Origin of the sequence: Nocardioides currus, assembly GCF_003057875.1 — a bacterium.
Lineage (GTDB): Bacteria > Actinomycetota > Actinomycetes > Propionibacteriales > Nocardioidaceae > Nocardioides > Nocardioides currus.
Window position 1 is genome coordinate 1 of the sequence record NZ_PYXZ01000010.1, and the last position, 182,361, is coordinate 182,361.

General features: G+C 70.3%; 181 protein-coding genes and 2 pseudogenes. 126 read left to right on the forward strand and 57 right to left on the reverse strand.

Annotation, left to right across the window (positions count from 1 at the left end):
* The first annotated feature begins 700 nt into the window (after positions 1-700).
* From C7S10_RS18555 to C7S10_RS23185, 8 genes are all read left to right on the forward strand, one after another.
* Positions 701-1,924: an MFS transporter gene (locus C7S10_RS18555; protein ID WP_207769468.1), complete on the forward strand. Its 1,224-nt coding sequence runs from the start codon at positions 701-703 to the stop codon at positions 1,922-1,924.
* A gap of 26 nt (positions 1,925-1,950) precedes the next feature.
* Positions 1,951-5,646, forward strand: coding sequence for a nitrate reductase subunit alpha (locus C7S10_RS18560; protein ID WP_108346109.1), 3,696 nt, complete (start codon positions 1,951-1,953; stop codon positions 5,644-5,646).
* A complete protein-coding gene (narH, locus tag C7S10_RS18565; RefSeq protein ID WP_108345955.1) occupies positions 5,646-7,295 on the forward strand; it encodes a nitrate reductase subunit beta in 1,650 nt (549 codons plus the stop codon). Before C7S10_RS18560 ends, narH begins: the two co-directional genes overlap by 1 nt.
* On the forward strand, positions 7,292-7,990 hold the full coding sequence (narJ, locus tag C7S10_RS18570; protein ID WP_207769469.1) for a nitrate reductase molybdenum cofactor assembly chaperone: 699 nt from the start codon (positions 7,292-7,294) through the stop codon (positions 7,988-7,990). The genes narH and narJ overlap by 4 nt, the downstream gene beginning before the upstream one ends.
* Positions 7,987-8,715, forward strand: a complete 729-nt coding sequence (narI, locus tag C7S10_RS18575; RefSeq protein ID WP_108345956.1) for a respiratory nitrate reductase subunit gamma — start codon at positions 7,987-7,989, stop codon at positions 8,713-8,715. Before narJ ends, narI begins: the two co-directional genes overlap by 4 nt.
* A 1-nt stretch (position 8,716) precedes the next feature.
* Complete coding sequence (locus tag C7S10_RS18580; RefSeq protein WP_108345957.1) at positions 8,717-9,199, forward strand: hemerythrin domain-containing protein; 483 nt, start codon at positions 8,717-8,719, stop codon at positions 9,197-9,199.
* Positions 9,200-9,243: 44 nt separating this feature from the next.
* Positions 9,244-9,576: a cupin domain-containing protein gene (locus tag C7S10_RS18585; protein ID WP_108345958.1), complete on the forward strand. Its 333-nt coding sequence runs from the start codon at positions 9,244-9,246 to the stop codon at positions 9,574-9,576.
* A 225-nt stretch (positions 9,577-9,801) separates the two neighbouring features.
* On the forward strand, positions 9,802-10,314 hold the full coding sequence (locus C7S10_RS23185; protein WP_423802725.1) for a CBS domain-containing protein: 513 nt from the start codon (positions 9,802-9,804) through the stop codon (positions 10,312-10,314).
* Here C7S10_RS23185 and C7S10_RS18590 read toward each other — a convergent pair.
* Both C7S10_RS18590 and C7S10_RS18595 read right to left on the reverse strand, forming a co-directional pair.
* Positions 10,207-10,647 (reverse strand): non-heme iron oxygenase ferredoxin subunit, encoded by a 441-nt coding sequence (locus tag C7S10_RS18590; RefSeq protein WP_243395468.1) that lies wholly within the window; start codon positions 10,645-10,647, stop codon positions 10,207-10,209. The genes C7S10_RS23185 and C7S10_RS18590 overlap by 108 nt on opposite strands.
* A gap of 645 nt (positions 10,648-11,292) precedes the next feature.
* Positions 11,293-12,750 (reverse strand): MFS transporter, encoded by a 1,458-nt coding sequence (locus C7S10_RS18595; protein ID WP_108345960.1) that lies wholly within the window; start codon positions 12,748-12,750, stop codon positions 11,293-11,295.
* A gap of 133 nt (positions 12,751-12,883) precedes the next feature.
* Here C7S10_RS18595 and C7S10_RS18600 point away from each other — a divergent pair, with 133 nt between their 5' ends.
* Positions 12,884-13,624: a TetR/AcrR family transcriptional regulator gene (locus tag C7S10_RS18600; RefSeq protein WP_108345961.1), complete on the forward strand. Its 741-nt coding sequence runs from the start codon at positions 12,884-12,886 to the stop codon at positions 13,622-13,624.
* A 14-nt stretch (positions 13,625-13,638) separates the two neighbouring features.
* On the opposite strand, the gene C7S10_RS18605 is transcribed toward C7S10_RS18600, so the two are convergent.
* Together C7S10_RS18605 and C7S10_RS18610 are read right to left on the reverse strand one after the other, a co-directional pair.
* Positions 13,639-14,055, reverse strand: coding sequence for a VOC family protein (locus C7S10_RS18605; RefSeq protein ID WP_108345962.1), 417 nt, complete (start codon positions 14,053-14,055; stop codon positions 13,639-13,641).
* A 39-nt stretch (positions 14,056-14,094) separates the two neighbouring features.
* Positions 14,095-15,261 carry a glycosyltransferase gene (locus tag C7S10_RS18610; RefSeq protein ID WP_207769471.1) on the reverse strand — a complete coding sequence of 389 codons (1,167 nt, stop codon included), beginning with the start codon at positions 15,259-15,261 and terminating at the stop codon, positions 14,095-14,097.
* Between the two features lie 61 nt (positions 15,262-15,322).
* On the opposite strand from C7S10_RS18610, the gene C7S10_RS22620 reads away from it, so the two are divergent.
* Positions 15,323-15,619, forward strand: coding sequence for a glutaredoxin domain-containing protein (locus C7S10_RS22620; RefSeq protein ID WP_207769472.1), 297 nt, complete (start codon positions 15,323-15,325; stop codon positions 15,617-15,619).
* Positions 15,620-15,622: 3 nt separating this feature from the next.
* Here the strand turns inward: C7S10_RS22620 and C7S10_RS18620 are convergent, their stop codons facing one another.
* A complete protein-coding gene (locus tag C7S10_RS18620; RefSeq protein ID WP_243395469.1) occupies positions 15,623-17,902 on the reverse strand; it encodes an MMPL family transporter in 2,280 nt (759 codons plus the stop codon).
* A 95-nt stretch (positions 17,903-17,997) separates the two neighbouring features.
* Here C7S10_RS18620 and C7S10_RS18625 point away from each other — a divergent pair, with 95 nt between their 5' ends.
* Positions 17,998-18,597: a TetR/AcrR family transcriptional regulator gene (locus tag C7S10_RS18625; protein WP_108345965.1), complete on the forward strand. Its 600-nt coding sequence runs from the start codon at positions 17,998-18,000 to the stop codon at positions 18,595-18,597.
* Between the two features lie 47 nt (positions 18,598-18,644).
* Positions 18,645-19,115 (forward strand): tRNA (cytidine(34)-2'-O)-methyltransferase, encoded by a 471-nt coding sequence (locus tag C7S10_RS18630; RefSeq protein WP_108345966.1) that lies wholly within the window; start codon positions 18,645-18,647, stop codon positions 19,113-19,115.
* Between the two features lie 29 nt (positions 19,116-19,144).
* On the opposite strand, the gene C7S10_RS18635 is transcribed toward C7S10_RS18630, so the two are convergent.
* Positions 19,145-20,374: an MFS transporter gene (locus C7S10_RS18635; RefSeq protein WP_108345967.1), complete on the reverse strand. Its 1,230-nt coding sequence runs from the start codon at positions 20,372-20,374 to the stop codon at positions 19,145-19,147.
* A 47-nt stretch (positions 20,375-20,421) separates the two neighbouring features.
* Between C7S10_RS18635 and C7S10_RS18640 the strand changes: the two genes are divergently transcribed.
* Together C7S10_RS18640 and C7S10_RS18645 are read left to right on the forward strand one after the other, a co-directional pair.
* The gene (locus C7S10_RS18640) at positions 20,422-20,871 is read left to right on the forward strand and encodes a globin domain-containing protein (RefSeq protein ID WP_108345968.1); all 450 of its coding nucleotides are present in this window, start codon (positions 20,422-20,424) and stop codon (positions 20,869-20,871) included.
* A 73-nt stretch (positions 20,872-20,944) separates the two neighbouring features.
* Positions 20,945-21,223 carry a hypothetical protein gene (locus C7S10_RS18645; protein WP_108345969.1) on the forward strand — a complete coding sequence of 93 codons (279 nt, stop codon included), beginning with the start codon at positions 20,945-20,947 and terminating at the stop codon, positions 21,221-21,223.
* A gap of 21 nt (positions 21,224-21,244) precedes the next feature.
* Here C7S10_RS18645 and C7S10_RS18650 read toward each other — a convergent pair whose 3' ends face one another.
* The gene (locus C7S10_RS18650) at positions 21,245-22,474 is read right to left on the reverse strand and encodes an MFS transporter (protein WP_108345970.1); all 1,230 of its coding nucleotides are present in this window, start codon (positions 22,472-22,474) and stop codon (positions 21,245-21,247) included.
* An 85-nt stretch (positions 22,475-22,559) separates the two neighbouring features.
* Between C7S10_RS18650 and C7S10_RS18655 the strand changes: the two genes are divergently transcribed.
* The 4 genes from C7S10_RS18655 to C7S10_RS18670 are packed head-to-tail and all read left to right on the forward strand — an operon-like array spanning position 22,560 to position 26,301.
* On the forward strand, positions 22,560-23,435 hold the full coding sequence (locus tag C7S10_RS18655; protein WP_108346112.1) for a LysR family transcriptional regulator: 876 nt from the start codon (positions 22,560-22,562) through the stop codon (positions 23,433-23,435).
* Positions 23,436-23,466: 31 nt separating this feature from the next.
* On the forward strand, positions 23,467-24,618 hold the full coding sequence (locus tag C7S10_RS18660; RefSeq protein WP_243395470.1) for a cysteine desulfurase-like protein: 1,152 nt from the start codon (positions 23,467-23,469) through the stop codon (positions 24,616-24,618).
* Positions 24,619-24,643: 25 nt separating this feature from the next.
* Positions 24,644-25,435, forward strand: a complete 792-nt coding sequence (locus tag C7S10_RS18665; RefSeq protein ID WP_108345972.1) for an HAD-IIA family hydrolase — start codon at positions 24,644-24,646, stop codon at positions 25,433-25,435.
* Between the two features lie 20 nt (positions 25,436-25,455).
* The gene (locus tag C7S10_RS18670; protein WP_108345973.1) at positions 25,456-26,301 is read left to right on the forward strand and encodes a thioesterase family protein; all 846 of its coding nucleotides are present in this window, start codon (positions 25,456-25,458) and stop codon (positions 26,299-26,301) included.
* Here the strand turns inward: C7S10_RS18670 and C7S10_RS18675 are convergent, their stop codons facing one another.
* Positions 26,302-27,429 carry a hypothetical protein gene (locus C7S10_RS18675; RefSeq protein ID WP_108345974.1) on the reverse strand — a complete coding sequence of 376 codons (1,128 nt, stop codon included), beginning with the start codon at positions 27,427-27,429 and terminating at the stop codon, positions 26,302-26,304.
* A gap of 25 nt (positions 27,430-27,454) precedes the next feature.
* A complete protein-coding gene (locus tag C7S10_RS18680) occupies positions 27,455-28,576 on the reverse strand; it encodes a S1C family serine protease (RefSeq protein ID WP_108345975.1) in 1,122 nt (373 codons plus the stop codon).
* A gap of 92 nt (positions 28,577-28,668) precedes the next feature.
* Between C7S10_RS18680 and C7S10_RS18685 the strand changes: the two genes are divergently transcribed.
* From C7S10_RS18685 to C7S10_RS18710, 6 genes are read left to right on the forward strand one after another with little or no spacing between them, the layout of a single operon-like run.
* A complete protein-coding gene (locus C7S10_RS18685) occupies positions 28,669-29,067 on the forward strand; it encodes a (deoxy)nucleoside triphosphate pyrophosphohydrolase (RefSeq protein WP_108345976.1) in 399 nt (132 codons plus the stop codon).
* Positions 29,064-29,339 carry a hypothetical protein gene (locus tag C7S10_RS18690; protein WP_108345977.1) on the forward strand — a complete coding sequence of 92 codons (276 nt, stop codon included), beginning with the start codon at positions 29,064-29,066 and terminating at the stop codon, positions 29,337-29,339. Before C7S10_RS18685 ends, C7S10_RS18690 begins: the two co-directional genes overlap by 4 nt.
* Before the next feature lies 1 nt (position 29,340).
* The gene (locus C7S10_RS18695) at positions 29,341-30,237 is read left to right on the forward strand and encodes a DMT family transporter (protein ID WP_243395483.1); all 897 of its coding nucleotides are present in this window, start codon (positions 29,341-29,343) and stop codon (positions 30,235-30,237) included.
* Positions 30,234-31,139 carry an N-acetyl-1-D-myo-inositol-2-amino-2-deoxy-alpha-D-glucopyranoside deacetylase gene (mshB, locus tag C7S10_RS18700; RefSeq protein WP_108345979.1) on the forward strand — a complete coding sequence of 302 codons (906 nt, stop codon included), beginning with the start codon at positions 30,234-30,236 and terminating at the stop codon, positions 31,137-31,139. Before C7S10_RS18695 ends, mshB begins: the two co-directional genes overlap by 4 nt.
* Positions 31,140-31,517 carry a hypothetical protein gene (locus C7S10_RS18705; RefSeq protein ID WP_108345980.1) on the forward strand — a complete coding sequence of 126 codons (378 nt, stop codon included), beginning with the start codon at positions 31,140-31,142 and terminating at the stop codon, positions 31,515-31,517.
* A gap of 9 nt (positions 31,518-31,526) precedes the next feature.
* On the forward strand, positions 31,527-33,308 hold the full coding sequence (locus C7S10_RS18710; protein ID WP_108345981.1) for a VanW family protein: 1,782 nt from the start codon (positions 31,527-31,529) through the stop codon (positions 33,306-33,308).
* A gap of 91 nt (positions 33,309-33,399) precedes the next feature.
* Here C7S10_RS18710 and aspS read toward each other — a convergent pair whose 3' ends face one another.
* Positions 33,400-34,707 (reverse strand): aspartate--tRNA(Asn) ligase, encoded by a 1,308-nt coding sequence (aspS, locus tag C7S10_RS18715; RefSeq protein WP_108345982.1) that lies wholly within the window; start codon positions 34,705-34,707, stop codon positions 33,400-33,402.
* 244 nt (positions 34,708-34,951) lie between these two features.
* On the opposite strand from aspS, the gene C7S10_RS18720 reads away from it, so the two are divergent.
* The 3 genes from C7S10_RS18720 to C7S10_RS18730 are packed head-to-tail and all read left to right on the forward strand — an operon-like array spanning position 34,952 to position 36,893.
* The gene (locus C7S10_RS18720) at positions 34,952-35,905 is read left to right on the forward strand and encodes a DUF389 domain-containing protein (protein WP_108345983.1); all 954 of its coding nucleotides are present in this window, start codon (positions 34,952-34,954) and stop codon (positions 35,903-35,905) included.
* 48 nt (positions 35,906-35,953) lie between these two features.
* Complete coding sequence (locus C7S10_RS18725) at positions 35,954-36,307, forward strand: hypothetical protein (RefSeq protein ID WP_133176556.1); 354 nt, start codon at positions 35,954-35,956, stop codon at positions 36,305-36,307.
* A gap of 10 nt (positions 36,308-36,317) precedes the next feature.
* A complete protein-coding gene (locus C7S10_RS18730) occupies positions 36,318-36,893 on the forward strand; it encodes a hypothetical protein (RefSeq protein ID WP_108345985.1) in 576 nt (191 codons plus the stop codon).
* Positions 36,894-36,896: 3 nt separating this feature from the next.
* On the opposite strand, the gene C7S10_RS18735 is transcribed toward C7S10_RS18730, so the two are convergent.
* Positions 36,897-37,814 (reverse strand): GNAT family N-acetyltransferase, encoded by a 918-nt coding sequence (locus C7S10_RS18735; protein WP_108345986.1) that lies wholly within the window; start codon positions 37,812-37,814, stop codon positions 36,897-36,899.
* 55 nt (positions 37,815-37,869) lie between these two features.
* Between C7S10_RS18735 and fdxA the strand changes: the two genes are divergently transcribed.
* On the forward strand, positions 37,870-38,196 hold the full coding sequence (fdxA, locus tag C7S10_RS18740) for a ferredoxin (RefSeq protein WP_108345987.1): 327 nt from the start codon (positions 37,870-37,872) through the stop codon (positions 38,194-38,196).
* Positions 38,193-39,299 (forward strand): succinyldiaminopimelate transaminase, encoded by a 1,107-nt coding sequence (gene dapC, locus C7S10_RS18745; protein WP_108345988.1) that lies wholly within the window; start codon positions 38,193-38,195, stop codon positions 39,297-39,299. Before fdxA ends, dapC begins: the two co-directional genes overlap by 4 nt.
* A 33-nt stretch (positions 39,300-39,332) precedes the next feature.
* On the opposite strand, the gene C7S10_RS18750 is transcribed toward dapC, so the two are convergent.
* The 4 genes from C7S10_RS18750 to dapD all read right to left on the reverse strand — a co-directional run bounded on the left by C7S10_RS18750 (position 39,333) and on the right by dapD (position 42,202).
* On the reverse strand, positions 39,333-39,647 hold the full coding sequence (locus C7S10_RS18750; RefSeq protein ID WP_108345989.1) for a hypothetical protein: 315 nt from the start codon (positions 39,645-39,647) through the stop codon (positions 39,333-39,335).
* A 149-nt stretch (positions 39,648-39,796) separates the two neighbouring features.
* A complete protein-coding gene (locus tag C7S10_RS18755; protein WP_108345990.1) occupies positions 39,797-40,162 on the reverse strand; it encodes a hypothetical protein in 366 nt (121 codons plus the stop codon).
* Between the two features lie 86 nt (positions 40,163-40,248).
* Entirely contained in the window at positions 40,249-41,256 is a 1,008-nt protein-coding gene (locus C7S10_RS23090) for a VldE C-terminal domain-containing protein (protein WP_423802724.1), read from the reverse strand.
* A 7-nt stretch (positions 41,257-41,263) separates the two neighbouring features.
* Positions 41,264-42,202 carry a 2,3,4,5-tetrahydropyridine-2,6-dicarboxylate N-succinyltransferase gene (dapD, locus tag C7S10_RS18765; RefSeq protein ID WP_108345991.1) on the reverse strand — a complete coding sequence of 313 codons (939 nt, stop codon included), beginning with the start codon at positions 42,200-42,202 and terminating at the stop codon, positions 41,264-41,266.
* Between the two features lie 215 nt (positions 42,203-42,417).
* Between dapD and C7S10_RS18770 the strand changes: the two genes are divergently transcribed.
* The 3 genes from C7S10_RS18770 to C7S10_RS18780 are packed head-to-tail and all read left to right on the forward strand — an operon-like array spanning position 42,418 to position 47,009.
* Positions 42,418-44,412, forward strand: coding sequence for a hypothetical protein (locus C7S10_RS18770; RefSeq protein ID WP_108345992.1), 1,995 nt, complete (start codon positions 42,418-42,420; stop codon positions 44,410-44,412).
* On the forward strand, positions 44,409-45,710 hold the full coding sequence (locus C7S10_RS18775; protein ID WP_108345993.1) for a hypothetical protein: 1,302 nt from the start codon (positions 44,409-44,411) through the stop codon (positions 45,708-45,710). Before C7S10_RS18770 ends, C7S10_RS18775 begins: the two co-directional genes overlap by 4 nt.
* 45 nt (positions 45,711-45,755) lie before the next feature.
* On the forward strand, positions 45,756-47,009 hold the full coding sequence (locus C7S10_RS18780; RefSeq protein ID WP_108345994.1) for a YeeE/YedE family protein: 1,254 nt from the start codon (positions 45,756-45,758) through the stop codon (positions 47,007-47,009).
* A 37-nt stretch (positions 47,010-47,046) separates the two neighbouring features.
* On the opposite strand, the gene C7S10_RS18785 is transcribed toward C7S10_RS18780, so the two are convergent.
* The 4 genes from C7S10_RS18785 to C7S10_RS18800 are packed head-to-tail and all read right to left on the reverse strand — an operon-like array spanning position 47,047 to position 49,239.
* Positions 47,047-48,027: a hypothetical protein gene (locus C7S10_RS18785; RefSeq protein ID WP_108345995.1), complete on the reverse strand. Its 981-nt coding sequence runs from the start codon at positions 48,025-48,027 to the stop codon at positions 47,047-47,049.
* The gene (locus C7S10_RS18790; RefSeq protein WP_108345996.1) at positions 48,024-48,572 is read right to left on the reverse strand and encodes a DinB family protein; all 549 of its coding nucleotides are present in this window, start codon (positions 48,570-48,572) and stop codon (positions 48,024-48,026) included. The genes C7S10_RS18785 and C7S10_RS18790 overlap by 4 nt, the downstream gene beginning before the upstream one ends.
* Before the next feature lie 59 nt (positions 48,573-48,631).
* Positions 48,632-48,826 (reverse strand): helix-turn-helix transcriptional regulator, encoded by a 195-nt coding sequence (locus tag C7S10_RS18795; protein ID WP_108345997.1) that lies wholly within the window; start codon positions 48,824-48,826, stop codon positions 48,632-48,634.
* The gene (locus C7S10_RS18800) at positions 48,826-49,239 is read right to left on the reverse strand and encodes a hypothetical protein (protein ID WP_108345998.1); all 414 of its coding nucleotides are present in this window, start codon (positions 49,237-49,239) and stop codon (positions 48,826-48,828) included. Before C7S10_RS18800 ends, C7S10_RS18795 begins: the two co-directional genes overlap by 1 nt.
* Positions 49,240-49,719: 480 nt before the next feature.
* Here C7S10_RS18800 and ileS point away from each other — a divergent pair, with 480 nt between their 5' ends.
* The 7 genes from ileS to C7S10_RS18835 all read left to right on the forward strand — a co-directional run bounded on the left by ileS (position 49,720) and on the right by C7S10_RS18835 (position 57,251).
* Positions 49,720-52,920 (forward strand): isoleucine--tRNA ligase, encoded by a 3,201-nt coding sequence (ileS, locus tag C7S10_RS18805; protein ID WP_108345999.1) that lies wholly within the window; start codon positions 49,720-49,722, stop codon positions 52,918-52,920.
* A 149-nt stretch (positions 52,921-53,069) separates the two neighbouring features.
* Entirely contained in the window at positions 53,070-54,149 is a 1,080-nt protein-coding gene (gene dapE, locus C7S10_RS18810; protein ID WP_108346000.1) for a succinyl-diaminopimelate desuccinylase, read from the forward strand.
* Positions 54,146-54,904, forward strand: a complete 759-nt coding sequence (locus tag C7S10_RS18815) for an LOG family protein (RefSeq protein WP_108346114.1) — start codon at positions 54,146-54,148, stop codon at positions 54,902-54,904. Before dapE ends, C7S10_RS18815 begins: the two co-directional genes overlap by 4 nt.
* A gap of 4 nt (positions 54,905-54,908) precedes the next feature.
* Positions 54,909-55,211 carry a DivIVA domain-containing protein gene (locus C7S10_RS18820; protein ID WP_243395471.1) on the forward strand — a complete coding sequence of 101 codons (303 nt, stop codon included), beginning with the start codon at positions 54,909-54,911 and terminating at the stop codon, positions 55,209-55,211.
* A gap of 15 nt (positions 55,212-55,226) precedes the next feature.
* Entirely contained in the window at positions 55,227-55,649 is a 423-nt protein-coding gene (locus tag C7S10_RS18825) for a magnesium transporter CorA family protein (RefSeq protein WP_108346001.1), read from the forward strand.
* Positions 55,646-56,416 (forward strand): M14 family zinc carboxypeptidase, encoded by a 771-nt coding sequence (locus tag C7S10_RS18830; RefSeq protein ID WP_108346002.1) that lies wholly within the window; start codon positions 55,646-55,648, stop codon positions 56,414-56,416. The genes C7S10_RS18825 and C7S10_RS18830 overlap by 4 nt, the downstream gene beginning before the upstream one ends.
* Before the next feature lie 22 nt (positions 56,417-56,438).
* Positions 56,439-57,251 (forward strand): enoyl-CoA hydratase/isomerase family protein, encoded by an 813-nt coding sequence (locus tag C7S10_RS18835; RefSeq protein ID WP_108346003.1) that lies wholly within the window; start codon positions 56,439-56,441, stop codon positions 57,249-57,251.
* A gap of 24 nt (positions 57,252-57,275) precedes the next feature.
* Here the strand turns inward: C7S10_RS18835 and C7S10_RS18840 are convergent, their stop codons facing one another.
* A complete protein-coding gene (locus tag C7S10_RS18840; RefSeq protein WP_108346004.1) occupies positions 57,276-58,061 on the reverse strand; it encodes a PaaX family transcriptional regulator in 786 nt (261 codons plus the stop codon).
* 166 nt (positions 58,062-58,227) lie between these two features.
* On the opposite strand from C7S10_RS18840, the gene C7S10_RS18845 reads away from it, so the two are divergent.
* The 3 genes from C7S10_RS18845 to C7S10_RS18855 are packed head-to-tail and all read left to right on the forward strand — an operon-like array spanning position 58,228 to position 60,316.
* On the forward strand, positions 58,228-58,395 hold the full coding sequence (locus tag C7S10_RS18845; RefSeq protein WP_207769474.1) for a DUF3117 domain-containing protein: 168 nt from the start codon (positions 58,228-58,230) through the stop codon (positions 58,393-58,395).
* 2 nt (positions 58,396-58,397) lie between these two features.
* The gene (locus tag C7S10_RS18850) at positions 58,398-59,978 is read left to right on the forward strand and encodes a leucyl aminopeptidase family protein (protein ID WP_108346005.1); all 1,581 of its coding nucleotides are present in this window, start codon (positions 58,398-58,400) and stop codon (positions 59,976-59,978) included.
* Positions 59,978-60,316, forward strand: coding sequence for a hypothetical protein (locus C7S10_RS18855; RefSeq protein WP_108346006.1), 339 nt, complete (start codon positions 59,978-59,980; stop codon positions 60,314-60,316). The genes C7S10_RS18850 and C7S10_RS18855 overlap by 1 nt, the downstream gene beginning before the upstream one ends.
* Before the next feature lie 260 nt (positions 60,317-60,576).
* On the opposite strand, the gene C7S10_RS18860 is transcribed toward C7S10_RS18855, so the two are convergent.
* A complete protein-coding gene (locus tag C7S10_RS18860) occupies positions 60,577-61,215 on the reverse strand; it encodes an O-methyltransferase (RefSeq protein WP_423802726.1) in 639 nt (212 codons plus the stop codon).
* Positions 61,216-61,489: 274 nt separating this feature from the next.
* On the opposite strand from C7S10_RS18860, the gene sigE reads away from it, so the two are divergent.
* Genes sigE through C7S10_RS18875 form a run of 3 tightly spaced genes read left to right on the forward strand, consistent with a single transcriptional unit; the run spans position 61,490 to position 64,226 of the window.
* On the forward strand, positions 61,490-62,083 hold the full coding sequence (gene sigE, locus C7S10_RS18865) for an RNA polymerase sigma factor SigE (RefSeq protein ID WP_243395472.1): 594 nt from the start codon (positions 61,490-61,492) through the stop codon (positions 62,081-62,083).
* Complete coding sequence (locus C7S10_RS18870) at positions 62,080-62,634, forward strand: anti-sigma factor (protein WP_108346008.1); 555 nt, start codon at positions 62,080-62,082, stop codon at positions 62,632-62,634. Before sigE ends, C7S10_RS18870 begins: the two co-directional genes overlap by 4 nt.
* On the forward strand, positions 62,631-64,226 hold the full coding sequence (locus C7S10_RS18875; RefSeq protein WP_108346009.1) for a S1C family serine protease: 1,596 nt from the start codon (positions 62,631-62,633) through the stop codon (positions 64,224-64,226). Before C7S10_RS18870 ends, C7S10_RS18875 begins: the two co-directional genes overlap by 4 nt.
* 6 nt (positions 64,227-64,232) lie before the next feature.
* Here C7S10_RS18875 and C7S10_RS18880 read toward each other — a convergent pair whose 3' ends face one another.
* Complete coding sequence (locus tag C7S10_RS18880) at positions 64,233-64,478, reverse strand: helix-turn-helix domain-containing protein (RefSeq protein WP_108346010.1); 246 nt, start codon at positions 64,476-64,478, stop codon at positions 64,233-64,235.
* Positions 64,479-64,607: 129 nt separating this feature from the next.
* On the opposite strand from C7S10_RS18880, the gene C7S10_RS22350 reads away from it, so the two are divergent.
* The 3 genes from C7S10_RS22350 to C7S10_RS18895 all read left to right on the forward strand — a co-directional run bounded on the left by C7S10_RS22350 (position 64,608) and on the right by C7S10_RS18895 (position 67,936).
* A complete protein-coding gene (locus C7S10_RS22350; protein ID WP_108346011.1) occupies positions 64,608-65,291 on the forward strand; it encodes a hypothetical protein in 684 nt (227 codons plus the stop codon).
* A 13-nt stretch (positions 65,292-65,304) separates the two neighbouring features.
* Positions 65,305-66,561: a CpaE/TadZ family protein gene (locus C7S10_RS18890; RefSeq protein ID WP_108346012.1), complete on the forward strand. Its 1,257-nt coding sequence runs from the start codon at positions 65,305-65,307 to the stop codon at positions 66,559-66,561.
* Between the two features lie 73 nt (positions 66,562-66,634).
* Positions 66,635-67,936, forward strand: coding sequence for a calcium-binding protein (locus tag C7S10_RS18895; protein ID WP_133176557.1), 1,302 nt, complete (start codon positions 66,635-66,637; stop codon positions 67,934-67,936).
* Positions 67,937-67,977: 41 nt separating this feature from the next.
* On the opposite strand, the gene C7S10_RS18900 is transcribed toward C7S10_RS18895, so the two are convergent.
* Positions 67,978-69,315 carry a hypothetical protein gene (locus C7S10_RS18900; RefSeq protein ID WP_165807224.1) on the reverse strand — a complete coding sequence of 446 codons (1,338 nt, stop codon included), beginning with the start codon at positions 69,313-69,315 and terminating at the stop codon, positions 67,978-67,980.
* Position 69,316: 1 nt separating this feature from the next.
* Positions 69,317-69,793 carry a hypothetical protein gene (locus tag C7S10_RS18905; RefSeq protein WP_108346014.1) on the reverse strand — a complete coding sequence of 159 codons (477 nt, stop codon included), beginning with the start codon at positions 69,791-69,793 and terminating at the stop codon, positions 69,317-69,319.
* A 111-nt stretch (positions 69,794-69,904) separates the two neighbouring features.
* Here C7S10_RS18905 and C7S10_RS18910 point away from each other — a divergent pair, with 111 nt between their 5' ends.
* The 5 genes from C7S10_RS18910 to C7S10_RS18925 are packed head-to-tail and all read left to right on the forward strand — an operon-like array spanning position 69,905 to position 74,744.
* Positions 69,905-71,353, forward strand: coding sequence for a WS/DGAT/MGAT family O-acyltransferase (locus C7S10_RS18910; protein WP_108346015.1), 1,449 nt, complete (start codon positions 69,905-69,907; stop codon positions 71,351-71,353).
* Positions 71,350-71,694 carry a DUF6912 family protein gene (locus C7S10_RS18915; protein ID WP_108346016.1) on the forward strand — a complete coding sequence of 115 codons (345 nt, stop codon included), beginning with the start codon at positions 71,350-71,352 and terminating at the stop codon, positions 71,692-71,694. The genes C7S10_RS18910 and C7S10_RS18915 overlap by 4 nt, the downstream gene beginning before the upstream one ends.
* Positions 71,695-71,711: 17 nt before the next feature.
* The gene (pruA, locus tag C7S10_RS18920) at positions 71,712-73,346 is read left to right on the forward strand and encodes an L-glutamate gamma-semialdehyde dehydrogenase (protein ID WP_108346017.1); all 1,635 of its coding nucleotides are present in this window, start codon (positions 71,712-71,714) and stop codon (positions 73,344-73,346) included.
* 10 nt (positions 73,347-73,356) lie between these two features.
* The gene (locus C7S10_RS22355) at positions 73,357-73,494 is read left to right on the forward strand and encodes a hypothetical protein (protein ID WP_165807225.1); all 138 of its coding nucleotides are present in this window, start codon (positions 73,357-73,359) and stop codon (positions 73,492-73,494) included.
* Positions 73,495-73,523: 29 nt separating this feature from the next.
* Complete coding sequence (locus C7S10_RS18925; protein WP_108346018.1) at positions 73,524-74,744, forward strand: PQQ-binding-like beta-propeller repeat protein; 1,221 nt, start codon at positions 73,524-73,526, stop codon at positions 74,742-74,744.
* Positions 74,745-74,751: 7 nt separating this feature from the next.
* Here the strand turns inward: C7S10_RS18925 and C7S10_RS18930 are convergent, their stop codons facing one another.
* Positions 74,752-75,237, reverse strand: a complete 486-nt coding sequence (locus C7S10_RS18930; RefSeq protein WP_165807226.1) for a DUF2505 domain-containing protein — start codon at positions 75,235-75,237, stop codon at positions 74,752-74,754.
* Between the two features lie 124 nt (positions 75,238-75,361).
* On the opposite strand from C7S10_RS18930, the gene C7S10_RS18935 reads away from it, so the two are divergent.
* Complete coding sequence (locus tag C7S10_RS18935) at positions 75,362-80,245, forward strand: NAD-glutamate dehydrogenase (protein WP_108346020.1); 4,884 nt, start codon at positions 75,362-75,364, stop codon at positions 80,243-80,245.
* A 25-nt stretch (positions 80,246-80,270) separates the two neighbouring features.
* Positions 80,271-81,164 carry an SDR family NAD(P)-dependent oxidoreductase gene (locus C7S10_RS18940; protein WP_108346021.1) on the forward strand — a complete coding sequence of 298 codons (894 nt, stop codon included), beginning with the start codon at positions 80,271-80,273 and terminating at the stop codon, positions 81,162-81,164.
* Here the strand turns inward: C7S10_RS18940 and ku are convergent.
* Positions 81,161-82,120, reverse strand: a complete 960-nt coding sequence (gene ku / locus C7S10_RS18945; protein WP_108346022.1) for a non-homologous end joining protein Ku — start codon at positions 82,118-82,120, stop codon at positions 81,161-81,163. The genes C7S10_RS18940 and ku overlap by 4 nt on opposite strands.
* 72 nt (positions 82,121-82,192) lie before the next feature.
* On the opposite strand from ku, the gene ligD (C7S10_RS18950) reads away from it, so the two are divergent.
* The 8 genes from ligD (C7S10_RS18950) (at position 82,193) to C7S10_RS18985 (ending at position 89,615) form a co-directional block, all read left to right on the forward strand.
* Positions 82,193-83,122 carry a non-homologous end-joining DNA ligase gene (gene ligD / locus C7S10_RS18950; RefSeq protein WP_108346023.1) on the forward strand — a complete coding sequence of 310 codons (930 nt, stop codon included), beginning with the start codon at positions 82,193-82,195 and terminating at the stop codon, positions 83,120-83,122.
* The gene (locus tag C7S10_RS18955) at positions 83,119-83,808 is read left to right on the forward strand and encodes a L,D-transpeptidase family protein (RefSeq protein WP_108346024.1); all 690 of its coding nucleotides are present in this window, start codon (positions 83,119-83,121) and stop codon (positions 83,806-83,808) included. The genes ligD (C7S10_RS18950) and C7S10_RS18955 overlap by 4 nt, the downstream gene beginning before the upstream one ends.
* Positions 83,809-84,723 carry a non-homologous end-joining DNA ligase gene (ligD, locus tag C7S10_RS18960; RefSeq protein WP_108346025.1) on the forward strand — a complete coding sequence of 305 codons (915 nt, stop codon included), beginning with the start codon at positions 83,809-83,811 and terminating at the stop codon, positions 84,721-84,723.
* Positions 84,724-84,788: 65 nt separating this feature from the next.
* Entirely contained in the window at positions 84,789-85,478 is a 690-nt protein-coding gene (locus tag C7S10_RS18965; RefSeq protein WP_108346119.1) for a response regulator transcription factor, read from the forward strand.
* A 1-nt stretch (position 85,479) separates the two neighbouring features.
* Positions 85,480-86,661: a sensor histidine kinase gene (locus C7S10_RS18970; RefSeq protein WP_108346026.1), complete on the forward strand. Its 1,182-nt coding sequence runs from the start codon at positions 85,480-85,482 to the stop codon at positions 86,659-86,661.
* A gap of 124 nt (positions 86,662-86,785) precedes the next feature.
* Complete coding sequence (locus C7S10_RS18975) at positions 86,786-87,247, forward strand: hypothetical protein (RefSeq protein WP_133176559.1); 462 nt, start codon at positions 86,786-86,788, stop codon at positions 87,245-87,247.
* Positions 87,248-87,361: 114 nt separating this feature from the next.
* Positions 87,362-88,039, forward strand: coding sequence for an ATPase, T2SS/T4P/T4SS family (locus C7S10_RS18980; RefSeq protein WP_243395473.1), 678 nt, complete (start codon positions 87,362-87,364; stop codon positions 88,037-88,039).
* Positions 87,996-89,615, forward strand: a complete 1,620-nt coding sequence (locus C7S10_RS18985; protein WP_243395486.1) for a recombinase family protein — start codon at positions 87,996-87,998, stop codon at positions 89,613-89,615. Before C7S10_RS18980 ends, C7S10_RS18985 begins: the two co-directional genes overlap by 44 nt.
* A 453-nt stretch (positions 89,616-90,068) precedes the next feature.
* On the opposite strand, the gene C7S10_RS22360 is transcribed toward C7S10_RS18985, so the two are convergent.
* Together C7S10_RS22360 and C7S10_RS19000 are read right to left on the reverse strand one after the other, a co-directional pair.
* Complete coding sequence (locus C7S10_RS22360) at positions 90,069-91,721, reverse strand: hypothetical protein (RefSeq protein WP_165807227.1); 1,653 nt, start codon at positions 91,719-91,721, stop codon at positions 90,069-90,071.
* Positions 91,711-92,100 carry a hypothetical protein gene (locus tag C7S10_RS19000; RefSeq protein WP_108346030.1) on the reverse strand — a complete coding sequence of 130 codons (390 nt, stop codon included), beginning with the start codon at positions 92,098-92,100 and terminating at the stop codon, positions 91,711-91,713. The genes C7S10_RS22360 and C7S10_RS19000 overlap by 11 nt, the downstream gene beginning before the upstream one ends.
* A gap of 248 nt (positions 92,101-92,348) precedes the next feature.
* Here C7S10_RS19000 and C7S10_RS19005 point away from each other — a divergent pair, with 248 nt between their 5' ends.
* On the forward strand, positions 92,349-93,203 hold the full coding sequence (locus C7S10_RS19005; RefSeq protein ID WP_133176560.1) for a hypothetical protein: 855 nt from the start codon (positions 92,349-92,351) through the stop codon (positions 93,201-93,203).
* A 406-nt stretch (positions 93,204-93,609) separates the two neighbouring features.
* Here the strand turns inward: C7S10_RS19005 and C7S10_RS19010 are convergent, their stop codons facing one another.
* From C7S10_RS19010 to C7S10_RS19040, 8 genes are all read right to left on the reverse strand, one after another.
* On the reverse strand, positions 93,610-93,798 hold the full coding sequence (locus tag C7S10_RS19010; protein ID WP_108346032.1) for a hypothetical protein: 189 nt from the start codon (positions 93,796-93,798) through the stop codon (positions 93,610-93,612).
* 11 nt (positions 93,799-93,809) lie between these two features.
* Positions 93,810-94,040 carry a hypothetical protein gene (locus C7S10_RS19015; RefSeq protein ID WP_108346033.1) on the reverse strand — a complete coding sequence of 77 codons (231 nt, stop codon included), beginning with the start codon at positions 94,038-94,040 and terminating at the stop codon, positions 93,810-93,812.
* 112 nt (positions 94,041-94,152) lie between these two features.
* A complete protein-coding gene (locus tag C7S10_RS19020) occupies positions 94,153-94,659 on the reverse strand; it encodes a hypothetical protein (protein ID WP_108346034.1) in 507 nt (168 codons plus the stop codon).
* Between the two features lie 36 nt (positions 94,660-94,695).
* The gene (locus tag C7S10_RS19025; RefSeq protein ID WP_108346035.1) at positions 94,696-95,271 is read right to left on the reverse strand and encodes a thermonuclease family protein; all 576 of its coding nucleotides are present in this window, start codon (positions 95,269-95,271) and stop codon (positions 94,696-94,698) included.
* Positions 95,268-96,290, reverse strand: coding sequence for a helix-turn-helix domain-containing protein (locus C7S10_RS19030; RefSeq protein ID WP_108346036.1), 1,023 nt, complete (start codon positions 96,288-96,290; stop codon positions 95,268-95,270). Before C7S10_RS19030 ends, C7S10_RS19025 begins: the two co-directional genes overlap by 4 nt.
* A 17-nt stretch (positions 96,291-96,307) precedes the next feature.
* Complete coding sequence (locus C7S10_RS19035; RefSeq protein ID WP_108346037.1) at positions 96,308-97,036, reverse strand: hypothetical protein; 729 nt, start codon at positions 97,034-97,036, stop codon at positions 96,308-96,310.
* Positions 97,033-97,206, reverse strand: coding sequence for a hypothetical protein (locus C7S10_RS22365; RefSeq protein WP_165807228.1), 174 nt, complete (start codon positions 97,204-97,206; stop codon positions 97,033-97,035). Before C7S10_RS22365 ends, C7S10_RS19035 begins: the two co-directional genes overlap by 4 nt.
* A gap of 144 nt (positions 97,207-97,350) precedes the next feature.
* The gene (locus C7S10_RS19040) at positions 97,351-97,779 is read right to left on the reverse strand and encodes a hypothetical protein (protein ID WP_108346038.1); all 429 of its coding nucleotides are present in this window, start codon (positions 97,777-97,779) and stop codon (positions 97,351-97,353) included.
* A gap of 249 nt (positions 97,780-98,028) precedes the next feature.
* Here C7S10_RS19040 and C7S10_RS23190 point away from each other — a divergent pair, with 249 nt between their 5' ends.
* The 15 genes from C7S10_RS23190 (at position 98,029) to C7S10_RS19115 (ending at position 110,870) form a co-directional block, all read left to right on the forward strand.
* On the forward strand, positions 98,029-98,505 hold the full coding sequence (locus C7S10_RS23190) for a helix-turn-helix domain-containing protein (protein ID WP_165807229.1): 477 nt from the start codon (positions 98,029-98,031) through the stop codon (positions 98,503-98,505).
* 322 nt (positions 98,506-98,827) lie between these two features.
* On the forward strand, positions 98,828-99,517 hold the full coding sequence (locus C7S10_RS19050) for an SAF domain-containing protein (protein WP_243395474.1): 690 nt from the start codon (positions 98,828-98,830) through the stop codon (positions 99,515-99,517).
* A 3-nt stretch (positions 99,518-99,520) separates the two neighbouring features.
* Positions 99,521-100,375 carry a CpaE/TadZ family protein gene (locus C7S10_RS19055; RefSeq protein ID WP_108346041.1) on the forward strand — a complete coding sequence of 285 codons (855 nt, stop codon included), beginning with the start codon at positions 99,521-99,523 and terminating at the stop codon, positions 100,373-100,375.
* Entirely contained in the window at positions 100,372-102,126 is a 1,755-nt protein-coding gene (locus C7S10_RS19060) for a TadA family conjugal transfer-associated ATPase (RefSeq protein WP_108346042.1), read from the forward strand. The genes C7S10_RS19055 and C7S10_RS19060 overlap by 4 nt, the downstream gene beginning before the upstream one ends.
* Complete coding sequence (locus tag C7S10_RS19065) at positions 102,123-103,061, forward strand: type II secretion system F family protein (protein ID WP_108346043.1); 939 nt, start codon at positions 102,123-102,125, stop codon at positions 103,059-103,061. The genes C7S10_RS19060 and C7S10_RS19065 overlap by 4 nt, the downstream gene beginning before the upstream one ends.
* Positions 103,058-103,975 carry a type II secretion system F family protein gene (locus tag C7S10_RS19070; RefSeq protein WP_108346044.1) on the forward strand — a complete coding sequence of 306 codons (918 nt, stop codon included), beginning with the start codon at positions 103,058-103,060 and terminating at the stop codon, positions 103,973-103,975. Before C7S10_RS19065 ends, C7S10_RS19070 begins: the two co-directional genes overlap by 4 nt.
* A 61-nt stretch (positions 103,976-104,036) precedes the next feature.
* A complete protein-coding gene (locus C7S10_RS19075; protein WP_108346045.1) occupies positions 104,037-104,240 on the forward strand; it encodes a hypothetical protein in 204 nt (67 codons plus the stop codon).
* Positions 104,241-104,258: 18 nt separating this feature from the next.
* Entirely contained in the window at positions 104,259-104,666 is a 408-nt protein-coding gene (locus C7S10_RS19080; RefSeq protein ID WP_108346046.1) for a TadE/TadG family type IV pilus assembly protein, read from the forward strand.
* Positions 104,663-105,130: a TadE/TadG family type IV pilus assembly protein gene (locus C7S10_RS19085; RefSeq protein ID WP_108346047.1), complete on the forward strand. Its 468-nt coding sequence runs from the start codon at positions 104,663-104,665 to the stop codon at positions 105,128-105,130. Before C7S10_RS19080 ends, C7S10_RS19085 begins: the two co-directional genes overlap by 4 nt.
* A complete protein-coding gene (locus C7S10_RS19090; protein ID WP_108346048.1) occupies positions 105,127-105,591 on the forward strand; it encodes a pilus assembly protein TadG-related protein in 465 nt (154 codons plus the stop codon). The genes C7S10_RS19085 and C7S10_RS19090 overlap by 4 nt, the downstream gene beginning before the upstream one ends.
* A complete protein-coding gene (locus C7S10_RS19095) occupies positions 105,588-108,899 on the forward strand; it encodes a LysM peptidoglycan-binding domain-containing protein (protein WP_108346049.1) in 3,312 nt (1,103 codons plus the stop codon). The genes C7S10_RS19090 and C7S10_RS19095 overlap by 4 nt, the downstream gene beginning before the upstream one ends.
* A 22-nt stretch (positions 108,900-108,921) precedes the next feature.
* Positions 108,922-109,197: a hypothetical protein gene (locus C7S10_RS19100; RefSeq protein ID WP_108346050.1), complete on the forward strand. Its 276-nt coding sequence runs from the start codon at positions 108,922-108,924 to the stop codon at positions 109,195-109,197.
* Positions 109,194-109,760: a hypothetical protein gene (locus tag C7S10_RS19105; RefSeq protein ID WP_108346051.1), complete on the forward strand. Its 567-nt coding sequence runs from the start codon at positions 109,194-109,196 to the stop codon at positions 109,758-109,760. Before C7S10_RS19100 ends, C7S10_RS19105 begins: the two co-directional genes overlap by 4 nt.
* A 380-nt stretch (positions 109,761-110,140) precedes the next feature.
* Complete coding sequence (locus tag C7S10_RS19110; protein ID WP_108346052.1) at positions 110,141-110,659, forward strand: ATP/GTP-binding protein; 519 nt, start codon at positions 110,141-110,143, stop codon at positions 110,657-110,659.
* Positions 110,660-110,684: 25 nt separating this feature from the next.
* Complete coding sequence (locus tag C7S10_RS19115; RefSeq protein WP_108346053.1) at positions 110,685-110,870, forward strand: hypothetical protein; 186 nt, start codon at positions 110,685-110,687, stop codon at positions 110,868-110,870.
* Positions 110,871-110,961: 91 nt separating this feature from the next.
* Here C7S10_RS19115 and C7S10_RS19120 read toward each other — a convergent pair whose 3' ends face one another.
* Positions 110,962-111,438 (reverse strand): winged helix-turn-helix domain-containing protein, encoded by a 477-nt coding sequence (locus tag C7S10_RS19120; RefSeq protein WP_108346054.1) that lies wholly within the window; start codon positions 111,436-111,438, stop codon positions 110,962-110,964.
* A gap of 114 nt (positions 111,439-111,552) precedes the next feature.
* Here C7S10_RS19120 and C7S10_RS19125 point away from each other — a divergent pair, with 114 nt between their 5' ends.
* From C7S10_RS19125 to C7S10_RS19185, 13 genes and pseudogenes are all read left to right on the forward strand, one after another.
* Positions 111,553-112,152, forward strand: coding sequence for a helix-turn-helix domain-containing protein (locus C7S10_RS19125; RefSeq protein ID WP_165807231.1), 600 nt, complete (start codon positions 111,553-111,555; stop codon positions 112,150-112,152).
* Positions 112,149-112,808, forward strand: coding sequence for a DUF6036 family nucleotidyltransferase (locus tag C7S10_RS19130; protein ID WP_207769475.1), 660 nt, complete (start codon positions 112,149-112,151; stop codon positions 112,806-112,808). The genes C7S10_RS19125 and C7S10_RS19130 overlap by 4 nt, the downstream gene beginning before the upstream one ends.
* A 485-nt stretch (positions 112,809-113,293) precedes the next feature.
* Positions 113,294-113,848: a methylated-DNA--[protein]-cysteine S-methyltransferase gene (locus C7S10_RS19135; protein ID WP_165807232.1), complete on the forward strand. Its 555-nt coding sequence runs from the start codon at positions 113,294-113,296 to the stop codon at positions 113,846-113,848.
* A gap of 34 nt (positions 113,849-113,882) precedes the next feature.
* Positions 113,883-114,191 (forward strand): hypothetical protein, encoded by a 309-nt coding sequence (locus C7S10_RS19140; RefSeq protein WP_133176561.1) that lies wholly within the window; start codon positions 113,883-113,885, stop codon positions 114,189-114,191.
* Complete coding sequence (locus tag C7S10_RS19145) at positions 114,184-114,717, forward strand: FAD synthase family protein (protein WP_207769476.1); 534 nt, start codon at positions 114,184-114,186, stop codon at positions 114,715-114,717. Before C7S10_RS19140 ends, C7S10_RS19145 begins: the two co-directional genes overlap by 8 nt.
* Positions 114,714-115,019, forward strand: coding sequence for an Ada metal-binding domain-containing protein (locus tag C7S10_RS19150; protein ID WP_108346058.1), 306 nt, complete (start codon positions 114,714-114,716; stop codon positions 115,017-115,019). Before C7S10_RS19145 ends, C7S10_RS19150 begins: the two co-directional genes overlap by 4 nt.
* Positions 115,016-115,810 (forward strand): annotated as a pseudogene (locus tag C7S10_RS23195) (DNA-3-methyladenine glycosylase 2); the annotation flags it as partial. The gene C7S10_RS19150 and the pseudogene C7S10_RS23195, both read left to right, overlap by 4 nt.
* Positions 115,811-115,976: 166 nt before the next feature.
* Complete coding sequence (locus C7S10_RS22900) at positions 115,977-118,151, forward strand: VldE C-terminal domain-containing protein (protein ID WP_243395478.1); 2,175 nt, start codon at positions 115,977-115,979, stop codon at positions 118,149-118,151.
* Positions 118,152-118,248: 97 nt separating this feature from the next.
* Positions 118,249-118,851, forward strand: coding sequence for a hypothetical protein (locus tag C7S10_RS19170; RefSeq protein ID WP_133176564.1), 603 nt, complete (start codon positions 118,249-118,251; stop codon positions 118,849-118,851).
* On the forward strand, positions 118,848-119,144 hold the full coding sequence (locus C7S10_RS22055; protein WP_133176565.1) for a hypothetical protein: 297 nt from the start codon (positions 118,848-118,850) through the stop codon (positions 119,142-119,144). The genes C7S10_RS19170 and C7S10_RS22055 overlap by 4 nt, the downstream gene beginning before the upstream one ends.
* A complete protein-coding gene (locus C7S10_RS19175) occupies positions 119,141-120,631 on the forward strand; it encodes a type IV secretory system conjugative DNA transfer family protein (protein ID WP_165807234.1) in 1,491 nt (496 codons plus the stop codon). Before C7S10_RS22055 ends, C7S10_RS19175 begins: the two co-directional genes overlap by 4 nt.
* Before the next feature lie 3 nt (positions 120,632-120,634).
* Complete coding sequence (locus C7S10_RS19180; RefSeq protein ID WP_108346063.1) at positions 120,635-121,330, forward strand: hypothetical protein; 696 nt, start codon at positions 120,635-120,637, stop codon at positions 121,328-121,330.
* 724 nt (positions 121,331-122,054) lie between these two features.
* Positions 122,055-122,699, forward strand: coding sequence for a M48 family metalloprotease (locus C7S10_RS19185; protein WP_165807235.1), 645 nt, complete (start codon positions 122,055-122,057; stop codon positions 122,697-122,699).
* Positions 122,700-122,721: 22 nt separating this feature from the next.
* Here C7S10_RS19185 and C7S10_RS19190 read toward each other — a convergent pair whose 3' ends face one another.
* Positions 122,722-123,009 carry a hypothetical protein gene (locus tag C7S10_RS19190; RefSeq protein WP_108346065.1) on the reverse strand — a complete coding sequence of 96 codons (288 nt, stop codon included), beginning with the start codon at positions 123,007-123,009 and terminating at the stop codon, positions 122,722-122,724.
* A 273-nt stretch (positions 123,010-123,282) separates the two neighbouring features.
* Complete coding sequence (mobF, locus tag C7S10_RS19195) at positions 123,283-129,393, reverse strand: MobF family relaxase (protein ID WP_108346122.1); 6,111 nt, start codon at positions 129,391-129,393, stop codon at positions 123,283-123,285.
* Positions 129,394-129,718: 325 nt separating this feature from the next.
* On the opposite strand from mobF, the gene C7S10_RS19200 reads away from it, so the two are divergent.
* Together C7S10_RS19200 and C7S10_RS19205 are read left to right on the forward strand one after the other, a co-directional pair.
* A complete protein-coding gene (locus C7S10_RS19200) occupies positions 129,719-130,096 on the forward strand; it encodes a hypothetical protein (RefSeq protein WP_108346066.1) in 378 nt (125 codons plus the stop codon).
* Positions 130,074-130,601, forward strand: a complete 528-nt coding sequence (locus tag C7S10_RS19205; protein WP_108346067.1) for a hypothetical protein — start codon at positions 130,074-130,076, stop codon at positions 130,599-130,601. The genes C7S10_RS19200 and C7S10_RS19205 overlap by 23 nt, the downstream gene beginning before the upstream one ends.
* Positions 130,602-130,873: 272 nt before the next feature.
* Here C7S10_RS19205 and C7S10_RS19210 read toward each other — a convergent pair whose 3' ends face one another.
* From C7S10_RS19210 to C7S10_RS19235, 6 genes are all read right to left on the reverse strand, one after another.
* Positions 130,874-131,116: a hypothetical protein gene (locus C7S10_RS19210; protein ID WP_108346068.1), complete on the reverse strand. Its 243-nt coding sequence runs from the start codon at positions 131,114-131,116 to the stop codon at positions 130,874-130,876.
* Complete coding sequence (locus tag C7S10_RS19215) at positions 131,113-131,430, reverse strand: hypothetical protein (RefSeq protein WP_108346069.1); 318 nt, start codon at positions 131,428-131,430, stop codon at positions 131,113-131,115. The genes C7S10_RS19210 and C7S10_RS19215 overlap by 4 nt, the downstream gene beginning before the upstream one ends.
* The gene (locus tag C7S10_RS19220) at positions 131,430-131,678 is read right to left on the reverse strand and encodes a hypothetical protein (RefSeq protein ID WP_108346070.1); all 249 of its coding nucleotides are present in this window, start codon (positions 131,676-131,678) and stop codon (positions 131,430-131,432) included. Before C7S10_RS19220 ends, C7S10_RS19215 begins: the two co-directional genes overlap by 1 nt.
* Entirely contained in the window at positions 131,675-131,974 is a 300-nt protein-coding gene (locus tag C7S10_RS19225; RefSeq protein ID WP_108346071.1) for a hypothetical protein, read from the reverse strand. Before C7S10_RS19225 ends, C7S10_RS19220 begins: the two co-directional genes overlap by 4 nt.
* A gap of 89 nt (positions 131,975-132,063) precedes the next feature.
* The gene (locus C7S10_RS19230) at positions 132,064-133,068 is read right to left on the reverse strand and encodes a DUF932 domain-containing protein (protein WP_108346072.1); all 1,005 of its coding nucleotides are present in this window, start codon (positions 133,066-133,068) and stop codon (positions 132,064-132,066) included.
* Positions 133,069-133,185: 117 nt separating this feature from the next.
* The gene (locus tag C7S10_RS19235; RefSeq protein WP_108346073.1) at positions 133,186-134,808 is read right to left on the reverse strand and encodes a ParB/RepB/Spo0J family partition protein; all 1,623 of its coding nucleotides are present in this window, start codon (positions 134,806-134,808) and stop codon (positions 133,186-133,188) included.
* Positions 134,809-135,224: 416 nt separating this feature from the next.
* On the opposite strand from C7S10_RS19235, the gene C7S10_RS19240 reads away from it, so the two are divergent.
* A complete protein-coding gene (locus tag C7S10_RS19240) occupies positions 135,225-135,689 on the forward strand; it encodes a hypothetical protein (RefSeq protein ID WP_108346074.1) in 465 nt (154 codons plus the stop codon).
* A gap of 541 nt (positions 135,690-136,230) precedes the next feature.
* On the opposite strand, the gene C7S10_RS22370 is transcribed toward C7S10_RS19240, so the two are convergent.
* The gene (locus tag C7S10_RS22370) at positions 136,231-136,368 is read right to left on the reverse strand and encodes a hypothetical protein (RefSeq protein WP_165807236.1); all 138 of its coding nucleotides are present in this window, start codon (positions 136,366-136,368) and stop codon (positions 136,231-136,233) included.
* A 254-nt stretch (positions 136,369-136,622) separates the two neighbouring features.
* On the opposite strand from C7S10_RS22370, the gene C7S10_RS19245 reads away from it, so the two are divergent.
* The 9 genes from C7S10_RS19245 to C7S10_RS19285 all read left to right on the forward strand — a co-directional run bounded on the left by C7S10_RS19245 (position 136,623) and on the right by C7S10_RS19285 (position 144,418).
* On the forward strand, positions 136,623-137,195 hold the full coding sequence (locus C7S10_RS19245) for a QsdR family transcriptional regulator (RefSeq protein ID WP_165807237.1): 573 nt from the start codon (positions 136,623-136,625) through the stop codon (positions 137,193-137,195).
* 152 nt (positions 137,196-137,347) lie between these two features.
* Positions 137,348-137,533 (forward strand): hypothetical protein, encoded by a 186-nt coding sequence (locus tag C7S10_RS22375; RefSeq protein ID WP_165807221.1) that lies wholly within the window; start codon positions 137,348-137,350, stop codon positions 137,531-137,533.
* A gap of 53 nt (positions 137,534-137,586) precedes the next feature.
* Positions 137,587-138,762 carry a thiolase family protein gene (locus C7S10_RS19255; protein ID WP_108346076.1) on the forward strand — a complete coding sequence of 392 codons (1,176 nt, stop codon included), beginning with the start codon at positions 137,587-137,589 and terminating at the stop codon, positions 138,760-138,762.
* A 2-nt stretch (positions 138,763-138,764) separates the two neighbouring features.
* A complete protein-coding gene (locus tag C7S10_RS19260) occupies positions 138,765-139,508 on the forward strand; it encodes an SDR family NAD(P)-dependent oxidoreductase (protein WP_108346077.1) in 744 nt (247 codons plus the stop codon).
* A 44-nt stretch (positions 139,509-139,552) separates the two neighbouring features.
* Positions 139,553-140,311: an enoyl-CoA hydratase/isomerase family protein gene (locus C7S10_RS19265; RefSeq protein ID WP_207769477.1), complete on the forward strand. Its 759-nt coding sequence runs from the start codon at positions 139,553-139,555 to the stop codon at positions 140,309-140,311.
* A 24-nt stretch (positions 140,312-140,335) separates the two neighbouring features.
* Positions 140,336-141,871, forward strand: coding sequence for a class I adenylate-forming enzyme family protein (locus C7S10_RS19270; RefSeq protein WP_108346079.1), 1,536 nt, complete (start codon positions 140,336-140,338; stop codon positions 141,869-141,871).
* Positions 141,868-142,362, forward strand: coding sequence for a MaoC/PaaZ C-terminal domain-containing protein (locus C7S10_RS19275; protein ID WP_108346080.1), 495 nt, complete (start codon positions 141,868-141,870; stop codon positions 142,360-142,362). The genes C7S10_RS19270 and C7S10_RS19275 overlap by 4 nt, the downstream gene beginning before the upstream one ends.
* Positions 142,359-143,207, forward strand: a complete 849-nt coding sequence (locus tag C7S10_RS19280; RefSeq protein WP_207769478.1) for a CoA transferase — start codon at positions 142,359-142,361, stop codon at positions 143,205-143,207. Before C7S10_RS19275 ends, C7S10_RS19280 begins: the two co-directional genes overlap by 4 nt.
* A gap of 47 nt (positions 143,208-143,254) precedes the next feature.
* Entirely contained in the window at positions 143,255-144,418 is a 1,164-nt protein-coding gene (locus C7S10_RS19285) for an acyl-CoA dehydrogenase family protein (protein WP_108346081.1), read from the forward strand.
* 224 nt (positions 144,419-144,642) lie between these two features.
* Here the strand turns inward: C7S10_RS19285 and C7S10_RS19290 are convergent, their stop codons facing one another.
* The 6 genes from C7S10_RS19290 to C7S10_RS19315 form a co-directional block, all read right to left on the reverse strand.
* A complete protein-coding gene (locus C7S10_RS19290; protein ID WP_108346082.1) occupies positions 144,643-145,884 on the reverse strand; it encodes a fatty acid desaturase family protein in 1,242 nt (413 codons plus the stop codon).
* Between the two features lie 135 nt (positions 145,885-146,019).
* Positions 146,020-146,436 carry a DoxX family membrane protein gene (locus C7S10_RS19295; protein ID WP_108346083.1) on the reverse strand — a complete coding sequence of 139 codons (417 nt, stop codon included), beginning with the start codon at positions 146,434-146,436 and terminating at the stop codon, positions 146,020-146,022.
* Positions 146,433-148,424, reverse strand: a complete 1,992-nt coding sequence (locus C7S10_RS19300) for an acetoacetate--CoA ligase (RefSeq protein WP_108346084.1) — start codon at positions 148,422-148,424, stop codon at positions 146,433-146,435. Before C7S10_RS19300 ends, C7S10_RS19295 begins: the two co-directional genes overlap by 4 nt.
* 4 nt (positions 148,425-148,428) lie before the next feature.
* Positions 148,429-149,358: a VOC family protein gene (locus C7S10_RS19305; protein WP_108346126.1), complete on the reverse strand. Its 930-nt coding sequence runs from the start codon at positions 149,356-149,358 to the stop codon at positions 148,429-148,431.
* Positions 149,359-149,381: 23 nt separating this feature from the next.
* Positions 149,382-150,263: a fumarylacetoacetate hydrolase family protein gene (locus C7S10_RS19310; protein WP_108346085.1), complete on the reverse strand. Its 882-nt coding sequence runs from the start codon at positions 150,261-150,263 to the stop codon at positions 149,382-149,384.
* Between the two features lie 22 nt (positions 150,264-150,285).
* Positions 150,286-152,067, reverse strand: coding sequence for an FAD-dependent monooxygenase (locus tag C7S10_RS19315; RefSeq protein ID WP_108346086.1), 1,782 nt, complete (start codon positions 152,065-152,067; stop codon positions 150,286-150,288).
* A 176-nt stretch (positions 152,068-152,243) separates the two neighbouring features.
* Between C7S10_RS19315 and C7S10_RS19320 the strand changes: the two genes are divergently transcribed.
* Positions 152,244-152,945 carry a GntR family transcriptional regulator gene (locus tag C7S10_RS19320; protein WP_108346087.1) on the forward strand — a complete coding sequence of 234 codons (702 nt, stop codon included), beginning with the start codon at positions 152,244-152,246 and terminating at the stop codon, positions 152,943-152,945.
* A complete protein-coding gene (locus C7S10_RS19325; protein WP_108346088.1) occupies positions 152,942-153,868 on the forward strand; it encodes an amidohydrolase family protein in 927 nt (308 codons plus the stop codon). Before C7S10_RS19320 ends, C7S10_RS19325 begins: the two co-directional genes overlap by 4 nt.
* Positions 153,869-153,890: 22 nt before the next feature.
* Here the strand turns inward: C7S10_RS19325 and C7S10_RS19330 are convergent, their stop codons facing one another.
* Positions 153,891-154,580, reverse strand: a complete 690-nt coding sequence (locus C7S10_RS19330; protein WP_108346089.1) for a GntR family transcriptional regulator — start codon at positions 154,578-154,580, stop codon at positions 153,891-153,893.
* Between the two features lie 172 nt (positions 154,581-154,752).
* On the opposite strand from C7S10_RS19330, the gene C7S10_RS19335 reads away from it, so the two are divergent.
* The 3 genes from C7S10_RS19335 to C7S10_RS19345 are packed head-to-tail and all read left to right on the forward strand — an operon-like array spanning position 154,753 to position 158,530.
* On the forward strand, positions 154,753-155,925 hold the full coding sequence (locus C7S10_RS19335) for a sugar ABC transporter substrate-binding protein (protein ID WP_108346090.1): 1,173 nt from the start codon (positions 154,753-154,755) through the stop codon (positions 155,923-155,925).
* Entirely contained in the window at positions 155,910-157,463 is a 1,554-nt protein-coding gene (locus tag C7S10_RS19340; protein WP_207769479.1) for a sugar ABC transporter ATP-binding protein, read from the forward strand. Before C7S10_RS19335 ends, C7S10_RS19340 begins: the two co-directional genes overlap by 16 nt.
* Positions 157,460-158,530 (forward strand): ABC transporter permease, encoded by a 1,071-nt coding sequence (locus C7S10_RS19345; RefSeq protein ID WP_108346091.1) that lies wholly within the window; start codon positions 157,460-157,462, stop codon positions 158,528-158,530. Before C7S10_RS19340 ends, C7S10_RS19345 begins: the two co-directional genes overlap by 4 nt.
* Positions 158,531-158,602: 72 nt before the next feature.
* On the opposite strand, the gene ccrA is transcribed toward C7S10_RS19345, so the two are convergent.
* The gene (ccrA, locus tag C7S10_RS19350; RefSeq protein ID WP_108346092.1) at positions 158,603-159,940 is read right to left on the reverse strand and encodes a crotonyl-CoA carboxylase/reductase; all 1,338 of its coding nucleotides are present in this window, start codon (positions 159,938-159,940) and stop codon (positions 158,603-158,605) included.
* A gap of 78 nt (positions 159,941-160,018) precedes the next feature.
* Positions 160,019-161,215, reverse strand: coding sequence for an acyl-CoA dehydrogenase family protein (locus C7S10_RS19355; RefSeq protein ID WP_108346093.1), 1,197 nt, complete (start codon positions 161,213-161,215; stop codon positions 160,019-160,021).
* A gap of 397 nt (positions 161,216-161,612) precedes the next feature.
* Here C7S10_RS19355 and C7S10_RS19365 point away from each other — a divergent pair, with 397 nt between their 5' ends.
* The 7 genes from C7S10_RS19365 (at position 161,613) to C7S10_RS19395 (ending at position 169,060) form a co-directional block, all read left to right on the forward strand.
* A complete protein-coding gene (locus C7S10_RS19365) occupies positions 161,613-162,293 on the forward strand; it encodes a TetR family transcriptional regulator (RefSeq protein WP_243395479.1) in 681 nt (226 codons plus the stop codon).
* A 527-nt stretch (positions 162,294-162,820) separates the two neighbouring features.
* Positions 162,821-163,750: a LysR family transcriptional regulator gene (locus tag C7S10_RS19370; protein ID WP_108346095.1), complete on the forward strand. Its 930-nt coding sequence runs from the start codon at positions 162,821-162,823 to the stop codon at positions 163,748-163,750.
* A 93-nt stretch (positions 163,751-163,843) separates the two neighbouring features.
* Positions 163,844-165,070 carry a cytochrome P450 gene (locus tag C7S10_RS19375; RefSeq protein ID WP_165807238.1) on the forward strand — a complete coding sequence of 409 codons (1,227 nt, stop codon included), beginning with the start codon at positions 163,844-163,846 and terminating at the stop codon, positions 165,068-165,070.
* Between the two features lie 11 nt (positions 165,071-165,081).
* On the forward strand, positions 165,082-166,023 hold the full coding sequence (locus C7S10_RS19380; protein WP_108346097.1) for a PDR/VanB family oxidoreductase: 942 nt from the start codon (positions 165,082-165,084) through the stop codon (positions 166,021-166,023).
* A 282-nt stretch (positions 166,024-166,305) separates the two neighbouring features.
* A complete protein-coding gene (locus C7S10_RS19385) occupies positions 166,306-167,055 on the forward strand; it encodes a (Fe-S)-binding protein (RefSeq protein WP_108346098.1) in 750 nt (249 codons plus the stop codon).
* A gap of 17 nt (positions 167,056-167,072) precedes the next feature.
* The gene (locus C7S10_RS19390; RefSeq protein WP_108346137.1) at positions 167,073-168,464 is read left to right on the forward strand and encodes a lactate utilization protein B; all 1,392 of its coding nucleotides are present in this window, start codon (positions 167,073-167,075) and stop codon (positions 168,462-168,464) included.
* Positions 168,461-169,060, forward strand: coding sequence for a LutC/YkgG family protein (locus C7S10_RS19395; RefSeq protein ID WP_108346139.1), 600 nt, complete (start codon positions 168,461-168,463; stop codon positions 169,058-169,060). Before C7S10_RS19390 ends, C7S10_RS19395 begins: the two co-directional genes overlap by 4 nt.
* A gap of 283 nt (positions 169,061-169,343) precedes the next feature.
* Here C7S10_RS19395 and C7S10_RS19400 read toward each other — a convergent pair whose 3' ends face one another.
* Complete coding sequence (locus C7S10_RS19400; protein WP_133176566.1) at positions 169,344-170,153, reverse strand: IclR family transcriptional regulator; 810 nt, start codon at positions 170,151-170,153, stop codon at positions 169,344-169,346.
* Between the two features lie 344 nt (positions 170,154-170,497).
* Between C7S10_RS19400 and C7S10_RS19405 the strand changes: the two genes are divergently transcribed.
* The 10 genes and pseudogenes from C7S10_RS19405 to C7S10_RS19450 all read left to right on the forward strand — a co-directional run bounded on the left by C7S10_RS19405 (position 170,498) and on the right by C7S10_RS19450 (position 181,175).
* The gene (locus tag C7S10_RS19405; protein WP_207769480.1) at positions 170,498-172,150 is read left to right on the forward strand and encodes a carboxylesterase/lipase family protein; all 1,653 of its coding nucleotides are present in this window, start codon (positions 170,498-170,500) and stop codon (positions 172,148-172,150) included.
* Positions 172,151-172,243: 93 nt separating this feature from the next.
* Positions 172,244-173,344: a cupin domain-containing protein gene (locus C7S10_RS19410; protein WP_108346101.1), complete on the forward strand. Its 1,101-nt coding sequence runs from the start codon at positions 172,244-172,246 to the stop codon at positions 173,342-173,344.
* Positions 173,345-173,427: 83 nt separating this feature from the next.
* The gene (locus tag C7S10_RS19415) at positions 173,428-174,594 is read left to right on the forward strand and encodes an LLM class flavin-dependent oxidoreductase (protein WP_207769481.1); all 1,167 of its coding nucleotides are present in this window, start codon (positions 173,428-173,430) and stop codon (positions 174,592-174,594) included.
* The gene (locus C7S10_RS19420) at positions 174,588-175,538 is read left to right on the forward strand and encodes an ornithine cyclodeaminase family protein (protein WP_207769482.1); all 951 of its coding nucleotides are present in this window, start codon (positions 174,588-174,590) and stop codon (positions 175,536-175,538) included. Before C7S10_RS19415 ends, C7S10_RS19420 begins: the two co-directional genes overlap by 7 nt.
* Positions 175,535-176,395 carry a fumarylacetoacetate hydrolase family protein gene (locus C7S10_RS19425; protein ID WP_108346103.1) on the forward strand — a complete coding sequence of 287 codons (861 nt, stop codon included), beginning with the start codon at positions 175,535-175,537 and terminating at the stop codon, positions 176,393-176,395. Before C7S10_RS19420 ends, C7S10_RS19425 begins: the two co-directional genes overlap by 4 nt.
* Positions 176,392-176,952 (forward strand): carboxymuconolactone decarboxylase family protein, encoded by a 561-nt coding sequence (locus C7S10_RS19430; protein WP_108346104.1) that lies wholly within the window; start codon positions 176,392-176,394, stop codon positions 176,950-176,952. The genes C7S10_RS19425 and C7S10_RS19430 overlap by 4 nt, the downstream gene beginning before the upstream one ends.
* Positions 176,949-177,743 carry a fumarylacetoacetate hydrolase family protein gene (locus tag C7S10_RS19435; RefSeq protein ID WP_243395481.1) on the forward strand — a complete coding sequence of 265 codons (795 nt, stop codon included), beginning with the start codon at positions 176,949-176,951 and terminating at the stop codon, positions 177,741-177,743. Before C7S10_RS19430 ends, C7S10_RS19435 begins: the two co-directional genes overlap by 4 nt.
* Positions 177,728-178,528, forward strand: coding sequence for an HpcH/HpaI aldolase family protein (locus tag C7S10_RS19440; protein ID WP_108346105.1), 801 nt, complete (start codon positions 177,728-177,730; stop codon positions 178,526-178,528). Before C7S10_RS19435 ends, C7S10_RS19440 begins: the two co-directional genes overlap by 16 nt.
* A gap of 61 nt (positions 178,529-178,589) precedes the next feature.
* Positions 178,590-180,062: an NAD-dependent succinate-semialdehyde dehydrogenase gene (locus C7S10_RS19445; protein ID WP_108346106.1), complete on the forward strand. Its 1,473-nt coding sequence runs from the start codon at positions 178,590-178,592 to the stop codon at positions 180,060-180,062.
* A 157-nt stretch (positions 180,063-180,219) separates the two neighbouring features.
* Positions 180,220-181,175: pseudogene (locus tag C7S10_RS19450) on the forward strand (IS481 family transposase).
* A gap of 13 nt (positions 181,176-181,188) precedes the next feature.
* Here the strand turns inward: C7S10_RS19450 and C7S10_RS19455 are convergent.
* Positions 181,189-182,229, reverse strand: coding sequence for a flavin reductase family protein (locus tag C7S10_RS19455; protein ID WP_165807239.1), 1,041 nt, complete (start codon positions 182,227-182,229; stop codon positions 181,189-181,191).
* Positions 182,230-182,361: the final 132 nt, after the last annotated feature.

A 182,361-nucleotide genomic window follows, 5' to 3' on the forward strand; every position in this document is an offset into this window, starting at 1 on the left:
TCTGAGCAATCGGTGCGTCACCGCGCCGAGCGACCGCAACGACATCGTCGCGGAACTCCTTGGGATGGGGAGCAGGCATGGTCGACATCCTTCCAGCGGCGACTCACATCGCCACAGGTCAGGCGACAACCAAACCTTCAGCAGTCCCGGAGCTCACTGGAGCAGGTCTGTCGCACTACGGTTAAGAATCGAGGCCGCGAAAGCAATCGAGCGCCGTCGAGGCCTGAAATGGCAGTGCTAGGGGCGCGCGGCCCGAAGGCCGAACTGGCGTGCGTGAGCTTACGAGGGTCCAGCCGCGAAGGAACCGCTGGTTAAGAGGCCTGCGCGCTCTCGGTCGTCGGCTTGTGCGGATGGTCCGAGCACTGCGCACATGTCCACAGTGCACTTCGTGTGGCAAAGGGCGACTCGAGGCAGCGGGCCCGCAAAGTGCTCTGAGCGCTCCAGACAAGGCATGAGGACCATCGTTGTCGGGACTTTCGGCACTGCCTGCACAACTGTCGATCGAGAATGATCGCCTGCGTGCACAACATCGAAAATGTGAACATCGTCATCTTCGATCCCGGGAACGGCCGGGGCATCGCAAGTGCCAACTGAGAATCCGGGTCCTCCCCGCGTTCGCGACCATTCCGATGTGGGAGAGTCAAGTCCTCACGTTGCCCAGGACCCCGGCAACCCACGCACGACGATGCAAGGCGGCCTGATGTCTGAGGCACGAACGCCGGGTCCCAACGAGCGCAGCTCACCTGTGCTGATGCTCGCCCTGGCCACGCTCGGCTTCGCGGTCAACTTCTGGGCCTGGGCCCTGATCAGCCCGCTCGGCCCGATGTTCCGCGACTCGGGTGCGCTCGGCTCGCTGAGTGAGTCGGACGTCGCGCTCCTGGTGGCTGTGCCGGTGCTCGTCGGCTCTCTCGGTCGCATCGTCGTCGGCGCCCTGACCGACCGCTACGGCGGCCGGATCATGTTCCCGGTCATCTCCGCCGTGACGATCCTGCCGGTCCTGTTCATCGCGTTCGTCGCCCTCGACTCATACGCCCTGCTGCTCGTCGGCGGGTTCTTCCTCGGGGTCGGCGGCACCGTGTTCGCGGTCGGCGTCCCGTTCGTCAATGCCTGGTTCCCGCCGGAACGCCGTGGCCTGGCCATCGGTGTCTTCGGTGCCGGCATGGGGGGTACGGCGATCAGCGCCCTCACCACCGTCAAGCTCTTCACCAACCAGGGCGAGAAGGCACCGTTCCTCATCACCGCAGTCGTGCTCGCGGTGTACGCCGCCGTCGCCTGGCTCCTGCTTCGCGACGCACCAGGTCGAGTGGTGCCCACGACCAGTCTTGCGAGCCGGCTCAACGCGAACGCCCGGCTGCCGATCACCTGGCAGGCCTGCATCCTGTACGCCGTCGCGTTCGGTGGCTATGTCGCGTTCTCGGTCTACCTGCCGGCGTACCTCAAGACCGCTCACGGTCTGACGGCTGCCGACGCGGCGAACCGGATGGCCGGCTTCGTGCTGGTCGCAGTGATCATGCGCCCGGTCGGTGGTTGGCTCTCCGACAAGTTCGGGGCAATCGCCGTCCTGGCCACGTCGTATGCCGTGGTGATCGTCGGCGCCGCAATCTCGGCGGGCACCCCTCCGCTCGACGGTGTCGGCACCGTTGCGTTCCTGGCCATGGCGGCGGCTCTCGGGGCCGGTAGCGGCGCGACGTTCGCCCTCATCGCCAAGGTCACCGACCCCAGCCGGGTCGGCGGCGTGACCGGACTCGTCGGCGCCGCAGGTGGCCTGGGCGGCTTCCTGCCGCCGCTGATCATGGGTTTCGTCTACGGCCGCACCGAGTCCTACGCGATCGGTCTGTGGATGCTCTCGATCACCGCCGCCCTCACGCTCGCGCTCACCCTGACCATCGTCCGACGCACCGCCCAAGGACAGGACATGCATTGAGCAGCACGAACGAGAAGGACATCGGCATGGACGGCCCCCTCGCGGACGCACTCGTGCGCAGCCGGCGGTTCTTCACCAAGGGCACGATCTCGGATGACCTCCGAACCTTGTCGAAAGTGGGTGGCCGCGAGGCCGACGACTTCTACCGCGACCGATGGAGCCACGACAAGGTCGTCCGCTCCACGCACGGCGTCAACTGCACCGGCTCGTGCTCGTGGAAGGTGTACGTCAAGGACGGGATCATCACCTGGGAGACCCAGCAGACCGACTACCCCTCGGTCGGCCCGGACTCCCCGGAGTACGAGCCCCGTGGCTGCCCCCGCGGCGCTGCGTTCTCCTGGTACACCTACTCGCCGACCCGGGTCCGTTACCCCTATGTCCGCGGCGTCCTGCTCCAGATGTTCCGCGAGGCAAAGGCCCAGCACGACGGTGACTCCGTCCGCGCCTGGGAGCACATCGTCGAGAACCCGCAGCGCGCGAAGGCCTACAAGTCCGCCCGCGGCAAGGGCGGCCTGGTCCGCGCCACCTGGGAGGAGGCAAGCGAGATCGTCGCGGCTGCCCACGTGCACACGATCAAGAAGTACGGCCCTGACAGGGTCGCCGGCTTCTCGCCGATCCCGGCGATGTCGATGGTCTCGCACGCGTCGGGTGCGCGCTTCGTGAACCTCATCGGCGGCTCGATGCTGAGCTTCTACGACTGGTACGCCGATCTGCCGGTCGCTTCCCCGCAGGTGTTCGGCGACCAGACCGACGTCCCCGAGTCGGGTGACTGGTGGAACGCGGGCTATCTGATCATGTGGGGCTCCAACCTGCCGGTGACCCGCACGCCCGATGCGCACTGGATGACCGAGGCCCGCTACCGCGGCCAGAAGGTGATCGCCGTCGCGCCCGACTACGCCGACAACGTGAAGTTCGCCGACGAGTGGCTCCCCGCCCGGCCCGGCACCGACGCCGCGCTGGCGATGGCGATGGGTCACGTCGTGCTCAAGGAGTTCTTCGTCGACCGGGACACGCCCTACTTCACGCAGTACGTGAAGGCCTACACCGACCTGCCCTACCTGGTGAAGCTCGACGACGCTGCCGACGGCGAGTTCACGGCCGGCAAGTTCCTCACCGCCTCCGACCTCGCGTCCACCGACGAGGCCGAGGAGAACGCCGCCTTCAAGACCGTCCTCATCGACGCCGGCACCGGGGAGCCCGTCGTGCCCAACGGCTCGCTCGGTCACCGGTACGGCGACGCCGGGATCGGGAAGTGGAACCTCGAGCTCGGCGACGTCGACCCGCAGCTTTCCCTGCTCGACGGTGCGGAGGAGACCGTGCTCGTCCGCTTCCCACGCTTCGACACCCCAGACGGCGCGGCTGCCGACCTCCCGCGTGGGGTGCCCGTCCGCCGTATCGACGGCCACCTCGTCACCACGGTTTTCGACCTGCTGCTCGCGCAGTACGGCGTCGGCCGCGACGGACTGCCCGGCGAGTGGGCCACTGGCTATGACGATGCGGAGTCGCCGTACACACCTGCGTGGCAGGAAGGCATCACCGGCGTCCCGGCCTCGACCGCGGCGCGGGTCGGCCGGGAGTTCGCCGCCAACGCAGAGGAGTCCAAGGGCCGCTCGATGATCGTGATGGGAGCCGGCACCAACCACTGGTTCCACTCCGACACGATCTACCGCGCCTTCCTCACCCTGACCAACCTCACCGGCTGCCAGGGCGTCAACGGCGGCGGCTGGGCGCACTACGTCGGCCAGGAGAAGGTCCGCCCGATCACGGGCTACACGCAGATTGCGAACGCGCTCGACTGGAACCGGCCGCCGCGCAACATGATCCAGACCGCCTACTGGTACCTCCACACCAACCAGTTCCGCTACGACCAGTTCGGCGCCGACACCCTGTCCGCCACCACCGGCAGCGGCCAGCTGGCCGGCAAGTCCACCGCCGACGTGATCGCGCAGAGCGCACGGATGGGCTGGATGCCGTCCTACCCGACCTTCGACCGCAACCCGCTCGACCTCAGCGACGACGCCGCCGCAGCGGGCAAGCCCGTCGGTGAGTACGTCGTCGAGCAGCTCAAGTCCGGCGAGCTCGACTTCGCCGGGGAGGACCCGGACGCGCCGCAGAACTACCCGCGCATCCTGTCGATCTGGCGGGCCAACCTGCTCGGCTCGTCGGGCAAGGGCAATGAGTACTTCCTCAAGCACCTGCTCGGCACCGACTCGTCGGTGCGGGCGACCGAGACGCCGGAGCACCAGCGTCCGGTCGACGTGACGTGGCGAGACGAGGCGCCCGAAGGGAAGCTCGACCTGCTGATGACGATCGACTTCCGGCAGACCAGCACCACGATCTTCTCCGACGTCGTCCTGCCGGCGGCGACCTGGTACGAGAAGCACGACCTCAACACCACCGACATGCACCCGTTCGTGCACTCCTTCAACCCGGCGATCGCGCCGCCGTGGCAGACCCGCACCGACTGGGACGCGTGGCAGACGATCGCCGAGAAGTTCAGCGAGCTCGCTGCCACTCACCTGGGCGTGCGCAAGGACGTCGTCGCCGTACCCCTCACACACGACACCCCCGACGCGATGGCCAACCCGCACGGCGTCGTCCGCGACTGGAAGAAGGGCGAGTGCGAGCCGATCCCGGGCGTCACGATGCCCAAGCTGGTCGAGGTCGAGCGCGACTACGGCGCGGTCGCCGACAAGATGAACGCGCTCGGGCCGCTCGTCGACACCCTCGGCGCGACCACCAAGGGCGTCACCTTCGAGCTGAGCAAGCAGGTCGACTACCTACGAGCGAAGAACGGCGCCGTCCGCGGTGGTGTCGCCGACGGCAGGCCGTCACTGAAGAAGGACGTCAACGTCTGCGAGGCGATCCTGGCGATGTCCGGTACCACCAACGGGCACCTAGCCACCCAGGGCTTCAAGACCCTCGAGAAGCGGACCGGTGTGCGGCTCGCCGACCTCGCCGAGGAGCACGAGGGCAAGCAGATCACCTTCGCGGACACGCAGGGCCCGCCCGTGCCGGTGATCACCTCACCCGAGTGGTCGGGCTCCGAGACCGGTGGTCGGCGCTACTCGCCGTTCACCATCAACGTGGAGCGCAAGAAGCCCTGGCACACGCTGACCGGGCGGATGCACTTCTACCTCGACCACGACTGGATGACCGAGCTGGGCGAGGGCCTACCGGTCTACCGGCCACCGCTCAACATGGCTGCCCTGTTCGCAGAGCCCGTCCTTGGCAACGTCTCCGACGGCTCGAACGGGCAGGTCGAGGGGTTGACCGTGCGCTACCTGACTCCGCACAACAAGTGGTCCATCCACTCCGAATACCAGGACAACCTGTTCATGCTCTCGCTGTCGCGCGGCGGCCAGAACATCTGGATGAGCGACCGCGACGCCGTCAAGGTCGGCATCAAGGACAACGACTGGATCGAGGCGGTCAACCGCAACGGTGTCGTCGTGGCCCGGGCGATCGTCTCGCACCGGATGCCGGAAGGAACGGTGTACATGTACCACGCCCAGGACCGGCTCATCGACGTCCCGCTCGCAGAGACATCGGGAAAGCGCGGCGGCATCCACAACTCGCTGACACGCCTGCTGGTCAAGCCCTCCCACCTCATCGGCGGGTACGCCCAGCTGACGTTCGCCTTCAACTATCTCGGCCCTACCGGCAACCAACGTGACGAGGTCACCATCATCCGCAAGAGAAGCCAGGACGTGACCTACTGATGAAGGTCATGGCGCAGATGGCAATGGTGATGAACCTCGACAAATGCATCGGGTGCCATACCTGCTCGGTCACGTGCAAGCAGGCATGGACCAACAGGTCGGGCACGGAGTACATCTGGTTCAACAACGTCGAGACCCGGCCCGGCCTCGGCTACCCGCGGACGTACGAGGACCAGGAGAAGTGGAAGGGCGGCTGGGAGGTCAACAAGCGCGGACGCCTGAAGCTCAAGGGTGGGGGACGGCTGAAGAACCTGGCAACGATCTTCTCCAACCCCAAGCTGCCCTCGATCGGCGAGTACTACGAGCCGTGGACCTACGACTACTCCACGCTCACCGACGCACCGGCCCAGGAGCACACCCCCGTCGCCCGTCCGAAGTCGCTGATCAGCGGCAAGAACATGAAGATCGAGTGGTCGGCCAACTGGGACGACGACCTCGGCGGCTCCACGGAGACCGCGCACCGCGACCCGATGCTGGCGAAGATCGCCGAGAAGGTGAAGTTCGAGTTCGAGCAGACCTTCATGTTCTACCTGCCCCGGATCTGCGAGCACTGCCTCAATCCGTCGTGCGCGGCCTCGTGCCCCAGTGGCGCGATCTACAAGCGCGAGGAGGACGGCATCGTCCTGGTCGACCAGGACAAGTGCCGCGGCTGGCGCAAGTGCGTCTCGGGGTGCCCCTACAAGAAGATCTACTTCAACCACCGCACCGGCAAGGCCGAGAAGTGCACGTTCTGCTTCCCGCGCATCGAGGTCGGCCTGCCCACCGTCTGCGCCGAGACCTGCGTCGGGCGACTGCGCTACATCGGCCTGATGCTGTACGACGCCGACAAGGTGCTCGAGGCCGCCTCCACCGAGGACGACCACGGGCTCTACGAGGCCCAACGAGACGTCTTCCTCGACCCCTTCGACCCCGACGTGATGCGTGAGGCCGAGAAGGCCGGCATCGCCCGCGACTGGATCGACGCCGCGCAGCGCTCACCGATCTACGCGCTGATCAACACCTACAAGGTGGCGCTCCCGCTGCACCCGGAATACCGCACCATGCCGATGGTCTGGTACATCCCGCCGCTCTCGCCGGTCGTCGACGTGGTGCAGGAGACCGGGGAGGACGCCGAGGACAAGGGCAACCTCTTCGCCGCCATCGACGCCCTGCGGATCCCGGTCGAGTACCTCGCCGAGCTCTTCACGGCAGGCGAGGTCGAGCCGGTGGACGCAGTGCTCAAAAAGCTGGCCGCGATGCGCTGCTACATGCGCGACATCAACATGGGGCGCGACCCGGACGCCTCGATCCCGGCCGCAGTCGGGATGACCGAGGAGGAGATGTACGACATGTACCGCCTCCTCGCGATCGCGAAGTACGAGGACCGCTACGTCATCCCGCCCACACACGCCGAGCAGGCGCACTCCCTGGAAGAACTGTCCACGGAGTGCTCCGTCTCCGAGTACGGCGGTGGCCAGCAGGACCTCTTCGGCGAGGGGTCGGGCGTACCGACACCGATCGCGGTCGAGAACTTCCAGATGCTGCAGGACCGGCAGACCTCCGACTCGCTGGCCGGGCCGGAGAACAAGGAAGGTCGGGTGAACCTGCTCAACTGGGACGGCAAGGGCTCGCCGCCCGGCATGTTCCCGCCGAAGGGATCCGACTCGTGAGCGGCCCGCGTGGGAAGTCGGCGCTGGCTCCCGAACAGCTGACCATCGTGTGGCAGTCGGTCTCGTTGCTCCTCGACTACCCCGACGAGCAGGTCCTCGGCCGAGCCGATCTGGTTCGGTCAGCCGCCACCAGACTGCCGGTCGCGGTCGGCGACTCGATCCGCACCTTCCTGGACCACCTGGAGTCGACGCCGCTGCCGGAGCTGCAGGCCGACTACGTCGAGACGTTCGACAACCGGCGGCGCTGCAACCTCTTCCTGACCTACTTCGCCCACGGCGACACCCGCAAGCGGGGGATGGCGCTGCTGCGCTTCAAGCAGACCTACCTCCGCGCGGGGTTCGAGCTGGACGACGCGGAGCTGCCCGATCACCTGTGCGTCGTGCTCGAGTTCGCGGCCACGATCGACCGCGACCTCGGCCGCGACCTGATGCTCGACCACCGCGCCGGGCTCGAGCTGCTGCGGCTCTCGCTCCGCGACATGCACTCGCCCTGGGCGAGCCTGATCGACGCCGTCACCGCGACCCTGCCGCCATTGCGCGGTGAGGAGCGCGACGCCGTGCGGCGCCTGGCAGCCGAAGGACCACCCGAGGAGGAAGTGGGACTGGCGCCCTTCGCCGCGCCGCAGTTCAGCCCCGGTTCGGCGACCGAGAAGACCCTCCTGCCCATGCCGTCGTTCCCAGGAGTCCGTTCATGAACGACTTCCTCTTCGTCGTCTTTCCCTACATCTGCCTGACCACGTTCGTCGTCGGGCACCTGTGGCGCTATCGCTACGACAAGTTCGGCTGGACCACCCGCTCGTCCCAGCTCTACGAGAACCGGCTGCTGCGCATCGGCAGCCCGCTGTTCCACTTCGGGATGCTCGGCGTCGTGGGAGGGCACGTCTTCGGGCTGTTGATCCCGCAGTCGTGGACCGACGCGGTGGGGATCAGCGAGCACGCCTACCACGTGGCTGCGGTCGGGGGCGGCCTGCTGGCCGGAATCGCAACGGTGGTCGGCCTGGCCATCCTGGTCTATCGGCGTCGCACCGTCGGGCCGGTCTTCTCCGCGACGACCGTCATGGACAAGGTGATGTATGCCTTCCTGATCGTCGCGATCGTGCTGGGCATGTGGAACACCGTCGCCGGCTCGATCCTCACCCTCGGCGGGGAGTACAACTACCGCGAGGGCGTCTCGGTCTGGTTCCGCTCGTTCCTGGCCTTCCAACCCGATGCCTCGCTGATGGCCGACGCGCCCCTGGGCTTCCAGCTGCACGCGCTGGTCGCCTTCGGGCTCTTCGCGCTGTGGCCCTTCACGCGCCTCGTGCACGTCTTCAGCGCTCCGCTGGGCTACCTGACGCGCCCCTACATCGTCTACCGCAAGCGCGACGACACCCAGCTCGGCAGCCACCGCCCCCGCCGCGGCTGGGACCGGGTCGGCTGACGTGTGCGAGTACTGCGGATGCCGCGGCGTCCCGCCGATCGCCGAGCTGATGGACGAGCACATGGCCCTCATTGGCCAGGCCCACTTCGTCCGGCAGGCGCTGGGCACCGGCGATCACGCGGCGGCGATGGCGCTGCTCAGCGGGCTCATCGCCCACCTCGAGCGGCACGTGCAGCGGGAGGAGGCCGGCATCTTCACGGCGTTGCGCACGTCGGGAGAGTTCCTCGACGAGGTCGACGCGCTGGAGGGCGAGCACCGAGACCTTGCCGCAGCGGTCACGGCCCTCGACCCCGACTCGTCGGACTTCGCCGCGCGGGTGACCCATCTGCTCGATGACCTCGAGATCCATGTCGAGCGCGAGGACCTCGGGATCTTCCCGGTCTCAGTCGTCACGCTGGGGGCGACGGGCTGGGCGATCGTCGACCAGGCCCACACCGCGTCGCCGAGCTTCCTGCTCGACCAGTCGACGACATCGCCCGCCTGACGCAGCTCAGGACTCGCCGTTCCGCCTCACAAACAGGAGAAGCCATGCAGAAGGAATCACTGACGGCCCTGGTCCGCCATCACCTCGAGACAGCGGCCACCGCGTCGAGCGGTCGCAGCGCCCACACGATCTACGGCGGGCACGAGCGCACCCTCCGCCAGACCCTGATCGCGCTGCGGGCCGGCTCGAACCTCGACGAACACGAGAGCCCGGGCGAAGCGACCCTCCAAGTCCTGCATGGCCGCGTCACGCTGGTCGCAGGCGACAACAGGTGGAACGGATCTCGCGGTGACCTCATGACTATCCCCGACTCCCGGCACGCCCTTGAGGCAGTCGAGGACTCGGTGGTCCTCCTGACGGTAGCCATGCGGAGCTGACGCGAAGAGCCCAGTCACCACCACAACCTCAAGAACGGAGCGAAGTCACGTGTCGAAGATCAAGGTTCTGAACTCGGTCGTCAAGCTGGATTGCCCAGCTTCCGGCTACCGAGCCTCCCAGTGAACGTCCTGGACCAGGAGGCGTCCTGCCTCGTCGCTGACGACGATGACCCGCCCACTCCGGATGGGACCGCCTTCGGTCTAGGAACGGTCATCGGTGATGTCATGCTTCGGCACCCCAAGACGCTACCTGCCCATGCGTCGGTCGAGCAGACGCGCGCGGCCCTGGCCAACGACCATGTGCACATGGTGCTGCTGACGGAGGGCACGACGCTCGTCGGCACCCTCGTGCGCGGCGACCTGCCGGGTGCGGAGTCCGGTGCCGGACCAGCGCTACCGTGGTCGAAGCTCGCCAGTCGGACCGTGGCACCGGCCACGGGAGCTGGAACCGTCCAACGACTGCTGGTCGAGCGTGGACTACGCCGACTGGCGGTGGTCAATCCCGAAGGCGCTTTACTCGGTCTCGTTTGCCTCAAGCGGCGCAGGTCGGGGTTTTGCTCGGACGCCGACGTCATATCTCGCGCACAGCACTCGCGTACACCCGGAGAAACCTCCAAGCTGGTTGAGCCGCTATATGGCGACCTCGACGATGTCTGCGACGACCCGAATGGGATAGACGGGCACAGGGACCATTGCGGGTGGCCCGGTCGGCACGCCGGTGACGAGGTCGAAACATGAGCCGTGGAGCCAGCACTCGACTACACCGCCGGTGACCTCTCCGTCGGAGAGCGCGACTTGACCATGACTGCATTCATCGAGCAGCGCGTGCACGACCCCGTCGCTGCGGGCTAGGCAGATGGGGACGCCGGAGAGCTCGAGATGGATTGCTTCCTCTTCGGGGAGGTCTGAGAGCGGGACGGCCCGCATCCACCGTGCGGTGGCGTCCGTGGGTGCCGGTGCCTCGGTCGCGGCCAGAACACCCAGCGCGAGATGTCCGCCCTCGTTTTCCCAGACGCCGATTCTGCGCCTGTCCGTCGCTGGACCTGGGCCGGTGGTTTGCTCGCCGGTCATACGAGTGAACCTCCTTGGTCCCCACCTGAGGGAACGGTGACAACAGGGGTTCCTGGGTCATCCATCAGAGACTAGCTCGCGGACTGCACGCATTGCTCTCGCAAGCGGGCGCAGCTCACGCTTTCGGGCGTGCGCTTCGCCTGGACGTGCTACTGGACCTGGCGACTGTGGACGGGGGGCACAGCGCGCAGGTGCTTGCGGACCGGATTTAGCGACCGTCACGCAGCGACGCGGCCTTGGCCGGCAGGACCTTCGCGAGCTCAGCGTTGCGAACTGGGTTCGAGGAACGAGGACACCGCTCACGCCATCATTGCCGATCTCGACGGCCGCGTAAGCCAGATGCTTGTCGAGCGCGTGCCAGACATCGACCTGCCGACGGTGGTACCCAGCGCTAGGTGACGCAAATCCACTCTGGATAGGCCGCACTCGCGATCCTCGAGCCAAGGTCGTCGCAGACCTGAAGCCGCGTCTCTGCCCTCAGCTTGCCCTCACCAGGACCGAAATCAACCCCAACTGACGATCGGTGCTCGCAGTCGTCAACTGAGAGTTTGTCCAGGTCAGAGGCGGTTGTCGACCATCGACGACGGACGACGAGAACCGCGAGTTTAGTTCCGCTTCAACGTCTGACGAGGCGCGGCCGGCCGCTCAGCGCGCCTCCTCGACCGACCGCGAGTCGGTCAGGGTGAGGGCGCCCCAACCGGCGATCACCGCCACGACCACCGCGAGCGCGGCGTACGTCACCCGCTCGCCGTGGAAGAACGACGCGACCAGGCTGGTGCTCCACACGCCGTCGGGGAGCGTCGAGGTGACCAGCGCGGCGATCAGCGTGCCGACGACGGCGGTGCCGATGCTGGTGCCGACCTCCTGGGCGGTGTCGTTCAGGGCGGTGCCGATCGAGGTGCGGTTGGCTGGCATGGCGTCGACGAGGGCGACGGCGCAGATCGTCATGACGGTGCGAAGACCGACGGTCATCACGACGACGCAGGCCGCGATGGCGGCGTACCCGTGGTCCACGGCCCACGAGAGGCCGGCCAGCGAACCGGCGAGCAGCCCCGCGCCGACGAGGCACGCGATGCGGTGCCCGAAGCGCCTGCCGAGGCCCTCGGAGATCGGGGTCGCGAGGATCATCGTGACGATCAGGGGGAGGTTCGCGAGCCCGGCCTTCATCGGGCTCCAGCCGTAGGCGTACTGGTAGTGCAGGATCAGGCCGAACATCACGCCGGCCATCGCGATCGAGGTGCCGACCTGGGCGATCGCAGCACCGCGGACGGTGCCGTCGGAGAAGAGCCTCAGGTCGAGCATCGGCTCGGGCGTACGGCGCTCGTGCCGGACGAAGGCCACCAGCGCGACCAGCGCTCCGACGGCCGATCCGAGGGTGACCAGTGAGACCCAGCCGTGCTCGATGCCGCTGGTGAGCGTGTAGCAGGCGAGCCCGATGGCGGTGATGGAGAACGCGGCGCCGGGGAGGTCGAGGCGGTCGATCGTCAGGTCCTCGGGGCGGTCGGCCGCGACGCCGACCCGCACGCCGATCCAGGCGATGAGGGCGATGGGCGCGTTGACGACGAGCAGCCACTCCCAGCGGAGGTGGGTCAGCACGGAGCCGCCGAGCACGGGGCCGAGGATGAAGCCGCTCATCCCGACGATGATCATCACGGTCATCGCGCGCATCCGCAGGGCCTGGTCGTCGAAGAGCCGGAAGACCAGGGAGTTCGTGATGGGGGCCATCGCGGCGGCTGCGAGCCCCAGGGCAGCACGGAGGGCGATCAGCTCGCCGGCGGTCTGGACGAGCACGACCGCGAGGCTGATCAGGCCGAAGGCGCTCAGGCCCCAGAGCAGCACGCGCCGACGGCCGATGCGGTCGGCCATCGAGCCGGCGGTGAGCAGCAGGCCGCCGAAGGTGAGGGAGTAGGCGCCGGTGACCCACTGGAGGGCCGTGGTGCCGCTGCCGAGGTCGCGGCCGATGGCCGGCAGCGCGATCGTGAGGAGCGTGTTGTCGACCATCTCGACGAAGAAGGCCAGGCAGAGGGCGAGAAGCGGGATCCACGCCGCCCGGAGGGACGGGTAGGTACGGGCCGGCGCGGGCTGGACGGTGAGAGCAGTCATGGGAGGCACCTCCTCGGTGCGGGTCGATCGATCATCGAACGTTGTACGATTCTCGTACAACGTTCGAAAGATAGAACACTGTTCGATGGGTGTGCAACACCATGCACGATCGTGAGGTGATGGGATGGGTCACATGGTTGACAAGCGCGCTCGCCCCGAGCGGCGCGGAGGCGGCGGAGCTGGCGCGAACCGGCGGCGCGCTGCGCACTCGATGGAGGCCGTCATCTCCGAGGCGGTCGCGCTCCTCGACGAGGCCGGCGACTCCGCGCTGACCTTCCGTGCGCTCGCCGCGCGGCTCGGCGGAGGAGCGGCCAGCATCTACTGGTACGTCGCGAGCAAGGACGAGCTCCTCGACCGCGCCAGCGACCACGTCATCGCCCAGGTGATCACCGACACGGCCGGCTTCCACGGATCCGAGGACCCGATCGACGACCTCCGTGCGATCGCGGTGACCCTCTTCGATGCGATCACCGACCGACCCTGGCTCGGTGCCTACTTCATGCGCGACACCGAGGTGCAGCCCAACGCTCTGGCCCTCTACGAGCGGCTCGGCCAGCAGGTGCTGCGCCTCGACCTGACTCCCCGGCAGTCGTTCCACGCCGTCTCGGCCGTGATGGGCTTCGTCGTCGGCATCGCCGCCGACCTCGGCCAGAAGCCGCCGGAGGAGGTCGTCGACGGCTCGGTCGCGCGCGACGAGTACATCGAGCGTTTCGCCGACCAGTGGCGCGCCCTCGACCCGGCAGAGTTCCCGTTCGTGCACCACATCGCCGACGAGTTCGCCGGTCACGACGACACCGAGCAGTTCCGCGCCGGCCTCGACCTCCTGCTCGCCGGACTTCGACTGCAGGCAGGCGCACGCCCCGGACGCGGCTGAGCAGCGGCTCGCGGTCAGACCGAGAAGTGACCCGGCGCGAGGCTGCGCAGCACGCAGAGCTCGTGGCCCTCCGGGTCGGCGAGCACGACCCAGGACTCCTCGCCGCTCTGGCCGACGTCCGCCCGGGTGGCGCCGAGGGCGAGCAGCCGCTCGACCTCCTCGTCGCGGGAGCAGTCGACGGGGGAGAGGTCGAGGTGCATGCGGTTCTTGACGACCTTGCCCTCCTCGACGGCGGCCAGGAACATCGTCGGCGGCACCGGGCCCGCGCGCACGGCGTCGAGCAGCTCCCGGTCGTCGCGGCCATCCGGGCCGATCTCCACGAGGCCGGGCTCGCGGTGCAGCACCACCCAGCCGAGGGCCTGGGTCCAGAAGTCCGCCAGCCGGTCGGGGTCGTGGCAGTCGAGCGAGATCTCGGTCAGTCGTGACGTCATGGAGTGATCACAGCACGAACCGCCGACGCAGGAGCGACGTCAGCCGGCCAGACCCGTCAGGACGGGCACCGCGTCGGCGGGGCGCGGCAGGTCGGCCATGGCCGCAGCGACCTGCCGGGCGCACACGGCGAACTCCAGTTCGGCGAGCAGTCGGCGCACCTGTGCTGCTGCGGGCTCCACCGAGGCAGGGCCTCGCTCGACCGTCAGCCCCGCACCGACCGCCTGCACGTGCTCGCCGTTGACGATCTGGTCAAAGGTGAACAGGGGCACGACGACCTGCGGCACGCCGGCGGCCAGGGCGCCCATCGTCGTACCGAAACCACCGTGCCCGAGCATCGCGGCGGCCTCGCCGAGCGCCGCGTCCTGGGGCCACCACTGCTCCACCCGCGCGTTGGGTGGTAGGGCGCCGAGCGTTGCTGGGTCGACCTTCCTCCCGACCGTCATCAGCACGCGTGCCTCGGTGTCGGCCAGCGCGTCCAGCGCGGCCCGGAAGACGCCGGCGAACGGAGGCAGCGAGCCGGTGACCGAGCCGAAGGTGACGTAGACCAGCGGTACCTCCGGGTCGCCCCAGACAGGCACGTGGGGCGCATCGGCGACCGTCGTCGGCTCGTGGAAGCGCAGGAAGCCGGCGCCTCCCTGCTCGGTGCCGGACGCCCGGTCGAGGACCTCGGGCACCAGGCTCAGGACGGTCTCGCCGTCCATCGCCGGGCCCAGCCGGTCCTCGTCCAGTCCGGCCAGGTGGCCGAGCTCGGCGAGCGGCTCACCGATCGACTCGGCGAAGCGGGGCAGGACCTCGTGCATCCCGATGCACACCTGGGCGTGCGGCACCCCGCCCCTCTCGGCCGCCGCGAGCGAGCCCAGCTCGGCGGTCTCGCGGAGCACCAGGTCCGGCTGCCAGCGCTCGACGACCTCCAGCAGCCCTGGCAGCGCGGCCTGGGCGTCGATCCGGGCGAACACCTCACGGATGACGACCTCGTCGGCCTCCTCGAACTCCAGGCTCGGCAGGCTGCCCATGACGGGACCGATCAGCTCCGGTGGCGCGTCGGCGAAGGGCTCGTGCGCGAACCCGGCCCGGGCCACCGCAGCGCCGTACGACGCGGGCGCAGCCACCCGCACGTCGTGGCCCGCGTCCCGCAGGGCTCGCGCGAACGGCATCAGCGGCCCGAAGTGGCCGTCGTTGGCCGTGGTCGCACACAGCACGCGCACCCCACGAGATTCCCACTCGGCCACCGACTCGGCAAGACCGTCACGGGGCCATACTGGGGACGTGTTCGGACACCGCCCCGTCTCCGTCTCCGCCGCCGAGGGTGCGCGCGCGGCGCAGGCCGGTCGGGTGGTCATCTACTGGCGCAAGGGCTGCCCGTTCACCAAGCGGCTGCGGCTCGTGCTCGGCAAGCGCGGTGGCGAGGCGGTGTGGGTCGACATCTGGGCCGACGCCGACGCGGCGGCGTACGTCCGCAGCGTCAACGACGGCAACGAGACCGTGCCGACCGTCGTCATCGACGGGGAGCCGCACACCAACCCGGCCCCCCGCGTCGTCATGGCCGCCCTGTCCCGCGGCTGACCCTCAGGCGGTGGTCGCGCCGTCCGCCTCGAGACGTGAGGCGAGGCGCTCGCCCTCGATGTCGAGGTTGGGCACGAACCGCTCGAGCCACCTCGGCATCCACCAGATCCGGTCCCCGACGATCGCCATGAAGGCGGGCACGATCATCATCCGGACCAGGAAGGCGTCGGCGAGGACGCCGACGGCGAGGGCGAAGCCGATGGTCTTGAGGATGACGTCGTCGGTGAGGGCGAAGCCGGCGAAGACGCCCATCATGATCACGGCAGCGGCGACCACGACGCGCGCGCTGTGCGCGAACCCGTCGATCACCGCCTGCCGAGCCGGAGTGCCGTGGACGTAGGCCTCCCGCATCCGGGTCACGAGGAAGACCTCGTAGTCCATCGCGAGCCCGAACAGGATGCCGGTGAGCAGGATCGGCAGGATGAAGATGACCGGCGAGGTCGTGTCGAGGCCGAGGAGGCTGCTGAGCCACCCCCACTGGAACACCGCGACCGTCGCGCCGAGCGACACCCCGACCGAGAGCAGGAAGCCGAGCGCGGCCTTGACCGGCACCCAGATCGAGCGGAAGACGGCGATGAGCAGGAAGACGGCCATGCCGACCACCACGACGAGGTAGACCGGGAACGCGTCGGTCAGCTCGTTGGCGATGTCGACGCCGACCGCCGTCTGCCCGCTGACGAGGGCGCGGGCGCCGGTCTCGCCGGGCAGGTCGGCCATTGCGTCGCGGATGTCTGCCACCAGCTCCTTGGTCGACTGGTCGGAGGGGCCGGAGCCCGGGACGACCGTGATCGTCGCGAGCTGGAGGGCCTCGAGCTGCTGGGCGAAGGCCTCCTGCGCCTCCGGCGCGTCACTGGTCAGGGCGGGTACGACGGCGGCGATGTCGGACCCGTCCTGCGCGGCCATCTCCTGGAGCCGCGTGGTCGCGGCGTCGACGGCGGCGGCCGGTTCGTCGGCGCCCTGGGTGTCGACGACCACGATGAGCGGACCGTTGGCGCCGGCGCCGAAGTTGTCGGCGATCAGGTCGTAGGCCACCCGCGCGTCCGAGCCGGCGGGCTTGCTGGCGTCGTCGGGCAGCGCGAGCTGCATCGACGCGACCGGGATCGAGGCGATGGCGGCCAGGGCGATCCCGGCGACCAGCGCCGGCCAGCGGAAGCGGCTGGTCGTCTCGACCCAGCGGCGGCCGTTGGTGCGTTCGGAGCCGCCCTCGGGGTCGCGGTCCTTGAGGAACGACAGGCGACCCGTGGTGACCCGGCGTCCGGCGAAGCCGAGCAGCGCGGGGAGGAGGGTCAGGGCGATGAGGACCGAGATGGCGACCGTGAACGCACCGCCGAGGCCCATCTGGGTGAGGAAGCCGATGCCGGTCACGCTCAGGCCGGCGAGCGCGATGATGACGGTGAGGCCGGCGAAGACGACCGCGGAGCCGGCGGTGCCGACCGCGCGCCCGGCCGCCTCCTCGAGCGTGCGGCCCTGGCGCACCTCGTGCTGGTAGCGCGACATGATGAACAGCGCGTAGTCGATCCCGACCGCGAGTCCGAGCATCGTGCCGAGCGCGGGCGTGACGGAGCTCAGCTCGACGAAGCCGGTCAGCAGGGTGATCGAGACGACGCCGATGCCGACGCCGACGACGGCTGTGAGGAGCGGCATGCCGGCGGCGACCAGCGAGCCGAAGGTGAGGGCGAGCACGACGAACGCCACCGCGATGCCGATCAGCTCGGCGATCGGTAGCGCCGTCTCCCCAGCCAGCGCGTCCCCGCCGACGGCGACGGTGAGCCCGGCGTCCTCCGCCGCCTGCGCCGCGTCCTCGAGCGCGTCCTTGTCGGACTGGGGGAGGTCCACCACGGTGCTGGAGTAGCTCACCGAGGCGTAGCCGACGCGCCCGTCCTCGGAGATCGTCCCGGCGGTGAACGGGTCGGCCACCGACAGCACCCCGTCGGTGGTGAGGTCGGCGATCGCGCGGTCGACGACCTTCTTGTTGTCCGGGTCGCTCAGCGACTGTCCCTCGGGCGCCTCGAACACGACGCGCGCGCTGGCGCCGTCCGGTGCGGCCTGCGGGCTGCGCTCCTGGATCAGGTCGAAGGCCTCCGTCGACTCGATGCCCGACAGCTCGAAGTTGTCGTTGGTCTGACCGGCGAGCGTCGCGGCGCCGGCCCCGAGCACGACGAAGAGGATCGCCCAGGCGCCGGCGACCAGCCGTCGGTGCACGAACGACCAGCGTCCGAGTCGGAACAGGTGCCACGCCATCAGGACCTCCAGGAGAACGTTGAAACGGACCTCGCGGTCCACTTGTTCCAAGAGCATACGCACAACCGGACTCGACGGTCCAGTTAGGATGTGCGTGAGGGCTGTCACGACGGTCCGCGCGAGACAGGAGAGGGCGCATGGCGTTGGAGGACCGGCAGGACGAGCAGGGAGCCGCGCCCGAGGAGGAGTGGGCGGGTCGCCGGGCCGATGCGCGACGCAACCACGAGCGGGTGCTGGCGGCGGCGGTCGAGGTCTTCACCGAGCTCGGCCTGGACGCCACGATCCCGCAGGTGGCGGCGCGCGCGGGCGTCGGGAAGGCAACGGTCTACCGCAGCTATCCCACCAAGGCCGACCTCGTGACGGCGCTGGCGCGCACGCACGTCGACTGGCTCGAGGGTCTCGTGGCCGACGCTGCGACCCGGGCCGACGAGGACGCCGCCGCAGCGCTGCGCTCGCTGCTGCACGCCATCGTCCAGCGGCTGGCCGAGGACCGGCTGATGGTCGAGGTGCTGATGCGCGTGGAGGGCGGATTCGAGGAGAACGAGGAGACGACGAGCCAGTTCGAGCACGTCCTGGAGCAGGGCCGGCGACAGGGGAGCCTGCGCGCGGACGTCGAGCTCTTCGACGTGCAGGTGCTCCTCGCCGGCTTCGCCCGGTCGCTGATCGACCTGGACAACCACGACCCTGCCACCTGGCGCCGGTTCGCCGACTTCACGCTGACTGCCCTGCGCCCCTGAGCCCCGTGCAGTCCCATCGCCCACGCGGCCGAGGCGATACTGGGCCCGTGTTCCACGTGATGTTCCTCGAGCCCCGGATCCCGCCCAACACGGGCAACGCGATCCGGATGGTGGCCGGGACCGGCGCCACGCTGCACCTCGTCGAACCCCTCGGGTTCGACCTCTCCGAGCCGCAGCTCAGGCGCGCCGGACTGGACTACCACGACCTCGCGTCGGTGGTGGTGCACCCGGACCTCGACACCGCACTCGCCGCCACCGAGCTCGCCGCCTCCCGGGTCTTCGCGTTCACCGCACACGCGAGCCGCTGGTTCACCGACGTCGAGTTCGAGCCCGGCGACGTGTTCCTCTTCGGTCCCGAGCCGACGGGCCTCGCCGAGGCGGCGCTGGGCCACGCCCGGATCACCGAGCGACTCCGGATCCCGATGGTCGAGGGACGCCGCTCGCTCAACCTGTCCAACTCCGCTGCGGTCGTGACCTACGAGGCCTGGCGACAGCACGGGTTCACGGGCGCGCGGTAGCGGCTCAGGATCCCGTCGCGGCGGGTCCGCTACGAGGCGAGCTCGTCGTCGACGTACACCGGTCGCGACACCCGCAGCCCGGCCCACGTGAAGGGGACGACCGTCGCCGCGAGCAGCACCAGCGGGACGGTCCAGCTGCCGGTCGCGGAGTGGATCAGCCCGACCACGACCGGGCCGACCGCGGCGAACAGGTAGCCCGCGGGCTGCACGAAGCCCGAGAGCCGCGCCGTCACCCGGTGGTCGCGCGTGCGGGCGGTGAGCATCGCGATGGTCGCCGGGAAGGCGAAGCCGGAGAACCCGAGGAGCAGCGCCCACAGCCACGGCAGCGTGGCGGGGTCGACCAGCAGGCCGGCGTAGCCCAGCAGCAGGGCCGCGCCGAAGGCGATCATCCACGGGGCGAGCGTGCGGGAGCGGGCGATCACGGTCGGCATCAGCAGGGCACCCACGATGCCGAAGGCGGTCAGCATCGCCTGCATCGCGCCCGCGCTCGACGCCGAGAGGCCGGCGTCGCGGTAGATCTGCGGCAGCCAGCCGAACTGCACGTAGGCGTGCATCGACTGCACCCCGAACAGCGTGGCCATCGCGACCGCGGTCGGGGAGTGGAAGATCCGGCCGCCCGGCGTCGCCACCGCGGAGGCGGTGCCGCCCGGGGAGGGCGAGCGCTCGCGCAGCGCCAGCCATGCCCAGACGGGCACGGCGAGGAGGGCGACGAGGCCCCACATCGCCAGCGCGCGGCTCCAGCCCACCTGCGCCTCGACCGGCGCCGTCAGGGCCGAGCCGATCGTGCCGCCGACGATCAGGCTGGTGCCGTAGACGGTGGGAAGCAGGACGGTGTCGGAGGACGCGTGCGCCTTGATCCACGCCGGCACGAGCACGTTGCCGACGGCCATGCCGGCGAGCGCGAGCGTGGACAGGACGAGGAAGAGCCAGCTGGTGTCGGTGAGCCCGCGCAGGAGGAGCGCGGTCGCGGCCAGCGTGATGCCCGCGGCGATGCCCGTGGTCGTGCCGACCCGGCGGGCGATCGTCACCGCGATCGCACCCACCAGTCCGAAGCAGAGGCCGGGGAGCCCGGTCAGGACGCCGGCGACGCCGGAGCCGGTGCCGAGGCCGGTGGTGACCTCCTCGAGCACGGGACCCACCGAGGACGCCCCGGGTCGCAGGTTGACCGCGACGAGGACGACGGCGACGAACGCCACCCCGGTGCGCACGCCCGCGCCGGCGGTTCGGCCACGGGGTCGGCTGGGGGCAGGGGTACGCACTCGATCGAGCGTAGGCGTGGACGACCGACACCCTTACCGTGGGCTCCATGGACGAGACGTTGTTCACAGCGGCGGGTGGGAGCGACGGCCTGGTCGCGCTGGCCCATGCGTGGCACGAGCGGTGCCTGGCGGACCCGGTGGTGAGCCATGCGTTCTCCCATCCCGGCCAGCACCCGCAGCACACCGAGCGGCTGGCGGCCTACTGGGTCGAGGCGCTCGGCGGTCCTGCGGCTTACACCGACGGCCTGGGCGCGACCCACAGCCACGTGCTGCGCCTGCACTCCGGCAACGGCGAGCACGACGACATGGACCGGCGCGCGGTCGACTGCTTCGTGGCGGCGATGGACGACGTGGGTCTGCCCGGCGACGTACGCCGACCGTTGCTCGAGTGGTGGACGGCGATGGTCGCCGTGATGTCGTCGCACCCCGACTCGGCCGACGACGTGCCCGACGGTCTGCCGCTGCCGCGGTGGACCCGGGACGGCCCCACGGGGTGACGCGCCCGAAGGTGCACAGGATCACAGCGCCGATGACTTGGAACGATCCAATCCAGCGCGCAGACTGGATGCCATGAGCACCCAGACCCGACTGATCGACGAGCTCGACGCCCTCCACGCCCACTACGCCGGCGCGGTCACCGCCGCCGCCGACGCCGGGGACGTGAACCTCGCCCTCGAGCTCGCCGCCGACTACGACCGCGACGCGATCATGCTGATGGCCGAGCGCGAGGGCCGTCACGACCTGCTCGCGCACTTCGGCCTCGACAGCAACGGCGACCGCCTGGTCCTCCAGCGCGACACCCCCCTGCGCCGCCTCGCGCGGAGCATCGCCCGCCTGCGCGTGGCCTGAGCCCGAGCCGGGCGGCTCGCGTCAGGCGAGCAGCGATCGCGTGGTGCGCAGCCGCAGCGCCACGGCGCCGGTGACGCACATCAGCGTCGCGCTCACCCCGACCACTCCCGGCCAGCCGGCGCCGGCCCACGCGGTCGCGCCGAGGCTGCCGAAGACCGAGCTGCCGACGTAGTAGGTGAACGTGTAGAGCGAGGCCGCCTGGCCCGCGCTGACCCCGCCGGCGTGCGCGCGGGCGGGCACCCACCCACTGGCGACGCCGTGCACGGCGAAGAACCCGATCACCAGCAGGCCCAGGCCGGCGATCACCAACGGCAACCACTCCGAGAAGGTCAGCAGGGCACCGGCGACCGCCACGCCGGCGCCGACCGGCAGCACGGCCCGGCGGCCGAGCCGGTCCGCGAGCCGGCCGAACGACGCGGCGCTCACCGTGCCGAGCGGGTAGACGAGGAACACCAGGCTGGCCGCGCCGAGCCCGAGGCCGAACGGCGGCGCCTCGAGGCGGAAGCCGACGACGTTGAGCATCGCCACCATCGCGCCCACCGAGCAGCCGCCGATCACGTAGAGGCCGACCAGGGTGCGGTCGGACACCGCGCGCCGGGCCATGGCCAGCATCGTGCGGACCCCGGTCGGGGCAGGGGTGAAGTGCTGGGAGTCGGGCAGCGTACGGCGCACGACGACCGCGCACGCCAGCGCCAGCAGCGCGGCGGAGGCCAGCGACCAGCGCCAGCCCGCGAGCTCGGCGGTGAAGCCCGTGACGAGCCGACCGGCCATGCCGCCCAGCGCCGTACCCCCGATGTAGAGCCCGGCCGCCCGGGCCTGCGTCGAGGGGTGCAGCTCCTCGCGCAGGTAGGCCGTCGCGACGGCGGGGAGGCCGGCCAGCGACACCCCCATCAGGCATCGCAGCACGAGCAGGACGGGCCAGGTCGGGGCGAGCGCGCAGCCGACCGCGCAGAGCACCGAGAGCGCCATCGACAGGTGGATCAGCCGGGTGCGGCCGACCACGTCGGACAGCGGACCGGCCACCAGGAGCGCGACGGCGAGGGACGCCGTGGTCAGCGACAGCGTGAGGGTGGTGTCGGTCGAGGTGACGTCGAAGCGGGTCGCGAGCTCCGGGAGGATCGCCTGGGTGCTGTAGAGCAGCTCGAACGTCGCGAGGCCCGCGGCGAAGAGCGCGATGACGACGCGGTTGTAGCCGCGGGAACCGGGAAGGTGGCCCGCATCGAGGTCGGGTGCGGTGATCGTGGATGCCATGACCCGTCGATCATGGGCGCTGTCGCGTCATGCGTCCAATGTCGTGAACGGCGCTGGGCCATGCGTGGGGCGTATGATGTCGGGAGTGCAGATCAGGGACCTCGAGTGGCTCCTCGCGGTGGCCGACCACGAGCACGTGACCGACACGGCCGCGATCCTCGGGATCTCCCAGCCCACCCTGTCGCGCGCTCTGGCGCGGGTCGAGCAGGAGCTGGACGCACAGCTCTTCGAGCGGGCCTCCGACGGCGTCCACCTGACCCCGGTCGGTCGGATCGTCGCCCGCGGCGCGCGCGAGGTCGTCGCCCGCCACGACCAGCTGCTGGCCGACGTCCGCGGCGAGCTCGACCCGGAGTCCGGTGTCGCGCGGCTCGCGTTCCTCGACTCGATGGCCACCTCGTTGGTGCCGAGGCTGCTGCGGGACTTCCACGCCGCGGCGCCGCGGGTGCGCGTGCTCCTCAGCCAGGAGCCGGGTCACGAGCTCGAGGCCGACCTCGCCCGGGGCGCCGTCGACCTGGCGATCACGTCCACCAGGCCGGCCGGGCACGGGTGGCACGTGCTGCAGGAGGAGCGGCTCGTCGTCGCCGTACCGCCCTCGCACCGGCTCGCCGGGCGCACCCGGGTGCGGCTGGAGGACCTCGCGGGGGAGGAGCTGGTGACGACGCCGCCGGGCTACGGCTTCCGCACGCTCGTCGACGGGCTGCTGCGCGACGCCGGGGTGGCGCTCGACATCTCCTTCGAGAGCCAGGACCTCGCGACCATCGAGGGCCTGGTCGCCGCGGGCCTGGGGGTGGCGATCGTGCCGGAGGCGATGGTCGGGCCCTCGGGCACGCGCGGCCTCCAGATCCAGGGCTCGCCCGGCGCGCGCCGCACGATCGGGCTGACCTGGCGCACGGACCGCCGGTTGCCACCGGCCGCCGAGCGGCTGCGCGCGGTCATCGTCGGGCGTCGGGCCACCGGCTGAGCGGCGCCCGACGCCTGCGAGCATGTCCGCCATGGACATCTCGGCCGTACGACGATCCTTCCCCGCCCTCGAGAGCGGGCTGGCCCGCTTCGACGGACCCGGCGGCTCGCTCGTGCCGTCCGTGGTGATCGCCGCGGTGTCGGCGGCCATGTCGGCGGGCATGTGCCAGCGCGGCACCGTCTCGGAGCCGGACCGGCTGGCGGAGTCGATCACGTCCGGTGCCCGGGCCGACCTGGCCCGGCTGATCGGCGCCGACCCGGGCGGCATCGTCTTCGGCCGCTCGATGACGGCGCTGACCTTCGACCTCGCCCGCACGCTGGCCGCCGGCTGGGGGCCCGGCGACGAGGTCGTCGTCACGCGCCTCGACCACGACGCCAACATCCGTCCGTGGGTGACCGCGGCTGAGCGTGTGGGTGCAACCGTCCGGTGGCTCGGGTTCGACCCCGACACGGCCGAGCTCGACGACATCGCTCCGCTCCTGGGCGAGCGGACGCGGCTGGTGGCGCTGACGGCCGGCTCCAACCTCTTCGGCACCCGCCCCGACGTCCCCGCCGTGGTGCGGGCCGCCCACGAGGTCGGGGCGCTGGTCTTCGTCGACGCCGTGCACCTCGTCCCGCACGCGCCGGTCGACCTCGGCGAGCTGGGCGCCGACTTCCTGGCCTGCTCGACCTACAAGTTCTTCGGGCCCCACCTCGGCGCGCTCGCCGCAGCACCCGCCCTGCTGGAGACGCTGCACCCCGACAAGCTGCTGCCCTCGACCGACGTGGTGCCCGAGCGCTTCGAGCTCGGGACGCTGCCCTACGAGCTGCTCGCCGGCGTGAGTGCGGCCGTCGGGTTCGTCGAGTCGTTCCCGGGCGGCGCGGCCGGCATCGAGGAGCACGAGGCCGCTCTGGTCACCCGCCTCCTGGCGGGCCTTGAGGAGCTGCCCGCCGTCACGGTGCACGGCCGGCCTGCGCGCCGTACGCCGACCGTGCTCCTCACCGTCGACGGCGTCGCCCCCGCCGACGTGCAGCGCCACCTCGCCGACGTCGGCGTGGTCGTGACGACCGGGTCGTTCTACGCGCTGGAGGCCGCCCGGCACGCCGGCCTCCCGTCGACCGGGGGAGTGCGCGTCGGGCTGTCGGCCTACACCAGCGAGGACGACGTGGACCGCCTGCTCGCGGGGCTGGCCACGCTCGCCTGAGCCCCGCGTCCGTCACACTGGTCCCATGACCTCGCCACGACCGATCGAGACCTGGCTCATCGACATGGACGGCGTGCTCGTGCACGAGGAGACGCCGATCCCGGGGGCGAGCGACTTCATCGAGGCGCTCAAGGCGTCCGGCCTGTCGTTCCTCGTGCTCACCAACAACTCGATCTTCACCCCGCGCGACCTCCGGGCCCGGCTGCTCGGCAGCGGCATCGACGTGCCGGAGCAGTCGATCTGGACCTCCGCGCTGGCCACCGCCCAGTTCCTCGAGGACCAGCGGCCGCACGGCACGGCCTACGTCGTCGGCGAGGCGGGGATGGTCACCGCGCTGCACGACATCGGCTACGTGATGACCGACCGCGACCCCGACTACGTCGTGCTCGGTGAGACCCGCACCTACTCCTTCGAGGCGATCACCAAGGCGATCCGGCTGATCGAGGGCGGCGCCCGCTTCCTGGCCACCAACCCCGACCCGAGCGGTCCCAGCCCGCAGGGCACGCTGCCCGCGACCGGGTCCGTCGCCGCCCTGATCACCACCGCGACCGGCCGCCAGCCCTACTACATCGGCAAGCCCAACCCGCTGATGATGCGCAGCGCCCTCAACCAGCTCGAGGCGCACTCCGAGACCACGGTGATGGTGGGCGACCGGATGGACACCGACATCGTCAGCGGGCTCGAGGCCGGGCTGCGCACCATCCTGGTGCTCACCGGGTCGACGCAGCGCGACCACGTCGGCCGCTTCCCCTACCGCCCGACGGTCGTGATCGACTCCATCGCCGACGTGATGGACCTCGACGTCCCGTGGGAGTGACCCGCACCTAGGCTCGCGCCATGACTGCGTCCGGGGCCCGCTCTGAGTGGGACGACCACATCGCCGTGACGCCGAGCGGGGACGGCGACTTCACGGCCGACCTGAGCGACGGCTGGGTCGTCGGCGGCGGCGTCAACGGCGGCTACCTGCTCGCCACGGTCGGCAACGCCCTCGGGCAGGTGGTCCCCGGCAAGCCCGACCCGATCGCGGTCAGCGCCTACTACCTCTCCGCGTCGGTCCCCGGGCCGGCCACGATCTCGATCCGGGTGGTCCGCGACGGCGGCAGCGTCGCCACCCTCGCGGCCGACCTGGTGCAGGGCGACCCCGTCCACGGTGAGCAGGCGAGGATCACCGTGCTCGCGACGTACGGCGACCTCGACCGCCTCCCCGACGACGTCGGCACCACGGCGACGCCGCCGCCGATCGCTCCGCGCGAGCAGTGCGTGTCCAACTCGATGGCGCCGCCCGAGGTGCGCAGGGTCGCGCGGCTGATGGAGCGCTTCGAGATGCTCTTCGACCCCGGCTGCATCGGCTGGGCGGTCGGCAAGCCCGACGGCAACGGCGCTCTGCAGGCGTGGTTCCGGCTCAACGGCGAGCGCGACCCCGACCCGGTCGAGCTGCTGATGGTGCTCGACGCGCTGCCGCCGGTGACGTTCGACCTCGGGATGCCCGGCTGGGCGCCGACGCTCGAGCTCACCGCGCACGTGCGGGCGAAGCCAGCGCCCGGATGGCTGCGCGTCAGCCACCGCACCCGCAACCTCGCCGGCGGGATGTTCGAGGAGGACTGCGAGGTCTGGGACTCCGCCGACCGCCTCGTCGCGCAGAGTCGGCAGCTCGCGCGGCAACCCCGCCCCGTCGCCGGCTGATCAGTCGAAGGCGGAGCGCCGCATCGACACGATCCAGCGCCGCCGCGGGTGCTCGGTGAGCGACCACAGCCGGTCCGTGGAGGGCCAGTAGGTCAGGTCCTCCGGACCCATCGGCAGCGCGAAGCGCGTCGGCCTCAGCTGCCCACTCGAGCCGGCGTAGATCGTGCCCGGCATGAACGGGCCGTGCGAGACGGTCACGTGGTAGCGACCGCCGGCCAGCACCGCGCCCTGCATCTGCACGACGCCGCCCTCGTCGACCTCGAGCGGACGGGAGAAGCCGTCGTCGCCGGTCTGCAGCTGCCAGGTCTCGGGGTCGAGCTGGTAGCGCGCGAGCCGGTTGGGGGTCTTCTGCCCGAGGTTGTACTCGCCGGCGAGAAGCGCCGGCGGGTCGGAGCGGCGGTCGATCGAGAGGAACGAGTAGCGCAGCTGCACGTGCCCGTCGTCCGTGAACGCCTTGTAGGTGAAGCGCACGGGGAGCACGTAGCGATGGCCGTACGACGCCACGCGCTGCCCGTCGAAGCCGATCTCGTCGGGATGGTCGTCGTCGCCCGCGACGCGCATGATGTCGTCGACCCGGGCGGTCACGAACCCGCGCCTGGTGGCCGCGATGTGCAGGTAGGGACCGGCCCACACGATGCCGCCGGCGTGGATGTTCATGGGGCGGAGCTGCAGCTTGCCGTCCTTGTCGAGGACCGGGTTGACGAGCAGGACGTGACGGTAGGTCAGCGTCTCGAGGTCGATGAACGTGACCCGCGAGCCACGCTTCACACCGTCGATGCCGGTGGAGTACCACGTCGTGACGAGCACCTTGCGGCCCAGGATGTCCTCGGTGTCGCTGGCGTCCGCGCTGGTGGAGATGCCCTGTGGGAACCACAGCCGGTCCCGACGGTCGTAGTCGTCCCACGTGTAGGCCTCGCTGACGGCCCGTCCCAGGAGCCGCGCGGGGAGCCGGCTGCGACGCGCCTGGTACTTCAGGTCGTCGAGCAGCCCGCCCAACCCGGCGGGTTCACCGAGGACAGCGGCCAGGGCCGCAATCTCGCGGACGTTCTCGTCGGTGCGCTGGAGGTGCACGCCCTGGACGTACGGCGCCGGGGCGGGCGCGTCGGTCTCGTCGTCGCCGGGGGCCATGCGCCCAACGTAGCCCGGCGCCGGGCTACGCCACCGGCGCCCGGTCGAGCCCGACCGTCGCGGAGTGGCTGGTCCCGGCGGTGTCACGCCAGGTGACGTCGACCTGCTCGCCCGGCTGGTGCCGCCGGACCAGGCGACGGAGCCGGGCGGGCGACGTGACCGCCGTACCGTCCAGGGCGGTGACGGTGTCGCCGGCGGCGAGCCCGGCGTCGGCGGCCGGTGAGCCGGCGACCACGTTGCCGATCGTGGCGGCGCCCCCCGACGTGGAGAGCCCGACGCCGAGGAAGGCGGAGTAGCCGAGGGTGACCGTGCCGCCGGCGTCACCTGCCAGCACCGCGTCCACGACCGTCAGCACACGACGCATCGGGATGACGTAGCCGTCGATCCCGATCGAGCCGCTCGACGCGGCGACGTTCATGCCGACGACGTCACCGTCGGCCGCGAGCAGGGCCCCGCCCGAGTCGCCCGGGATGATGTCGGAGTCGACCTCGATCAGTCGCCGCAGCGTCGCGACCGACCCGTCGTCCTCGGTGACGTCGATGCGCTGGCGCAGGGCGGTGACCGTGCCCGCGGCGGCAGTGAGGCTGCCGCCGTCGCCGCCGGCGTCACCCACCGCGACGACCGCGTCGCCGACGTCGACCCCCGCCGTGTCGGTGTCCACTGCCGAGAGCGAGGTCGAGTCGACGCGCAGGACGGCGACGTCCTTGACCGCGTCGAAGCCGAGCACCTCGGCCGTTGCCGTCTCGCCGGTGACCGGATCGGTCACCTCGATGTTCGTCGCGCCCTCGACGACGTGGTGGTTGGTGACGACGAGCGCGCCGCCGCCGTCCGCGGTGGCGTCGAGCACGATCCCGGTCCCGGCCGCCTCGCCGGCGTCGAAGTCGACGACCGTGGAGATCTGGACGATGCCGACCGACTGCTCGGTGGTCGCGTCGGTGGCGTCGATCGAGGCCGTCCGGCCGTACGTCGCGCCGTACTGCCCGCCGTACGACTGCCCTCCGAAGGGTTGGCCGGACGACTGGCCCGGCCAGCCCCGGTCGACGAACGAGATGGGGGGCGTGGCCGCGGCGGGTACGGCGACCGCCACCGTCGGCAGGGCGAGCGCGGCTGCGGCGACGGAGCTGGTGATGCGGCGAGACAGTGACATGGGTCCTCCTGGGGTCGGTGAGCCCGACACTTCCGGCGGTGCCTGTGCCGCCCCTGTGACCCGGCTGGCGCGTGCCTGCGAGACTCGTCGGCGTGACCCAGCCGCCGCGGACGCTCGTCGTCGGGGCCGCGATCCTGCGCGACGGAGCGGTGCTCGCGGCGCGACGCACAGCCCCCGCCGAGACCGCCGGGCGCTGGGAGTTCCCCGGCGGGAAGGTCGAGCCGGGGGAGTCGCCGGAGGCAGCGCTGGTGCGCGAGGTCGCCGAGGAGCTCGGCTGCCGGATCGAGGTCACCGGCTGGCTGCCGGGCGCCGCCCCGATCGGTGACACCCACGAGCTGCGGGTGGCGTGCGCCGTGCTGACCGGGGGCGAGCCGACCCCGACCGAGCACGACCGCGTCCGCTGGGTCGGCGCTGCCGGCCTCGACGACGTCGACTGGCTCGACCCCGACCGGCCCTTCCTGCCGCACCTGCGGGAGAGGATGGCCCCATGAGGGCGATCTTCTTCGAGGAGGACGACGCGCAGCAGGTCGTGCGGCGCCTCACCGCCGACGGCTTCGAAGCCAGGGCGGAGCGGGAGCGGCTCTCCGGCGAGGACGACGACGAGGGTCACCCGTGGGCCGTGGTCACCGACGCGCCCGACTTCATGCTGGAGCTGATGGTCGACGAGCACGACGGCTGGCTGGACGCCGAGGAGGACGCGCCGAGCGTCACGCCCCTCGTCCTCCCGACGGCGCCGAAGCGGATCAAGAAGCCCCTTGACTGACGTGCAGGCGCGCCCCGTCGGCGCCCTCCCGCTCGTCCCGGCCGCCGCGTTCGTGCTGGTGTGGTCGTCGGGCTACATCTCCGGTCCGTACGGCGTGGAGCACGTCGCCCCCTTCACGCTGCTCGCGCTCCGGTTCGTCGTGGCGGCGGCGCTCGCGCTCGTGCTCGCTCGCATGCTCCGAGGCCCGCTCCGGATCGATCGGGGCACCGCCGGCCGGATCGCGCTCACCGGCCTGGTGATGAACGCGGTGCAGTTCGGCGCGATGTACCTCGCCTTCGACGCCGGCCTCGGCCCCACCCTGGCCTCGATGCTGCACGCGCTGACGCCGGTGCTGACCGCTGCGCTGGCGGCGGTCTTCCTCAAGGAGGCGCTGTCGCGACGCCAGCTCCTCGGGCTCGTCATCGGGGTCACCGGCGTGCTGATCGTGCTCGGCCCCGACGTCAGTGCGGCCGGCGGACCGGTCGGGATCGCGCTCGGCGTCTTCAGCGCGATCACCCTCAGCCTCGGCACCCTCGGCCAGCGCTGGATCGGCCACGGCCCCGACCCGATCTGGTCGGCGGCGATCCAGTTCTCGGTGTCGGCCCCGCCCCTCGCCGTACTCGCCCTCACCCTCGAGGGCACGCACGCCGTCAGCGACCCGCTGCGCGGCGGCATCGCCGTGCTGTTCCTGGCGATCGTCAACTCGATCGTCGGGCTGCTCCTGCTGGGCGCCCTCGTGCGTCGCGGTGGCGCCGGCGCGGGCTCCAGCCTGTTCTTCCTCTCGCCGCCCGTCACCGCCGTGCTGGCGTGGGTCGTGCTCGGCGAGACCCTCGGCCCGGTCGAGCTCGTCGGCCTCGTGGTGGCGGTCGTCGGCGTCGCGCTGGGCACCGGCCGGGCCGCCCCTAGGCTGGTGTCATGACTGCCGACCAGCGCGCCCTCTTCGTGCACGCGCACCCCGACGACGAGACCATCAACAACGGCGCGACCATGGCGAAGTACGCCGCCGAGGGACGTGGCGTCACCGTCGTCACCTGCACCGCCGGCGAGATGGGTGAGGTCCTCGTCCCCGATCTGTCCCACCTCGCCTACGAGGAGGAGGGCGGGCTGGGGGACCGCCGACGCCAGGAGATCGCGGCCGCGATGGCCCGCCTCGGCGTCACCGACCAGCGCTGGCTCGGCGGGTTCGGCCGCTTCCACGACTCCGGCATGGCCTGGCACCCCGACGGCCACGCCGTCGCGGCCGAGGAGATCCCCGACAGCGCCTTCTGGCACGCCGACCTGGTCGAGGCCGCCGACGCCCTGGTCACGGAGATCCGCGAGCTGCGCCCCCAGGTGCTGGTCACCTACAACGAGTTCGGCGGCTACGGCCACCCCGACCACATCCAGGCGCACCGGGTCGCGATGTACGCCGCGGTGCTGGCCGCCGCCCCGACGTACAAGCTCGGGCTCGGTGAGCCGCACGACATCGACAAGATCTACTGGTGCGCGATGAGCGAGGCGCGGATGCGCGAGAGCATCCGCCAGATGCGCGAGGCCGGCGACACCGAGACGTTCGAGGGCATGGATCCCGACGGCGAGATGGGTCCCTTCGTCACGCCCGACGAGCTGATCTCCGCGCGCATCGACGGTCGCGACTACGTCGAGACCAAGATGGAGGCGCTCAAGCTGCACCGCACCCAGGTCGACCCCGACGGGCCGTTCTTCTCCGGGGCCGAGTCGGGGCACGCGTTCTGGGGCGAGGAGTTCTACGTCCTCGCGAAGGGCACGCGCGGACCGGTCGGCGAGGACGGCTTCGAGACCGACCTCTTCGCCGGCCTCTGAGTGTCCTCGCTCCTCCTGCGCGTCGTGGTGGCGCTGGTGCTGCTCGTCGCCGGGTTCGGCGGCGGGGTGGCCGCCGCGCTCGTCCAGTCGTGGTGGTGGGGCCTGCTCCTCGGGCTCGCCTGCGCCGGCCTGACGTGCCTCGCGCTGCCGGCCGGCGGGTGGCGGTTCTCCTTCGGCCTGGGCTGGTTCGCCGCGCTCGGGTACGTCGTCCTGCCCCGCGCGGAGGGTGACTACCTGGTCCCGGCGACCGCTGCCGGCTACACCCTGCTGGGCGGCTCGTTCCTCGTGTTCCTCTTCGCCCTCGCCACCCTGCCGGGCCGCGGCTCCCGCCGTCCGGGCGGGTCCGGGGATCCGGGGGTTTCGCGCGAGGGAACCTAGGATCGCCTCGTGTCGATCCTCCCGCGCACCGATGACCAGGCCGACGGCGCCGACCACCAGCCCGCCGAGAGGTCGGGCGGGCGCACCGTCCTGTGGTTGCTGCTCGCGCTGGTGGTGCTGGGTGGCGGAGCGTACGTCGCGGCGCACTACGCGGCCGCCGACAAGGTCCCGCGGGGCACCACCGTCTCCGGCGTCGCCATCGGCGGCCACCCGCAGGCCGAGGCCGCCGAGCGTCTCCGCGCGGGCCTCGCCGAGCGGGTCTCCGGGCCGATCGAGGTGACCATCGAGGGCGAGCCGGTCAGCGTCGACCCGAGCACCGCGGGCATCGCCGTCGACTACGACGCGTCCGTGGCCGAGGCAGGCGGCGAGCGCAGCTGGGACCCGGTGCGGCTGTGGAACTACTTCACCGGCGGCGAGGACCTCCAGGCCGAGGTCAGCGTCGACGAGACCGCGTTCACCCAGGCGCTGGCCGGCCTCGACGAGCAGCACGGCACCGCCCCGCGCGAGGGCGCCCTCGGCTTCGACGCCGGCTCGATCACCACGGTGAGGCCGCGCATCGGCCAGGCCCTCGACCCGGCGTCGACCCGCGACGCGCTGGTCGCCGCCTACCTCGCCGAGGACGCCGAGGTGCCGGACCTCGCCCTCGTGCAGGAGCAGCCGGACATCGACGAGGCGGACGTCGCCGCGGCCCGCGACTCCTTCGCCAACCCCGCGGTGTCGGGGCCGGTGACCCTGAGCTTCGACGAGTCCTCGGTCAAGCTCTACCCCAAGGACTTCACCGCGGCCCTGAGCCTCGCGCCGGTCGACGGCGCCCTCGAGCCGCAGCTCGACGCGGACAAGCTCGCCGAGGTCGTCTCGGCCAACGTGGTCGCCGACGGCGCCCCGGTCGACGCGACGGTGGCCCTCGTCGGTGGCACCCCGAAGGTGATCCCCGCGAAGCCGGGCGTGACCTACGACCAGTCGCAGATCGACGCCGGCTTCCTCGCCCTCGTCGCGGCGCCCGACGGCTCGCGCTCGCTGACCGTCGACGCCAAGGTGGCCAAGCCCGACTTCACCACCAAGGACGCCCGGGCGCTCAAGATCAAGGAGCGGGTCTCCACCTTCACGACCTACTACCCCTACGCGGAGTACCGCAACATCAACATCGGCCGCGCCGCCGAGCTGGTCAACGGCACCGTGCTCAAGCCGGGGGAGACCTTCAGCCTCAACGACACGGTGGGCGAGCGCACGCGCGAGAACGGCTTCACCGAGGGCTACATCATCCAGGACGGCATCCTCGTCACCGACCTCGGCGGCGGCGTCTCGCAGATGGCGACGACGACCTTCAACGCGATGTTCTTCGCGGGCCTCGAGGACGTCGAGCACAAGCCCCACTCGTTCTACATCGACCGCTACCCGATCGGGCGCGAGGCGACGGTGGCGTGGGGCGCGGTGGACCTGAGGTTCAGGAACGACACGCCGTACGGCGTCCTGATCAGCGCCAGCGTCACCCCGGCCACCTCCGCCTCCAGCGGCGTCGTCACGGTCTCGATGTACTCCACCAAGTGGTGGGACATCACCACCTCGGAGTCGGAGCGCTACAACATCACCGAGGCGAAGGTCCGCAGGGTCGACACCCTCCAGTGCCACGCCAACACCGGCTACGGCGGCTTCGACATCGACGTCAAGCGCAACTTCTCACCGGTCGGGGCGAACACCGAGACCCGTCCGCAGGAGAACTTCCACACGACGTACACCCCCTCCGACACGGTGATCTGCACCAACCCCGACGCCGAGGACAACGTCGGCTGACGAGGTCCCGCCGGGTATCCATGGGAGAAACCGGGGTCGTCGAGGGCGCCAGACCCGAGATCTCCCATGGATATCGAGAAACGCGGGCGCGCTACGGCGTCAGGCGGTGCAGGTCGCGCGGGAACAGCGTGACCTCGCGGATGTTGGCCGCCTCGACGAGCCGGGCCACCCACCGCTCGAGCCCGATCGCGAAGCCGCCGTGCGGGGGCATGCCGTGGCGGAACGCCTGGAGGTACGCCGCGTAGTCGGCCGGGTCCTCGCCGCGCGCGCGGATCGCGGCGTCGTAGTCGCTCGGCCGGTGCAGCCGCTGGCCGCCCGTGACGAGCTCGAGGCCGCGGAAGAGCAGGTCGAAGCTGTTCGACCACTCGCCGTCGGCGGTCGAGGTGCGAGCGGAGCGAGCCTCGAGACCACGACCTGTCCACGGGTGCGTGTAGAACGGCCGCTTCGCCATCGGGTAGCCCTCGACGGCGAGGAAGTCCGACCCGTGGGTCTCGAGCGCCCACGCCCCGAGCGCGCGCTCGTGCTCGGGGGCGAGGTCGGGCTCGTCGGCCGGTGCTCCGACGAGCGCCAGCGCGTCGGCGAAGTGGATCACCGGGATCTCCTCGGGCACCACCGGGATCGTGGCCCCGAGGCGGGCCACGGCCGGCGCGGCGTGTTCGTGGACGGCGGAGAGCATCCCGGCGAGGACGTCGCGCAGCACGGCGAGCACGTCGCGGTGGTCGCGGACGAAGCCGAGCTCGACGTCGAGCGAGCGATACTCCGCCAGGTGCCGCACGGTGTCGTGCGGCTCGGCGCGGAAGACCGGGCCGACCTCGTAGACCCGCTCGAGGACGCCGACCATCTGTTGCTTGTAGAACTGGGGGCTCTGGGCGAGGTAGGCCGGCCGGCCGAAGTAGTCGACCTCGAAGACGGACGATCCCGACTCGGTGGCCGACTCGACGAACGTGGGCGTGGCGATCTCGGTGAAGCCCGACCCGTCCAGGGTGGCGCGGAAGCCGCGCAGCGACGCCGCGGCCAGCTCCCAGGTCGCGCGCTGCGCCGGGTGACGCCACAGCACGGGGGCGTGGTCGAGCAGCGTCGGCAGCGACACGTCGAGGGTGGGTCGCCACAACTCCGCGGGGGGAGTGGCGGCGGGCTCGGTCAGCGCCTCGATCGTCGCGTCGACCACCTCGACGCCGCCCGGCGCCTGCGGGTTGGCGATCGCCGTACCCACGACACGAATCGTGGTCTCCTCCGGCGGCACGGGCGTGCCAGCCGGGAGCACGACCTGCGCGAGCCCGCTGCGGTCGCGGACGACGAGGAAGGTGACACGAGCGAGCTCGCGTCGCCGGTGCACCCACCCCTCGAGCGAGACGGGACCCGTGGCCAGGGACAGGTCGGAACAGAGCGTGCGTTGCATGACTACCTCCAGGTGGCGTGGGCCCTGGAGGTGTGGGCGGGGGCAAGGTCGCGGTGCCACCACACCTTCGCCGGGCAGACTCGCCCGGCCTCTCGTCGGTGACGCCGGACGCGCGGGGCGCCGCTGCTCTGGGCTCGGCGGTGAGGCCGGACCAGGGAGGTTGTCATGCTCCGCGGTGCTCGGGACCAGCGTAGGCGCGGGTGGCCCCGCAGCGACAACTGTTTCCGCTGTCACACTGACCGCCATGCTCGTCCACCTGCGACTCAACGTGCCGTCCGACCTGAGTGACGAGGTGACCGCGCTCCTGGTCGACCACGACTGCGCCACCAACGTGACCCGCCAGCGTTCGGTGTCGCTCGTCCCGGCCGGCGACCTCGTCGAGTGCGACGTCGCGCGCGAGATGGCCGGCGAGGTCATCGGCCGGCTCAAGGAGACCGGTCTGGGCGAGACCGGCGGGATCCTCGTGTCCACGCCCACCGCCTGGCCGTTCGCGTCGGCACGCCGGTTGGAGGAGGCGGCACCGGGAGACCCCGAGGACGCGGTCATCTGGGACAGCGTCATCGACCAGGCGTACGCCGCGTCGCGTCCGACGGTCAGCTTCTACATCTTCCTCGCCCTGGCCACCCTCCTCGCCGCCATCGCCGTCATCACCGACTCCGCGGTCCTGGTCATCGGGGCGATGGTGGTGGGGCCGGAGTTCGGCACCGTCGCCGCGGTCGCCACCGGCGTGGTCTTCGGGCGCTGGCGCCTGTCGCTGCGGGCGCTGCGCCTGCTGGTGGTCGGCTTCGCCGCGTGCATCCTGGTGGTCGCACTGCTGGCGCTCGTGGCCGACCTGACCGGGCTGGTGACCTCGGAGATGGTGTCGCGTCCCCGCCCGCAGACCGGCTTCATCTGGCACCCCGACCGCTGGTCGTTCATCGTCGCCCTGATCGCCGGCGCCGCGGGCGTGCTCGCCCTGTCGACGAGCAAGGCCAACGCGATGGTGGGCGTCTTCATCTCGGTGACGACCGTCCCCGCGGCCGGCAACCTCGCCCTCGCCCTCGGCACCTGGACGCCGTCGGAGATCTCGGGCTCGCTGGCCCAGCTGGGCGTCAACCTGGCCGGGATGATCGTGGCCGGGACCGTCGTGCTCGTGCTCCAGCGGCTCCTGTGGAGCCGGGTCATGGCGGCGTCGGAGCGCCTCCTCACCCAGCGCTGATGTCAACCAACGGTTGACATGGCCCACCGCGTCGCCGAGGCTGGTCGCATGCCAGGACCCGTGCCCCACCTGCTGGTGGCCGTTGCCCTCACCGTCGCGATCGCCCTGATCTCCGGGGGGCGCTGGCCGCACTACGTGATGGGGGCCGGCTTCACCCTCGCCCTGTTCGTGATGCTGCTCGCCAGCACCCACGGGCAGGAGGGGGCGACGGTGGGCTGGCCCGCGTGGACGACCTTCGCGTCGGCCTCGGTCGTCACCCTCCTCCTCGGCTCCCTGCTCCTGTGGATCGGGGACCGCGACAACGGCGCCTGGTGGGGAGCGGCCGCCATCATGGCTGCGGCCGTCTCGTGGCCGGTGACGCACCTGTCCCGCTCGCGCGACGCCGGTCCCGAGGCCGGGTGAGCGAGGCCGGGTGAGCGACGACGGGCTCCCCGAGGTCGCGACGGCACACCGGGCGCTCGCGACGGCGCGTGCCGACCTCCAGGCGGCGGTCGACAGGGCTCGTTCCCGCGGCACCTCGTGGGCCGCCATCGGCGCCACCCTCGACATGACCAGGCAGGCCGCCTTCAAGCGCTTCGGCCGGCCCCGCGATCCACGCACAGGAGACACCATGACCCCGACCGACCTCACCACGCTGCCCGCCCTGACCGAGCGCGCCTTCGCCCTGCTCGACGCCGGCGACCACGTCGCGCTCCGGGGGCTGATGACCGAGCAGACGGCCGAGGCCCTGACCCCCGACCTCCTGCTCGACACCTGGTCCCAGGTCGTGGCCGAGTCGGGCAACCTCGCGCGGTGCCGGGACACCGGGCTCGAGTCCTTCGAGGGTGCCGTGCTCGACCCGTCCGAGCCCTCCCTGGGTGGCGCCGTCGGTCACACCACGATCGAGTGCGAGGTCGGGGAGTGGTGGGGCCGGGTCGCCTTCGACCCCGACCAGCGGATCATCGGCCTGCTCGTCGTGCCGGTCGACACGACCGACCTCCCGTTCTGAGGATCACGCCGGCGCGAGGTAGCGGTTGGTGTGGTGCGTGGCGAACCCGAGCCGGGCGTACGTCGCCAGGCCGGCCTCGTTCCCCGTCTCGACGTGCAGCCACGCGGTCGACGCTCCGAGCGAGGCGCCCCAGTCGAGCAGGTCCGCGACGACCGCGGTGCCGAGGCCCTGTCGCCGGCGCGCGGGGTCGACGACCAGGTGGTGCAGCCCGAGCCAGTCGCCGTCCAGGAAGGCCTCCCCACGGGCCGACCCGTCGGTGGTCTCCACCACGCAGGCCGTGTCCGACTCGGTGAGCACCAGGTCGTCCGCCCCGCGGCCCGCGGCCCGGAGCGCGCGGGACACCGGCGCGACCTGGAAGTGCGCGTCGCCCCCGGGGACCGGACGCCAGTCGAGCGTGGTCCTGAACCAGCGCTCGTAGCTGGAGGCGGCCTTCACCTGCACCATCGGCGTCTGGCCGCGGTCCTCGTAGAACCGCAGCACCGTGTTGGTCGCCAGCGTCAGCGGGACCCCGGCGTCGCCCATCGCCAGCGCCGAGTTGGCCCGCTTGCGCGGTCGGTCGCCCGGGCGCGCCGGGCAGCTGCGCAGCACCCAGTCGCCGAGGTCGACGCGTTCCATCCCCTCGAAGACGCCGAGACCGTGGCCCTCGGCCTCGCGTGCCGACACCCGGTCGCGCACGGAGGCGCGAGGCGGCACGGGCTTGCCGGTGACCACGTCGGCCACCCTGATCGCCACCGGACCGGCGCCGTCGCGGTCGACCACCAGATTGTCCGCCCCCCACGACAGGCAGGTGCCGAGCACGTCGGTGGCGCGGCCGTCGGGCAGGAGGTGGCGCACCACGATCCGCTGGCCGACGACGTGCGGACCGAGCCGGTGCTGCTGCGTCGGGCTGCCCACGGAGTGGGGTTCCGGCGCGTCCGACATGCAAGGGATACTAAGGTTGATCGAGCCAGCGTCCCTGCCCCAGTAGGAGGATTCGGTGACCTACGTCATCGCCCAGCCGTGCGTCGACCTCAAGGACCGCGCGTGCGTCGACGAGTGCCCCGTCGACTGCATCTACGAGGGCAAGCGCATGCTCTACATCCACCCCGACGAGTGCGTCGACTGCGGCGCCTGCGAGCCGGTCTGCCCGGTCGAGGCGATCTTCTACGAGGACGACACGCCGGAGGAGTGGAAGGAGTACTACACCGCCAACGTGGGCTTCTTCGACGATCTCGGCTCGCCCGGTGGCGCCGCCAAGATGGGTGAGATCGACAAGGACCACCCCTTGGTCGCCGCGCTCCCGCCCCAAGAGCACGACGAGTGACCGGCCGGGTCTCGACCCGGCTCCCGGACTTTCCCTGGGACAAGCTGACGACGTACGCCGCCACGGCGCGCGCGCACGCTGACGGGATCGTCGACCTCTCGGTCGGCACCCCCGTCGACCCGACCCCGGCGGTCGTCCAGGAGGCACTGCGCGCGGCCGCAGACTCGCCCGGCTACCCGATCACCATCGGCCTGCCGGAGACGAGGCAGGCCGCGATCGACTGGCTGTCGCGGCGCTTCGGCGTGGTCGACCTCGGACTCGACGCGGTGCTGCCGGTGATCGGCTCCAAGGAGCTGATCGGCTCGATGGCGGTCCACCTCGGCATCGGCCCCGGCGACCTGATCGGCTACCCCGAGCTGGCCTACCCGACCTACGAGGTCGGTGCCGCCCTCGCGGGTGCGCGGGCGATGGCGACCGACTCGCTGACCGCCTTCGGACCCGAGACCCCGCGGCTGCTGTGGCTCAACTCGCCGTCCAACCCGACCGGTCGCGTGCTGCCGCCCTCCCACCTGCGCAAGGTCGTCGAGTGGTGTCGTGAGCGCGGCACGATCCTGGTCTCCGACGAGTGCTACCTCGAGTGCGCGTGGGACGTGGAGCCGGTCAGCGTGCTCCACCCCGACGTCTGCGGCGACTCCCACGACGGCATCCTCAGCGTCCACTCCCTGTCGAAGCGCTCCAACCTCGCGGGCTACCGCTGTGCGTTCGTCGCCGGCGACCCGACCCTGGTCGGCGAGCTCCTCGCCGTACGCAAGAACCTCGGCCTGCAGATGCCCGGCCCCCAGCAGCGCGCGATGATCGCCGCCCTCGAGGACGACGACCACGTCGCCGCCCAGCACGCGGCGTACGCCGCACGGCGGGCGAAGCTGCGCACCGCACTGGAGGCGGTCGGGTTCACCATCGACCACTCCGAGGCATCGCTCTACCTCTGGGCGAGCCGCGGGGACGACTGCTGGACGACGGTCGGCGCCCTGGCCGACCTCGGCATCCTGGTCGCCCCCGGCGACTTCTACGGCCCGGCCGGTGCCCGGCACGTGCGGGTCGCCTTCACGGCGACCGACGAGCGGATCGACGCCGCCGTCAGCCGGCTCTCGACCGCTGGCTGAGCAGCGAGGGACGAGCGGGGTCGAACCGATGGCCTAGCGGTCCGCGGCGGCCGCGGGCATCGGGTGTGCCTCGCGCTCGGCCATCGGGTCGGGCTCGTGGTGCGCCTCGACCTGGGGCGTGCCGTCGAAGGCGGCGGCGTTGCGCACCCGCACGGCGTCGATGCTGCTCATCCGGATGATGGAGAGCGCGTCGTCGGTGCCGTGCAGGACGATGCCGTGGCCGTCCATCGCGTTGACCTGGCCGGAGATCCACTGGCCGGCCAGCAGGACGTCCACCGCCACGTCGGCGTCCTTCGCGCGCCGCAGCGCCGTGCCGATGGTGTAGATGGTCGAGCTGATCTGTGCCATGTGTGCGGGTCCCCCGTGCGTGTGCGCGCCCGACAGGACCGTCGGGCTCACCTCCACCCTAGGCGAGGCATCGGATCGGGTCCGGCGCCGATCGGCCGGAAATCGGTGGCCCCATCGGGTGGTGCGCGTCGACCGATCCGCGGATCGGCTCAGCCGGCGAAGCCGTGCCGGTGCACGAGCCCGGTCTCGAGGGAGCCGCGGGGACGCACCACGTGGAGGTCGTCGACCCGGTCGGCGGGCGCCGCCGGCATCACGTGCGCGTCGTCGGCGGAACCGGGCTCGGCCGGCTCGTCGCCACGGAAGCGGCCGGCCTGCCGCACGAGCACCGCGTCCACCTTCTCGACGCGCAGCATCGCGATCCCGCCGTCGTCGCACTGGAGCACGACGCCGTGCCCGTCCACCGCGCTGACGAGGCCGTGGATCCACTGACCGTCGACCAGCACGTCGACGGACACGTCGGCGTCGTGGGCACGGGTGAGGGCGGTCCCGATGGTGTAGATCGTCGAGCTCAGCATGCGCCGAGGCTAGGTCGGCGCGCGGTGGACGACCGCGACCGCGGCAGGTGGATTACCCCATTGGGGGGAGGGGGCCGGTCAGAGGTCTAGTCAGACACGTCGACGTGCACGTGGTCGCGGTGCTCGAGGATCTTCTGGTCCCCCCGTGAGGAGGACGGCACGTCGTAGTCGGTCCAGCCGTCGCCGGAGCGCGAGCCCGCGTGCCAGATGCGGTCGTCGAAGATCAGCGTGTTGATGGACAGGCGGTCGGCCTGCGCCATCAGGTACGACGCGATCGCCCAGCCGCGCTTCTTGTTCTCGGGGCTGATGGGCCGCACGAAGATGTCGATCGCGCGACCCTCGTAGTGCGCCGAGCCCTCCATGTGACCCGTGGTCACGCCGCCCGGCTCGAAGCCACCGAGCGAGAGCGTGCCGAAGACCGACTCGACCTCGGCGCGCACGGTCGCCGCCCGCCTCACCAGTCCCGACCCGTCGAGACGGTCGCTGGCCTCGTCGGCGTCGCCCGGCGTCTCGCACCAGAAGGCGCGCGGGCTGTTGCCGGTGAGGGCGGAGGCCAGCGCCCGGGCGTCGGCCTCGTGGTCGGCGTACGCGTCGGGGAAGGCGGAGCGCTGGACGGCCTGGGCCGCCTCGGTGATCTCCATCGACTCGTAGCCGTCGATCTTCACGAGCGCGTCGTAGAACGTGTGGGTCGAGTAGACCGGGTCGAGGATCTGCTCGATCGTGCCCCACCCCTGTGAGGGGCGCTGCTGGAAGAGGCCGATGGAGTCGCGGTCGCCGTGCTCGATGTTGAGCAGCTTGGACTCCTGGTAGGCCGTCGCGAGCGCGATGCTCGCGGCGCGGGCCGGCAGCCCGCGCTGGACGGAGATGCCGGTGATCAGCGCGGCGTTCTCCGCCTGCTCCTGCGTGACCTCCACCCGGTGCCCGTCGACGAGCGCCGTGCACCCGCTGGGGCGGACCAGCGGCCCCACGCCCCGGTCGACCAGCACCCCGACCCCGACGAACACGAGCACGCCGACGAGGCCGGCGACGACGAGCTTGCCGAGGCCGGTCAGGCGGGCCGGCCCCGGCCGAGCCGCTCGGACCTGTCTGCCCACGGGGGCGTCAGTCGTTGGCGTGGAGCGCGGCGTTGAGCGCGATGCCCTCGCCGTTCCACGGCACGGCCTCGATGGCGCCGCTGACCGAGTTGCGGCGGAACAGCACGTTGTCGGCACCCGACAAGGTGGCGGCCTTGACGACCTGCGGCTTGCCCTCGATGTCGCGGATCGTCACCTTCGTCCCGGCGGTGACGTAGCAGCCCGCCTCGACCACGCAGTCGTCGCCGAGCGAGATCCCGATGCCGGCGTTGGCGCCGAGGAGGCAGCGCTCACCGACGGAGATGGTCTCCTTGCCGCCGCCCGACAGGGTGCCCATGATCGAGGCGCCCCCACCCACGTCGGAGCCGTCGCCGACGAGCACGCCGGCGGAGATGCGGCCCTCGACCATGGACGCGCCGAGGGTGCCGGCGTTGAAGTTGACGAAGCCCTCGTGCATCACGGTGGTGCCCTCGGCGAGGTGCGCGCCGAGCCGCACCCGGTCGGCATCGGCGATGCGGACGCCGGTGGGCAGGACGTAGTCGACGAGCCGGGGGAACTTGTCCACGCCGAAGACGGTCACGTGCTGACCGGCTCCCATCAGCCGGGCACGGGTCTCCTCGAAGCCCGCCACGGCGCACGGCCCGGCGCTCGTCCACACGACGTTGGCGAGCAGCCCGAAGATCCCCTCCAGCGAGAGCGAGTGCGGCCTCACGAGCCGTGTGGAGAGCAGGTGCAGCCGCAGCCACACGTCGGCCGTGTCGGCCGGCGCTGCGTCCAGGTCGGCGATCTCGACCAGGCGCACCGAGCGGCGTACGCCGCGGAGCGGGTCCTCGCCCTCGAGCGCCGTCAGTGACGCGGGCGCCGCGTCGCCGTCGTGCTCACCGAGCGCGGGCGCGGGGAACCACACGTCGAGGACGCTGTCGGTGGCGTCGAGGGTCACCAGTCCGTGGCCGTAGGCAGAAGTCACGCTCCCAGCCTACGGAACCGGGCCCGACGGGCCGGGCGTCGGTGCCGCGAAGCGGTGGTCGGGAAAGCCTGTCACTTACTTCCGTAACTCGAGTGATTTAGTCTAGTTAGGCCGGGCGGACCACCCCCACCACGGAGTCGACGAGGACGGCTCCGGGTCCTGACCTGACAGCTTCCGCGGCCCACCGGGCCGCATCTCGGGAAGGTAGTAGCCACGTGCGCAAGCCATCACCCACACGATGGATCAACACCCTGACAGCCGGACGGAGCCGCCGTGTCGCGGCCGCCACCGGCGCGATCGTGCTCGTCGCCGGCGTCGGCGGCTGGAGTGCCGCCTCCGCCCAGGGGTCGGCCACGCCCGACCCCGGCCAGCCGGTCGACATCGCCGACGCGGCCATCGCGGCCCTCAACGGCATCATCCAGGGCGCCGGCAACAGCGAGGTCGTCGGCCAGACGTCCGAGGTCCTCGGCGCCGACGGGGCGACGTACTGGATCGCCAACCACATCGACACCGGGCTCGTGCCCACCACGGTGCTCCAGGACATCGGCCTGGGCGACCTGATCCCGCAGACGCCGATCGGCGGGTCCGACTCGGGCGGCACCGTGCCGGCCGACGGCACCAAGCGGGAGTACCTCGTGGTCTGGGCGGGCGACAACAACGTCCTGGACCGCACCGGCAAGCAGCTGACCGGGCTGCCGTCGGCGATCGGCCCGGACCTGATCGGGCAGAAGGAGCTCGTCGGCCCCGACTTCCTCGCGGTCGTCGACGCCACCAAGGGCTCGTCCTCCTACGGCAAGGTCGTCAACACCGCGACCGTCGGCCCGCTCGTCGAGAACGAGCCGCACCACATGCAGTACATCTGGCACAAGGGGCACAACATCTTCGCCGGCGGCCTCTTCACCGACGCCACCTACGTCATCGACACCTCGAAGCTGCCAGCCCTGAGCCTCAAGCACGTCAACCTGCCCACCGACACCCTGTGCGGCTCCGTGCCGGACGCCTACTGGGTGACCAAGGACGGGAGCGCCTACGGCACCTACATGGGTGGGCCAGACGTGCCCGGACCGTGCACCTACTCCGATGGCACCACGCGGATCGGCAACGGCTTCGCCGGGTCCCCGGGTGAGGTCGTGCGCCTCGACCCGAACGGCAAGACGGTCTACGAGGCCCCGGCGACGCCCAAGTCGGCGGAGACCACGCAGCGGTGCGACAACATCCCCGCGCTGCCGCAGCCGACGTGCGCCAACCCGCACGGCATCCAGGCGCGCGAGGACCTGCAGACGCTGATCACCAGCGACTACAACGAGCCGCGCAACATCATCCTCAACCCGGTGTCGGCGCCGTCGTCGTACCTGCGCCGCCCGACGGTGCGGACCTGGGACATCTCCGACCCCGACCGGCCGAAGCTGAAGGCCGTGTCGTTCCTGCCGGACGGCCCGCGCGTCGGCAAGGTCGCACACCAGGAGGAGCCGCGCGCCGCGATGGAGACCACGGTCACCAACCTGCCGCAGCACAAGGGCGCGTTCGCGGCGACCATGCAGGGCGGCGCGATCTACTACGCCCCCGACATCACCGCGAAGCAGCCGAAGTGGCGTGAGGTCTTAGACCTGACGACCTCGAACAAGATCGCCGACCCGTCGCGCAACCCGTACGGCGGCGGCTCGAACGGCGGCTGGATCCAGACGTCTCTCGACGACAAGTACCTCTACCACGCGGTCGTCGGACGGCAGGCGAGCGGGAGCGACAAGGGCTCGCCGCAGTACATCCTCAAGCTCGACATCCGCAAGCTGCTCAGGTCCGGCACCAGCCCGTCGTGCGACATCGACACCATCGAGGAGACGGTGCGCGGCGGTGCCGAGGCCGACTGCCCGGCCGTGGTCGACGTGCTGCCCGCTCCCGGTGGCCCGCACTGGGGGGCGCTCGACAACTTCGAGCTCTCCGACGACGGGTTCTACCGCGAGACCAAGGACGTCCGCCGGATCGCGTACTCGAACTACTTCGTGGCGCGCACCGGCCTCGACGGCGACCACCGGGTGTGCCTGGTGGACGTCAAGAAGGACGCCACGCTCCAGCTGGACAAGGGCTTCGAGGACGAGACCACCGGCGAGCCGTGCATCGACTTCGACCGCGAGGTCTGGCCGCACGGCGACTGGGGTCCGGCCAAGCCGCACTCCATGCTCTTCGTCGTCGCCGACGCGGACGTGAAGTGACCGGCACGACACCCACCCCCGGGCGGGACGGCCACGCGCCGTCCCGCCCGGCGGGGCACCCGCGCCGACGGCGGGCAGCGCTCGTCGTCGCGCTCGGCTCGGCGGCGGCGCTGATCGGCGTCGCCGCCCTGGCTGCCGGCCCGGACGGCCAGGCGGGCGCGCACCGCTCGCGCGACGACCTCCGCCTGGACTGGGAGGCCCGCTCCAGCGGCGTCCAGGTGCTCGGCGGCGACCGCGAGCCGGGCACACCCAGCGTCCAGCGCATCCGGCACGACGGCGTCTCCTTCACCGTCACCGTCGCCCCGGCCCGCCCGGGACCCAACCTCGTGCGCATCGACGCGGCGCGCATCCGCGACGGCGAGCTCGTCGCGCACGGCTCCCACCGCGGGAAGCGGGCGCACACGGCCTGGGTCGGCACCAACGCCGACTTCGAGGCGGGCGACCAGGTGCGGGCCGAGGCCCGACCCGGCGCCGACGGCCTCTGGGCCGTGGTCGACCTCCCGGCCGGCACCGCCACCGTGCTCGTCAGCCACGGCGCCCGGCACCGCGTCCCGTTCGCCGTCGACACCGGATCCGAGTCGGGTGGGACCGAGACGTGGACGGGACCCGACGGCCCCGAGTGCCTCACCGCGGCCACCTCGTCGGTGCTCGCCGGTGGCGCCCCACCCGCAGCCTGCCCGGCCGACGCACTCGACGACGCCGACGCCGCGGCACTCACCGCAACCGTCCGGGCGCTCGGCGAGCGGGGCGTCCGCGAGCTGGCCGTCCAGCGCGACGACTCCGCCCGCAGCCGCGCGGCGCACGACCTGGTGCGACGTGTCGCCGCGACGTACGACCTCCGGCTGGTGCCCGCCACCGCACCACCCGGACCGCGCAACGCCCTGCTCGTGCTCAGCGGGTGGCAGGACGCGGCCACCTCGCTCACGCGGGTGACCGCGCTGCCGCTGCGGCAGCAGCCGATCCGCTCCGACGGCACCTGGCTGGCACCGTGGCTGCTCTCGCCGGGGGTCGTCGACTCGACCGCCGGCGCCGTGCTGCCGCTCGACTTCGACATCCGGGACGCACGTGCCCAGGAGTTCAGCCAGACCCTGGCCGCGCTCTTCCCGGGCCAGTCGCCGACCTCGTCGGGGTACGTCGCGTGGCGCGCCGCCCGCGACCAGCAGCCCGACGACGTGCGGCTCTACGCCGCGTCCCGCGCCGCCTACATGCCGGCGGAGCCCGGCCACGGCAGCCACGGCTCCGAGGTCGCGTGGTTCCCGGGCGGCACCGTCACCGCGGTCGCTGCCCTGACCGGTTGACGCCGGTCCGCCCCGAAACAACACTCCCTCTCGAAAGGAACGTCCATGTCCCTCACCGACCGCACCAGCGATCACTCTCGCTCGCTCCGCGTGGCGCCCGCCGCCGGGGAGGCGCCACCACCGCAGGTCACGGTGGTCATCGTCGGCCTCGGCCTGGCCCTCCTCCTCGGCGGCACGATCTTCATCGGCAGCGGGCAGGTCCCTGGCCTGCTCTTCGTGATCGGGCTCGCCCTCGGGTTCGTGCTCTTCCACTCCCGGTTCGGGTTCACCTCGGCGTGGCGCCAGCTCGTCGCCGTACGCCAGGGGAGGGCGCTGCGGGCCCACATGCTGATGCTGGCCGCCGCCTGCATCCTGTTCGCGCCGATCCTGGCCAACCAGGTGTCGTTCAAGGACGTGCCCGTCGCTCCGACGCTCGCCCCGATCGGGTGGGGGCTGTTCGTCGGGGCCTTCCTCTTCGGTGTCGGGATGCAGCTCGGCGGCTCGTGCGCCTCCGGCACCCTGTTCGCCATCGGATCGGGCCAGTCGGCGATCCTGCTGACCTTGGTCGGCTTCGTCGGCGGCGCCACCCTCGGCGCCTACCACCTGCCGTGGTGGAACCAGCTGCCCGCGCACGACCCCGTCTCGCTCACGCAGTTCGGCGGCTATCCCGGGGCGCTCGCCATCTCGCTGGCCGTGATGGCGGCGATCACCGGTCTGACGTACGTCGTCGGCCGCCGCGGCACGGTCCCGCCTGTGGAGCAGCCGCCGGTCGCGACCGGGCCGGCCCGCGCCGTACGCGGATCGTGGCCGCTGTGGGTGGGCGCGCTCCTGCTCGCCGCGCTCAACGCGTTGACGCTGTTCGTCTCGGGCGGCGCCTGGGGCGTGACGTTCGCGTTCGCGCTCTGGGGCTCCAAGCTGCTCGACCTGGTCGGGGTGGACGTCCTGTCGTGGGGCTTCTGGCAGGACCCGGCCAACCTCGCGAAGTACGACGCCGGGTTCCTCGTCGAGAAGACGTCGGTGATGGACCTCGGCATCATCGTCGGCGCGCTCGTCGCCTCCGCCGCCGCCGGGCAGTGGATCCTGCACCGCCGGGTGCCGGGCCGGCTCGCTGCCGGTGCGGTCATCGGCGGCATCATGATGGGGTACGGCGCCCGGCTGGCCTTCGGCTGCAACATCGGCGCCTACTTCGGCGGGATCGCGTCGTTCTCGCTGCACGGCTGGCTGTGGGGCGTGATGGCGATCGTCGGGACGGTCGGCGGGCTCGCGCTGCGACCGCTCTTCGGCCTCACCAACCCCAAGCCGACCGACTCGGTCTGCTGACGTGACGGGGTGGCGCGTCTCCGGCGCGCCACCCGGCTCAGCGCACGACCGAGCCGGTGAAGACCGGCTTGCCGCGGCCGAGGAAGAAGATGCCGGGGAAGTTCTCGAAGCCCAGGCTCGGGTTGCGCCGCAGGACCGAGTCGGCGACCGAGAGCGTGCCGGTGCGGTCGTTGCTGACGAAGAACACTGCGCCGCCACCCTCCCGCGCCTTGTTGCCCACGACCCGCGTGCCGCTCAGGCGCACCTGGAAGGTGTTGCCGTCGGTGTAGATCGCGCCGCCGCTGCCACCCCCGGGCGTGCCGGACTTGGCGGGGTTGGCGCCACGACCGATCGCGCGGTTGCCGGTGAACGTGCTGTCGCGGATGTCCCAGGACACGCCGATCGAGGAGAGCGCCCCGCCGTTGCTGCACACACCGCCGGTGAACTCGCTGCCGCGGACCACCACCGGCCGGTCGCGGAACTGGTCGAGCACCCGCACCGCAGCGCCGCCCACATCGGGCCCGGTCGGCGTGCACCGGTTGTCGACGAAGGTGCTGCCGATGATCCTCAACCGGCCGCCCCGCACGGACACGGCGCCGCCGTTGCCCTCGGCGAGGTCGGGCGAGGACACGTAGCCGTCACGCAGCGTGAGGTCCTTGATGACCAGCCGCGGCGTCGCCTGGTCGTCGCAGTGGTCGGTCGTCCAGATCAGGTCCTCGTCACACGTGTCCTGCCAGAGGATGCGGCGCTCGCCGCCGCCGCTCAGCGTGACCAGCCCGCCGCCGTCGATGACCACCTTCGTGCTCGTGTTGAGCACCTCGGCGGTCTGCTGCATCACGATCGTCACGGGCGCCGGCCCGCAGTCGAAGCGGACCACGCCGCCCGCGCGCACGGCCCTGACGACCGCCGCCGACGTGCACCCGGCGGGGCTGCCGCTGCCGATGACCGTGACGCCGTCCGCGGCGCTCGCCGATGCGGGCGACGTCGGCGACACACCCGCCGCAGCCAGCAGCAGTACGGCGACGAGGGCCCGCCTCACTGGCCCGCGCGCCCGTCGACGCACTCGCGGATCAGGTCCGCGTGCCCGCAGTGGCGGGCGTACTCCTCGATCATGTGGACCACGATGTCGCGCACCTCGGTCGGCTCGCCGTGCACGTCGACGACCTTCTCGAGGCTGGTCCGGGCGAGCACCTCCCGGGCGTACGCGACCTCGCCGCGCCACAGCGACCAGGCCTCCTCGACCAACGCCTCGTCGGCCTCGCCGGGCCACGCGAAGCCGGCATCGAGGCCCTCGTCCTGGAACAGCCGGGGGAGGTCCATGTCCTCCTCGATCACCCGCCTGAACCAGCTCTGCTCGACGCGCGCCATGTGCCGCACCAGCCCGAGCAGGGACATCGCCGACGGCGGGACCGACCGCGTCGCGAGCTGCTCGGGCGTCAGGCCGTCGCACTTCAGCTCGAGCGTCGTGCGGTAGGCCTCGAGGTAGCCGACGAGCGTGTCCAGCTCGCCGCGCACGGGTCCGGCCTCAGCCCGGGGATCCTGGTCCTGGGGGAGCCACATGCCGTCGAATCCGGGGTTCGTCATGGGCGCCAGCCTTGCGGGTGGCGCGGGTCGGCGGCAACCTCGTTCCGGGTGCCGGGGCGTCAGTCCTCGGGCGTGAAGACCTCGTCGAGGGGCACGGCGAAGAGCCGGCCGATCCTGAAGGCGAGCGACAGCCGGGGGTCGAAATGGCCCTTCTCGATCGAGATGACGGTCTGGCGCGAGACCCCGAGCGCGCTGGCGCACTCGCCCTGCGAGAGCCCCGCCTGCTCGCGCAGCGCCTTCAGGTTGTTCTCCATCAGCCCTCCCGGCGGCGCAGGACGGCCAGCCGGATCGAGAGGTCGGCGAGCGCGAGGACGACGAAGACCAGCAGGGGGGCGCCGTCGGTGTCGAGGACCGAGGTCGCGAAGAGGGTCAGCCCCATCGCGGCCACCGTGTCGAAGAAGGCGGCGCTGCTCGCGCGCGTGAGCCACTGGCTCTCGACCGAGTCCTCGTGCTGCTCGGGGCTCGGCACGGTGCGGTCGAGCAGGAGGGCACCGAAGGCGAGCAGGAACGGGAACGTCAGGGCGGCGAAGACGGCGAAGGTGACGCCGTCCGGTGCGTCCGCGCGGACCCGGGCGGCGACGCCGCCGACGCCGAGCGCGAGCAGCAGGGCCGGACCGGCGGCCACCAGCCAGGGCTTGAGCGACGGCCGGGCGGTGGTGGTGTCCATGGGTCCTCCTGCGTTCGATTGTCAAAGTTCTTTGACAGCACGACTGTGGCGCAGCAGAGTCACCGGTGTCAAGTTTCTCTGACAGGTCGTGCGGCGGGCTGGCCCGGCCACGACCTTGCGCGACCGGTTCGTCGGACGCCAGCCGGGACGTCCGACGATCCGGTCGCCTGGGTGGCCACATCGTCGGACCTCCCGCGTTCTGTCCGACACCGTGGCGGCCGGCTCGCCGCGAGCAGGCAACTGATTGGCGCGGCGCCGAGCCCACGCCGTACGATCGCCGGACAGGCGTTCGAGCCGTCATCAGCGGCGAGCCTCGGGAAGAACGGGTACGGCGATCCGGCCGCGGCCCCACTAGAACCCGACGGGTCCGGCCCGACACAGCCGCAACGAGCGGGGATGCGCATATCCCAAGCGAGGTGGTACCGCGGTCAGCCGATCGTCCTCGTGGAGACACCCACGAGTCGAAGGATCGAGCAGCCCATGACGTACCCCAAGGTCAGCCACACCGACGCCACGTCCGTGGCCTCGAGCCCGCGCTTCCCTGCGATCGAGGAGGCGGTGCTGGCCTACTGGGAGTCCGACGACACCTTCCGCGCGAGCGTCGAGCAGCGCGACGCCGGGGACGATGGCGGCAACGAGTTCGTCTTCTACGACGGCCCGCCCTTCGCCAACGGCCTCCCGCACTACGGCCACCTGCTGACCGGCTACGTGAAGGACCTGATCCCGCGCTACCAGACCATGCGCGGCCACAAGGTCGAGCGCCGGTTCGGCTGGGACACCCACGGCCTGCCCGCCGAGCTCGAGGCGATGCGTCTCAACGGCATCAAGACCACCGACGAGATCGTCGAGCTCGGCATCGAGAAGTTCAACGAGGCGTGCCGCCAGTCGGTGCTGAAGTACACCGGCGAGTGGCGCGACTACGTCACCCGCCAAGCGCGCTGGGTCGACTTCGACAACGACTACCGCACCATGAACCCCGAGTTCATGGAGTCGGTCATCTGGGCCTTCAAGCAGCTGCACGAGAAGGGCCTGGTCTACGAGGGCTTCCGCGTGCTGCCCTACTGCTGGCAGGACGAGACCCCGCTGTCCAACCACGAGCTGCGGATGGACGACGACGTCTACCAGATGCGTCAGGACCCGGCCGTGACCGTCGGCTACGGCGTCACCACCGAGGGCCCGTTCCAGGGCGTGAAGGTGCTCGTCTGGACGACGACGCCCTGGACGCTGCCGTCCAACCTCGCGGTGATGGTGGGCGAGGACATCGACTACGTCGTGGTGGAGTCCGACGGGCCGACCGGCTCCGCCGAGCGCTACCTGCTGGCGCAGGCCCGCCTCGCGTCGTACGCCCGCGAGCTGGGCGAGGACCCCGAGGTCACCTGGCGCGGCACGGGCGCCGACCTCGTCGGCCTGGAGTACGCCCCGCCGTTCTCCTACTACGCCGGCCACGAGCGCGCCTTCCGCCTCGTGCCCGCCGAGTTCGTCACCACCACGGACGGCACCGGGCTGGTCCACACCGCCGGCGCGTTCGGTGAGGACGACAAGGTCGTCACCGACCGCGAGCGCATCGAGGCGGTGATGCCGGTCGGCAAGGACGGGCGCTTCACGTTCCCCGTCACCGACTACGAGGGCATGCAGGTCTTCGACGCCAACCTGCACATCATCGACCACCTCAAGGCCGCCACCCGAGGTGACCGGGCCGGCTCCGTCACCCCCGGCACCGTCCTCGTCCGCCGCGAGACCTACGACCACTCCTACCCTCACTGCTGGCGCTGCCGGCAGCCGCTGATCTACAAGGGCGTCTCGTCGTGGTTCGTCGAGGTCACCAAGGTCAAGGAGCGCCTGATGGCGCTCAACCAGGACATCCGCTGGGTGCCCGACCACATCAAGGACGGCCAGTTCGGCAAGTGGCTGGAGAACGCCCGCGACTGGTCGATCACCCGCAACCGCTTCTGGGGCAGCCCGGTGCCGGTGTGGAAGTCCGACGACGAGCAGTACCCCCGGATCGACGTCTACGGCTCCTTCGAGGAGATCGAGCGCGACTTCGGCACGCTGCCGCGAGACAAGGAGGGCAACCCGGACCTGCACCGGCCGTACGTCGACGAGCTGACGCGCCCCAATCCCGACGACCCGACCGGGAAGTCGACGATGCGCCGCGTCACCGACGTGCTCGACGTGTGGTTCGACTCGGGCTCGATGTCGTTCGCCCAGGTGCACTACCCGTTCGAGAACAAGGACTGGTTCGACCACCACTTCCCGGGCGACTTCATCGTCGAGTACATCGGCCAGACCCGCGGCTGGTTCTACACGATGCACGTCCTGGCCGGCGCGATCTTCGACCGTCCGGCGTTCTCGACCTGCCTGAGCCACGGCATCGTGCTGGGCAACGACGGGCAGAAGATGTCCAAGTCGCTGCGCAACTACCCCGACGTGCGCGAGGTCTTCGACCGCGACGGCGCCGACGCGATGCGCTGGTTCCTGATGTCGAGCCCGATCCTGCGCGGCGGCAACCTGGTCGTCACCGAGCAGGGCATCCGCGACTCGGTGCGGCAGGTGCTGATCCCGCTGTGGAACAGCTGGTCGTTCTTCTCGCTCTACGCCAACGCGGCCGCCGGCGGCGTCGGCCACGACGCCACGTGGCGCATCGACAGCGCCGACCCGATGGACCGCTACATCCTGGCCAAGCTGCGCGACTACGTCGCCGCGATGACCGACCAGCTCGACAACTACGAGGTGGCGGCGGCGTGCGACTCCACGCGCAGCTTCCTGGACGTGCTGACCAACTGGTACATCCGCCGCTCGCGCGAGCGCTTCTGGGACGAGGACGCCGACGCGTTCGACACCCTCCACACGGTGCTCGAGGTCGTGTGTCGTGTCACCGCCCCGCTGCTGCCGCTGACCACCGAGGAGGTCTGGCGCGGTCTCACCGGCGAGCGGTCGGTCCACCTCACCGACTGGCCCTCGGTCGACGACCTTCCGGGCGACGAGGACCTGGTCGCGGCGATGGACGCGGTCCGCGACGTCTGCTCGGCCGGCTCGGCGCTGCGGAAGGCGGCCAACCTGCGCAATCGGCTCCCGCTCTCGCGCCTCACCGTGGTCTCCGACGCGCACGTCGGTCCGTTCGCCTCGCTGGTCGCCGACGAGTTGAACCTCAAGGACGTCGTCACGATGGCGACGGACGACCCCGACGCCGCGGCGTACGGCGTCTCGCAGCGCCTCACCGTCAACGCGCGCGCCGCCGGCCCGCGCCTGGGCAAGGACGTGCAGCTCGCGATCAAGGGCTCCAAGTCGGGTGACTGGAGCGTCGCCGAGGACGGCACGGTCACCGCGGGCGGACTCGCACTGGTCGAGGGGGAGTACGCCCTCGAGACCGTCGCCGGGACCGACCAGGCCGACACGGCGATCGGGATGCTCCCGCGCGGCGGCTTCGTCGTGCTCGACGTCGCGGTGACCCCCGAGCTCGAGGCCGAGGGGACCGCCCGCGACCTGGTGCGTGCGGTCCAGCAGGCCCGCAAGGACGCCGGTCTCGCCGTGTCCGACCGCATCGCACTCACCGTCTCCGCGCCGGCGGACGTCCTCGCCGCCGCCCGGACCCACGAGGCTCTCCTCGCCGAGGAGACCCTGGCCGTCTCGGTGGCGTACGTCGATGCGCCGGCCCTCGCCGTGGACGTCGCCAAGGCCTGAGCCGGCGCGTGTTCCGCGAGCCGATCCGCGGGTAACGCCACCAACATCGCACTCCCGCCCCCATCAGTGGGGGCGGGAGTGCTCGTTTCGTGGCGTTACTCGTCGGTGGGACCGGCGATCACGCTCGGACCTGATGGTTGGATGGCGCCATGCCGTCCGACCAGCCGCTGGACCTCTCCGCCGACGCCGTGACCCTGACCGAGCAGCTCGTCAACATCGAGTCCGTCTCGCACGACGAGGCCGCGATCGCCGACGCGGTGGAGGAGGCCCTGCGCCACCTCCAGCACGTCACGGTGAACCGGCGCGGGAACACCGTCGTGGCGCGCACCGACCTCGGGCGCGACGAGCGGGTCGTCATCGCCGGCCACATCGACACCGTGCCGCTCAACGACAACCTCCCGGCGCGCCGCGAGGAGACGCCGGACGGCGGGATCCTGCACGGACTCGGCACCTGCGACATGAAGGGCGGCGACGCGGTGATGCTCAAGCTGGCCGCCGACGTCACCGAGCCCAACCGCGACATCACCTTCATCTTCTACGAGGCCGAGGAGGTCGACTCGGTCCACAACGGGTTGCGCAAGCTGGCCGAGAGCGACCCCGACCTCGTCACCGCCGACTTCGCGATCCTGATGGAACCGAGCAACGCCGCCGTCGAGGCCGGCTGCCAGGGCACGATGCGCGTCGACGTCCGCACCACCGGCGAGCGATCGCACTCCGCCCGCAGCTGGAAGGGCGTCAACGCGATCCACAAGGCGGCGCCGGTCCTGGCGAGACTCAACGAGTACGTCGCCCGCCAGCCCGTCATCGACGGCCTGACCTACCACGAGGGACTCAACGCCACCGGCATCCGCGGCGGGGTCGCCGGCAACGTGATCCCCGACGAGTGCGTCGTCGAGGTCAACTTCCGGTTCGCGCCCGACCGGTCCGAGGCCGACGCCGAGGCGTTCGTCCGCGACTTCTTCGAGGGCTTCGACGTGACCGTCACCGACATGGCCGCCGGCGCCCTGCCCGGCCTCGACCGCCCCGCGGCACAGGCGTTCCTCGCCGCGGTCGGGGGCGAGGCCGCGCCGAAGTTCGGCTGGACCGACGTCGCGCGGTTCACCGCCCTCGGCGTGCCGGCCGTCAACTTCGGCCCCGGCGACCCGATGTTCGCCCACAAGCAGGACGAGCACGTGCCGATGGAGCACATCACCCGCTGCGAGCAGCAGCTCAAGGCGTGGCTGGCATGAAGGACCGCTTCCAGGGGCCGGTCATGACCCGCCGCGGCCAGGTCGAGGACGGCTCCACGACCGACCAGCGCCTGCTCGACTCCCGCGGCCCGGCCGACTGGGTGCACACCGACCCGTGGCGCGTCCTGCGGATCCAGTCGGAGTTCGTCGAGGGCTTCGGGACGCTCGCCGAGCTCGGCCCCGCCATCGGCGTCTTCGGCTCGGCCCGCACGCGGCTCGAGCACCCCGACTACGCGCTCGCCGAGCTCGTGGGTCGGCGCCTCGCCGAGGAGCGCTTCGCCGTCATCACCGGCGGCGGGCCGGGAGCCATGGAGGCGGCCAACAAGGGCGCCAGCGAGGCCGGTGGCGTGAGCGTCGGCCTCGGCATCGAGCTGCCCTTCGAGGCCGGCCTCAACCAGTGGGTCGACAAGGGCATCAACTTCCGCTACTTCTTCGCCCGCAAGACGATGTTCGTGAAGTACAGCCAGGGCTTCATCGTCCTCCCCGGCGGCCTCGGCACCTTCGACGAGCTCTTCGAGGCGCTCACCCTCGTGCAGACCCAGAAGGTGACGTCCTTCCCGGTCGTGCTGCTCGGCACCGCCTACTGGCAGGGCCTCGTCGACTGGCTGCGACAGACGGTGCTTGCGGAGGGCAAGATCAGCGCCAAGGATCTGGAGATGTTCACCGTCACCGACGACGTCGAGCTGGCCGTCGACCTGATGGTCGAGGCCCGCCGCGGCCGCGTCGAGACGCCCGCCCCCCACCGACCGGAGTGAGCCGATGATGTGGTTGTTCGCCGTCCTGGTCGTGCTGACCATGGGCGGGGTCGCGCTCGTCGCCGCCGGGCGCGGGGGAGCGCTCCCGGAGGAGTACGCCGATCGGCCCGACGTCCTCGTCCCCGCCGGCCGGCTGGCCGGCGACGACCTGCGCCGCGTCCGGTTCACACTGGCCTTCCGTGGCTACCGCATGGGCGAGGTCGACGCCCTGCTGGCGCGGCTGGCCGAGCAGCTCGACGAGCAGCCCGGCGAGGAGTCCGGACGGGGAGCCGAGCGTCCCTCACGTGGCGGCCCGACCGCCGACTGAGGCACACTCCCGGACATGTTCGTCGTCCTGGTCTACGTCCTGACCGCGCTCGCCGCGGTGGTCGTGGTGCTCACCCGCCTGCGGCTCAGCGGTGACGGCAGCGCCGCCGGCCGCCTCCAGATCAGCGGTCGGCTGCTCCTGCTGCACACCGTCGTCGGCGCGCTCGCGCTGCTGGTGTGGGTGCTCTTCCTCGTCTTCCCGTCCGACGGCCTCCTCGGCGGGTCGGCGGCCGGGATCATCGCGATCGGTCTGTGGTGGGTCACCACCCTCCTCGGCCTGATGATCCTGGCCCGCTGGATGCCCGCCCGCGGCAAGCACGCCGAGCCCGCCTCCACCGACTCCTGGAGCCAGGGCCCCTGGCTGTCGGTGCTCGCCCACGTCGGCCTGCTCGTCGGGGTGCTGGTCTTCACCTACGCCTACCTCACCGCCGCCGTATGACCCGACCCGTGCGGATCGCCCTGCTGGTCGGGCTGCTGCCGCTCGTGGCCCAGCCAGCGGCGTACGCCGAGGTGCCGGCCGTGTCCTCGATCGCGACGGGCGTCGAACGACCGAGCGCTGTGGTCGAGCGCCGCGTCATCGGCACGTCGGCGGCCGGGCGCCCGATCCGGGCGTGGCGGCTCGGGGAGCCCGGCAAGCGGCGGGTCGTGCTGATCTCGACCATGCACGGCAACGAGCCCCACACCCGCCAGATCCTCACCAGCCTGCGCGACGGTCGCCCGATCCGGGGGATCGACCTGTGGGTGGTCCCGACCTACAACCCCGACGGCCTGGCCCGGCACACCCGGCGCAACGCCCGCGGCGTCGACCTCAACCGCAACTATCCGCACGACTGGGTCGACCTCGACGGCAGCTACGAGTCCGGGCGGCGTCCCGCGAGCGAGCCCGAGACCCGCGCGATGATGCGCTTCCTCGAGCGGGTCGACCCGGTGCGGCTGATCAGCTTCCACCAGCCCCTCGACGGCGTCGACACCGACACCAAGGACCCGCGCTTCGCCCGTCGCCTCGCGCGCGCCCTCCGGCTGCCGCAGACGCGGCTCGACTGCGGCGGACTGTGCCACGGCACGATGACCGGCTGGTTCAACGCGAGGTTCACGGGCTCCGCCCTCACGGTGGAGTACGCCGCACGCCCCAGCCGGCACCGGATGGTGGTCGAGGCTCCCCGCCAGCTCCTCCGAGTGCTCGGCGCCCACCGCACCCGCCGCTGACGGCACTGGCAGACTGCGCGCCATGAGCGAGCAGAGCGCCGACGCCGGCCAGTCCGTCCTCCTGAAGGTCGAGGGTGGCATCGCCACCATCACCCTCAACCGGCCCGAGGCGATGAACAGCCTCGACATCGCCACCAAGGAGCTGCTGCGCGACGCCGTGCAGGCCGTCGCCGCCGACGACGCGGTCCGCTGCGTCGTCCTCACCGGCACCGGCCGCGGCTTCTGCGTCGGCCAGGACCTCAAGGAGCACATCGAGCTGCTGGAGAGCGGCTCGAGCGACGCGCTGTTCACGACCGTCGAGCGGCACTACAACCCGATCGTGACCGCGCTGGCCACGATGCCGAAGCCGGTCGTGGCGGCGGTCAACGGCGTCGCCGCGGGCGCCGGGGCGTCCCTCGCGATGGCGTGCGACATGCGCGTGCTGGCCGACACGGCGGGCTTCAACTTCGCCTTCGCCGGCGTCGCGCTCTCCGCCGACACCGGTGCCACCTACCACCTGCCCCGGCTCGTCGGGCAGGCCAAGGCGATGGAGCTGCTCTACTTCCCGAGCACGATCTCGGCCGAGGAGTCGCAGGCCCTCGGCCTGGCCAACCAGGTCGTCCCGGCGGCCGAGCTCGAGGCCACGGTGACCGCGCTGGCGACCCGTCTGGCCGCCGGCCCGACGGTGGCCTTCGCCTCCATCCGCCAGGCGGTCGCGTTCTCCTCGCAGCACACGTTCGAGGAGTCGCTCGCCCACGAGGGCGAGATGATGAACCGCACCGGCGCCACCGAGGACCACCGCGCGGCCGTGGCCGCCTTCGTGGCCAAGGAGAAGCCGGTCTTCCACGGTCGCTGAGGGGGCCGCTGAGGGCCGCTGGCGTCAGGACGCGTGGAGGGTGCGCGCCACGAAGGTCGCGGCCGCGGGCCGCAGCCGCTCGCCCTCGGCCTGGAAGAACTCGCCCGCCCGGTGCCCGGGCCAGTCGCTGGGGAGCAGCTCGGCCGGCAACCCCGGGTCGGTGAAGAGGAACTTGCGCCACTCGTGCACCAGCCGGAAGCGCGCGGCGTAGGCCGCCTCCTCGGGGTCGTCGTGGGCGGCGAGGTCGTCCTGCACCCGCGCCGCCGCCTCGTGCATCCAGTCGTCGTACGCCGCAGCGAGCTCCTCGAGGTCCCATGCGTGCACCGGCGCGTGCACCGGGTCGAACGTCGTGGCCAGGGCCGTGGTCGCGGTGGCGCCGACCCGGCTGAGCGTCGCGTCGAGCTCGGCGCGCGCGAAGGGGCTCACCCACACCCGGTCGGCGAGCTCGGCGTAGCCGAGGAACGCGAGGTCGCGCACCGCGGCGTTGCGGCTGGCGCGGTCGGGGAAGTGCCCGACGAAGACGAGCTGCCAGGTGCCCTCCCACGTGCGGGGCTGGCGCTGGTAGATCCGGGCCGCGGAGTCGGCGAGGCGCCGCACGGCCTGCTCGGTCGCGACGTAGCCGCGGGCGCCGTGGACGCTGGTCGGCTCGAGCCACCCCTGCGCGACCATGCGGGAGATCGCGGTGCGCACGGCGGGCGCGGCGATGCCGAGGGGGGCGAGCAGGCGCACCAGGTCGGCCACCGCGGCCGCGTGTCCGTGCGACACGAGGTGGTCGCCGTACACATCGAAAAGCGCGGACCGAGCGTGCATGTGGAGAGTGTGCCAGCACGCGAGGTCCGCCCTGTGGTCCCCGTCACGCGCGGCATGGGGGATAATGGAGTCGTACGACGCCGTCGAGGAGGCCCAGCCGCCTCGATTTCGCATGTGGAGCCATGTCCGGCGATCCACTCCAGCAGAATCAGGAAGAGGTGCGCCGATGGCCGCCATGAAGCCCAGGACGGGCGACGGACCCCTCGAGGTGACCAAGGAAGGCCGCGGCATCGTCATGCGCGTGCCGCTCGAAGGCGGTGGCCGCCTCGTGGTCGAGCTCAACAAGGACGAGGCCGGTGCGCTCGGGGATGCGCTCAAGGACGTCGTCGGCTGATCGTGGCCGCCTCCTCGAAGCTCCCCGCCCCGCCGACCGCTGCGCCGACGGCCCAGCTGCCGGCCCAGTTGCCGGCGCAGGTCTCACCCCCCGAGTTCGCCCTCAGCCCGGCGCTCCCGCACCAGATCGGGGGCGCCGAGGTGTGGGCGCTGCCGGTCGTCCCGGCGGACGCCGAGGGTGACGGACCGAGCCTGGGGCCTGGTGCGGAGGAGGCCGGCGACCTGCTCGGACTCGACCTGCTCGGGCTCCTCGAGGCGCAGCGCGCCACGGGCAGGACCGGCGAGGTCATCAGCGTCCCCGTCGTCCACGACGACGTGCAGCTGATCCTGCTCGTCGGGGTCGGCGACCAGTCGGTCACCGACTTCCGGCGCGCCGGTGCGACCGTCGCTCGGGCGACGAAGGACCGGGCGAGCGTGGTCACCTCGATCACCAGCATCGCGCCCGACGGCGGCCTCGGGGCCTTCGTGGTCGGCGCCATGCTGGGCTCGTTCGGGTTCCACTGGCGCTCCTCCGGCCCGAAGGAGCGACCCGTCGCGCGGATCGTGCTCGCCGGGACGACCGACGAGGACGCGGACGACGAGCTGGCCCGCGCGCTCGCCGCGGGTGGGGCCGGTTGGCGCTCGCGCATGCTCGCGTGCGTCCCGTCCAACCTCAAGACCCCCGCCTGGCTCGCCGAGCAGGCCGAGGAGTTCGCCGCCGCGGCCGGGCTCCGGGTCGAGGTGTGGGACGAGGTGCGCCTCGCCGCGGAGGGGTTCGGCGGCGTGCTCGCCGTCGGCTCGGCCTCGGTCTCGCCGCCCCGGATGATCCGCCTCGACTACACCCCGCACGGCGCCACGAAGAAGACCCCGACCGTCGTCCTCGTCGGCAAGGGCATCACCTTCGACACCGGCGGCCTCGACATCAAGCCGCCGGAGGGCATGTTGTCGATGAAGCGCGACATGTCCGGCGGCGCCGCCGTGCTGGCCACGATGGCGGCGCTCGGCGACGTGGGCTGCCCGGTGCGCGTGATCGGGCTGGTGCCCGCCGCGGAGAACGCGATCGGCGGCGCCGCGATGCGCCCCGGCGACGTGATCCGTCACTACGGCGGTCGCACCAGCGAGGTCAACAACACCGACGCCGAGGGCCGACTGGTCCTCGCCGACGCCATGGCGTACGCCGTCGCCGAGCTCGACCCGGCCGTGCTGGTCGACATCGCCACCCTCACCGGCGCGATGAAGGTCGCCCTCGGCCAGGGCACCGGCGGCTACTTCGCCAACGACGAGACGCTGGCCGGCCTGCTCGCGAAGGCGTCCGCGTCCTCCGGCGAGCTGCTGTGGCGGATGCCGCTCGTGGCCGACTACGAGGAGCGCGTCAGCTCCAGGGTCGCCGACGGCGACAACGCGGCCGGGGGAGCGGGAGCCATCACGGCCGCCCTGTTCCTCCAGCACTTCGCGGGCGACGTCCCGTGGGGGCACATCGACTTCGCGTCGATCGCCGAGGCACCCGCCGAGCGCTACGAGTGGACGCAGGGCCCCACCGGCTTCGGGCCGCGGCTGCTGCTCGACTGGCTGGGCTCGGCCGACCCGCTCGAGGGCATCGCCTGATGCTCGGCCTCACGGTGCGGTGGTCGCTCGGCGAGGCCGCCGACGGGGTCGACGCCGAGCTCGCGGCGTACGTCGCGGACACGTCCTACGCCCGCTTCACCGGCATGACCGGCCTGCAGTTCAAGACGTGGCGTACGGCGCCGGGCGAGTGGTTCGAGGGCAGCTACGTCTTCGCGAGCGACGAGGCCCGGGCGGAGTTCCAGGCCACCTTCACCGAGGGCGCCGCCGACTCGCCGGTCTCCCGGATCGTCGGCTCCGCACCGGTCCTGGTCGAGCCCTGCGACATCGTCGCGATCGCCGAGGGCTGGGAGGGCTTCACCGCCACCCCACGCGCCTGATCTCGCCGTACGGCGGTGGGTGAGCCACGTTTTCGGACGTCAGACCGTGGGTCAGGCACCGCCGCGGCGGGCGGGTCGGGACGCCGCGCCGTACGGCGGTGTGTGAGCCACATTCTCCGACGTCGGACTGTGGCTCAGCCACCGCCGCGCCGGGCGGGTCGCGGCGACGCGCCGTACGGCGGTGCGTGAGCCACGTTTCCTGACGCGGGACTGTGGCTCAGCCACCGCCCCACCGGGCGGGCGCGGCGGTCGAGCGACCCTCAGGTCTCGGGCGTCCAGACCTTCTTGGCCACCAGGAGCCCGTCACCGACCGGCAGCAGGGCCGGCACGAGCGACTCGTTCTCGGCGACGGCCCGACCGAGCTCGCGCACCGCGACGGTCTCCTCGTCGCGCTGGGCGGGGTCGGCGACGCGGTCGTGCCACAGGGCGTTGTCGAACGCCACGATCCCGCCGGGGCGCAGCAGCCGGAGGGCCTCGGCGAGGTAGGCGGCGTACTCCCGCTTGTCGCCGTCGCAGAAGACCAGGTCGTAGTGGCCGTCGGTGAGACGGGGCAGGACGTCGAGCCCGGCGCCGGCGATGGTGCGGGCGCGGTTGGCCGGGATCCCGGCGTCGGTGAAGGTCTCCTTGGCGAGGCGCTGGTGCTCGGCCTCGATGTCGACCGTCGTCAGGACGCCGTCGGCGCGCATGCCGCGCAGCAGCCACAGGCCGGACACGCCGGTGCCGGTGCCGATCTCGACCACGGCGCGGGCCTCGAGGACGGAGGCGAGCAAGCGCAGGGCAGCGCCGCCACCCGAGCTGATCGGGACGACCCCGACCTCGTCGGCGCGGGCGCGGGCGGCGGTGAGGATGTCGTCCTCGGCCACGAACTCCTCGGCGTAGGTCCAGCTCGCGGGCTTGATCGGGGTGGTGATGATGATCCTCCTGAGAACGGGACACGTGAGGGGGCGCGCGAGGTCGCACAGCGTGGCAGCGACTCTATCGCTCCCGGTCGCGGCCGACGGGAACACACGGAGGGGTCCGTCCGTTGTCCACCCCGAGCCGCAATCCTGCGGGAAGGCGTGGCTCTTTCACAGGGTCCTCTCAGGCCCGCTGCCTAGGTTGAGGAAGGTCAGGACACTGTTCGGTCAACAGCTCAGGCGCACGGTCGACGAGCAAGACACCCAGGGGGTACCGGTGACGGACCAGCACGAGGCAACCGTCGGCGTGCCGACGTGGGACGAGGTCGTCGACAAGCACTCCGACCGCGTCTTCCGCCTCGCCTACCGCCTGACCGGCAATCGGCCCGACGCCGAGGACCTCACGCAGGAGGTCTTCATCCGGGTGTTCCGCTCGCTCGACAGCTACACGCCTGGCACCTTCGAGGGTTGGCTGCACCGCATCACCACCAACCTCTTCCTCGACGGCGCCCGCCGCAAGCAGCGCATCCGCTTCGACGCGCTCTCCGACGAGCGCGCCGCCCGCCTCGAGAGCGCGGACATCGCGCCCGAGAGGGCGTACGCCGACCAGCGGTTCGACGACGACATCGAGACCGCCCTCGCGACCCTGCCGCCCGACTTCCGCGCCGCGGTCGTGCTCTGCGACGTCGAGGGCCTGACCTACGAGGAGATCGCCGAGATCCTCGACGCCAAGCTCGGCACCGTCCGGTCCCGCATCCACCGCGGCCGGGCGATGCTGCGCCGCGCGCTGGCGCACCGCGCCCCGACCGAGGGCCGCGAGCGCTACGCCGGCCCCGCGCTCGCCGCCGACCCGCAGGGACAGCTCTCGTGATGCACCTGGGCTCCCGCGTCAGCGCCCTCCTCGACGGCCGGCTGCCGGCCGCGGAGGAGGAGCGCGCGTGGGCGCACGTCCACGAGTGCCACCCGTGCCGCGACCTGGTCGAGCGGGAGGGCTGGGTCAAGACTCGTCTCGCCGGCCTCTCGCTGGCCGACCGGTCGGCCTGCGAGGCGCCCGACCGCCTCAAGGACTCGCTGCTGGCCGCCGGCTGCGGCTCGGCGCTGACCCCGCCCGCGTTCCCCACCGCCACCACGAACCGACCGCGGCACCGCTCGCTGGTCGCCATCGGCGGCGGCGCGGCCGGCGCCGCGGTGGTCGGTGTGCTCGCGCTCGGCGCCACCGGCACCCCGCAGCTCGAGCGCCGCGCCCCGGTCGGCGACCTGAGCCGGCCGACGCAGAGCGCCACCCCGACCATCGCCGATCGCACCCCCACCAAGCGCACGCCGAAGCGCCTGCGCCAGGGACGCTCGACCACCCCGCAGGGTGAGGGCGGGTCCCACGTCGTGGTGGTCAGCGACCTGCGTCGGGTCACAATGGGCCAGTGAGCGACGAAACTCCCGGCCCCATCCCGTCCGACCGCGGCGACCGGTACGACGAGCGCGAGCCCGGCCAGCACGACGGCCAGCAGCCCGAGATGCAGGACGCGGAGCGCGACACGCCGCACGACGCGGTGCACGACACCGGGCACGAGACCGGGCACGAGACCGGGCACGAGACCGGGCACGAAACGCCGTACGGCACCGGGCACGACACGGAGCCGACGCAGCCGATCGCCGGCACGGGCTGGACCTCGCCCTCCCAGCCGCACGAGCGGCCGTACGCCGCACCGGCGCCCCCGCAGCAGGAGCTCCAGCAGCCGCAGCCCGTCCAGCAGCAGCCCGTGCAGGGACCGCCCCAGCAGTCGGGTCCGTCGCCGATCGCGGCCCAGCCGTCGCCATGGGGCCCGCCGCCCGACGTCGTGTCGGTGGGTGGGGGCTACGGCCCGCCCGCACCCACCACACCGATGCCGCTGCGCCAGGACGACGAGCCCCGTCGCCGGATGTCCGGGTGGGTGTGGCCCGTCGTGGCGGTCGTCTCGCTGCTGGTCGGGCTGCTCGGCGGGTTCCTCGGAGCCCTCGGCTACGACCGGTGGGACGACGACTCGTCGACGTACCGCGGGGGACTCAGCTCCGTGCAGACCAAGGGCGCCGCGCCGCTGGACGCCGACAACGGCTCGATCCCGGCGGTCGCGCAGGCGCTGCTGCCGAGCACGGTGCAGATCATCGCGGAGTTCGAGGGCGAGGACGAGGGTGCGACCGGCTCCGGGTTCGTGCTCGACCGCGACGGCCACGTCGTCACCAACAACCACGTCGTGCAGTCGGCGGCACAGGACAACGGTCCGATCCAGGTCGTCGACTTCGAGGGCGTGCGCCACAAGGCGACCGTGGTGGGCCGCAGCCCGGTCTACGACATCGCGGTCCTCAAGATCGACGAGGCCCAGGACCTCGAGCCCGCCGCCCTCGGCGCCTCGGTCGTCCTCCACGTCGGTGACCCGGTCATCGCGTTCGGCTCTCCGCTCGGGCTGAGCCAGACCGTGACCTCGGGCATCGTCAGTGCCCTCAACCGGCCGGTCACCACGGGCGACGAGGACAACGTCTCGTCCTACATCAACGCCGTCCAGACCGACGCCGCGATCAACCCGGGCAACTCCGGCGGACCGCTGGTCAACCTCGAGGGAGCGGTCGTCGGGGTCAACTCCGCCATCGCCACCACCGGCGGCGGCAGCATCGGCGGCAGCAGCTCGGGCAACATCGGCGTCGGCTTCGCGATCCCGATCGAGCAGGTCGTCACCACCGCCGACCAGATCCTCAAGAGCGGCGAGGCGCGCTACCCCGTCATCGGTGCCCAGGTGCAGACGGGTCGCGGCGACTCGGTCGGCGCGCTGATCACCGAGGTCAACGACGGCACCCCCGCCCAGGACGCCGGCCTCCGCAAGGACGACGTGGTCACCGAGGTGGACGGTCTGCCGGTGAGCGACGGGATCGCGCTGATCGTGGCGATCCGCACGCACCAGCCCGGGGAGACCATCGAGTTCACCGTGGTGCGCGACGGCGCGGAGCAGGGCGTGAAGGTCACCCTCGACGGCGAGGTCGGCTGACGGGGATCAGCCCTCGTCGCCCCGGCCGGTCTCACTCTCGACGAACGGGTGGTCGGAGACGAAGGTCTTGGTCTCGGAGTACATCCGCTCGATGAACTTCTCCAGCTCCGAGCCCTCCACGCGCCACTGGCCGCGCCCCCCGATCTTGATCGCCGGGAGGTCGCCGCGGCGCACCAGCGCGTAGACCTGGGCGCTGGAGGTGTTGAGCACCTCGGCGACGTCGGCCAGCGTGAGGAAGCGGGGTGAGGCCATGGCGACATGGTGCCACTGGGCGCGCCCGTCGCCGTACAACCCCCGCGCGGTTGTGGACGAGCGCGTGTCGCGACCGGGCCTGTGGACAACCGGTCGTTTCGAATCGCGGTGTGAGGCCATGATGGGCCCGTGTCTCGGACCCACGCCGCCACCGACGTCCCCTCCACCGCCCCCAGGGCAACCCGCGCGCAGCCGCCCGGCTGGAAGGACCCGCGGGCCTGGGTCGGGGTCGCGATCGTCGCGGTCTCCGTCGTCGCCGGGGCCCGGATCCTCGGGGCGGCCGACGACTCGGTGACCGTGTGGGCCGCGGCTCGGGACGTCGCGCCGGGCGACACCGTGCGCGCCGACGACCTGGTCTCGACATCGGTCCGGTTCGGCGACGGCACCGACCTCGACCGCTACCTGCTGACCTCGGACGCGCTTCCCGACGACCTGCGCCTCACGCGCGGCGTCGGCGCCGGTGAGCTGGTCCCGGCGGCGGCCCTGGGCAGCGGCGAGGAGGCCGACACCGTGATCGTGTCGCTGTCGTTCGCCCGCGAGCTGATCCCCACCAACATCGGGGCCGGGTCGGTGATCGAGCTCCTCGTGGTCCCCGAGGACGACGCGGGCGAGCGGGCCTCGGCGCCCGCCGAGCCCGTGACGGTGGTCCCGGACGTCGTCGTGATCGACGCGCCCTCGGTCAGCGACTCGCTGGGCGGGGTCGGTCGCGGCCGCCAGCTCGTCCTCGGGATCCCCGAGTCCGACGACGGCGTGCTGACCGAGCTCCTGGCGGCCAGCGAGGACGAGCGCGTGCGCGTGCTCGTCCGCGGCTGAACGGGGCCGGTCCGTGATCGTCGTCCTGATGATGGCCTCGGGCGCAGCCTGGGAGTCCGACGCCTTCGCCCGCCTCGACGGGGCCGGCGGCATCGTCGTCCTCAAGCGGTGCGTCGACGTCGACGACCTGCTCGCCACCGCCACCAGCGGCCAGGCCGACGTGGCGCTCGTCGGGCTGGAGGCTCCGGGCCTCGATCCCTCGGCGATGGCCCACCTGCGGAGGTACGCCGTCCGGCCGGTCGCCGTCACCACGTCGGCCGTCGACGACCTCGACGTCCGGGAGCTGGCCGAGCGCCTCGGCGTCACCGCGCTCGTGGCCGCCGACGACCTCGAAGGGCTCGCCGAGGTCGTCTCCACGGTCGAGGACGTCGGGGACACCCGGGTCCGGGGCGGGGACGACGAGGCGGCCGCGCCTCGTGACGAGGCCGCCGACCCCCACCGCGTGGTCGCCGTGTGGGGCCCCAGCGGCGCTCCGGGCCGCACCACCGCCGCCGTGACCATCGCCGCCGAGCTCGCGCGACGCGGGTCGCCGGCCGTGCTCGTCGACGCCGATCCGTACGGCGGGGGCGTGGCGCAGCAGCTCGGCATCCTCGACGAGGTGTCCGGCCTGCTCTCCGCAGCCCGCCTCGCCGGCGCCGGTCAGCTCGGTGAGCGGTTCGTCTCCACCACCCGCGCCGTGGGGGAGCGCCTCACGGTGGTCACGGGCCTCCCGCGGGCCGACCGGTGGATCGAGGTGCGCGCCACCCACGTGGAGTCGATCCTCGACCGTGGCCGCGAGCTCGGCGACGTGGTCGTCGACACGGGCTTCTCCCTCGAGGACGACCCCGGCGCCGACTTCGGGGCTCGACCGACCCGCAACGCGATGACCCTCTCGGTGCTGGCCGCAGCCGACGAGATCGTCGTCGTGGGTGCCGCCGACCCGGTGGGACTCTCCCGGCTGGCGCGCGGGCTCGTCGACCTGCGGGACGTGACCGGCGGCGCCCCGGTGCGGGTGCTGGTCAACCGCATGCGTCCCAGCCTGGGCTGGTCGGAGCGCGAGATCGCCGGCATGGTCGAGGGCTTCTCGCGGGTCTCGGGCCTGCACTTCCTGCCCGAGGACCGGGCGGCCACCGACCGCGCCCTGGTGGCCGGGACGTCGCTGCCCGAGGGCGGCGACGGCCCGCTCCTGCGGGCGCTGGCGGGCGTCGTCGACGCCGTCTTCCCGGCGTCGGTGGCCCCCGGTCCGGCGTCCCGGAGGCGCATCCCCCGATCAGTCAGACTTCGGCGGTAATGCAGAAAATCGGCGACATACCTGTTATCAAGGAGGTCCCCCTCGGAACCATCTGATATAGGACACCCATCAAGTGACCCGTATTGTCGCGCGCTTCGTCGCGCCCTCGGCCCTCGCCGTCTGCCTGTGCGTCCCTGCCATGGCCCCCACCCTCGCGGCCATGGCCGGCGCCACGCAGCGTGACGACAAGATCAACGGCACCGGTCGTGCCGACCGGATCGTGTCCCTCGGCGGCAACGACAAGATCAAGAGCAAGGGCGGCAAGGACACCGTCATCTCCGGCCCCGGCCACGACGTCGTGGACGGTGGCTCGGGCCGCGACAAGGTGCAGTCCGGCACCGGCAACGACGCGCTCGACGGCGGCACGGGCAACGACCTGCTCGCCGGTGGCGAGGGCGACGACACGATGCTCGGCAACGTCGGCGACGACACCCTCCTCGGCGCCGCAGGCAACGACGGCCTCGACGGTGGTGAGGGCAACGACACGCTCCAGGGCCAGGGCGGCGACGACCGACTGGTGGGCGGCACCGGCGTCGACACCATCCTCGGCGCCGAGGGCAACGACACGATCGACGCCGGCCCCGACAACGACGTCGTCGACGGCGGCACCGGCGCCGACACGATCTACGGCGCCGACGGCAACGACGACCTCGACGGCAACGGCGACAACGACACGATCGACGGCGGGCTCGGCGACGACTACCTCGCGGGTGCCTCCGGGGACGACTCGATCGCCGGGAACGAGGGACGCGACTTCATCAACGGCGGCCCGGGCAACGACGTGCTCGACGGCGGCCTCGGCGACGACGGCGTGGCCCCCGGCAACGCCGGTCGCAACACCCCCGAGATCAACGGCGGCCCCGGCAACGACCGCGTCACCGGTGGTGAGGGCAACGACAAGCTGCTCGGCGGCGAGAACGACGACTACGTCGACGGCGGCCCCGGCGACGACCACCTCCTCAGCGGAGGCCCCGGCAACGACGTGATCGTCGACGGTGCGGGTGACGACCTGTTCATCAAGGGCGACGAGGGCGACGACGTCCTCTTCGTCGGGCCGGGTGCGGACAAGGCCTACACCGAGCAGGGCGACGACACGATCTACACCTACGACGACGGCGTGCGTGACGAGTTCTACTGCGACGACTACGACGACATCGGCACCGGCAACGAGGGCACCAGGGACCGGATCGCCTACATCGGTCGGATGGACCCGCTCGACAAGGTGGTCGGCGACCGCGACACCTGCGACATCATCGAGAACATCGGCTACCTGCCGGCCGGCTGGCCCTACGGTCCCGTCGGCGGCATCACCCAGCGCGCCCAGGCGTCGGCCGCACCGCTCGTCGGTCCGGTCGCCCCGCGCCTGCTCTCCTGACGGCTGGCTCTCGCCCCGTTACTCGCGGAAGACGGGATAGCTCAGGCGGCGAACAGCAGGTAGAGCCCGCCCGCGGTGAAGCCCACCATCGCGAACAGCAGGGGCAGCTGGCCGGTGAGCTGGTGCTTGGCCGGCAGCAGCCGGATCGCCCGGTCGTGGGCGGCGATCACGCCGAGCACGTGGCCCACCACCACGGCCACCACCTTGAGCCGCGCCAGGAACGTCGGGTGGTAGGACAGCCAGTAGTTCACCGTCAGGTCGGCCGTCCCGAGCAGGTTGTCGCCGCGGCTCATCGGGTCGCTGAGCTGGGTGAGGGTGGTCTGGCCGTACTCCACCAGGTAGGTCAGGTAGTGGGCCACGATGTAGCCGACGATGATCGGCACCACCGAGTGCGCGAAGACATCCGGCAGGGTACGGCGATCGACGCCCTCGCCGACGCCGGTGGCCATCGTGCCCGCGGCGAGGACCAGCCCGACGCCGACGCAGAAGCCGAGCAGCGCCAGGTTGTCGAGCAGGTCGACGCTCAGGTCGGTCGACTGGATGAACTTCACCCACGGCGTGGAGTCCTTGAAGGAGTCGAACGCGGTGCTGCCGAACAGCACGGACACGACACCCACCAGGCCCGGCGCCGCGACCAGCGAGTCGAGGTTGGCCAGCGGCGAGCGGACCAGCAGGCGCCCGTCGCGGTGGCCCCAGATCGAGAGCTTGGCGGCGAGCGAGGAGTAGACCTCGAACGGGTCGGCCCGCTCGAAGAAGCGGTCGCCGAAGAGCGCACCGCCGATCAGCATGATGCCGAGGTAGGCGGCGCACCACAGCCGGACCGGTCCGACCTGGGTGGAATAGGGGTAGACCAGCTCGAGCCACACGAAGGCGAACAGCCCGACCGCGGCCGGCCAGTAGCCGAGGCGCGCGGGGTAGGTGTAGAGGCCGGTGGACGGATCGCCACCCGACGCCCTGGCCAGCAGCAGGTTGATCGTGCGGCTGGGGCTGATCGCCTTCCACACCGGCCCGAAGAACACGGACAGCGGGACGATCGCGACCCAGACGTAGACGTAGAACACGCCGAGGAACGGGTTGATCAGCGAGTCCTTGCCCGCCACCGCCGCCCAGCCGACGTAGAGCAGGGCGGCCATGCCGAACACCCGCCACCAGACGCGCCACGGCGTGGAGGACGTCAGCCGGTCGAGCCACTCCGGGGCCGGCCGGCCGCTGGTCGCGGCGTCGTAGCGCGGCGTACGCCACGCGATGGCCAGCACCGTGAACGAGATGACCAGGGCGGCGACGGCGCCGGCGATCGCCAGCTCCAGCGGGATCGGGAGGTCCTTCGCGCCCCCGATCCCGTGGGCCAGGATCCGGTCACCGGTCGCGGGCGAGCCCACCTCAGCGGACTTCGAGCTGGACGATCACCATGTCCAGGTCGTGCGACTCCACGTCGACCAGGCCGGGCTGGTCGATCGTGAGCGACAGCTCGGTGGTGCCGGCGTCGTAGGCCAGCTCCTGCTCGGGGGTGGAGTGGACGTGGATCTCGCCCGGTGCGTCGGCCGTGACGGCGAGCGTGATCGGCTCGCCGACCGTCGCGTCGACCCGCTCGCCGTTCGGAGTGACCGTGTCGCCGTCGAAGGTGATGTCGATGGTCTGTCCGGCCGGGGCGGCGCTCTCGCTCTCGCTCGGCGTCTCGCTGGTCGACTCCGAGGACGACTCCGAGGACGACTCCGAGGACGTGGCCGAGCTCGAGGTGGCAGGGTCCGTCGGCTCGGCGTCCTCGCCGCAGCCGGCGAGCAGCGAACCCAGGCCGATCACGAGGATCACGGCCAGGGTGGAGGTACGGCGCCGGGCGTGCGGCGTGGTGCGGGTCATGTGGGTGCTCCTCGTACGACTGCTGTTCCTCTGCCACAATCCCACGCGGAGCAAGACGGCGGACGCCTGGGTGTGTGACCCTGTGGCGCCCGACACCTACAGAGGACACACATGAGCGAACGGTTGAGGCCGCGGGACCTGGCGCTGCTCGCCACCGAGTCCCCGCGCACACCGATGCACAACGCGACCGTCGAGATCTTCGACCCCGGCGAGTCCGGCTTCGACTACGCGAGCCTGATGGAGCTGATCGCCGACCGGATCGCGTTCGTGCCGCGCTACCGCCAGCGCCTCCAGACCGTCCCCGGCCGTCTCGCGACGCCGGTCTGGGTGGACGACCCCGGCTTCGAGCTCGCCTACCACGTACGCCGCTCGGCACTCCCACGTCCCGGCGACCACGCCCAGCTGCGCGAGCTGGTCGCCCGCATCGCCTCGCGCCCCCTCGACCGGTCCCGCCCGCTGTGGGAGACCTACTTCGTCGAAGGCCTGGCGGACGGCCGCGTGGCCGTGCTGACCAAGAGCCACCAGATCCTGGTCGACGGCCGGGAGACCGTCGACATCGGCCAGGTGCTCCTCGACACCGAGCCCGACCGCCCCCCGCTCGGCCACGACGAGTGGGCGCCCCGCGGGCGACCGGACGCCCTCTCGCTGGCGCTGGGCGCGATCTCCGACTCGATCGAGCGCCCGTCCACCCTGGTCGAGACCGTGCAGGCCAACGCCGAGTCGGTGCTGCGGACGGCCAACAGCGCGCGCCACCGCGTCAACGACGTCGCCGGTGCGCTGGCCGGGCGCAAGCCCGTCGCGTCCACCCCCATCAACCGCCAGCTCTCGCAGCAGCGCCGCTTCCTGACCATCGCGACCCGGCTCGACGACTACAAGCGGATCCGGCGCGTGCACGGCGGGACGATCAACGACGTCATCCTCGCCACGCTCACCGGGGGCCTGCGCGCCTGGCTGATGACCCGCACCGAGTCGATGTCGGGGATGCGGACGATCAAGACGATCGTGCCGATGTCGGTGATCGACGACGAGCTCGAGGCGACCTCGCTCGGCACCCAGGTCGCCGGCCACCTCGTCAACCTGCCGATCTCCGAGCCGTCGCCGGTGGTCCGGCTCCACCAGGTCTCCTACAGCTTCCAGGCCCACAAGGAGACCGGTCGCGGCGTGGGGGCCGAGCGGCTCGCCGGCATCGCGGGCTTCGCCCCCACCACGTTCCACGCCCTCGGCTCGCGGGTCGCCGCCTCCGAGCTGCGGCGCGGCTTCCAGCTCTCCGTGACCAACGTCCCCGGGCCCCAGTTTCCGCTCTACGCGGGCGGCGCGACGATGGTCGAGACCTACCCCGTGCACCCGCTGCTGCCCGGCCACGCGCTCGCGGTCGGGGTGACCTCCTACAACGGCGGCGTCTTCTACGGCATCACGGCCGACCGGGACGCCATCCCCGACGTCGACGTGCTCGGGCAGTGCATCACGGAGTCGCTCGACGAGCTCATCGAGTCGGCGAGCGAGAGCCGCCAGCGGGCGCCACGCGGGCGCCGTACGAGCTCGAAGGCCCCGAAGTCGTGAGGGTCTACGTGCCGCTGACGCTCGACTCCCTCGCCGAGGCCGACGAGGCCGGTCTCGTGCCATCCGACCTCGACCGGGTCGTGGCCGACGACGAGTCGGAGGAGGGGGAGTACGCCGCCCTGATGACCGCCGCCGACCTGTCGGCGGAGCTCCTCGCAGCCGCGGGTGGCGGGCCCGGTCGCCGCGTGGTGCTGGCCGCGGACGTGGACGACGTCGACGGCGCCGTACCCCGCCGGGCGTGGGCCGCGCTGCACGTCGACACCACCGCCGGCGCGGACCCCGACGACGACCTGGCGTGGTTCGCCACCCAGGAGATCCCGGACGTGCTCGCCGGTCGCTGAGCGCCTAGGGTCGGCTCATGGACGCGATCACCTTTCCACCGGCTCCCACCAACGAGCCCAACCTGACCTACGCCCCGGGCAGCCCCGAACGGGCTGAGCTGAAGGCGGAGCTCGCCCGTCTCGAGAGCAAGCAGCACACCCTGCGCGCGCACATCAACGGCAGGAAGCGCAACGGCGGTGGCGCCGAGATGAAGGTCGTGCAGCCCCACGACCACCAGCACGTGCTCGGCACCTTCAAGAACACCACCACCAAGGACGCCGAGGCGGCGGTGAAGGCCGCGACGGCCGCCGCGCCCGCGTGGCAGGCCCTGGCGTTCGACGAGAAGTGCGCGATCATCCTCAAGGCCGCCGACCTGCTCGCCGGCCCGTGGCGCCAGCGGATCAACGCCGCCACCATGCTCGGCCAGTCGAAAACGGCGTTCCAGGCCGAGATCGACTCCGCCTGCGAGCTCATCGACTTCTGGCGCTACAACGTCCACTACGCCAAGCAGATCCACACCGACCAGCCGATCGCCAACAGCCCCGGCATCTGGAACCGCACGGACCACCGCCCGCTCGAGGGCTTCGTCTACGCGATCACGCCGTTCAACTTCACCGCGATCGCCGGCAACCTGCCCACCGCCCCGGCGCTGATGGGCAACACCGTCATCTGGAAGCCGTCGCCCACCCAGCAGCTCGCCGCGTCGCTGACGATGGAGCTGCTCGAGGAGGCCGGCATGCCGCCCGGCGTCATCAACATGCTCCCCGGCGACGGCCTCGACGTCTCCAAGGTCGCGCTGTCGCACCCCGACCTCGCCGGCATCCACTTCACCGGCTCGACGCCGACCTTCCACCACCTCTGGAGGAGCGTCGGGGAGAACATCGACCGCTACCGCTCCTACCCGCGCATCGTGGGTGAGACCGGCGGCAAGGACTTCATCATCGCCCACCCCTCGGCCGACCCCGACGTCGTGCGGGTCGCGATGATCCGCGGTGCGTTCGAGTTCCAGGGCCAGAAGTGCTCCGCGGCCTCGCGGGCGTACGTCGCCCGGTCGGTGTGGGACAGGATCAAGGACCAGCTGATCGCGGAGACGCAAGCCCTGACCATGGGCGACGTCACCGACTTCAGGAACTTCATGGGCGCCGTCATCGACGACCGCGCGTTTGCGAAGCACAAGTCGGCGATCGCCCGGGTGCGCGCCAACAAGCACCTCACGCTGCTCGCCGGCGGCCAGACCGACGACTCGGTGGGCTACTTCGTGCGGCCCACGATCATCGAGTCGACCGACCCGACCGACCAGATGTTCGCCGACGAGTACTTCGGGCCGATCCTGGCCGTCCACGTCTACGACGACGACAGGTTCGAGTCGGTCGTGGCGCAGATGGAGTCGTTCTCGCCGTACGCCCTGACCGGTGCGATCATCGCGCAGGACCGCGGCGCCATCGCGTGGGCGCGCAAGACGCTGCGCTTCGCGGCCGGCAACTTCTACATCAACGACAAGCCGACCGGTGCCGTGGTGGGTCAGCAGCCGTTCGGTGGCGGGCGTGCGTCCGGCACCAACGACAAGGCCGGTGCGGCGGTCAACCTGCTGCGCTGGACCTCGCCGCGCTCGATCAAGGAGACCTTCGTGCCGCCGAAGGACTACCGCTACCCCTACATGGACACCGAGTGAGCCCGGTCCGTTGATCCCACTCCACCTGGGGGCGCTGCACCCCGTCGAGCAGCTGCTGACGCTGGTCCTGGCGTTCGGCCCGTTCGTGCTGCTCGGGTTCGTGGTGTGGCACCGGCGACGCCACGACCAGGACTCTCCTCGGGGTTAGGATCTCGGTTCTCGACGGGGGAGGTGGGGATGCGTCGTTCGTACGCCGCAACGCTGGCCTGCGTCCTGGTCGCGATCACCGGCTGCACCTCCGAGGATGAGCCACCCGCCGGACCGGCGCCGTCGGTGTCCGCCACGACTCCGACGGCGTCGGTGAGCAAGGCCTGGGTGGCGGACGTCCCGGTGCGGCCGGACTCGATCGGCCGCGGCGCTCCCTGGATCTGGGAGTACAGCGACGACGTCGTGGTCGTCGGGCCGCGCGGACTGGTGGCTCTCGACCGTGCCTCCGGTGAGCAGCTGTGGCAGTTGCCGCTCGGGGGGCAGGTGTGCGGGGCCACGCCCGAGCCGACCGAGCTGGGGCTCGTGGCCGTCTCGGTCGGTCGGTGCCGACCGGCGGCCGGGGGAGCGCCGACCGCGCGGCGTACGACGATCAAGGCGGTGGACCTCGAGAGCGCGTCCGTGGTCTGGGAGCGGCCGTTCGCCGGCGCGCCCCAGCTGGAGTCGAAGGGCGACGCGCTCGTCGCGGCCGACGGCTGCAGCACCCGCCGCATCGACCTCAGCAGCGGCCGTCCCCGGGGCGGTCTCGGCATCGCGTGCCGCGACCACGTGCTCATGGGCGGCGGCGTCGTGGTCGTGGCCCGGGACGGCGCGCCGCCCCGGTGGCGGGCGGTCGACGTCGGGTCGGGCTCGACGCTCGCCGAGGTGACCGCGCCGGCCTCCGTGTCGCTCCCGCGCCGGGTGCTGGACGCCGACCCGCTGACCGTCCTGGCGGGCGACACCGAGCGCAGGCGTCTCGACGTCGTCCGGGTCGGGGACTCGGACGCGCGGGTGCTGACCCGCGTCGACGCCACGGCGCTGGACGCTCTGGTGTCGACCACCTCCGACACGGTGGTGCTCGCCGGCCCGACCTCGCCGAAGGCGGTCGAGCTCTCGCTCGACGACGGTGCCAGGCTCAAGGAGTTCGCCGCGTCGGCGCCCGAACGCTGGGTCCCGATCACCCGCGTCGGTGGCCGCGTGCTGGGCTTCGAGGGCACCGCCGACGGTCTGGCCGCGGGGAAGGGCATCCTGACCTTGCGCTCGCTGGAGGACGGCACGGCGACCGCGATCGGCGACTTCGGCGCCGGCAGCTTCGCGGGCGACACCGACCTCGCCGTCGCCGCGCCGCGCGCGGTCGTCATCGACTCCATGCTGCTGATGCCAGGTCCCGCCGACGCGGGGGTGCTGGCCTACCGGCTCAGCATCCCCGACTGAGACGTCCTCACGACCCGGCGAGCCACCGCTGCCCGACCTTGTTCTCGGCGCGGAACGCCTTGGACAGGAGCCCGGCGATCAGGTCCTCGACCTTGCCGCCCACGAAGGGGATGTTGACCTTCACCGCCAGCTGCACGGTCTCGACCACGTCGTCCCTGACCTGCGCGAGGTCGAAGGTGCCGGTCATGTCGCCGGGCTTGCCGGGGATGGTGACGAGCACGTCGGCGTGGGTGTCGCTCGTCCACGTCTCCTCCTGCACGATCGCGATCTCGTCGCCGACGAACTTGCGGGCGAACGACGGCACGTGCTCGGTGCCGTGGACGATCTCGACGCGGGCGGTGCTGCCGGCCCCGGTGCCGCTGATCTCGGCGGAGCTGCGCTCGGCCTGCTGGTAGTCCGCGACCTGCTCCCGGAAGGTCGGGTCGGCGAGCATCGCGGCGACCTGGTCGATCGTCGTGCCGGGGTAGGTCAGCTTCTCGGTGATGGACTTCATGGGGCACATCCTCACGGCAAACGGTGCTCGAGACCAGCACGTCGGGCGGCGCGTGCGGAGGTTGTGACCCGTGGGTAGCGGGCCGTGTTGGACCAGTCACAGGGGGGCCCCTAGTGTCGGTCCCGTGGTGAAGCTCGAGGATGACAAGTCCGAACTGCTCGATCGCGCCGAGGCCGTGGCGCTCGCCTCCCGGGGGACCGGCGGCCCGCCCCAGGCGCAGGTCGGCGAGCTCCTCGCCGCCTACTACCGCCACGTCGCCGCCGAGGACCTCCTCGGGCGCAGCCCGGAGGACGTGTACGGCGCCCTCGCCTCGCACTACGCGCTCGCGGACGCCCGCCCGCAGGGCACCGCGCGCGTCCGCGTCATGACCCCCGGACCGGTCGACGTCGGCTGGTCCGCGGCCGGCCACTCGGTCGTCGAGGTCGTCACCGACGACATGCCCTTCCTCGTCGACTCGGTGACGATGGAGCTCTCGCGCCTCGAGCACAACGTGCACGTGGTCATCCACCCGCGCTTCGAGGTCTCGCGCGACATCACCGGCGCCCTGCAGTCGGTGAGCACCCTCGCCGACGGCGTCGTCGAGGAGTCGGCCCCCGACGCCCTCGAGGAGTCGTGGATGCACGTCGAGATCGACCGCGTCGTCGACGAGGACGAGGTCGCGGAGATCGTCAGCAGCCTCGAGCGGGTGCTGCGCGACGTCCGCGAGTCGGTCGAGGACTGGCGCAAGATGGCCGACCGCGCGCTCGCGGTGGTCGACGAGATCGAGGCCGACCCTCCGGCGATCGACGAGACGGAGGTCCGCCAGGGCTGCGAGTTCATCCGCTGGCTGGCCGACGACCACTTCACCTTCCTCGGCTACCGCGAGTACCGCCTCGAGACCGTCGGTGACGGCGAGTGCGCGCTCCGCGCCGTGCCAGGCACCGGCCTCGGCATCCTGCGCGCCGACCAGGACATGTCGGCCTCCTTCGCCAAGCTGCCCACGCCGGTCAAGGACCGGGCCCGCGACAAGACCCTGCTGGTGCTGGCCAAGGCCAACTCGCGCGCCACCGTGCACCGCCCGGCCTACCTCGACTACGTCGGCGTCAAGACCTTCAACGACAGCGGCGAGGTGGTCGGCGAGCGCCGCTTCCTCGGGCTCTTCTCCAGCGCGGCCTACACCGAGTCCGTCACCCGGATCCCGCTGCTGCGCGAGAAGACGAAGGCCGTCATGCGCTCCGTCGGCTTCGACCCGCGCAGCCACGCCGGCAAGGCGCTGATGGACACCCTGGAGAACTACCCGCGCGACGAGTTCTTCCACACCCCGGCCGACGAGCTGGCGCCGACGGTCGAGGCCGTGATGTTCGCTCGTGAGCGCCGCCAGCCGCGGCTCTTCGCCCGGCGCGACACCTACGGTCGCTACGTCTCGGTCCTCGTCTACCTCCCGCGCGACCGCTACAACACGACGGTCCGCGAGCGCTTCGCCGAGATCCTCAAGGAGCGGCTCAACGGCGAGAGCGTCGAGTTCACCGCCCGCGTCAACGAGGCGACCACCGCGAGCGTGCACTTCGTGGTGCACCCGCCCAAGGGTGAGACCATCCCCGAGTTCGACGTCAGCGACCTCGAGCGCCGGATGGTCGAGGCCGCCCGGTCCTGGCGCGACGACTTCACCAACGCGGTCATCGCGGAGTACGGCGAGGAGCGTGGCTCGCGCCTCGCGCGCACGTGGTCCGACTCCTTCCCGGAGGCCTACAAGGAGGACTTCAACCCCCGCCTCGGCGCCGCCGACCTCGGTCGCCTCGAGGCGATCGAGGGCGACGAGGGGATCGACCTGGCGCTCTTCGAGCAGGTCGACGCCGGTCGCGGCGAGGCCCGCCTCAAGGTGTTCCGAGTCGGCTCGCCGCTCTCGCTGAGCGAGGTGCTGCCGATGCTCTCCTCGATGGGCGTCGAGGTCGTCGACGAGCGGCCCTACGAGCTCGCCGGGCTCGGTCGCGAGTCCTACATCTACGAGTTCGGCCTGCGCTACGGCCGCCAGCTGCCCGACACCGCCCGCGCGCTGTTCGCCGACGCGTTGCGCGCGGTCTGGGACGGCTACAACGAGACCGACGGCTTCAACGCGCTCGTCCTCGGCGCCGGCCTGACCTGGCGGCAGGCGACGGTGCTGCGCGCCTACGCGAAGTACATGAAGCAGGGCAACTCGCCGTTCGCGCTCGACTACATCGAGGGCGCGCTGGCCAGCAACGTCGACATCACCCGGCTGCTGGTCGACCTGTTCGAGGCGCGCTTCGACCCGGGCAAGGGCTCCCTGCCCGCCGACGCCGAGGCCCGGGTCGCGCGGATCGAGGTGGTGGAGGAGAAGCTCGCCTCGGCCCTCGACGACGTGGTCAGCCTCGACCACGACCGGATCCTGCGCTCCTACCTCACCCACATCCGCAGCACGCTGCGCACCAACTACTTCCAGACCACGGCCGACGGCCAGCTCCACCCGTACATCTCCTTCAAGCTCGAGCCGTCGGCCATCCCCGACCTGCCCGAGCCGCGCCCGAGCTTCGAGATCTTCGTCTACTCGCCGCGCGTCGAGGGCGTGCACCTGCGGTTCGGCTCGGTCGCACGCGGCGGACTGCGCTGGTCCGACCGACGCGACGACTTCCGCACCGAGGTGCTCGGGCTGGTCAAGGCGCAGATGGTGAAGAACACCGTGATCGTGCCCGTGGGCGCCAAAGGCGGGTTCTTCTGCAAGCAGCTGCCCGACCCGGGCGACCGCGACGCGTGGCTGGCCGAGGGCGTCGCCTGCTACAGGACGTTCATCTCCGGCCTGCTCGACATCACCGACAACCTCGTCGAGGGCGAGACGGTCCCGCCGCAGGGCGTGGTCCGCCACGACGGCGACGACACCTACCTCGTCGTCGCGGCCGACAAGGGCACCGCGACCTTCTCCGACATCGCCAACGGCGTGGCCGGCGACTACGGCTTCTGGCTCGGGGACGCGTTCGCCTCCGGCGGCTCGGTGGGCTACGACCACAAGGCGATGGGCATCACCGCCCGCGGGGCCTGGGTCTCGGTGCAGCGACACTTCCGCGAGCGCGGGATCGACTGCCAGACCGAGGACTTCACGGCCGTCGGCATCGGCGACATGTCCGGTGACGTCTTCGGCAACGGCATGCTCTGCTCGGAGCACACCCGGCTCGTGGCCGCCTTCGACCACCGCGACATCTTCATCGATCCCGACCCCGACGCCACGTCGTCGTACGCCGAGCGCAAGCGTCTCTTCGAGCTGCCCCGCTCGTCGTGGCAGGACTACGACAAGGACCTGATCTCCGAGGGCGGCGGCGTGTGGTCGCGCTCGCTCAAGTCGATCCCGATCTCGTCCCAGGTGCGCAGCGCTCTCGGCCTCGCCGCCGACGTCGTGAAGATGACGCCTGCCGAGCTGATGCGGGCGGTGCTGCTCGCCCCGGTCGACCTGCTGTGGAACGGCGGCATCGGGACCTACGTGAAGTCCGAGGACGAGGTCAACGCCGACGCGGGCGACAAGGCCAACGACGCGATCCGCGTGAACGGCGAGGATCTCCGCGCCAAGTGCGTCGGCGAGGGCGGCAACCTGGGCCTGACCCAGCTCGGGCGGATCGAGTACGCCCGGCTCGGCTGCGGCGGCGAGGGTGGTCGCATCAACACCGACTTCATCGACAACTCCGCGGGCGTCGACACCTCCGACCACGAGGTCAACATCAAGATCCTGCTCGACAAGGTCGTCGCCGGCGGCGACATGACCACCAAGCAGCGCAACACGCTGCTGGCGGAGATGACCGACGAGGTCGCCGACCTGGTGCTGCGCGACAACTACGAGCAGAACCTCGCGCTGGCCAACGCCGCGGCCCACGCCGTCCCGCTCCTGCACGTCCACGAGGACTGGATGAAGGAGCTCGAGCGGCGCGGCGTCCTCAACCGCGAGCTCGAGGCGCTGCCCACGTCGAGGCAGGTCCGCCGACGCCTCGACCGCGGCCAGGGCCTGTCGATGCCCGAGCTGTCGGTGCTGCTGTCGTGGACCAAGATCGTGCTGGCCGACGAGCTGCTCGAGTCCGAGCTGCCCGACGACCCCTACCTCCGCGAGGACCTGCTCGGCTACTTCCCCTCGCGGATGCGGGCCGACCACGTGCCGGCGATGGAGGAGCACCCGCTGCGCCGCGAGATCATCGTGACCCAGGTCGTCAACGACCTGGTCAACGGCGCCGGCATGACGTTCATCCCGCGCCTCAAGGGCGAGACCGGGTCGAGCGTCGCCGACCTGACCCGCGCCAACTTCGTGGCCCGCGAGATCTTCGGCTCGCTGGCGCTGCGTGACGAGATCGCGTCGTACGACAACCGGGTGCCCGCCGAGCGCCAGACCCGGATGCGGATCGAGATGCGCACGCTCGTCGAGCGGGCCTCGCGCTGGCTCGTCAACAACCGCCGGCCACCGCTCGACTCGATCGCCACCGTGGAGTTCTTCCAGTCCCGCGTGCAGGCCGTGCTGGCCGTGCTGCCCGAGCTGATGAGCGGGCAGGAGCTCGACGACTTCGTCGGGCGCCGCGACCGCCTCACCAACGCCGGGGTGCCCGACGAGCTGGCCACCCGAGTCGCCTCGCTCGCCCCGGCCTACGCGCTGCTGGGCATCGTCGAGACCGCGGAGGCCCACGGCCTCGACCCCGTCGAGGTGGCACGCGTGCACTTCGCGCTGGGGGAGCGGCTCGGGCTGCCGGCGCTGGTCGAGCGGATCTTCGCGCTGCCGCGCGACGACCGCTGGCAGACGATGGCGCGCGCCGCCGTCCGCGACGACCTCTACGCCGTCCACCAGCAGCTCACCGCCGCCGTGCTGTCCTCGACCTCGGCCGAGGACTCCGCCCCGGCGCGGGTCGCGGAGTGGGAGGACGCCGACGCCGACCTGATCGGGCGCGCGGCCGCGACCCTGGAGGAGATCTGCCGCGACGAGGCGGCCGACCTCGCCCGGCTCTCGGTGGGCCTGCGGGTGGTGCGCGGACTGCTCTCCGCCTCCTGAGCCTGCGCTTGGTTACCCTGCGGCGGTGACCCTGCTCCTCCAGACCCCCGCCGCCGTGCTCTCGCGCCTGCGTCGCACGCTGCGTCCCGACACCCCGAGCCCGCTGCTGGGAGCGACGGTCCTCGTCACGGGGGCCTCCTCCGGCATCGGCGAGCACACGGCGTACGCCGCCGCCGACCGTGGTGCCCACGTCGTGCTCGTGGCCCGGCGCGCCGACGAGCTGGCCCGCGTGGCGGCCGGGGTCGAGGCGCGGGGCGCCCGCGCCTCGACGTACGCCGTGGACCTGACCGACGGCGAGGCCGTCGACGCGATGGTCGCCGACCTGCTCGCCCGGCACGGCGCCGTGGACTACCTCGTCAACAACGCCGGCCGCTCCATCCGGCGCTCGCTCGAGCTGAGCCACGACCGCTTCCACGACTTCGAGCGGATGATGGCGGTCAACTTCTTCGGCCCGGTGCGGCTGACGATGGGCCTGCTGCCGGCGATGCGCGCGCAACGGTTCGGGCACGTGGTCAACGTCGTGACGTGGGGCAACCAGGTCAAGGCGCCGAAGTTCGCCGCCTACATCGCCTCCAAGTCCGCGCTCGACGTCTTCGGGCGGATCATGGGCCGCGAGGCGTACTTCGACAACGTCACCTGCACCAACGTCCGCGTCGCCCTCGTCGCCACCGACATGATCGGCCCGACCGAGGCCTACGCCGGTCGTCGCGCCGAGAGCCCCGAGCACTGCGCCGAGCGGATCGTGCGCGCCCTCGAGGACCGGCCGGTCACCGTCGACGGGCTGGTCGGCTCGGTCGCCGAGGTCTTCAACGTGGTCGCGCCGCGCCTGTCCGACCTCGTGTTCGCGGAGCTGTCGCGGCGCTCGCCGGACTCGGCGGCCGCGCGGGGAGAGGCGCGGGAGCCGGCCGTGAGGGGCTAGCTGGCCTTCTTGGCCGCGGCCTTCTTCGCGGGCGCCTTCTTGGCGGTCTTCTTGGCCGCCGACTTCTTCGCCGCGGTCTTCTTCGCCGGCGCCTTCTTGGTGGTCTTCTTCGCGGCCGGCTTCGCGTCGTCGTCGGAGTCGGCGTCGTCGTCCGTCGCGGACGTCTCCTCGCCCCGGGCCGTCTTGGCCGCGGCCACCGACTTCTGGAGCGCGGCGAGCAGGTCGACGACCTCGCCCGAGGACTTGGTGGAGGTGGCGGTCTTCTTGACCTCGCCGCCCTCGATCTTCGTCTTCACCAGCGCCTCGACGGCCCCGGCGTAGTCGTCCTCGAACTCGGCCGGGTCGAAGTCGCCGGCCAGCGTCTCGACCAGCATGTTGGCCATCTTGACCTCGGAGGCCTTCACGTCGCCGGCCTCGATCGAGAAGTCGGGCTGGCGGACCTCGTCGGGCCACATCATCGTCTGGAGCACGATCACGTCGCCGGCGTCCATCTCGCGCACGCGCAGCACCGCGACGGAGGTGCGCTGGCGCAGCGCGACGGTCACCACCGCCATCCGGTCGGCGTCCTGCAGGGCCTGGCGCAGCAGCGCGTAGGGCTTGGCGCCCGACTTCTCCGGCTCGAGGTAGTAGGACTTCTCGAAGAGCATCGGGTCGATCTGGTCGCTCGGGACGAACTTCTCGACCGCGATCTCGCGCGACGACGTCGAGGGCAGGCCCTCCATGTCGTCGTCGCTGAGGATGACCATCTCGCCGTCCTCGGTCTCGTAGCCCTTGGCGATGTCGGAGTAGGGCACCTCCTCGCCGTCGATGCTGCACACGCGCTGGTACTTGATCCGGCCGCCGTCCTTGGCGTGGACCTGGCGGAACGACACGTCGTGCGACTCGGTCGCGGAGTAGAGCTTGACCGGCACGTTGACGAGCCCGAACGAGACGGAGCCCTTCCAGATGGCGCGCATGGACAGACCGTATCCCCAACCACCGACCCCGGACGAGGCCCACGCGTCGGCGCCGGCTGACAGACTCGCCCCATGCGTCCGATGCTCGCCACCAAGGGCACCCACGTCCCGAGCGGCCCCGAGTGGTCCCACGAGGTGAAGTGGGACGGCGTGCGCATCCTCGCGGACGTGGTCGCCGGCCGGGACGGCCGGGCGCGCCTGTTCACCCGCAACGGCAACGACGCGTCGCTCGCCTGGCCCGAGATCCACACCAGCCCGCTGGGCGATCGCGACGTCCTCGTCGACGGCGAGGTCATCGGCCTCAACGACGAGGGCCTGCCCGACTTCGGCGTGCTCCAGGAGCGGATGCACGTGCGCTCGGCCCAGACCGCGGCCCGGCTGGCGGAGCGGGTCCCCGCGACGTACATGGTCTTCGACCTGATGCGCCTCGACGGCGAGGACCTGACCGGCCTGCCGTGGACCGAGCGCCGCGAGCGGCTGGAGGGGCTCGGGCTCGACGGCTCGTGGCAGGTGCCCGCGGCGTACGACGACGGGGCGATGCTGCGCGACGCGACCCTGCAGCAGGGGCTCGAGGGCATCGTCAGCAAGCGTCGCTCCTCGCGCTACACCTTCGACGCGCGCAGCCCGGCCTGGGTGAAGCTCGCCCACCGGCACCGTTACTCGTTCGTCGTCGCCGGGTGGCGCCCGCAGGAGGGCACCACCGACCGGCTCGCGTCGCTGCTCGTGGGGGAGCCGACCCCGGACGGGCTGATGTATCGCGGCCGCGTCGGCAGCGGCATCGGCGGCGCCGCGACCCGGCTGCTCTCCGAGCTGGTCAAGCCGCTCGAGGTGGACGCCTCGCCCTTCGCCGACGAGGTGCCGGCCGTCGACGCGTCCGGCACCCACTGGGTCGAGCCGCGTGTCGTCGTCGACGTCGACACGCTCAGCCGCAGCCCGGTGAAGAGGCTGCGCCAGCCGTCCTACCGCGGCGTCCGCTCCGACATCGGCCCGGAGGACCTGTGAGGAGGGCAGCCGCCGCGGCGCTCGCGCTCGCGCTGCCGCTGGTCCCCGCCCCGGCCGTCGCCGAGGCCACGCTCGTCCTCGACGGCGTGCGGGTCCTCGCTGGTCCGACCACGACCCAGGTCGTGACGGTCAACCACATGACCGGCCACCGAGCCCGGGTCACCTACTGGCGCCTCGTGGCGGGGGAGTGGGTCGCGCGGATGCGCACCGCCGGCGGCCGCACCGGTTACGGCGGGCTCACTCCGGGGGACCGGAGGGTGCAGGGCAGCGGGACCACGCCGCTCGGGACGTACGCCCTGCTCTCGGTCTTCGGCACCCACCCCGCGCGAGACGCGGGCGCCCTCGACTACCGACGCATCCGCCGCGGCGACTACTGGGTCCAGGACAACGCGTCGCCCCACTACAACCGCTATCGCAACCGCGCCGACGGCGGCTTCCGCTGGTGGCTCCCGGCGAGGGACGCCAACGCCTCCGAGCGGCTCACCGACTACCGCCGCCCCTACGAGTGGGCCGTCGTCACCGGCTTCAACCTCGAGCAGGTGCGCCACCGCGGGTCGGGGATCTTCCTGCACGTCAACGGCCGCGGCGCCACCGCGGGCTGCGTGTCGGCGCCGCGCCGGTTCGTCCGCGCGCTCGTGCGCCGCCTCGACCCCGCCGCCGCCCCCGTGATCGCGATCGGACGCTAGATGCCCACCAACGAGATCCAGGTCGACGTCGAGGGCCGCACTCTCAAGATCAGCAACCTCGACAAGGTGCTCTACCCCCGCACGGGCACCACCAAGGGCGAGGTCCTCAACTACTACGCCAGCGTCTCCGGCGTCCTGCTGCCGCACCTGCGCGACCGCGCCGTCACGCGCATCCGCTGGCCGCACGGCGTGCAGGCAGGGAGCTTCTTCGAGAAGAACACGCCCGCGGGCACACCGTCCTGGGTGCGTACGGCGACGGTCCCCACCACCGGCAGCCGGGCCTCGAGAAGTGGGGCAGGGTCCGACGGCGACACCCTCACCTTCCCGATCTGCGACGACCTCGCGACCCTGACCTGGCTGGTCAACCTCGCCGCCCTCGAGCTGCACGTCCACCAGTGGCAGGTCACCAAGGCGGGCAAGCCCCGCAAGCCCGACCGGCTCGTCATCGACCTCGACCCGGGGGAGCCGGCCGGCCTGCACGAGTGCTGCCAGGTCGCCCTCAAGGTCCGCGACGCCCTCGCCGAGCGCGACCTGACCTGCACGGCCGTCACCAGCGGCAGCAAGGGCCTCCACCTGTACGCCGCGGTGTCCCGTCACCGCGACAGCGACGGCACCACGGCGCTCGCCAAGGAGGTGGCCGAGGAGCTCCAGAAGTCCGACCCGGGGATGGTCACGGCCACCATGACCAAGGCGAAGCGCCCCGGGAAGGTGTTCCTCGACTGGTCGCAGAACTCCGGGTCGAAGACCACCATCTCGCCGTACTCCCTGCGTGGACGCGACCGCCCCACCGTCGCGACGCCGGTGACCTGGGACGAGGTCGAGGCGGGCGCGGAGGACCCGCTGGGGCTCGAGCAGTTCCGGTTCGAGGAGGTCCTCGAGCGGGTCCAGGACCACGGAGACCTGTTCGACGCGTGAGCGAAAGGAGCGGCGATCGGTCGTTCGGTCTGCGTGACGGCGATCACCCGCCTATGCTCGGGCCCATGGCCCACGTTCTGGTCGTCGAGGACGAAGAAGACATCGCGTTCCCCCTGGTCCGCACGCTCGAGCGTGAGGGCTACGAGGTGACGTGGATCGATTCCGGCCGCAAGGCGCTCGAGCACCTCCTCCTCGAGTCGCCCGACATCTTGATCCTCGACCTCGGCCTGCCCGACATGGACGGTCTCGACGTGTGCCGCGCGGCCCGCGACGGCGGCTTCGAGGGCGGCATCATGATCGTCACCGCCCGCGCCGGCGAGCTCGACCGCGTGGTGGGCCTCGACTTCGGCGCCGACGACTACCTCTCCAAGCCCTTCGGCCTCGCCGAGCTGCAGGCCCGCGTCCGAGCCCTGCTGCGTCGCAGCCAGAACGGCCGCGGCGACGGCTCCACCGCCACCGACACCACCACCGGGCTGCGGATCGACGTCGACGCCCGCCGCGTCATCAGCGACGAGACCGAGGTCGCGCTGACGGCCAAGGAGTTCGACGTGCTCGCCCTGCTCGCCGCCCACCGCGACAAGGTCGTCTCGCGCGAGCAGCTGATGAGCGAGGTGTGGGACGAGAACTGGTTCGGGTCCACCAAGACCCTCGACGTGACCATCGGGCGTCTGCGCAACAAGCTGGAGGAGGCTGGAGCCACCGATCGCGTCGTCGCCGTGCGCGGGGTCGGGTTCCGGCTCGAGAGCGGCCAGTGAGGTGAGGGCGAGGCTGGCCCTGGCCTTCGCCTGCTTCGTCCTCGTGATGACCTCCCTCGGAGGGTTCATCCGCGCCCAGGCGCTCGCCGACGCCGAGCGCAACCACCAGACGACCGTCCTCACCCAGGCCGCCCGGTTCGTGGCCGCGACGGTGGAGGAGCAGCACCTGCGCGGCGAGGAGACCGACGTCGTCGACCTCGACCGGTTCGTGCCCGACGAGACGGAGCTGACGGTCACGGTCGGCGACCGCCCCGACGTCACGGTCGCCGACCCCGAATTCGACGCCGACCCCGACGACGACCAGCTCCGGGTGCAGGAGACGGACGGGTCCACGCGGGTCACCATCACCCAGGACGCGAGCGTCCTGGAGGAGGCGCGGCGACGCGCCCTGAACCCCCTGTTCGCGCTGCTGGTCGTGCTGGTGCTCGTCGCCGGCGCGGTCGGCTTCGTCGTCGCCTCGCTCCTCGCGCGCCCGTTCGACCGCCTGGCAGAGTCGGCCGCCGCCCTCGGCCGCGGGCGCTTCGACATCGAGCCGTCGAGGTCGCGGATCCCCGAGGTCGTCTCGATCTCGACGTCGCTCGAGAAGAGCGCCGCCCAGCTCCAGGACTCCCTGCGCCGCGACCGGGAGTTCTTCCACCACGCCTCCCACGTCCTGCGCACCCCGCTCACCGGCATGCGTCTCGAGCTCGAGGAGCTCGCCCAGCGCCCCGAGCTCGGCGCCGAGGCGCACGGCTTGGTCGACCGGGCCGTCGCCCACGCCGGGCGCCTGGAGTCCACCGTGACCGAGCTCCTCGACTTCGCACGCGCCCGGACGCTGGTGGCCGGCGCCGAGGTGAGCCTGCTCGAGCTCGGCTCCGGGGTCGCCCAGCGCTGGCGCGACCGGCTCCCCGACTCGCGGGCGGTCAAGGCGTACGTCGACAGCGGCCCCGACGTCACGCTGACACCCGGTCCCGTGGAGCAGCTGCTCGACAGCGTGCTGCGGGACGTGGCCGACCACGGCAGCGGGCCGGTCACGCTCCGCTTCGTCGGGCGCGAGGAGCACGTCAAGGTGACCGTCAGCAGCGGCCCCGACCTCACGGACCCGGCCGACCAGGGTGCGGCGACGATCGCCGAGGTGCTCGGCGGACGGTGCTCGCGGGACCAGGCGTCGGGGGACCTCGAGATCTTGTTGCCACGCCGTTGAGTGACCTTCGGGACTGTGGCTCGTTGGTGGGGTGAAGGTGACCGGGGCGTTCCCTACTCCTCGGTAGTTTTCATCGGTGCCTCGCTCTCGCTCGGGGAGTGTCGAGCCGACTCGGAGGCCTGCGATGCCCTTGGAACTCGTCCCGTGTCCTCATCGGGCCCCTGCCCTGCGGGTCGTCCGCCGCACGCTCGTCGGGGCCGTCGTCGTGGTGGTCCTCGCGTTCGCGCTGCCGACCGCGGCCGGCCTGTCCCGCACCACCGTCTCCGACGACTCGCTGAGCGGGACGGTGGAGCGTGGCTCAGTCGTCTTCGCCCGGCAGCGGCCGGTCGCCGACCTGAAGGTGGGCGACATCATCACGTTCGGTGCCTCCTCGCCGTACGACGACCGGCGGCTCGCCCGCCAGATCGCCGCGATCGACGAGGCCGGCGTGATCTGGGTGAGTGAGGGCGAGGATCTGGTCGCGGTGCCTAGCGACGCCCCGATGCAGGCGCGGGCGGTCGTCGACATCCCCTACGCCGGCTACGCCTACGACGCCGTCGCCGACGGCGCGCGCTCGGCGTGGCACTCGGTGTCCTCGCTGGGCTGAGCCGCAGCGTCCCTCGGCAAAGGTTGTCCACAACCCCGATCTCGCCTATTCCGCCCGGGCAGCCGCTCGTCTAGCGTGCTGCGCGTAGCACCATCTCGGGACAGGGGACTACACATGACGCTGACGCGTCCGGACACGCATGCCGACCTCGTCGAGCAGCTCGACGCTCGCGTGCGCGAGCAGGTGCGGCTCGAGGGCGTCGACCCGCAGCGCGACGCGTCGCTCGTGCGCCGGATCGCCGAGGACGTCGTACGCCGCCATGACGAGCGGAGCCTGACCGGGGCCGTGACCCCGGTCGCCGACCCGGGTGCCGTCGTGGGAGAGCTGATCGCCCGCGTGTCCGGCTTCGGGCCCCTCCAGCCGTTCCTCGACGACCCCGAGGTCGAGGAGATCTGGATCAACGACCCCAGCCGGGTCTTCATCGCGCGACGAGGCCGGCACGAGCAGACCAACCTGATGCTCTCCACCGCCCAGGTCCACGAGCTGATCGAGCGCATGCTCAAGTCGAGCGGGCGCCGCATCGACATCTCGCAGCCGTTCGTGGACGCCATGCTCCCCGAGGGGCACCGGCTCCACGTCGTGCTCGAGGGGATCAGCCGCGGTTTCTCGGCCGTCAAGACCGCAATGTTGAAAACCACTGCTAACGTTGGGGTGCATGGCGCCTCAACTGCGAATCCCTCAAGCGCCCGCAATCTACGCACGGATCAGTCTCGACCGCACTGGGCAGGCGCTCGGCGTTCAGCGGCAGATAGCGGAGTGCCGCGAGCGCTGCCGGTCTCTCGGCTGGCCTGAACCGAAGATCTACTCCGACAACGACGTTTCTGCGCGATCGGGCAAGAGGCGACCGAGCTTCGAACAGTTGCTGCAGGATGTCGAAGCGGGTTACGTCGACGGGATCGTCGCGTGGCACCTAGACCGGGTGCTGCGTCGAGTCGTCGACCTTGAACGCGTGCTGGATGCAATCGAGTCGCAGAAGTCCGCGGTGCCGGTGGTGTTTCTCCAAGCCGGTGAGATCGACTTGATGACGCCCTCTGGGCGGCTACTTGCTCGAATACTGGCGGCAGTCGCTGCCAATGAAGGGGATGTGAAGTCGGCGCGACTCTCGGCCCAGCGGGCCCAGGCTGCGCAAGCGGGTCGGGCCCACGGTCCGCTTGGCTACGGATACGACGAGGACCAGCGCATCATCGCGGCGGAAGCCGAAGTGGTGCGGGAGGTCGCACAGCGGGTTCTTGACGGAGAAACGTTGTACTCAATCGCAGCCGATCTCAATGATCGGGGTGTTGCCACTCCTGGAAGCGGACGATGGGACGCGAGGCGCGTGGAACGAGCGGTTGGGCGCCGTGACCGCCCCGAGGTGGTCGAAGTTATCGAGGCTGCGCGTCGAGACGCCGTAGTCACGGCGGCGGTGTTCGCGCGGCTGCTTCGGCGGGCGGGTGGTACGCCGGCTCTGTGCACAGCATCTTGGGTGCGTGATCAGCCATGGGCTGAACACGTGATGTCTGGGGACCATGGGGTAGACGACTCGACCGTTGCGCGCTTGCTCGGAGCAGCCGGAATCTCGGCAGACCGTTCGTTCTGGCGTGCGGCGAACGTTCGGGCGATGGTTCGACGTGGATCGCTTTGTGGGTGGCGGGAGTTCAGCCCAGGGCAGCGTGGCGGCTACGGCGAACTTGTGTCGCCTGGGGATTGGGCACCAATCCTCTCGAAAGAAGTGACTGAGAGCATTCGACGGATCACCGACCGGCCTTCGTCGAGAAGAGGACGTGACCCCAAGTACCTGCTCGCCGCGATCCTGAAATGCGGGAAGTGCGGCTCAAGTATGGCTGGATCGCCAACCAGCAACGGTGGCTACCGGTACGCATGCTCCAAGCAGCCGGGAAGACCGCACACGTGCGGCGGATTGACAATCGCAGGGCCCCAGACAGATGCCATCGTGTCTATGGCGGTCGTCGACGTGGTCGCGGAGGCCAAGGTGCGGTCGAGCGCCATTAGGCGTCGCAGCGGCGCGGGGGCTGTCGCCGCTGAGAGTGAGATCGCCGAGATCGCTCGCCTACGAAAGCACTACGGGAGCGAGTTCGCGGCCGGACGGCTCCATCAAGATGAGTGGGATGTTCTGCGAGAGGGCTGGGCGATTCGTCAGCGAGACGCTGAGCGGAAGCTTGGACAGTGGGCACCGAGCTTGGAAACCGTCCTGTCGGACGTTCCAAGGAAACGTGCCGACATCGAGACGTGGTGGACTACCGCCCCTATGCGGCAGCGGCGGGAGATCGTGCGGACGCTGATCGAGAGCATCGAGATCGCACCGCGAGGTAAGTCGAACAACCGATTCGATGACTCACGAATCGGTGACCCGGTCTGGCGCGCCTAAGCAGCAGGCCGATCCTCCGGCCGAGTTGCTGGCCTGTCGGCGGCCATGATCTCCGCAATGCGGTGGAGTACGTTGCCAGCTGCAATCACTGGTGGCTTGCCCTGCCGGAGTCGCGCTTCACGAGCCCGTTGTGAGTAGGCGTCGGCCATCTGGCGCAGTGTCCGCTGATGCCCCGACTGATCGGTGACGCCGTTGCTGCTGTCAAGTAGTTGTTCCATGTGCGCTGCTCCCGAGGTGACAAGTGCATGCTCTAGTCACCTATGGGCGTTGAAGGTTCCGCTGCGATCAGTTCGCGGCGGTCTATCTCACGAGCAGGGGGCCGCTGCGGCTGCAGGCATCGCGCGAGAACCAGGAACTCGCGGTATAGGCGTCAGTCATTGAAAGGCACCTTGATGACGCCCGGGGCCTTCCGCGACTTGCCAGGTACGGGCAGGTCGCCTGCCGTTTGGTATGTCAGCGGCCGCCGAAGGCGGGGCCGGCTCGGCGGTGGTCCTCGGAAGTGATCCGGGCATGTGAAGGAGTCGGCACGTTGTGATGCGGAGCCCTACAGGCCAGAGAGGACTCATGTCCGGGAGGCTGTGAACCCGCATCGGGAAACGACGATGGCTCCGCTAGCGCGAAGGGCGTTGAGACGGCCGCTGCGCGGCTGCAGGCGTCGACCAAGGTAGCGCTGGCCCCTCGCAATGCCTCGTGGACTGGGGTGGGTACGGTGACGGTTCTCTTGGCGAGAATGTCGGCGGGGGAGATCCAGACGACGTCGCCCTCCGTTGGCGATCTGGCTAGGCCGGCTTCGATGTCGTTATGGGCGCGGATGGACAGCGCCCGGGCCGGTCCTCGCAGGCCGGTGGTGTTGGCTTTCTCGGCGACGACGTAGGCGAGCTCTGAGCTGGTCTCGAGGGCAGTGAGTACGTCGCGGGTGCCGCGGGCGAGGCCGGGGCGGGTGGCGATCGCGTGGGCGGGGTCCAGTCCGGTGGGGTTGTGGGTGAGCTCGCGTAGTGCGGCGCGTACCTCGCCGGCAGCGCGAAGGAGGTTGGGGTCGTAGCGGGCGTCTGGCTGAGTCAGGTCGCCCCATCGGCTGGCGAGGTTGCTCCAGGACTGACCGGCTCGCGCGATGGCGGGGGCGAGGCGGCTGCTGGGGTCGAGGTGTCCGGCGAGCTGGGCGGCGTCGAGGAGGACACCGGCGGCGCCGGCTATGAGTCCTTGGGTGCGGGTGATAAGGAGCATGTTGGTGGCCCAGTCGTCGGTGGCCAGCGTGCGGTGGGCCTGGATGTCCCAGCCGGCGAGGGCTCGGCCGAGACGGGCTTCGTCACCGAGGGGCTGGACTGCTTCGCCGGCGAGCGCCTGGGTGAAGCGGCCGTCGAGGTAGCGGCTGGCGGTGGTCTCGGCGACGGCCATGCGGCGGATCCACTCGGTGGTGGGGGGCTTGGCGCGCGGGTAGTACTCGGCGTTGAGACCGTGGGGCTGCTCGCTGTTGCGCGCGTCGCCGTAGCGGTCCTTGGTGTGTTGCTGCAGGGCGACGCCGACGGCGTGGGCCGTGAGGTAGAGAGAGTGCATGATCCGTGCCCGGGTGGCCTGGAGGTCGCGCTGGGTCGTGACGTTGTGGAGCGGGATGTCAGAGCCGTAGCGGTGCACGAGATCGGCGGCCTGGCCGATGGTGCGGGTCATCTGGCTGAGGCGGCGGTCGGGTCGGGTCGCGGGTGGCCAGGTGGCGGTGGGCAGGCTGCGGCCCATCGCAGCTGCGGCCGAGTCCAGCCGGGTGATGGGTTGGTCGCGCTCGGGGTGGCTGGCGATGTCGTGCTGGCCGGGGAGGCTGTCCCAGAGGTCGTTTGCGGCCGCGACGAGAGCAGGCCAGGCGTTGAGGACCCTGGCAGCGTCGTCGCCAGTGATGTCCATGAGGAGATGGCGCGCGGTCTGGTCGACGTCGTTGAGCAGCTCGCCGACGGAGCGGATGTCGCGGGTGGTCAGCGGGATCTGTGTGGTGTCGAAGAGCGCGTCGTCGACGTCGGCGTAGCTGAGGCAGCCGCCGGCGGGCCAGCCCGCCCGTAGGCCGACATCAAGCCCGGCATCACGGCCGGGGTCATGCCTGGTGTGCTGGTCAGTAGCCAAGCTCGCGCGCTTCCCTGATGAGGTCGCACAGGTCGAGGACCAGCGGGGACCTGTTGATCAGGTCGGGCCGCTGCGCCGGCAGGGGACGGGTGAGCTCCTCGGCCGCAGCGAGCAGCTGCAGCGCGCCCTGCTCCTCGAGGTCCTCGAGGTCCTCGGCGGTAGGCACGGGGTGTTCGCGGGGGAGGAGGGCGCTGGCCTCGGCCTGAGCGAGGAAGACGCCGAAGCCGAAGGACTGCAGGGCATGGTCCTCGCCGGCGTCCGCCCAGACCTGGGCCGCGGCTCGGTGGAGCAGTTGCGTAGCCGCGGCGAGCCTGTCCCAGGTGTCGTCGGTCGGGGTGTCGCCGCTGCTATCGGTGCTGCTGGTGGCGAGCGTGTCCACGGGGGGTCCTTTCGTCGGGGGCCGGTGTCGGCGTGGGTCCATGAACCCGTGGCGGACCGGGTGGCTGCGTTGGCGTGGGCTGGTCCTGTGGATAACTCCGGTGGTGTCGGCGGCTGGGGAGAAACTGGTCTCAGTCGCCTAGGTCATCTGGGGGTGCTCGGGCGATCAACTCAGACAAAAATCGAGAGATTTGCACTAGCACTTGCCGAGCGGAAGAGGTCGAGATGAGGTTCGCGATGAGGGTTCCGATGCCGTGGCTCAGGGCGTTCACCTTGGGGCCGGCGCTGCTGGCGAGCTTCGTCCTCACCGTGGTGGTGTGCGCACTCCCCCCTGCCGGGTTGGGCCTGGTGGCGTTCGTTGCGGCTGGGGGAGTTCTGGCGGTGTTGGCGATGGGCCGCCTCGAGGAGCCGGCGATCGCCGCACTGACTGGCTCCCGGCCCGCGTCGGCGGCCGAGCTGCAGGCGATGGGCCCGGTGCTCGCGGATCTTGGCGGCCGCGGCGTCGAGGTCCAGGCGCTGTTCGTTCGGCGGGCGCAGCGGGCGACGACTCCGGTCGCGGAGGCGATCGGCGGCCGGGCCGTGGTGATCACGCCGGGGCTCGTGGAGGCGACCTACCGCGGCGGGGTGACGTACGCGGAGGTCAGCGCGGTGATCGTCCACGCGGTCGGGCGACGCGAGGTGATCCGCCCGCGGCTCGAGGTCGCCGTGTTGGCGTCGACCACGCCGTGGCGGATGGTGGTGTCCCTGTTCCGTGGCGTCGGGCGAGCGTTCGCCTGGCTGCCGTTCATGCGGCTGGCCTGGACGCTGCGGGGCGTCATGGGCGTGATCTGTGTGGTCCAGTCCGTCGCTGAGGGGCGAGCCGCGGCCGGACTGCTGGGTGGAGGCGTGATGGCGCTGACCTACCTGGTCCCGGCGTGCGGCCGCGCGATCGAGGCTCGCACGGAGCTCAGCGCCGACGAGCTGGTGCTCACCCTCGGCTTCGGCCCGGCGCTGGCGGGCCTGTTGGCCCGGTTCGGGCATCCGATGTCGCTGGAGCGCCGGCAGCGGCTCGCGACGGTGCCTGATGCGCCGTCGCGGCCGCGGCTGCACCTGGTGCGCAGCTGAGCCAGGGGCTCGTAGGTCAGCTGGAGGCGCGGCGACGTCGCCACGGAGCACTACGCCGAGCAGGGCGATGATGCCGGCTGCTCCGGCGGCCGCGGCTACGGCAGTCCTGGTTCCGGAGGCTGCGTCATCGTCTGCGGTGGTCGAGGCATCAGGGTCGTGGCCGTCGACGTGGCGGCCTGGTCGACGAGCCGCTGGATCCGGTGGCATTCAGGGCAGGGCGGTTCGTGGCCCGAGGGTGCGGGGAGGGCTGTGTCCCAAACTTCGGGGTGGGCCTCGCCGATGTGGTCGAGCCAGTCGCCCTCGGCGTCGCGTTCCGCTGCACTGCGGGCCGGGGAGCCTTGAGCGGTCGGCCCTGGTCGTCGACGATCACGATTCGCTGGGTCATTCGCTGCGTCATGGGGTTCGTCTACTCCTCGTCTCGGAAGCCGGAGGTGGAGTGGTGGATGCAGCCCCGGCCGTCGCCCTTGTGCGGCTTGTGGTTCATGCAGGGCAGCGTGCCGAGCTTGTGGGAGCAGTCGACCCATCGGACGGTCGGCGTGTCAGCGGGGGAGGTGCTGACGGTCGCGTGACGGGCCGGGGTGAGGGTGGTGACCATCGCGGTTCCTCCTAGCGTCGCGGGCCGCGGCGGCGGCCGAGCTGGGGCCGCTGGTAGGCGGCGGTGTCGGTGTGGTCGTGTTGTCGGCCGGATCGGCGGACCTGGGCGATCTCTGCGTCGGGGGAGGAGCCGGTGTCGGCGGCTGCGGCCTGGGCTGCGGCCTCCTCGGTGGCACGGATCTCCTCGGCGCGGCGCAGTGCCTCGTCCTCGAGCGCGGCTTCCTCGCGGGCGGCGTCGGTCATGGTGACTCCCTGGGGTTGTCGACCGGCACCGGGATGCGCCGGTCCTGCTAGACCCCTATGTGCGGGTCGGGGTCGGGAGCGATCACCCCGGCCGATCTTCCCGGCGGGTTTCTCAGCCGGCCCCGGCGAGCGGCATGGCGCCGAGGACCTGCAGGAGGTCGTGGACGCTATCGGTCGGTGCCGTTGCGGTCCCGCTGTCGCAGCACGGATGGGTGTCGAAGCCCTCGGCGAGCGCGGTCGCGTGCAGCCGGCCGCTGCAGGCTCGACACCGTGGGTGCGCGTGTACGGGGCACAGCTCGGGCGCGACCGCGCAGGGAGGACACGGGCTGGTTGGTGGCGGGGTGACGTGGTGTTCGCGGTCCCAGTCGCGACGTTGCCGCAGGAGGGCGGCTGTTCGTTCCCACAGCGGTCGCTCCAGGTGTGCCGGCGTCGTAGGTCGGCCGATCGCCTGGTCGACCGCGCGCCACAGCACCGTGGTGTCGCACCGCAGGACGCGATCGTCGACGCCGCGCTCGTAGCACCAGCGGGCGAGGGTCTTGGCGGCCACAGCGAGCTGCTCGGCCCAGTGTTCGGCCAGATGGTTGGCGCCGCGGTCGTTTTGCTGCTCGTCTATGGCCACGTGTCCTCCTATTTTCCGGGTCCCGTTGCACGGGTCTCAGCAGTGGCCCCATAGGCCACGTGAAGCGCTACGTGCCGCGGTCGTCGCCGTCGTGTAGGTCGACTCGCGAGCCAGCGCTGGGCGGGTCTCGTAGCGGCGGGCGGCACCGGTGGCCAGGAGTTCGCGGGCGACGTCGACCGGACTGGCCTCGTCGACCTCGCCGGCATGGTCAGGCTCGCCGGGCTGGTCGACCCGGTCGACGTAGCGCAGCATGCGGCCGTAGCGGTCCCGGTTGGGTTGGCCGGTGTCGGTGGTGAGCGTGAACGTGGCGCCGATCGGCGTCAGCTGCTCGAGCTCGGCGGTGGCCCTGTCGGCGTAGCACTCGGCAGCGGCCGGCGGGTGGGCGATCTCGGGTGCGTCGATGCCGAGCAGGCGAACTCGGCCGAGGTCGTTGCCGGCGAGGTCGGCCACGCGCAGGGTGTCACCGTCCAGGACGTCGGTGACGCGGACCTGGGTGGCTCTGCCCTCGGCTGCTGCGGATGGACCTGGGTGAGGGTCGAGGAGCGGGGTGAGTCCGCCGGCGGTGGCCACTATGGCCAGCCCAGCGGTCAGAAGGCCGATGAGGATCTTCATCGGGCCACACTGAAGTGGTTGCGGCCGGCGGCGACCGGTACGGCGCGCTGCTGTTCACGCAGGCCGACCGAACGATCCGAGGCCGGCTGACTCACGGACTGACTCACAGGCTGACTGGTGGTGGAGATCTCTTGACGCTCGGCGGTCTCGACGTCGACGACGCGACCCCAGGTGCCCGTGCCGGCTTCCTCGCGGGGGAGGTCGGCGGCGATCTTCTCGGCGAGCTCACGCAGTGGAGGCGTCTTCTCGATACGACGGGTGGCGTGCAAGACCGTGGTGTGGTCCCGCTCGAAGTGCCGGGCGATGGTCGGAAGGCTGTGGCCGTGGATCCGAGCTGCGGTCATCGCGACCGCCCTGCCGTCGGCGGCGGCGCGGGTACGGTCGGCGCCCAGGAGGATCTCCGGGGTGGTGTCGAAGGCCTTCGCGGCCGCGACGACGGCGTGCTCGACTGGTCCGTGGGGATCGAAGGTCGAGGCCGGGGGGCCTTGAAGGAGCGGGACCAGGTTCGTGTCCTCGCCTCCTCGGGGTAGCGCCGCTGCATAGCGGCTGTTGACGTGCTCGCTGACCTTGGCCGCGGCCGCGGCCAGGCGGGGGCGCTCAGCGGTGCGGCGCACGGCGTGCAGGACCGAGCCGTGGTCCTTGCCGAACTGCTCGGCGATCGCCGGCAGGGAGAGGCCGGTCTCGCGAGCGGCCGTCATCGCGACCGCCCGGGCGTCGCTGACGGGGCGGCTGCGCTCGGCGCTGCGGATCGCCTCGGGTGTGGTGTCGAACATCGGTGCCGCGGCGATGATCGCCAGCTTGCACACGGCGGCAGGGCCAGTCGTGGGCGCCTCGGGCATGGTCTGGTCGACCTGGACGGCCAGCAACGTGACCAGCGAGCGCAGCTGGTCAGCGTCCAGCGGTGCGATCAGGCGAGCGACCTGGTCGTGTTGGCCGCGGCTTGCGGCGTCGAGGATCCGGCCTGCCAGTTGGCGACCGCCCACAGCGAGGGCCTGACCGAGAGTTTGATCGAAGTCCATGGAGGTCGCCTCCCGTCCTACCGTGCCGCTCTGGACGTCGCCGGGGCGGTGCAGTCGGGGACCGGGGCGCGGCCCTGCCCTGCCATGCGCCGGCGAGCGTTGTCGGTGATCTCATTGGCGAGACCGGCAGCATCCTTGGCACTGGCGGCTGCACGGTCGATGACGTCTCCCAGGAGACGGACGTCCTCATCGGCGCGGCCGAACTCTTTGCCGGCAGCGGCGATGGTTCGTTCCATGGTGACCGGCTCCAGGAGGGCCGGCCGACTGATGCTCCGACTTGCCTGGCACGCCCCGTCGAGATGTCGCGTTGCCGTGCGCGAAAGCGGCTTGGCGAGAGCGACCATTTCGTCAAAGACGCTTATCCGGGTAGCGAGGTTCCAGAGATCGCTGCTGTCGGAGAGAGGCGGTGTATCACTGTTGACGAACATTGTCGTAACCCGTTGTACCGCCTCCGCTGCCAGCTCGAGGTGCCCATAGATCGCGTGGATCAGGTGCTGGGCGTCGGTGCAGCGGGTCTGAAGCCGGTCCAGATGCTCGCCGGCGGCCCCAAGGTAGAAGTCGCCGCGCTCAGACAACCGTGCCTTGGCCGAGTCGAGCTCAGCGTCGTCGAGCACCCGCAGTGCGGAGGCGATGGTCGCACGGACCTCGTCGACGACCAAGCGGGCTCGGCCGACGGCCTGCTCGGCGACATTAAGGCCGTCGGCTGCCTGCTGCGTGGAATCGATCTCGCTGGTCTCGATGCTCATGCCGCACCGCCTCTTGCATCACGCGGGGGCGGGCTGCTGGGCGGCGGGAGGACGTCGCGCAGCCGGTCGAGCACCGCGAGGGCCTGTTTGAGGTGGGCGCGCACGTCCTCGACCGGGTCACGGTCGGCCGAAGCGGTCGCAGGAACGGGTGAATCGGTGGGGGTGCTCACGAGTAGCTCCTTGGTGGACCGGGGTCATCTCTCAGTCACCAAAGGAAGGCTGGGGTGTTCGGGCGATCATCTGACGCGAAAAAACTGCTGGTCTGACCCGGGCGTTACCAGCCACGCTGCTGCGGAGCGGTGGATCAATGCCTGTCAGGGCTGATCCCGGGGCATCGCCTCCTGGTGGTCGTCGACGCTGTGGCTGATGATGTGCGCTGTCGCGTTCTGAGCGTTGTTGAGGTGTCGGTGGAGTTCCACGGCCACGCCGCGGGCCTCGTCGAGGTGGAGCCGGGCCAGTCCGATGGCCATCGCTGGGTCCGACTCCTCGGTCATCGAGTCCATGGTGAGCACTTGGTCGGCCAACGCCTGCGCAAGCACGCTGGACAGCTGGGAGAACGCTTGGGGGAGCGCAGCGGCGAGGTCCGCGAGATCGCCGAGCTGGTCGGCGGTCTCCGAGGGCATCTGGTCGCGGGACCACATCGAGGCTCGGTTGAATTCCTGGATGTTTTTGCACGCAGCCGCGGCGTGACCACTTGCCTCCAGACAGTCGGTCTTGCCCAGTCCGTCGTCCGATTCGGTCATGTCTGGCTCCGTCCGGCCCGAGATTGACGTGTTGGACTTTGAGTGTCGCTGATTGGTGCCCAGCTTGCGCTCGGATCGTGGCGGGCTGTGGATAGTGGCGGAGTGCCTCGCGATCCGGGCGGGAGGCCAGTGAGAGGCCGTGAGCGAGGCGGGCTCGTCACGCGGCGCCTTGGGATGGTCGCTGCTACTTGCTTGCCACGGGATCGCGTGGCAACGGTGGATCTGACGGCGCCACTAGTCTTGGCTGCAATGGTTTCCGGCATTGATCCCTCAGAGTTGCGTGCCGCCCGCGAGAGGGCTGGCCTTACCCAGCACGAGCTTGCGCGGCTCGTCGGTGCAGCTGGTGGTGAGCGCATCTCGCGGTGGGAGCTTGGCAGTTCAGAGCCGAGAGCAGACTTCCTGGTCCGGCTAGCCCAGACACTCGAGATCCCGACTATGCGGCTGGTCCGGTTCGACGGTGATGTCGCTGACCTGCGGGCTCTCCGCCTCGGAGCCGGCCTGTCAGCGGTCGAGTTGGCGGCAGCTGCGAACCTTGCGGCGCCGACCTACTACGCATGGGAGCAGGGGCGTTGGGCACGTCTTCCGGATAGGTCAGTGATCGACGCCCTCGGCCGAGGGCTGAACCAGCCCACCGACACAGTCACCGCGGCCTTCGCAGAAGCCCAGCGATCGCGACGGCAGCACGAACGACGGGCCGTCGGGACGGACGACCAGGGTCCCACCTGAGCACCCAACGGAGTGCCCAACTCATTACCGAACTCGTGGTTGATCCTGGACAAGCGGGGCACAATCGCACCAGAAGGGCAGGGCCTGCCTAGCCGGAAGCGATGGCCAGGTCCGCCGCGTTGACGCTTGGCTCCATCGGGGGAGTCGAGCCGCGGCCCTTCTGGTGGAGGGCTCGGGCCATGACCACTCCGATTTCGGAACCTGTGGACAACGCGAGTATCGATAAAAAGGCACTAGTCTTGTTTCGTCGAGTTGATGCCCAGGTGATCGCTCCGGCCCGTCTCGACACGTAGGTGGTCGAGAGACGAGAGGACTCGGACTGATGTCACTGGACGCCGAACGGAAACCCACACCCGGGAGCCGACCTTCGAGGACCCTTGGTCTCGAACAGGGGCAAGGCGCCGTCGCCCGACGTCCCAAGATGCGCCGCCGACCGTGGATAGTTGCTCTCGCCGCCGCGCTCATGGCCGCAGGAGGGCTGGGTGTCGCCTACCTGTTCACCTCTGTCAACGACACCCAAGAGGTCCTCGTCGTCAGCAGCGACATCAAGCGCGGCGAGACCATCGACGCTGGTGATCTCAAGGTCGTGCGGCTCAGCGTCGACCCGGCCCTGAGCCCCGTCGCAGGCAGCAGGGAGGCCGACATCGAGGGCAGCCGTGCGGCTGTCGACCTGTGGGCAGGCACGATGCTGACCGAGCAGGCGATCACCGAGAACCTGGTGCCAGGGGAGGGGGAGTCCCTGGTCGGTATCAGTCTCGCCCCGGGACAGATGCCGGCCGAGCCGCTGTTCAGCGGCGACACCGTCCGGGTCGTCACTACGCCCGGCGACCAGGGCGAGGTCACCGACGAGGAGCCCGTCACGATCGAGGCCGTCGTCGTTAGTGTTAGCCGTGTCGAGGAGACCGGGGAGACCGTCGTCGACGTCTCCGTCCCTGAACGCGAGGCGGCCGACCTCGCCGCTCGACTGGCCACCGGCCGTGTCGCCATCGTCCTGGACGCTCGGGAGCGCTGATCCATGGCGACGATCGTCCTGGCCTCGGCCAACGGCTCGCCCGGCGTCTCGACCGTGGCGCTCGGGCTGACCCTCAACTGGCCCCGTCCGGTGCTACTGACCGACGCCGACCCCACCGGGGCTTCTGCGGTCTTCGCCGGCTACTTCCACGGCACCCAGGAGCCGACCGGCGGCCTGATCAACCTCGCCCTCGCCCTACGTGAAGGAGCACTCCACACAGCGTTGCCCCGCGAGACCCTGCTCCTGGACCCCGAGGCGCCGGCCGAGCAGTCGGCCTGGTTCCTGCCCGGCATCCGAGCCCACGAGCAGGCCCCAAGCCTCGTGCCGCTGTGGGAGCCCCTCGCCGACCAGCTGCGCGCGCTCGACCGCAACGGCCAAGACGTCATCGTCGACGCCGGCCGGCTCGGCCTGATCGGCTGGCCCGAACCCCTCCTCGCAGCCTCCGACCTCACCCTGCTCGTGGTCCGCAGCTCCCTGCCCGCGCTCGCCGGCGCACGCGGCTGGGCCAAGACCCTGCGCGACCAGTTCGCCGCCGTCGGCGGGCTCTCACGCCTCGGCCTCCTCCTCGTCGACGAGGACCGCCGCTGGCCGTCCACACCAACCGGCGTGGCCCGCGTCCGCCCCTACCCCGGCCGTCAGATCGCCAAGGCACTCCAGATCCCGGTGATCGCCTCGGTCGACTGGGACCCCGAAGCGGCAGAGGTCTACTCCCACGGCGCACGCAAACCGCGCAAGTTCGACAACTCGGGCCTCGTGAAGGGCTACCGAGCGGCCGCCGTCTCCATCCAGTCCATCCTCGGCGCCAACCAGGCCGCCCTAGAACCTACGACCGGCCACCTGTCGGGAGGCCGCTCATGAGCAACGACGGACACAACCACCCCGGAGCGTCGGGCAGCCAGAACGGTCAGCAGCCGCCCACAGCCGAGCAGTGGCTCGAGGCCCGCCATGCCGCCAGCGCAACCAACGGAACCGCCAATGGGGCCAATGGGACTGCCAGTGGGACTGCCAATGAGAACGGCCAGGACCAGCGATCGCCGTTCGCTCGTGGCCGTGGAACCACCGGCGCCACACCTCCACCGCCGCCCCCTCCGACTCCTGTGGTCGACGCCGATGACCCAACGTCCCTGCCGATCTTCGCCGGCGCCTGGGCGGCCGACGATCAGCCCACCGGCCGCACCAGGTCAGGGTTCGCTCTACGCCCGCTGCTTGACGCCGCACCCGAAGCCGAGGAAGACGACCTCGACGAGGTCGAGCTCGACTGGGACCTCATTGCCGAGTATCGCGACCGGATCTCCTCTCAGCTGACCAGCCGCCTCGAGCTCGAGGGCGGCCGCGTCACCGACGAGGAACGCGAACAGATGGGCATCGACGTCATCGAGGAGTTCGTCAGGTCCGAAGCCGAGAGCCGGGTCTCGACAGGGCAGCCTCCATGGAGCAGCAACTACGAGAAGGCACTCAAGCCCGCGCTCAACGCCGCCCTCTTCGGACTTGGTCGGCTGGAACCCCTGGTCAAGCGCACCGACATCGAGAACATCATCATCATCGCCCGCGGCCTCACCTGTCATGTATGGCTGGAGAACACCGACGGTGTGATCTTCGAGGTCGACCCGATCGCCGAGTCAGAAGACGAGCTGCGCCAGTTCCTCGCCGAGCTCGGGGCACGCCAGAACCGCCCCTTCACCGAAGCCATCCCCAAGCTCCACCTGCGCCTTGCCGGCGGTGCCCGGCTGGCCGCGGCGTGGAACTCGTCCGGGACCTCAGTGGTGATCCGGCTCCACCGACTGATCGACGTTTCCCTCGACGACATGGTCCACACGTGGAACGCCTGCAGCCCGGTGCTCGGGGACTTCCTCGCTGCGACCGTGCGGGCCGGCAAGAGCATCGTCGTGTCCGGCGTCCAGGGCGCCGGCAAGACGACCTGGGTCCGCGCCCTGTGCTCGGCCATGCAGCCGTGGGAAATGCTCGGCACCTTCGAGACCGAACTCGAACTGCACCTGCACGAGCTGACCGACCGCCACAAGATCGTCCACGCCTGGGAGCACCGGCCGGGGTCGGGCGAGATCGGCCCCAACGGCCGCCCCGCCGGCGAGTTCACCACCGAGGAAGCCCTCCACGACTCGTTCCGGTTCATCCTGGCCCGCCAGATCGTGGGCGAGGTCCGCGGCCCCGAGGTCTGGAACATGATCAAGGCGATGGAGTCCGGCCCGGGCTCCATCAGCACCACCCACGCCCGCAGCGCTGCGCTCACCATCGAGAAGCTCGTGTCCTGCGCCATGGAGGCCGGGCCACAAGTAAGCCGGGAACTGGCGATCAGCAAGCTCGCCGCAGCCATCGACATCGTCATGTACGCCCGCACCGAGATCGTCGCCCAAGGCGACGGGACCTACCGCAAGCGCCGCTGGATCGAAGAAGTCCTTGTCGTTCGGCCCAGCATGGACGCAGCCCGGGGATATCAGACGGCGCCGATCTTCGCATCGAACCAACTCGGCCACGCGGTCGCAACCGGGCAGCTCGAGAGCGAGTTCGCCCAGGACCTGGTGCGCCACGGGTTCGACCTCGGCGCATACAACACCGAGGTCGCGGCCAACCCGGGGGTGGCAAGCCAATGAACGCGTTCCTGCCCGCCGTGTGCGGTGCCCTCATCGTCGCCGGCCTGATCGGCATCGTCTACGGGATGATCCCGGCTCCACCGAAGCCACCTCGCCCGAACCGCAACCACACGCCCTTCGGACGTATCGGGATCCGGTTTCTCGGGCTCGATCGGCGCACCCGGATGCTCGTCCTTGGCGGCGCAGTCATCGGCCTCATCACCGCCCTGTGGTCCGGCTTCGTTCTCGCGATCGTCATCGTCCCGGCCGCGATCGTCGGCATCCCACTGCTGCTCACCCCGCCGCCCGCCGCGGCGAGCATCGACAAGCTCGAAGCCCTGGAGGAGTGGACCCGTTCGCTGTCCGGGAAGCTCACCGCAGGGCAGGCCCTGCGCGGGGCGTTGATCAAGTCGCTGCAGTCGGTGCCCGCCCCGATCGAGCGGGAGGTCGGGCTGCTGGTCTCCCGATTGTGGAGCAACACCGCCAGCACCGAGGACGTGCTGCGTGCGTTCGCAGAGGACCTCAACGACTCCACCGGCGACGTCGTGGCCAGTCAGCTGATCCTCGCCGCCAGCGGCAAAGGGCAGGCAGGGCTGTCGAAGGCTCTCGACGCGCTCGCAGAGACCGTCGCGGCAGACGTGCGTGCCCGCCGCCAGATCGCCGCCGACCAGGCCAAGCCCCGCACCACCGCACGCACCGTCACCGCCATCACACTCGGCGTGCTCGGCATCCTGGCCTTCACCGGCAACTACATCGAGCCCTACACCACCCCGCTGGGCCAGATCGTCCTCGCCATCCTGCTCACCACCTATGTCGCCACCTTGGTGTGGATGCGTCGCATGGCCGTTGCCAAACCGCTCCCGCGGTTCCTCGACCTCGAGACCCGCAACGCGCACCGAGCCAAGCGGCAAAGCCAGCCCCAAAGCCCGCCCCGGAGCCGAGGAGTCACGGCATGACCGGCCTACAGCTCGCCATCGCCTGCGGCGCCCTCATGGGTCTCGGCGTCGCCCTGCTCGTGTGGCGCTTCGCCCCCTCCGACCCCGACCTGGTCGACGCGCTCGAGCGCCTCTCGCCCGACCACGTCGTGCCCCGTCGCGCCACCGCCACAACCGACAACGCGGCTGGCACCGAGTCAGCGTCCGCCGTCGACCAGCTCGGCGTCTGGGCAATCAAGACCTTCCCGGCCGGGGCCTGGTCGCACACGCCGCGAAAGGACCTCGCCATCCTCCAGATCAGCGAGACCACGTTCTACGGAGAGAAGGTCGTCTGGGCGCTGCTCGGCCTGGCGATGCCTCCGCTGCTGGCCGGCTTCTTCGGCCTGATCGGGCTCCCGCTGCCCTTCGCGATCCCCACGATCGGGTCGCTCGCGCTCGCGGCGCTGTTCTGGTTCATGCCCAACTACAACGTCGTCGACGACGCCAAGAAGGCCCGTATCGAGTTCAACCGTGCCCTCGGCGCCTACATCGACATGGTCGCCACCGGCGTCCGCGACGGCCACAGCGGCCACGTCGCCCTGAGCACCGCGGCCGAGGTGGGCGACAAGTGGGTGTTCCGGCGCATCGAGACCGAACTGCGCCGTGCCCGCTACATGACCCGCGCTCCCTGGGACTCGCTGCACGGCCTCGCCGACGAACTGGGTGTGCCCGAGCTCGACGACCTGGCCGACATCATGCAGCAGTCCGGCAAGGACGGCGCCCAGATCTACGAGAACCTGCGCGCCCGCGCCACCGCCATGCGCTCAGCGATGCTCAGCGCCGAGCTCGGCAAGGCCAACTCCGCCTCCGAACGCATGTACATCCCAGCCAGCCTGCTCGGCATCGTCTTCATGGCGATCCTGGTCGCCCCCTCCATGCTCCGCTTCGCCACCTGACGCCTAACACCGATCCACACTCACAGACCGCCTGGTCGCCCACCAGAAAGGAATCCACCCGATGTTGAAGCTCCTCATCGCCCTCCAGGTCACCGCGCTCACCGTGCTGGCCAGCCTCGAGCAGCGCATCAAGAACAACCGAGACGAGCGAGGGTCCGTCACCATCCAGGAGGTTCTCTGGGCTGTGGCCGCCATCGCGATCGTCGGCATCGTGGTCGCCGCGATCAAGTTCTTCGTCACCAACGAGTCCGCCAAGATCAAGTAGGCCGGAACGGAACTCGCCATGTTCGCCAGCCACCACCGTCACTGCCATCGCCGTGGCCGGAACGAGCGCGGGTCAGTCACCATCCAGATGGTGTTCCTGATGCCCACGCTGTTCCTGGTCATGTTCCTCGGCGTCCAGGGCGCTCTGTACTACCACGCGAAGCAGGTTGCGCTCGCGGCGGCACAGGAGGGCGCACGAGAGGCTGGCAGCGAGACCGGCACACGCGAGTCCGGGGTGGCCACGGCGAACACCTTCCTCGACGACGCCGGCGGCAACGACGTAATGACCTCAACCAGCGTCTCGGGCTCCCGGACCACGACCACCGCCACGGTCACGGTCACCGGCGAGAGCCTGAGCGTGATCCCTGGCTGGCACGTCAACGTGACCCAGAGCGCCAGCGTCCCCGTCGAGAGGCTCACCGAATGACGAGCCAGCAGAGGGGAATCGGGCGGATCAGTCGGCGGAGCAAGCGCCGGGACGAGCGCGGGTCGGTAGCGATCGAGGCCGCCATCGGCGTCCCGGCCTTCGGCCTGTTCATCGCGATGATCATCCTCGGCGGCCGCGTAGAGATCGCGAAACAGTCGGTGGAGGCGGCCGCCTTCGAAGCGGCCCGCTCAGCCTCGATCGAGCGAACCCAGGGCGAGGCGATCACCGCCGGCAGGTCGGCCGCCGCCGACAGCTTGTCCGACCAGGGGCTGCAGTGCACTACCACCAGCGTCACGGTCAACGCGGGCGGCTTCAACGCCCCGCTCGGAACCACCGCCCAAGTCACCGCCACAGTCACCTGCCATGTGAACCTCTCCGATCTGGCCATCCCCGGGCTGCCCGGGACCCGGACCATCACCGCGACCGCCTCCAGCCCGATCGACGCCTACCGGGAGCGCCGATGAACAGCCTCCGCAACCTCAGGTCTCAGCGTCTCGGCCGAGGCCTCACGAGGCGAGACGAGCGAGGCTCGATCAGCGTCTGGTTCGCGACTGCCTCCTTCGTGATGATCATGCTCGTCGGCATGGCCGTCGACCTCGGCGGCAAGGTCCACGAGCAACAGCGCGCACGCGCGGTCGCAGCTCAGGCCGCCCGCACCGGCGCCCAAGAAGTCGAAGGCTCAACCGCGGTTCGAGGCGAGGACCTCCGCGTCGACCTCAACGCAGCGAAGGCTGCTGCCCGGGACTATCTCCAGGCCGCCGGCGTCGAGGGAACCGTCACCGTCACCGGCGGCGACACCCTCACCGTCACCACCACCGATACCTACGACAGCAAGTTCCTCGGGATCATCGGGCTCGACTCGATGCAGGTCACCGGGGAGGCGTCCGCGCGGCTCATCCGCGCCGAAGGAGGCATCGAACGATGACCACTCACACTCCAGCCAGCCCCACTGTCGGTCAGCGGCTCACCGGACTCCTCGCCACCGTGGCGATCATCGCCATCGTCCTCGGCCTGCCGGTGCTGTTCCTGGCGATCGGTGCCAGCCCGGTCCCGGAGCAGGCGCCCACGTGGGACGGCATCAAGAACGGCCTGCTGTCACCCGACGACGGCACCGTGATCCTTGGCCTGCTCAAGGTCGTCGGCTGGGTCGCCTGGGCCTTCATGACGGTCAGCCTCCTCGTCGAGACCTTCGCTCGACTGCGTCGCGTCGAGGCTCCCAAGCTCCCCGGCCTCCGCCTCCCGCAGGCCGGCGCCCGCGGCCTGATCGGAGTCGCGGCGCTGCTGTTCATCGCAGCACCCATCGCCGCCCAGGCCGGCACCGTGGCGGCCGCCGACGCCACCACCGGTGCAGCCCAGACGGCTCATGCGACCGGGGGAGTCCCCGACCAGACGACCGCCCAGCACTTCCCGAAGGACGAAGTGGAGAAGACCGCCCGGGACCAGGGAAAGAACGGGGCGGAGGACAAGGCCACCGTCCAGCACACCGTGCGGCCGGGGGAGAGCCTGTGGGCGATCGCCCAGGACCAGCTCGGCGACGGCGCCCGCTACAAGGAGATCGTCGACCTGAACCGCGACCTGCTCGGCGCCAAGCCCAGTTTCCTCGAGCCCGGGTGGGTCCTCACCCTGCCCGCCCCTGCCGCTGCTGGGGACGCACCGGCGCACGCCTACACCGTCCAGCCCGCCGACAGCCTCTCCGACATCGCGGAGAAGGAACTCGGCGACGCTGACCGGTGGCCCGAGATCTACCAGGCATCCACCGGGATCACCCAGCCTGGCGGCGCACACCTGAGCGATCCCAACGTCATCGACATAGGCTGGAAGCTCAACATTCCCGCCGTCGCCGAGACCGCTCCCCACGGCGTCGACCGCCCCGACGACCAGCAGCCCGACGACCAGCCAGCCGGGCCACAGAACCACGCTCAGCCGGTCGACCCGCCAGCCGAGGAGCAGCCGCCCGCCGCCGAGCCCGATGTATCCGAGCCCGTCGTGCCGGAGAGCGCAGCCCCTGAGGTTGTCCAGCCCCAGGCCGACGACGTCAACCAGGTCGACCAGGTCGACGATCACGACACGGACGACTCGATCCTCGACGCGCCTTGGGTCCTCGCAGGCCTCACCGGCGGGGGAGTGTTGCTCTCCGGCGCCCTGTTCATGGCGCTGCGGTCGCGTCGACGAAGCGTGTTCCGCGACCGGCCGCCGGGCCTCGACATCGCGGCCCCACCGCCCGAACTCGCGCCGGTGGAGATGACCATCAACGCGACCGGCGGCCCGGCCGCGAACACCGTCGAGTACGTCGACGAGGCGCTGCGTCGCCTCGCCGCCGCCGTCGGCGCCGCCGGTACGACGATCACGAGCATGCCGCCGCTGGCCGCGGTCGAGCTGGGTCCGAGCAAGATGACCCTGCACCTCAGCGCCCCGGCGGCGGTGCCGGCACCGTGGGTGGGCAGCCCCGACCAGACCCACTGGCACATCAGCACCGACACCCCGGTCGCCGACCTCGGACCCGATACCGGCAGCGTCGAGCCCCCGTACCCGCTCCTGGTCGACATCGGGGCCAGCGACAAGGGCGAGTTGTGGTCGCTCAACTGCGAGGAGCTCTCCACCCTCACCATCAGCGGCGACCCGACCTACGGCCGCGACTTCGCACGCCACCTCGCCGCCCAGCTGGCTCGCAAGCCCTGGTCGCGCCGCGTGCGGGTCGACTGCATCGGCGTCGCCGAGGAAGTCGTCGCGATGGACGAGCGGCTTACCTTCCACCCGACCGGCGAGGCTGGCGGGCCCGCAGTCGCCGAGATCCTCGCCGCCGCGGTCACCACGGTCGACCGAGCCGCCCGGCACAACACCGATGTCTCCACCGCCCGCACCGGCAGCGTCGACGAGGACACCTGGCCAGCGCGCATGCTGCTCCTGGACGCCGCGTCCGGCGACCCCGCCGACCTCGAGCAGCTGATGCAGCTCGTCAACGACCACGTCGGCCAAGCGGCCACCTCCATCGTGGTTGCCGGCGAGCGCCCGAACACCCACGGCGCCGTGCTGCACATGACCAGCACCGGCCGCGTCATCCTCGAGCACGCCGGCCTCGACCTCATCGCCGTTGGCCTGACCAGCGACGAGGCACGCGGATGCGCCCTGTTGCTCGCGCAGAGCGAGAACCCCGAGTACGTCCAGACGCCCGTCGACGAGACGGCCACCGACGGCTGGGAGGCCTTCACCGACCAGTCGGGAGCCCTGCGGCGTGAGTACACGTTGCCGCGCAACACCCCGCAGGACGCGGTCGACGAGCCGCTGACCTCGCTCCTCGAGAGTGACGACGCCGACTACATCCGGGAGAGCCCGGTCATGCAGGAGGACCTCGACGCGCTCGCACCCAAGGTGCCCGAACACGTCCGGGCCGCGGTCGAGAGGGAAGACCCCACCCTGGACCAGGACATTGCCGACTGGTTCTCGCCCGACTGCGACCGGCCCAAGCTCACGCTGCTCGGCCCGGTCACCGCCACGGCCCACGGCAAGCCCTTGGCCAAGCGCAAGGACTACTTCATCGAACTGCTGGCCTACCTCGCCCTCCATCGCAAGCACGGTGCCACCCGCGAGCAGATCGAGGACGCGTTCTCGATCAAGGACGCCAAGGCGCGCGACTACGCCAACACGGTCCGTGACTGGCTCGGCATCAACCCCCGCACGGGCGAGAAGTACCTGCCCGACGCGGACAAGTCGCCCGCCAAGAAGCTGACCGGTGTCAACGCCTACCAGGTCGACGACGGCCTGCTGGTCGACCTGGACCTCTTCAAGCGCCTGCGCAAGCGTGGCCAGGCCCGCAAGGGCGCGGAGGGCATCGCTGACCTTTGCACCGCCCTCGAGCTCGTCGGCGAGGCTCAGCCGTTCAGCCAGAAACGACCCGGCGGTTGGGAGTGGCTGGTCAACGAGTCCGACCGCCCCGACCTCAACGCAAAGGGGTGGATCGCTGACGTCGCCCTCATCGTCGTCACCGAAGCACTGGCCGCGGGCGACCTGATCAAGGCCCGCTCCGCCGCCTACGTCGCCAACCACGCGAACCCCGACGGCGAGAGCACCCGACTGTGCATGGCCCACGTGTTGAAGGCCGAAGGGGACCAGCTCGAGGCTGACCGCATCCTGCGCGAGGAGATCTGCAACCGCGACGATGACGACGAAGCGCCCATGGAACTGTCGGAGCGGACGAAGACAATCATCAGCACGCACGGCTGGCTCGCGAGCTGACCTCGGGAAGGAAAGCAGTCAGATGAGCAGATTCGACCAAGAGATCACGCGACACTACGTCTCGGCCGGCACCAACAGCCGCGACCTCGACGCCCGCCGCGTCGCCCGAGCGGTCTTCGTCCGCGACACCGTGCGCGCCCTCTACGACGCCGACAAGAAGTTCGGTATCGACCCCGCCGACAACGGCTCGCTCGCTGAGCTCGTCGACGCCGCCGAAGAACACCTCGAGCACATCGCCACCGACGTCAGCCAGCGATCGGTGATGGCCCCGCCCAACCCAGGAGGAGACACCGAATGAGCAAGCACCACTCCGTACTCGGGGGAGTGGCCCTCGCCCTGGCCCTGATCCTCACGGGCTGCTCGGACGACAGCACCGACCCCGACGCCACCGACACCCCGACCGCAACCCCGACCGAGACGCCCACCAGCGCCTCGCCCGCACCCAAGACCCCCGAGGAGAAGGCAGCCGCCCAGCTCACGGCCTACCTCGGCGTCCGCGATGACGCATTCCGGGCTGCGACGATCGACTTCAAGAGGCTGAACAAGGTTGCCACTGGCGACGAGTTCCTCCAGGTGCAGGCACGTGTGGCCGACCTTGATCTGTACAAGATCAAGGTCACCGGCGAGTACGTCCACACACTGAGTGATCCGCGACCCCGAACGGCCAAGAAGTTCATCATCACGGACTGTGAGGACCGGAGCGGAGTCAAGGAGATGAAGGGCGGCAAGGAGGTGCCGCCGGCGCAGGGGCCGAACGGGCAGCCGCTTGGCAATCCTCTACCGACGCACTACACGGTCGTCCTGGAGAAGGGCCGTTGGCTGGTCAGCGAGGCTGACGTTCGCTGGGAGGAGACGTGCTAGCGCGCGCTCTCGCGTCGACTGTCCTGCTGCTCGGCGCGCTCTCTGTAGCCCTAATGCCAGATGTTGCGAAGGCCGAAGGCGGCGGAGGATGTCATTGGGATCGGGACCCCGACACCGGCACTCTCACATGGGTATGCGAGAACGGCGGCGGCGACGACGGCACTGATGGCAACACGGGCGGTTCGTCGTCGACGTGCTCGTACGCGGGCAACGAGATCCCATGCACTGGTCCGCAAGGATCGGTGTGGAGCAGTGCTCACGGCTGCTATGTCGGGGAGGAGTACCCGGGCAGCGACACGGTTCCCCCCGAAGGTCAGACGGAGGAAGACGGTGCCTGGCACGTGTGCTACTTCCCGCCTCCTGGCTCGTCGTGGGAGTTGATGTGGATCGAGAACGGCACGGTCACGATCGACCCAGTGGTGCTGGCCAACCGGGCGATCGCGTCGATGGACTTGGACCCGATCAAGATCGGCATCGTGCCTGAGTCCGCGCCGAACCGGGCCGGCCTGGTCGGTCTGCCGGTGTGGATGTGGGTCGACCAGCCGACCGATGACACGTTCGGTCCGATCACTGCGTCGGCGAGTGAGGGCACGGTTTCGGTTACCGCCACTGCGAAGGTCTCGAGCATCCTGTGGAACATGGGTGACGGCACCAAGATCACCTGCACCGGCAAGGGAACGCCGTACGCCGACCACTACGGGAAGCAGGCATCGCCGAACTGCGGGCACCGCTACGCCAAGATGTCGGACGACCAGCCCGACGGTGCTTACCAGGTGACCGCCTCGAGCCACTGGGTGGTCGAGTGGACCGGCGGTGGGCAGTCCGGAACCATCGAGTTCGACCTGACCACCGATCCGCTGCCGATCCGCATCGGTGAAGCCCAGGTGCTGACCCACTGATGAAGCGAGCCGAGTCGGATCGCTGATGCTCCACCTCGGCGAGCTGGGAGCGTTCGAGCTCGACATGGCACCGACCGGGCTGTGGACCGAGAGCGACTTGGTCACCGGCGCCGGCAGGGTGCGCGAGCTCCTGGCGTGGCGGAACGACCCCGCTGCGAGGTTCCCGAACGGGTGGCAGAAGCCCAGCATCTCCTTGCGTGACCTGAGCTGAGGGACGCCCAAGGCCGGTCCCGCCCTCGGAGCAGGGCGGGACCGGTTCCGCGTTGTCTGAGCGGCGCGGGTCTTGAGGTCAACACCCACCGTCAAGAGTATTTGACGGTGGGTGTTGGGCGTCGAGACGCAAGTAAGCCCCCCAGGCGTCTCGGGTCACCTGGGGGGCTTGAGTGGGAGTAGATCACGGCCGCCGTGCTGTCCGCAGCAAGATCGACAAGAAGCCTCTTCTCAGGGGCTGTGCTCCAGTGGGCATCGGCAGTGGCCGGGTGGTCGATCTCGAAGCGCAGGCCTTGGCCGCGGATGGTGCGTATCAAGGTCGGCCGGCGTGTGTCGTCGCCGAGCTTGCGGCGTACCCAGCCCAGGTGGACGTCGATCGTCTTGGTGGTCGACCAGAAGGTGGAGTGCCAGACCTCACGCATCAGCTCGTCGCGAGCGACGGTGGTTCCGGCTCGAGCGATGAGGTAGTGAACGAGGTCGAACTCCTTGGGGGAGAGCGCGATGACGGCGCCACCTCGCCAGGCCCGCCGTGCGGCGGGATCGACACGGATGTCTTGGACCTCGATCACGCCGACCAAGGTAAGTTCGGCGGGCTCTCTGCGCTGGCGAATCGGGCGACACGGAAGGTTTCGTCGCCCGGTCGACGAGAGGCCGGGTGATGCTTGATTAGGTATCATGGGTCTGTGCGTGGAACGCGAACCTCAGCGGGAGAGCTGGTTCGGGCGCGGCGCGAGCGCCTGGGGCTGAGCCAGCGTGCCGCTGCGCGTACTTGCGGCGTCCCGCAGTCGATGCTGTCGCGGATCGAGAACGGCGAGACGCAGCCGAGCATCGACACCCTGCGGCGTGTGCTGCTCGGTCTCGGGGCCGATCTTCACCTGGAGACGCTGCCGCCCGGCGAGGCGGGGGAGGGGCGTCGCGAGAAGCAGCGGTCGGTGTGGTTGAACCGCGCGGTCGTCGGCGAGCTCATCCGCGATCCTGACAGGGTCGTTGCGATCGCCCGCGACAACATCGCCAGGTGGCGTGGTGTGCACGCGCACCGGCCGGGGATCCTGGCCGCTCTGGATCACTGGGAGGAGATCCTCGATGCCGGCGTCGAGGAGATCGTGTCCACTCTCACCGGCCCTGGCGAGAAGGCCGAGGACCTGCGGCAGAACTCCCCCTTCGCTGGTGTGCTCACCGCTGAGCAGCGCAGCCAGGCGCTGAACGCGTTCCGTGTCGACTGGGCACGCCGCCACGACCACGGCCGCGGCCCGGCTGGTCGCGCCGCGGGGGTTGCACGGTGAACCGCGACGAGCTGGCCGAGGTCCTCCGGGCAGCCAGCGCGATCACCGACGACCGACCACTCGTGATGGGTTCCCAGGCGATCCTGGGCAGCTACGACGAGGACGCCTTGCCGCCGGCCGCGACCGTCTCCATGGAGGCCGACGTCGCCTTCCTCGACGACGACGACCGGCACAAGGCCGACATGGTCACCGGGGCGATCGGGGAGGACTCCAACTTCCACCAGCTGCGCGGCTTCTACGCAGAGGGAATCCACGTTGAGACCGCGACCCTTCCCGACGGGTGGCGAGATCGACTCATCACCTGGTCGGTTCCTCCCGGCGCGAACGGCCCCGGCACCGTCGCCTCCTTTCTCGACCCCCACGACCTGGTCGTGGCAAAGCTCGCTGCCTTCCGCGAGAAGGACGTCCGGTTCGTGACAGCCCTGACCCGCGCCGGCCTCGTCGACCCTCTGGTCGCGCTCGAGCGCCTCGAGCACACCGAGCTCCACCCCGTCGCCCGGCAGCGCGCCGCAGGCCTCCTCGTCGGCCTCGACACCCCGACGACGGCCGCCCCGGAGGAGGGTGCCGATCGACTCCGTCGCAGCGTCGAGATCGAGAAGCGCACCCCACCGCGCCCAGGGCCGGACCGCGGCCGCGACCGCGGCCCGGACCGCTGACCGAAACACCGACTGCTGCGTCAGGAACACTTGACGCGCGGGTCTTGCTGACCTCGAGTGCGCTGCCCATGGAACCAAGCCCTGGGACGCATCCACGCCCCGGGCAAGAGGCTGTCGCCGGGTCGTATTCGCAGCGACCATTGAGCCAACCAAGCGCCTGAGCTCGCCCCAGACAGGGTGAGGCGTCGGCGCCTGGGAACGCCGTCCCCCGACTTTGACCTGGTGTCGAGATGCAGGGAAGAGTGGCGGGCCGCTCGAGGCGAACCTTGCCGGCCGGCGGTCGATCTCGGGCCATCTTGCATCGGCCTCTCACGGAATCGGCGGTGGTGTCGTCTTCCCGGTGATGAACACCGGGCGCGTGTCGTAATGCATCGTCCGGACCTACCCAACGTCAGGAGACGACCATGTGTGCTGGGATCGCGTTCACGGACACAACCGGGCAGCTGTCTGTTCCCGGGCGAGTGCACACGGTGGTGCACACGCGCATGCTCGACATCACGGTCGTGCGAGAGGCCGACACGTTGGTCGGGGTGTTCTTCCCGGATCAGATCGGCGAGCTCCCGGCCGACGTGCTCGGCGAGCGGGTCGACGACGGGTTCGAGACGATCGTGGCCCAGCTGGAGGCCTATCTCGCTGGCTACCGGTTGAGCCTGGACGTCGAGATGGTCGCGGACGGCACAGCGTTCGAGGCGGCGGTCTGGCAGGCCGCGGTCGAGATCCCGTACGGGGAGACCCGGACCTGGGCCGAGGTCGCGTTCGACCTCGGCGATGGCGTCACCCCCGACCAGGTGGGCGCTGCGCTGGAGGCATGCCCGCTGTCGGTCTTCATCCCGACGCACCGGCTCCTGCGAGGCACCGGAGACCTGGGCGGATACGCGGGCGGTTCGCCGCGGCGCAACGTGCTGCTGGTCGTCGAGGAGCGGAACCGGCCCGTTCCGCCGATGGACCTGAGCCAGGTCGACTGGGACGACCTCAACTACTCGCCCGCTACGTCTCCGGTCCTGAGCGCTCGGGTGTCCGTCGCCGGTGTAGCGGCCTGACCGGCACGACGCGGAACGTGAGGACGGGGAAGTCATGCGTGACCAGAGCACTGCGATGAAGTCCCTCGCGGACGCCAACAAGGCCGAGCGGGAGAAGTGGCTCGAGGAGCACTGGCCCGGCAACAGCGAGGTGAACAGCATCCCGAAGGACATCGCCGCGCTGACCTTGCAGACCTTCGGCTACATCCCGGGCGTGACCCAGGACGACATCGACGCGCGCAACAAGGAGATTCGCGACCGGATCTACGCCGAGAGGTTCGGCGGCCGCCTCGAGCTCGACGGGTTCGAGATCGACAACGGCGCGTGGATCCTGCAGCAGGCCGGGGTGATCCCCAGTGTCTGACCGACTCCCGCGCGAGCTCCCGGGCCAGCTCCGGGACGGACTGCCCGGCGATCATCAGGGCGAGGTCGTGGGCTACACCGCGGGCGTCTTCGACCTGCTCCACGTCGGCCACGTACGCCTCCTCGAGCAGGCCCGCGCCCAATGCGACCGGCTCGTCGTGGGCGTCACCACCGACGAGCTGTGCGAACAGCGCAAGCACAAGACCCCGATCATCGGCTACGCCGACCGCGCGGCGATGCTGCGCTCGCTGCGGGTCGTCGACGAGGTGGTCCCGCAGACCGCGATGGACCGCCTTGCGGCCTGGGACGAGCTGCGGTTCGACGTCACGTTCGTCGGCGACGACTGGAAGGGCACCGAGAGCTGGAAGGAGTACGACGCCCGGTTCGCGCAGCTCGGCGTCCGGGTCGTCTACTTCTCCTACACCGGCGGGGTGTCCAGCACCCTGCTGCGCGCCCGACTCGCGCCCGACGCCCTCGCGGCCGCCTCCCTCGTTGCCGACGCGTCGAGTCAGCTGGTCGCGGCATGAGCACCGAGGCGTCCGGTCCCGCCGACCGGTACACCCTGCTCGACGCCCAGCGGCGGCCCTACTCGTCAGCGACACCCGGCACGTGGGGCGGACACCGCGGATCGAAGATCTACGGCCGGCTGGACTGCGCCGCGTCGCGCCGCGCGATCGCGCGAGGCGGCTACGTGAAGCACCGAGTGTTCTTCGCCGACGAGCAGACCGCGATCGCTGCCGGCTTCCGTCCCTGCGGCACCTGCTGTCCCGAGAAGTACCGCGCCTGGAAGCAGCAGCGCCAGGCGTCCGTCGACACCGACGGACGATGACTCCGGGAACGAGTCGGCCGACAGGACTCCCACAGCTCAGGTTGAAGGCGAACGGTCCGTTCAACCCCGATCTCACCATCCATGCCCTGGCCGCGCACGCGGTCCCGGGCCTCGACCTGGTCGACCTGCGTCGCCGCCACTATCTGCGCCGCCTTCACATCGACGGCTACGACGTGCTCATCGACCTGACCTTCACCACCGCCGGGCTCGTGGCCGGCTGGTCGAGCGCCGCTCAGCCCGCCGCTCAGCCCGCCGCTCAACCTGCCGAGCCATTTGCTCGGCGGATCGCCGCCCTCTTGGGCGGGTGGTTCGACCTGGACGCGGACGTCGCCCTAATCGACGCCGAGCTGGGCGCTGACACGACCCTCCGCCCCGTCGTGGCCCGGACGCCGGCGGTGCGGCTGGTCGGCTACCCCTGCGAGTTCGAGGCGGTGGTGGCGACAGTCGTCGGTCAGCAGGTCTCGCTGGCGGCCGCCAGCACGTTCCTGGGTCGCCTCGTGGCCGCCACCGGATCGCCTCCGCTCTTGCCTAGCGGACTGTCGGGATTCCCGTCGGCGGCCGAGCTCGCCGCCCTTTCCGTGGACGAGCTCCAGGCGGTCATCGGGCTCACCCGTGCCCGGTCGCGGACCCTGCATCGGGTTGCCGAGTTGTGGGCCGACGGCTTCACCCTCGCAGGCCTCGGCCGTGAGAAGGCTCGACGTGCTCTGCTCGAGGTGCCCGGCATCGGCCCCTGGACTGCCGACTATCTCACCGTCCGCGCGCTGCAGGATCCTGACGTCTTCGCCTGCGGGGACCTGGTCGCCCGCCGAGCATTGGATCGCTGCGCGCATCGCCATGAACGGCGCCGGCCCCGAAGACGCGACCACGGCCAACGCATCTGGCGCCACACCCGCCGCTGTGCCGGCGGTGGCCACCTCCAGAACCTCGACCACCGACGCCACGACCACCAGGAGCCGCGTGGGAACCACGCCGGCCGGAGACGTCATGGCCGCCTTGATGCGGCTTCGGTTCGCGTCGAACTACCCGACGCTGACCACCGAGCAGGCCCGCAACGCCATCACCATCGCCCAGGTCGCCCGCGACCTCGAGGTCCCGCGCTACGGACTGGAAATCGCGATCGCTACCGCGATCCAGGAATCCAAGCTGGTCAACCTCAACAGCGGCGACCGCGACTCCCTCGGCCTGTTCCAACAGCGCCCGTCCCAGGGGTGGGGGAGCCAGGCACAGATCACCAACCCGGTGCTGGCAGCGCGCGCGTTCTTCGGCCAGGCCGACCACACCTCCAACCCCGGCCTCCTCGACATCCCCGGCTGGACCAAACTCACCCTCACTGCCGCAGCCCAAGCCGTCCAACGCTCCGGCTACCCCTACGCCTACGCCCAGTGGGCCGACGTCGCCGACGACATCACCGACCTCCTCGGCGGCGACCTGCCCGACCTGCCCGACACCGGCGACGGCACTGACGGTTCCGCGACCAACGCCCGCAACTGCGAGTCCGACACCGTCAACCCGATCACCATCGGCACCCTCAACATCCTCGGCGCCGGACACACCGACGGACAGACCGGTGGCGGAAACGAGAAGGCCGGCTACGAGACCTGGGACAAGCGCCTGCCCGGCGCGCTCAACGCCATCGAGAGCGCCGGCGCCAGCATCGCCGGACTCCAGGAGGTCCACAGTCCTCAGGCCAAGGCCCTGGCTGAGCGCTACTCCGCCCAATGGGGCATGTACCCAGCCACCGGCAAGACCCAGAACAAGGTGATCTGGGACCGCAACGAGTGGGAGCAGACCGACGCCCGCCTCATCGAGATCCCCTACTTCGGCGGGAAGAACGTCGGGATGCCGCTGGTCCAACTGACCGGCGCCCCCGACGGCCCCAACGCCGGACAAGTCATCTGGGTATGGAGCATCCACAACCCCGCCAACACCAACGGCAAGGCGGCCGGGCACCGCACCGAAGCACTGCGCCGCCAGCTGACCACCCTCACCGACCTCGCTGCTGCCGGCGTCCCGGTGGTCATCCTCGGCGACTTCAACGATGGCAAGGACGGCAACAACGCCTCGCACTGCGTCCTCACCCCGACCATGACCAACGCCTTCGGCGGATCGTCCGAACCCTGCAAGCCGCCCAAGGCCGACGCCCCGATCGACCACATCTACGGCGCCAACCTCAGCTGGTCCAACGCTCGCGTCGACAACAGCACCACGGCCAACAAGATCGCCGACCACCCCCTCGTGATCGCCACCACCGCCGGCTCGAGCTCCGGCTGCGCGGTCAACACCGCCGCCGCCGGCGACTACCACCTCGGGAACGTCAAGCCGCAGCTGGTGCAGCTCGTCAACGTCCTCGCCCCCATGTTCGACATCAAGACCGTCGGCGGCTATCGCGCCAGCGCCACCGACCCGAACGGCCATCCCGCAGGGCTCGCCGCTGACTTCATGACCACGAGCAAGACCCAAGGCGACCGGCTCGCGGCCTACGCCCAGGCCCACGCACGCGAGCTCGGTATCGACTACATCATCTGGTGGCAGCGGATCTGGTCCGTCGCCCGGGCCTCCGAAGGCTGGCGGCCGATGGAGGACCGCGGCGGCGACACTGAGAACCACAAGGACCACGTCCACATCAACGTCAAGCCCGGAGCCGTAAGTGATGTGGTCCAGCCCGTCGGCCTCGACGACGCGGCCTGCGACGAGGTGGTCTACCCGGTCCCCGCCCAGTACGTCGGAACCGACAGGCACAACTGGCACGAGTCCGGCGCCTACTGGAGCAGCTGGCACACGGGGACTGACTTCTCGGTGCCCTGTGGAACGCCCGTGTACGCCGCTCACGCCGGCACCATCGAAATCGACACCACCCAGCGGCGCTGGGCCGGCCCGCAGCTGGTCAAGGTCAGCAGCGGCCCGGGAGCCCTCACGACCTGGTACGCCCACATGGAGAAGGTCACCGTCAGCCGCGGCGAGACCGTCCAGCCCGGCCAACAGATCGGCCTGGCGGGCAAGGAGGGCAACGTCAGCGGCTGCCACCTGCACTTCGAGGTCCATCTGAAGGGCGGCTCGATCTACGGGCCCGACAACGTCGACCCGTCCACGTGGCTCGCCGAGAACGCCTCACCACCGAATCGGGCCATTTGACTCCTCGCCGGTGATCGCACCGGCCACCTCCACCGACATAGGTGGCTAGCGGACCCACGACACCCGCGAGAGCCGAGCACACCCGGAGGTGGCAGCGATGCAACGAGAACGACGACGAGATCCCTACCCCTGGACCTGGGAGATCCCGCTGGCGATCACAGTGGCGACCCTGCTGGTGGTCGTCCTCGGCATCCAGCTCGGCCGATCAGTCGCGAACCTGCTCGCCGGCGCAGGATGGACTTGGCCCGACCCCAACGCCGGCACCTTCCCATCCCCGATCGGCACCGCGTTCTGGACCAGCCTCCCCGGGGTCCTGGGCGGCCACGCCGACGCTGGGCTGCCGACCCCGACCCCGGACGGCCTGGCCGGCCGCGGTCTGGTCTGGACGAGCCTCGCGATCACCGAGCTCTCGGTGCTGACCGCCACCATCTGGGTCGGCGTGTGGGCCTACCAACGCTGGGGTCCCGGGCGCATGCGCGGCATGGCGACGCCTGCTGAGGCCGAGAAGCTCCTCGGCGTCACCCGCCTCCGCAAGGTCGCCGGCATCGTCCGCCCCGACCTCTACGGCAAGCACGCCGCGACCGCAGCCGGGCCGCTGCAGCGCACCGCAGGCGACACCACCGAGCAACCCGGGCCGCAGCTCGGCCACGGGCTCAGCCCGTGGCTACTCGACGGCCGCCGAACGAAGGAGGACCGATGAACGACGGAACCTACGAGCGACGAATCCCTGGCAGACCGACCCTCCGATCCCAGATCCAGAGCCGGGTCGGTGGCGTGATCTGCCGCTATCGCGGACACCGCCCAGTCCTTGTCGAAACCCACTACTACGTGTCCGCCGGACCGGTGGAACTCGTCGGCGAGGGCCGCGACCTGCTCTCTGACCTCACGTTCCCAGCCCTCGGCCGCCGTGGCGAGGAGCGCCACGGTCGCGAGGTCATCTGCCGCCGCTGCCTCGCGCCGTGCGGCGACACGATCCCCGAGGCGACGCGATGAAGCTGAGGTTCGACCCGTGGGATGTCGGCTGGCGGATCGGCGACGCGCACGAGCCGCGTGGCGGCGAGCTGTGGGTGCCGTGGGACCGAACCGCCGGCGTGATCGGCCCCCAGGGCTCCGGCAAGACGCTCGACCTGCTCACCCCGGCGTTGCTGGGTGCCCCGGGGGCTGCCCTGGTGACGCTGACGAAGGTCGAGGACCTGCTGCTCAGCCTCACCGAACGCTCTCGCGATGACCGGCCGTGCGTCGTGCTCGACCCCTTCGGGCTGGCCGAGGGCGTCGTCGACGAGCTGATCTGGGACCCGGTCGCTGGCTGCGTGGACCCCAAGGTGGCCGAGCGGCGAGCCAAGGCCTTCACCGCGGGCACAGTCAAGGGCGCGATCAACGGCGGCACCGGAGACGAGGCGGCCCGGTTCTACGCCGCCGAGTCGGCCAAGGTGCTGCAGGGCTACTTCCACGCAGCGGCGCTGACCGGCAAGACCCTCGAGGACATCCTGCAGTGGGTCGCCAACCCAACGGCAGCCACCCAGCCGATGGAGATCCTCCGGCGCCACCCGCACGCCGAGCCGTTCTGGCACGGCCTGCTGCACGGTGCGCTCAACGGGGACGACCGCACCGCCGGCAACACCATCACCACCGTGCAGCAGGCCGTCAGCCTGTTCTTCCAGGCCGACATCCGCCGCCGCTGCGTACCGAGCCACGGAAAGCCAGCGACCGACCTAGCCGACGTGATCCGTCGCCGCGGCACCATCTACATGCTCGGCCGCGAAGATCCCTACGCCTCGGCCAGCCCGCTCATGACCGCGGTCGCCGAGCACGTGCTGGACACCGGCCTAGTCCTGGCCAACAACTCCCCCTGGGGCGGCCGGCTGTGCCCGCCGCTGGTCTCGGTGCTAGACGAGCTGCCGTCGACGGCACCGCTGCCGACTCTGCGGACCCGGATGGCCAACGAGCGCGCACTGGGCCTGTCGTTCATCTGGGCCGCCCAGACCCGCCCCCAGCTGACCAGCATCTTCGGCGAACACGAGGCCCGCGCCCTGCTCGGCCTCACCAACACCCTGGTGATGTTCGGCGGATCCAAGGACGTCGCTTTCAACCAGGAGATCTCCGATCTGCTCGGCACCGTACGCATCGGCCGCGTCACCCACTCCAGCGGAGGGTTCAACGGTGGCGGCCGCAGCTTCTCCGGCGACGACATCCCGATCATGCGGCCCGAGGAGGTCCGTCAGTTGCCCGAGCGGCGAGCCCTGGTGATCGCCGAGAACGGCAAACCGATCATCGCCAAGCTCCACCGCTGCGTCGAGGGAAAGGCCGGCGAGCGGCTCCTGGCCGACCAGCGCGCTCTGCGGGCGCGGCTCACCACCGACCGGCGCATGGTCATCACCCCCGAGGCCCGGGCGGCGGCCGCCATCGTCGCGGCGCGCCAGAAGGGCTTGATCGACGACGACACCGACCGGGACGCGAACTATCCCGTCAGCGAGGAGTAAGAAGTGACGACCGAGCAGGCCCGCAGGGCCGCCCCCACACCCATGGTCTACGCGTTCCCCGTCCCGGGGGAGCACGTCCGGCTGGCCTACCGCGAGCTCCACATCGCCATCAACGGCACCGAGGAGCAGAAAAAAGCCCTGGGAAACCATGCCCTCCTGCCCCGGCCGTGGGAGCCGGCCAGCTGCCTCGACCCCGAGCTGCGGCACCAACTGTGGGAATGGCTCGAGGACGTCGTGACCTGGCTCAACCGGGAGTACACCTGGGACGTCTCCGGCCTCATCCCCAACTGCTGGCCGCTGCACCCCCACCTGGTCCACGAGACCGCAGTCCTGGCCGACCAACGCCGGCGAGCCGGATTGGCTATGACCAGCGACGCGCTCGAGGAATGGCACCGCTACTGCCTTCCCGCGTTCACCGACCGCATGCGCAACCGGCTCCGCGCCCACTGCGACGACGAGCACAAGACCTGGCCCGGCAAGCCCCGGCACAACGAGCACCTCGGCGAGGCCAGCGCCGAGCGCCGGGAGAACGCCTTCGCCCACGACGTCGACACCCTGACCCACGGCCGCCGCGCGCACGAGCAACCCGAACCCGCCCGGCCGCGGCTCGCCGAGGTTGACCTGGAGACCGGCGAGATCAAGGAAGACTCGCTCGGCGCCCAGCCCCGCACCCGCACCGAGAAGGGACCGAGAGAGTGACAGGCGAGGCGCCGACCCACCAGACGATCACGCTCAAGGAGCGTTCGGAGGCCATCGGGCGAGCCAAGCGCGCACTCAAGGCCCTCGGGGAGCACCCGAGCTCCAGCAAGAAGGAGCTCGGCCGCGCCCGCGAGCACGTCAATGCCTGCTACTCCCACGGATCCGGCGAGTACGTCTGGAACGCGGTGACCCAGATCGAGGCAATGGTCGAGCACCGCTACGGCGTCCCTGCCGCCGACGAGCAGCGCCAGCTGACGAAGCCGGTGCTGGCCTCGAGGAGCCTGCGACAGCCAGCCGCGGCCGCCGCGGCGAGGACCGCGAGATCCCATCGACGCAGGCGAGGTCCGCCGGCTACGACCCTGCAGGCGGCGGCCTCGCACCGGCACAGGCGCGATGACCGCTCCGCAGTCGGGGAATCGCGTCCGAAACAGCCTCAGAGCGCCGCTGGACGACCGCAAACTGCCCGTGTGCGCGCCCGAGAGGCAGGCTGGTTGTGTGAGAGCGATTCTGAGCGATGCCGGCGCAGGGCCGATCACGACTTCCAGCCATGGATGACACGGTTCGCTACACGGTCCTCGCGCTGGTCGTTCTCGCCTACGTCGGCGGCGGCGTGCTAGTCATGGTGAGCGCGGCCCGGGCCGCGCTCACCTGGTCTACGGGTCGACGAGCGCGACGTCGACCGGACGCCGTCGATCCAGCCCTGCAGCAGCACGCGGCTGCAGCGATGCGAACCGTCGCACAGCTCGCCAACGTCGATCCACCTCGGACCCAGGTCGTCGCCCTCCTCGGAGCCTCGCGGGGCACGGGCGAGGTGATCGTCGGTGACGGCGGGTTGGCGGTGACCCGGTTCCGCCCCGGGCAGCCGCCCACCGTGGTGTTCGCCCAGGCGGCGCTCGCAGACCTGACCCCAGCAGCACTACGGAGCCTCGCGGCCCACGAGCTCGCCCACGTCATCGGTCGCGCCCGCGGATCAGCAGCAGCGCGCTACGTGTGGCTGCTCGGCTACCTGCTGCTCATGCTGATCGGCCTTGTCCTCAGCGTCGCCGCGCTCGCTGCCGCGCCACGCCTTGCCGGGCCTGCGGCGTTGGCCACGATGCTCGCCGCGGTCGCGTTCCTCGCCCTCCAGGTCGCCTTCGACCGGCGCGAGGAGATCGCCGCCGACCGGTTCTCGATCACTCTGACCCGCGACCTGGCTGCGGCGGCCGAGCTGATGGGCTTCTACGAGGAGCACCTGGCCCGCCCGGCTCCCCGTGGTCGGCTCGGTGGGTTGCGGGCGCGCTTCGAGCAACGCTGGTTCGCCACCCACCCGGCGCACGCGGTGCGGCTCGAGGCGATGAGGCGACACCTGGTCGACCAGCCCAGCGAGTAGCCGCCAGGTCGGCGTCAGACGACTATTCGTCGTCGCTCCCGTCGACGACGGCCAGCGACCGGGGCGCTGAGCTGTACAACAGGACCCCATCGCGCGCCAGCAGCCGGATGACTCGAGCGCGTAGCTGGGGCGGCCACGCCATCGCCTCGCCCAACTCGGTCCAGGTCGGGCCGGTGCCGGTGCGCGCCCAGATGTCCCTGATGAACGCGGTGGCGCGGGCGGCATCCTGCTCGGCCGCGTCCCGGGCCTGTGCGGCGGCCCGGGCGCGCACCTGCTGCTCCTCGCGCCACGCTTCCTCCAATGCATCCACCAGTGGCGCCGTCCAGCCCAGCGACTGTGCGGTCAGGTGGACCGCGAGACGGTGCCGGGGAAGACCTGGTCGACCGGCGGCGCCGACCAGGTCGACGTACTAGTCGACCAGTTCGTCCGGCGGCGTGCCCCCGTAGCCAGCGGCCGCAAGGAACGCCCGGACCTGGGCGCGCGTCGCGCGACGTGGTCGCTTGGGAGGAGACATGGAACCTTGATCGGCCGAGGGTCGGGGCCGCCCAAGGCTAGCGTCTGCGGGGCCGGCGGCCGTGCTGCGTCAGCGCCGCGGCGTGCCCCGCCGGCCGGGACGGGGACGGTTGGTGTCGGTCCGGTCTCGGGATGCCCCCTGCGCGCGACCCGCCGCCGTGGGACCGGCAGAGGGACCGGTCTCGCCAGTGTCGATCGGGAGGTCAAGACGAGACACGATGCGGTAGCGAAGGTCGCGGGCGGGACTCTCGCCCAGAGGCCGCTCGGCCACGATCGCCCGGCTGGCCGCGCCGACGTCCTGACCCTGGCCGTGTGCGTCCTGCAGAATGGCCGCGGTGGCAGGCCAGTCCCCCTGCTCGAGCAGCCGCGGGTCGAGCTCGCGAGCCAACGGAGCCCACCGCTCCACGGGTGTCTTCTCGGCCGCGGCCGAGAGCCGGGCGCGGACATCGCTGCTCTTGTGCAGCTCGGCCAGCGCCGCCTTACGGGGGTCGGCGTCCCAGCTCTTGACGGCGTCGCGGAGGTCGCGGCGGGCCCGCATCTGGGAGAGCTGCAGACGAGCGCGGACCTGGGTGACGCCCGGTGTCCAGGCGCGACTCGGCCGCGCCGAGATGACTCGCATGGCGGCAAGTCGGGCGGCCTCGGGGGAGAGGTTGTCGAGTCGTTCGGTGAGCAGCTGGTCGCCGAGTGACCGGAAGGCCGGCTGTCCGCTCGCGATCGCTGCGGTGAGCGCTGCAGGCCCGCGCTGCGCGAGCAGGTCGGCGGGGTCGAGGCCGTCGGGGAACCGCGCATAGCCGGGGTCGAGGCCGTGCGGGGTGAGCAGCCAGAAGTCACGCTCGGCGGCGACCTGGCCGGCCAGGTCGGCGTCGGTGGCCACGATCGGGTCGCGTCCGATCACGGCCAGCTGGGCGGCCTGCTCGTCGGTCAGCGACGTGCCGAGCGGTGCCACGCCGAGGTAGAGGCCGTGGCTGGCGAGGGTGACTGCCACGGCGTCCATCGGGCCCTCGACGATCACTGGGACCGCGCCCTCGTCGAGGAGCTCGTCGACCACGCCGAACAGCTGGCCGCCCTTGTGGAAGAGCGGGGTGTCGGCGGTGTTGAGGTACTTGGGACCGCCCTTGTCGGCGTCGGTGAGGTCGGGCCGGCGGCGGCCGACGAAGCCGAGCACGTCGCCCTGGTCGATGACCGGGAACATGACTCGGTCGCGGAACCGGTCGATGAGCCTGCCAGTGCTGGCGACACTGGCCACACCGGTCGCGACCATCTCGGTGTCACTGACGCCCTGGCGGCGAAGGTGGTCGACCAGGTTGGTCCACCCCGCGGGCGCTTGCCCAGGGCGGAACCGCTGATCGCCCGCGAGGTCGAGCCCGAACCGGCCGGTGAGGTAGTCGCGGCCCCACGAGTCGGCGAACTTGGCCTCGAAGAACGCCTGGGACAGGTCGTTGATCTCGAGCATCCGTTCCCGCGTGACGGGCGACTCGTGCCACTCCTCGGCCCGCTGGTACATGAGCCGGATGTCGGCGTCGGTGGGCTCCAGCGGCGTTCCGCCGAGGTCGCGGATGTAGGACGCCAGCGTCAGGTCGCTCTCGACAAAGTCGTCATGGTCGATGTCCTCGCCGAGGTCATCGGCTGCGTCGACACCATCGGCCCGGTGGGCCTCGAGCTGGTCGACCAGGTGCTCGTCGACCAGGTGATCGAACGCCCCACTGTCAGGTAGCGGGCCGTAGTCGGGGTCCGGTCCGGGGTCCTCCGGAAGCGGCCAGTCGCCCCAGTCGGCGTCGCTGGCGGCGTCGAGGGGGTGGTCGAGGGTGTGGTCGACCAGCGTCTCCGGGTCGGGCTGCACGCCGTCCCACAGGTCGGCCGGCGGCTCGTCGAAGTGGACCTCGTGGGCGTGCTCATCGGGCGCGGTCTCCAAGGCGATGGAGGTTCGCCAGACCAGCGCCTGGCACTCGTCGATCCCATCGAAGCTGTCGTCCCAGCCGTCGTTCGAGGTGCCAAGCGGGGCGCGGCCGGCGCCCAGAAGGACGTCGACCTGCCAGCCGCGCTGCACGCCGTGGTCCACGTTGGAGACCAGCGCCGGCCACCAGGCGCTGGCCTGGATGCTCGCTGCCCGCTCGGGTCCGAACAGCTCGACGAGCCGCGGGGTCCATTCGGTGGTGACGGCTTCGCCGTGGGAGCCGTCACCGACCTGGGCTGCGACCGCCGGCGTGAGCTGGCGGGCCATGCGCCACCAGATCGCGGCCGCGGCGTGATCGTCGGGCAGCGGTCCGGCCGGGTGGTCGGCCGCGGTCGCGGTGCGCAGCAGCTCGTGGGCGGTGACACCCGCGCGCGACATCGCGGCCAGCCGCTCGGCCAGAAGCGGGGTGAACTCGTCGTCCTTCACCTGTGGGGCCAGCGAGTAGAGCAGCTGGCGCCATTCCTTGAGCGCCGGCGTGTGGTCGCCGGTAACGGCCTTGTTGAGTCGCCGCTGCCAGGTCGCGGAGGCCTTCTGCATCTGCGGTGCACCGGTCGGGCGCCGGTCATCGACGGGGACCTGCATGGCCGCACGCCAGACTTCGACGTTGGCCACCGTCGCGGCCTCGGGGCGGATGCCGTTCTGCGCCCACGCCGGCAGGCCGCCCTGTTCGGCTTGCGCGGTGGCACGGGTACGGACCTGTCTGGCGATCTCCTCGACCAGGTGCGAGCGCTGGGCGAGGTAGGCGCCCCAGTGCGGATCATTGGCCAAGCGGGCCGGGATGCCGGGCATCCAGGGCAGTGGCCCAGCGCCGGCGTTGCGCAATCCGGAGGCGTCGAGTCGCCAGTCCAAGACGGCCGCGCGGTCGCGGGCTGTGCTGAGCTCCCGCTCGCCAGCGGCTGCCTGGAGGGCGGCGACGGGGTTCTCGCCGGCGGCCCCGAGGAGGAGAAGGTGGGCGCGAAGGGTGGGCCAGGCGGCCTCGTCGGAGAGCCCGGGCACGAGGGTTTCGACCGCGCTGTCCAGCGCGTCGACCATGTTGACCGGGCCGACCCCCGTGCCGTTGGCGGTCCCGTCGGGGCTGGTGGGCGCGCCGGGGAAGGTGTCGTGCCGGAGCAGGTCCTCGGCCGCGACGTAGAGGCTGTCGATGTAGCGCTGAGTCGCCTCCCCGAGCCGAGTGGCGGGATCGGCCTGCTCACGAACCAGGCTGGTTGCCGACCGCGGCGCAGCATCGCACGCCAGCATCGCCTCGAGAATGTCGGTCGAGGTGAGTGGCCGGACCAGCGTCGGGTGGATCACCGAGTGCGGATCGCCGTCGCCGACGACCTCGAGGTAGACGTGGTTGGCGTGCGCGCCGCGAGTCATCATCGTGTAGAGCTGCTGGCGCGACTCGGAGCCGGTGGCCAGCCCGTGCATGCTGTCGGCGGTGACGCCCTGCGCGGTGTGGAGGGTGCACGCGTAGCCGAGCTCGGTGGCCTTGGCGACGTAGTCGGCCGGCAGCCGCACGGTGCGGCCGTGGCGCGTGTGCTGCACGGTCAGGTCGCCGCTGTCGTGGACCTCCAGGACGCTCCACCGGTCGCCGTTCTTGACCCAGTCGGTGGCCGAGGTACGCAACCGACGGTCGTTCTCGCGGGTGATGATCAGTTCCCCGACCGAGGCCTCGTTGCCATCGGCGAGACGGCGAACACGGCCCAAGGTGGCCGGGTGGACACCGTCGAGACGGTGAGCGCGGGCCTGCTGGTTCAGCTCGCTGACCAGGTCACGGGTCGGGGCCAACATGATCGAGTCCAGGCCCTTGGCGCGGTCCGCCTGCCAGGCAGCGAACACGTCCTCGGTCATGGTGGCCAGGTCCCCGACGTGGACGCGGCCGCGGTCGAGGTAGAACCCCAGGGCCTCGGTTTTGCCCTCGCGAAGTGCGAGGGAGGCGGCGCCCTCGGCGGGGTCCTTGAACCGGACGAGCTCGGTCAGCTGCAGTGCTCCGTGGGTGGCCTGGATGTCGCGCAGCACGCCGCCGGCGCCGATCGCGGAGAGCTGCTGGTCGTCGCCGATCAGCCGGACGCTGCCGCCCCGCTCGAGGATGTAGGACACCGCTGCGGCCAGGGAGAGGGTGTCGGCCATGCCGGCCTCGTCGATGACCACGAGGGTGGAGGAGTCGATGCCGGCGACCCAGGCGGGCATCCCCGAGTAGTTGCTGTCGCCGGACTCACGGGCCGCTCGGTCCTGTTCGAGGGAGTGGGTCAGTTTGGCCAGGGTGTCGGTCTGGGTGTCGATCTGGGAGCGCAGAGCGTCAGCGGCCGCGGCCGAGGGAGCGAGCCCGATGATGGTGCCGCCGCCGTCGGCCCAGGCGCTGGCCAGCGCTCGCATGGCGGTGGTCTTGCCCGATCCGGCCGGTGCGATCGCGAGCTGGAGCCTCGCGCCGGAGGTGGCCATCTCCCGCACGAGCGTGGCCTGTCCGGCGTTGAGGGTGATGCCGTTGGCGGTCGACTCCAGTAGCGCGAGGTCGACCGACGACGTCTCGACGGCGTACCCGTCGTGGCGGCCGGCGGCATCGACCAGGCGCTGCTCGGCGGCCAGCACACTGTTCGAGGTGAACATGTCGGACCCGGCCTGGGTGTAGACCGAGGCGCCGTCGGCGCGGCGCAACTCGACCGGCTCGCTGATGGTGTCCCAGGGCCGGGCCATGCTCACCGAGCGGCCGTCGAGGACCTCGCCCACGAGCAGGTCGACCACCTGGGCGACCTGGTTGGTGGGGACGTTGGCTGCACGGACCTGCCGCTGCGCCTCGGCGTAGACGTGCCAGAACTGCCAGGTGCTCCGGCTGCCTTCCATCGTCGACACGATCCGGTCGGTGGTCTTGGCGAACCACGCGGAGTCGGCCAGCGAGCGGGCCGCGCCCTTGGAGTTCAGCGCTCCGTGGACCATCTGCTTGACCCGCTGCGGGGTGCCCAGCACCTCGATCGCCTCGCGGTTCCAGGCCTCGCGCTGCTCGGCCAGCGAGCGCGGCTCGTGCTTGGCCTCGCGGGTCTCCAGCGTCGCCTGCTGGGACAGCTGGATGGTCTCCACCGGCGTGGGCGGCCGCCCGTGGGTGGCCTGGAACGCGGCCGCGAGGACCTTGCGGCGGTCCTCGACGTTGATGCGCCGCTTGGAGAAGCGGTGGTTCAGGTCGGGGTCGACGCCGACGATCTCGCGCACCGGCCGCTTGCGGGCATCTTCGTTCGGGCGCTCCTCGAACCGCACGCCGAGGGCGTCGACCAGGTGTCGCTCGAGTGCGGTGTTGTAGGTCTCTGAGGCCGAGACGACCGCCTTGTGCAACGGCCGGCCGTCGATGGCCAACCAGGTGCCGTCGAGGGTCTGGACCTTGTTCGCCACGGCGACGTGGGTGTGCAGGTCGGGGTCGCCGGCACGGGAGTCGCGGTGGGTGAACGCGGTGGCGACCAGGCCGCGGACGTCGACCTGGCGGACGCCGTTGGTGCCGCGGCGGGTGAACAGCGCCTTGGACTCGATGAAGCCCAAGGCGTCCTTGATGGCTGCTTGGTGGGCCCGTTCGATGACCGCGGCGGTCTTCGGGTCGGCGATCGCCCACAGCACCGAGACGCTCTTGACCGGGGAGAAGGTCAGGTCGTAGCCGGCCACGGCGTTGGTCTTGGGGCGGGAGTGCTTGGCGATCGTGGCGGCGAGCTCGCGGGCTCCCTCGGAGCCCTGGCCGGGGTCTCGGCCGTGCTCGGCGCGGAAGAACTCGGTGGCTACCTCGGTGCGGACCTTGGCGCGGTCGGCCGCCGGGACCGGCCAGTCACCGGGCAGCCCGGCGGCCTCGTTGAGTGCGGCGATCCGCTTGGCGACCTCGACCCGGAACGGGCTGATGTCGTTCTCGTAGACCTTGTACGGCGTGCCGAGCTGGCGGGCCGTCTTGTAGTCGGCGTCGGTCGGCCGGTCGACGCCGCCATCGCTGGTCGGGCGGCCGATGCGCAGGTCCAGGTCCTTGGTCCGCTGGGTGGCCAGCGGGTGATGACCGGAGCCGAACAGGCTCTGCATGTGGTCGGCGGTGACGATGTCGCCGGCGTCGAGCCCTTCGAGTCCCTCCATCCCGGAGCCGACCCACACTCCGGGGGTCTCTCCCTTCTCGGCGTAGTAGCTCGCCAGCCCGGTGTGGCCCTTGTCCGTGGCGTCCAGCGCTGCGACCTGGCGGGTCAGGTAGTCGTACCCCGATCCCGCGGTCAGCTTGTGCAGGCTCATCGTCACAGTCACCTAGGGGTGATCCGGGTGCCGGTGCGATCAACTCGGGGCAGATCTCTGCGCTATTCATTCTATTCAGCGAACCGAGAATGCAAGAGGTGTGTGGCACTTCGTCGGTCGCGAGAACGAGGGGGGGACGCTGAGGGGTCGGGGGACGGGCTGGGCGTCGTTCTGGGTTCGGCTGGGCTCAGTGGGGGTGGAGCGGGTGTTGATGGTTCGGATTTCGGAACTTCTTCGGTGTTCGTGATCGCACCGGGGTCGGGTTCTGTCGTAGGTGGGTGTCAGAGTCCGAGTGGACTGACGATTCGACACGGAACGAGGACCGATGAGTCAGCAGACGATCAAGCAGCAGGCGCGGCGGACGGCGCGCGAGATGGCCGACAAGTTGCGGCGAGAGCGTGAGGAGCGCGAGAAGCGGTTGATCGACCTGGCCGAGCAGGTCATGGTCGCGGTCGGGCAGCGCGACGCTGCCGTGGCCGAGACGGAGAAGCGCGCAGGTGAGGCGCTGCGGGAGTTGACCGAGGTCGAGGGGCTGTCCCTGGGCGAGGCGGTCGAGTGGTGCGGTGAGACTGTGACGGTGCGCGAGGCCACGCGGCTGCGACGGCTGGCCGGTGAGCACCGGACCGAGCCGGACGGCGGCGTGGCCGACGACCGTGACGTTCCCGGGAGCGGGGGAGAGGGTGGCGGCACGTCGGCTGGATGACGCCGGCCTCGCCGCGCTTGCCGAGGCGATCGCGGACCCGGACGTGCTCGCGCGCTACCGGGCGAAGGTCGCCACGGTGCCGGGTAGTGAGTGCCTGTGGTGGACCGGCGCGGTCTCGGGGCGGTCCGAGCGGGAGCGCACCGACGGCGGCGGCCACGGCAGGTTCTGGTACGCGCCGGGGCGGGTGATCATCGCCCACCGGTTCGCCTACGCGGTGATGCACGGCGTTGACGCGCTCGAAGAGGCGCGGCTGCTCGGGCATCGCTGCCACAATCCGCTGTGCCAGCGGATCGCACCGAAGCACGTCGTCGTCTCGACGGCGCAGAAGAACCGGCAGGAGTGGGCCGTGCAGCGACGGCTGCCCTACAGCCCGCTGGCCGACCCGCGCGGGCCGCGTCGACGGGCTCGGGAACTGCGCGACCTTGCGAGGGAGGACCCGCAGCTAGTAGCCGACGACCTCGCGCGGCTCCAGGAGCTCCTGGGCGAGCAGTTGACCTTGTGGTGATTTGGCTGGGCCAGTGGGCCTGTCACCACAGGGTTTCCTGGGTGCTGCTCCCGGGCGGCGCGTGCTGCGTGCAGTCGTTGGCGATGAGGTGGCGTCCGTCGCTGGTCGACCAGCACAGGGAGTCGAGGCACGCGTAGTGCTCGCACTCGATCCGGACGAGTGGCGGGCGACCAGGGCCGACGACACCGGAGAGGAAGTTGATCCGGCGCAGATACCGCCCGCAGCGGACACAGCGCTGCGGGCGGTCTGGGGTCCGGCTCCTGGGCACGTGTTCACCCGGCCTCGGCGGCCAAGCCGATTCGGTCGAGCCGTGCGGAGGCGGCGGCGGTCACGGCGGTGATCCGTGCGGCGAGCGCCCGCAGTTCGGTGGGCGTGCCTTGGATTGCGACCACGTCGTCACCGGCCAGCGTCAAGACGGGCTGGCGGTGCTCACCGGCACCCACCCAGTCCTCGCCGGGGGTGAACACCTGGACGCTGGTCTCGCGGGCGGCCAGCCACTCGATGTGCGCGCTCACGGGGTCACCTGCTCGGACTGCGGGGCGGATGCGGTGCCGATGAGGCGGCGGAAGGCCTGCACGTCGCCCTCGAGGGAGAACAGGCGGCGGCGGTACTGGTCGTTCTCCGTGCCGACCTCGGCCAGGACTTCGGCGAGGCCGTCCAGGAACGCAACGATCGCGTCGGCGGTGACCGCCTCGCGGGTCGCGCTCCACGGTGTCGGGACGCGGCTGCTGGCGGCGTACGGCATCTTCGACATGGCGGCGAGGATGCGGCGCTGGTCGCGCTCGCTGATCACGGTGCCGGTCGGCTCCGGCTGGGTCTGCTCGGTCATCACTGCTCCTGTTCGGTGGTGCGGGTGGCGTACTCGGCGTGCAGGGCGTCCAGCGCCGTGGCGACGCTGGACAGGGCCGCGTCCAGGTGGGCGCGGGCGGTCTCGGGGGTCCACCGGCGCACGTCGCGCAGCCGGTGCTCGATGACGATCAGGTCGCAGGCCGTCTCGCTAAGGGTGTGCCGGTCCCGGTCGGCGGTGAGGTCGCTGCTGGCCGCGATGTCGGCGGGGGTGGCGGTCGGCTGGCTCATCGCAGGACGTCCTCGACTGCGCGGCGCTTGGCCTCGTCGAGCGTGGCGGTGCGGATTCCCCAGCGCTGGCCGTAGCCGCCGTCCACGTCGGCGTAGAAGCCCGGCGCGAGGTAGGTCGTGCAGTCGCCGGGCGTGATCCGGATCAGGTAGGTGCGCCCGTGCGCGTGGACGCTGGCGGTGTGCGCGGTCCAGCGCCCCGGCCATCGGTCGTCGGCGTCCACGGCGTGCCACTCGACCGTGGCGGCGTCGGTCGGCGTGCTGTCGGTCTGCTCGCGGGTGGTGGTCGTGTCGGTCATGGCTCCTCCTTCGGTTGGGCCGGTGGCGGGCCGGACTCGGGGTCTCAGCCCGCCACCGGAGGACTTGCGGGACGGCTACATCTGCGCGGTCAGGCGGGGGCGAGCACGGTCCAGGCGCGGCGCTTGATCCGGTCGGGGTCGTCGCTGGTGAGGACGCGGGTGGCGCGGGCGTTCTTCTCGTCGCCCTTGGTGCGGACCGGGGCGTAGTGATCGACGTACTCCGCGACGGCCTGGTAGCCGGCCCACGCGGTGTCGCGGATACCTGCCTGCGTGTCGGCGTCGGCGAACAGCCAGTGCAGCCGGGAGCGGCGACGGCGCTCGGTCTCGCGCACGCGCTTGGTCGCGCTGGCCTCGGCCTTGCCGAACGTGGCGTCGATCAGGGCGTCGAACGCGGCGTCGGTCATGGTCTGCTGGATCAGCCGCTCCGCCTCGACCTGGAACGCGTCGACGTAGGTGAACGTCAGCCCGAGTGCGTCACGGGCGGCCTGCACGGCGGCCTTGGCATTGCGGGTGTGCCGGATCGAGAACGACGACTCGTGGTTGCGCAGCGCCGCGCTCTGGGTGTTCGCGCACACAACGCGGACCGGGGTCACAAGGATGCGGAACGCGCTGGAGCCATCGTGGCTGTTGAGCGCGGCGATGTTCAGGTCGACGCGGTCGGTGCCGCCGACCGTCAGCGAGTCCGGCAGCTGCATCGTGATGAACACCTGCCGACCGCCGCGCAGCGACCCGGCGGTGTCGAAGATCGCGCCCGACTCGTCGGCCAGCAGGTTCAGGAACTCGGCGTGGTCCTCGTTTTGCAGCGGCGTGTACCCGCCGCCCACGACGCCGAGCGCCTCGGGCTCGCCGGTGAACGGGTTGGTGCGCACCGTGGCGAAGCCGGGGACCTCGATCGCGGTGACGCCGCCCTCGCTCACCTCGGCGGTGGTGAGCGGCAACTTCCGGACGTCCCAGCCGCCCAGGTGGCCGAGCCGCATGGCCTCCTCAGCGGTGAACGCGCGGTCGCGGACGGTGGTGCCCAGGCGGTGCCAGGCGTCCTTGCGGGCGAAGACGGCAGCGGCCTGCGCGCCGTGGGTCTCGATCTCGTGTGACATGTCGGGTCCTCCCCGGGTAGCGGATCAAACGAACTACGTTCATTCTATTCATTGTATTCAACTGAGGGCGGTTCTCCGCAGGAAGAACCGCCCTCGGGGTGGGGGAGGGAAGGTCGGTCAGGCGGCGCTGTCGCTGGCCTCGTCGCTGGCCGCGTTGCCCTCGGTGGCGTCGTCCGCTCCGTCGCTGTCGGTGCTTGCCTGCGGCTCCTCGCCCAGCAGGATCCGCTCGACCTCGCTCGGCTGGTAGCCCCACTGCGCGAGCGCGCCGAGCACGCGGGCGTCCCACGCGGAGGGGCTGCGCCACGTGTGCTTGCTGGTAGAGGCCTCCCATGCAGCGACGACGGTGGCGAGCGTGGTCATGGTCGCGGCCTTCGGCGTGGTCGCCTTGGTGGCGATCTTGTGGCACTCGTCGTGGCCCGCGCCGTAGTAGCCAGTCGGGACCTCGATGCCCAGCAGGGTGAAGAGCATCGGGTGACGGTGGTCCATGGCCTTGCTCAGCGTGTAGTGGCCGGTGACGACCGCCTCGCAGATCAGGGCCTCGGCTCCCTTCGGTGCGGTCTTGCGGGCCACGAACCCCGCCAGCCACTCGCGGCGCACGGTCTCGGCGCTGGCCCACGCCTTGTTGTTGGCGATCACGCGGCGGCGCTCCTGGCGCTGCTGCTCGCGCTGCGCTTCGGCCTCCGCGCTCTCGCCGTCGTCGTCGCTGCTGTCGGCGGTGCTGCTCCCGGAGCCGCCGCCGCGACGACGCAGGCCGGAGGCGGCGAGGTCGGTGAGGACCCAGACGGGCACGTACTGCTGGTAGGGCTCGGCGGGCTCGCAGTCCTCGCTCTCCTCGTCGCTGCCGTCCTCGGCCTCCTCGTCGTACTCGTCCTCGGGGTAGATCCACTCCTTGACGACGTGGACGCGAGCGCCGGGGACGTTGGGCCACTCCTCCTCGGCCAGCGGCTCGCCGTCCTCGGTGACCAGCCGCTCGATGCGCAGTACCTCGCCCTCCTGCTCGGCCTGCTCGACCTCTTCGGCGGTCAGGACCGGCAGGCCCTCGGCGCGCAGGCGCTCGACCTCGGCGGCGTCGGCCGCGCGCTCGGCGGCCTCGTCGCGCAGCCGCTGGGCCTCGTGCGTGAGGGAGCGTCGGTATCGCATGGCGTACTCCAGGCGCGCGACGGCGTCGGGGTCGTGCTCGAACTCAGCGAAGATCCCGGCCTCCTCCAAGGTCAGGTCGCCGGAGTCGAGCCGGTTGCGGGTCTGGTCGGCCTTGGTGACCGCCAGGGCGGCGTTCACGGTCGGGCGGTCGATGCTGGTGCGCTTGGCGATCTGCGCGGCGCTCACGCCGAGCAGGGCCAGCTGCTCCACGCCAGCGACGATCTCGGACTCGCGCATCCCAGCACGGTGGATGTTCTCGACCATCTGGTCACCGATCCGGTCGGCGTCGGCGGGCTGGGGAACGACGCGGGCCGGGATCAGGCCGGTGGGAGTGCCGACCTCGGCGGCGGTCACGGTGCGGCGCTGGCCGCGCAGCAGGACGTGCTGGCCGTCCTCGTTGCGGTAGACCGTGACGGCTTCGAGCACGCCGCGCTCCTTGATCGACTTGCGGAACTCCTTGTGGTCAGGGCGCAGGTCGGTGCGGACGTTGGTGCCGATGATGATGTCGGCGGGGTCGAGGTAGGTGAACTCCTCAACCTGTACGACCTGGGCGGTGTGGTCGGTCTGGTCGGTGGCGGGGGTCTCGATGGTCTCGGTCATGCGACTGTTCCTCCGGTGAGTTGAATAGAATGAACTGACAGGACTAGTCTCCCAGCGGAAGCCGACGCCTGCCGGTCCACAAAGCAGCCCTGTGGAAACGTGGGCACCAGCCGCGCACCTGGGGATAACCCCGGGTGCACGGGGCGGTGGACTGCTGAGCAAGGGGCGGCGCAGCTCCACCTCGTCGCCGCCCCTTGCTGGCAAGGAGACGGGCCAAGGACAGAAAGGAAACGTGCGAAGGTGAGGACGGCGATGGGCGCGGCAGGGCAGAGCCCGAGGTGGCCCGGCCGGGAATGCAGCGGCGTTGGTGTTAGCCCCCACGGCCGCCGGCCGGCAACCGTCAGCGCGCCCGCCAGTTCGCCCGCCAGCTCGAGCGGGTGGGGGCCGGGTTGGGGAGCGGTGAAGGAGCTGATGACATGACCAGCGAGACCACGATCCGGGTCGGGATCTACTGGAAGCCGGGCGTTTGGGACCTCGCGCGTTCTGCGTACGTGGCCGACCTCGACACCGACCCTGACTCACCCGACTCGTTCATCGGCTGGCTTGCCCTGGCGCTCGTGCAGCACGCCCGGCGCTCGCCCGAGCAGCGGGCCACCCTGGCCGTGGACGCAGAACAGCACCCGGCTCAAGTCAGCACGCGCCGGAGCTTCAACAAGTCGCACCCGCTGCCCGCCTCGACGATGGGGGAGGTCGAGGCCGCGATTGTCACCGACCGTTCGGAGTTCGGCCGAGCTCTGGGGCGCTCCGCGTTCACTCAGGAGGCAGTGCTCGCCGCTGCGGTCGACGCTCGGCGGCGGCTCGGGCGTGAACTGCCGCCGCCTCCGCAGAAACTGAGCAACCGCCCACCGCGTCGACCTGGCGGGCGTCGGCCGGCGACGTAAGCCTTCTCCGCGACGGCTGGTCATCTTCGCGGGCAGGCGGAGTTCTTCGACATGTCGTGGCCTGGCCGCCTGGTGCGAAGACGAGACGGACGGCCCGTGCATGCAGAGCTGGCCACAGCCGCCGCCGTCGCGGCACAGAATCACATGTCGCTTCGCTGGCTGCGGGATGAGCCCGACCAGGCCGGAGACGGCGTTCGACCACGCCGTCACGCAGGGCCCTCGCCTCGCTAGCGGCCACGGGTGGCAGCAGTGGAGACGACGGCGTGGCTGGCGTCGTCCTCAGCAGAGCTCCCGAGAGCGGCCGTGCCAGAGCGTTTGCGCCGGACGCTGAGATCGTGAACTTGAGTGCGCGCATGTGGGCGTAGAGCTTCGTCCGGCTAACGCCGAGGTCGGCCGTCGCTCGCGCCTTGTCGGCGCCGTTGGCGTTGAGCGCGTGGAGGATCGCAACGCGCTACCCGCTCGCGGCCGGCCACTCTCATGGCCCGCACGAGCGGCTGGCGTCCTTCGGGAGGTCCTGCATAGTGACGTCGCCGGTCTGCCGTCACTTCAGCACGTCCGCCATCACGGCGCGCAGCTTGTGCAGGATTCCCGGCCCGGCCCTGCATGCGAGGGTCTCGATCGCGCGTCCCCGGGCCTTCATGATCGGACGCCCGTGCAGCTGATACAGCAGATACGTCATGAGCCTCATGAATGAAACGAATCCACAAACGTTGCATTTCGTGGTCCGAATCGGCTATGTTCCATCGCATGAGATGGGGTCACAGGGCAGCCGCGGGGGGAGTTGGCGTGCTCGAACGCTGTACGGTTGGGAAAGCTGTCCGCGCGGACGAGCTCGTCGGGCGTCGGGTGTGGTCGACGCAGCGGTGCCGGAGCCGCTGTCGCGCTTGGGCGTGACGATGGAGGCGAAGGGTGAGCGATACACCACTCTCGAGAATGCTCTCCGAGTCGGAAACCCGGCGTCCCGACGCTCTGACGGCCTTCCGGCTTGCTCGCAAGAGGTTCCTGTCCAGCGACCGGGTCGAGATGCGGGAGATCGCCGCGGACCTGGGGGTCAGTCGAACGACGCTGTTTCGATGGGTGGGCTCGCGCGACGACCTGCTGGTGGAGATCTGCTGGTCGATCGCGAAGCCAACGCTGCAGCACGCCACGGCGGCGGCGGACGATCTGGTAGGTGGGGACCGGATCGCGTCGATCGCCGAGGCCTTTGCCCGGTCGTCGATCGACGCGCCCTTCTATCGCGAGTTCCTGCGACGGGAGCCGGAGCGAGCGCTTCGGCTCAACACGACGGCCGCGAGTCCGTTCCAGGAGCGGGTCATCGACCACTTCGCATCAGTCATCCAAGAGGAGGTCGACGAACGCCGGCTGACCTCGACACTCGAAGTCGCGGACCTCGCCTATCTGGTGGTCCGGTTGCTGCAGAGCTATGCGTACGCCGACGTGATCGCTGGCGAGTCGCCGGAGCCGGACAAGGTACGCCGCTCGGTGAGCGGCTTCCTGCGCGACTAAGTCTGATCGCTGCGCGCGGCGCCTCCCTCCTGCGGGGAGGGCGCGCCGCATGAGCGTTCTCGCCAAGTTCCGCCTCGACGGCCGCGTTGTGGTCGTCACGGGTGCGTGCAGTGGACTCGGCGTGATCTTTAGCGAGGCACTCGTCGAGGCGGGTGCCGATCGGCTACTCGGCCGACAACCACTCCGGCTACCTCGGCTCGACCATCGTTCAGATCAAGGACCCGGCCGTGAAGCAGATCACCCCGGCGAACGTCGCCGACGACGGCGACGGCGACGGCCCGGTCGAGGAGTACGACGGTGAGCTGGCCGAGGGGCCCGAGTCCGGCCTGCCCGAGTAGCGACCGCCGAGCCCATCGGGCCCGTCGAGCCAATCGAACCTAGAGGAGACGACATGAATCCCCACGAACCAGTCATCGTCGACGCGGTGCGTACCCCTGTCGGTCGGCGAGGCGGCGTACTCAGCCAGTGGCATCCCGCCGACCTGCTTGGCCGGACGCTGAGCCACCTGGTGGATCGGGCCGGCATCGACCCGCACGACATCGACGACGTTATCGCCGGCTGCGTCCTCACCCAGGACCAGCAGTGGGGGAACATCGCCCGCCACGCCGTGCTCGCCGCCGGCCTGCCGGAGTCGGTTCCGGCAGTCACTGTCGATCGGCAGTGCGGTTCGGGGCAGCAGGCGATCAGCTTCGCGGCTCAGGGCATCGCCTCGGGCTACTACGACGTCGTCATCGCCGGCGGCGTCGAGTCGATGTCCCAGGTCCCGCTTCCCGCGGCCTTCGTGCCCGGAGCCCCCCTGGGCCCGTGGTACTCGCCGGCCGAGCTTGCTCGATACGCCGGCGAGCTGCGTCCCCAGGGGGAGAGCTCGGAGCTGATGAACCAGAAGTTCGACATCACCCGTGAGGAACTCGACGCCTTCTCCCAGCGCAGCCATGCCCGAGCCCTCGCCGCCACCGCGGCTGGCGCATTTCGTGACCAGATGGTCCCGCTCACTGCGGACCCTGCTGGCGTCGCCCCGGTCATCGACCGCGACGAGGGCATCCGGGAACACGTCGACCCGGCGAAGATGGCCCAGCTGCGCACGGCGTTCGCAGCGGACGGACGCACCACCGCCGCGAACTCCTCTCAGGTCAGCGACGGCGCGGCCGCGCTAATGATCACCTCCCGGGCTTACGCCGAGGAGCACGGGCTGCGTCCCCGGGCGCGGTTCCGGAGTCTGGCGGTCGCCGGAGCCGACCCGGTGATCCAGTTCAGCGCGATCCTCGAGTCCTCCCGCAGAGCGCTAGCTCAGTCCGGACTCTCGATCGCCGACATCGATCGGTTCGAGGTCAACGAGGCCTTCGCCGGCGTCCCGCTCATGTTCCAGAAGGAGTTCGGCGTCTCCGACGACCAACTCAACGTCAACGGCGGCTCGGTTGCGATCGGCCATCCGCTCGGCTCGACTGGCGCGCGGATGATGACTGACCTGCTCGTCGAACTCGAGCGATCCACGTCCCGGCTCGGCCTGCTCACCGTCTGCGAAGCCCACGGCACCGCCAACACAACCATCATCGAGAGGCTCGACTGACCATGGACATCCGTGACCGCACATTCCTGGTAACAGGGGGAGCCTCCGGCCTCGGCGGGGCGACGACCGTCGCTCTCGTCGAGCGGGGGGCGAGGGTCGTCGTGGCCGACCTTGCCGGCGAAGCGCCCGACGGTGCGGTCCTCGCCGTCACCGACGTGACAAGCGAGGAGCAGGTCGCCGCGGCCGTTGAGACCGCTGTCGGGCTCGGCCGGTTCTCCGGCGTTGTGAACTGTGCCGGGGTTGCCGCTCCGACCAAGGTGCTCTCCAGCACGGGCGTCCACTCCCTGGAGAAGTTCGCCCGGACCGTCGAGATCAACCTGGTCGGCACCTTCAACGTGACCAGGCTGGCGGCTGACGCCCTCAGCGGCGAGGAGCCGGGGCCCGACGGCGAGCGCGGCGTCATCATCAACACGGCTTCCGGCGCGGCGTTCGACGGTCAGATCGGCCAGACCGCCTACGCGGCATCCAAGGCCGGCGTGGCCGGTATGACGCTCCCGCTCGCCCGTGAGCTAGCCAGCCACGGCATCCGAGCAGTCACCATCGCCCCGGGCCTGTTCGGCACCCCGATGGTCGCCGATAGCCTCTCCGCCGATGTCCAGGCAGCGCTCGGCGCACAGGTCCCGTTCCCCTCCCGGCTGGGCGATCCCGCTGAGTTCGCCTCGCTCGCCCTGCACATCGTGGAGAACCGGATGCTCAACGGCGAGGTCATCCGGCTGGACGGCTCCCTGCGGATGGCCCCGAAGTGAGCGGGGCGACGGCCCCATGGTCCGGGAGCGAGAGCCTGGTCCAGGTGGAGCTTGCCGGTCCGGTCGCGACGATCACGCTCGACCGCCCGGCGGCGCTCAACGCGCTGAGCGAGGAACTCTGCGCTCAGCTCGACCAGGCGCTGGCAGCTGCTGAGGCCGCGAGCAGCATCCGTGCCGTCGTGATCGCCGGGTCTGAGCGTGCCTTCTGCGCCGGCGCTGACATCAGTCGGATCCAGCCGAGGGGCCCGGGTGACATGCTGGACCCGGGAGGTTTCGGCCTCGCCCCGTTCATCACCCTGACCGCGATGCGCAAGCCGGTCATCGCCGCGGTCCGCGGTCTGGCCCTGGGCGGCGGGTGCGAGTTGGCTCTGGCCTGCGACATCGTCGTGGCTAGCGATTCGGCCCGCTTCGCCGTACCTGAGGTGAAGCTTGGCGTCATCCCGGGGGCGGGCGGCACCCAGCGGCTCGTGCACGCGGTCGGCAAGGCGGTGGCCATGCGGATGTTGCTCACCGGTGCCGTGATCGATGCACAGGAGGCGCTGCGGATCGGGTTGGTCTCCGACCTCACCCTCGACGAGGAATGCCTGCCCACGGCGATGAGGATCGCAGAGCAGATCGCGGGGAACGCCCCGCTAGCCGTTCAGCTCGCCAAGGACGCCGCGCTGGGAGCCCTGCAGTTGCCGCTCGATCAGGGCCTCGCGCTGGAACGACGCAATTTCTACCTGACCTTCGGCACGGAGGACGCCAAGGAGGGTGTTTCCGCCTTCCGAGACAAGCGGCCGCCTCGCTTCGCCGGCCGATGACGCAGCCCACATAGGAGAGAACCCATGGACGTCACCTCACTCATGCGCCAGGCGGCGCGCCTCAACGCGTCGCGCATGGCGATCGCGACACACGACCGCACGCTGACCTTCTCCGAGGCGTGGGAGCGCGGCGTGCGGCTCGCCAACGCGCTCATCGACCTCGGTGTCGAGCCGGGCGACCGGGTCGCCGGCCTAGAGGACAACACCTTGGGCTGCGTCGACACCTACCTGGCCTGCGCCATCGCCGGCGCGACCCGGGTCCCGCTCTATGCGAAGAACTCGCGCTCGGCCCACCGGGACATGCTCGAGGGCACCGATTGCAAGGTCCTGGTCGCCGAGGCGGCCTACCGCGACGACGTCCTCGGCCTCGAGGACGAAGTGGCCTCGCTGACCGGCGTGGTCCTGCGCGACGAGAGCTACGAGGACTGGCTGGTTACCCAGAGCCCGGTCGACCCGGTGACCGAGATCGACCCTGACAGCTGGTATGTCATCCGGCACTCCGGCGGCACTACCGGACGACCTAAGGGAGTGGCCTACAGCTACCACGACTGGGTGCTGAACTGCCGGAACTGGACGCTGATGGCTCCCCGGCTGACCCGCAACAGCGTGATGGGTCATGCCGGCCCGGTCTCGCATGCCTCCGGCTACTTCTTCCTGCCCGCCTGGCTGGTCGGCGCGACCAATGTGATGTTCGGCGCGTTCGAGCCGGTGAAGGTGCTCGCCATGATGCGCGAGCACCGGGTGACCCACATGTTCGTTTCCCCGAGCCTGCTCTCGACTCTCGCACGCCACCCCGACGCGGCAAGGGACTGGCCGCACCTGGAGGCGCTGGTGGTCGGTGGGGCGCCGATCGCGGACGCCACCGCGTTGCACGCCCGCGACGTCTTCGGCAACGTGCTCCACCAGGGATTCGGCCAGACCGAGGCAGTCCCGATCTCCAGCATGGGGCCCGAGGATTGGTTCGCCGAGATCGAGGGTTCGGAGCCGATGCGCTCTGCTGGCCGGGTGATGCCCTATGCCCAGGTGCGAATCGTCGGCGCAGACGGGGTGGAGGTGCCGCTCGGCGAGGACGGTGAGATCGTCGCCCAGGTCGAGGGGCAGATGCGGTCCTACTGGGGCGACCCAGAGCTCACGGCGACCCGCCTCAAGGACGGTTGGATCTACACCCAGGACATCGGCTGCCTCGACACCAACGGCTTCCTGTACATCCGCGACCGGGTCGACGACATGATCGTCTCCGGCGGATTCAACATCTGGCCCGCCGAGCTCGAGACGGTGCTGAGCGACCACCCGGCGGTTATCGAGGCCGCGGTCTTCGGCGTCCCGCACGAGCAGTGGGGCGAGACGCCGATGGCCGTCGTCACCGTCACCGACCCCTCTGCCGTCACCGCCGAGGAGTTGGTCGCGCTCTGCAAGGAGCGGCTCGGGTCGTACAAGAAGCCGACCCGGATCGAGATCACAACGGAGCCACTCCCGAAGACGCTGGTGGGCAAGGTCGCTCGGAAGGACCTGCGTGCACCCCATTGGGAGGGTCGCGAGCGCAAGGTCGGTGGCGTGTGACGGCGCCGTCGGTCCACGAGGAGCCCAAGGCGACCGGTACGCCGGAATACGTCTACGCAGAGGACCTCATGCCGGACCAGGCCTGGGACCTCGGGTCGCACAGGCTCACCGAAGAGGAGATCGTCTCCTTCGCTCGGCAGTGGGATCCGCACTTCTTCCACATTGATCCGGAGCGGGCCGCTGCTGAGGGCCACTTCGGAGGCCTGATTGCGAGCGGTCTGCAGACGCTGGGCGTCTACCAACGACTGTGGGCTGAACAGTTGAGCGGCCACTTGCGCCTGATCGCGGGCGCGGGTCTTGACGACGTACGGTTCCGTCGTCCAGTGCGGCCCGGTGACCGGCTGACCGGGCGCAGTGCAGTGACCTCCGTCGACCTCGAACCGGCCCGTCGGCGGGGACGTGTCGGGCTGAGAGGTGCGTTGCGCAACCAGCACGGTGAGCCGGTGCTCGGCCTTGCCTCGTCGGTCTACGTCGAGATGAGGGTCGCGTGAGCGCGCCTGTTGCTGCCCCCCTGCGCGGGGTCAAGGTGGTCTCCCTCGCTGTCAACCTTCCTGGTCCGCTGGCCGTCGCCGAACTGGTCCGGCTGGGCGCCACCGCGACGAAGGTTGAGCCGCCGATGGGCGACCCACTGGCAGCGGTGGCGCCGAGCTGGTACGACGAGCTCGTTGCCGGGCTCGACGTTGTCACGGTCGACCTCAAGAGCGCGGACGGGACGCAAAAGCTGGCCGCGCTGCTGGAGGACTGCGACATCCTGGTGACCGCGCACCGGCCGTCCGCTCTCGCCCGGCTAAGACTGGACGCGATGATGCAGAACCGTGACCGCCTCGTGCATTTGGAGATCGTCGGCGGTGACGGAGACCTCGCCGAGGTTCCGGGCCACGACTTGACCTATCAGGCCGCGCACGGCACGGTACTGCCGCCGCAGATGCCCTGCGTGCCGGTGGCCGACATCCTCGGCGCCGAGCGTGCGGTGACGGCGGCGCTCGGCGCGCTCCTGTCCCGGGCCCAGACCGGCGAGGGCGGTCGCGCGCGGGTCAGCCTCGACGCCGCTGCCCACGCGGCGGCCGGCGCCGTACGACACGGCCTGACCGGGCCGGGCGACCCGCTGGGGGGAGCACTGCCGCAGTACGGATTGCACCGCACCTCCGACGGTCACATCGCGGCAGGAGCGCTGGAACCTCACTTCGCAGAGCGTTTCCGGCATCACGTCGGGGAGTCGCCTGAGGAGATCGCCGACGCCTTCGCGCAGCACCCGACCGCCTACTGGGAGGCGCTCGGGATCGAGCACGACATTCCCCTGGTCGGCGTACTTCCAGCCCGGCGCACCGACCGCTGACATCCGACCGCAGCCGCCCCCGTCCTGCGCATACTGAAAGGCTCACGATGAGCGAACTGTTCCCCGACTACACCCCTGTCTGGGAGTCCTCGGACCACGTCCTGCTCCGCGACCACGCCCGCACCTTCCTCCGGCGCGAGGCAACGCCCAACCAGGAACGGTGGGCCGACCAGCACATGGTCGACAGGGAGTTCTGGAACGCGGCCGGCGCGGCCGGCCTGCTGTGCCTCGACGTACCGGAGGAGTACGGCGGCGGGGGCGGCAACTACGGTCACGAGGCCGTCGTGGTCGAAGAGATCGCCCTCGCTCAGGACACCTGCTGGGCCTTCCAGGTGCACTCGACGATCGTCTCGGCGTACATCGCCGCCTACGGCACCGAGGACCAGAAGCGGCGGTGGCTCCCCGACCTGGCTAGTGGCGAGAAGGTCATCGCTATCGCGATGACCGAGCCCGACACCGGTTCCGACCTCCAGGCCGTGCGCACCACAGCGGTGCGAGAAGGTGACCACTACCGGATCAACGGCTCCAAGACCTTCATCACCAACGGCACCCACGCCGACCTCGTCATCATCGTGGCCAAGACCGCCCCGGCCGAGCGGGCAAAGGGCATCTCCCTATTCGTCGCGGACGTGTCCGACGACACCCCCGGGTTCGCCCGGGGCAGGGTGCTGAAGAAGATCGGGCAGAACGGCACTGACACCCGCGAGCTGTTCTTCGACGACCTCCGCGTGCCCGCGGAGAACCTGCTCGGCGGCGCGGAGGGCCAGGGTTTCTTCCAGCTGATGAACCAGCTGCCCCGCGAGCGACTGATCATCGGCGTCAGCGGGATCGCGATGGCAGAGGCCGCTGTACTGGAGACCATCAAGTACGCGAAGCTGCGCCATGCCTTCGGACAGCCGATCATCGACTTCCAGAACAGCCGTTTCGAACTCGCCGAGTGCAAGGCCGAGGTACTGGCCGCCAAGACGTTCATGGATCACTGCGTCCAGCGGGCGATCGACGGAAACCTTGACACCGAGACGGCATCCATGGCCAAGCTCTACGGATCGGAACGGCAGTGCGAGATCATCGACCGATGCCTCCAGTTGTTCGGCGGGTTCGGTTACATGCTCGAGGCACCGATCGCTCGAATGTACTCCGCAGCTCGGGTTCAGAAGATCTACGGCGGAGCCAACGAGATCATGAAACTGGTGGTGGGACGGGGGCTCTGAACCCACGGTCAAGGGCCGCGCGGGAGATCGCGATGTCGTAACGACCTCACCACGCACTTGATGGGCGTTGGGGTCCGGCTCGGCTGGCAGTCGTATCACGAGTCTCGGTGCATGCGCGTTGCCATTCCGGATCGGTCATCTGCAGCCAGGGGGCGGTGAGGTTCCCGGACGGCTCTGCCAGGCTCGTTTGTTTGCTGGTGTGACGGCTTCCTAGTGGTCGCCGGTCAAGCGGCCTTCGCCATCTGCTGTTTGGCGGCGGCGCTCTCGAGCAGGCGCTGCATGACGCGGCGCTTGCGCTTGTCGGCGGTCGTCATGGCGTAGAGCAGTTTGAGCTGCCCGGGCAGGTTGTTGGCGTTCGTGGTGGCGAGCCAGCCGTTGGGGAAGGACAGACGCACGACGCGGTGCCAGGCGCTGGAGACCTGCTGGTGGAGCGGGGCCTGGTGGTAGTTCAGGCCGTACTTGTCGAAGACCGCCATCACCTTCGGGGCGATCTCGGCATACCGGTTGCTCGGCAGGTCGGGGAAGAGGTGATGCTCGATCTGGAACGACAGGTTGCCGCTCATGATGTGCATCAGCTTGGAGCCGGAGATGTTGGCGGAGCCGAGCATCTGGCGCAGGTACCACTGGCCCCGGGTCTCGTCGTCGGGGATGGACTTCAGCTCGAAGGTCTCGACGCCCTCGGGGAGGTGGCCGCACATGATGACCGAGTGCGACCACAGGTTGCGCACGACGTTGGCGGTGAAGTTCGCTGCCAGGGCCGGGAGGAACGAGCCGGTCGGCAGTGCGAGGGCCGGGTTCACGACGTAGTCCTTGGTGGCCTGGCGCCGCACCTTGCGGAGGGTGCCCTCGAGCTTGCGGGTGAACTCCTCGCTGCGCTTGTCCTTGGGGACGCGCAGGTTGCGGCCGAGCTCGAGGTCGTAGATCGCGATGCCGTATTCGAAGAAGCACGCGTTGAGGAAATTCCACAGTGGCTGGCCCAGGTGCATCGGAACCCACCGCTGGTCCTCGTCGGCACGCATGATGCCGAACCCGAGGTCGTTGTCCTTGCCGACGATGTTCGTGTAGGTGTGGTGCGACTCGTTGTGGGTGTGCTTCCAGCCCTCAGCGGTCGAGGCGTTGTCCCACTCCCAGGTGGTCGAGTGGATCTTCGGGTCACGCATCCAGTCCCACTGGCCGTGCATGACGTTGTGGCCGATCTCCATGTTGTCCAGGATCTTGGCGACCGAGAGCCCGATGGTGCCGGCGATCCAGGCCGGGGGGAAGGCGCTGACCAGCAGTGCCGCGCGGGAGGCCAGCTCGAGCTTGCGCTGCACGTCGACGACCTTGCGGATGTAGGCCGCGTCGCGCTCGCCTCGGGTGCCGAGGACGTCCTGGCGGATTGCGTCCAGCTCGGCACCGAGAGCCTCGATGTCCTCGGAGGTGAGATGCGCGACCGGGTTGTCGGCCTTCTTGGTGACGGCAGTCATGGGGGATTTCCTTGTCGTCCTTGTGAGACCTGTGGGGATAAGTGGTGTTATCCATACTGTCGTTCGCATGGGACGAACACATGTCGCAGTCGCGTGAATTTCGGGATCAGTATTGTTCGAGCCGAACAGTTCTGGTCAGGGCCCGGCGGCTTGAGTCTTTCGCTCCGAGGCGATGGCGATCAGGCCGCCGAGCAGCGCGACGTTCTTGAGGAGCTGGACCTGCTGCATCTTCCGGACGGCAGGGTCCTCGACCTTCCAGAACGCGTGTCCCGCGATCGTGGTCGGGACCAGGGAGCCGGCGATCACGGCGGCGGATGTCCGGGGGAGGACGCCGGCAGCGAGAGCGGCGCCGGCGAGTGTCTGAACGGCGGCGTTGCCGCGGACGACGAGCTCGTCGTCCTGGGGCAGTGGCAGGAACTGGCGCAGGGTCGCGAGGGTCGGTGCGGCCAGGTCGACCCGGCCGCCGGGGGTGCGGACGGCGTCGTACCCGAGGGCGATGTAGGTGGTCCCGGTGAGGAGGTGGGCGAGTCGGCGTGCGGTCGTGCGGATCATCGGTTCTCGCTGTTCGTCGTGGTGAGGCGGCTGAAGTCCTGGAAGCGGGCGAGCGCCTCGAAGTCGTCGACCGCGTCCTTGCTGGCGACCTTGTCCAGAGGGTGTCCCTGGATCAGGCGCTTGACCGGGATCTCGAGCTTCTTGCCGGTGCGGGTGTGGGGGATCGCCGGCACCGCGATGACGTCGTCGGGGACGTGGCGGGGTGAGGCGCCCGCGCGGATCGCTCCCGTGACGTGGGAGACCAGGTCGTCGGTCAGCTCGATGCCGTCGGCGAGGACGACGAAGAGGACGAGCCAGTACCCGCCGTCGCCCAGCTCGGCACCGATGACGAGGGACTCGCGGATTTCCGGAACCCGGTCCACGGTGGCGTAGATGTCGGCGCTGCCGAGGCGTACGCCGTGGCGGTTGAGCGTCGAGTCGGATCGGCCGGACACCACGAGGCTTCCGCGATCGGTGACCTCCATCCAGTCGCCGTGGCGCCACACTCCCGGGTAGGTCGAGAAGTAGCTGTCCCGGTATCGCTCCTCGTCCGGGTCGTTCCAGAAGAACACCGGCATCGACGGCATCGGGCGGGTGACGACCAGCTCGCCGACCTCGCCGACCACTGGTTCGCCGTCGGAGCTCCAGGACTCGAGGGCGACGCCCAGGTTCGGCGCCGAGATCTCGCCCGGCCAGACCGGGGTCGTCGGGGCGCTGCCCGCGAACCCGGCCACGACGTCGGTGCCGCCGGTGGTGGAGGCGAGCTGGATGTTCGCGCCGACGTGCTCGGCCACCCAGTGGTACGACGCCGCAGTGACCGGCGCTCCGGTGGCGCCGATCGTGCGGAGGCTGGACAGGTCGAGGTCGCGTCCGGGCCAGAGGTCCGCCTGCGCGCTGCCGAGCAGGTACCCGGGACTGACGCCGAGGAGGTGCGCGCGCTCGTCGGCGGCGATGCGCCACAGCCGGTCGGGGCCGGGGTGGGCCGGGCTGCCGTCGTACAGGACGACGGGTGCGCCGACCAGGAGGCCTGAGGCGACGAGGTTCCACATCATCCAGTTGGTCGTGGTGTACCAGAACAGGGGGCGTCCGGGCCCGAGGTCCATGTGGAGACCGAGGGTCTTGAGGTGCTCGAGCAGGACACCGCCGTGGCCGTGGACGATGCCCTTCGGCACACCGGTCGTCCCCGAGGAGAAGAGCACCCAGAGCGGCGCGTCGAAGGTGAGTCGGTCGAACCGCGGCTCGCACAGGGCGTCGGTGACCTCGGCCCACGAAGTGGCGCCGGGTGGGGGCTCGAGGCCGAGGTTCGGGACGTGCACGACGGCCCGCAGCGTGGGCAGGGCGTCGCGCAGGGCGTCCACCTCCGCGCGCCGGTCGTGGGCCCGGCCGTTCCAGCGGTAGCCGTCGGCGGCGATGAGGACGGTCGGCTCGAGCTGGGCGAACCGGGTCGCGGCGCCGGCACCGGAGTAGTCCTGGGCGCAGGCGGACCAGATCGCGCCGATGCTCGCGGTGGCGAGGAAGGCGACGAGGGTGGGGGTGGTGTTTGGGAGGTAGCCGACCACGCGGGTGCCGGGCTCGACGCCTTGGTTGCGGAGCCAGCCCGCCACGGCGCCGACCTGCTGGCGCAGCTCGCGCCAGGTCGTCCGGGTGACGTCGCCGTCCTCGCCGATCGAGGTGACGGCGACGGAGTCTGCGAGCGCCGGGTCGAGCGCGTGGCGCAGGGCTTGCTCGGCGTAGTTGAGCCGTACGTCGGGGAACCACGTGGCCCCGGGCATCGCCTCGTCGGTGAGGACCCGGGCCGGGGAGCCGTCGGCCTGGACGTCGAAGAACGTCCAGACCGACGACCAGAACCCGTCGAGGTCCTCGACGGACCAGGACCAGAGATCACGGTAGTCACTCAGGTCGCGGCCCGTGCGGGCCGTGGCGTCCTCGGCGAAGCGGGTGATCGCGGAGGACGCCACGGTGCTGGGGTCCGGCTGCCAGACCGGCGCCGGCTCGGTGGGTGCGGACATCGGTTCAGCCGGGCTGGTGGGCGCCGGTCATGAGCGCCCCGAGGTCCTCGGGGGCGAGGAACGACGGCGGCGGGGGCGGGCCCCAGTTGAAGAGGGACTTGGCGCCGTCCCAGACGCCGGGCTCCCACAGGGCGTCGTCGACGATGCAGTCGATGTCGGAGTAGTACTCGGAGAAGTTGCCGGCCGGGTCCTTGAGGTACCAGAAGAAGTTGGACCCGACGTGGTGGCGGCCCAGGCCCCAGACGTGGCGGCCGGGGTCCTTCTCGAGCATCGCGGTGGCGCCGCGGCCGATCTCGTCGACGTCGTCGACCTGCCACGAGGTGTGGTGCAGGAAGTTCAGCGGGGCCTGCTGCACCAGCACGTTGTGGTGGTCGGTCGAGCACCTCATGAACGCCGCGAGCCCGGGGACGGTGTCGCTGACCTTGAGCCCGATGCCGTCGGTGAAGAAGCGCTGAGTGGCCTCCTGGTCGGTCGACCCGATGACGACGTGGCCGAGCTTGCGCGGAGCGACCGGACCCTCGCGGAGGATGCCCGGTGCGCGGGTGCCCGCGCGTTCGATGCGCCCCGGGCCGTTGTACGGCGTGGGCTCGCTCTCCTGCACGATCCGCGGTGCGATCGAGACGACCGCACGGAAGCCGGCGATCGGCTCCTCGGTCACCAGGGCGTCGGCCGTTCGCTCGACGCCGAGGTCGAGCGCTCCCAGCTGGCGCTCGATCCGGTCGAGGTCGTCGGGGTCCTCGACCCCGATGCCGATCTCGAGCAGCCGCCGCTGCGGGGCGTGGGCGAGCTTGAACTGCTCGCCGCCGTCGGCGGTGGCGAACGCCGGTCGAGATCCGCCGCCGACGGGCGTGAGGCCGAAGTCGGTGTAGTAGGCAGCGGTCTCCTCGACGTTCGGGACGCCGACGGTGATGGAGGTGAGGCGGTGCAGTGCCATGGTGGGTTCTCCGTTCCGGTTGTTCAGGATGCCGATGCGGTCGTGTGCGGCCGACCGGCCACGCACTTCTGGCGGAGTTCGCCGATGCCCTCGATCCAGGTGACGACCTCCTCGCCGACCTGCAGGAACCGTGGGGGCTTCATCCCGCCACCGACGCCGGACGGCGTTCCGGTGAGGATGATGTCGCCCGGCTGGAGGGGAAGGACGGCGGACAGCCGCTCGATCAGGACGGGCACCGAGAAGATGAGGTCGTTGGTGCGGCCCTTCTGGACCTGCTCGCCGTCGAGGCTGCAGCCGATCTCCAGGTCGGCGCGGTCGAGGCCGGCCTTCTCGAACTCGTCGAGGGTGACCACGACGGGCCCGATCGGGGTGAACCCCGGGAACGACTTGCCGATGCTGAACTGGGGAACGGGCGGCACGAGCTGTCGGGTGCGCTCGGAGAAGTCCTGCGCGATGGTCAGGCCGGCCACGTGGTCCCAGGCGTTCTCGGCGCTGACGAAACGAGCCTCGGTCCCGATCACCACGACGAGCTCGGCTTCCCAGTCGACCGTCGCCGTCGGCAGCTCGAGCTCGCCGTACGGGCCGGTGATCGAGGAGCGGAACTTGGTGAACACCGGCGGCTCGACGGGGAAGTCGGTGATCCCGCTCTCGAGGGCATGCTCCTTGTAGTTCAGCCCGATCGCGAAGACCTGGCCGGGCTCGGGCACCGGCGATCCGAGGTCCTTGTCGTCGAAGGGCGTGCCGGGAGGCAGGTCGGTCGACCAGGCCCATGCGACGAAGTCGTCCCAGCGGCGGTAGATCGCGGTCGGGTCTGAGCCGAATTGGCCCTGGCTGGCCTCCTCGACGTCGACGGCGCCGGACTCGGTGACCAGCACCAGGCGTCCGGAGAGGTTGGCGATACGCATCTCTTCGTCTCCTCGGTCCGGGTCAGCGCAGCTCGGTCGACAGGATCGACGACAGCGCGGCGCGCAGCGTGGTCTGCGGGTCGTCGACGCTGCTCATCGAGCGGAAGGCGATGTAGCGGTCGGGGCGGACCACGAGGACGCCGTCGTCGGCGATCTCGCGGTTCTTCAGGAACGCGAACTGGACGTCGACCAGGTCGGCGCCGAGGATCCCGACGGTCGCGGCGACGATCGGCAGGTCGTTCTCGGCAGCGATCTTGTTGGCGGCCTCGACCCAGGCCTGGCCCTCGGGGCCGGCCAGCACGAGGAACTTTCCGCCGTGGACCAGGGTGCCGATCGCGAACTGGTCGCCCTCGCGCTCCACGAAGGCGTGGGGCAGGGGAGCGCCGGGCTGGGTGCTGGGCTCGTAGAGCCGGACCTCGTCGAGCGGGACGTACGCCGGGCTGCCGTCGGGGACGACGGCGGTCGAGTCGTAGCGGTAGCCGAACTCGGTGTTGTGGTGGTGGAACTCGATGGTCTGCGACGCGACGGCCTGGTTGACCGCCTGCCGCTTGGCGGCCGACTGCGGCCCGTCGTGCCACAGCGGGGCGAGCTCGGCCCAGTTCTGCTCGGGGGTGTTGTCCGGCGACAGGCTGAGTGCCTGGTCGATGGTGGCGTGGTTCATCGCGTTGGCGATGGCGTTGTTGATGTTGTTCTGGTCGACGGGCTTGCGCTCGGCCTCGTAGGTGTCGAGGAGCGCGTCGCCCGCGCGTCCGGCCAGGACCGCCGCCAGCTTCCAGCCGAGGTTGTAGACGTCGGCCATGGCCGAGGTGAGGCCGAGGCCACCCGTCGGGGGGTGCCGGTGCGCGGCGTCGCCGGCGATGAAGACGCGGCCGGCGCGGAACTTGTCGGCGATGACGCCTTCCATCACCCACGGGCTGATCTTGTGGATCTCGACCGGGTGGTCGACCGGCAGGCCGAGGGTGGCGTACATCCGCTGCTTCACGGCCTCCGGCTCCATGGCCGCAGGGTCGTCGTTGGCGTACTGCATGTGGAAGACCCACTCCTCCGACTGCGGACCCCAGTGGTCCGGCCCCATCGGGACGAGCACGCCGGACCAGGCACCGCCGAAGTCGGGGTTGACCAGCCAGCGGATCAGGACGTCGTCGTCGGTGGCCCACTGCGACAGGTCGGCCGTCATGTGCACCGAGACGAGCTTCATGATGTCGCGGGGCCCGTCGAGCGTGACGCCGACCAGCTTGCCGACGGTGCGACCACCGTCGGCGGCGATGGCGTACTGCGCCCGCACGGTGTAGTCGGTGCCGGCGTCCTTGTCGCGGACCGTGGCGGTGACGCCGTCGGCGTCCTGGACGAGGTCGACCAGCTCGTGGTTGAACCGGACCTTGCCGGGGTTGAGCTTCTCGGCGTGGTCCTTGAGGACGGGCTCGAGGCGGATCTGCGGCAGGTTGCACGTGCGGCACGGGCTCGCGGCGACGTACGCCGGGTCGGTGTAGCCGCCGCCCCAGACGTCGAGGACGCCGATCCGCTGCCCGTAGTCCTCGTGCTTGCCGGCCAGGCCCGCGTACCAACCGGTGGCGCGCATGTTCTCGGCCGGGGTGCTGCGCTGGTAGATCTCGCCGGCGACGCCGGCCTCGGTGAGGATCTCCATCGCGCGCTGGTTGAGCACGTGGGCCTTGGGGAGCGTCGAGGTGCCCGGGAGGGCGCTGACGAGCAGCGAGTCCACGCCGAGCGTCGACAGCGTCATCGACGCGGTGAGGCCGGCGCCGCCGCCGCCCACGATCAGGACCGGAACTTCGATGTCGTACATGGGATGCCTCCTCGGCACGTACGGGGTCTGTGCAGGCGACTGCTCTGTCCAGAGTGACCTGCGCCACCGGGTGGCGGCCGTCACAGTCTGCGTCGGCGGACATCGAAATTGCAAGAGAAAATAGATTTTTCTTGCGAAGATCTATGATCGAGGGAAATCTCGCCTATCCTTCCTGCATGGTGCGGCACACGGTGAAGCCGACGCTCGCGGAGGACGCCTACGACAGGCTCCGTCTCGAGCTCCTGCGTGGCGACCTCGCTCCGGGGGCGCGCCTGCGGATCAACGACATCGCGGGTCGCTATGAGGTCTCGCCCACGGTCTTGCGCGAGGCCATGACCCGGCTCTCCGAGCAGGGCCTGATCGTGTCCATGCCCCAGCGCGGCTTCGCCGTGATGGAGCTGTCCGTTGCTGACCTCGAGGACATCACGCGCGCCCGCTGCCTGGTCGAGGCAACGGCACTGCGGGAGTCGATCGCCGACGGCGGACCGGCGTGGGAGTCCCGCGTCCTGGCTGCCCACCACCTGCTGCAGCGGGCGCCGATGCTGACGGACGACGGGCACATCGGCCCGGAGTGGGCCCACGCCCACCGGGAGTTCCATCACGTCCTGCTCGACGGCGGCCGGAGCGCCCGGTTGACCGCGATCGCCGACGGTCTGCGCGACTGCTCCGACCTCTACCTGCACTGGTCCCGCGAGCTGGCGCACGACCCCGGTCGTGACGTGCCCGCCGAGCACCAGGAGATCGTCGACCTCGCCCTTGCGCACGACGCCGACGGCGCCGCGGCAGCGCTCGGCCGGCACATCGAACGAACGACGGCTGCGCTGGTGGCCTATGCCAGCGAGCTCAGTGAACCGGAACCGAAGGAGAAGGTCAGTTGACCCTCGGACGCATCGACACCCACCAGCACGTCCTCCCGCCGGCGTACCGCGCCGACCTCGACGCCCACAACCTCACGGCCGGCGGATGGCCGACGCCTGCGTGGGACGTCGAGTCAGCGCTCTCCCTCGCCGATGAGCTCGGCATCGCCACCTCCATCCTGTCCGTGAGCGCCCCCGGCGCCCACTGGGGCGACGACGCCGAGGCGCGGGTGCGTGCGCGGAGGGCCAACGAGGACGTGGCCGAGCTGGTCAAGGACCGGCCGGACCGCTTCGGGCTGTTCGCCACGCTGACGCTGCCCGACGTCGACGGAGCCGTCGCGGAGGCTGCCTACGCTCTCGACGAGCTTGGTGCCGACGGCGTCGTGCTGCTGTCGAACCAGCGCGGCGCCTACCTCGGTGACCGGTCGCTCGACCCGCTGTGGGCCGAGCTCGCCGCTCGCTCGGCCGTGGTCTTCATCCACCCCACCGCGCCGCCGATGGACATGCTCCCGGGACTGCCCAGTCCGCTGCTCGACTACCCGTTCGACACCACGCGGACGGCACTCCACATGGTCGCCAGCGGGGTCCTGCGCCGGCACCCCGACCTGCGGGTGATCCTGTCGCACGCCGGTGGCTTCCTGCCGTACGCCGGTTACCGGTTCCCCTATGCGTCGGCGTTCCACGACATCACCTCCGACGAGATCCTCGAGGACCTGCGGAAGTTCTACTTCGACACGGCACTGTCCTCCTCGCCCAGCGCGATCCCGTCGCTGCTGGCGTTCGCCGACCCGGCCCGGATCACCTTCGGCAGCGACTTCCCGTTCGCGCCCGACCCCGAGCGCTGGACGGCCAACCTGGACGGGGCCGGCCTTGCCGACGACGTCCTCCACGCCATCAACCGCGGCAACGCGGAGTCCCTGTTCCCGCGCCTCGCCCAGAGCTGAGAAGGCCCAGGGCCGAGACGCCTCAGGCCGTCGCCGACTCGGCGGCCTCCTCGGCGTACCTCACGAGGGCGGCCGTCGTGCGCTCGATGTGGTCGCGCAGTGCCGCGACGGCGCCATCCTCGTCGCGTGCGACGGTCAGCTCCGAGATGGTGCGGTGCTCGCACGCGATGTCGCGGGTGTCGTCGTGCGCCAGCTGCTGCGACCAGCTCTGGTAGAGCTCGGAGCAGGCGCGCAGCTCGGTCGCCACGCCTTGCAGCCGGCTGCTCCCGCACCCGGACAGCAGGGTGTCGTGGAAGGCGCGGTGAGCGTGGGTGAAGTCGGCGTTGATGACGCCGTCGGGCGTGAGCATCGGGGTGTTGGCGAGCTCGTGGTGACTGGCGATCACGGCAGCCTCCCAGGCGACGGTGCCGAGCTTGATCGACTCCGCCAGGGCCATCGTCTCGATCAGGACTCGCGCGCGAGTCAGGTCGAGCAGCTGCTCGATTGTCAACGACATGACCGCGAAGCCGCGCTGCGGCGATGCCTGGACGAGGCCGTCGCCGGCGAGACGGGTGACCGCCTCGCGCACGACGGACAGGCTCACGCCGTACCCCTCGACGAAGTCGTTCAGCTTCAGCCTGCTGCCCGGTTCGAGCTCACCGGTCAACAGCCGGTCACGGATCTGGTCGTAGACCTCCTGCGCGCGCGTGGTCTTGGCGGATGGTCCGGTCATGTCGGAAGTGTAGGCAACCTGCCGTCAAATCGCCGTTGCGCCAAATAATCGATTTTTACTTGACCTATCGATTGTCTGGCTCAGGATGTGACGCACGCCACCAGCGGCACCTCAGGTCTCCTCCGAGTTCGCGCCCTGGTGCCGCTCTCTCGTCCCGCTCACAAGGAGATCCATGTTCATCAAGCTCCGCACCACCACCGCTCGCCGGGTCGCGCTCGCCGGCTCCACGCTGCTCCTCGCTGGCGGCCTCGTCGCCTGCGGAGCAGGGGAGAAGGATGGTGGCGCGTCCGGCGACACCAGCACCGACCAGGTGGACGCTGCTGCGGCGCGGGCCGAACAGGCGACGGCCGAGTTCGACGACTTCCCGCAGGTCGCCCCGGTCGCCGGCGCCGAGGCCCTCGCCGGCAAGACGGTCTGGTACGTCCCCCTCGGCACTGCCGCACCGATCCTGAAGGCGATGGGCGACGGCACGAGCGCCGCGCTGGCCCACCTCGACGTCGACGTGCACATCTGCGACGGCAAGTTCGTGCCCACCGAGGTCGCCAAGTGCCTCGAGCAGGCCTCGACCGCCGGTGCGGACGCGGTGGTGACGAGCTTCGTCGACTACGGCCTGATCCCGGCGGCGTACGACGCCCTGGTCGACAAGGGCATCCCGGTCCTGCTGGCAGGCGCCGTCCCGTCGCCCGACCGACCGGCCGACGCGGCACTGGCCTACGACGACACCAGCGTCGACCACGCCAAGGGCGTCGAGCGCACCGCGGACGCCGTGATCGCCGACAGCAAGGGCAAGGCCAACATCCTGTTCCTCGGCGTCACCGACTCGCCGGCGCTGCTCAAGACGGCAGACCACGCCGAGAAGTACTACGCCGACGAGTGCCCCGGCTGCACCGTGACCCGTATCGACACGAACACCGCCAGCCTGAGCAAGCTGGCCTCCCAGGTCAGCGCCGAGCTCATCAAGAACCCCGACATCGACTACATCGTCGGCGAGATCGACGAGTCGGGCGCCCCGGCGATCGCCGGGATCCAGTCCGCCGGCCGCGACGGCAAGGTCAAGCTCGCCTCGACCAACGGCAACCTCGATGCCCTCCAGCGGATCAAGGCCGACGACACCCAGATCGCCGACACCGGCCTGAGCCCGGCGTTCTGGGGCTGGCGGTTCGCCGACGGCATCGTCCGGATGATGACGGGCAGCGAGCCCAGCACGACCGGCGCCGTGGTCCGCCTCTTCACCGCCGACAACGTGGGTGACCTCGACCTGACGCCCGCCGGCTACGCCACCAACGAGTGGTACGGCGAGGACGGGTACCAGGACCTGTTCCTCACGGCGTGGGGCGCACGTTGACCCACCCGGCCCTGCGCCTGTCGCTGCGCGGACTGTCGAAGACGTTCGGCCCGGTCAAGGTGCTCGACGACGTGCAGCTGTCCGTCGCGCCCGGCGAGATCCACGGTCTCGCCGGGCAGAACGGATCGGGCAAGTCCACCCTGATCAAGATCCTCACCGGCGTCTACACCCCGGACACCGGCGCACATCTCTCGGTGGACGGTGCGGAGGTGCGGATGCCGGTCCGCTGGAACGAAGTCCGGGCCGCGGGCATCTCGGTGGTGCACCAGGACCTCGGCCTGATCGACCACCTCACCGTCGCCGAGAACGTCTGCGTGGGCGGATTCCCCACCGCGCGCGGAGGGCGGATCGACCGTCGAGAGCGCGACCGGCTCACCGCGCGCACCCTCGAGCGGCTCGGCATCGACCTGGAGCCCGACGCGCTGGTGGCGGGCCTGGGTGCTCCGGAACGCGCGGAGATCGCCATCGCCCGCGCCCTGCGTGACCACGCTCCCGGCAAGGGGCTGATGATCCTCGACGAGTCGACCCGCGCCCTGAACGGCGAAGAGCTCGAGCGGATCCACGCCATGCTGCGGCGGATCGTGGCCGAGGGCGCATCGGCGATCCTGATCAGCCACAGCCTCCCGGAGCTCAAGGCGGTGACCCAGCGGGTCACCGTGCTCCGGGACGGGCGCGTCGCAGCTGCGGGACTCGAGACCGACGACCTGGACGAGCACGACATCGCCCGGGCGATGCTCGGTTCCTCCTTCGACATCGCAGCGTCGAGCCGTGCGGCGCAGGACCGGGTCGAGCGGGGCCGTCCGGTGCTCCGCGTGCGCGGCGTGTCGGGGACGAACCTCCGCCACGTCGACCTCGAGGTCGCTGCCGGGGAGATCGTCGGCATCACCGGGCTCCCGGGCAGCGGCCACGAGGAGCTGCCCTACCTCCTCGCCGGTGCGATCCCGGGTGCGGTTGGGGGCGTCGAGGTCGACGGCCACGAGCTGGGGCACGACGCCGGCATCCAGGACCGGCTCGCGGCAGGCCTGGCCCTGGTGCCCGAGCGTCGCGACCGGGACGGGCTCGCCCTGGACCTGTCCGTGCAGGACAACCTCTGCATGCCGCGACTGCGGCACCACGGCTCGGCCGGTTTCGTCGGCCGTGGCTGGCAGGCCGACCAGACCTGGCACGCGATCCGGGAGCTGGGCATCCGCCCGGCCGACCCCCGCGCACTGGTCAAGCAGCTGAGCGGGGGCAACCAGCAGAAGGTGCTCCTCGCCAAGTGGCTGACCGGCAACCCGAAGGTGCTCGTCTTGCACGAGCCCACCCAGGCGGTCGACGTCGGCGCCCGCAAGGACATCCTGCGGCGCCTCGTCCGCGCCGCCGCCGACGGCACCGCCGTCGTGGTCGTCAGCAGCGAGGTCGACGACCTGACCGAGATCTGCGACCGGGTGCTGGTCCACCAATCCCGAGGAGGGCTGCGACCGGGCAGCGCTGACGACCCCGACCTCCTCGTCCAGCAGATCTACGCAGCACAGCAGCCCACAGGAGCCTCCGCATGACCATCAGTGACAGCGCGACCGCCGTGTCGCACCCCGAGCCCGCGTCCGACGTGACCAGCAGCGGCACCCCGGCCGATCCCGGCTCCGGTGCGGCTGTGCCCGGCGTGTCCCGCGCGCAACGGCTCCTGCGCACCGTGTCCGCCCGCTACGCACTGCTGGTCGTGTGGGCGATCATCGTCGCTGTCTACGGCGTCCTGATGCCGAGCACGTTCCTCAGCACCTCCACGCTGCAAGCGATCCTCGGCTCCCAGTCGGTCATGGTGTTCCTCGCACTGGCGGCGCTGTGCACCTTCGTCGTCGGTGAGTTCGACCTCTCCTTTGCGAGCGTCATGGGGCTCTCCGCGACGACCGTGCCGGTGCTGACTACGCTGCACGGCGTACCGATCTGGATGAGCTGTGTCGCCGCGCTCGGGGCCGCACTGGCCTGCGGTGTGCTGAACGCCTTCTTCGTCGTGGTCATGGAGGTGCCGTCCCTGATCGTGACGCTCGGGTCCGCCAGCCTCTTCCTCGGGCTCGCCACCCTGGTGGGCTCGTCGACGATCGTCTCGGTGTCCGACCAGGACTTCAGCGACCTCGCCCGCCACACGGTGGTCGGCCTCCCGCTGTCCTTCTACTACGGCCTGCTCGCGAGCGTGTTGTTCGCCTACGTCCTCGCCTGGACGCCGCTGGGGCGCCACATCATCTTCGTCGGCGCCAACCGGGACGTCGCCCGGCTGGCCGGCATCAACGTCGCGCGGATCCGCGCCGGCAGCTACGTTGCCGGAGGCCTCCTCGCAGGTCTCGCTGGCATCCTTCTGGTCGCGACCGTCGGCGGAGTCGACCCCACCGGCTCCTCGGTCTACCTGCTCCCCGCGCTGGCCGCCGTTTTCCTCGGCACTGCCGTCGTGCAACCCGGCCAGTTCAACCCGATGGGCACCTTCCTCGGCATCTTCTTCCTCGCCACCGGTGTGATCGGGCTGCAGCTCCTCGGCTACACGGGCTGGGTCCAGGACGTCTTCTACGGCGTCGGCCTGATCGTCGCTGTCACGGCTGCCGCGATCGTCAGGAAGAAGGTGCGCTCTTCCTGAGGTTCGTCGCGCGGACCGCGGTCAAGTTGTCACGCCCCCTGCGAGCCCGCCTTCTGCGCCTCCCGGTGGTGATCAGATGCCGCGGAAGAGGTTGATCTTGTCGAGGTGCTGCTCGCGGAGCTCCTCGTTCTTGACGCCGAGGCCCTCCTCGGGGGAGAGGCACAGGACGCCGACCTTGCCCTGGTGCTTGTTGTGGTGCACGTCGAGGGCGGCCTGGCCGGTGTCCTCGAGCTTGTAGGTGCGCGACAGGGTGGGGTGGATCTTGCCCTGGGCGATGAGGCGGTTGGCCTCCCACGACTCGCGGTAGTTGGCGAAGTGGCTGGAGATGATCTTCTTGAGGTTCATCCACAGGTAGCGGTTGTCGTACTCGTGCATGTAGCCCGAGGTCGAGGCGCAGGTGGTGATGGTGCCGCCCTTGCGGGTGACGTAGACCGAGGCGCCGAAGGTCTCGCGGCCGGGGTGCTCGAAGACGATGTCGATGTCCTCGCCGCCGGTGAGCTCGCGGATGGCCTTGCCGAAGCGCTGCCACTCCTTCGGGTTCTGCTGGGTGCCCTCCTCGTTCCAGAACTTCGGGGCGAGCTCGGAGCGGTTGATGACGTGCTCGGCGCCCATGTTGCGCACGATCTGGGCCTTCTCCTCGTTGGAGACCACGCAGATCGGGTTCGCGCCGCCGTTGAGGGCGTACTGGGTGGCGAAGCCGCCGAGGCCGCCGGAGGCGCCCCAGATGAGGACGTTGTCGCCCTGCTTCATGTTGCCGCCGTTGGCCGAGACGAGCTGGCGGTACGCCGTGCAGTTGACCAGGCCGGGGGAGGCGGCCTCCTCCCAGGTGAGGTGCTCGGGCTTCGGCATCAGCTGGTTGGCCTTGACCATCGCGATCTCGGCGAGGCCGCCGAAGTTGGTCTCGAAGCCCCAGATGCGCTGCTCGCTGTCGAGCATGGAGTCGTTGTGGCCATCTGACCCCTCCAACTCCACCGAGAGGCAATGCGCGACGACGCGGTCGCCCGGCTTCCAGCGAGTCACCCCTGGGCCGACCCGGAGCACCACGCCTGCCAGGTCCGAACCGACCTGGTGATAGGGAAGGTCGTGCCGCTTCCCCAGCTCCGAGAACCGGCCGTAGCGCTCGAGGAACCCGAACGTCGAGACGGGCTCGAAGATCGAGGTCCACACGGTGTTGTAGTTGATCGCGGAGGCCATTACGGCCACGAAGGCCTCGCCCGGGCCGAGCTCGGGCAGCGGAACCTGGTCAACATGCAAGGACTTACGGGGGTCCTTGTCACGAGAGTCGATGCCCTCGAACATGTCGACGTCCTCCTTGTCGACCCAAGCTGCGCGATACGACTCGGGAAGCTCGAGGTCGGCGAACTCCTCGGAGCTCGCATCTGCCTGGATGGCGTCGAGGATGTGCTGCATGTCAGTCTCCTGTGAGGGGAAACCGGCCGGACGCGTCGGGCATGACTTCGAGCAGCGCCCGGCCGGAGATCGGGTGGTTCAGGCGAGCCGGTAGTCCTTGAGCAGGGACCGGCCGATGATCATCTTCTGGATGTCGGAGGTGCCCTCACCGATGAGCATGAACTTGACCTCACGCATCAGCCGCTCGATCTCGTACTCCTTGGAGTAGCCGTAGCCACCGTGGATCCGGAAGGAGTCCTCGACGACCTCGTTGGCGTACTCCGAGGCGACCATCTTGGCCATGCCGGCCTCGACGTCCATCCGCTTGCCCGTGTCCTTCAGACGCGCCGCGCGAACCATCATGTTGTGCGCGACCTCGACCTTGGTCGCCATCTCCGCGATCCGGAACAGCACCGCCTGGTGCTCGGCGATGACCTTGCCGAAGGTCTTGCGCTGCTGGGCGTAGGCCACACCGAGCTCGAAGCCGCGCCAGGCCAGGCCGCACGCACGGGCGGCGACGTTGACGCGACCGACCTCGACACCGTCCATCATCTGGAAGAAGCCCTTGCCCGGCTCGCCGCCCAGGATCTGGTCGGCGCCGATCTGGTGGCCCTCGAGGATGAGCTCGGTCGTCTCGACGCCCTTGTAGCCCATCTTGTCGATCTTGCCGGGAACGGTGACGCCCTGGGCGGTCTCCCCGAAGCCGGCCTCCTTCTCGACGAGGAAGGTCGTCATGTTCTTGTAGACCGACTCGGCACCCTCGTCGGTCTTGGTCAGCAGCGCGACCAGGGTCGAGGTGGCGCCGTTGGTCAGCCACATCTTCTGGCCGGTGATGGAGTACGAGCCGTCGGCCTGCTTCGTGGCCTTCGTCGACACGGCGGACACGTCGGAGCCCAGGCCGGGCTCGGACATCGAGAACGCGCCGCGGACCTCGCCGGTCGCCATGCGGGGCAGGTACTTGGCCTTCTGCTCCTCGGTGCCGTGCTGCATGAGCAGGTAGGCCACGATGAAGTGGGTGTTGATGACACCCGACACGCTCATCCAGCCGCGGGCGATCTCCTCGACCACCAGGGCGTAGGTCAGCAGGGACTCGCCCAGGCCGCCGAACTCCTCGGGAATGGTCAGGCCGAAGACGCCGAGCTCCTTGAGCCCGTCGATGATCTCCTGCGGGTAGGTGTCGGAGTGCTCGAGCTCCTGCGCCACCGGGATGATCTGCTCGTCCACGAAGACGCGCACGGCCTTCAGGATCTCGGACTGGTCCTCGCTGAGGCCTTCGGTCTGGCAAAGGCGGGTCATCGGTGTCCTCGTTCTCGGTGAGTGCGGGTTGGCTAGGAATGGTGGAGGGCTGTTCGGGTGCCGTCTGCACTGACCTTCGCGTCGCACTCGGGGCAGGACTGTCCGACCACTCCTGGCCGGTACGGCAGGTGCCAGAACTTCGTCCAGGGGCTGCAGTCGAGGCCGCAGGCGGTTCGGGTCTGCCCGAGTCCCTTGGCGTGGTTGGTGAGGGTCGGCACGCGTTGGGCCTGGCCTCCCTCGTACGCCCAGGTCCAGCCCCGGGAGGTGATGTACCACTGATGGTTGGCCACGATTTCCTCCGTTCGGCGCTGGGATCGGAGCGCTGGTGCGCTTGAGCCTGCTGTCGGCACTGAGTACCGTACTATGGAACGGAGTTCCCTGTGGGAAGGTCTACATCGTGAGCGTCTCCACCGAAGACCGCATCCGGGCGGCTGCGTTCGAGCTCTTCTCGACCCAGGGTTTCGATGCGACGACCGTCGACGACATCGCCGCGGCTGCGGGCGTCGGGCGGACCACCTTCTTCCGCAAGTTCCGTGCCAAGGAAGACGCGATCTTCCCTGCCCACGACGAGCTCCTGGCGCTGCTTGCCGATCGTCTGGACGCGGCCGATTCAGGCGACCTGCACATGGAGGTGCTTGACGCCGCCCGGTTTGTGTTCGCCCATTACCTGGCGGAGGGGGAGCGCGCTCGGCAGCGCTACGAGCTGGCGCGCACGGTCCCGGCCCTGCAGGTGCGCGAGCTCGTCGGTACGCAGGAGTACTTTCAGTTGTTTCGCAATGCGATGCGCGCCCGTTGTGAAGAAGGCGACTTCGCGACGGCTCTGTACGGCGAGCAGTACGCCTCGGCGGTCGTGACCGCCCACAATTTCGTGCTCCGCAGGTGGCTGCGGGGCGAGACGAAGGAGCACCAGGCGCGCGCCGAGCTCGAGCGCGCCTTCGATGACGTCAGGGACAGGTTCGCGGAGGTGGTGGGCTCGGCGGCAGGCGCTACGACGGTCGTCGTCGTGACGGCGACGACCGACCCGGACTCCATCGCGGCTCAGGTCAGGAGTGCGCTGTCTGAGGCGGCGCGGGGCTGAATGGCGCGATCGGCAGGCCGGCTTCGTACTGAGCTCCTCGGGTTTGAAACGTTCGCTCGGTGTGGCCGTGTAAGGGTTCCCGTGCAGGCGATCGACTCATCGCGGTTGATATGCCCTATGGGTAAGGGTTGATGCACTCGGACTAGGCGGCCCGGAGGCCTACCTTCAGCCCGTGCGACCTGGTCTCGATCAGCGCCGGGAACGGGAGAACCCGCTCGCAAGCGTTGTCCCGGGTAGCTGCAGCACGCGAGGGGCCGCGCCTCGGGCTCCGCAGTTGGCGACCCCGATACCGGCCCTGGCGCCTCAGGTCCCCGCTGGATTGGCTCCGGCTCCCCATCATGTGCTTGATGACGTCGACGTCGACCCCGGCGGCGGTGTGGGACTACTCGGTAGCAGGTGTTGGCCTCGCTCTCGCTGATGACATGCGCGACGCGAGGGTGTCGGCCAAATGACTCTCCAGCACTCGATGGCGACTCACGGCCAACGCTTCATCTGCGCGGTCCATAACGACGTGCTTATATCTCGGGGTGGACGTTCCCCTTACTCTTCGGCGGCTCGAGGTGTTCCGGCTGGTAGTTGACGAGCGAAGCGTGACGCGAGCGGCCAGGATCTTAAGAATCGCGCAGCCTGCCGTCTCGAGCCAGATCAAGGCGCTTGAATCGTGGCTCGGGGGAGCCAAGATGTTCGTGAGAACCGGCAACCGCTTGACTCTCACCGAGGCAGGCCACCGAGTTGACGTGTGGGCAAGGCAAGTCCTCGCCGGCGCTGCGGAGGTCCGCCGCGATGTCGAGGACCTTGAGACCGGCGTGGCCGGTTCCGTCGCGATCGCTGGCTCGATGTCTGTTGGAAGCTACCTGCTTCCACCGCTACTTGCGGACTTCGTGCGCGAGCGGCCGCAGGTGGACCTGAATCTGTGCGTTCTTCCGCCCGACGAAGCGCTGCAGGCGGTCGAGAGCGGAGAGGTGGACTTCGCCGTGATCAGTTGGGATGAGCGCGATGTCCCGGAGGGTGTGTCCACTGCTCTCCTGAGGCATGAGCCCATGAGTCTGTGCGTCGGTCCATCGCTGCTCCCCGCTGGTGCGTCCATCAGCCTGGATGATGCTCTGGACCTGCCCTTCGTCGGAGTGCCGCGGGCGGGCAGTCCCGAGAGGCAGCTCCACCACCAGCTCCGCCAGCTCTCGGACAAGGAGCCCAGGTTCGTGGTCCGATTCGGACACGCGGAGCCGATGAAGCGAGAGGCCAGCCGTCACGGCTGGGCGATCCTGATGCCGCACTACCTCGTCGAGACCGATATTGCCGAGGGCCGGCTGCATCAACTCCGCGTCGACGGGCTGGACCTGTCCGAACGCATCATCCTGGTATGGCGCAAAGCAAAGTCATTCGCGCCGACACAGAAGGCAGTGTTCGATCTCGTGCGATCGCAACTGTCGGGACCGAGCGTTCACCCAGGTCCATAAGGTTTTCCTTATGGAACCATGCCATCACTGGTATTCGCGTGTTATGCAGTGGTGTCCTACGGTGTGAGTCCAACCACATCGTTAGGACATTGGATGAGCGTCGACCAAGCGGGCCTGCCGGACCTCACGGACGAGACCTTTCTGTCGGGTGACCGGACGCAGGAGTACCTCGAACTCCGCGCCATGGGCGCAGCGGTGCCACTGCCGACGGCCGACGGCGTTCCGACCTGGCTGGTGAGTCACCACGCAGATGTGGCGGCTTTGAACCGACTCCCGGAGACCCGGCTTCAGCCGGCCGGGGCCGTGGCTCCTGAGTGGCTCGACGAAGGCCCGGCGCTCCAGCGGCTGAAGGCGAACCTGTCCCAGATCGATGCCCCCGCCCACACACGCTTGCGCAAGGTCGTCGGCCCGATGTTCATCCCACGCCGCGTCGAGCAGTTCAGGGAGCTCGCCACCGACTCGGTGCGCCGAGCGATTGAACGGCTGTTGGCGCGCACTGATGTCGTCGACGCGGTACAGGACCTCGCCGTCGACGTTCCGAAGGGCGTGATCTGCAGCTTCCTCGGTATCCCTGAGGAGGACTGGGGCATCCTGACCAAGGATCAGCACGACTTCCTCCTGATCTTCTCGCCCATGCCGATCGATGGCGCGCAGAAATCGGCCCTGGATCAGATCACCCAGTTCTACCTCGACTACTTCGACGAGTTCGTCAGCAGCCGGAGTCTGGAGCAGCACAGTCCATTCGTCCGCCTGGTGCTTGAGGCAGAGCGAGCCAGCGAGATCAGCCACATCGAGGCACTCTCGCTTCTGCACACGGTTCTCGATGCCGGGTACGAGACGACGCGAACGTCGATCTCGAACGCGGTACAGCTCCTTGGCCAGCATCCGCACATCCTGGGTGCGCTGCGCGAGGAGCCGGGTCTCGTGACGAACATCGTCGAGGAGTTCCTGCGGTACCGGACGCCGGTCCACGTTCGGGTGCGATTCCTGACCGACAACTACGTCGCTTCGGACGGGACCGTTCTGGCCGCCGGGTCGAAGGTCATCCTGATGCTCGCTGCGGCCAATCGTGATGGTGCTGTGTTCAGCAACGCCGACGAACTCGACATTCTTCGGGAGAACGCAGGATCCCATCAGGCCTTCGGCGGTGGTCTGCACCACTGCCTCGGCGCCCCCATCGCACGGATCCAGCTCCAGGAGACACTCTTGGGCCTGGCCGATGCCTTCTCGCACATCGAGCTGTGCGACGGATCGCATCGATACCCCGACCTGATGTTCCCAGCGCTCATGGCGCTGCCTGTCAGGTTCCACACGGCGTGAACGGGCCTTCCATGAGGACAACTGACCTGGAGCTCGTGGTCACAGCCCGAGATAGGCACTCCGCCAGCGTCGTCGGGCTGACGCTGAGCAGTCCCGACGCCACGGACCTACCTCCGTGGGAGCCGGGAGCCCACATCGACGTTCGCTGCGGCGAGGTCGTACGCCAGTACTCCCTATGCGGCGACCGAGCTACTCGTTCGAGCTATCACATCGCCGTCTTGCGTGAGGCAGAGGGACGTGGTGGGTCGGCATACCTGCACGACGAGGTACGGCTGGGGGACCGGCTGACCGTCTCGGCTCCCCGGAACAACTTCGCTCTCGTCGAAGCTGAGCGCTACGTCTTCATCGCCGGTGGGATCGGCATCACCCCGATCGTACCCATGCTCGCCGAGGCGACGGCTCTCGGCAAGCCATGGACCCTCGACTACGGCGGTAGGTCGCGATCCACGATGGCCTTCCAGCGCGAGCTGGCAGAGCTGGGCCCGCAGGTGTCCGTGCTGCCCGAGGACGAGTCCGGACTCCTCGGCCTGGAGGCTCTGCTTGCCGATCCCCAGTCCGGGACCAAGATCTACTGCTGCGGCCCCGCTGCCTTGTTGAACGCCACGGAGAAGGCCGCAGCACACTGGCCGCCGGGCAGCCTGCACATCGAACGCTTCGTCCCGAAGGCGCTCGAGGTTTCGACCGACCGTGAGTTCGAGGTCAGACTCGCTCGTGCCGGAACATCGCACAGGATCCCGCCCGGGACCAGCATTATCGACGTCCTTGCCGACGCTGGCGTGGGCGTGCCCTCGTCCTGTGGAGTCGGAACGTGCGGCACGTGCGAATCGGTCGTCCTGGAAGGGGTTCCGGAGCACCGGGACTCGATCCTCAACGACGAGGAGCGGGCCGAGGGCACCTACATGATGATCTGTGTCTCCCGCGCCTCGTCGCCGGCACTCGTGCTCGACATCTGATCCATCCATGCGCATCGGAATCGTAAGGATCGTACTTGGAATGGATGCAGTGCTGACGTCGCCCCCACCCTCTTGACCCCGCAACCAACCAAGCATGGAGGGCGCGCGTCCTGGGCGGTGTTCGTGACCCACTGCCCCAAATGGGGACGCGCGGCGGGAGTCACTAAACCGGGCGACGACTCGAGGCGACGCCCGCACCGTACAGCCACACGTCGCGCGCGCTGAGGCGTGGGTGCCGGAGGCAACGTGGACGATTTCGACGTGAGAGGACTGGTTCAGCCAATGCGTGTAGCGCTGCAGGTTACCTGCATCAACGACGCGCTCTACCCCGATACCGGACGAAACGTCGTCCGTCTTCTGCGACGGCTCGGCGTCGATGTTGAGTTCCCGGCCGCGCAGACATGCTGCGGCCAGCCGATGGTCAACACGGGCTACATCAACGAGGCAGTGCCCGTGTTGCGGACATTCGTGGATGCCTTCGCCGGCTACGACGCCGTAGTAACACCGTCGGGCTCGTGCGCAGGCTCTGTGCGTCACCAGCACGCGATCGTAAGCGCCCGTGCTGGCGACCCGTTGCTCGCGGAAAGGTCTGCCGACCTCGCGCCGCGGGTCTTCGAGCTCTCGGAGTTCATCGTCGACGTCCTTGGCGTCATCGATGTTGGGGCGTGGTTTCCACACACGGTGGCATACCACCCGACCTGCCACTCCCTTCGGATGCTCGGGGTAGGAGACCGGCCGACGAAGCTGCTCGAGGCCGTCGAAGGGCTCACACTGCTCCCGCTCTCCGAGGCAGAGGAGTGCTGTGGTTTTGGTGGCACCTTCGCGGTCAAGAACGCCGGTACCTCCGTCGCGATCGGCGAGGACAAAGTACGCAACGTGCTCGCGACCGGCGCCGACGTGCTTGTCGCCGGCGACCGGTCGTGCCTGACCCACATCGGCGGACTGCTGGATCGACAGCGCTCGGGCGTCCGGGTCATGCACCTAGCCGACGTGTTGGCCCAGACCCGGCCGCCTGGAGGAGGACGAAGGTGACGGGCACCTTCGTCGGCATGCCCGCCTTTCCCGCGGCCGCCCGGGACGCGCTAGACAACGCCCAGTTGCGCGCCAATCTCGACCACGCAACCTCGACCATCCGCGCCAAGCGCGCCGCGGTCGTCGGCGAGCTCGAGCAGTGGGAGGCGCTCCGGATCGCGGGAGCAGCAATCAAGGACGACGTCCTACTGCGTCTGGACGACCATCTACTCACGCTCGAGTCCGCCCTCCAAGACGCCGGTGCGGTCGTGCATTGGGCCCGTGATGCCGCTGAGGCCTGCCGGATCGTTGCGGAGGTCGCGCGCGCCCACGAAGCTGACGAGGTGGTCAAGGTCAAGTCGATGGTCACCCAGGAGATTGGCCTCAACGAGGCGCTTGCGGCAGAAGGTATCGCTGCGTGGGAGACGGACCTCGCCGAGCTCATCGTGCAACTCGGGGACGACCTGCCCTCCCACATCCTGGTTCCCGCAATCCATCGCAACCGCAGCGAGGTGAGGGAGATCTTCTTGCGGGAGATGCCCGACGCGCCGCCCGGACTGACCGATGACCCGGCGAGGCTGGCCGAGGCAGCAAGAATGCACCTGCGTGAGAAGTTCCTGCGCGCCAAGGTGGCTGTCTCGGGAGCCAACTTCGCGGTGGCTGAGACGGGAACACTCGTCGTGGTGGAGTCCGAGGGCAACGGCCGGATGTGCTTGACCTTGCCCGACGTCCTGGTCTCAGTGGTCGGCATAGAGAAGGTCGTGCCAAGTTGGCGCGATCTCGAGGTCTTCCTACAACTCCTGCCCCGGTCTTCGACTGGCGAGCGAATGAACCCGTACACCTCGACCTGGTCAGGCGTCACAGCTGGTGACGGGCCGCAGGAGGTGCATGTTGTGCTCCTCGACAACGGCCGTACCCGGGCTTTGGCCGACGAAATCGGCCGTCAAGCGCTGCGATGCATCCGGTGCTCCGCGTGCCTCAACGCCTGCCCGGTCTACGAGCGTGTCGGCGGACATGCATACGGTTCGGTTTACCCGGGCCCGATCGGAGCCATCCTGAACCCTTTGCTGCGTGGGGTGGGGAGTAGTGACCAGGTGGACTCACTGCCGTACGCGTCCACCTTGTGCGGAGCCTGCTACGAGGTGTGCCCGGTGCTGATCGACATCCCCTCGGTCCTCGTCAACCTGCGCGCGCAAGTGGTTGACGCCCACCGATCCGGCCTGCCCAAGGCTGAGGCCGTAGCGATGAAGACTGCTCGCGCCACCCTGAGTTCTTCGTGGCGACTCGCGCTAGCCGAGCGGTTCACACGGATCGGGCTGGGCGCCGCGCGCCGCTTCGGCGCCTCGGCCTGGACCAGGTCACGAGACCTCCCCGAGGCTCCGCAGGAGAGCTTTCGCAAGTGGTGGCGCAGAACGGGAGGAAGGCCATGAGCGCCCGCGCCGACATCATCGGCGACGTGCGACGGGCTTTGGCAGGTGCACCGCCTGCTCCGGTGATCGAGCGCAACTACCTCGCTCCGTCGACAGCAAGCACCGGCGAGGTGATAGAACGCTTCATCGAACGCGTAGCTGACTATCAAGCCGTCGTCGAAAGGTGCGACGCGAATGAGGTCGCAAAGCGCATTGCGCGGGCCATCCCGCAGGAGGGGGCAGTGGTGGTTCCTGCCGGGCTTTCGTGGCAGGTACCCGGTGCTGTGGAGGACACGGGACTCTCAGCACGCGAGCTCGACGCCGTGCACGCGGTCGTCACTGCAGCGACGGCGGGCATTGCCGAGACCGGAACGATCCTCCTCCAGCACGGTGAGGCCGAGGGGCGGCGCGCCCTGTCGCTGGTTCCTGACCTCCATGTGTGCGTCATCCGCGAGGACCAGATCTTCGCGGGCGTCCCAGAGGTGATGTCCCAGCTGGATCCACGCCGACCGACGACCTGGATTAGCGGTCCCTCCGCAACCAGCGACATCGAACTTATCCGGGTCGAAGGCGTACATGGCCCCCGCACGCTGCACGTCATCGTCGTGGGCACGTGACAGGGCCGCGCTGAGGGCCAAGTGACCTGTCACTGAGGTCGAGCTCTGGGCGGCTTTGGTAGTAGGTGGGGGACTGCAGAACCACCATCGCGGCCCCGGAGCGCGCCGCATCGCAGCCACCGTGGGTGGTTCGGTCCGACGTTGCCGCTCCAGGTGACGAAGACTCGCCGGTGGAAGCGACAGTGGCCGCTGACGTGGTTGGTGATCTGAGCGTCGGATGCACTCGCCGCGTGTCGCAGGCCGGCTGGTAGCCGGCACTCTGGCGGTCTCTCTGCAAGCCCGCCTACTCCACGAGACCATTGTTACCGACGGCACCGACCAAGCTTTCGCTCAGCCGACGCTTGGCGGCAAACAGCAGGTCGATCTTGCCCACGTCACGGCGTAGCTGTTTGAGCCGACCATGGGGCAGGAGGACAACGATCGTGCACGCAGATCCGTCAGGTGTGCTGACGGGAACGGCGACACCGGCGACGCCCCGCTGAACCTCTTCGTCGCAGACTGCGAAGCCACGTCTACGCGTCTCGGCGATCTCGGTGGCCAGCTCATCCAGGTCGGCCTTGGTCAGTGCCGAGCCGTAGGCCTTCGCTGAGCGACCCACGAAGAGCCGTTCAAGCAATGCGTCGGGCTCCAACGCAAGCAGTGCCCGTCCGCTAGCGCTGGAGTGCGCGGGGTAAACCCGCCCCGTTCGATCGTCGTCCGCAGTCGGATCGAGGTCTCCAACGGTCAGCAGAACCCGTGAGTGCACGCCGACACGAACCGACAGATTGATGATCTCACCAACCTCGCGGGACAGGTCTTCCAGAATCGGTCGGGCGACCTCGATGAGTGTTGCAGTGCGCTGGGATGTCATCACGGGTGCCCACAGTGCAGGGCCAGCGAGATAGCGGCGGCTGTCGTCCTGCACCGCGAAACCCTGATAGACCAGCATGGCCATGATCCGGTGAGCGGTGGACGGCGCGATCCCCAACTTGAGCGCGACGTCGGAGACTCTGACCGCACCGGTATCGCGAAGCAGGTGGAGCGTGCGCAAAGCATGATCGATGGAATCGATGGCGTATCGAGGTCGCCGATGGTCTATCTGCACCTTGCGCATGATCACGCTCCTGCCTGACCGACGACTCACCTTCCCGCGGCGGTCAAGCGCGGGTTTCGGGACTGTAACACCGCCCCCAGTGGGACGACAGTGGCCGGCCCAGCGAGCGCCCTTCTCGCACCACCTAAGAGCGGCGCGGTCGCTAACTTCTGCTGACAAGAAACTGTTGGAACCCCGTTGTGCGTCGGCTCACAATGATTGTGCTCACACCGATCCCGTGCCTACTGCGGTCTTGACGTGAGAGAAACGCAAAGCCACGGGGCAGAGTGGCAGGCCCGACGGCGCAGCATGCCGCGTGGGCAAAACCCACCGGCCCCACCCCACCAAGACGTTCCCCGGCCGCCTTGCCGCAGCAGCAGGCGGCGCCGGGTGTTCGCCCTTGTAGCCCGCGTCGGACCGACGTGGGCGAGGAAGGAGCACGCATGTCCATGAAGTCGATCGTCGTCACAGAGTCGGGGCGTCTGGCCGGCGATGCCAGCCCCGGCAGCGGTGTCCGCAGGTATCTGGGCATCCCCTACGCCGCCGCGCCCGTCGGCAGCCTGCGCTGGCGACCGCCGCAGCCCGCCTCGGCATGGGACGGTGTGCGCGACGCCGACAGATTCGGACCTTCCGCAGTGCAGGGACCGCCGCCGAAGGAGTCGCTCTACAACGGTGGCGAGGAGGAGTTCAGCGAGGACTGCCTGAACCTCAATGTGTGGACCGGTCCCGAGTCGTCGACCGACCGACCGGTCCTGGTGTGGCTACACTTCGGCGCCTACCAGTTCGGCTCGGCGGCCAACCCGATCTATGACGGTGCGCGACTGGCCGAGGCCGGCGTCACCGTCGTGACGGTCAACAGCAGACTCGGACGCCTGGGCTACTTCGCCCACCCCGAACTGAGCGCCGAGTCTGAGCACGGAGTATCTGGCAACTACGGCCTGCTTGACCAGATCGCCGCGCTGCAGTGGGTGCAGCGCAACATCGCCGCCTTCGGTGGCTCGCCGGACAATGTAACCCTCGGTGGTGTCTCCGCCGGTGGCCACAGCGTGCACAACCTGCTCTCCTCGCCGCTGGCCGCGGGTCTCTTCCACCGCGCCATCGCGCAGAGCGGCCCTGGCGCCTCAAAGGCCGTCCAAGGTCACGGCCACGTCGCCCATCTGCAGGACCTCGCCTCCGCTGAGGCGACGGGCGTCGAGTTGAGCGAGCTTGTCGGCGCAACGTCGGTGGAGCAGCTGCGGGCCCTGCCGCTCGAGGAGCTGCTCACCCCGCAGCTGCCGAGGACCGAGGGAGTGTGGACGTTCGACCTGATCCCTGGCGCACAGGTCAGCCTCAAGGTCTTCGACGCCGCCTACCCGGTCGTTGACGGGCACGTGCTGCCCACTGCCGTCGTCTCGGCCTACGCGGACGGGAAGACCCACCCGGTGCCCATGCTGGTCGGCAACGTCGGCAACGAGGCCTCTGGCCTGCCCTACATCAGCAACCTCGCCGACTATGAGAGCTGGGCGACCGAGGCGTTCGGCGACGGCGCGACTGAGCTGCTGCGGCTCTACCCGGCGACGACCGACGCCGAGGCTCAGCAGGCGAGCTGGGAGCTGCTCGCAGACCACGTCTTCGTCTCCTCGGGCTGGACGGCTGCTCGGCTGCAGCGGCACGTCGCGCCCGTGTGGCACTACCGCTTCCTACGCAAGCCCCCGATCCCGCAAGACTCCGACATCATCGAGCGGGCCTACGCCGGGGCGTTCCACGGCGCCGACGTGTACTACGCCTTCGGGACCTACGGGGCCCGGGACTGGCCGTGGTCCGACGAGGACCGAAGCCTGTCGGACCGGATGATGTGCTCCTGGGTCTCGTTCGTCCGTGACGGCGACCCGACGGCGGGCGGCGCGATCTTGTGGCCGCTTTTCGACCCGTCCGCCCCCACCTCACGCATCTGGGACGCCGAGGACCGCATCGACGACATCTCGCGTCGTGACCGGATGGCGTTCTGGGATGCCTGGAACGGCATCGACGCGGGCTGATCCAGCCGGGTCATCCACCCTTCCTATCCCCGCGGCGCGTCGTACGGCGTGGACCGCAGCTCAACCACCGCAATCGAACCTGAGAGGTCATCCATGAGCATCGCTGAGGCACACATCTCCTACTCGCGCGACGAGGCGGCGCACGAGCGGGTTCTCTGGGAACCGCTGATGCTGCGCGCTGCCCAGATCGAGGAGGTCTTCGCGAACCTACAGGCCGGAGACGCCGACCGGAACGGCCGCCGTGAGGCGCGCATCGCCCACCCCCGCGCCAACAACGCCGGCCGCGGCCTCTCGCCGACCACCGCGGTCAGCTTGGGCACGCTGCTCCCCGGCGAGTCGACCACCCCCGGACGCAACAACACCTCGGGCGTCTACATGGTCATCGGCGGCCAGGCCGAGGTCACCGAGGGCCAGCGCGTCTTCACCGTCGGCCCGACCGACGTGTGGACCAAGCCGAGCATGGCGCTGGAGTCCATCGCAAACCATGGCGACGAACCGTTCCGCTACCTCCACTACTCCAACTCGGCGCTGCTCGAGACACTGAGCTACTACTACGAGGACGGCGGCCCGATCGGGACCTTCCACGGTGGTAAGGAGCCGCTGGAGGCGGGTAGCCGGAGCAAGGACCTCACGCCGCCGATCCCGCTCGACACCGACAGTGGCGAGATCCTGCTTCCCTACGAGCACCTGATCGACCCGGACTACGTCGAGGACCGCCCCCTCCACTTCTCGTGGTCGGACGTCAGTGCACACCTCGACCGGGTGCGGTCGCTCAAGTCGGGCTACACAGGCCGCCCGCTGTTCGTGCTCTACAACCCGGCCACCGGTCGGCTCAACGGCACCACCCAGTCGTTCTTCGCCACTATCGCGGCCTTCGGCGCGAACTTCTCCGGGCCGACTCACCGTCACATGAGCTCAGCGATCAACTACCACTTCGCGGGATCGGGCTCGAGCGTCGTCAACGGCGAGGAGGTCCACTGGGAGGCCGGAGACCTTATGCTCTCAGCGCCCGCCTGGTCCGAACACGCTCACACCTCGGGGCCGAACGGCGCGATGATCCTCACGATCCAGGACCACCCGTTCCACATCGGTAACGGCTCCCTGGTCTGGCAGGAAGACATCGAGAACGGCGAGGTGATTGCACTGGGGACCCAGGCCGGCTTCAGCACCAACATCGGGTCTCTCCAGGGCTGACGGGGGCCGGGCAACCGGCGTCCGCCACGCCTTGCGCCCCGGCCTCAAGCCGGGTACGCCAGCCAGAACCAACGCGCTCTGCGTTGGACCCCATCACTTCCAAGGAAGACCTCATGAAGCAACGATCCGGTCCGGACCACCTGAGCCTGGGATACTTCTTCCCAGCCGGGAAGACGAATCACCTCTACTCCGACGAGGCTGCTCGGCGAGTGCCGGAGATGACGAAGGCCAACTTGGTCGCGCTGGCCCAGGCGGCTGAGCGCACCGGTTTCGACTCGCTCTTCATCGCCGACAACTGGTCGGGGCACCAGCGCGCGGCCGAAGAGGCCGGGCACCAGTCGCCTGCGTACCACGCACCGCTGCTGGCCATGGCCCTGCTCACGGCGACGGACCGAATCGGCGTCATCTCGACGTTTCACACCACCCACCACAAGCCAGCGCACGTCGCCCGCATGGGTGCCACGCTCGACGCCTTCAGTGGCGGGCGCTGGGGATGGAACATCGTCACCGGATTCAGTGCTGCAGAGGCTGCGCTCTTCGGTGAGGCCTTCATCGACCACGACGTCCGTTACGACATGGCCGGGGAGTTCACCGAGATCGTCAAGATGCTCTGGTCCGAGGACGACGCGATCGACTTCGACGGCATGTACTACAAGGTGAAAGGCCGCATCAAGAAGCCCCGCACGATGCAGCAGCCACACCCATTCCTGGTGAGTGCGGGGTCCTCGGAGGCCGGCATGGCATTCGCCACGCAGTACTGCGACCAGCTCGTCGTGCTCGCGCCCGATGAGGCGACGGTCAACGGCATCGACGACAAGCTGAACCAGCAGAAGGCGAAGCGCAAGCCCGAGATCTCCCCCTTCGGCATGGCGATCGTGCGTGAGGGCGACGGCGAGGCCGAGGAGATCCTCGAGGGGCTGAAGAAGTCCATCAACGTAGAGGCCACCCGTGAGATCTCGGCCGATGTGCTGGGGTCGATCGAGTCGTCACGGGCCCTCTACGAGAAGATGGGTGAGGAAGAGGCGACTCTCGCCTTCGGGGGTGCGGGGCACCTGATGAACCTGGTCGGCACGCCCGAGCAGGTGGCTGAGCGGCTGATCTCGCTCAAGAAGAACACCAACACCGGGTCGGTTCTGATCAACTTCCCGCTCTGGAGTCCGGCCGAGCTCGAAGGCTTCGCCGCCGTACTGCCGTACCTGCGTGAGGCCGGCGTGTGGTCTCCGCCTGAGGAGAGGGGCTACTCGTGGTGACCGCTTCCGCCGACCACGTGACGCCGGCACCTTGGCTGAGCGACCAGGACGTCGTGGACCGGGTCCCGCTGGCCCGCGCAATCGAGGCCGTCGCGGCGATCGTCGCGAAGGAGGCCCGAGGCACGGCCCGGGCCATTCCGAAGACAATGGTGACCTGGGACCCGCGGAGCGCGGCTCACGCACTCGGCGGGTACGACGCCGAGACCGGTCGTGTGGCCTTCAAGACTTGGGTCAACACGCCACGGGGCGCTGCCGCGCTGCTCAGCCTCTTCGACTCCGCCGAGGGCGGGCTGCTGGCGACCATGGAGGCCGTCGCAGTCGGGCAGATCCGGACCGCGAGCATCTCCGGCATCGCGACCCGGGAGATGAGCAGCCCGGACGCCAATGAGCTCACCATCGTGGGCACGGGCCGACAGGCGCTCCTCCAGGTGGCTGCCGTCGCGGCCGTCCGGCCGATAGAGCGGGTCCGTGTCTGGAGCCCCCGCGCCGAGAGCCGCGAGGCCTTCGCCGAGACCGTCGAGCGGGAGCTCGGGAAGCCCGCAGTGGCCCACGCCGCCCTCGAGGAGGCGGTCGAGGGAGCGCCCATCGTGACGGTGGTAACGCGGGCCCAGGACCCGTTCTTCCCGGTCGGGATCCTTGCCCCCGGTGCCCACCTCAACGCAGTCGGAGCCATTCTCCCCGCCAACGCCGAGTTCGAGGCCGACCTCCTCGCGGGCTCCGACCTCACGGTCGTCGACACCCTCGAGAACGCCCGCAAGGTGTCGCGTGAGCTCATCGAGTTCTACGGCGACGACTGGAGCTCGGTCCGCACGCTCGGGCAGATGCTGCTCGGCGAGGTGACCCGCCCGGCATCCCCGAACCTCACGGTCTTCAAGGGGGTCGGCCTCGGGTTGGGCGACCTCGCGGTGGCCGCCCTGGCCTTTGAGGCAGGGGAGTACGCGTGAGGCTCGCGACGCTGCGCACCGAGGACGGTCACCGGGCGGTCCGGATCGAGAACGACGGGATGGTCCTGCTGCCCTGGCGGGATCTCGGCGAGCTGCTCGAGAGGCCGACTTGGCGGGAGGACGCCCAGGCCGACGGGGAGACGCGGGTGCTCGACATCGCGCAGCTCGCGCCCGTCGTACCCCGTCCGCAGAAGGTCTTCGTCGTGGGCTTCAACTTCCCCGACCCGGACCTGCTGCCGACCCCTCCAGAGTTCCCCTCGATCTTCGCCAAGTTCGCCCGCAGCCTCTGCGGACCCCGCGACGCTCTGCACCTGCCCGATCCGTCGATCTCCACGCAGGGAGATTTCGAGGTCGAGCCGGTCGCGGTCATCGGCAAGGCCGGCCGGCACATCCCGCTCGACAAGGCCGCCGGCCACATCGCCGGCTACTGCGTGGGCAACGACGCCTCGGTCCGCGACTGGCAGTTCCGCAACCGCCCCCCGCTCATCGGCAAGGCCTGGGAGGGGATGACGCCGGTGGGCCCGTGGATGACCACGGCTGACGCGGTCGACCTCGCCAGCCTGCGGATGACCTGCGAGGTCGATGGCGTCACCATGCAGAACGGCGCCGTCAGCGAGATGATCTTCAGCCCGGAGCACATCGTGTCGTACATCAGCACGCTCGTCACCCTCGACCCGGGCGACCTGATCTTCCTCGGCACCCCTCCCGGGCACGCGTTTGGTCGTGAGTCGAAGCCGTGGCTGACGGAGGGACAGACCGTCCGCGCGGCGATCACCGGTTTGGGCGACCTCGTGAACACCTGCGTCGCCGACCCCGTCCTCTACCAGTCGACGCCCCATGAAGGGAGCCCGGCATGACCGACACCTCACCTCTGCGGCGCCTCACCTTCGAAGAGCTGCCCGCCGCCGCTCGCGAGGCCGTGCGGCCGCGTTACGAGCGGCTGGGTTACCTCGGCGAGGTTTTCTCGCTCGTGGGCAACAGCGAGTCCAGCCTGCTCGCGCTGCTCGCCTTCGCTGATGGAGCGGGCCAGCCGGCCACTCCGGTACAGCGGGAGGTTGTGGCGCTCGCGGTCTCCCAGGTGAACCGGGCGCTGTCCGAGCTCTACCAGCACGAGCAGCGGGCGCTGAAGGTCGGCATGTCGATCGAGGACGTCGCCGCGGTCGAGTCCCTCGACCCGGCGCACCCCGACCTGGACGCCGACGCCGCCGTGGTCTTGCGTCTCGCCGTCGCGACGGCCCGTGGGGACTGGACCGCGGCGCGGGACGCGCTCGCCGCGGCGGGTGAGCGTTTCGGTGACGAGGTCGCCGCCGCGCTGCTGATGCAGACCGGCTACTACGTCATGGCGAACGCCGTCGGACACGTGCTCGACCTGACGCCACCCGTGCCGTCGATCTTCGACCGGGACGCGACGTGACCCGAACCCTGGACACAGAGACGATCACCGCGATCGCCGACGAGCTCGCTGCCGCCGAACGTGACCGCACGACGATTCCGCTGATCACGCGGCGAAACCCGGGCATGACCGTCGACGACTCCTATGCCGTCCAGGGCTTGTGGCGCGAGCGCGCCATTGGCGCCGGGCGCCGTGCGGTCGGTCGCAAGATCGGCCTGACGAGCAAGGTGATGCAGGTCGCGACGGGCATCACGGAACCCGACTACGGGGCGATCTTCGCCGATCAGGTCTACGAGAACGGCGCGCTCATCGAGCACGACCGCTTCTCCAACGTCCGGATCGAGGTCGAGCTCGCCTTCGTGCTGGGGAATGCACTCGAGGGGCCCGACGTGACCCTCTTCGACGTCCTCAGCGCGACGAAGTACGTCGTGCCCGCCCTCGAGATCCTCTCCTCCCGGATCGAGCTCGAGGGCCGCACCATCGTAGACACGATCTGCGACAACGCCGCCCTGGGCGGCGTGGTCTACGGAGGACGGCCCGTCGCCGTCGACCAGGTCGACCTGCGCTGGGTCTCGGCACTGCTGTACCGCAACGAGACGATCGAGGAGTCCGGAGTCGCGGCGGCCGTGCTGAACCACCCGGCGACCGGCGTCGCGTGGCTGGCGAACAAGCTCGCCGGCCACGGTGCACGGCTGGAGGCCGGCGAGATCGTCCTGGCCGGATCCTTCACCCGCCCGATGTGGGTGGACAAGGGCGACACCGTCCTCGCCGACTACGGATCACTGGGGACGATCGCATGCCGCTTCAACTAGCCCCGACCTTCAGGGCGATGCTCTCGGACGCGACCCGGCCCTTGGCGGGCATGTGGGTGTGCTCGGGGTCGCCCCTGGTCGCCGAGATCTGCGCGGGCAGCGGGATGGACTGGCTGCTGGTCGACATGGAGCACTCTCCCAACGGCCTTGCCTCGACTCTCGCACAGCTGCAGGCCATTGCTGCGTACTCGGCGACGCCAGTCGTGCGGGTGCCGACTGGCTCGGAGGTGCTCATCAAGCAGGTGCTCGACCTCGGCGCGCAGAACATCCTGGTCCCGATGGTCTCGTCGGCAGACGAGGCGCGTCGACTCGTCGAGGCGGTTCGCTACCCACCCCGCGGTCGGCGCGGTGTCGGTTCAGCTCTGGCCAGGTCCGCACGCTGGAACCGCGTCGACGGCTACCTCGCCAACGCCGACGAGCACGTCTCCCTCTTCGTCCAGGTCGAGACGGTCGAGGGTCTCGCGGCCGCGGAGCAGATCGCCGCAGTCGACGGCGTCGACGGCGTCTTTGTGGGCCCCTCCGACCTGGCCGCCTCTATGGGCCTGCTGGGGCAGCAGACGCATCCGGATGTCGAGGCAGCCGTGCTGGGCGCCTTCGAGGCGGTGCTCAGGTCGGGCAAGCCGGTGGGTGTGAACGCCTTCGATGCCGCGATCGCCGACCGCTACATCGCCGCGGGAGCGTCATTCATCCTGGTCGGCGCCGACGTCGCGCTGCTCGCTCGGGGCTCGGAGTCCCTGGCTGCCCAGCACCGGCCAGGGAGCAGCTCCCGCCGCGATTCCTACTGAGGCCGGACCCGACCCGGCGTTGCTTCAACCACGAACGCTTTCGCGAGAACCGAGGAAGTCGATGACCACCGAAGCCGAGACCACCCTGCTCCAGGCTTTACCGGGCGGCCTGTTCATCGACGGCAGGTGGCGTGCCGCGGGCGATGGCCGGCAGCTCGCAGTGCACGACCCGGCGACCGGTCGCGTCGTGAAGCTGGTCGCCGACGCGGGTCCTGCAGACGCGCGTGCGGCGGTGGACGCAGCCGCCGCGGCCTTTCCGGGCTGGGCGGCCACGCCGGCGCGCGAGCGCGGCGAGGTGCTGCGTCGCGCGTTCGACCTCCTGCGCGAGCGGAGGGAGGAGGTCGCGCTCCTCATGACAATCGAGATGGGCAAGCCGCTGGCCGAGGCACGCGGGGAGGTCGACTACGGAGGCGAGTTCCTCCGTTGGTTCGGCGAAGAGGCGGTGCGCGTGCAGGGCCGCTACGGAGCGAACCCCGAGGGCAGCGGTCGCATGATCGTGACCCAGCACCCGGTCGGCCCCTGCTACCTCGTCACGCCGTGGAACTTTCCGCTCGCGATGACGACCCGCAAGGTCGCACCGGCCCTGGCAGCAGGGTGCACCGTGGTCCTCAAGCCCGCTGAGCTCGCACCCCTCACCACGATCTACGTCGCCAGATTGCTCGAGGAGGCCGGGCTGCCGCCCGGGGTCGTCAACGTCGTCACCACCTCGACCCCCGGGCCAGTCTCAGAGCCCATCATCCGTGATGCCCGCGTCCGGAAACTGTCGTTCACCGGGTCGACCGGCGTGGGAAGGACGCTGCTCGCGCAGGCGTCGGAGCGGGTCCTCCGGACCTCGATGGAGCTCGGCGGCAATGCGCCGTTCGTGGTCTTCGATGACGCCGACCTCGACACGGCGGTGGACGCCGCGATGGTCGCAAAGTTCCGGAACATCGGCCAGGCGTGCACGGCAGCGAACCGCTTCATCGTGGACCGCAAGGTCGTGGATGATTTCGTGAGCCGCATCGCTGAGCGCGTAAGAGGCCTCTCTATGGGGCGAGGAACCGAGGACGGCGTGAGCATCGGTCCCCTGATCGACGACCGTGCTGTGGCGAAGGCCGACCATCTGGTGTCGGACGCCGTGGCCCGCGGTGCGCGGCTCGTGACTGGCGGCCAGCGGTACGACGGCGAGGGCACCTTCTACCCGGCGACCGTCCTTGCCGACGTCCCGGTCGATAGCGAGATCCTCTCGTCCGAGATCTTCGGGCCGGTCCTCGCCATCGTGCCGTTCGACTCAGAGGACGAGGCGGTGAAGATCGCGAATGACACCGACTACGGCCTCGTGTCCTACGTGTTCACCGAGTCGCTGTCGCGTGGTCATCGGATGATCGACCGGCTCGAGACCGGGATGATGGGCCTGAATGTGGGGGCGGTGTCGAATGCGGCCGCGCCCTTCGGCGGCTGGAAGATGTCGGGCCTCGGGCGAGAGGGTGGCCCCGAGGGCATCCACGAATACCTCCAGACGAAGTACACGCTGACTCCCGACCCCGGCGCCTGAGCGGCAGTACGACCTTGGCCGGGCAGCGGCTCGTTGCCCGGCCGCGCTCCTGGACGTACCCGGCCAGGACGTTGGTAGCGGCGAGCCTGGCTGAACGAACGAGAACCTCCGGATGGGATGTGGCTTGTCTAAGGCCCACTCCAACCCGGAGGTTCTCGTGTCCCACGGTAGTGCTCGGCTGACCGTCCACGGTCGCCGACTGATCGTTCAACGCCACCAAGCAGGCTGGCGCAAGGCCCACATCGCCGCCGCGATGGTCGTGTCCGCAAGTGCGTACAGACCTGGATCGGCCGCTACGCAGTCGAAGGCGAAGCCGGCCTGGAAACCCGGTCGTCGCGCCCCCGCTCCACGCCCACCAAGACGCCCCCGAGGTCGAGCAGAAGGTCCTCGCCGCACGGGCGGAGTACCGCTACGGACCGGAAGTCCTCGGACCTAAGGCCGGGGTGCCGCCCAGGACAGCGTCACGGATCCTGCGCCGCCACCGGGGCCCTTACCTGCGCGAGTGCGACCCGATGACCGGCGAGGTGATCCGCTCGTCGAAACAGACCGCGACCCGGTACGAACGCGACCGGCCGGGCGAGCTGGTCCACATGGACGTGAGGAAGATCGGCCGGGTCCCCGACGGCGGCGGCTGGCGCGTCCACGGCCGGGCGATCCCCCGCGACCGCGTCAACGGGCCCGGCTAGGACTACGTCCACTCGCTCGTCGACGACCACTCCCGGCTGGCCTACTCAGAGGCTCTGCGCGACGAGAAGGGCGCCACCTGTGCGGCGTTCCTCGAGCCTGCGATCGCCAACTTCGCCGATCACGGGATCAGTCGGATCGAGCGGTTGATGACCGACAACGCCTGGGCCTACCGCTACTCGCTGCGCACGGTGTGTGCCGAGCACGGCATCGTCCAGAAGTTCATCCGCCCTCATTGTCCGCGGCAGAACGGGAAGGTCGAGAGGCTGAACCGCACCCCTGGCCACCGAATGGGCCTACCGCCAGGTCTTCACCAGCAACGACCAGCGGGCAGCCGCCCTTGCTCCATGGGTCGAGTACTACAACATTGAACGCCGTCACAGCGCACTCGGAGGCCGACCGCCCATCAGCCGGCTGCTACCAACCTGATGGCCGGGTACAACTAGAGCTTGGCCGTAACCTCGGCGGCTGCGGTGACCAGACGGTCCTTGGCCGCGAGGATCGAGGCGCGGGTGGAGTCGGACGGGAAGCCGTACAGCGTCAGCTGCAGCACGGCTCGGCCCGACTTGTCGAACACCGGCACCGACACCATCTGGACCTCGCGCGCGTTGGTGTCGTCGAGGTCCCGGGGGCCCATTAGCCGGCCGACGCGCGACCCGAGCTCGTGCAGCGACTTCTCCAGTCGAGGCGTTCGCCCCCAACGGGAGATCTGCATGGCGAGTACGTCGCCCTCCCGGGTCTTCTCGTCGGCAGCGAGGTACCACCCGTCCTCACGAAGCCGCGCCAGGTCGGCCTCGATGTCCGCGCGGATGTCGTCCGCGGAATCCGGGTACTCGCTGAGCCACGCGTCGACGGCGTCGTCGCCGGCCCACGCGACCAGGCTGCTGCCGAACGGCGGGGAGAAGGGGATCACGCCGCCGACCGGGTCAGCACCCGAGGCCGCACCAGCGGTCGCCACGACCAACAGGCGGTCGCCGTCCGGTGCCAGGGCCCGGCACTCCATGCCGACGCTGCGGGTGAGCCGCTCCATGGGCTCTCGTGCGAGCTCGGCGAGACGGACGTGCTCGGTGTTCCCCTCACGGGACGCAAGCACCAGCGACGGCAGCGCGAACATGCCGTAGCCGCCCTGGAAGAAGAGCAGCGGCGAGGTGGGGTTGTCGACGGACAGGTCGTGCACCCGTCCGACGACGATGTAGTGGTCTCCGGCCTCGTGCACGACCTCAATCTCGCAGTCCACCCACGCCACCGAGCCACTGAGGCGGGGAGCGCCCGAGAACGGTGCGGGCTCCCAGTCGACGCTGTCGAAGCGGTCCTGCCCCCGGGTGGCGAAGGTACGGCAGAGCTGGTCCTGCGTGCTCGACAGCACGTTGACGCAGAAGCGTCCCGCGTCGCGAATGAGCGGGAAGGTGGATGACGTACGGTCCGGCAGAAACGTGACGAGGGGCGGGTCGAGCGACACCGACGCGAAGGAGCCGACCGCCATCCCCCGGCTCAGGAGAGTCCCAGGGAGTGGTGGGGTTTGAGGGCCAGCGGCGAGGCGTGAAGACGTAGACGGCCATCGGCGGGATCTTCGGTGTGTACGGCCAAGCACTCATCGAAGAAAGAGGTCCACCGA

What these genes read in the sequence shown, in the direction of transcription:
- C7S10_RS18555 (WP_207769468.1), top strand. Translation starts at nt 701, where the DNA reads ATGTCTGAGGCACGAACGCCGGGTCCCAACGAGCGCAGCTCACCTGTG.
- C7S10_RS18560 (WP_108346109.1), top strand. Translation starts at nt 1,951, where the DNA reads ATGGACGGCCCCCTCGCGGACGCACTCGTGCGCAGCCGGCGGTTCTTC.
- narH (WP_108345955.1), top strand. Translation starts at nt 5,646, where the DNA reads ATGAAGGTCATGGCGCAGATGGCAATGGTGATGAACCTCGACAAATGC.
- narI (WP_108345956.1), top strand. Translation starts at nt 7,987, where the DNA reads ATGAACGACTTCCTCTTCGTCGTCTTTCCCTACATCTGCCTGACCACG.
- C7S10_RS18585 (WP_108345958.1), top strand. Translation starts at nt 9,244, where the DNA reads ATGCAGAAGGAATCACTGACGGCCCTGGTCCGCCATCACCTCGAGACA.
- C7S10_RS23185 (WP_423802725.1), top strand. Translation starts at nt 9,802, where the DNA reads ATGCTTCGGCACCCCAAGACGCTACCTGCCCATGCGTCGGTCGAGCAG.
- C7S10_RS18590 (WP_243395468.1), bottom strand. Translation starts at nt 10,647, where the DNA reads ATGACCGGCGAGCAAACCACCGGCCCAGGTCCAGCGACGGACAGGCGC.
- C7S10_RS18595 (WP_108345960.1), bottom strand. Translation starts at nt 12,750, where the DNA reads ATGACTGCTCTCACCGTCCAGCCCGCGCCGGCCCGTACCTACCCGTCC.
- C7S10_RS18600 (WP_108345961.1), top strand. Translation starts at nt 12,884, where the DNA reads ATGGTTGACAAGCGCGCTCGCCCCGAGCGGCGCGGAGGCGGCGGAGCT.
- C7S10_RS18605 (WP_108345962.1), bottom strand. Translation starts at nt 14,055, where the DNA reads ATGACGTCACGACTGACCGAGATCTCGCTCGACTGCCACGACCCCGAC.
- C7S10_RS18625 (WP_108345965.1), top strand. Translation starts at nt 17,998, where the DNA reads ATGGCGTTGGAGGACCGGCAGGACGAGCAGGGAGCCGCGCCCGAGGAG.
- C7S10_RS18640 (WP_108345968.1), top strand. Translation starts at nt 20,422, where the DNA reads ATGGACGAGACGTTGTTCACAGCGGCGGGTGGGAGCGACGGCCTGGTC.
- C7S10_RS18645 (WP_108345969.1), top strand. Translation starts at nt 20,945, where the DNA reads ATGAGCACCCAGACCCGACTGATCGACGAGCTCGACGCCCTCCACGCC.
- C7S10_RS18650 (WP_108345970.1), bottom strand. Translation starts at nt 22,474, where the DNA reads ATGGCATCCACGATCACCGCACCCGACCTCGATGCGGGCCACCTTCCC.
- C7S10_RS18660 (WP_243395470.1), top strand. Translation starts at nt 23,467, where the DNA reads ATGGACATCTCGGCCGTACGACGATCCTTCCCCGCCCTCGAGAGCGGG.
- C7S10_RS18665 (WP_108345972.1), top strand. Translation starts at nt 24,644, where the DNA reads ATGACCTCGCCACGACCGATCGAGACCTGGCTCATCGACATGGACGGC.
- C7S10_RS18670 (WP_108345973.1), top strand. Translation starts at nt 25,456, where the DNA reads ATGACTGCGTCCGGGGCCCGCTCTGAGTGGGACGACCACATCGCCGTG.
- C7S10_RS18675 (WP_108345974.1), bottom strand. Translation starts at nt 27,429, where the DNA reads ATGGCCCCCGGCGACGACGAGACCGACGCGCCCGCCCCGGCGCCGTAC.
- C7S10_RS18680 (WP_108345975.1), bottom strand. Translation starts at nt 28,576, where the DNA reads ATGTCACTGTCTCGCCGCATCACCAGCTCCGTCGCCGCAGCCGCGCTC.
- C7S10_RS18690 (WP_108345977.1), top strand. Translation starts at nt 29,064, where the DNA reads ATGAGGGCGATCTTCTTCGAGGAGGACGACGCGCAGCAGGTCGTGCGG.
- mshB (WP_108345979.1), top strand. Translation starts at nt 30,234, where the DNA reads ATGACTGCCGACCAGCGCGCCCTCTTCGTGCACGCGCACCCCGACGAC.
- aspS (WP_108345982.1), bottom strand. Translation starts at nt 34,707, where the DNA reads ATGCAACGCACGCTCTGTTCCGACCTGTCCCTGGCCACGGGTCCCGTC.
- C7S10_RS18720 (WP_108345983.1), top strand. Translation starts at nt 34,952, where the DNA reads ATGCTCGTCCACCTGCGACTCAACGTGCCGTCCGACCTGAGTGACGAG.
- C7S10_RS18725 (WP_133176556.1), top strand. Translation starts at nt 35,954, where the DNA reads ATGCCAGGACCCGTGCCCCACCTGCTGGTGGCCGTTGCCCTCACCGTC.
- C7S10_RS18735 (WP_108345986.1), bottom strand. Translation starts at nt 37,814, where the DNA reads ATGTCGGACGCGCCGGAACCCCACTCCGTGGGCAGCCCGACGCAGCAG.
- C7S10_RS18750 (WP_108345989.1), bottom strand. Translation starts at nt 39,647, where the DNA reads ATGGCACAGATCAGCTCGACCATCTACACCATCGGCACGGCGCTGCGG.
- C7S10_RS18755 (WP_108345990.1), bottom strand. Translation starts at nt 40,162, where the DNA reads ATGCTGAGCTCGACGATCTACACCATCGGGACCGCCCTCACCCGTGCC.
- C7S10_RS18780 (WP_108345994.1), top strand. Translation starts at nt 45,756, where the DNA reads ATGTCCCTCACCGACCGCACCAGCGATCACTCTCGCTCGCTCCGCGTG.
- C7S10_RS18790 (WP_108345996.1), bottom strand. Translation starts at nt 48,572, where the DNA reads ATGACGAACCCCGGATTCGACGGCATGTGGCTCCCCCAGGACCAGGAT.
- C7S10_RS18795 (WP_108345997.1), bottom strand. Translation starts at nt 48,826, where the DNA reads ATGGAGAACAACCTGAAGGCGCTGCGCGAGCAGGCGGGGCTCTCGCAG.
- C7S10_RS18800 (WP_108345998.1), bottom strand. Translation starts at nt 49,239, where the DNA reads ATGGACACCACCACCGCCCGGCCGTCGCTCAAGCCCTGGCTGGTGGCC.
- ileS (WP_108345999.1), top strand. Translation starts at nt 49,720, where the DNA reads ATGACGTACCCCAAGGTCAGCCACACCGACGCCACGTCCGTGGCCTCG.
- dapE (WP_108346000.1), top strand. Translation starts at nt 53,070, where the DNA reads ATGCCGTCCGACCAGCCGCTGGACCTCTCCGCCGACGCCGTGACCCTG.
- C7S10_RS18815 (WP_108346114.1), top strand. Translation starts at nt 54,146, where the DNA reads ATGAAGGACCGCTTCCAGGGGCCGGTCATGACCCGCCGCGGCCAGGTC.
- C7S10_RS18820 (WP_243395471.1), top strand. Translation starts at nt 54,909, where the DNA reads ATGATGTGGTTGTTCGCCGTCCTGGTCGTGCTGACCATGGGCGGGGTC.
- C7S10_RS18825 (WP_108346001.1), top strand. Translation starts at nt 55,227, where the DNA reads ATGTTCGTCGTCCTGGTCTACGTCCTGACCGCGCTCGCCGCGGTGGTC.
- C7S10_RS18830 (WP_108346002.1), top strand. Translation starts at nt 55,646, where the DNA reads ATGACCCGACCCGTGCGGATCGCCCTGCTGGTCGGGCTGCTGCCGCTC.
- C7S10_RS18835 (WP_108346003.1), top strand. Translation starts at nt 56,439, where the DNA reads ATGAGCGAGCAGAGCGCCGACGCCGGCCAGTCCGTCCTCCTGAAGGTC.
- C7S10_RS18840 (WP_108346004.1), bottom strand. Translation starts at nt 58,061, where the DNA reads ATGCACGCTCGGTCCGCGCTTTTCGATGTGTACGGCGACCACCTCGTG.
- C7S10_RS18845 (WP_207769474.1), top strand. Translation starts at nt 58,228, where the DNA reads ATGGCCGCCATGAAGCCCAGGACGGGCGACGGACCCCTCGAGGTGACC.
- C7S10_RS18855 (WP_108346006.1), top strand. Translation starts at nt 59,978, where the DNA reads ATGCTCGGCCTCACGGTGCGGTGGTCGCTCGGCGAGGCCGCCGACGGG.
- C7S10_RS18880 (WP_108346010.1), bottom strand. Translation starts at nt 64,478, where the DNA reads ATGGCCTCACCCCGCTTCCTCACGCTGGCCGACGTCGCCGAGGTGCTC.
- C7S10_RS18905 (WP_108346014.1), bottom strand. Translation starts at nt 69,793, where the DNA reads ATGACCCGCACCACGCCGCACGCCCGGCGCCGTACCTCCACCCTGGCC.
- C7S10_RS18910 (WP_108346015.1), top strand. Translation starts at nt 69,905, where the DNA reads ATGAGCGAACGGTTGAGGCCGCGGGACCTGGCGCTGCTCGCCACCGAG.
- pruA (WP_108346017.1), top strand. Translation starts at nt 71,712, where the DNA reads ATGGACGCGATCACCTTTCCACCGGCTCCCACCAACGAGCCCAACCTG.
- C7S10_RS18925 (WP_108346018.1), top strand. Translation starts at nt 73,524, where the DNA reads ATGCGTCGTTCGTACGCCGCAACGCTGGCCTGCGTCCTGGTCGCGATC.
- C7S10_RS18930 (WP_165807226.1), bottom strand. Translation starts at nt 75,237, where the DNA reads ATGAAGTCCATCACCGAGAAGCTGACCTACCCCGGCACGACGATCGAC.
- ku (WP_108346022.1), bottom strand. Translation starts at nt 82,120, where the DNA reads ATGCGCGCCATCTGGAAGGGCTCCGTCTCGTTCGGGCTCGTCAACGTG.
- ligD (WP_108346023.1), top strand. Translation starts at nt 82,193, where the DNA reads ATGCGTCCGATGCTCGCCACCAAGGGCACCCACGTCCCGAGCGGCCCC.
- ligD (WP_108346025.1), top strand. Translation starts at nt 83,809, where the DNA reads ATGCCCACCAACGAGATCCAGGTCGACGTCGAGGGCCGCACTCTCAAG.
- C7S10_RS18965 (WP_108346119.1), top strand. Translation starts at nt 84,789, where the DNA reads ATGGCCCACGTTCTGGTCGTCGAGGACGAAGAAGACATCGCGTTCCCC.
- C7S10_RS18975 (WP_133176559.1), top strand. Translation starts at nt 86,786, where the DNA reads ATGCCCTTGGAACTCGTCCCGTGTCCTCATCGGGCCCCTGCCCTGCGG.
- C7S10_RS18980 (WP_243395473.1), top strand. Translation starts at nt 87,362, where the DNA reads ATGACGCTGACGCGTCCGGACACGCATGCCGACCTCGTCGAGCAGCTC.
- C7S10_RS19005 (WP_133176560.1), top strand. Translation starts at nt 92,349, where the DNA reads ATGCCGTGGCTCAGGGCGTTCACCTTGGGGCCGGCGCTGCTGGCGAGC.
- C7S10_RS19010 (WP_108346032.1), bottom strand. Translation starts at nt 93,798, where the DNA reads ATGGTCACCACCCTCACCCCGGCCCGTCACGCGACCGTCAGCACCTCC.
- C7S10_RS19015 (WP_108346033.1), bottom strand. Translation starts at nt 94,040, where the DNA reads ATGACCGACGCCGCCCGCGAGGAAGCCGCGCTCGAGGACGAGGCACTG.
- C7S10_RS19025 (WP_108346035.1), bottom strand. Translation starts at nt 95,271, where the DNA reads ATGAAGATCCTCATCGGCCTTCTGACCGCTGGGCTGGCCATAGTGGCC.
- C7S10_RS19030 (WP_108346036.1), bottom strand. Translation starts at nt 96,290, where the DNA reads ATGGACTTCGATCAAACTCTCGGTCAGGCCCTCGCTGTGGGCGGTCGC.
- C7S10_RS19035 (WP_108346037.1), bottom strand. Translation starts at nt 97,036, where the DNA reads ATGAGCATCGAGACCAGCGAGATCGATTCCACGCAGCAGGCAGCCGAC.
- C7S10_RS19040 (WP_108346038.1), bottom strand. Translation starts at nt 97,779, where the DNA reads ATGACCGAATCGGACGACGGACTGGGCAAGACCGACTGTCTGGAGGCA.
- C7S10_RS23190 (WP_165807229.1), top strand. Translation starts at nt 98,029, where the DNA reads ATGGTTTCCGGCATTGATCCCTCAGAGTTGCGTGCCGCCCGCGAGAGG.
- C7S10_RS19050 (WP_243395474.1), top strand. Translation starts at nt 98,828, where the DNA reads ATGTCACTGGACGCCGAACGGAAACCCACACCCGGGAGCCGACCTTCG.
- C7S10_RS19055 (WP_108346041.1), top strand. Translation starts at nt 99,521, where the DNA reads ATGGCGACGATCGTCCTGGCCTCGGCCAACGGCTCGCCCGGCGTCTCG.
- C7S10_RS19060 (WP_108346042.1), top strand. Translation starts at nt 100,372, where the DNA reads ATGAGCAACGACGGACACAACCACCCCGGAGCGTCGGGCAGCCAGAAC.
- C7S10_RS19065 (WP_108346043.1), top strand. Translation starts at nt 102,123, where the DNA reads ATGAACGCGTTCCTGCCCGCCGTGTGCGGTGCCCTCATCGTCGCCGGC.
- C7S10_RS19070 (WP_108346044.1), top strand. Translation starts at nt 103,058, where the DNA reads ATGACCGGCCTACAGCTCGCCATCGCCTGCGGCGCCCTCATGGGTCTC.
- C7S10_RS19075 (WP_108346045.1), top strand. Translation starts at nt 104,037, where the DNA reads ATGTTGAAGCTCCTCATCGCCCTCCAGGTCACCGCGCTCACCGTGCTG.
- C7S10_RS19080 (WP_108346046.1), top strand. Translation starts at nt 104,259, where the DNA reads ATGTTCGCCAGCCACCACCGTCACTGCCATCGCCGTGGCCGGAACGAG.
- C7S10_RS19085 (WP_108346047.1), top strand. Translation starts at nt 104,663, where the DNA reads ATGACGAGCCAGCAGAGGGGAATCGGGCGGATCAGTCGGCGGAGCAAG.
- C7S10_RS19090 (WP_108346048.1), top strand. Translation starts at nt 105,127, where the DNA reads ATGAACAGCCTCCGCAACCTCAGGTCTCAGCGTCTCGGCCGAGGCCTC.
- C7S10_RS19095 (WP_108346049.1), top strand. Translation starts at nt 105,588, where the DNA reads ATGACCACTCACACTCCAGCCAGCCCCACTGTCGGTCAGCGGCTCACC.
- C7S10_RS19100 (WP_108346050.1), top strand. Translation starts at nt 108,922, where the DNA reads ATGAGCAGATTCGACCAAGAGATCACGCGACACTACGTCTCGGCCGGC.
- C7S10_RS19105 (WP_108346051.1), top strand. Translation starts at nt 109,194, where the DNA reads ATGAGCAAGCACCACTCCGTACTCGGGGGAGTGGCCCTCGCCCTGGCC.
- C7S10_RS19110 (WP_108346052.1), top strand. Translation starts at nt 110,141, where the DNA reads ATGTGGATCGAGAACGGCACGGTCACGATCGACCCAGTGGTGCTGGCC.
- C7S10_RS19115 (WP_108346053.1), top strand. Translation starts at nt 110,685, where the DNA reads ATGCTCCACCTCGGCGAGCTGGGAGCGTTCGAGCTCGACATGGCACCG.
- C7S10_RS19135 (WP_165807232.1), top strand. Translation starts at nt 113,294, where the DNA reads ATGCTCGACATCACGGTCGTGCGAGAGGCCGACACGTTGGTCGGGGTG.
- C7S10_RS19140 (WP_133176561.1), top strand. Translation starts at nt 113,883, where the DNA reads ATGCGTGACCAGAGCACTGCGATGAAGTCCCTCGCGGACGCCAACAAG.
- C7S10_RS19150 (WP_108346058.1), top strand. Translation starts at nt 114,714, where the DNA reads ATGAGCACCGAGGCGTCCGGTCCCGCCGACCGGTACACCCTGCTCGAC.
- C7S10_RS19170 (WP_133176564.1), top strand. Translation starts at nt 118,249, where the DNA reads ATGCAACGAGAACGACGACGAGATCCCTACCCCTGGACCTGGGAGATC.
- C7S10_RS22055 (WP_133176565.1), top strand. Translation starts at nt 118,848, where the DNA reads ATGAACGACGGAACCTACGAGCGACGAATCCCTGGCAGACCGACCCTC.
- C7S10_RS19175 (WP_165807234.1), top strand. Translation starts at nt 119,141, where the DNA reads ATGAAGCTGAGGTTCGACCCGTGGGATGTCGGCTGGCGGATCGGCGAC.
- C7S10_RS19185 (WP_165807235.1), top strand. Translation starts at nt 122,055, where the DNA reads ATGCGAACCGTCGCACAGCTCGCCAACGTCGATCCACCTCGGACCCAG.
- mobF (WP_108346122.1), bottom strand. Translation starts at nt 129,393, where the DNA reads ATGAGCCTGCACAAGCTGACCGCGGGATCGGGGTACGACTACCTGACC.
- C7S10_RS19200 (WP_108346066.1), top strand. Translation starts at nt 129,719, where the DNA reads ATGAGTCAGCAGACGATCAAGCAGCAGGCGCGGCGGACGGCGCGCGAG.
- C7S10_RS19215 (WP_108346069.1), bottom strand. Translation starts at nt 131,430, where the DNA reads ATGACCGAGCAGACCCAGCCGGAGCCGACCGGCACCGTGATCAGCGAG.
- C7S10_RS19220 (WP_108346070.1), bottom strand. Translation starts at nt 131,678, where the DNA reads ATGAGCCAGCCGACCGCCACCCCCGCCGACATCGCGGCCAGCAGCGAC.
- C7S10_RS19225 (WP_108346071.1), bottom strand. Translation starts at nt 131,974, where the DNA reads ATGACCGACACGACCACCACCCGCGAGCAGACCGACAGCACGCCGACC.
- C7S10_RS19230 (WP_108346072.1), bottom strand. Translation starts at nt 133,068, where the DNA reads ATGTCACACGAGATCGAGACCCACGGCGCGCAGGCCGCTGCCGTCTTC.
- C7S10_RS19235 (WP_108346073.1), bottom strand. Translation starts at nt 134,808, where the DNA reads ATGACCGAGACCATCGAGACCCCCGCCACCGACCAGACCGACCACACC.
- C7S10_RS19240 (WP_108346074.1), top strand. Translation starts at nt 135,225, where the DNA reads ATGACCAGCGAGACCACGATCCGGGTCGGGATCTACTGGAAGCCGGGC.
- C7S10_RS22370 (WP_165807236.1), bottom strand. Translation starts at nt 136,368, where the DNA reads ATGACGTATCTGCTGTATCAGCTGCACGGGCGTCCGATCATGAAGGCC.
- C7S10_RS19245 (WP_165807237.1), top strand. Translation starts at nt 136,623, where the DNA reads ATGCTCTCCGAGTCGGAAACCCGGCGTCCCGACGCTCTGACGGCCTTC.
- C7S10_RS19255 (WP_108346076.1), top strand. Translation starts at nt 137,587, where the DNA reads ATGAATCCCCACGAACCAGTCATCGTCGACGCGGTGCGTACCCCTGTC.
- C7S10_RS19260 (WP_108346077.1), top strand. Translation starts at nt 138,765, where the DNA reads ATGGACATCCGTGACCGCACATTCCTGGTAACAGGGGGAGCCTCCGGC.
- C7S10_RS19270 (WP_108346079.1), top strand. Translation starts at nt 140,336, where the DNA reads ATGGACGTCACCTCACTCATGCGCCAGGCGGCGCGCCTCAACGCGTCG.
- C7S10_RS19285 (WP_108346081.1), top strand. Translation starts at nt 143,255, where the DNA reads ATGAGCGAACTGTTCCCCGACTACACCCCTGTCTGGGAGTCCTCGGAC.
- C7S10_RS19290 (WP_108346082.1), bottom strand. Translation starts at nt 145,884, where the DNA reads ATGACTGCCGTCACCAAGAAGGCCGACAACCCGGTCGCGCATCTCACC.
- C7S10_RS19295 (WP_108346083.1), bottom strand. Translation starts at nt 146,436, where the DNA reads ATGATCCGCACGACCGCACGCCGACTCGCCCACCTCCTCACCGGGACC.
- C7S10_RS19300 (WP_108346084.1), bottom strand. Translation starts at nt 148,424, where the DNA reads ATGTCCGCACCCACCGAGCCGGCGCCGGTCTGGCAGCCGGACCCCAGC.
- C7S10_RS19305 (WP_108346126.1), bottom strand. Translation starts at nt 149,358, where the DNA reads ATGGCACTGCACCGCCTCACCTCCATCACCGTCGGCGTCCCGAACGTC.
- C7S10_RS19310 (WP_108346085.1), bottom strand. Translation starts at nt 150,263, where the DNA reads ATGCGTATCGCCAACCTCTCCGGACGCCTGGTGCTGGTCACCGAGTCC.
- C7S10_RS19315 (WP_108346086.1), bottom strand. Translation starts at nt 152,067, where the DNA reads ATGTACGACATCGAAGTTCCGGTCCTGATCGTGGGCGGCGGCGGCGCC.
- C7S10_RS19320 (WP_108346087.1), top strand. Translation starts at nt 152,244, where the DNA reads ATGGTGCGGCACACGGTGAAGCCGACGCTCGCGGAGGACGCCTACGAC.
- C7S10_RS19330 (WP_108346089.1), bottom strand. Translation starts at nt 154,580, where the DNA reads ATGACCGGACCATCCGCCAAGACCACGCGCGCGCAGGAGGTCTACGAC.
- C7S10_RS19335 (WP_108346090.1), top strand. Translation starts at nt 154,753, where the DNA reads ATGTTCATCAAGCTCCGCACCACCACCGCTCGCCGGGTCGCGCTCGCC.
- C7S10_RS19345 (WP_108346091.1), top strand. Translation starts at nt 157,460, where the DNA reads ATGACCATCAGTGACAGCGCGACCGCCGTGTCGCACCCCGAGCCCGCG.
- ccrA (WP_108346092.1), bottom strand. Translation starts at nt 159,940, where the DNA reads ATGCAGCACATCCTCGACGCCATCCAGGCAGATGCGAGCTCCGAGGAG.
- C7S10_RS19355 (WP_108346093.1), bottom strand. Translation starts at nt 161,215, where the DNA reads ATGACCCGCCTTTGCCAGACCGAAGGCCTCAGCGAGGACCAGTCCGAG.
- C7S10_RS19375 (WP_165807238.1), top strand. Translation starts at nt 163,844, where the DNA reads ATGAGCGTCGACCAAGCGGGCCTGCCGGACCTCACGGACGAGACCTTT.
- C7S10_RS19380 (WP_108346097.1), top strand. Translation starts at nt 165,082, where the DNA reads ATGAGGACAACTGACCTGGAGCTCGTGGTCACAGCCCGAGATAGGCAC.
- C7S10_RS19385 (WP_108346098.1), top strand. Translation starts at nt 166,306, where the DNA reads ATGCGTGTAGCGCTGCAGGTTACCTGCATCAACGACGCGCTCTACCCC.
- C7S10_RS19390 (WP_108346137.1), top strand. Translation starts at nt 167,073, where the DNA reads ATGCCCGCCTTTCCCGCGGCCGCCCGGGACGCGCTAGACAACGCCCAG.
- C7S10_RS19395 (WP_108346139.1), top strand. Translation starts at nt 168,461, where the DNA reads ATGAGCGCCCGCGCCGACATCATCGGCGACGTGCGACGGGCTTTGGCA.
- C7S10_RS19400 (WP_133176566.1), bottom strand. Translation starts at nt 170,153, where the DNA reads ATGCGCAAGGTGCAGATAGACCATCGGCGACCTCGATACGCCATCGAT.
- C7S10_RS19410 (WP_108346101.1), top strand. Translation starts at nt 172,244, where the DNA reads ATGAGCATCGCTGAGGCACACATCTCCTACTCGCGCGACGAGGCGGCG.
- C7S10_RS19430 (WP_108346104.1), top strand. Translation starts at nt 176,392, where the DNA reads ATGACCGACACCTCACCTCTGCGGCGCCTCACCTTCGAAGAGCTGCCC.
- C7S10_RS19440 (WP_108346105.1), top strand. Translation starts at nt 177,728, where the DNA reads ATGCCGCTTCAACTAGCCCCGACCTTCAGGGCGATGCTCTCGGACGCG.
- C7S10_RS19445 (WP_108346106.1), top strand. Translation starts at nt 178,590, where the DNA reads ATGACCACCGAAGCCGAGACCACCCTGCTCCAGGCTTTACCGGGCGGC.
- C7S10_RS19455 (WP_165807239.1), bottom strand. Translation starts at nt 182,229, where the DNA reads ATGGCGGTCGGCTCCTTCGCGTCGGTGTCGCTCGACCCGCCCCTCGTC.